Here is a 214,110-nt window from a genome sequence, read left to right as displayed (position 1 = left end):
GTCATCGTCGCCATCAACAAGGACGAGGACGCCCCGATCTTCCAGGTGGCGGACTACGGCCTGGTGGCTGACCTGTTTGATGCCGTCCCGGAGATGGCGATGAAACTCTGATCGGCCAGGACGTGCTTAATGCGATGAGTATTCAAACTGAGATTGATTTGCAGAAGGGCGTTCGCAGGCATAATGTATGGTTCGACTCAGAGCGGTAACACTAACAAGGGCATTACACATAAAGCTTTTACGACATCACTACAGTCAGTAATTTCTTGTCGGTAGCTATCGGCAAGCATCAATATTATACGATGCAAAAAAACAGGCGGATGATCATGGACAACTATTCCAGTGTCAGGATTCTAAAAGTGGCCAGCCTAGCTCCGGTGGCTCTATCAATATTGCTCACCATCGGTGCTTGCTCTAGTAAGTCGGACAGTAATGCTGATGCACAGGCCCCGACGGGGGATCCACTGCTCTCAACGCGGCCCGCTCCAGTCGAGAGCAGTGCGGCAGAGGACGATGCTGGATCCTGGTCAATTCTGGGTCGGACATCTGACGTTACCCACCACAGCCCACTTACACAGATTAATACCGATTCCGTTGAGAAGTTGGGACTGGCCTGGTCGGCTGTGATCCCGAGTATTGACGGACTGGTTGGCAATCCTCTGGTGAAAGACGGTGTTGTCTATCAAAGTGGTGCACTTGGCCGTGTATACGCTAACGACGCCAGAACCGGGGAGTTGTTGTGGCGTTTCGACCCGGAAATCAAGTTCGAGATCGATGATTCGCTGGCGATGTACTGGAGCAGTCGCTTCAATCGCGGTGTAGCCCTGTCCGAAGAGTATGTATTTGTCGGGACTGGTGACTGCCGGCTTTTTGCGATCAATAGAAAGACCGGTGAGAAAGCCTGGGAAGTCGTGTCATGTAACCGTAAAGAACTTTACGGCATTACTGCTGCTCCTCGTGTCGGTGGTGACATGGTGTTTATCGGGAACAACTGTATCGACTCCGGAGCTACCAGGGGCTATGTCGATGCCTACAGCCAGGCAACGGGAGATCGCCTGTGGCGCTTCTACACCGTACCGGGAAAGCCCTCGGATGACTATGAGTTCGAAAACGAGGCCATGCGAATGGCGGCGGGAACCTGGGGAACCAACTGGTGGGAAAAAACAGGCGGTTGTGGCAGTGTCTGGGACGCAATTACCTATGACAGCAAGCTGAACCAGGTGTATATCGGAACCGCCGGCCCAGCCCCCTGGAACCCCGAGTCCCGCCCGGCGGATGCCGGTGACGAACTGTTCACCAATTCTATCGTAGCCCTCGACGCCACCACCGGTGAGTACATCTGGCACTACAAGGTCGTACCGCATGATGGTTGGAATTTTGATGCGACCATGCAAATGACGATCGCCGAATTGCCGATAGACGGTGAAACTCGCCGAGTTGTGATGCAGGCGCCCAAGAATGGCTTCTTCTACGTATTGGACGCAAAAACGGGTGAGTTCATTTCAGCAAACAATTTCACCCCGGTGAACTGGGCGTCACACATCGACCAGGAAACTGGCAGACCGGTAACTATTCCTGATGCACGATATTGGGAACAACCTGACGGCAAGGCCGTTGCCTCTCCGGGTACTTTGGGCGCGCATAACTGGATTGCGATGGCCTACAACCCGACAGAGCAATTGGTGTACATCCCCGTGATCATTACCCCGACTTTGACTTGGACTGATCCTGAGGCACAGGTGGGGGGCACCATGTTCGATATGTACTACGGCCTGAAAGGTGACCCCAAGTGGAAAGCTGGAGGCGAACTGGTGGCTTGGGACCCCATAAAGCAGGAGGAGCGCTGGCGTGTCGATCGTATCATGCCGTGGAACGGCGGGGTTCTGTCAACTGAGGGTAACCTGGTCTTTCAAGGCACAGCCCAGGGTACTTTTGACGCCTTTGATGCCAGAACTGGTGAGCAGAAATGGAGTATCAATGTACCGGGCGGCGTAATGTCGGCTCCATCCACAGTCGAACTCGATGGAGAGCAATATATATTCATCGCTGTTGGCAACAACGGTTCGACTGCAACGGGCAACTACCTCGCAAAAATCACCTCCAAGCCTACATTGCGTGGCGCGTCACGTTTGCTTGCATTCAAGCTAGGCGGTAGTGCTGAGATGCCGGTGGATGAAACGCCTGTTATGCCCAAGCCACCGCTGCCCAGAATGTCGGAAGAACTTGCGAAAATCGGGCGCACGAAGTTCGAACAGAATTTCTGCGTCGACTGCCACGGCCTTGAAGCTGAATCCGGTGGTGGTTCCATCAAAGATCTGAGGATGGCGAATGCAGAGACTCATGAAGCGCTGCCAGGGATCGTAATCGGTGGCCTGCGTTTCCGGCAAGGTATGCCTCCGAATCCACAGCTTAGCCTCGATGACGTGAAAGCCATTCAGGCATTCATTCTGGATGAGGCGTGGATGGCCTACGAAGCGCAAAATGCAGATGCTGAAGAATCAGATCCCAACCCCTGACGTCAGGCTTACTATTCCCATTTTACAGAAGGAAACCGCGCTAAGCGCGGTTTCCTTCAGAGTAAAAGCGCTCTGATCTCTGCTTTCTAAAACCTGTACGCGAGGTTGTGATTTGGCTTCGCGTTTGGCAGCGGATGGAACACAGCTGCAACACGTCATACTCGAGCGAATGCGGACTTGGTAGTCGGATTTGCACGACGCGATAGTAGACGAGGATTCTACGGTGTAGCTGACGATGACTTCTCTTTCACATTCTGGCATTTCCAACCCTACCATCAGGATGCTATCTGTCCTTAGCCTGGTAACCGTTGCTAGCCCGCGTAAGATGGGTTTAACGGAGCTCTCTGATCGTCTTGGGATGCCTAAAGCCACCTGTTCGTTGGTGGTATCACAATTGTGGTCTGCTGGCTATCTGGATAGAGATGCCGGTAGCAGGCAGTATGGCATCGGCCCGCGGGCTGCCTTTATGCCCGCTTTGGGGCTTGTCGAGAATGAGCGGGATACCAAACTGCATGACGGTCTCACCCGGTTAGGTAAACGCATTGGCATGCCTTTGTCACTCATACAACAGTCGACTCGTTCGGCTGTGGTGGTGAGTACCTACGATCCCTGCTCAGAGCTAGCCAAACTCGGCCGTCGACGGCCACTTGTCGCTCCTTTTGGGGCCAGCCTTTTTGCCTTTGCGAGTGACGAGTGACGAGAGACGAGAGAGATGGATTGAGGCTGGATTGCGTGACGTCACGGGCGATCGGCACTCCATTCACCTCTTACTACAGTCCAGATTGGCACGGATCCAGGACCAGGGCTGGGAGGGAGTTCACCAGGTAGAGGATCAGATTCTTGATACGGAATATCGCAACGCCGCCTGGCTCGGTGACATGTTTGAGCAGGATGCGTTGATGCATAGCTACCGTCGACGGTTGCTGGATCAAGACGTGCTAACGATTACAGAGAGGGACAAGTGCGTTGGAAATATGAGCCGGATTGTAATTCCGCTTAAGAGTGCTTCCGGGGTTGTAACCCAGTCACTCGAATGTTGGCTGCAGGGTCGTGATGTGCGTCCTGCTGAACTGGTCGATCTGGTGGAGCTGTACATGTGCGATCTCGCGAACCTTGAGGGTTGCCAGATTGAATCTTAGAGACCATCTATTAAAGTGTCAGTTGGGAATTTTCGCCGACAGCAGGTGTATAGCTAATTCATAACGCATTCGTTAACTAGGAATGTAAGGTATGGGCAACGGTATGGAGGTCGTAGTCATCGGCGCGGGCGCAATGGGTAGCGCCATTACCCAGCGACTAATCGCGTTGGGCTACTCTGTCACAGTATTCAACCGAACCGTTGAACGATGTGACCATCTACGGAAATACGGAGCTGCCATTGCGAACGATATTGAGGGAGCGCTCAGTGCTTCCAATACCGTAGTCTTGGCGCTCTACGACGGCAATGCAATCGAGTCCACGCTTCTGGCAGATAACACCCGCGAGCTTATTGTTGGACATCAGTTTCTGAATATTGCCCAGACAACGCCAGATGAAATTATTGAACTTTCTGGCAACTTTGCGAACGCGGGAGCGCGGTTATCTGAAGTCGAAATGATTGCCTACCCTGAGCATATCCTTGACGGTGTCGGCGACATGGTTCTCGCAGGACCTGCAGAAGACCAGGAACAATGGACCAGGCTACTGGATGATATCGGTAGTCAAGTCCACTGGGTGGGTGAAATCGGTAATGCCTCTCGTGCTGAGATGGCGTTCTGGCTTCCATTTGCCTTCCAGACGATTGCCATAGCGTATACGGTTGCCGCTTTCGATAGCGAAGGCCTTCCTCCGGCTTTGCCAAACAAGGTATTGTCTGCTAACCCTGTGCTTAATATTTCTGGTGCCGACTCTGCTGTGCCCGCAATGCAAAAGCATAGTTACGGCACAGACCAGTGGTCGATTGATAACATGGTAACTTCGCTCAAAGTTGCCATACGCTACGCAAAGGAACGAGGGCTTTCTACTGGCGTCTTCGAATCGATTTTGGAGGTTTATGAATGTGCCGCCCAACAGGGATTGGGCGACAAGGACCATGCAGCGGTTCGAGAGGCGCTTACTCGCTCCAGATAACGATATTTGAACACTCAGGAATATATCTGGCGGCGTTGGGCCTCCATGACACGATCTACAGAGAGCATTTAATACTATCCGTGCGATCGCTGGCCGAGTGTTATGGGCCAGGCTGATCGCCCAACCCTGAACGACATCTTTTTACATGCATGCCACATTACTTTCCAGCATAGTCGACACCCTGGGGAAAGATGCATTTTCCGGGGCATTGATGCGCTGGCTGTACAGTAGTGTACCTTTCGACGGGTTTGTAGTTCTGGGATATCCCAACAGCGGTGAATTGATAGTTTTCCACGACGGGGCTCCTGGCGTAGATAGCGTAAGTTGTAACTCGATCTATCGTGGTGGTATGTGGCTTTTTTCCCCCTTGCACCTACACGCGAAGCAGGGTGGGCAAGGCTTTTTTCACATCAGCGATATCATCGGCTCGAACTTTGAGACCTCCCGATTTTATAACAGTTATTACAATGAGGTAGGTATAAAGGACCACGTTGCCTATATTTGCCAGAACGGGGAGGGTGAGGCAATTGTCGTCTCACTCGAACGCTCACATGACCTCCCGCTCTACAGCAAGGAGGAGATAAAATGGCTAAGCGATTGGCAGCCCATGGTCACCTCTCTACTGCGGAGACACTGGGCTGGTCTCGAGAACCAGAATGGAATAGAAAAGGACCTTTACGAGAATGCAAAGGTTCAGGTCCGTAAGCTTGTTTATGATAAGAAACTGACTCCTCGTGAAGAAGACGCGCTTCTGGCGATTCTGAAAGGGTTACCAAACAAACTTGTTGCTCGGGAACTGGGTATATCAGTAGAGACGGTAAAAGTATATTGTACGAAGATCATGCGCAAGTTCGGCGTGAACTCCAGGGCAGAACTCTTTGCGAGTGTACTCAAGCAAATAGTTTCTTCGAACTAGCCGGTTGAAGATCGGGAGCAACTGGTCGCCAAAAGCTTGCCCACTTGAGACTCCGGCGACAGCTGGCGGGTTTGCCATTATATTAGTGGACGAATACATAGTTGGCTTTCACAGAGGATGTACGTAGCCCCTGATCAGTTCCATACATAACTTAGTGTTTCGACCGTTTTTTGGCCACCAGGTACTCAATTGGCGAGAGGTCGCCAAGGGAGTCATGGGGCCTTTCCTCGTTGTATTTCTTTATCCAGGAAGTCGTTATCTGCGGCATCTGTGACGGTGATGTAAACAGATATAGATCCAGAATCTCGTCCCTGTATGCTCGGTTGAATCGCTCGAAGTAAGAGTTCTGGGTTGGCTTACCGGGTTTGATAAAGTCCAGTTGCAGGCTGAGCCCGTGCTGCTGTTTGGCGTAATCGACGAGCACGCGTTTCTCCACCGGCCTTAGAGCTTCATTTCAACGATATCCTTCAGCGCTTCATGCTGGAGACTGAGATCAACAACATCCGTTTGAGCCACTGATTTTCCTCCTCGAGTTCCTTCACGCGCTTGATATCGGACACCTTCATCCCGCCGTATTTGGCTTTCTAGTTGTAGTAGGTGGCATCCGAGAAACCGTATTCGCGGTAGACCTCAATGACCTGTCTGCCGCTCTCAACCTGTTTCGAGACCCTTACGATCTGGGATTCAGTGAATCGGGATTTTCGCATTGTCGTTCTCCTCGCCTTTCTGATTATGGTCGAGAACTCCAAGATTGCGCGGGGCTGTTCCAGGGGCTACTTACATTAGCTTGGTAGTAAAGGTTCCCCTCCATGAGCAGCACAAGTCGCTTGATCATTTTTTCGCCGTCATTTATAGTTAGTACAGTTGTACTAGCGCGTAGGGCATGTTCCAGCCGTCCTTGGCTGTACTCGGTCTCGGATGGGAACTGGCATTCGCCGAAACCAAGAAACCGCTGCCTGCAAATGCAGTTTGCGGTGCTTGTTTCAGACGGCATGCGTACTCGTCCGCATCTGGGGTTAGAAGCTTCAGTAACTATGCAACCATTCATACACGTCGAGACATGGGATAGTTTCCAAGCGCGAAATACAACTGCGCCGAGAGAAACTGCCTAAAACAGAGGTCATTACAATGGATTTTGATTATTCAAAGAGAGTCACTGAGCTACAACAGCGTTTGACCCTTTTCATGGAACAGTATATTTACCCTGTTGAGACGGAATACTACGAGTACGTCGAGTCCTCAGACAAGCCTTGGGAATCTCATCCGCTGATGGAGAGCTTGAAGGAAAAGGCCAAAGCGGAGGGACTCTGGAATCTATTCCTGCCTCGTAGCTACGGCGAGCTTAGCCCCGGCCTGACAAATTTAGAGTATGCGCCGTTAGCAGAGATCATGGGACGAGTGCTGTGGGCCTCAGAGGTATTCAACTGTAGTGCTCCAGACACGGGCAACATGGAGGTCCTTGCTCGATACGGTAATGAGGAGCAAAAAAAGGAGTGGCTTGAGCCCTTGATGAACGGCGATATTCGCTCTGGATTTGCCATGACTGAGCCCGATGTGGCCTCATCAGATGCGACCAATGTTGAGACAAGCATTCTCCGTGAGGGTGACAATTACGTTATCAATGGCCGTAAGTGGTGGACCAGTGGTGCTATGAATGCCCACTGTAAGATCCTGATTGTGATGGGTAAGACCGATCCTGAGAATAGTGATCGCTACAAGCAACAGTCGATGATTCTGGCCCCGCTTGATACGCCGGGAGTAACGGTCGTCAGACCGCTAAATGTATTCGGGTTTAACGATGCACCCGAGGGGCACGCCGAAATCATTTTGGAGGATGTACGTGTTTCTGCCGGGAATATTCTACTGGGTGAAGGGCGGGGGTTCGAAATTGCCCAGGGCAGGTTGGGACCGGGCCGCATCCATCACTGCATGCGTTGCATTGGCCTGGCTCAACGAGCACTCGAAGAAATGTGTGTGAGGGCATCATCCAGAACTGCCTTCGGCCAGCCTATAAGCAAGCAGCAATCAGTGCGAGAAGCTATCGCGCAGTCTGCTTGCGAAATTGAACAAGCCAGGCTTTTGACTCTTGAGGCTGCGGACAAGATGGATAAAGGAGGCAATAAGGCGGCCAAGGATCTTATTGCAATGATCAAGATCGTCGCGCCCAGCCTTGCCTGCAGAGTGCTCGATAGGGCAATACAGATTCACGGCGGGGGAGGAGTTAGCCAGGACTTCTTCATGGCTCGTGCGTACTCACTTTCACGCGCTCTACGTCTTGCGGATGGTCCCGATGAGGTCCATATGATGCAATTGGGACGAAACCTGGCAAAGTACTACGCCGATCAGGTTTAGTTTTCTTCTCACCCTCTAGTCTTAGTGCATGGGCGCACCATAATAATTGTATGGGCGCCCGGCTTTCTCCAGAGCGACCACATCACCTTCGCACTACTTGTAATTCTGAGACGCCAGACATTCAACATCGTCTAGAAGTTAACGCGGGCACAGCCGCTGTACTTGCCGCACACTCAGTCCGAGGATCTCTGCTGCCTGAGACCGCGTCAGCTCCTTGTCACGGACTCGCTCGATGGTGTCCAGCCGCTGTAGCTCCTTGTCGCTCATGGTATGCACCGTCATATCCCTGGTTCCCAAGCCGCTCTGATATCATCAGAGGATAGACTTGGGGGGACATCTCTAACTGGGAGAATGAGGACATTTCTAACTGGAGCTCACAATCAAACTGCGTGTTATATACTTTACGTAAAAATCGAAGTGTACAGTAATCTTTAACTACACTTGTTTTAGCGGAAGAGTCCTCCTGTAGACACAATGCAACTAGGACCTTGGTTTAACCGTTATTGCTTGCACTGCTACACGAAGTTTTGATCTGCACCTTATCTGTTTAATCCTACCGCGACAGACGTCGCAGCAGATTTAGCAGCCTATCTTGAGCGCGGGTGGGTTGCCAGTCGCGGCGCAGGGTGAGGCCAATATCCCGGGTGGTGCCCTTGAGGGCAAAGGGGCTCACCGCGAGAATCCCGGCCTCCACATCCAGTGCCACCTGCTTGGCCGGCAGCAGCGCCGCGCGGTCACTCTCCAGCAACAGCCCGCGGATGGCGACCAGCGAGCTGCACTCGATCACGTGCTCTGGCGGTGTCAGCTCCTCGCGCCGGAAGAACTCGGTAAACAGTTCGCGGGCCGGTGTCTGTTTGCGTGGCGCGATCCAGTCCAGCTTCTGCAGCTGGTCGGCCGAGAGTCGCCCCTCGTTCAGCAGCCAGTGGCCGCTTCTTACCACCACGCTCAGGGGGTCCGACAGGAGGAGTTCCTGCACGATATCCGGACTCGGGGCAGGGTGGCGCAGGGCGCCGACGATCACGTCGATCTGGCCCTGCAACAGGCCGTGTAGCTGTTCCTCGTAGGGCCCATCGATGATCCGTACCGAAGTATCCGGCATTTCCGCCAGCAAGCGGCTGACGGCCTGCGGCACCAGGCGGGAGCGGGAGTAGGGCAGCGCGCCCACGCTGATACTGCCGGTATTGCGGCCCTGCAGTTCCATGACCTCGGTCAGGCCCTGCTGTATCTCGGCGAAAAACAGGCTGGCGTTGCGTGCAATCTGTCGCGCCTGCCAGGTGGGCTCCACGCCGGAGGGGGCGCGGCGGAACAGGGTGAGCTGGCACAGGGTCTCCAGTTCCCGTACCGCGCGGTGTACCGTCGGCTGGGAAACCGCGAGCCGGGCGGCGGCCCGGGTGTAACTGCCGGTGTCGATCACGGCCAGCAGGCTGCGCAGTTGCTTGTGCGTCAGGGCCCGGGCCAGTTGGCGGGCGCCCTGGCCGGCAGTGTTTTCAATGGCCTTCAGGAAACGCTGGGCGCGCTCGACACGGGCGAGGAAGACCTGCCCGGCGGGGGTGGTCTGCACCCCGGTGGCACGCCGGGAAAACAGCGCGGTGCCCACCTGGGCTTCCAGTTTGGCGATGGCCTGGGTGAGTGCCGATTGCGACAGGTGAACCTGTTCCGCGGCCTGGCTGAGTGAGCCTCGGGCCTGTACTTCCAGTGCTGCGTGCAGGTGCCTGAGATTCAGGGTGGGGTCCATTTGCCTCCCGTTTCGTTTACCCTTTATACCTTTTTCTAATACCTTATAACAGCTTTCCCATTGGCCAAACAGGGGGGAGGGGACGATACTTCCCGGCAAATAACGACACCGCAGGATTCCGTCATGCCAATCTGTGTTACCGATATCGAACGCGTTGCCGAAGACGTTGTGGCGCTTTACCAGGGCGCCGAGGTGGCCACGGTGCACGAATCCCAGGGCCGTAAGGGCCTGCTGGCCTCGTATATGCGCCCCATCTACCGCCCGGCCCGCATCGCGGGCCCCGCTGTGACCTGCCAGGTTGCGCCGGGCGACAACTGGATGCTGCACGTGGCGGTTGAACAGTGCCAGCCCGGTGACGTGCTGGTGGTGGCGCCCACCAGCCCCTGCGAGGACGGCTATTTTGGCGACCTGCTGGCCACCTCCCTCAAGGCACGTGGCGTACGCGGCCTGGTGATCGACGCCGGCGTGCGCGACACCGCGACGCTCACTGAGATGGAATTCCCGGTCTGGTCGAAGGCGATCTTCGCCCAAGGTACGGTCAAGAACACCCTCGGCAACGTGAATGTTCCGGTAGTCTGTGCCGGCATGCTGATCCACCCGGGCGATATGGTCGTTGCCGACGATGACGGCGTAGTGGTGGTCGCTCGCGAAGAGGCCGCGGCAGTCCACGGCAAGTGCCTGGAGCGGCTCGAGCGTGAAGAGGAAAAACGCAAGCTGCTGGCGGAGGGCATGTTGGGCCTGGATATCTACAGCATGCGGGAGCGGCTGGAAGCGGAGGGTTTCCGCTACGTGTCCAGCAAGGACCTGTAAGGCCCGATCATGCAGACCGCCATTCCCTGCAGTGTGATGCGCGGCGGCACGTCCAAGGGCCTGTACTTCCTGGCCAGTGACCTGCCCGCCGATACTCAGGCCCGTGACGCCGTGTTGCTGGCCGCCATGGGCTCCCCGGATACCCGCCAGATCGACGGCATGGGTGGCGCCCACCCGCTCACCAGCAAGGTCGCCGTGCTCAGCCCTTCGCAGCGCGAAGGCATCGACGTGGAATACCTGTTTCTGCAGGTGGTGGTCGACAAGGCGGAAGTGAGTGACGCCCAGAACTGCGGCAACATCCTCGCGGGGGTGGGGCCCTTTGCCATCGAGGCCGGCCTGGTGAGTGCGGGTGACCCCGTTACCGATGTCAGCATTTACATGGTCAACACCGGGGCCACCGCGGTGGCCCGGGTCGAGACGCCCGGCGGCCGGGTCAAATACGACGGTGACGCCCGTATCGACGGGGTGCCGGGCACGGCGGCGCCGGTACCGATCGACTTCCGGGATATTGCCGGCTCCAGTTGTGGCGCCCTGTTGCCGACCGGCAACGCGGTCGACGAATTTGATGGGGTCGAGGTGACCTGTATCGATAATGGGATGCCCGTGGTCGTACTGAACGCGGCGGATTTCGGCCTGCGCGGTGACGAAAGCCCGGCGGAGCTGGAAGCCAACGATGTACTACGACAGCGCATCGAGTCGATTCGACTACAGGCCGGCAGCCACATGAACCTCGGCGATGTCAGCGCCAAGACGGTGCCAAAAATGAGCCTGGTCTCGGCGGCCGCGGCTGGCGGCGACATTAACACCCGCACTTTCATTCCCCACCGGGTCCACGAGGCCATCGGCGTACTCGGCTCGGTCAGTGTCGCCACCGCCTGTGTCCTGCCCGGGTCCGTGGCGCAAAAGGTCATTGCCTCCCGTGCCGGCGACGGCGAACACCGTTTCGAGGTGGAGCACCCCACCGGGTTTTTTACCGTGGAAATGGAGGTTGCCGGTAGCGACGCCATGGACACACTGGAAGTTCGGCGCGCTGCCCTGCTGCGGACCGCCCGCCTGCTGATGCGCGGCGAGGTGATGGTTCCTGCCAGCGTGTGGGAGCGCGTACCGTGAATATCGAGCGTATCGGCCTGCTGGGGCTCGGCGAGGTCGGGGCGATTCTGGCCCGTGACCTGCTCGAGGTGACGCCGGTGGAGATTCAGGTATGGGATCACCTGCTGGATGACGCGACAGCGCCCGCGGCCCGGCACTACGATGCGCTAGCAGAAAACGCCCGTATCAGCAGGGCCGTGACCGCTGCGGGCGCCTTCGCCGGCTGTCAGCTGGTGTTGTCTGCGGTCACGGCCGACCAGGCCCTGGCCGCAGCCACGTCGGTCATGCCCGATTTTCCGGCCGGCTGCTGGTTTGTCGATTTCAACTCGGTGTCGCCGGCCACCAAGATTGCCCTTGCCTTCGAGGTGGAAAACGCCGGCGGCTATTTCGTCGAGGCCGCGGTTTTGTCACCGATCATGCCCCTGCGTATGGGCGCGCCGATACTGCTGGCCGGTCCCCGGGCCGCCGCCTTTGAGCCGGTCGGGCAGGCCCTCGGTTTCGGTGATATGTCGGCGGTTTCCGCCGAGCCCGGTGTGGCGGCGGCCACCAAGATGTGTCGCAGTGTGATGATCAAGGGGATGGAGGCGCTGGTGAGCGAGTCGCTGCTGGCGGCCCGCCATTACGGCGTGGAGGAAACGGTGCTGGCGTCCCTCAACAACCTGTTTCCGCGGCCGGACTGGCCGGCACATGCGCGCTACCTGATATCCCGTACCCTGCAGCACGGCACCCGCCGGGCCGCGGAGATGCGGGAAGTCGCCCGAACCGTCAGCGAGGCGGGCATCGAGCCGTGGATGAGCGAAGCCTGTGTCCTGCGCCAGGACTGGGCCCCGGCCTACCGCGACGCGCTGGGCGAGGAATCCCTCGACGGGATGCTGGATGCCATGCTCGCGCAGATAAAGAATCCAGAGATAACGACTAACAGGTGAACCCATGATTATTGATTGCCACGGCCACTACACCACCGCTCCGGAGCCGCACCAGCTGTTCCGGGAGGCGCAGCTTGAGGCCTTTGAAAAGGGCAGTGCATTGCCGGAAGTACCGCAGATCAGCGACGACCAGATCCGTGAGAGTATCGAGCAGAACCAGTTGCGCTTGTTGCGTGAGCGCGGCGCCGACATGACGATCTTCTCGCCCCGGGCCTCGGCCATGGCGCACCATATAGGTAACGAGGCGGTCTCCAAACAGTGGACCTCCGCCTGTAACGACCTGATCAAGCGGGTGGTCGACCTGTATCCGGAGACATTTATCGGCGTCTGCCAGCTGCCCCAGTCTCCCGGCGTGCCGATCGAGAACTCGGTCGCGGAACTGGAGCGCTGCGTCAACGAGCTGGGTTTTGTCGGCTGCAACCTGAACCCGGATCCTTCCGGTGGGCACTGGACCTCCAAGCCGCTGACGGACAAGAGCTGGTATCCCTTCTTCGAAAAAATGGTGGAACTGGATGTACCGGCGATGATCCACGTGTCCGGCTCCTGCAACCACAACTTCCACGCCACCGGCGCCCACTACATCAACGCCGACACCACCGCGTTCATGCAGTTTATCCAGGGCGACCTGTTCCGTGACTTCCCGGAGCTGCGCTTTATCATTCCCCACGGCGGCGGCGCCGTGCCCTACCACTGGGGACGCTATCGCGGCCTGGCCGACATGCTGAAGCAGCCGCCGCTGGCGGAGCACGTGATGAAGAACGTGTACTTCGACACCTGTGTGTACCATCAGCCGGGTATCGACCTGTTGTTCCGGGTGATCGATATCGACAATATCCTGTTCGGCTCGGAGATGGTGGGCGCCGTGCGCGGCATCGACCCGGAAACCGGCTACTACTTCGACGACACCAAGCGTTATGTGGATGCCCTCAACCTGACCGATGCGGATCGCAACAAGGTCTACGAAGGCAATGCGCGGCGGGTGTACCCGCGCCTGAACGCGGCGCTGGAGGCCCGGGGACTATGAGCGCCTTTACTCCCGACGCCGACTGGCTGCACTGGCACCTGTCACCCAAAAAGCCGGACTTTGTGCCGCCTGAGGGGGCGGTAGACGCACATTGCCACGTGTTCGGCCCGGGCGACCAGTTTCCCTTTGCCCCGGAGCGCAAGTACACGCCCTGTGACGCGTCGAAAGACCAGTTGTGGGCCCTGCGCGACCACCTTGGCTTCTCCCGCAATGTCATTGTGCAGGCCACTTGCCACGGTGCCGATAACCGGGCCCTGGTGGATGCGCTGGAACACTCCGGCGGCCTGGCGAGAGGGGTTGCCACGGTCCGGCCGGATATTAGCGACGAGGAACTGCAGGCCCTGCATGCCGCGGGCGTGCGCGGCGTGCGTTTCAACTTCGTCAAGCGGCTGGTGGATGCGCTGCCCTTCGATTCCCTGCACACGGTGGCCGAGCGCATCAAGCCGTTGGGCTGGCATATCGTGATCTATTTCGAGGCCCAGGAACTGCCTGAGCTCTACGACTTCTTCACTTCGCTGCCTACGACGATAGTGGTCGACCATATGGGGCGGCCGGATGTGAGCAAGCCGGTGGAGGGCGAGGAGTTCCAGCTGTTTATTCGCCTGCTGCGGGAGAACAGTAATTTCTGGTCCAAGGTGAGCTGCCCCGAACGGCTGTCACTCACCGGGCCCGACACCTACGACGACGTGGTGCCCTTTGCCCGCCATGTGGTGGAACAGTTTCCCGAACGGGTACTGTGGGGCACTGACTGGCCCCACCCGAATATGAAGTCTCACATGCCCGACGATGGCGCGCTGGTCGATATGATCCCACGCATTGCGCCGACGCCGGAGCTGCAACAGAAACTGCTGGTGGAGAATCCGATGCGGCTCTACTGGCCCGAAGAATGGGAGGCGCAGCATGGCGCTTGATAAACCCTACAAGGACATTCCCGGCACCACGATCTTCGACGCCGACATGGCGCGCCAGGGCTTCGCCCTGAACCAGTTCAGCCTGTCGTTGATGAAGGCGCCCAACCGCGAACGTTTCAAGGCCGATGAGCGCGCCTACCTCGATGAATGGCCGATGACCGAGGAACAGAAGCAGGCGGTGCTGGACCGGGACTACAACCGGATGATGGCGCTGGGGGGGAACGTGTACTTCCTGGCGAAAATTTTTTCCACCGACGGGCTGAGCTTCCAGCACGCGGCGGCGACCATGACGGGTATGAGCCAGGAGGAGTACCGCGACATGATGCTCGCCGGCGGCCGCTCACCCGAAGGTAATCTGTACAAAGAGGAAAACAACGATGGCTAGAATCAGCGCCAGTGTCTACAGCTCCCACGTGCCAGCGATTGGAGCGGCCATCGACAACGGCATTACGGGGGACGCGTACTGGCAGCCGCTCTTCGCCGGCTACGAGTATTCCAAGCAGTGGATCGCGGAGCAGAAGCCCGATGTCATCCTGCTGGTCTACAACGACCACGCCTCGGCCTTCGACGCCAATTTTGTGCCCACCTTCGCGATTGCCACCGGCGACGAATTCCAGCCCTGCGACGAGGGCTGGGGCCCGCGGCCGGTGCCGCCGGTCAAGGGACATCCACGCCTGGCGTCCCATATCGCCCAGTCGGTGATTCAGGATGATTTCGACCTGACCGTGGTCAACAACCTGGACGTGGACCACGGGCTCACCGTGCCCCTGTCCCTGATGTTCGGGCAGCCGGAAGCCTGGCCCTGCCTGGTGATTCCGATCGCGGTCAACGTGGTACTGTACCCACCCCCTTCCGGGGCTCGCTGTTATGCGCTGGGCAAGGCCCTGCGCCGCGCGGTCGATTCCTTCGACGAGGACCTGAACGTGCAGATCTGGGGTACCGGGGGCATGAGCCACCAGTTACAGGGCCCCCGCGCCGGCCTCATCAACAAGGAGTTTGACAACGACTTCCTCGACCGGCTGGTGACTGAACCCGAGGCACTGTCGAAGAAGCCGCACATAGACTATGTCCGCCTGGCGGGCTCCGAAGGCATCGAGCTGGTCATGTGGCTGATCGCACGTGGCGCAATGGACGACGATGTCGTGCAAAAGCACCGTTTTTATCATGTCCCCGCTTCGAATACAGCAGTGGGGCACCTGATCCTGGAAAACAGCTAGGAGGAGAATGAGATGAAAGTATTACTGTCCGGCCCCGGTGCCTTTGGTATCAAGCACCTCGATGGCATCAAGAATATCGACGGCGTGGAAGTAGTCTCGCTGGTAGGGCGCGACCTGGAAAAGACTCGCGAGGTCGCGAAGGAATACGGCATTGAGCACGTTGCCACGGACCTCGGCGAAGCGCTGGAGCAGACCGAGGCCGAGGCTGTTATCCTCTGCACTCCCACCCAGCAGCACGCCGCAGAATCCATTCAGTGCATGAAAGCCGGCAAACACGTCGAGGTGGAAATTCCCCTGGCCGACTGCTGGGAGGATGCCGACGCGGTACTCAAAACCCAGCAGGAAACCGGTCTGGTGTGCATGGTGGGTCACACCCGCCGTTTCAATCCCTCGCACCAGTGGCTGCACAAGCGCATTGTCGCGGGAGAAATGAACATCCAGCAGATGGACGTACAAACGTATTTTTTCCGACGCAAGAACATCAATGCCAAGGGTGAGCCCCGCAGCTGGACCGATCATTTGCTGTGGCACCACGCGGCCCACACCGTGGACCTGTTTGCCTACCAGGCCGGCTCACCAATCGTGCAGGCCAATGCCGTGCAGGGGCCGATTCACCCGGAGCTGGGCATCGCCATGGATATGTCGATCCAGATGAAGACCGAGAATGGTGCCATATGCACCCTGTCGCTGTCGTTCAACAACGACGGTCCCCTGGGTACCTTCTTCCGCTATATCTGCGACAACGGCACCTACATCGCCCGCTATGACGACCTGGTCAATGGCAAGGAAGAGCCGATCGATGTATCCCAGGTGGATGTATCCATGAACGGCATCGAACTCCAGGACCGGGAGTTCTTCGCCGCGATCAAAGAAGGGCGCGAGCCCAACTCCAGCGTGGCCAGTGTTCTGCCCTGTTACAAGGTACTGCACGATCTCGAGCAACAACTGGCGGGCTAAGCGCACACAAGGAAGAGAGAATTTCCCTATGCAACAGCGAAACATTGGCACGTTCAGCGTTCCCGCCATTGGCCTTGGGTGCATGAACCTGAACCATGCCTACGGGCATGCGCCGGATGAGGCATCGGCCATCGGTCTGCTGCGGGAGGCCTTCGAGTTGGGGGTGCGCCATTTCGATACGGCGGCTCTTTACGGTTTTGGCAGTAACGAAAAGCTGGTCGGAAAAGCGCTGCGCGACCTGCGGCCACACATCCACCTGGCCAGCAAATGCGGGATGACCGGGGTCGATGGCAAAAAAGTCATCGATGGCCGGCCGGAAACCCTCGCGCAAACGGTGGAGCAGTCGCTCGCCAGCCTGCAAACCGATCATATCGATCTGTATTACCTGCATCGCTGGGACAAGCAGGTGCCGGTCGAGGACAGCGTGGGCGCGCTGGCGAAGATGGTGGAGCAGGGAAAAATCGGGGCCATCGGTCTGTCGGAAGTCTCCGCCGATACTCTGCGCAAGGCCCAGGCCGTGCACCCGATCACTGCGGTACAGACGGAATATTCACTGTGGACCCGCAACGCGGAAATCGCCGTGCTGGAAGCCTGCCGTGAACTCGGCGTCACCTTTGTCGCTTTCAGTCCGCTGGCACGCGGCTTCCTCAGTGGCGCAGTACATGACGTATCACAGCTGTCGGAGAAAGACATCCGCCGTAATATGCCGCGGTTTCAGGCTCCCAACTTTCAGGCCAACCTGGCACTGTACCGGGAGTTCGCGGCACTCGCCGAAGGGGCCGGCTGTACGCCGGGTCAACTGGCGCTGTGCTGGCTGCTTGGCCAGGGTGAGCACATTGTTCCCATTCCCGGGACCCGCTCCATCGCGCACCTGCGCGAGAACGTGGCGGCGGGTGATGTGCAGCTGGACCTGGCCGTGCTCGAATCGGCCGGCCAGTTGATCAACCAGGATAGCGTGCACGGGACCCGCTACGGCGCAGCCACCCAGGTGGAGATCGATACGGAAGAGTTTGCCTGAGTGAAACCCCTGGTGGGCCTGGCGGGGGCGCTCACTCCTCCGGTAGCTGGCCGGCGTCTGCCTGCTTGCGGTACTCCCCGGCCGTCATGCCCTGGCGTTGCCTGAAGAAGCGGGAAAAATAGGGGTAGTCCTTGAACCCCAGGGTGTAGGCGATTTCATCCAGGGATTGCCGGGTATACACCAGCCGCCGCCGGATCTCGCTCAACATACGCTCGTCAATGAGTTGCTTGGGTGGACTGCCGAGCATCTTGTGACACAGCCGGGCCAGTGTCGACGTGGAGATATGCAGTTGACTGGCATAGCGGGAAACAGGCCAGTGTTCCCGGTAGTGGATTTCCAGCAGGGCGCGGAACTGCCCCAAGGCCTGCAGTTCCTTGCCTCCCGGTGCCGCCAGAAATTGCTGGTGTCGAAGTTGGCGGTGGAGCGAGAGCACTGCCAGTCGGGATAGCAGGGCAAGTGCCTGGTGGCGACCGGGTCGCTGATAATCAAACTCCTCGCGAATCTTGCCGACGTATTCCAGAAAGGCCGTCAGGCCCGGGTCGTCTGCAACGTACTCAATCAATTGCGGTGTCTGGAACAGTTCGCTGCCTGAACCTTCATACCCCTGGGGCAGTTCCTCGGCCAGTACCGTGTCCTTTAGGGTGAGCACGAAACCCTGGCTGCCTGGCTGAAAGCGAAACCCGTGTATCGCGCCTACCGGCAGAGTCACGATCCAGCTGCCGACCAGATTGTGTGTCGTCCCCTCGAGATTGATCTCCAGTTGGCTGTCGAAAATGCAGAGTAGCTGGAACAGCCGGTTGTGCCGGTGTGGCTGAATTATCCAGTCGAGGCCGCTGCTGCGGGTGGCAATATCCTCGATATGCACGAACCCCGGGTCGCCGTCGACGAAGTTGTCACCGTAAAGTCCGTAGAACGGGATGGTTGCAGGGTTCTGGGCCATAGCGGTTCCTCGCAGGGGCGGGCTGGGCTCACCAATGGATGTGCTCTGCACGAAAAGTACAATAGATTGATTAAATGTTGAATAGTCCCCGGGGGGTGAGAGGGCAACAATGAACGCATAAACCAAACAGGAGAAATGCGTCGTGGAAACGTTGAAAACCCAGGTAGCGATTATCGGTGCCGGACCTTCGGGCCTCCTGCTGGGCCAACTGCTGGCGAAACAGGGCATTGAGACAGTGATTCTGGAGCGGGTGAGTGGCGAGTATGTCCTCAGCCGTATTCGCGCGGGGATCCTGGAGCAGGGCTTTGTCGACCTGGTGCGCGAGGCGGGGGTGTCCGAGCGCATGGACCGGGAAGGGGAGGTACACGACGGCTTCGAGATTGCCGTGAACGGCGAGCGGACCCACATTGACCTGAAGACGCTGACCGGGGGCAAAACCGTGCTGTGCTACGGCCAGACCGAGATCACCCGGGACCTGATGGAAGCCCGCGAGAATGCCGGGCTGCCCACCTGGTACGAAACCTCTGATGTGGTGCTGCACGACGTCAAGACGGACCAGCCCTGGGTGACCTTTACCCACAACGAAGTTGCCTATCGCCTGAACTGCGACTTCATCGCGGGCTGCGACGGATTCCACGGTGTATCGCGCAAGACGATTCCCGAAAGCGAGCGAACTGAACATGAAAGGGTCTACCCCTTTGGCTGGCTGGGGTTGCTCAGCGACACGCCGCCCGTCAGTGAAGAGCTGATTTACTGTAACAGCGAGCGCGGTTTTGCCCTGGCCAGCCGGCGCTCCAGCACCCGTTCGCGCTATTACCTGCAAGTGCCGCTGACCGATGATGTCGAGGACTGGACTGACGACAAATTCTGGGAGGAACTCAAGCGTCGGCTGCCCGCCGACGCCGCGGAGCAACTCGTCACCGGCCCAAGCCTGGAAAAGAGCATTGCACCGCTCCGGTCCTTTGTCTGCGAGCCTATGCAGTACGGCAATCTGTTCCTGGTAGGCGATGCGGCGCACATCGTACCACCCACCGGCGCCAAGGGGCTGAATCTTGCGGCGTCCGATGTGGCGGCCCTGTACCAGATACTGTCTCGCGTCTATCGCAATGGTGATCGTGATTGCATCGCACAGTACTCAGCCATCGCACTGCGCCGGGTGTGGCACGGCGAACGCTTCTCCTGGTGGATGTCCAATATGCTGCATAACTTTGGTGATGCACGGATCAACGATATGGATGCAGCCACCTTCAGCCGGTTCATGGCCTCGGAGCTCGATTACTACCTGAATCACGAAGACGGACTCAAAGTCATCGCCAACCAGTACGTTGGCCTTCCCTACGAATCGCTGAAATAGCCCCTACCGGCCAGGCGGATCCCAAAGGCGCCAACGTCTATCTGACGTTGGCAGCCGAGGGTATCAGTCCTTGCGAAACAGCATCCCCAGGATCGCCCAGACCTTGGCAGGACTCAAGGCCAATTTGATCGCGCGGCGGAGATCGCCCGGGCCCAGGCGGGCGGTGAGTGGCATTGTGCCGAAGGTCTTGCCACGAATGACTACTTCGTCGCCGGCGGTTTCGATGCTGTCGACCGCCATCAGTTCTTCATCCTGCTCGTCGAACAGGCGCATGGCGCCATCTTTCGGTGCGAGAGTGCGGGCACGGGCCTTGCTGACCGTGTCATCCGCCACGTCGAAGGTCGCATTGAAGTCCATACCGAGGTCTTCAAACATGATCATGGCAGCCGCTCGGCCAGCGCCTACCACACCACCCGCCGGAGGCATGGACGGGCCGACGAGATAGAGCCCCTCGATGCCCGGCACCCGGAACTGACCCAGGTCCGCCGTCGGGCGGCTGCCCACGCTCTGGTAGAAGTACGGGGCGACACCGTGAACGTCACCCTTGACCATCGAGTTGGGGGAGTTTCGCTCCAGATCCAGCGGAGTATAGAACTTGTGCGCGATGATATTGTCGCTGTTGAGGTTTGATACAAATCGCGACTGCTGCTCCTGTCGCATCTGGCCATACTCCTCCCGGAACTCATCCCAGCGGGAGCTGCCACCCTCGAACAGCTCGTAGGGCGCAAAGCCGGTGCTGTGCCACATGCCGGCTCCCGCGGGTACCCGGCTGGGGTCTGACTTGGATTCATCGTTGCCGGCAAACATCATCCTGCGGGTAATTTCGCCGCGCTTCAGTGCGTCGAAGTCCGCCTGCAGTTCAGCCATGCTCTCATGCTGGCACAGGGTCAGCATGATCGCCTTTTCGACATCCTTGTCTTCGGTCCGGAATTGAATGGGTTCGCGCAGGTCGTAGTGTGATACGAACAGGCTGAAGGCTGCCAGTGAGGCGTTCTCTGCCCGCTGCAACACCGGTTCCGCTACGCCGTCCACGAACTGGCGCAGCTTGTGCGGGTGCATGGAACCGATCACGGCATCTTTCGCCATGATCTTCTCGCCGTCATTCATCTCGACCCCGACGGCCTTCCCGCCGGAAACCAGAATCCGTTTGATCTCGGCGTTGTAGCGCAGTTCGCCGCCGTTGGCCTCGATACACTTGACCATGGATTCCGACAGTTTGCCGCTGCCGCCCCAGGGTTGGGAAACGCCGTAGGTGTGCATCAGCGCGGTGAACATGATAGTGCCCATACCCGTGCCCAGTTCATCGGGCAACTGCAGGTTCTCCGAGACCGCCCGGGCGATATGCATCTGTACTTTGTCGTGTTCGAACCACTGCCTGATGATGTCGAGGCTGCTGCGCTGCATGAAATCCAGCATCATCCGCCCTTCATCGCTGCTGTCGAGCATGGCGACCAGCTGTCCGAGCGGAGGTTGCGGTTTGTACATGCCCGGCATCACCATGGGTAGAATGGACTGACCGATCTCCACGAACCGGCGGTAGGCGTCGGCGTCTTTCTGCGAATAGCGGGCAATGCCTTCACAGGTCTTGTCGAGATCCTTGTAAGTAATCAGGACTGACTGGTCGTTGAAGATGGTCGCGTGCGGCTGTTCGGAGTACTTGTACTTCATGCCGTGCTTGCTGAACAGCTCCAGCTCATCGCTGGTAATCATCGGGTTGGCCTGGATCATGATGTGCACGCTTGAATGCAGATCGTGATGATAGCCCGGCGTGAGAATCTGCTGGGTTGCCACGCCTCCGCCCGCGTAGCTGTTGCGTTCCAGCAACAGTACTTTCTTGCCGGCCTTGGCCAGATAGGCCGCTGTCGTGAGGCCATTGTGGCCTGCGCCCATGGCGACGATATCGTAGTCGGACATAGTGTATTTATTTCCTGGAGATCTATTCAGCGAATCAGGGATGAACTTCCGGCAGCGGTTGGCCGTTGACTTCGACAGCAGTGGCTTCGGTCAGCACGAACACGATACGGCAGGTTTCCGTCTCGCTGGGGTTGCGCCACAGATGAATGGTGCCGCGCTGGATCACGATATCGCCGGGGCCCAGCAGTGTGGTGGCGCTGTCGTCCAGTTCCAGTTCGAGCTGCCCGCTCAACACTATGCCGTAGTCGAGGCTGTTGCTGCGGTGCATCGGTGAGGACTGGCCGGGCAGCATGTCGACCACCCGGATGACGGAGCCGCCCTGCAGTGTCAGTCCCGCGTCGCGCTCCCGGCCATCCACCGGGTCGTTATTCTCAACGGGCAGGTCGGGCGCGGTCCAGAGCAGCGTGAACCGTGCATCACCGCTGGGGATCAACTGGGTTTCAAAGCTGCTGTCGCTGGCGAATACCGCGCGGCCACTGTCATTGTGACCGGTGACCACGCGACGAACTGGAGGTAGTTGGGTCATTGCTCTGATTCCTGGATAGCTCATATTCGTCTAACAGGCCTGGAATCCTCAAGGAGAGAACGCCAGTTCGATGTTCGGCAAGCCTACTGTTGCGCCTGCGGGGTCACAAATCGTGATTACCGATGGGGACTATAGCTGTGGCCAATGGAGAGCGGCATGACTCAGCCAACTGCCCGAGTCGCGGCCAGCGCACGCTGGACCAGATTCTGCAGGGAGTCGTCGTCGGAGAAACCCGCGGACTCGGCCGCCGGCGTTTGCAGTGGCGGATGTGTGCCGAAATGCGCTTCCAGACCCTCATCCGCCTGATAGCTCACCAGTGATTCCGCAACTTCGCACTGTGCGGCGACCGCGCCGGCGAGTTCCCCCATGGTGCAGCGCAGTGCCGGCAGGGTGACCACGCGCGATGCGGGCATGGTTTTGCTGTCGAGCTTTGCGGCATGCACAAGGTTGTCAACACAGCGTTCTACCGACATCAGCCACAGGGTTCCCTGTGGTGAGATCGGGCTGGTGAAGGGTTCGCCGGCTTGCAGGGCATGAAACAGATTGCTCATAAACGCGGATTTCAGCCCACTCGGCGCCGGTGGTCGGGCGACGATTCCCGGCAGCCTGACGCTGACGGCATCGAGCTGCCCGCGGCGTGACATGTCCGCAAGGGCGAGTTCCACCATGGCCTTGTGGGTTCCGTAGACCATGGCGGGTTGAATTCTGCAGTTATCGTCTACGACGGGGGGCAGGGGGGCTCCGAGTACGGCGATGGTACTGGTGAATACAATGCGTGGATTCGAGCCCGCCGCAGCCGCCTCTTCGAACAGATTCAGGGTACTGTCGAGATTGACCTCTCGGGAAAGTTCCGGGTTACCCTCGGCGGCTCCGCCCGGCAAGGCCGCCAGGTGGAAGAGCACATCGACACCACCACTCAGAATTTTCTCGCGAACAGCGGCATCTTGCAGTTGACCCTGTACGCTCTGGATGCGTTCTCTGTCAGGGCACTCAATTACAGGCAGCTGTGTGTCCATCAGTGTCAGGGAAAGTGATGCGTCGCAAGCCAATCGCTGCGCGAGCGCCCTGCCGACAAATCCGCCGGCGCCAGTCACCACTACTTTCATCCAGACTTCTCCTTATTGTTTGGCGGGCGCGGCCCGACTCCGCCCCAGTGTTCGGGAGGTGACCACAATCCTAGAGCAGGCAGCAGTCTGCATCTACAGGAAGGGGGCGGCTTTACTATCGCAATTACGGATAGCGGCCTTCCAAACAACGAATGACCAACTTCTTGACCAGAATTTTCCCACTGGGCAAAGTGGCGTTACCGATAACATCACCTTTACATGGAGCCCGTTACCATGATTTACGAAATCGCAGAGATTGACGTCACTCCGGGTTCCGAAGCTGAGTTTGAAGCAGCGGTAGCGCAGGCGAGCGAACATTTTCGCGGCGCCCAGGGCTGTCGCAGCCTGAAGCTGGAGCGGGGTATTGAGCATCCCGCCCGCTATCGCCTGGTGGTTGGCTGGGACTCCGTGGAAGATCACATGGAAACCTTTCGCAGTTCGGAAGGTTTCCAGCACTGGCGCCGACTGGCGAGCCCGTTCTTTGCCGGGGCGCCCCGCGTCGAGCACGTCAGTTGCGTGCTGGACGCATTCTGACGCTGGTGCATCCGTCGAGATAACGTAAACAGGACCTCATAAACATGGCTAACTGGTTGAAAAAGGGCGCGAGTGCTGAAGTCAAGGCCGACGCCGATCGCAAGGTGCGGGACATCGTCGAGGCCACCCTCGCAGACATCGAGCAGCGCGGTGACGAGGCAGTCCGCGAACTGTCAATCAAGTTTGATCAATGGGAGCGCGAAGACTACCGCCTGAGCGACGCGGAAATCCAGGCCTGCATCGATAGCCTGTCCAGCCAGGACCTCAAGGACATCGAGTTCGCCCAGACCCAGGTGCGCAATTTTGCGCAGATCCAACGCGAATCGATGCGCGATGTTGAGGTCGAGACCCTGCCTGGTGTGGTCCTCGGTCATCGCAATATCCCGTTGAACTCCGCGGGCTGTTACGTTCCCGGTGGCAAATACCCGCTGCTTGCCTCTGCCCACATGTCCGTCATTACCGCCAAGGTGGCAGGGGTACCACGGGTGATTACCTGCGCGCCCCCCTTCAGGGGCAAGCCGGCCCCGGCCATTGTGGCGGCCCAGGCCCTGGCGGGTGCCGACGCGATCTATGCACTCGGCGGTATCCAGGCCGTGGGCGCCATGGCACTGGGTACCGAATCCATCTCTCCGGTCGACATTCTGGTCGGCCCGGGCAATGCCTTTGTCGCTGAAGCCAAACGCCAACTCTATGGCCGTGTCGGCATCGACCTGTTCGCCGGCCCCACCGAAACGCTGGTGATCGCCGATGACAGCGTGGATGCCGAACTGTGTGCAACCGATATCCTGGGGCAGGTAGAGCACGGTCCCGACAGCCCCGGGATACTGCTGACCAACTCCGAGCAACTCGCTCGAGAGACCATGGCTGAAATCGAGCGCCTGCTGCAGGTGCTGCCCACAGCCGATCATGCCCGCAAGGCCTGGGAGAACTTCGGCGAGGTGATTGTGGCAGAGAGCTACGAAGAGATGGTCGCCATCGCCGATGACATCGCCTCGGAACACGTCCAGGTGATGACCCGGGATCCGGACTACTTCCTCAACAACATGACCAACTACGGTGCGCTGTTCCTCGGACCTCGGACCAACGTTGCCTATGGCGATAAAACCATCGGCACCAACCACACCCTGCCGACGAAAAAGGCCGCGCGCTATACCGGCGGACTGTGGGTCGGGAAATTCCTCAAGACCTGCACCTACCAGAAAGTGCTGACCGACGAGGCTTCTGCGCTGGTGGGCGAATACTGTTCCCGCCTGTGCGGCCTCGAGGGCTTTGCCGGTCACGGTGAGCAGGCCAACATCCGCGTGCGCCGTTACGGCCACCGCGATGTACCCTATGCCGGCACAGCCGAGCCCAGTGAGGCGACCCGCGCCGATGGCTGAGCGGATACCGCGCACGCCCAGTTTCGATTTGCAGGGTCGGCGCGCCCTGGTGACCGGGGCTGGTCGCGGGATCGGCCTGGCGATGGCTGCAGCGCTGGCCCAGGCTGGCGCGGAGGTCACCCTGGTTGCTCGCAGCAGCGACGAGATCACACAGGCGGCAGAGTCGATCAGGGTTGCTGGCGGCCGGGCGCAGGCCGAAGTACTGGATGTCACCCAGGGCGAGGCGGTGCACCATTTTTTTGCGGAGCGTCCGGCATTTCACGTGCTGGTCAACAATGCCGGCACCAACCGCCCGAAACCGATTGGCGAGGTGACCGAAGCCGATTACGACGCCGTGCTGGACCTCAATCTGAAGAGTACGGTCTTTGTCACCCAGCAGGCGGTTGGGCGGATGATCGAGGAGGGCGTCGAGGGGTCGATCATTCATATGGGATCGCAAATGGGCCACGTGGGCGGTCCCGGGCGCACCCTGTACTGTGCCTCAAAGTGGGCCCTGGAAGGCTTCAACAAGGCCTTGGCACTCGACCTTGCGCAATACCGTATCCGCAGTAACACCATTGCACCGACCTTTATTGAAACACCACTGACGCGGCCTTTTTTCGAGGACCGGGCCTTTCTCGATCACGTCCTCAACAAGATCAAGCTGGGACGTGTGGGGCAGGTGGAGGACCTGATGGGAGCCGTTGTGTTCCTGGCCTCCGACGCTTCCGTGCTGATGACCGGGAGCAGCCTGGTGATCGACGGTGGCTGGACCGCCGACTAGGTCATTCAATCCGCAGCACGGCAGCGTCTGCCAAGGAGACAACGATGTTTGAGCCATTTCCCGGAAACTACGTGTGGAATCTGCAGGTGAACCTGGCGCTGGTCTGCGGTGGTAATCACGGTGAGATCGATGAGGCCTGCCGGCCAATCCAGGAGGCGTCCGCCAAGGGCGAGGACGCCGGGACCGCGCTGCTGTTCGACAGTTGGATCGCGGTGGCCAAACAGGTCGAAGCCAATGCGCGGGCGGATGAGGAGGCCGGTTATCTGTTGTCGGCCGGCACCAAATACGGGCGCGCCAGCGGCTACTACCTGTCTGCTGAACGCATGCAGTCCCGCGACTATGCGCCCCGTTGGGAGGCCTACGACAAGGGGCTGGAACTTTACCGCAAGCACGTGGAATTGCGCGGGCTGCATGTCGATTTCGTCGACATTCCCTATGAGGGGGGCAGCTACCCCGCGATTTTTGTTCACGACGGCAGCGGTATCAAGCGACCGGCGCTGGTGTCCTGTAACGGCCTCGACTCGATGAAAGAGCAGGTCAATATGGCGGGCCACGGCGAGTCAAATCTCGAACGCGGGATCTACACCCTGTTTGTCGACCAGCCCGGCACAGGCGAGGCCCTGCGCAAACGCGGACTCACCGCGGTCTACGACACCGAGCGCTGGGCGACACCGGCCTGGGAGTACCTGGCCTCCAGGGCTGACGTGGATGAGAAGCGCATTGGCATGTTTGGCCTGTCGCTGGGCGGCTATTACGCGCCACGCGCCGCGGCCAATGAACCGCGCTTCGCGCTGTGCGCGGTGATGGGCGCCAACCACGTCTGGGGCCAGCGGCAGCAGGAACGGTTGGCCAACGAGGGCGAGAATCCCGTGCCACACTACTGGGACCATGTCATGTGGGTGTGGGGCAAGGACAGCATGGAAGCGTTCATGGACTACATGCCCAATGTCACGCTGGACGGCCAGATCGAGAAGATGAAGATGCCGTTCCTGGTGACCCACGGCGAGGGTGACCGCCAGATTCCAGTGGCCAATGCCCATCGTTCCTACGAGCAAGCGGTGAACTGCAGCAAGCGTCATTTGCGCATTTTCACCAAGGCCGATTTTGAAATTGAACATTGCGGCGCCGACAATGGCACCGGCATGCGCGACTACATTGCCGACTGGTGTGCCGAAACCTTCGCCGCGATGGAGTAAGCCTGATGGCCCCCGAATTCCGTTTTCACCACGGCGGTGTCAATGTCCCCGATCTGGAACAGGCGATCGCCTGGTATCACGACATACTGGGATTCGACCTGGAACGCCGGTTTGAGATACCTCCGGCCCGGGCCCGGGTGGCGATGGTACGCAAGGGGGCGATGCGCTTCGAGATATTCCAGGTGGAGGACGCCAGACCACTGCCCGCGGAACGTCGCACGCCGATCACTGACCTGCAGACCCACGGTAACAAGCATGTCGCCTTCCAGGTGTCTGACCTCGAAACCTTTCTCCTTGAGGTGGAGTCCAGGGGAGCGGACATCGCCTTCGTGGTACGGGAGGGCTTCGGTCGCGGATGCTTCCTTCGTGACTGCGCAGGTAACCTGATTGAGTTTGTCGAGGAAACCCGTGACTGAGGGTTTGAGTGTGAAACCGGCGTCTGTTGCTGGCGCCGTGGAGCCATCAGCCTGTTGGATAGCCCGCATCGGCACAAACGATTTGTTCAGCCGGTGGCCCCTCACTAGACTCAGTGGCCACTGAGTACATCAATCACAGCACAACAAGAGGTGGTAACTGGCAATGAATATCCTCGGACCCGATGGCCTGGTATTTGGTGTCGACAATGTCGCTGCCTGCAACCAGTACCTGACAGACTATGGCTTGATTCCCCGGGACGTGTCGGCGCAGGGCGGGCGCTTCGAGGGCCTGGACGGCACCTATGTGGAAATTCGCCGCGCTGATGACCCCTCCCTCCCACCTGCGCTGCCCACCGGGAGCACCCTGCGCAAGACCATCTACGGCGTGGCTGACGCGGCTACCCTGGAGCAGATTGCCGAGGAACTGGGCAGGGATCGCGAGGTCAAGCGCCTGGACGACGGCTCTATTGAAACCCTGGATGACATGGGCTTCGCCCTGGGCTTTCAGGTGAGTATCCGCCGCCCCCTGGAAGCCGCTGACGAGATCGTCAATTGTCCCGGCGCCAGGCAGAACCGCGGGGTGAATGTCATCGGGGCCGCTGTCGATAAGGACATTGTGCCGGTGACACTGTCACATGTGGTGTACTTTGTCCCTGACCAGCACAAGGCCGAGGCCTTCTATGTGGAGCGACTGGGATTTCGCGTTGCCGATCGCTTTACCAACCTGGGGCCGTTTTTGCGCCCGGCGGGAACCCTGGACCATCACACATTGTTCATGGTGCATACGCCGCCCCACATGCAGGGGGTCGAACATTTCACCTTCCACATGGCCAATCCCAGCGACCTGCTGCAGGCGGGCAAGCGCTTCCAGGACAAGGGCTATGAGTCATTCTGGGGCCCCGGTCGTCACATTTTTGGCTCCAACTGGTTCTGGTACTTCAACAGCCCCATGGGCGTGCACGTTGAATACGACGCCGATATGGATTTGCACGACGATAGCTGGGAACCGCGGGCTTGTGAGTCCTCGGAGGATGCCTCCCAGATATTCAATTTCACCCTGGTAGACAACTGGATGCCGGGGGGAGATCCGCACTGACCAGCCCCGGAGGGAGTTTGGCGAGAGTGCACCTGTGTGCGCTGCGGGACATTCCGGACGGGCACAGCCGTGGGTTCGATCCCCGGGGTGGCGGTCGCGACTACCTGTTTGTCGTGCGCCGGGGTCGACAGATTTACGCCTGGCGCAATGCCTGCCCCCATCCCGGGTACGAAGGTGCATCGATGCCCTGGCGCAAACACGAGTACCTGGACAGTGAGCGAACGCACATTGTCTGTGCCGGTCACGGTGCCCTTTTTGATGTGGAAAGTGGCGAATGCACAATGGGTCCCTGTCGTGGACTGGGACTGAAAGCTTTGAACGTGCGACTGGAAGGTGACGAACAGTTGTACTGGTATCCCGACGCGGGAGTGGAGGAACAATAAAATGGCTTTGCCAGCACAACGCGTATTGATTATTGGTGGCGGCTTTTCCGGAATGTCCACGGCGATCCAGTTTCGCAAACTCGGTGTCGATGTGGAGATTGCCGAGATCGATCCGAACTGGCGCACTGACGGAGCGGGCATTACCGTCAGTGGCCCCTCGCTGCGAGCGCTGGGCGCAATCGGTGTTCTGCCGCAGTTCCGCGAGCAGGGAGCCATGACCCGCGGTGTGGAGCAGTACTCGGCAGACGGCACCCTGCTGCATCGCATCGAGACGCCCCAGGTGCCCGGGACGGATATCCTTGGCGGTGGCGGCATCATGCGGCCGGTACTGGCGAATATCCTCGCCGACGCGACCCGCGCGTCTGGTGCAGTGGTGCGCCTTGGCACCACTTTCAGCAAAATCGAGCAGGACGAGGACGCCGTTACGGTGGAGTTCACCGATGGCACCAGGCAGTCCTACGACCTGCTGGTCGCCGCCGACGGGGTTTACTCTTCGGTGCGCAAAGCCCTGTTTCCCGAAGCACCCACCCCTGCCTACTCGGGGCAGGGCGTGTGGCGGGCCGTCCTGCCCCGCTTTGGCGCGGAGACCTCCATGATGTTTTTTGGCAAGGACAGCAAGGTCGGCTTCACCCCGGTGTCAGATGATGAAATGTACCTCTACTACACCGAGCTGCGCCCGACCCGGGAACGCATTCCCGACGACCAGTTGCTGCCACACCTGCGCGGACTGCTGGACGAATACACGGCGCCGATACTGGTAAAGATCCGGGAATATCTCGACGAGAGTTGCCAGATTCTCTACCGGCCGCTGGAGGGCATGATGATGCCGCGCCCCTGGTACAAGGGGCGGGTGTTACTGATCGGCGACTGTGTACACGCTACTACCCCCCATATGGCCTCTGGCGCCGGAATGGGGCACGAGGATGCGGTAGTGCTGGGTGAGGAGTTCGCGCGCGGCGGTGCCCTGCCTGAGGTGCTCGAACGCTACCAGAACCGCCGCTGGGAACGCTGCCGTATGATCGTCGCCAATTCCAGCCGCCTGGGTGAAATCGAGATGACCGGGGGTTCGCGTGAAGAACACGGCCAGATCATGAGCCTGTCGATCGCGGCACTGCTGGCGCCGATTTAGCCGATTCCAAGCCGATTCGCGTTCCACCGCTTTCCAGATCGTTGCCAAACTGAGTACATTATTCGATCTCACAAGTCAGGTGGCACTGGTCACGGACGGCTTCTGAGCTGTCCTGCCAGCATATTGTCGTTATACTCCTGCTTATAACAATTCGTCGGACCCTGTGGCAGGTGCTGGCGATCGCAGGAGAGCATAATGCGACTGAACCGTCTCGACCTGAACCTACTTGTAGCACTGGATGCCTTGCTCAGCGAGCGCAGCATCACCCGCGCTGCCGAGCGCATTCACCTGAGCCAGCCCGCGACCAGCGGCGCACTGGCTCGATTACGCGAGTTCTTTGAGGACGACCTGCTGGTTCGTGTCGGTGCACAGATGGCGCCGACGCCGCTGGGGGAAAGCCTTGCGGCGCCGGTGCACAACATCCTCCTGCAGATTCAGGCCACGGTCGAACGCAAGCTTGATTTTGACGAGTCAGAATCCCGGCGGAAATTTCGCTTCCTGGTCAGTGATTACACCGCTACCACACTGATGGCTGATGTGATTCGCAGGGTGACAGAACTCGCCCCGGGACTGCGTTTCGAGTTCTTTGCGCCCACCAATAACCCCTGGGAAAAGCTGGAACAGGGGGATGTAGACTTCCTGATTATGCCAGAGCATGTTTTGTCTGGAGATCATCCCTCCCGTACGCTGTTCAATGAGGAATTTGTGTGTATCGGTTGGGAGGAGAACCCCTTGCTGAATGGCGAATTAACGGTAGAAAAGTTCCTGTCCGCTGGTCACGTCACCGTGAGGTTCGGCTCACAGCGCGCCCAGAGCCAGGACCAGATTTACCTGAGCGAACGTCAGGGGCTGGAACTGCGGGAGGAGATCGTGGCCTCGACCTTCAGCGCCATTCCCCAATATCTCAGCGGCACCATGCGGATCGCCACTGTGTATAAGCAGTTGGCGGAGCAGTGGGTCAATTACCTGCCGCTGAAAATGGTGCCGGTACCCCTGAAGATGCCGAGTATTCCCTGGGGCATCCAGTGGCACAAATTTCGCGACCTGGACCCCGGAATACAGTGGTTGAGCGAGCAGATTGTACAGGTTGCCCGCGAGCGTTAAGCAGCGTCCCGTCTGGTACTCTTTGGGGGCTGAACGCATCACTATCCGGGAAACCGATAGCTGTAATTCGTATAAACGAGTTCTTGCCCTGTCCCTGCCTTTATAAACTGGTGCGCGTATGACCACTCGTGCACGAAGGAGGCAGGATAATGTCCGGCAGTCACACTGGACGCGTTGCCGTTATTACCGGTGCTGCCGGTGGCCTCGGGCGCGAATTCTCCCTGGCGCTTGCGGCCAGGGGCTGCGACATCGCGATCGCGGATATTGCTGATGCGACGGCGGTAGCCGCCGACATTGAAGCGCTAGGTCGCCGTACGTTTGTCCAGCGCTGTGATCTTTCTGATGCAGCGCAGATTAAACTGTTTGTCGAAGGTGTACTGGAAAGCTTTGGCCGCTGCGACATCCTGGTCAACAATGCCGCCTATATGCCCGTTACGCCCTTTGCGGAGCTGACTCTCGAACAGTTTCGGCGTTTTGAGGCGATCAATGTCGAAGCCTCCTTCCTGCTCGCCAAATTGCTCACGCCGGGTATGTCCGAGCGGGGATACGGCCGCATCGTGCAAATCGCCTCCAGTACTACAGGAACGCCAATGCCCGGCTTCCTGGCCTACGTTACTACGAAGATGGCCGGAATCGGCCTGACCCGTGCATTGGCAGCGGAATTCGGTGGAGACGGCATCCTGGTAAATGCCCTGTCCCCGGGCCTGACGCGGACTGTGGAGTCGGAAAAAAACCTGCCCACCGAACTCTTCGACTCTGTACGGGACCTGCAACTCATCAAGCGCACCGAGGAGCCCGCCGATCTGGTGGGTGCCCTGCTGTTTCTAACCTCCGAGCATTGCGGCTTCGTCACTGGGCAGACGATCAACTGCGATGGCGGTGTACGGTTCTAGGAGATATCCATGAAACTTGCCACCCTTAATAACGGCACACGGGACGGCCGTCTGCTAATAGTCTCCAGGGATTTATCGAAAGCAGTCTATGCGAGTACCGTAGTCGACACCATGATCGAAGCGCTCGAAAACTGGGAGTCGGTGGAAGAGCCCCTGCGGAACCGCTATGAACATCTCAATGCAGGTAACCTTAAGGATGCCTTCGCATTTGACCCTGCCAGGGTGATGTCTCCATTGCCAAGATGCTACCAGTTTGTTGACGCTTCAGCCTTCCTTAACCATGGCGATATCATGGAGAAGGCCTTTGACCTCGACGTCAAGAAAGACAAGGGCATACCGATTCTGGTCCAGCGACAGAGTGATGACTTTCTTGGTCCCCGTGATGACTACCCGTTCCCTGATGAAGAGGATAACTGCGATTTTGAAGGGGAGTTTGCAGTAATTCTTGATGACGTTCCGATGGGGGTTTCACCCGAGGATGCGGAGAAGCATATTAAACTGATCACGATTATGAACGACGTGAGCATGCGGACTCACCTGTTTCGTGAATTGAGTATGGGGTTTGGTTTTATTAACGCCAAACCGGCCACTGTGTTTGCTCCCGTTGCCGTAACTCTGGACGAACTTGGCGATGCGTGGCGTCATGGTCGAATTCACCTTGATATGCGCGTCAAACGCAATGACGAGTGGTTCGGTAATCCCAACGGCGGAGAAATGGATTTCAGCTTTGGCCAGATAATAAGTCATCTGGGCTATAACCGAAATCTTCGTGCAGGAGCGATTGTCGGTTCCGGCACGGTTTCCAATCAGAATTGCAAAGAGGTCGGTTCCGCATGCCTGGCCGAGCGCAGGGCCCTGGATAAAATCGAGTACGGGGAATTCCGCACGGATTTCATTAAATTTGGCGAGACACTGGAATTCGACGTTCTGGATTCTGGCGGCCAGTCTGTATTCGGTGCCATCAAGCATAGGTTTGTAGATTCGCACAAATGACTCAATAGGAATCCGGCCAGTTTGACTCAGCGGCCTCGACCAGTTCTCGCGAATTGCGTCTCAGCCACGGCCGTACAGGAGTGATGCCAAAAGGCGTTTTAAGTGATCAGTTTTCAAAAGCAAAACCCATAATATTAATACGGGAGAGACACAATGAAGTTCACCTGGAAATCGTCAAGAGAACACCAAATACCGTTCGCAGCGACTGCGATTGCGGCGCTGGTTTCAACCAGTGCGTATGCACAAGTTGATGACGGCCGACTGGTATTGGAGGAAATTATCGTCACAGCGCAGAAGCGCGAACAGACCCTGCAGAATACGCCCCTGTCTGTTTCCGCGATTCTTGGTCAGGATATCATAAAGGACGCCAAAAGCTCGCTAGCCGATGTGCTCAAGGACTTCAATTCGATAGAGGTTCAGGGCTTGGCACAGGGAGCCCAGATTTACATCAGAGGCGTCGGCTCGTCGATCGACCCGATGTTCGCTGACCCGGCCGTTGCCCTTATGGTGGATGGGGTTTATAACGGGCGTACCGAAGCAGTCAGCGCTGGTGCGTTCGATGTCGCAAGGGTAGAGGCGCTGCGAGGACCACAGGGTACGCTGTATGGTCGCAACGCCTCCGGTGGTGTTGTCAATGTCATCACAAACAACCCAACACTCGACGAAATAACCGGGTTTATCTCGGGGACAATCGGGAACTATGACCTGCGTCGGGCCGAAGGCGCAATTAACATACCACTCGGAGAAACCGTCGCCGTTCGTTTTGCCGGCGTTACGGAGGACAGGGATGGGTACATTGATGATGGTGGTAACGATTCGGATTTTTGGGGCCTTCGTGCCAAGTTGCTTTTCGAACCGAATGATAACTTCAATGTAATTGCCAAAGCCGATGTGTTCGATCAGGGGGGCACAGGGCAGAATACGGTGCCTGTGCCCGGTTCCGCCGGAAACCTGGCATTCCCCCCGCCGTTCTTTATTGAAAATTTCGATCCCACGATGATCCCGCCCTTTGGTCCACCCGGATTCCCGGTGTTCAGGTTCCCGGACGGATGGGAGCAGCGAGACAATGGCGATGCCTGGTCCAACAACCGAGAGCATCTACCAGGATTTATTGAGCGGCGATCAGAGTCCTACAGCGCAGAGATTAATGTCGGTCTGGATTTTGCAACGCTTACGGTTCTGCCTTCGTATACGAAGATCGAGAATCGGCTAGTGAGCAACTATCTGTTTGGATCAATCGTACCGTTTGCTGGTCCAACTTACGATATATCGACATATGGCGATCAGCTTGCCGAGGTCGAGTACACGTCCTTGGAGCTGCGATTGAGTTCGGAAAGTGACGGGCCCTGGCAGTACGTGGCGGGTTTGTACTGGTTGGAGTCAGACCAGGGCGACGGGGAATTGCCTGTTGACACGTTTACCTCGAGTGGTGATCTGCTGTCTTTGAACAATACCTTCCAGCCGTCCGAGACCATCGCTGCCTTCGGTCAGCTAACCTATTCGGTGACGGAGCTGTTTCGGTTGACGGCTGGATTGCGCCTGAGTCGTGACGATACCGCTCAGGACTACGAATACCTGCTCACCTCTCCTGGCGGAACTGCAAGCGATTCCTTTGCTTTCGATGATAGCCAGGACAGCAGTCAGTACAAACTGGGATTGGAGTACGACCTCGGGGAAAATACGCTGTTTTACGCTCACGTGGCTACCGGATTTAAACAGGGGGGGATATCTCCCACGTTCCCGCCTACCTCGTTCGATCCAGAGGATTTGATAGCCTATGAAGTCGGTCTGAAAAGCCAGTTCTGGGACTATCGGGCTCAGGTCAATGTGGCGGCTTTCCGCTACGACTATGACAACTATCAGTTTTCAGTATTTGAAACGCAGCCTGCAGGAGACCTGGGGGCAAGTGCGGATTTTGTCGTAATCAAGAACGCCGATGATACCACTCTGAACGGATTGGAACTTGAATCGCGGTTTGCCCTCTGGGAGGGTGGCGATCTGAGCCTGTCTTTGGCTTATCTGGATGCCGAATATGGGTCGGCTATATTGCCTAACAGCCCTTTCGCGAATCAGGGGGATTTCGATCTCGGTGGCCGTCCCATTCAAAACGCACCGGAATTTTCCGGCAGCCTGGGTATTTCACAAACCTTCGAAGTGTTTGGCGGGGACCTGCGTTTCGCATTGAATACGCATTATTCCGATGGATACTATGTTTCGCCTGAGCAGTATCTACCCGGCGCCTACCAGGAGGACTATACCAGAACCGACTTTTCAATTCGCTTCGATTCACCGGACAACTCTTGGTACGCCAGTGCGTTCCTGAAGAATATCGAGGACGACGATCAGACCACTTACGTCTATCCTGTTTACCGCCGGTTTGTCTCCGATCCGCGTACTTACGGATTGGTACTGGGCTATAACTTCTAGGGCACCATCGCTAACAGGCTTCGTCGATCAGTTCTACGGCTGGTGTTTCCAGGTTATAAGTGGACGCCGCCGTATGACTGATCGACGAATAGTACCCGCTAAAGGGGGAACTATGGTTACGGCTGGCATCAAGTCCAGTCGATAACGCCGCCCAGTAATCGTGGGTCCCTTTTCCATACCAGGTCGTAGGCTTCGGGAATTCGGTCTACTGAAAAGCGGTGACTAATCAAGGGGTCCAGGTTGAGGCGTTTTAACTTGAGCAAGTTAAGAAATGTGCGGATGTCTTCTTCACTGGTCCAGACATCGGAGGATTGATAAGTGCGAGATCCCGCCATCATGGAAGGTGGCCAGGTGCCAGTGATTTCAAGGTCGGAGCGATGCAAGGCAAACGGTTTGGAATTGACGTAGCCACCAATAAGCGAAGCACCTTTCATCATCAGCGTTTCCGCAAGGCCGGGGGAGGTTGCTTCCTTGGTGGTCGACATCATCACCAGTCGGCCGCGTTCAGAAATCAGTCCCGCGGCCTCCTCGAGTGGTGAGCGCAGTCCGGTGGCCTCAATAACGACAGGAATGCCGCCCAGATCGAGAGCAGCCTGCGTAAGCGAATCGCTTTCCCTGGCCGTATTGATGATCACATCGGCGCCCAGCGCCCGTGACAGCGACAGGCGCTCATCGTCGATATCAGTAACAATGACTGGCAGGGCGCCAGCAAGTTTGGCCAGCATTGCGGCAATTGTGCCCACCAGACCCTGCCCCATAACCACAACAGGTTCTCCAAGCTGAATGCCTGAACGGCGCACGCCATACAGGGCTGTGTGGGCGAGGTTAAAGAAGGACGCCTGTTCCAGCGAAACGCCAGACGGTACGGCAGTGAGGTTGCGAGGGTCCATGAGTTGCAACTCGGAATGACTGGCCGTGGATACCACATGGTCACCCACCAAGAAATCCGTCACCCGTGAACCGACAGCCTCTACCCGTGCCGTCAGGCTGTAACCCATGACCTGGGGTAGAGGCAGAATACTGCCAGCCATCAAAGCGCGCTCGGTGCCTGGACTCAAGGAACTCTTTAGAGCTCTCAGCAAAACCTGATCCGGACCGGGTTCTGAAACTTCGTTCTCAACCAGTACGACTTTTCCTGGTGTGGAAACCAGTGCGTTTACGGACTTCATCTCAGTCTGTTATCCATTTGTAGCGGTGTGCCTGGAATTGAGTGCGATACTTATATGTAATCCCGGTCTTCCTCATTAGCGTCACGAATATTACGCATGCTGAGAATGGTGAACAGCGAAATTACCAGCAGACCCATGAGGATATAGTAAGCTTCTGTCAGTTTTCCTGCATTATTAAAAGCGCCCATGAAGGTGAGGGCAAATGCCATCGGAATAGCCTGGATCGTCATGATCCACTTGTTAGCTTCCATGTAGTGGTGTCGGCCGTATACGTAGGATGTAATGCAGGGGTGCATGGTAGGCAAGCCTCCGACCATGCATGCAACGCCGAACGCCCAAACAGCCATCAGTGCTGTATTCCCGCCGACGGGCATGATAGCCAGCGGAACTACGGCAAAGAAAAACAATACATTCAACAATAAAGACGCCTTGATAGAACCGAGTCTGTCATCTATCCAGCCCAACACATAACTCATGGGGATACCGGCGCCGGCGCCCAGCGCGAGCCACTTGAGTGCATCACTGACAAACAGATTGGGCACATTCTCCGCCGAACTGAGGCTGATATAACGGACAGCCATATAGGACATCATCGAAACGATGACAAACTGCAGAATGCCGTAGGAAATGATCAATTGCCAGGCCCGTACTTCGCTCAGCAACTGCCTGACACTGATCGGCTTCGCTGACTCGTGTTCCTCGGAGTACGGATGGTGGTCGGATCCGTCAGGATTGAGCCCCAGTTGTTCCGGCGTATCCTTCATGCCAATTGCGGTCAGTAAAGCCAGAACGAGTAGTGCACCGGCGATAACAATATAGACTCCCAGACCTATGGACCCGACCATAGACGTCATGGCGGCAATGCCGAGAATTGAGAAAAATGGACCGCCCGCAGTAATAACACCCATAACCCGGCCACGGTACCTGATAAACCAGTTGGCACAGAGCATAAACGCGCCCAGTTGGAGAGGGACGACCAGGGCGCGAACCAGGAAGATACTGGCGGCGTATATCGGATAGCTGTCACCCGCAAGTGCAATCCCCATACACCCCAGGGCCATGACACAGAGACTGGGCACCAATATGGCTTTGACCCCGTACTTTACCAATGCCGCCCCAACGATGAGGTAGAGTAGTATGGTAACGATCGAAGCCGCGGTGACCGGATTGGTGATTTTGAGATCGTTCCAGCCAAAATTCTCCTGCAAATAGGGAGTAAGGACGTTCAAGTGGTCAACCTGAAGGCCGGCATAGAAAAACATGAAAAATACACCCAAAACCATGAAAAGCATGGCATGGATCGCGAAATTCTTATTCTTGAACATGACTTGACCTCATTGACCTGGAAAAACGTATTTTGGCGGCAAACGGTGATCAATAATCCGTTCGCCCTGAATTAGCCTGATTTATGTACGGGTGGTCTCATGTTCACTGTCAAAAATGGAGGAAATTTGCATTCGGCAAGATTTGTATAATACCGGGATACGGAGTGCGGTTGCCGTCCTGTTCAGATAAGTCCGGTCTTTGCAGCGCGAGCATTTTGGACCGCCGGATTATCTACCCCGGATTTTGGTCGCTTGACTAAATAGGATTTCGCGTCCTCCTGTATTTGTAGCAGGCAAGGGACCAGTACTAGCGTTATTCCCGTTGCAAAGAGGATTCCGTACGCCAGTGCCGCAGCCGCCGGGATGAGAAACTGGGCAGACAGCGTTGTCTCTGACAATAACGGTGCCAGCCCTGCAAAGGTCGTAACCGATGTCAACAGTACCGCGCGGAGTCTATTTGTGCAGGCTTCTACGATTGCGTCCTTTACGGCCAACCCCTCTTCGATCAATTGGTTGAACCGACTGACCAGAAGCAAACTGTCATTCACCACTACGCCACTGAGTGCCAGAACTCCATTTAGCGAAAGGACACTCAGTGTTAGTCCATGAAACCAATGACCCAGCACAGCGCCGACAAGACCAAAAGGTATGGCCGTCATGATTAGCAGAGGCTGAATATAAGACCGAAGCGGAACCGCCAACAGAGCGTAGATAATCAACATGGTGATAGCGAACACCCGCTCCATTGAATCTGTCGTCTCCCTCTGCTGCTCTGCCTCTCCACTGAACCGCACGATCAAATCGGGATACCGGCGCCGTAGATCCGGGATAATTGTCGATTTTAGCTCTGATACCAACTCATCGGGAGTCACTAGCTCTTTGTCTACTACACCACTAATATAGACCGAGCGGAGTCCATCGATCCTGGTAATATCCTGTGGTGCAATCTCCGGGAGCACCGAAACAACGGAATTTATAGGAATCGTTCTGCCATCCGGGGTTGATATCTGGGCCTTTAATACGTCATCCAGCGTCTGACGCTGGTTATCCGGAAAGCTGACCCTGACCCTGACTTCATCTTTACCGCGCTGAAATTTCTGTGTTACGCCCCCTCCGAAGGATTGCAGCAGTTGGCTGGAAAGATCGCTCATATCCAGTCCCATTGCACGACCTAACTCGGTGAGCTTGAAGCGCATGCGCGCCTCACCGCCACTCAGGTTGTCGTCTATTCCGCTGACACCCTGGCGCTGTTCCAGATAGCCCTTGAGATCCATGCCCGCAGCTGTAGCCGAATCTACACTCCAGGATTTGAGCTCGATTCGTAGATTTTCAACCGGCATACGAATCGCCATAATTCTCAATTGGCGAGTACCTTCCGGAAATCCGGAAAGTTGGCGCCATCTGTCAGCAAACTCGTTACTTTGGTAGGGCCCTCCTTTTTGTAACTCTACCTCAATCGAACCCGCCTGATCGCTGGTTGCTGCCACTTGCATACTACTAATGGCTGATTGATCAGTATTTCCACGCAGCTCCTTATCGGCCAACCGGGCTGCTGCCTCGAGCCGCAGCAGGTTTTTTCTTGTTTGGCCAAAACTGACGTCGTTCTGCATAGCCAGGTTAGCCCGTATGACGTCGTCCTGAATCGCTGGAAAAAAGCCAATGCGGACAGCGCCCGTGAAGGGCATACTCAGTACTGCGATCAATACAGAGAGGAATGCGCCAATCACCATATAGCGGTGTTGCACTGACTTTTTGATGATCACCCGGTAAATATTGTGATTAAACCAGGTCAAGCCTCTATCGGCGGCGTTTTGCAAGCGCGCCAGAAATCCGGTCTTCCCTTCATGCTCCTTGCGGTGAGTGTCAAGGTGCGCGAGGTGAGCTGGCAGGATGAGTTTTGATTCGACAACAGACAGCATTAGACAGATAGCGACTACTATGCCGAACTGGGAATATATGCGTCCGAGGATTCCCTCGACCTGCGACAGGCAAACGAACGCAGCTACTGTAGTCATTACACCAATAAGCGTTGGGACCGCCACACGATGAACGCCCTGGATAGTGCTCTGCAGGCTGTCGCCCTCAATACGTCGAGTGGTGTAGACACTTTCTCCAACCACGACGGCATCGTCTACAACGATACCGAGCGCCATGATGAACCCGAAGGTGCTCATTTCGTTGATGGTGATCCCGACAAAACTATCTGTCATGAAAAACAGCGTACCGAGAAATATGAACGGTAGACCTGCTGCGACCCAGAAGGCGACCCTGATGTTAAGAAATAGCGCGAGTATGATAAAGACCAGGGCAATCCCCCCAAGTCCATTCTTGGTAAGTAGAGTAAGACGTTCAATGATGAACTGACTCCGGTCATACCAGGCGACAATTTTCACGCCTTCCGGTACAAGACCACTGGTTTGCCATTTCTCAACGATAGCCATGCCCTGGTCTGCAATTCGGATTATGTCGCCATCCTCGCCAATCAGCAGTTCTATACCGATGCTGTTTTCACCGTTATAGCGAGCGAGGACGAGTGCTTCGTCGTTGAATCCATCCTTCAACTCTGCTATGTCGCCGAGTGTAATAACGGTTCCCTTGGCATTCGTTATCAGTGGGATGTGCGAAAACTCGGAGATTGTGGAAGCCAGCTCTGTTGTCGTCAGGCGCACTACGCCTTGCGCGTTGCGCAAACTGGTACTGGGTGAGGCCGAGGATTCCGCGTTAATTGCTCTGGATATATCGTCAATGGTAAGACCATAGGACTGCAGGCGGCCGCGATCGATCTCAATCTGCATCATGGGTTCGGCTTTTCCGGTAAATGTGATGTTACTCACATCCGGCATTTCCAGCAGGTCGCTCTTGATACGCTCTGCGAGGGTCTGGAGCGTTTCGCGATCCGAGTCGCCAAATACCTGAACCCACAGTACATGCTGCTGACGTCTTTGCTTGGCAACAACTGGTTTGTTGGCTGAGGTGGGGAATGTGTTAATCGCATCGACCTGACTTTTTACATCCTGCAGGAGTTGGTCAAGATCGTAATCACTCAACTTTTCGATGGTGACGGTGCTGCCTCGGCTGCTGGACTGGGAGGTTATGCTTTTGATGCCGGGGACTTCTTCAAGAGCCTCCTCCACTTTGAGTGCAATACCCTCTTCGGCGATTTCGGGTGTCGACCCCGTATCAAAATTTACTGAAACTGTAATCCGGTCTGCTGGTGCCGAAGGGAAGGCTTCTTTTCTGATAACTCCGAGAGAGAGTAGTCCTGCGATGATAGCTGTGAGCATAAGCAGATTGGCAGCGATGGGATTTGAGGCAAACCATGCAATAATGCCAGCTCGGCGGTATATTTCGACCGGACGTGGATCCTGGGATCGGATAGCGCTCATAGTGCCTCCTGGACAGGCTGCACTTTCACCCCCGCGAGATAGGAAGTCAGTGGGCGTGAAACAATCCTGGATCTTGATTCGCCAGCCAACGCTTTAACATAGGCATAACCATCCGCACGGAAGACAATCCGGGGCTTGTAGCGCCGGAGTTGATGCCCGGTATCCACATACCACAATTCCCCTTGTGGGGTAATGGACGTCTCTGGTACGCGCCACAGATTTTCGAATTGCTTCCCCTGAATGGTTACCTCGAGATAGGTGCCGGGATACAGTGGGGTGTCTTGTATCAATGGATTTTCTACAGCAACTACGAGGGAGCGTTGGCGTGATTCGGTATTCACGTGCTGCTCTACACGAACAACACGTCCAGACCACCGTTTATTATCTTCGACGCTGGCCAGGCTCGCAATCACACTGTCCAAGGCGATATTCCCGGAATCCCCAAAGATTGACCACTGGTCAGCGGACAAAGGGACGCTAACTTCCAGGCGCTCAACCCCGTACAATACGCCTAACTGTGAACCGACCTGGAGGTAACTACCGGGTTGCACATCGCGGCTGATGATAAGCGCATCAAATGGAGCCGTTATTTGGGTGTTTTGCAGGTCGCGATTTGCCCGATCCACCCGTCTCTGTGCCTGCTCGAGAGATGCTTCAGCGGATTCAAGCTGCAGCGTTCGCAGTACCAGCGGGTCTGGCTCTCCTTCCAGTCCGGAACTCTGCCATTCTGCTCGCGCCTGACGGGCGAGTCGCTGTTCTTCCGTTAATGACAACTCCGCGGCAACAACAGAAGATCGTGCAACGGCAAGTTCGTACTTGTAATCGGTACTGTCCACCAGGGCGAGCAGATCGCCCTTCCTGACGGTTATCCCGGTTGCAAAATTGTCGGGAAGGCTTAACACCCGCCCGCTGACCTCCGCTTTAAGGCTCAGCTTGTCTCGGGGGAGCGCTTCTCCAAAGCCCTTGACTTTGCCGTAATAGCTAGCGGACTCCACTGGAATTACCCCAACCTCGAGAAGAACCCCGTCCATCTGAGCGCCGATTCCAGGCCGCGAGGGAGGCGACTCTGTTGGTATTTTCGAGCCAGACAACGCAAAGTATGTAAGAACCAGCGCGCCAATTATGAAGGCGAGGTATTGCTGATTGCGGGACATTGATACGCGATTCATTCTGACGCCGCAAGCCCCAGAGCCAATCCCAGATCAACCCGATTTGACAGTCGCTGAAAACGGAGCTGCGCCCTGCGTTCCTGAAGATTGAAAGCGGTCTGCTGAACAAGCAGCAAGTCCAGGATATCCACGAGACCATTGCGGTATTTTTGTTGATAATTGATCAGACTTCGTTCAGCAAACAGGAGGGCCTGTTCAACATGCTGTAACTGCCCCTGTAGCGATTGTTCACTACCCAGTGCATCGTTAACTTCCTGTACTGCCGTTAGCAGTCTTTCCTGGTACGCCCAAAGTGCCTGTTCCGCTGTAAGCTCTGCAGTTTCCAGATCGGAACTTAACTGCCCTCCATTGAAAATTGGTCCTGTTATACCAGCCAGTAAGCTCCAGGCCGAACTGTCAAACAGCACATCCCCGAGATCGCGACCAGTGTCCCCATACGTCCCGGTCAGGCTCAGGCTCGGGAGCAAGTTCTTGAAAGCCACATTGACTCTATAATCTGCTGCAGCGATATCAGCGTATGCCTGCTGCAGGTCGGGTCGTAATGCGAGATCCTGCTCTGGCACTGTGGAGAGAGCCAATAGCACATTGGGGAAATCTTCGGGAAGCGAAATTGACAGGTCTGTGTATCTTTCGCCCGTTAGAATTGCCAGTGCCCGGAGACTTCTCTGCAAGCTTTCCTTGTATTCGACCAGCACGGCTCGTCCATTGGCTGAAGCTGTGCGAGCGTCGTCGAGCGACTGCAGGTCTCCGAGGCCTGACCGGTAACGCATGGTGATGAGATCCTCATTGGCGACCAGTACATTCAGCCTTTGGGTCTGTATGTCAATAAGCCGCGCATTGAGTACTGATTCCAACCATGCTCGTATTACCGCTGCCGCCAGAGCGTTTCTTGCTGCACGATAACTTGCTTCAGAAGACACCACATCCAGTTGCGCAGCTCGACTGGAGTCGGCCAGTTTCTGCCAGATATCGATTTCCCAGGAGACATTCAAGGTGGATAGATAGTTGCTTTCCTGACGGTCCTGTCGTTGTTTATATATTCCCAGCGAAACGCCCGGCACACTCGCAGAATCAGCTCGGACCCGCGCTGCATGTGCCTTCATCATCGAAAGCCGGACCTGTTGAAGACCGGGGTTGCTCACCAGCGAACGAGTTACAAGTTTGATAACATCGGGTATGTCGATGAGGTCTGTGAGCCTTACGACTGATTCAGCGTTCTGCTGGGTATACTGCCATCGCGACTTTTTCTGTAGGGCATGCTCCGCTCGCGGTGCGAGGTCATCCGGGGTCATTGCCGAGCAGCCAGAGAGCATCGTCAACAACAAGGCAGTGCCGGCTGTTCTGGTTCTCCTTGGTAGGCTCGGGTACATTATTTTTATACCGGTTTCCGTAAGTCATGTTTAACGCTTTGCAGCAATGCCCTTTTCTTGTCCTTTTCGCTGACGGTTACTCGATTTCAGTCGCTTGCGACGCTGCAGGTACATCACCCAGCCAGTAACGTAGAACACGGGCATGGAGAACGCCGCAGTCATCATCACGACTACTCCGGGAATTCCAAATATTCTTCCCTCGTGTATATCCTGGTTGCGCTCAACCAGCATTTGTGCGAACGATGATGAATTTTCGTCCGTTTTTTGACGCAGTGTAGAACTCTCGACGTCACCAGTAACCGGGTCGATAGCGATACGGAAAGTCATGCGCTCGCTCTCTCCGGACAGAACGGGATCGTTATCCTGTAGTTGCAGCACCATCTTTTGCCAGCCCGTAAAGTTTCTGGCGGCAGTGAAGAGTGGTATCACCTCATTCACGGGTATTGCGGGAACGTCGCTGGTTGTAGCAGGACCGCCCGGAGGCGGAGGCGGAGGCTTGTCCTCTTGCGGCTGTCCCAGTATGTCCCTGACAGTCTGTCCGTACCACTTCAGTGGTGTACTCTGAAACGTCCCGGTATGGGCCACAATCAAATAGATGAGCAATAATACTGTGCCCATCACCATGTGAAGATTTCGCAGGAAGGCTCGGCCATTGAGACGGAAGTCAATCTTCAGCCAGGCGCTTGGTTTTCTGGCTAACCTCCCACGTGGCCAGCGCAGGTAGAGACCTGACAGGACGACAAAGTACAGGCAGAATGCCGCTACGCTCATTGAGGTCCAGACTGGGGTGGAGAGAATGTGATCGGGCCGGAACCAGTGGCCTTCGTGAATTTTTTGCAACCAGGCCATTGTGGCTTCGATGCTGGCGCCTAATGACGACCGACCCAGGACTTCGCCGGTGTATGGATCAACCAGCCGCATTTCGGGTTGGGGCATGCTGCCCATCGCGTTTTGACCAGAAGCGCGGCGCAACAATTCCGCCTGGTAATACCTGCTGCGGCCCGGGTACAGTGTCAGCTTGAGTAGCCGGAATTCGCTGGTCTGCGCCAGAACCCGTTCATAGATAACTTCGGCGGGTAGTCGTTGGGAAGTCGGTTCTTCGGGTGCTTCGTTGACTCCATTGGCCCAGGCGATCAGTTCGGGCTTAAATGCCATCAGCCCGCCAGTAACCCCGGAAATCGCCAGCAGCGTACCCAGGGTAATGCCCAGTATCCAGTGCAGATTAAATAGAAACTTTCTCACTGACTCCCCTGAGGTAAACACTTTTCCGAAAATTGTAGAAAAGTGTAAGAGGGAAGTGTGCAGTAATTATGGAGGACCGGATCCCGGGTTGATTCGGTTCCTCAGATATCAATCTTGTAACCGACACCGTACACAGATCGAATCAGTTCGTCGTCAGGGCTCAACTTTCGTAGCTTTCCTCGCAAATTGCGGATATGGCTGTCAATAGCCCGGTCGGTTGTATCGCGGTAATCGTCGTATATCGTGTCCAGAAGCTGGGACCGGGAGTAGATTCTCCCGGGAGATTGCAACAGCGTCGCAAGCAAGCGAAATTCCACCGGCGTGAGGTTGAGATTCTTGCCGTCAAAGTTCGCCTTGTAGGTCTCCGCATTCATGACCAGCCCGGGGATTATGGGCTTTTCTTCCGGCCATTGGAGCCTTCTTAGCATGGCTCTTATGCGAGCCATCAGTTCGCCAGGGCTAAAGGGTTTGGTGACGTAGTCATCGGCACCGGCATCCAGGCCCAACACTTTTTGAATCTCCTCAGTCCTTGCCGTCAGCATGATGATCGGTGCAGTACTGAACTCGCGGATTCGCTTGCAGACCTCCAGGCCGTCTATGTCAGGCAGATTGAGGTCGAGAACGATCAATGCCGGAGACAGTTTTTGCGCCGCTTCGACGGCCTTTTCTCCGAACATCTCCCAATGCGCCTTATAGTTGTTGGCCTCGAGATACTTGACTACAACATTGGCTAACTTTTCCTCGTCCTCGACAACCAGTACCAGAACTCCGTTAGTGATCATAGCTCCCAACTACCTGGATGTAATATCTGCGAGTGGTAACGATACAGTGACCTTCAAGCCTTCCAGGCTTGAAGGCTCTGCCGTGATGCGCCCTCGATGGGCTTCAACAATATTCTTGCAAATGGCCAGGCCAAGTCCATTGCCTTTGCCGGCACTATCGACACGCTGCATGGCCATGAAGGAGCGCTCGAACAAACTTGCCAATAAATTTTCAGGCACACCGGGGGCGGAGTCTTCAAATACCACAATAGCGTTCTGGGAGTCTGACTGGCAATGGATCTTCAACTTGCCACCTGTGTAGGTATAACGCATCGAGTTTTCAATCAGGTTGTTAAAAAGCTGATTGATCCTGCCATCGTCTCCCTGAACAACAAGTGGCCCACTACAGGCTGAAAACTCAAGTTCAATTTTTCTCTGATTGCGGCGGTTTTCAAATGCGCGAACGGTACAGTCAAGGATTTCCCCAATGTCGACAGGGTGCATTCGATAGCTGAGAGCACCAGCATCACTCGAAGAGACTTCGTAGACATCTTCTACCAGCAACCCAAGCGTCTTCACCTCTGTCAGTAACGAGCGTAGCGATTCTTCACTTGGGGTCTGAACACCGTCATGTATAGACTCCAGTTCTGCTTGCAGGATGGCAATGGGGGTTCTAAGTTCATGGGAAAGGTCTCCCATAAGGTTTCGCCTGACAGATTCATTTCGCTGCAACACCATGGCCAGGTGATTGACATCGGCCGAGAGCTCGGCGATCTCGTCGTTGGAATCCACCGCTAGTCGCAATTTGTAGTTTCCACTTGCGAGTTCCCCAACTGCAGTTCTAACAGGCCGTAATTTTCTTATGAATTTTCCAGATAGCAAGACGGCGAGGGCGGCGGCGATGACAACGGCGGATAAACCGGTGAGCATCATGATCTGGTCCTGATCTTTCTTGAACCTTAAATCCGCATCGGTGATTGCCTCATTGGAGGGCGCGTAAACCAGCCAGCCGACAGTATCTCCGTCAACTTTTATAGCACGTTCAACGGTATTGAAATCACCTTCAAGGAAGCCAATGATGAAACGCCGGTCCCCGTCCAGCAGCGCGATACGTAACCCGGTACCCGTCGTATCGACATTTTTCAGGCCCTGGACGGGTGTCGCAGTCTGCGGTGGCGGCGCGCTTCGATCCTGGCCGGGGAGCCCCATTAACTCGAACCAATGCTGGGGCGAAGAGAGCAGGTAACTCCAGTCGCCGTTGTTCCGATACTCATCGGCCATGAGGGGGACCAACGCATCAAGTTTCGCTACCCCACGCTCATTCAGATAATCGATAAACCCGCGGTCAAAACCTACGCGTGTCGCGAAACCCATTGCCACGATGTTGACTATGCTTACAAAGAGTATCGCGAGAACCAACTGGCCACCCAGTCCCGGGCGAAAGATTTCTGACAGTCTCCCGGTGGACTGATTTTCCTGATTCTGTCCGAGTTCCACGGTGTCAGGTTCGGGAAGTCCTTTCTTCGTCCGGCTGCCCGGTTTCTCGAGAATATGCATGACATTACCTGACCGATTCTTATATTGCGCAAGATCTGCGTCTGCGTAAGCGGAAAAGCGCTCATCAGTTTATGCTGACGAGATTACACGACCCGGCTCCAATAAAAAACGCCCTGGAACGATTTACGTTCCAGGGCGACAGTGGACCACAATTTCGCGATTATTCCTTAAGCTTTACGATGCCGAGGGTGGCGGAATTGTCGGGTCTGTTGGTGCTATCGCAGTTACAGTAGGAGAATGTCTCAGAGAACGTATAGTAGGGCTCAGGGAGGCGAGGGTAGATGAGGCCCGGCCGCGTCGGAGAGTAGGGCGGGTAGGAATAGGCCGGCTTCTGGAAACCGGGAGGGAGCTCGGCCATGCGCTCGCCAGCCTGGCGCATGGGGCCATCATCTCCAGCCGGGGTCAGGCTGCCGTTGATAATCTCAATGGCCTCGATCATCTCTTTCGGGAAACCCGGGGTGAAATCGTAGGCCATCTGCAGGTGCCAGATTTTCCACTTTCCGTTCTCTTTTATGAAATCTGCCGCGTACTTTTCCCAGAAAAACACACTGTTCACCTCCGCGTCATCGTCAGTGACTTTTGCCATCAAGCCAACCCCGGGAGAGTACCAGACACCCTTGGCGGTTTTACCGTCGCCGGCCACCTCAATAATCGGCGTTGTGTTGGTGTGCATGGCCCACTCGTGCCCCGCACCCAGATTTGCTGCAGTGAACTCAATACTGGGATCAACCGCCTGAATCGCTTTGAGCGCCTTCTCGCGATTCGCCTGATTTTCCTTGCCGTAGGCGTTGCGAACCGTCTCCAGTCCGGCCATCACCCACATGGGGCTGGCAAAGGTGGCTGAGGCTGCATTCGGCCCCTTGGGGTCAACCCATAACGTATCGACTTCCTCCAGATTCATTCCCGCGGCATGATAGTAGGCATGCCTGCTCATGGTGTTCTGGACCTGCAACGCAGCGTAGGCCGCCTCGCCCTGGCTGATGGTTGGACGGCTTTCAGCGTTGGCAGGGACGGATACCTGCAGCGCTATACCTCCTGCGAGTACGGCACCAGTGATAGCCAGCGCGCTAAGACTTTTCTTGAACATCATTTTTATTTCCTCTTTTCTACCATGTAGTTGAATGTCGATTCGCGATCACTAGCGAGGCTACATGCCGGCTATGGGGTAATGTTGCGTGAGAGCGTGCTCGCTAGCTGATCAGGGATGTCTATTGATCCTTTGGCCGAGGCGGTGGCCCTCCTGGTGGTGGGCCACCCGGACCGCCAGCAGCCGACATCTTTTTGTCGAATTCGATAAACTCTTCGACCGTCAGGAATCCGTCGCCGTCGCCATCAATACCTCCTGGCGCGGGGTTAACTTCGTAGTCTTTCTGTGTAACATAGCCTCGTCCGCTTTCGAACATGTTGAAAGAAGACATGGGGAGTCCGGCGCCTTGCCATTCACTTCTCGACATCTTTCCATCAGAGTTTTTGTCGACGGCGGCTGTCACCTTGCTGAAATCGGGATTTCCAGCAGCCCTTTCGCTGTCCGAAGAGTGCGCCGAAAGTGGCACCAGGGTAGCGAGTAGTGACACATGCGCTATTAAACGGGTGGTCTTGTTCATGGCATCCAGTCGTTATATTTGTTAGTGACAATGGTAATGCTAAGTCTGAATTGGGGAGGAAATATGCAGAGATCCAATACTTGTCCTGATGGTTGTTCCCTTTTAACGAAAATCGTAGGTGGCCTCTGACAGCGGTTCTATTACATCCCACTTCCTCAGTATTTTACCCTGTGCATTGAACCGAAATATTTCCACAACGGCATCGCCGATTTTGGTTCCGCCGGGAGTGCCCATGAATGTGGTTATTTGATCACCGATACCGACGCCCTCGACAAAAGCCAGTACCACCACGACATCACCTTCTTCCACCACCCGTTTAACGGTAAAGACAGGGCTTGGCGGTGGCGGGAGGCTGGCTTTTTCTGGCGCTGCGACACCGGATGCCAGGGTGATCTCCTTTAGCCGCGCTCGACGTCGCTTGTCGTCTTCCTCAAGCGCTGCTGGGTCATAAAACTGCTTGCGGGCTTCCGCGAACCTGCCTTCATTGTTTGCCAGGTAGATGTACCTCAGCGCGGTTAGTTTGTTGGGGCTGTCAGCCAGGGAGTAGTCATGGTCCCCAGCGGTTACGGAGCCGGGAACCATCAGTATGACCGCACAGGTAACGAGGTTGGCTGTCAGGCGATGGATTGCCTGTTGCATGAGTCTCACAATAGTCTCTCCTGTAGAATCGATGGCCCGTTTACCTGCCCGTCAGCCATGGCTGATAGTAACCGGCCCGATGAGTCCGTAAGCCTGAACCCGACGACCTCCGCCAGGGGCCGTGGCGCCGGGAGCCATCATGGCATCGGGTCCGGCCAGGGGCGCCCCCAGATAAGTGCCCGTAGGCGGTGCCATGGCATCAGCATCCGCCGGCGGTCGCCAGTCATCGGAAAACTGGGCGTCGGGCATCTCCACGCCGATCGGGAGGCTTATTCCCGCGTCTGGCCCCAGCGACCTCAACCGATTGTTCAGCGTAGTCGCTACCTCCACCTCGATGTCGTTATTACCTGCCTGCAGCCACTCCGCCACTTCAAACCGGCTTTCGAACTGGTTGAGCGGCGGTAGGTCCCGACCATTAATGCGAAGCCGGAAACTCCCACCCACGCGCCCGATGTCCAGCACTGCGCCGTCCGTGGGGCGCCAGGTTTTCGGCAACGACAGCTGTGTGGAGTAGTGGCCAATACCGGAAACGTCACGCAGCAGTGCGATATCGGACCAGGCAGACAACTTTTCGAGCTGTAGCTGGTGGACCGTCTTGCGCGTGGTCGTGGCATCATCGCCGGGCTGCCAGTCTTCAACACGCAGTTGCCACTGCTGCAGGGGTAATTGAGTTTTGAGCGCAGCCAGCGGGTTTCGGACAGGCGAGTCTTTACAGGTGGAATTACGGTGATGTAAGCGGATAATGCGGGCCTCATTGGCCTTGAAGGTCAGCGGCCCCCGAATGCGGCCCGCTGCTGCCTGAAAATTCTCGAGACGGTACTGGTTACCGCTCCAGAGATCGATTTCCGTGGCCGCGCCAGTACCGCGAAAGGACATGGTCAGGGGTATTTCTGCATCGGAATCGTTGAGCAGGTAGTAATCGGTCCAGTTCGCATGGACTCGCACAATGGGCAGCACGCGACACTGTGCCGAAAAGCCCAGTACTGGAGCGACTCCCACCTGGTTCAGCTTGTCAATGGCGGCCTGCTCGGTTGCGACCGTGTGGACAGATTTATAGGTGTGTAAATGCTGCCATGCCTGAGCGAGGCGGTGCTTCCTCGCCTTGATATCATGCAGTCCGGGAACGTCTGTTGGCGCAGCGCCGATCAGGATAAGCTGCAAACCCGCCGCCGCAAAATCCCGCAGCTTTTCCGCGGTCTCTGGCGCCATTTCCTGGGTGGGCACCAGTACCAGGGCCCGGTAGCCCGCCCCATTGGGCGTCAACACACCGCCCTCTACCGCAGCCTTGGGGTGGTTGAGAAGGTCCGGTTGAATGTGGTGTCGCGTGTAGCCAGAGAGTCGCAGTGCCTCCCCAAACGACGAGCCGCTGCGATTGAAGTTGGCGGCGACACTACTTCGGCTGATAGGCTCCAGTACCACCACATCCGCCTGGGAGCGTCCACTCTGTAAGAGATGCTGGAGACGCCCCAGATAGCCAGAAATATCGCTGGCGTGATGCCAAAGGGGGCTACGCGGCCCCCAGTCGTTGCCAATGACACGCCCAAACGCCGAAAATCCGGGCCATTTCGCATCGGGGGAGTCTGCGTAACTGAACCCGTGAAGCACTACCTGATTGACGCCTCCCGCGAAGTCGCGCTGTAACATGAAAAGTAACAGCTTCCAGTCCGCCACGTGTGCCTGGCCGCCGATAAACGTGGCAGCCTCATCAGAAAGAATTCTGTTACCGGCGATGTCCCTGGCCGCGGCCTTGGCGCTGAAACTGTCGATATTGTCTGCGTTATCCCCTTCCGGCACATCGCAGTAGGCTGCGGCCAGGCCGGAGCACTGTGCGCGCATACCCATTCCGAGCGTCCTCGCCCACTCGGATAGCGACCTGATACGGTTGTTCGCATACATTTGCGTCAACGTCTGCTGGAAATCCTCGTCGAAGCGATCCGGGTCAATTCCGTCCAGTTGGTACAAACGCGGCGGCTTCTCCTCTATCCAGGGCGGTAGTTCACCGACGTCGTCCGCTGACACGGCGAGCAGGGGGAGGAACGGAAAGACGTCGTAACCGCGAAGTTGGAGAAATTCCCTGGGGAGATCCGGCGACCAGTGTTTGACCGCCTTCAACTCCAGCGAGTCTTCGAAGAAATTCCCCCCAATCTGGCGCAGTAGAGTGCGAGTTCGCGGAGGAAGCAGGTGGTTCTCCCAGTAATCGATGCAAGCGCGGGTTCCCGCTTTTCCGTACACGTCTACGGCACAGGCGACCGGGTCTGACAACATGGATGTCGCTATGGCGCGGTCGAACAGGTTTTGCGTTTGCGCAGTGCCCCGGACCCAGAATGCGAACAAATGCCAGCGCCCCTGGGCTGGCGCCTGCCAGTCAAGGGCGCCGTCAGTCACCGTGTCGGTGAGATCAATCCTGGACGCGGGGTCGAGAACGGTAGTCCCGGATTCTACACGCAACTCGCGGTACGCCTGTACGCGTAGCAATTGCGCTGTGACCCTGGGCGGTACAGTGTGCATGTGCAGACCTGACGCCGGTTTCGCAAACGCTGGCAGGGTGCCGCTGTAGGATTCACCGCCATCGAGAATCAACAGGCCGTGAACAAGTTCCTTGGCTGCGGCGGGATCGTCGGGGGTAACACCCGGCACGCCGGTCGGCCAATGCGCCCCCAGAGTGATATCGGCTTTCAGCCCCCGCTGGGCCGCAACCTCCAGCGCGCGTTCGACTGCCGCTACCCAGCGTTTTGACCCCCAGCCGTAGGTCTTCGGATCCAGCGGTACCTGAATTCCGTCGCGCACGTCGGCAATTTCGAAGCCACCGAAGCCGGCATCCGCCATGGCGGCCACTTCCCTCTCGATCTGATCCGGCTCGACATAGCCTCCGGGCCACCACCAGCGGAACCTGGGGCGTTCCTCCATAGGGGGTAGGGGAATGGTGCTACAGCCGGTCACGGGCGTCGAGGCGGAGCGAGCAAACCCGCAGGGAAGCATTGAGGTCGCCAGAACGGTACTGGCGCCGGTGACAAACCGGCGTCGGGATATTTTCATTATTCTATAATTCCTGCTTGCGCAACTGCGAATATTCTCAACAGTGAAGCCCAAATATGGAGAAATTGTGGATCATTTTCTTGCCGTGCAGGGGGTGACCCCGCGCTGCGTCTCCACAATCCCTGCAAAATCGCTCCCTAGCATGGCCAGCAAGCACCCATAATCTACAATAAACGGACATCTCCAATGACGGCACAACGCAACTACCTGATCACCACAGTCATGGGAGTTATCCTGTACGTTCTGAATGCCCTGGCCGCCGCCGGGGCAGTGCAGGAACCGGCACCGGCTGACTCGCTGTCGGTGACAGACCTCACCGTCGAGCATCGTCAGCAACCGTTAGGCATCGATACCCCAGAGCCTCGTATAGGCTGGATCGTCGAGGCAAACTACAACGGAGCCAGGCAGACCGCTTACGAAATACGGGTTTCCAGCAACCGTGATAATAGAGGTGATGTCTGGTCGAGCGGTCGGGTCGAATCCGGGGATTCGTTCGATATTGTCTATACCGGCCCGAAATTGCAGTCGCGCACACGCTACCATATTGCTGCCCGGGTTTGGGATGAAGACAGGGCTTCGGAATGGAGTACACTGACCTGGTTTGAAACCGCCTTCATCGACTCGCAGGAGTTTCAGGGAGAATGGATCGGCCGGGTTAGAACCCGCGGGGACTCGGAGTCCCCGGAGGCGCTGTTGCGCTCGGAATTTGACTTGCCGGACAAGCAGATCAGCGTTGCGCGTGCCTACATTGCCGGTCTGGGCTACTACAAGGCATACCTCAATGGGAGCCGGATCGGAGATCACGAGTTGGACCCGGCATTTACCCCTTTCGATCGCCGCGTCATGTATGTGACCTATGACATAACAGATATGTTAAGGCCGGGTAGTAACGCGATCGGTGTCAGCCTGGGACGCGGGTTCTACGCCGATTACAATAACATTGATACTGCGGTCGCGCCCTGGCTCAGCGAACCGAAACTCAAGCTGCATTTGCTGGTGCGATTTGACGACGGCACCGAGAGGGAAATCCTGAGTGATGCTTCATGGAAGGCGTCTGATGGGCCGACGCTAACGAATTCAGTCAAATATGGCGAGGTATACGATGCGCGGCTCCAGCAGCCGGGCTGGAACGACGTCGATTTCGATGACAGGGACTGGGCCCGGGCGCTGCTGGCAATCGCGCCCTCCGGTGCACTCAAGGCTCAGGATATCGAGCCCGTCAGAGTCACCGGTGAGTTGAGCAGTCCCAGCCGTATCCCGGTCACCAGTACGACCACCCTCTATGACTTCAAAACCACAAGGGCTGGCTGGGCGCGTATTCGACTTTCAGGACCTGCCGGCAGCAGTGTGACGATCAAATATGGCGAAAAGCTTACCAGCGAGGGAACGATCAATTCCGGCAATGATGGTCCCTTCGGCGGCACCCCGGTGCAGGTGTACAGCTACACCTTGCGTGGAGACCCAGAGGGCGAAATCTATACGCCAAGCTACAGCTACAACGGCTACCGTTTCGTTCAGGTCGATGCCCCTGAGGAAGTGAGGATCGAGCAAGTCGAGGGCTTGTTGCTGAACAATGACATTCCGGTCACAGGTGTCTTCGAAAGTTCTGATGAACTGTTGAACCGGTACCACCGTGCGATGGTGCAATCCACCGTGAGTAATCTGCATCACATTCCAACGGATACGCCAATGTACGAAAAGCGTGGTTGGGCCGCGGATGCGCTGCTGATCGTGGATAGTGCGTTGATGAACCTGGCTTCCGAGAATTTCTGGGAAAAGTGGATGCTGGATCACCGCGACAACCAGGCCGCCGATGGTGGACTGGCGGTGATCGTCCCGAACCAGAACCCCGGTGGGCCCCAGGAGGACCCCTTTGTGGGCCTCACCAGTGATCCCATTTGGTCTTCGAGTTATGTGCTGGTCAATCATGCGCTTTACCGACAGCGCGGTAATCTACGTACGCTGCGTGAAAACTACGCCGGGATGACTCGCTGGATGGCAAAGTGGATGCGCGAACTCGCTTCCACCGATTACCTGTTTACGGGCAAAACCTGGGGTGACCACGAACCCGCCTACGGGAGTGGCATGGATAACCAACTTGTAGGTACGGCATATATCTATCGTTCTGCATCGGCCCTGGCTGAAATAGCTGACGCGTTGGGTAACCACGACGACGCGGGCATTTACTCAGATTTTGCCCGCAGGGTGGGGCGGGCAATAAATACGAAATACTATGATCCACGGGCCAGGCACTACGACTTCCCTTACCAGCCCCCCCAGATGGGGCCTCCGCCGGGGGTCGAGTTGCCGGAACAAATGCCTGATGATATTCCGATGATGGTTCAATTGCCCGCCGCTGAAGTGGACGCCAGGCAATTTCAGACCGATAACGTACTGCCGCTCGCTCTGGGCCTGGTGCCAGCGGCCGACCGCGCTGAATTGTGCAAGCAGCTGCTGACGGACGTTGGAGAAACGCACGGCGAGCATATCACCACCGGTGCCACGGTATTGAAAGATGTGATGCCCACCCTGAGTGAATGTGGCGGTGGTGAGCTCGCGTACCGCGCTGCCACGACACCGTCCTTCCCCGGGTGGGGTTACTGGTTTTTGACGTTGGACGGTAGTGAGGCTAAAGGTGGTGAAACGATTATCGTTGACACTCACTGGGAGGCGTGGCATGAGCACGCGCGCTCCCATAATCACGCCTTTCGCGGCACGATAGACGATTGGCTATTCCAGTACCTGGCTGGTATTCGAGAAACTTCACCGGGATATCGGACGATCCGCATTGCGCCCCAACCCGTGGCAGACATCAGTTATGCGCGTGCTGCCATAAAAACCCCTCTCGGGAAGGTGAGTTCCGATTGGAAAATCCGGGACGGGCAGCTCGACCTCGAAGTGATCGTACCGGTGGGCGCTGTTGCCGAGATCCACGTTCCCGCGCATTCCGCAGAAGCGGTAAAAGCGTCAGCTGGAGCGCAATGGCTTCGGCAGTCAGGAAGTCGTGCCGTGTACCAGGTGGGTTCCGGAGTGTATCGATTTCATGTGTCGGAGTATGCAGGCACCGTGGCAGTGACGGGAAATACGTAGCCCTCAATGCGTACAAGCACATAATTGGCTTGCCGCAGTGCGGGGTCTTTGGGCGCGAGTGTAGAGGTACGAAAGTCTTTCAGCTCTTCGCTATAAAAAAGATATAACGGAACGGTACCCTTAAACGGCTCTTGGTATATAAAGCCCTCCGTGGCTTTTTTTTCGTACCCGGCGGCGAGTAGCATTTGCACGGACTCGCTGGTGGCAACGGTAGCGTTATCCTGAAGCTCTTCGTTCCAGTAGAGATCGAGTGCAACGGTTTGTGCTTGCGCGGACTTTAGTACTCGCGCTTCTGCGCGAACTTCGACATATCCAAACACTGTCAGCGCGGCATTCTGTCCCATCGTGGTCGCGGTCTCGAAGTGATCGATACGCGTTTTGTGCCAGTAGCTTCTGAGAGTGGCCAGGTCAGCTGACCTGCCGGGTGGCAGGTCGTCTGCTTGAACAGGAGGTACCGAATCTCCGGCATTCACCATAAATGGAAAAACCAGCGCGAGGAAAAGGTAACCAGAAAACTGGGTTGATTTCTTCATCGGTCGCTTCGGTCAATAGACCCGGAGGACGATCTCGCCGTCATAGGTGCCCGGATTGATCGGTACGACCTTGCCATTGACCGTCATTTCCAGGCTGGCACCTTCGGTGGCCTGCAGTTGCGCCCCATCGGCGATAACGAGTGCGTCCAGAAAGCTGGTCTTTGCAACCAGCCAATGTGCGTTCCAGTCCAGATAGATCCTCAGTTCGTGTTCGGAATCCACGGGAGCGTAGTCATTAACGACCTCGCCAACAGTTTGAAAGGTCTCCTTTGTCGGTTCCTTACCTGAAGCAGGGCGCGTCACTGAAGTACTGATAGCCCCGGTCAGCGTTGCATTCATCAGGTAGACGTTCATGTCGCCATGGGCGTGCATCGCATGGGCAATGTTACCGCTCAGGGTTGTATTACGCAGAGTTACATTGACATCGGGGCTGAAGTTCATGGCATCAGCGCCAGGCATGGTGGGGGGAGCCTCCATTCCCGGGGGCGGCGCTCCTCCTGGCGGGGGAGCGCCCGCCATCATTGCCTGCATTATTGGGTCATCGTTCTCCATGGTTTGCACCAGGATGCCATTTTCTGCGTTAAGCAGTGCATCATCGACAATAATATCGGCGCCGCGGCCCTTGACCTGTACCGCTGTATTGACGCTGTTGATCTCGCTCTTTTTCTCTACACGCAGCACGGATCCACCAGCGCCCTGGTGCATCATGATGCCCAACTTTTGTGAATTCAGTACGCTATGGTCGGTGAGGGTGACCCAACCCGGGCCGCCGACAACAACGCCCACGTCTGTTACGTTAAATGTCGTTTGACTGAAGTAGTCGTGGGAGTCTCCATTCGCGTAGGCTCCATAGCCACTACCCTCGGTTTCAATCAGACACTTGTTCACGAACATTCGCGTAGGCCCGTTGCCGTCACTGGACAGGGCTCCCCAACCATGCGACTTGATGCGACAATTGTTGTAGTACACCGTTGCCTCATCGATCAGGTTGGTCGACCGGACATTACCCCACAAGCCGAGTCCGTAAGGTACCTCCATCATTTCCCCGGGCGCGATCGAAAATTGATAGTCGTCGGGCAGAGTGCCACTGAACGTTTCGATATCCGCGTCATTGACAGTCATGGTGCTTTTTCCACCAATAAACAGGGCAGGGCGTATAGCGCCTCGGGTACGGATTTTCGCACCGTTAATCGTGACATGGGCGTTGTCAGTCGACATCACTCCGGCGCCCCAGCCAGCGAAATCGTTGCCCCCATTGCCGACCATGTCGATGGTGAGGTTGTTGATGGTATAGGTCGATTCGCCGGCGACCAGAACACCGTTGAAATTTTCCTCACGCGACACGACCGTCACATCGGTTGCCGTGAGGTCGTCAATTCTGGCGTTTCCCGCGGCGGACAAAACCGATTGATCTTCCACCAGTTTGTTATCGTTGATAACAATCGCCGAGCGGTAGTGATATGGGGCGTATCCGCGGTATTCAACCAGGTACTCTCGCGTGGGGGTAAGCACAATCGCACCCTGGTACGTGCCCGGCTTGATGGGGGTACTGACACCATCTACGGTCAAGGTAATATCGTATCCATCGGGTGCGAGAACTGAAGCGCCATCTGCAAGGGTGAAAAGATCGAGATGGGTAGTCTTATCAACTTTCCATGACTCTCCCAATTTCAGAGTGACGGCTTCGGCTGCGAATGCCGGGCCAGGTATCAGCAATGCCGCTGTTGTGGTTAATGCAGGCAATACAGACGCTGAGATGGCGTTAAATCTCTGGTAGCCAATAGCGGGCTGTCTGGCTGAGCTTTTCAGCCGGAACCGGGAGAGAACGGTTTCGCTGAACATCGAGCGGCGCGAGACGATAGGTTGTCGTTGAATCATTGGCTGTCGCATCTCTTTTTATTGAAATTGGTTGTCTTATTGTTTCGAGCGAATATCGAGAGAATATGCAGACTTACTGACTGTTGCATGCTCCATATTCCCTGCACAATCCTTCTCCAGGCTGTCTGAGTCACAATGTTCCCCGGGAAACGGGTGAGCGCTCTCCACCCAACAAAGAGGCGTACACTGGCGCTCCTGGATCCGCCAGATCGATTGCGATAACAATTATGAGAAGCCGACCTGTCCGTTTGGAAGTGTTGTTCCTCGTGTCACTGATTGTCACGCTATTGACAAATCCGTCTTTTGCGCAGGAAAGGCCCTCCCTCGACCCTTCGATTCCGGGAGTGCTTTCCCCCAAACCTGAAAACAGCGCCATGTTCCGTTGGTGGCTTCCCGCGGCAGAGGTGGAGGAAGCAGTGATAATCCGCCAGCTTGAGGCCGTTGCCAGCGCGCAGTTCAAGGGCGTTGAGCTCTGTATCCACATGGGGGACACTCGCTATCCCAGAACACGTATGCGCGACAGTGGCTGGGGCAGCACTCGCTGGAATGCGCTGTACAAAACGATTCTCAAAAACGCGAATCGCCTGGGTCTACAGGTTGACACCACAATAAGTCCGGCCTGGCCGGCTGCGGTTCCTTCCATAACACCGGAGGATATGGCGGCATCCCAGGAACTGCGCATGGGCTTCTCCGAAGTGTTCAGTGGGACCTATACAGGTGAACTGCCGGCGTCGAGGGCATTCTCCTCTAACATCATGCCGCCACCCCCGGGGGCTCCAGGCTTTGGAGAGGCGGATGCTGGACCCAATAACATGCTGCGCGAGGTAGAGGAGCCAGACCGCAATCCCGAGCGACTTGTTGCTGTTACCGCCGCGAGAGTGATCGGCGCTGAAGAGGTCGAAAAGACGGTGCTTGCGGCTTGGGGGGACATGCACCACGAAGCCAGAACTCTACGTAAAACAGCCACACTGCTTGACTCCGGTGGTATGCTGGTTGTTCGCGACCCTATTGTCGATCCCCGGACTGGTGAATACTCTATTCGCTGGACACCACCGGACGACGGGCAGTGGCAGCTCTTTACCTTCTGGGCGCGGGGCACGGCTCAACAGAACAAGGAAGGGGCGTCCACATTCCGACCCAACTATGTGATCGACCACCTCAGTAAAGCGGGTGCCGAGGCCCTGATGCAGTTCTGGGAAAGGCACTTGCTGGACGCAGAAACCCGGCAACTGTTGCGCGAAAACGGCGGTGCCCTGTTTGAGGATTCCCTGGAACTCGAGTACGGCGGGTTGCCATGGACTCCCGACTTGCTGGCGGAATTCAAACGCCTCCGCGGCTACGATCTGACACCCTACCTTCCTCTGTTCCTGGATAATCGGGTAAATGGGCTTGGCAATGACGAACTTAATCTCAATGAGTTGGGGAGCGCCGAAGGCGAATACTCTTCACTGGGTGATCGTATTCGCAACGATTTCCGTGAGGTTTTGACCGAGTTATACATCTCAAATCATCTCCAGCCGCTGCAACAGTGGGCACACAGTCTGGGGTTGTCGTTTCGGGCACAGGCGTACGGGCTCGGAGTCGATATTGTGCGCGCTGCCATGGCCATACCCGGACCCGACGGCGAATCACTGGGGTTTGGTCCCTCAGTTCAGGGTGATGATCGTTTTCGCATGATCGCTGGTGGCGCTCATCTGCGCGGAGGTGCGATTGTGTCAGATGAAGTCGGCGCCATTGCCAACGAAGGCTACAGGTTGACCTGGCTGGATATGTTGCAGTGGACCAACAAGAATTTTGCTGCGGGAGCCAACCAGATGGTATTTCACGGCATGGCGTACAGCGATTCCAACGCTTCGCGCTGGCCTGGCATATCACCTTTTGGTTTTGGTCTGGCAGGTTACTGGGGGCCACGCAACCCCGACTGGCAACACATTGAACAACTCGCTCACTATTTTAGCCGTGTGCAGGCAGTACTCCAGCGTGGAGTCGCAAAGGTAGACCTGGCGGTCATTCACTTCCAGTACGGAACGAGCGCGCCTGTGGTCGAAGACCAAAGCCTGGCTAGCGCTGGCTTCACCTACGATATTTTGACCCCGGCTGCTCTGAATACCGTTTCAGATCAAGTCGAACAAGGTGTTCTACTTCCGGGTGGCCCCGCGTACAAGGCCGTAGTTGTGCCTTCCCAGAAGTTCCTGTCTGTTGAGTCAGCTACACAGTTGCGGCGACTCAATGAGCATGGGGTGAAGCTTGCCTTTGTGGGGGAAACACCCAATCAGGTACCGTTCTATTCCGACCACGCCAGCCAGGACAGCGAACTTCGGAGTATTATCGACACGCTTCTACGACAGGAGACTGTCGTGCATGTCGAGTCCATCGATCAGTTGCCACCTGCGCTGAATAAACTTGAGGTGAGTCCCGAGTTGGAATTCTTGCCGCCTCAGGGGGGGCTCGTCAGCGTGAGACGTCATATTGACGGCAACGATGCGTATTTTCTCTATAACCCCGGCACGGAACCACTGCGCTCCCACCTGCAGTTGCAACGTCGCGGGATGGTACACCGGGTCGATCCCTGGACAGGAGCGGTGGAGAATCTGAATGCAGAAAGTAACGGACATTTACTCATTTCTCTCGCACCTGGTGAGGCGACATTGCTATTCAACGCATTGGCGACGAGATCGAAGGGTATTTCCGAACCCGTCGTGAATCGCAGCCCGCGATATGAAGAACTCGATAACTGGTCGTTGAAAGTGGAAAACTGGCAGGAGAACAAGGCGACAGAACAATCAAGTGATACTCATAAATCCCTGGTTGATGTCGGGACAACTGCCCTCGTTCCCTGGAAAAGCATAAGAGCACTGGGTGAGGCCGTCTCGGGCATTGGCGGATACCGAACTGAACTGCAATTGAGCGAGTGGGTGACGGGTAACCGGGCAGTCCTTGCACTGGGTTCTATTGGGGATTCGTCCAGTGCGCGTGTTCATATTAACGGCAGGCAGGTTCCCATCAATTTGTTTTCTCTCGAGGCTGAAATTGGAGCCTATCTACACCAGGGCCTCAATGTCATCGAGGTCGAAATCACTTCCCCTCTCGGTAATCGCCTGATAAGCGAAGGTGCTATTACGGCTCCTCCGTGGGATGCAACTGTGAATGTCGAGTACGAAGACTACGGACTACTGGGGCCTGTTTCCCTGTCCCTATTCTGACACTGCCGCCGTATTCACGACATCAATCAGTTTTGTGATTGCGTTGACATCGGCAATTCGCATAAAGCATGCACTAACAGCGTAGAAACCAAACTCAAGACCACCCTGCAAAAACACCAAAGGAACAAGACGATGATAAAACATTGTAAAAATATTGTCGCAGTCGCGATCGCTTCAGCTCTTCTCGCCAGCGGCTGCGCGATGAACGACACTCCATCGAGCGCCGGAGTGTCGATTGCCGAAGATGTACATGCGATACAGAATGTTATGAGCCGTCACGGCTGGTACTATTCATCAGGCCAGCACAAACGTGAATTGGAAGAATTGTTCGCTCTGGATCATCCCGATGTCAGCTGGGGCAATGGCTACGAATACTGGGTCGGAAAGGATCTGCTCTGGGACTACTACGTCACCTATTTTGACCAATTCCGTAAGCGTGATCTGGTCGCTTTCGCCGAACAACACCCCGGTGTGGAAGTAACACATGAAAACCTGGGCGCGGGAACCTCAATGTTCCATACCAACTCCACGCCTGTTATCGAAGTCGCCAAAGACGGTAAAAGTGCCAAAGGCATTTGGTATTCCATCGGACAGGTAACCCAGACTCCCGGTGGCCGACAAAGCGCCAACTACATGTGGGAACGCTACGGCGTGGACTTTATCAAGGTTGACGGCGAGTGGAGGATTTTGCACTTCACCGTCCTCACCGACTGGGCTGCTTCACCTGGAAACAGTTGGGCAGCGGATGACCGCAAGGGCGGAGGCATGGGCGGGCCGGGCATGGGCCCACCACCCGCAGGTGTTGGCGCAGGTAATGCAGATGCCCAAATGGCGGGGCAAGCGGGAGAAAGCGGAGGCGCGCCCAAGCCAAACTGCTTTGGTAACGGTGAGGCTCCCTCACTCTTCCCGGGCCCCGGTGGTATCGAGCCAGTCAAACAGGATCCGCTGTCCGGCTATGAACCTCCGAGCGAAATCCTGTTCATTCCACAGCCCTATGCAACGTGGAATGATGTGAAGGACCAAACCTACGGTTGTCCGAACAGTCAGTTTCTCTGAGTAGAAAACCGATGAGAGCCAATATTCGATATGCTGGATAGCAACAAGGCTGGCATCCTGTCTGTGAAAATCGCTTTTTTGCCGTGGAAGGGGGGGCGGCCAGGCGGCCACCCTGGAATCGGCTTGCAATCTGGTAGATCCCTCAAAAATCGTAGCGGAAGGAAGCACCGTACATGCGAGGCGGTCCCGCCTGTACATCATTAGTGCTGGCGCCCATCTTGTAGACTTCTTCATCCGCATTCTTGGCCCAGAGGTTAATACTCCAGTTGCCTTCATTGGGAGAGAAGCTGGCATTGAGATCAATGACCGAGTATGAATCTATGGCCGTCACTGGTGTCGGTATTGCTGCGCCCTTGTGATCATCGAGATACCGCATTGCTGCGGCCAGGGTTAGAACACCGAAATCGCCCAGGCGGAAGTCGTGATCGATACCTAACTTGACTGTCCAGTTCGGCGTGCGCGGCAGGGGCTCATTCTTCAGATTGATCGGATCGGAAAACGGATTTTCATGCAGTTCAAACTCAGACGTGTATTCGGCGTCGAGATAGGAAACGCCGGCATTGATCCGGGTCGCATCGCCAATCAAGGCAACCGTTTCAAGTTCCACACCGAGGTTACGCGCATCTGCCGCGTTGAAGAACTGCACGTAGAAGTTCGCCGGGTCGAGGAACGGGTCACCCGCGGCATCGGTGGTCTGATAGTCCTGGTAGTCAAAATAGAATGCCGCCGCATTAACCTGCAAGGTGTCTTCCAGCCAGCGGCTCTTGATCCCGACCTCGTAACTCGTCAGCTTCTCTTCGGCGAAGGTTGGGCTGTCGACATTCACACCGGTGTTGAACCCGCCTGGCCGGGTACCCGTGGCTATCGTTGCATAGGCCATTGCATCTTCTGAAAGATCCAGTTCGGTACCCAGTTTCCAGGTAAAGTTGTCGAACGTTTCCGCGGCATCAGCGAACGGTGTTCCAGGCGGATCATTACGCTGTATGAGCGTTGACTCGTCCTCGCTGTAGCGGCCGCCCACGATGACCCGGAAGCTGTCCGAAACAGGTACTGTAGCCTGTCCGAAAACGGCTTCTGAGGTCGCGCCTCTAAAGCAGCCCGCTCCTGAACACGGGCCGATCGCAACGGACTGCTCCTGCTCTCGATCGTAGTAGTACAGACCGACGACCCACTGGATTTCAGATTCCGCCAACGAGGCATAACGCAACTCGGCAGATGTCTGTTCCAGTACGTCGTCCCCGTAGTTCATCAGGGCGCCGGGTGGAGGGAAGGGGATGAATGTCGTGCCACCGCGCTCGCTCTCTGAGTAGGCCGGTGTAAATGTAATCCTGCCCGGTCCCGCATCCAGTTCGACAATGGCGCTGTATCTTTCGGTGGTAAACTCGTATTTCTGGTTGGGATCAACCCGGCTGGATACGTAAGGATCGCCCGCATCGTAGGAAGCGGCCGGTGTGTTGATATCCGGGCTCACGCCGCCGAGGTCGTTATACTCGCCGATGAGCGTCAGCAGGAACTTGTCGTTCGGTATATATCCGTACTTGGCGCGTACCGCAGTGCCGTCGATATCCCCGGATCCGGTCGACATATAGCCGTCACGGTCAATATCGGAGGCTGCAATACGAACGGCAGAATGCTCGGTAAGCGGTATATTAACGGCTCCCTCGTATCGGCTGTGGGAGTAGTTACCGAACTCGGCGAGCGCGTAGCCTTCCATTTCATCCGGAACCGGAGACCGGGTGTAGACGTGGACGACACCCGCTGTCGCATTTCGTCCATACAGCGTACCCTGAGGGCCGCGCAGAACCTCCATGCGCTCCATGTCGTAGAAGCCGAAAATCGCAGCCTGCTGACTGGTGTTGGCGGAGCCGTCGTAATACATGGCAACCGCGTTTTCGCCAACGTCCACCGGCATGTCCCAGCCCAATCCGCGGACGTTGACGGCACTGCCCTCGCCGACATCCTGAATGTTGACCCCGATCATGTCCTTGACCAGGTCGCCCATGTTGACGAGACCCTGTTTGATCGCTTGATCACCTGAGATCGTCGCTACGGCGATGCTGGTGTTCTGAAGATCGGCGGAGCGTTTCTCCGCATAAACGGTGATCTCCTCGAGCACCTTGCTTTCGCCATCCTGGGCTCCGGCCAGACCGCTGATGGCGAATGCCAGGGGCGCAAGTGAAACCGCCGCGAACCGCTTGTTGCTCCTCGCGCCTGCACTGCCCGGAAACGAGATGGAAGTGTGTTTCATGAGATAAATCCTCTTCTTCACTTTAATTTTTATCGCGTTTAGAAAGGACGTGGCCATTGGTGATAGGCAAGATCCACGGTGCGCAAGTTATGCGCGGATTGTGCAGAAATTGTGGAGCGGTGTTTGTCATCTGGTGCGCACTCAACATGTCGCGTCAGCGTGGCCGGCGCCGTCGATCAGTCGATGTCGGTGGTGATTGTCATTTTTTTGCGTGATAAAAAATGATTGAAAAAGACTGAAAGTGATTGTATTGTCCACCGCCATATACCGATAATTCCGCGGGCGCTCCGGAGGCGCCATCGCCCATGTCTGAATCAAAATCTGATTACCGTTTCGTGGACTATTGTTGGGAGGAAGCCGCTGCGGAGGGCATGTCGCCCCTCGATCAACTGGTTTACCGCTCCAACCTGCTGGGGTCTGACCAGCGGATCACCAATACCGGTGGCGGTAATACCTCGGCCAAGTTCCGCGACAGCGATCCTCTGACCGGGGAGGCGGTGGATGTCCTGTGGGTGAAGGGCTCTGGCGGTGACCTGCGCACCTCGGGCCCGGGTAACTTCGCGTCCCTCTACCAGGACAAACTGCTTCAGCTTGAGACCATTTACGAGGAATCGGCGCAGAAAGGCCCGAAAACGCCGGTTGAAGACAACATGGTGGCGCTCTACAACCACACCACCTTCAACCTCAACACGCGGGCGCCCTCGATCGATACGCCACTGCACGCCTACATCCCCCACAGTCATGTCGACCACATGCACCCCAATGCGGTTATTGCCGTGGCGGCCTGTGCCGACGCCGAGCGCCTGACGTACGAAATCTGGGGTGGTGCGCTGGCCTACTGCCCGTGGCAGCGGCCCGGCTTCGACCTCGGTTTGCGCCTGCGCGACCTGTGCCGGGAATACCCTGATGCCAAAGGGGTGCTGCTCGGTGGACACGGGGTGATCAACTGGGCGGAAACTAGTAAAGCCTGCTATGACAGTACTCTGGAGATAATCGAGAAGGCTGCGGCGTTCATCGATGCCCGGGACAAGGGTGAACACACCTTTGGGGGCCAGCGCTATTCCGCTCTTGGCGATGTCGAGCGCGACGCTGTGCTGGCAGAGGTGCTGCCCTTCCTGCGAGGCCTGGTATCTACTGACGGCAAGATGATCGGCACCGTGCAGTACGATGACACGATTTTGCGCTTTATCAATTCTGTGGACGCGCCGCGTCTGGCCGAGTTGGGCACCTCCTGCCCCGACCACTTCCTGCGCACCAAGATCAAGCCCCTGTACGTGGACTGGAATCCACAGGATGGGAGCATCGACGAGTTAAAGCGTAAGTTGGAGGAGGGCATCGCGACCTATCGGGAGGACTATCGCGCCTATTATCAAGCCTGCAGGCACGACAACTCCCCGGCCCTACGCCCGGCCAGCCCCACAGTTTGCCTCATTCCCGGTGTGGGAATGATCGCCTGGGGCAAGAACAAGAGTGAATCGCGGGTAACCGCCGAATTCTACAACTGTGCAGTCGAAGTGATGCGCGGTGCCGAAGCGCTCAGCGAATATGTGGCATTGCCCCAGCAGGAGGCCTTTGATATCGAGTACTGGTTACTCGAGGAAGCCAAGCTGCAGCGGATGCCGAAGGAGCAGGCCCTGGCCCGGGATGTGGTTGTGGTGATCGGTGCCGGCGACGGGATCGGCCGAGCCACGGCCTTGCGTACGGCGCGGGAAGGTGCCCATGTGGTCTGCGCTGACTTGAAACTGGAGCGAGCGAAGGCCACTGCCGGTGACATTATTGCTGAGCGTGGGCAGGGCATTGGTGTCGCCGGCAGCGATCTCTCAGCCTGTGGCCCGGCCCTGGCGCTGGAAGTGGATATTACGCAGCGCGACAGTGTCGAGGCGCTGTTCCGCAAGGCGACCCTTGCCTATGGTGGCATCGACAAGGTGATTGTCACCGCCGGTGTGTTCGTTGCCCCGGGACAGGCCGGATTGTCCGACGAGGCGATGTTCGACCTGAGTTTTGCGGTGAATGTGAAGGGGGCCTATATCGTCGGTACCGAAGCGAACAGAATCTGGCAGGCCCAGAACCTGCGCGGCGCCCTGGTGCTGACGACCAGTGTCAACGCCGCGGTATCCAAGCGCGGCTCGCTGGCCTACGACACCAGCAAGGCGGCTGCCAACCACCTGGTACGTGAGCTCGCCATGGAACTGGCCCCGCTGGTCAATGTCAACGGGCTGGCACCGGCGACCGTGGTCAAGGGCAGCACCATGTTCCCGAGGGATCGTGTGCTCGCGTCGTTGAACAAATACAGTGTGCCCTATGATGAAGGTGATGATGACGAGAGCCTTCGCGATAAGCTCGCGGGCTTCTACGCCCAGCGCACCCTGACCCGGCAGGCCATCACACCGGAAGATCAGGCCGAAGCGGCCTACCTGCTGGTGTCCGGGCAGCTGTCCAAGACGACGGGCCAGATTATCAGCGTGGATGGTGGACTGCACGAGGCCTTCCTGCGCTAGGTTGGCGCCGTGACTGCGCGCGAGCAGTCGATAACGGATTGAGCATACCGCGCGATGGGCGCGGCCTGAATAAAAGACGCTGAAGCGTCTCATTGACAAAAGAGTAAAAGCCCATGAAGACTCCGATCGATAGCGGCCTGATCGCCGAAGCCAACCAGCAAGCCAGTGCCGACCTGCAGGCGGACTATGACTACCTCGGGGCGTTGCTATCACGCCGCGGCGTAGATATTGACGTGGTGACGGAGCGCGCCCGGCAATTTGTCGTAGCCGTGCCCAGTTGGGGCACAGGTACTGGCGGCACGCGGTTCGCACGCTTTCCCGGCCCCGGCGAACCACGCAATATCTTCGAGAAACTGGAAGACTGTGCGGTCATCCAGCAGCTCGTACGGTGTACGCCGCGGGTGTCACCTCACTTTCCCTGGGACCGGGTCGACGATTTCAGTGAGCTGCGCCAGCACGCGGACGCCCTCGGCCTCGGTTTTGACGCAGTCAACTCCAATACCTTCCAGGATCAGCCCGGGCAGCCCCTGTCCTACAAGTACGGTAGCCTCAGCCACACCGACCCGGCTGTACGTGACCAGGCGGTAGCTCACAACCTCGAGTGCATCGAGTGGGGGCAGATACTGGGCGCCCAGGCGCTCACTGTGTGGGTTGGCGATGGCAGTAATTTCCCGGGGCAGTCCCACTTCCAGCGGCAGCTGGAACGCTACCTGGAGAGCACTCGCGCGATTTACGATGCGCTGCCCGATGCCTGGCAGATGTTCCTGGAACACAAGATGTTCGAGCCGGCCTTCTACTCCACCGTTATCCAGGATTGGGGTACCAGTGTTCTCTGTGCTACGGAGCTGGGCGAAAAAGCGCGTTGTCTGGTTGATCTCGGGCACCACGCACCCAATGTGAACATCGAGATGATCGTGTCGCGCCTGATCCAGTTCCACAAACTGGCGGGCTTCCATTTCAACGACAGCAAATACGGCGACGACGATCTGGACAGCGGTTCGATTCATCCCTACCAGCAGTTCCTCGTGTTCAATGAACTGGTAGATGCGGAGCATCGCGGGCAGACGGGCTTCAGCCCGGCCTACATGCTGGACCAGTCACACAACGTGACGGACCCGATCGAGAGTCTTATGAACTCTGCCGAGGAAGTGCAGCGCTCCTATGTGAAGGCGCTCCTGGTTGATCGTGAGGCGCTCTACACTCACCAGGATGGCAACGACGCCATGCTTGCCACCAACACATTGAAGGCGGCCTTCAACCTTGACGTATCGCCCATTCTTGCCAGGGCGCGCGTGCTTGAGGGTGGGGCTGCCCAACCGATCGACGTCTATCGCGCCAGTGGTTATCGCGCGGAGGTCGACAAGCGGCGCCCCAGCAGTGGTCAATCCGGCTCCGGTATCGTCTGAGGTATCCAGTGGAATACCGCGACACTGTCGCCCTGTTTGCCAGCTGCCCTGTAGACCTGTTTCGTCCAGACGTGGGTTTTGCCACGGCGCGCTTGCTGGAGCAGGCCGGTTATCGGGTAGAGGTTCCACCGCAAAGCTGTTGTGGCCAGGTGAACTACAACAATGGTGATGCACGGCATGCGCGGGAACTGGCGTGGCAGATCGTGGAGCAGTTCGAGCGTTACAGCTACACGGTGATCCCCTCGGGTTCCTGTACCGGGATGATCACCTGTCACTACCCCGAGCTGTTCGCTAACGACCCCCGGCAAGCGCGGGTGAGCGCTTTTTGTGAGCGGGTTTACGAACTGACGACCTTCCTTGTCGAGGTGGCGGATTTTCAGCCCCCCGCGGCACTACCTGCCACGCGCCACGGAGTGGTCACCTATCACGATAGCTGTGCTGGACTGCGCGAACTGGGCGTCAAGGCGCAGCCGCGGGAGCTGTTGCGTCGCTGTGCCGGCATCGAGGTAACGGAGATGGCGGATACGGAGGTCTGCTGTGGCTTTGGCGGCACTTTCTGTGTGAAGTTCGGCAATGTTTCGGCCCGCATGGCTGATGACAAACTGGACAATGCCCTTGCAGCGGGTGCTGACACCCTGGCGGGTGGTGACGTGTCCTGCCTCTTACACCTGGCCGGCAGAGCACGGCGTCGTGGTCTCGACCTGGCCGTCCGTCATGTAGCGGAACTGCTGGCAGATGCCGGGGGGGCGGGGATTGGCGAAGCGTCCGCTCCGGAGGGCGACGCGTGAGCGGCCCGCAGACATTTATCGCCCGCGCTGGCGCGGCTCTGGATGACCCGCAGTTGCAAAGCGCGCTGGCCAGGGCGCGCAGTGGTTTTGTCGACAAACGGGCCAGCGCCATCGCCGCGGAACCGGATTTCGATTTGATGCGCGATCAGGCTCGTGAAGTGCGTCAGCGCTCGTTGTCCAACCTCGCGGCATGCCTCGAGGAGTTCGAGCAGCAGGTCACAGCCGCCGGCGGACAGGTGCACTGGGCCGAGAGCACCGAGGACCTGCGCCGGATCGTGATAGATATCTGTCTACGGGCTGGCGCGCAAACCGTCACCAAGGGCAAGTCCATGGTGGGGGAGGAGGCAGCGCTCAACCAGGCGCTGGAACAGGCCGGGCTCACGCCCTGGGAAACCGACCTGGGCGAATACATTATCCAGTTGGCTCACGAGCCGCCCAGCCACATCGTCGCGCCGGCCCTGCACAAGACCCGGAGCCAGATAGCCGACCTGTTTCGCAATGCCCATGCGCTGGGCGAGCGGGATCTCGGCGAGGTGAGCGCGCTGGTCGACGAGGCCCGTGCGGTGATTCGCGAGCGCTTCCTGTCCGCGGATGTCGGCATTACCGGGGCCAATCTGCTGATCGCTGAAACCGGCACCGCTGCGCTGGTGACCAACGAAGGCAACGGTGACCTCACCGCACGGCTGCCGCGTACCCACATCGTCACCACGTCGTTTGACCGGGTTGTTCCCGGCTGGGAGGACGCCAGCAAGATTCTTCGGGTGCTGTCGCGCAGCGCCACCGGGCAACCGATTACCGCTTATACCAGTTTTTTCAGCGGCCCGCGTGCGCAGGGGGAGCAGGATGGACCTGAAAACTTCCATGTCGTCCTGCTGGATAACCACCGCACCGACCTGCTCGCCAGTGAATTCCGCGAAATGCTGCACTGTATTCGCTGCGGCGCATGCATGAACCATTGCCCGGTCTATCAGAATGTGGGTGGACACGCCTACGATTCGGTTTACCCCGGCCCCATGGGGGCGGTGCTCTCGCCACTACTGCGTGGCTACTCCCAGGACGATGAATTACCCAATGCCTCGAGCTTCTGTGGTCGCTGTGAAGAGGTGTGCCCTGTGCGCATTCCGCTGCCCGGACTGATGCGCAAACTGCGAGAGCGCGAAACGTTAGAGAAGAAATCGTCCTGGTTAAGTCGACGCCTGTTGGCAGCCTTCGCCGTGGTTGCCCGCAAGCCCGTATTGTACCGGCACCTGACCAGCGCCGGCACACGCTTGCTGGGTGCTGTGGGGCGCCGCCGCGGTGTATTGCGCACAGTGCCGCTGGCGTCAGGCTGGACCAGGTATCGCGATTTGCCCGCACCACAGGGCGCCAGTTTCCAGCAACGCTGGGCCAGAGAGGAAGGCACGAAAGCAGGAGACAAGCACAATGCCTGACAACTTGAGCTCGACCCGCGACCGGATTATGGCGCGCATTCGTGCTGCCACGGCAGAGGCGCCGAACCGCGAATTCGCGGCGGTGTTGGCGTCCCGGCCGCCAGCCGAGAACCTGCTGGCTCCTGTCGATGATCCGGTGAATGAATTTCTAAAGCGCGCGCGCAGCAACGGTTGCGAACTGATCGACCTGCCGGACCTGCCAGAGCTTCCCGTGTCCGTTGCCTCCCGCTTACCCGGCATTGAAACCCTCGCAGCGGACGAGCGCCTGGGTTATCTGGACTGGTCTGCCTTCCGCCTGACCGACAACACGAGCGAGGCGGCGACGGGTCTGGTATTGGCCGACGCGGGGATCGCCGAGACTGGTACGCTGGTTTTCACCAACCGTACGGTCGCCAGTAGCCTGCTTTTCCTTGTCGATCACCTGGCAGTGTTGTTGCTACTGTCGCGGCTTCAACGTAGGCAGGAAGATACCTGTCGGGCCATCGACCGGGACGCTAGTGCAGTGCACCTGGTATCCGGACCGTCGCGTACTGCCGACGTGGAGCAGACCATTCAGATCGGTGCACACGGGCCTCGTCGCCTGCTGGTGTTTGTTCTCGATGACCGGGCCAGTCCCGTCAGTTTTGTGCAATAGATAATGCATCAACAACCGACAACATCTACATTAACCGGCAATTGATTATGTGATGGGTGCCACGGTGCTGGAAAAACAACGACATCAACTGATACTCGATATTCTCGACGAGCATGAATTCACCAGCGTCCGTACGCTGACTGAAGAACTGAATGCCTCGGAGGCAACGATTCGTCGTGATCTCCTGAAAATGGCCCGGCAGGGCCAACTGGAGAAAATCCGCGGCGGCGCCCGCGCATTGCCGCAGGACCACAGTTCACCCCGGTCCCATATCGCCGGTAGCGCCTTTCTGGCGTCGAGGGAAAAGCAACCTGAAGCCAAGCGGTTGATTGCCCGGCGAGCGGTGGAGCTGTGCGAGGATGGTGAGTCGATCATCATCAATGGCGGCAGCTCCACCTACATGATGGGGGAGTTCCTCGCTCAGCGGGAGCTGAGTATTCTCACCAACTCTTTCGTGTTGGCCCAGGAACTGGCAGAAACCAGCAATAACCAGATTACCCTGCCCGGGGGAGAACTTTACCGTCGCCAGGGCATCATTCTAAGTGCTTACGAGCAGGACACCATCCCGCACTACTCCGCCGCCAGGATGTTCATGGGAACACCCGGTGTGGGCGAGATGGGTGTGACCGAGTCAGACCCTCTGCTGATCACTTCTGAGAAGAAACTTCGCCGACAGGCGGAACAGCTCATCGTTCTGGCGGACAGTTCAAAGCTGGGAGTACGTAGTAAATTCATTTTTTGTTCGCTGGAAGAGGTGGACGTGCTGATTACTGATAACAATGCGGACCGCCGGCTGTTGAAGAAGTTGGAAAAGCGGGGCGTGCAGATAGAGGTAGTACAGCTGTCGTGAGTTTTACATTTATCCTCGACATCGGCAAAACCAACATCAAGGGCCTGGTACTGGATGCGGGTGGGGTGACCTGCTGGTCGCGAAGCCGCGATAACACGGTGCTGGCTGCCGGTTTGTATCCGCATTTTGATGTTGAAAGTATCTGGGAATGGCTGTTGGAGACACTTGCCGAAGCGGCTGTTGACCACACCATAGCGTCGATTAATGTCAGTACCCACGGTGCCTGTGCGGTTCTGCTGGATGAGCACGGCACCCTCGCGTTGCCGGTCATGGACTATGAGTCGACTCTGCCCGAGGCTTGCAGTGCCAGTTACAACGCGGCACGCCCGGCCTTCACCGACAGCCTGTCCCCGTCGCTGCCCGCAGGGCTGAACCTCGGCCGCCAGTTGTGGTGGCAGCGGGAGCATTTTCCGGGCGAATTTGCCCGCGTGACGACCCTGTTGTGCTACCCGCAATACTGGGTTTGGCGCTTATGTGGTCGTGCTGTCAGTGAGTGTACTTCTCTGGGCTGCCATACCGACCTGTGGTTGCCTCGGGAGGGACGATACAGTGCGCTGGTTGACGCTCTCGACCTGCGGGACAGCCTGCCTCCCCTGACAAGGGCGTACGAGCCTGCTGGTGTTATCAGTCCCGAGGTGGCCACGGCAACGGGAGTGGTGCCAACCTGTCGCGTATTTGCCGGTGTTCACGATTCCAATGCCAGCTTCGCCCGCTACCTGGCGGCATCAGCAAGCCTGGGCGAGGCGTTTACGGTTGTCTCCACCGGTACCTGGTTCGTGTCCATGGCGAGGGAAGGGGATTACGAAGCACTCACTGAAGAGCGCGACACCCTGGCTAACGTGGATGTCTTTGGCCAGCCCCTGGCTTGTGCACGTTTTATGGGTGGGCGTGAATTCGAGGCCATCTGTACCCGTGTCGATGCTGGTCATGAGACGGAAGTGAGTATCGAGGCACTCGGCGCCATCATTGAGTCTGCCGTGTACGCGCTGCCCGCGTTTGCCGCTGCCGGTCCATTCAATGGTCGAGTGGGCCAGTTCAGCGCCAGCGTCAGCAACGGGGCGGCTCTCGCCACACTGTATCTGGCCCTGATGGTGGACTATGAACTGGACCTGCTCGGGGCCAGGGGAGCTGTCATCTTCGGCAGCCTGGGGCAGCGCAACCCCTGGCTGTGTGCCCTGGTGGCAGCCCTGCGACCGCAGCAGAGGGTGCTGATATCCGGCGATAGCGCCAGCACGGCGCGCGGCGCCTGGTGCCTTACCCGCTGGGGCGAGCCGCTTCCGCCGGATATGACGCAATTTACGGCCGTCGAACCCATAGGACTGGCGGGGCTGGGCGGTTATCGCGACCAGTGGCGCGCACAAGTCGGAATGGAGCCGACGGCATATCCAGTGACCTGAATCCATAACACTAAAGAGAAACTCTCGATGAATAATAACGAATTCGAGCGAACACCCGTCACTCCCGAGCGTCTACAACCGGCGCGGTATTTCGCTGCCAACTATGCCGGCGAACACGTAGCAGGCACCGAGTTTGTTATCGGCGCCATGTTCGTGGCATGGGGCGTATCCACTGGCGATATTCTCTGGGGATTGCTGTGGGGTAACCTGCTTGCGGTACTCACCTGGGGGCTGATTTGCGCGCCTATCGCGGTCAGCACACGGCTGACGCTTTATGCCTACCTGGAGAAAATTGCGGGGCCCGGAACGATCCGGGTCTATAGTGTGGTAAATGGGCTACTGTTCTGTGTACTGGCCGGCACCATGATTACCGTGTCCGCCTCTGCTGTTCGGATTCCGTTTGGCATTGATCCGCAAACGCAATGGTACCCAACCAGCCTGTCATTTATTGCTGTTGTATTACTGGTGGGGGCGGTGGTGGTCTATATCGCTGCCCGTGGGTTTCGTGGTGTTGCTCAATTTGCCGAGGTCTGCGCTCCCTGGATGATCCTCATTTTCCTCCTTGGAGCCCTGTCGATGCTGCCGGTTCTGGCCGGGGCTACCGACGGGATCGACGGTATGGGGAGTCTGGCAAATCTACGAGTGGTGGCCGATCAGTGGGTGTGGCGTGGTGAGGGTGGAGGTGAAATCACTGCCTGGCATGTCGCTGCATTTGCCTGGATTTGTAACCTGGCGATGCACGGTGGCCTGTCCGACATGACGGTCCTGCGCTACGCGCGCCGTGCCAGTTACGGCTACTTTTCGGTGCTGGGTATGTTTATCGGGCACTACGCCGCCTGGGTTTTTGCCGGCATTATGGGGGCGGGCGCTGCCATGTTGTTGGGGGCTACCATCTCGGCCATCGACGCCGGCGAGGTCGCCTACCAGGCTCTGGGAACAGCGGGTATTCTCGCGGTCATTATTGCCGGCTGGACCACCGCCAACCCCACAATCTATCGGGCGGGCCTGGCTTTCCAGTCGCTCAACCCGCGCTGGGACAGGGTCAGGGTGACCATGGTGGTAGGGGTGGTTACCACCGCGATTGCCTGTTTCCCCTTTGTATTCAGTCGCCTGATGGACTTTGTCGGCATCATGGGACTGGTGCTGTCGCCGATCGGGGCGGTCATCGTGACCGAACACTGGATTTTGCCGCGGCTGGGCATGACCCGCTACTGGAGCCACTACCGGGGGCAGCATACCAACTGGCCTGCCATCGCAGCCTGGGCCGGATCGCTGGCCCTGGCCGCCGGGCTCGGCTTCAGCGGTGCCCTGCATCTGTTTTTCCTGCTGATTCCCACCTGGATTACCGCGACCCTGGTATACCTGGTGCTGGCGGGCCCTGCCGGTGCACGTCAGTCCTTTCCGGTGGCGGTCGAGGCTGAGACACGTGAGGCACAGCGTCAGGCAGATGAACGCTCCTGGCTGGAGGAGTCTGCGCGAAGTGCTACGGGGGAGGGCTCCGTGACAGGCTCATCCGGCTTTGGCGTTTACCGGGCCCTGGCGCTGCTGGGGCTCGCCGCTTGCCTGGCGATGGGGGTGGCTACATTCATGGGCGGTATGGCGCTGGAGACCTTTCGCCAGTGGCTCATTCTACCCACCGTGTTTTACTTCGTGATGGCGTGGCTGTGGATGCGGGCGAGAGAAGGCGGGCGCGAGAACGGCTAGGGCGTCCTGATATTACTGAGTGGTCAGGTATTGCACTGCAAAAGCCAATGGCCCGCTCAACAGTAATGTGAGTGCGCTGCGCTGAAACCACACCATCAGAATCTGCCTTACCGACACCGGAATTTCGGTGGATAAAATACAGGGTATCGAGGCCGAGAAAAACAGGATTGAAGAGATGGAAACCTGCCCGATCACAAAGCGGGTAATAAAATCACTCTCCGCCACAATCAGGGAAGGCAGGAACATTTCGGCCAGGCCCGTCGCCGCTGCCTTGGAAGCCAACATGGGATCGGGCAGCTGCACCAGCCACGCAAACGGATAGAACAGCAGCCCCAGCCATTCGAACAATGGCGTATATTTTGCGAGCAACAGGCCGATTAAACCCACCGACATAATGGATGGCAGAATACTCATTGCCATCAGTAACCCTTCCTTGAGATTTTTTATCATGCTGACAAGGACAGGTTCCGATCTGTCTGCAACCAACAAGCCTTCGTTCACAGCGTGTTTGAAGCGCGATAAATCACTGTCGGGTTCATCAGACGTTGGCTTTTTATCGTCCATACGGCTCAGAGGGCGCAGGCGCACAGTAATGGCGGTTACCACGAACGTCAGCATTAACGTGCTCCAGAAGAACAGATTCCAGATGTCCATCAAGCCCAACGTTTTGGCGACGATGACCATGAAGGTGGCCGAGACCGTAGAAAACCCGGTGGCGATGATCGCGGCTTCTTTCGCTGAGTAGTGCCCCGATTTGTAAACCCGGTTAGTAATCAGCAGCCCAATTGAATAGCTACCGACAAAAGACGCTACCGCATCGATTGCGGATTTTCCGGGTGTTTTGAAGATTGGCCGCATCAGCGGTTCCAGCAATACGCCAATCAGCTCCAGAAGCCCAAAGCCGATAAGAAAAGCCAGAAAAATAGCCCCGACAGGCACAATAAGACCGATTGGCACCACCAACTTGCCAAACAGAAAAGGCAACATGTCCTGTGCAAAAAGCAGGGCCGGCCCGACGCCAGAGAAAGCGGCTAATGCGCTGACCACGCCAAGGACTTTCAGTATGGAAAAGACTTTCTGGGTAAAGTTGGTATTCCAACTGCCGGTGATAAACGGGTAAACACCCCCCGCCACAATCATCAACAGCGCATAGAATTCTACTCCCCTGGGAAACGTCGCACGTATCCAGGACACCATATGATCCAACGGTATGGTTGACATGCCCCCAATGGCGACAGGCACAAAGAAGAAGAACATCCCGATGAGGCTGAAAAGCACCAGTTTGAGTAGCGACGACCATACCGGTTTTGTAAGTACTGCTTGACCTGTTTCCATTCAAACCCTGTTTTATTGGTACCCAAAAAGGTGATTTGGGCATGCAGGCCCTAAGGCCTTCCGTTGTATATACATTCAAGGCAATCTAATGATGTAGTGAAGACTTTGCAAGAAGTGCGCAGCTCGTAACGCCAGCTCAACGCTACCCATCCTGACCGTCAGAGCGCGCAACAGGTGAGCGGGGCGGCTGTTGTTACGGCATCCCTGCGCTGGAGAGTGCGGCGCGTATATACTGTTGCCGCACTTTCATTGACTGCCCGCGAGGAAGCTGTTGCTTTTCGACAAACCGTTCGTCTGTTACCTGGTAGCGCGCATTTGCCTGAGCCTGGCCTCCACCGTGCTGTCGGTGGCCATAGGCTGGCATCTCTACCAGGCGACAGGCGATCCCTTCGACCTGGCGTTGGTGGGCCTGATGCAAATCCTGCCCATCATGATGCTGTTCATCGTCACGGGGTGGGTGGTCGACCACTTTTCCCGCAAGCGCATCCTGATTGCCTGTGCCGGCCTGGAGGCGCTGGTATTCTTCGGTCTGGCTCTCAGCCTGCAGGCCGGTGTCGTCGATCGCTATGTCATTTTCGCGCTGTTGTTTCTTAACGGATGTGCCCGCGCCTTTATCAGTCCGGCCCTGCAGGCGGTACTCCCCAATATTGTCAGCCCGGAGCAGCTGTCGCGGGCAGTAGCCGTCACCTCCACCGCCTGGACCGCCGCAATGACAGCAGGGCCTTTTGTGGCCGGATTACTGCTGGCTGGCCTGGACTTCAGCACCTACTGGGTGTTGGTCCTGCTGGCGTTGGCAGCGTTGGTGTTCATGCTGGCGCTACCGCACCTGGTCATGGCGCGATCCTCGCAGCGGGGAGGGCGGCAGTTGCTCGAAGGCATTCGCTTCGTATTCAACAACCCCATCGTTCTGCCCAGTATCAGTCTCGATCTGCTGATCGTCCTGGCGGGCAGTGTGCTGGCGCTACTGCCGGTATTTGCTGCGGATGTGCTCGGGGTGGGGCCGGAAGCCCTCGGGGTCCTGCGGGCCATGCCGGCGTTGGGTGCGGTACTGGCCGGCACTGCGATGTCACACCTGCCGGCCATGCGCCATGCCGGGCGTTGGCTGTTTATTGCGCTGCTGGTGTTCTCCTGCTCGATCGCGGTATTTGCGCTGTCGGGGCAGTTCTGGTTGAGCCTGGTCGCCCTGTTTGTCTACGGTGCTTCGGACATGGTGAGCGTGAATATCCGCTCGACCCTGATTCAACTGGCAACACCGGATGCTCTTCGAGGGCGGGTCAGCGCGGTAAATTCGCTGTTCATCGCCAGTTCCAATGACCTCGGGGACTTTCGCGCCGGTGCAGTGGCTGCAGCCGCAGGTGTTGTACCTGCGGTACTAGCCGGGGCGGTGATGGCCTTCGCGATCACGGTGGGTGGTTACCTGAGTTGCTCACGCCTGCGGGTGCTGGACCGGCTTGAGGATGCGCGGTATGTCGCTCCTGATATTTGATGGCCCGCTTGCGGCTCTGCCCGAGGCACTTAGGCCATGAGTGTGGACCCCGAATTGCTGCTTAGAAAATGCATGACCCCGTCTTCCTGCAGGGAGCTGTAGATTTTTTCCACGACGGTAACAAAGTCGGGATATTGCGCGGCCAGGTCGCCGAATACCGGCTCGTAGCCCAGAATCGCTGCGCCCGGTGTCCGCTCTCCAGTCATTCGTTTGCGAAGGCTGTCGAGCAGGGGGTCATCCACGGCGATGGGTGTTCCGTTGTCCTGCTGCCCCTGTAGAAATCGCAGCCAACCGGCGAGCGCCAATGCGATGAAGTTAGTGTTCCCCCTTTGGTCAATTATCTGCCGAAGGGGAGGCAGCCAGCGTTGGGGTATTTTCTGGGAGCCGTCCGCCGCGATCTGGAGAGTGCGATGCCGCAGGCTGGCGTTGGCGAAGCGTTCGCAGAGCCGGGCCTTATACCGTTCTACATCAAAGCCGGGGGGAACGGACAGTGTCCCCGTGACGGAGTCCATATAGCTGCGGACAAGCCGGGCAAAGTCCGGATTGCCCATGACCTCGTGGACGTACGTGAAGCCAGCGAGAACACCCAGGTAGGCGATGAGGGAGTGGCTACCGTTCAACAGGCGCAGTTTCATCTCCTCGAAGGGCGCGACGTCATCCACCAGTAGTGCCCCTGCGTTTTCCCAGCGGGGGCGTTCGCACGCGAACGAGTCCTCGATCACCCACTGGCAGAACCGCTCGGTAAACACTGCACCCTCATCCCTAACGCCGAGCCTGGTGGACAGGTATTCCAGGTCCGCTGCCGATACAGCCGGCACGATCCTGTCCACCATGGAGCAGGGGAAAGTGACATGGTCGTCCACCCAAGGTGTCACGTCCGGCCGAACCTCTGCGATAAATGCCTTCAGCACACGTGCCAGCAAGCGACCGTTGTGTGAAAGGTTGTCGCAACTCAGCAGCGTGATTGGAGCGCCGAGGGCTTGCCTGTGGATGAGTGCGGCTGCGAGAAATCCGATCGCTGACCTGGGTTCGCGCGCATAGTGCTCAAGGTCGTGGGCGATATCCGGGTGTGCCCGGTTGAGGGTGCCGGTAGCGGGGTCGTGGCAGTAGCCCTTCTCGGTGATAGTCAGCGTGGCGACCTTGATTGCCGGGTCAGCCAGGGCGGCGATCAGCGCCTGGGGATCCTCCGTAGCCACCAGTACCTTGAGTACGGCACCGACTACCCGGATGTCCTGATGCTCGCCGTCAGTTCCCACCAGGCTGTACAGGCCGTCCTGGGGCTGTAGCAGGTCGCGTACCCGGGGGCTGCGCAGGCTGCTGCCGATGATTCCCCAATCCCCGCCATCGCGATTCATGACCTTGTCGGTGTAGTCTGCCTGGTGGGCCCGGTGAAAGGCACCGATGCCGATGTGAACCATGCCTGCCTTGACCAGCGCACGATCATAACGGGGAGTGGGGACGTAGAGTTGTCCCAACTGCCCATGGCTCAGTCTGTTCATAGTGAATTCGCGATCGAGTCGGCGGTGCGCTGCTTCACGACTGTCGGAGCACCGTCAGCGTGTGTAGTACGCCGTGCAACTCTGCCAGTCCCTTTAGCCGCCCCACATAGGAGTAGCCCGGGTTGGTGCCTTCCTGGCCAAACTCATCGGCCATCAGGTGGCCGTGATCCGGTCGCATGGGAATGTGTGCGTCAGGCCGTCCCGCGCTGGAACGATCGCGCTCCTCGTCCAGCAGGGCGCGGATCAGGCCGACCATGTCATTGTCGCCACCGAGATGTTCCGCTTCGTAGAATGAGCCGTCGGCTTCCCGGGTAACGTTACGCAAGTGGACAAAATGGATGTGTGGTCCGAACTCTCGCACCATGCCCTCCAGGTCGTTGTCGCCGCGAGCGCCGAATGAGCCCGCGCACAGTGTCAGGCCGTTGCTGGTACTGGGGACTTCGGCCAGCAGTTTGCGCGCGTCCTCGGCCGTCGACACGATGCGTGGCAGCCCGAACAGGGAAAAGGGCGGGTCGTCCGGGTGGATACACATGCGCACTCCGACGCTTTCCGCCACGGGAATCACTTCTCTCAGGAAATGGAACAGGTTGTCGCGAAAGCCTTCCACGCCCAGGGCTATGAACGCCTCGATCTCCTGCCTGATGCTATCGCGGTCGTAACTGCCCTCGCCGCCGGGCAGGCCAGCGATGATGTTCCTTTCCAGGGCTTCACGCTGCTCCGGCCCCATCGCCGCGATCCGCTCTCTGGCGCGATCGAGCACCGCTTCAGGGTAGTCCTGGTCAGCGTTGGTGCGTTCGAGAATGAAGACGTCGTAGGCGGCGAAATCGGACAGGTCGAAACGCAGGGCATGTGACTGGTTCTTGAGCTTGTACAGCAGATTCGTTCGCGTCCAGTCGACCACTGGCATGAAGTTGTAGCACACCACGCAGATACCGGCGTCGGCAAGGTTGCGGACGGACTCCTTGTAGTTTTCCAGATGACGCTGCCAGTCCCCGGTCATTTTCTTCAGGTCATTGCTCAGCGGAACGCTCTCCACGACTGACCACTCCAGTCCGGCGGCTTCGATCTCCTGTTTGCGCTTGAGAATCTCTGTCCGGGGCCAGGCCTCCCCGGTAGCGATGTGGTGCAGCGAGGACACAATCCCTGTGGCACCAGCCTGGACAATTTTCTCCAGAGAGACCGGGTCATCAGGCCCAAACCATCTCCAGGTGCTTTTCATGTGACTCTCCTGGCCATTGTCTTGCTGTCTACCTTACCCATGAATTGTAACCGTTTGTCGTGATGCGAGAGAACTTGGCAAACGAGATGCCAACCGAAGACCAGGGGAAGGTAGCCCTGGGGCCAACCATGTTGAATATCCAGTGCCCTCGTCATAGAGTGGCGATACATAATTTTGACTGCAGAGCGCCCGATAACATTGCCCTCTTGCGGAGCCTGGGTGTGTTCGCAAGCAATGATTCGCCAACGTCTCGTTCTGGAAACCCCGGATGACTAAAACCGAAGTGTCCACCGCGTCCAATTACTACATCAGCCAGTTCTACCAACTGGTGAATCGCTGTGGTCTGGATGCCGACAGCATTTTCGCTAACGCCGGCATCGATGCCGGCTGGATCGACAAGCCCTCGAAAAGGGTCGATTCCGATTCCCTGGCCAGTGTAATCCAGCAACTGTGGCGGGAGTTGCAGGACGAATCCATGTCCCTGTCGCCGTCGGTGATTCCGCCGGGCAGCTTCTACCTGATGGGCAAGATCGCCATCCACGAACCGAATCTCGGCAAAGCGCTTGGCATGGCGGCGTGGTTCATGGGCATGGCGACGGATGCCTACCGGGTGGAGCTCGAGGTGGGCAGTGAGAACACCCGGCTCAGTATTGTCATGCAAGACCCCTCATTCGACCCTGACCACCTGCTGAGTGAAATGTTGATAATGGCCTATCACCGGTTCGCGTCCTGGCTGATCGCCGAGAACATTACACTGAGTGAGGTAGCATTCAATTACCCACCTCCGAAGCAGGTGCGCGAGTACAGCTACCTGTTTCCCGGCAATCACACATTCGACGCCTCCTGGCTGGGCTTTACCTTTCCCGGTCGCTTCCTTGACTGCGAGACAAGGCAGGATGCGGCGGCGTTAAAGTTGTTCATGCGACGCTCTCCGCGCGAGTTTTTCGAACAGCCGCGTACCGATTTCAGCCTCTCCTCCGATATCCAGCTATTGCTGGGCAAGCGCTTTAACGAAGGGCTTCCTTCGATTGAGACCACGGCTGACATCATGCATATGACCAAGCGTACACTCATTCGCAAGTTGAAAGAGGAGGGTACGTCTTACCAGCAGATCAAGGATCGGGTGCGACGAAACAAGGCGGTCCGGCTGTTGTCCCACAATACGCTGTCTGTCGGGCAGGTCGCTGAAAAACTGGGTTTCTCGGATTCCGCCGTATTCGCCCGGGCCTTCAAGGGCTGGACTGGCCAGAGCCCCAGTGATTATCGCCGCAATTCCGCTGGCTAGGCCCGGCGCGGGTCTGACGGTAAACCGTGACCTGGTCAAAGGCTGTTATGCGCTCTCCCTGGCGATGATTTTAAAGCCGGTGTTGACGACCTTTTCCCTGATCTCCTCGCCCCGGTCACGGTTCAGCAGAATCTCTGCGATCGTTTCCGCGATGCGCTGATCGTCAATGTCCACGCTGGTAATGGTCGGCCGCATTTCGCTGGCGACCGCACTGTTACCGAAACCGATGACGGCTATGTCCTCGGGAACTCGCAGTCCGAAGTGCATCGCCTCCACAATCAGTCCCTGGGCCATCCAGTCAGGGCCACAAAGCACCACATCCGGGCGCTCCTCCAGTCGCTGTATTTCGGCAAAGATGCGCCGGGCCGCTCCGGGTTGAAACGGCAATTGCATCAGGCTTTCGGTGACGTCGCAGCCGGTTCCGGTCTGCCACTCCTCGAGAAAGCCGTTGCGGCGTTTGATACCCCGGGGGCCGGGGTTGGTCACGAAGTGTGGCCGGGTATAGCCGCGGGAACGCACGAATTGCGCAAGGCTCCGTCCTATCTCCCAGTGGGAAAAGCCCACCGCAATGTCAATGGGGTCCTCGGGCAAGTCCCAGATCTCAATGGCGGTAGTACTGCTCTGGCGGATGAACTTCCTCACTTCGTCACTGACTTCGCCAGTTACGATGATCGCTTTGGCCCGGTACGCCAGTGCGGCCATGATCAGGGCTTCATTATGGGCGGCGTCGAACTCGGTCACGCCAACGGTGACGATACAGCCTGCCGAAGACAGTTTGCTTACCAGCGCCTCAATCGTTTCGATGAATAGCGATGGCGCAAGCTGGGGGATAAGGATAGACACCAGCTGGCTTTTGTTGGAAGCGAGGCTACCCGCAAGCCGGTTGGGGGTATAACCGGTCTCCAGCACCGCCTGCCGGATGCGCTCGGCGGTCTTCGTTGCCACTGAATCGGGGTTACTGAAATAACGGGAGACCGTCGCCGAGGAGACGCTGGCCGCCTTGGCGACATCGCTGAGCGTGGGTAGGGTCGTCGAGGCCATAATTCGTCTGGATCTTGTTGAGAGGGTTTACAGTGTAGCAGCATTTCGAGTAATGTAAGCGCTTTCATTTTGCGGTTGGTTGTATGCAAGATTTCGATCCATTGGCGCCCGAGACCCTCGAGAGCCCCTACGAAGAGTTCCACCGGCTGAGGAAAAGCTGCCCCGTCGCCCACACCGATGCCTGGGGTGGCTACTGGTCCATTACCCGACATGACGACGTCGAGGCGGTGGCCTCGGACAGTGCGCAATACGTGACCTCAGTCCAGAATGTGATTCCCAAGGTCGCATTTACCGGCAGGCGGCCGCCGCTGCACCTCGACCCTCCAGAGCACACTCCCTATCGCAAAGCCATTGCGCCACTGCTGACAGCACGACGCATCGAGGCCTTCCGGCCCCTGGTACGACAGCTCTGCGAGGAGCTGTTGGCACCGATGCTGGCCGCCGGCGGGGGCGACATCTGTGAGATGTACTCGGCGGTGCTGCCGATCAGGGTGTTTGCCCACTGGATGAATCTGGCGCAGGAGGATGCCGACCTGCTGGCGGAGGTGGGCCGCCGCTACAACTTTGCGGTACAGGAGAGCGACGAGGAGGCGACCCGCGAGAGCAGCGCTATTCTCTATGAGCTGGCGCGGCGTATTGTCAGCGACCGCCAGCAACATCTGTTACCGGTGGAGAGTGATGCCACCAGTGCCCTGCTGGCGAGCCAGTTCGAGGGCGAGCCGCTGCCGGCTGAACTGGTTGTGGGTACCATCCGCCAGGTCCTGGTTGTCGGCATCATTGCACCCACTGTCTTTTTTGGTTCGGTGGCGGTACACCTGGCACGGGACCTGGCACTGCAGGAGCAGTTGCGAAGTGACCCGGGGCTGGTGCCTGCGGCCATCGAGGAGTTTCTGCGTCTGTATACCCCGTACCGGGGCTTCGCGAGGACGTCAGTGTCGGATGTGACGCTTCGAGGCCGTACCATTACCGCCGGCGAACCCATCGCCGTCTGCTACGCCGCAGCCAACCGTGATCCCGAGGTGTTTCCAGACCCCGACGAGTTCAGGCTGGACCGCCCGAACATGAAGGCGTCACTGGCCTTCGGCAGAGGCCCCCACAACTGCGTGGGCGCGGCAATGGCGAGACTGCAGATGACCACTGCGCTGGAGGTCCTGCTGCAGTCGACCCGTACCTTCGAGCTGTCCGGTGAGGTGAAAGTCACCCGCATGCCGGAAATCGGCGCCCTCAGGGTGCCCCTGGTTTTCACCTGACTCGCCAGGACCTGAATCTCCCCGGCCCCGCGGGGCTGCATATCCCTTGAGGAGACACATAAGTGCAAAATAATACGCCCCCTCCGATCGACTCTCCCCTGGCTACGCGCCGCGGCGTGCTGCTGGCGGGCGCCAGTCTGGCGCTGGCGATACCGACAGCGAAGGCGCTGCCGGATGCGACCGGCGCTTTGTCTATGGCGGCTGCGGGAGAGCCCCGCGCAACGGGTGAGTCTCGCCGCGTGGCGGAATTCATCGCCCTCTGTACCTTTGAGCAACTGCCGGATGCCGCGGTCCGTATGGCCCGTTACTCGATACTGGATGCACTCGGCGTATCCATGGCCGCCGCCGGGCTCGAGCCTGCCTGTGCACCTTTCATCCGCTTTGCACAGGACGACGGGGCTGCCGGTACTGCGGTGATCCTGGGCACGGGCCTGCGTGCCCACCCACTGACAGTGGCGCTGGTGAATGGCTCACTGGCGCACGCGCTCGACTATGAAGATACCCACGGGGCCTCGTTCACCCATCCCAATGCCGCGGCGGTTGCCGCCGCCTTCAGTCTGGCGAGCGCCCGTGGGGGGGTGACTGGAAAGCGATTCATTACCGCCGTTGCCCTTGGCTGTGACATCACTTGCCGGCTGTCTCTGGCACAGGGCAACGTTGGGGCGCCGCCCGACCAGTACTACCCGCCCGCCATCGTCGGCACGTTCGGCGCGACAGTCGCAGCGAGTTATCTGCTCGGTCTGGATGCCCGGCAGGTCCTCGATGCGCTGTCACTGGCGCTGTGTGCAAACTCCGCCAGTGCCGCCATCGTGTTCAATCCCCACTCCGATATCCGCGCCATTCGCGATGGCCAGTGCGCGCAAGTGGGCCTGCAGTCGGCACTGCTGGCGCAGCAGGGGGTCAGGGGCTTCGATGCGCCCTTTGAGGGCAAGGGGGGCTTCTTTGACATGTACTCCAGGGGCCATTACCTGCCTGGAGTGATGGTCGATGGCCTGGGCAGTCGTTTCGCGGGCGAAGATGTGGGCTACAAAGCCTGGCCTGCCTGCCGTGCCACCCATATCTATATCCAGGCGATTCTGGAAGGGATGCAGCGGGATCCCGTTGCAATTTCCGAGATCGAAAAGGTCACGGTGTTCATCCGCGAACTCGACCTGATCGTTTCCGAGCCCGCCGCTGGCAAGCGCCGCCCACGCGCGGCCATCGACGCCAAGTTCAGTATCTATTTTGTGGTCGCCACGGCACTGCTGACCAGGGAAGTCACGCTGAAGTCGTTCACCGCAGAGGCATTGGTCCGCAAGGACCTGCTGAATCTCGCGGATAAAGTGAAGTATCAGCGCAATGACAGCCAGGCCCGCCCGGGGAGCGAGGGTGGCGGTACGCTGTTGACGATCACCTTACGCGATGGATCGCAGCGGCACTGGGGCATTGATACGCTCTATGGCAGCCCCGCCAATCCCCTCAGCGAGGAGGTACTGAAGCAGAAGTTCGTTGACTGCGGGCTGATGGCCCAGCGCGATATCAGCGCGGACACACTGCAAGCCATTGCCGAACAGGTTCTCAGCCTCGATGCCATCGACGATATGCGCACCCTGAGCCAGTCCCTGTGATGCGTGTCGCCCATGCCGTGCGAGCACTCTTGTGTAGTTCTCTGCTGGTTGCTGGCGGGTCCGCCGTGACCAAGGCGCAAGCCGCTCCAGAGGACAGTTTCTACAACCCCCTGGCGGAACACGCGATTCCCCGGCCGCTGTACACCAGCTATCAACGTCAGGCGTTTTACGTGCCCATGGAAGACGGCACCCGGCTGGCAGCCACCGTGTATACGCCGGCACAGGGGCCGGACAGGGGCCGGTTTCCGGCAATCCTCTGGTATATGCCCGGCCACCGCGAGAGCATCGATCTGGATACCGGAGAGATAGTTTCCGCTTTTTCAACCGCGGAAATCGCCTTCTATACCTCACATGGCTACGCCCTGGTCGCCGCGGAAATGCGAGGCTCCGGTGCGTCTTTCGGCCAGCGGGAACTGGACCGGGGACCACAGGTTGGCCGCGACGGCAAGGCGCTGATCGACTGGATTGCAGGGCAGCCCTGGTCCAGCGGTGCCGTGGGCATGGTGGGGCGCTCCTACCAGGGGTTTTCCCAGTATGCGACGGCGGCGGAACGCCCTACAGCGCTGAAGGCCATTTTTCCTGAAATCGCTGGCTTCGATGACTACACCTCGATGTTTTATCCGGGTGGGATTCTGGTAGAGGCCCTGTCGGCGTCGGCTTCCGCCTCCATTGCCCGGGACGACCAGAATCATTACGCGCCGACTGAAAAACGTCGACGCCTGCCCTCGGTCCCGGTTATTGACGAGGATGGCGACGGCGAACTGGTCGATGAAATTCCGCTCGACCAGGACGGTGATGGCGCCTTTCTCGATGACGGGCCACCGCTGTACGCGGATGGACAGGAGCGCAGTGACCTCTACTATCTCGCCACCCGGGAGCACCTTGCCAACGCCAACCTGACCGTGGAGAAACTGGCAGCAGCGCCTTACCGCGATTCCGCGATTGACGATACGCCCTACAGCTACGTCGATATCGACCCCGCCGATCGCGTCGCCCGTATCGCCAGCAGCGGAATTGCGGTTTACCACCGCGGAGGATGGTTTGATTACCACGCCAGGGATACGGTCATGTGGCATGCCACGCTGGCGGGGCACACCCCCAGCCACCTGTTGATGGCGCCTACCGCCCACGGAGGCCTGCTCAATAAAACGCTGGCGGACTATCGCAGCGGCCCCTACTTTTCCTTTTTCAATGACAGCTGGTCCTCCGAGCAGGGGCTGAACAGGGAGAAGCTGCGATTCTTTGACCACTACCTGCGCGGCATCGACAACGGCTTTGCTGATAATCCCCCCGTCTTGCTCTATGTCATGGGGCAGGGGTGGCGTTACGAGCACGAGTGGCCCCTCGCCCGGCAGGCGTTGACGGCGTTTTACTTCCAGGCTGATGGCTCCCTGGGAGTCAGCCCCGGCCAGGGTGTGTCCCGCTACCGGGTTGATTTCAACGCTGATTCGCGCACGGACGGTGCCAACCGCTGGAACTACCGGCTCGCCTCCTCGCACTCGGTGATGCAGGCTGCCGCGGCCAACGGCCAGCGTCTGAGCTACACTGGTCCGGTGCTGGCCGCTGCGACCGAAGTGACGGGACACCCTGTCGTACACCTGCAGCTGTCCTCCTCCCATCCCGAGGGCGACGTCTACGTCTATCTGGAGGATGTGGCGCCGGATGGCAGGGTGTTGCTGGTGACAGAGGGGCAATTGCGGGCCAACTACGCCGGTCTCAAACCGGTCCAGGCGATGCTGGGCCCTGGCGCCCGGGTTGCGGTCAGGCCGGCGCTGCCATGGCATGGCTATGGTGCGGACGATTACCAACCAGCACCCTTTGCCGACGGGCGAGTAGTAAATATCGTGCTGGACCTGATGCCCACCGCCTGGGTGTTCAAGGCGGGCCACCGCATCAGGCTCTCGGTGACAGCTGCGGATCACCCGAGTTTTGCCCGGCACCCTGCGCTGGGGGGCTTGTCAGCCGATCAGGCCCCGGAGTATCGGGTGCAGCTGGGGGAAGGTTCGAAACTGGTGTTGCCTGTTATCCCGGCGCCAAACTCCAGCCAGCAGTGACCTTCAGTCGATGGCGAGAAAGCCGAAGTCTGAGCGTGCCCGCGTATCGATCGAGAGCAGTTGTTGTGCGGCAGTCGCCGCCTGCTGCGGATTCCCGGCCAGGGAAAATGCCGCGCAAAACTTCGCTACCAGCTCGTCCGTGTCGAGGGGGTGATCGGGGTGGCCCAGAGCGATCAAACGCTCGCCGCGCCACACGTTACCGTCAGCGAGCGTCACTTGCATCGCCCCGGCTGTTGCGTGGTCCCGCCCCCAGTCCGGCCTTGGGCGGGGGGTGACTTTAGCCGACAGCGCCAGGACGTCGGGGTCCTCGAGGCAGCCGGCGACATTGTGCAGGGTTACCTCACCCTTCAGCAGGGCGAGGGCCACGGTAAAGGGAATGCTGAATCTGGCGTCGATGGCGCTGAGCGGTGCCGACTTGCGTTCACGTGGTTCGATCAGCTGGCGCTGAATGGCACCGATATCGACAGAGATTTCCTGAATGTTGCCGATGGCATCGGGGTTCTCCTCGCGTAAGGCCAGGGCCATCTCGATAAAGGTGTGGGTGCCGCGGCAGGTCGGCCAACGCTTGAAACTCAATTGCTCGCCGTAAAAAAACTGGCCCAGGCTTGAGAGTATCGCGTCGCTGTCGAAGTTGCCGCCGGCGTAGAGTGCATAGAAGCCGTCGGTTCCCTCCAGCGGTTGTTCAAAGCCGCGTACACCCCGGGCGGCCAGAGCGACCGCCCGCACCGCGGCCTCGGCAGCAAAGGCCTCCCGTGTCGCCCGTAACGTGGTGCGTGGGTCGGAGCCGATGGCGCCGGGGGCACTGCCGATGCACAGGGTGAGTGACAGGGCGTCGAGGGTTTGCTCTGCAGACAGCCCGGCAATCCTGGCGCAGGCTGCAGTGGCGCCATAGGCGCCTAGCAGGAGGGGAGGGTACCAGCCCCGCTCGCTCACCGGCTCCCTTAGCGCGAGCCCCAGGCGACAGACCAGGTCGCAGCCCAGGGCCAGCGCGGTCACGAAGGTTGCGCCATCGACTCCGCCTCGCTGTTCGGCGACCGCCATGGCCGCGGGAATCATTGCCGCATTCGGGTGCAGCGCTGCGGCGTCAAAGGTATCTTCGAAGTCCAACGCGTGAGCCAGTGCGCCGTTGGCCCCCGCGGCAGCCAGCGCGGAACTGCGGTGAGCACCGCCCAGGACCAGGCAGGGGCCGTCGCTGGCGCTGGCCTCAGCCAGGAAGGGTTGGACGTCCTGGCTTAGCCGGCTGGCGGCGATCATGACACCCACGGCATCCAGTAGGGCGCGCCGGGTGGCGTCCCGTGCGGTGGCTGAGAGCGAGTCGACCGGACAGGTGGTGATGTGTTCTGCTACCTGTGCTGAGAGCGTCATCATTGGAGCATGACTTCCAGCACCGGGTCATCTTCGCAGTGAAAACTCTGGTGCGCGTTCTCGTCAGCCTTGCCGTCGTAGACCGCGCTCTGCGGGAAGGGGCAGATTTTGCGGGTAAAGCGTGTGTCCTCGCCGTCCAGTTTGCTGGCGACCAGATGATCGGGGGCGACACCCTGTTCCACCCAGTGGATCATGGACCACAGTATGTCGCGCTCCCCGTCACCCGGCCAGGTCTGGTGGCGGGAGCCGCCAAACTGGTCCGCCCCGGGGCCTCGCCGGCAGTGGTACATGCCGGGAACGAGAAACAGGCGCACGCTATCCGACAGGGCTTCCACCCCGCCGTAGGTAGCGGATAACTGTCGGTAGTAGTCGATAGCGAGGCCGGCGACGGTCGAGGGGTCGCTCCAACCCTGGTAAATGATGGCTTTGCCCCCTCCCTCGAGATACTCATCGATATAGGTGCTGTCGGCCCGCAGCTCTGGCATGGCGTCGTTGACAAGTGCGAGGTCGCGGGTGCGCTGGAAGCCGTCCTCGTTCCACTGCGGATCATCGTAGACTCCGTCGGCCCACATCGCGCGCAGCAGCGGGGAAGGAGGGCCTTGCCGTGTACGGACGCCGGAGAACAGGCCGCGATCCATGGGCTGGCCCTGCTCGTCCACCATTGGTCGGATGATCTGTTGCAGCATCTGCAGTTTGGCGGTGCTGAGGCAAGCGTCTTCGCCGCCGGAGCAGGCTAGTACGGCCGGGTCAAAATCACAGGCAGCAATATTCTCGACAACGCCATCGGTGACGCCATCGCGGGCGTCGCAGTGTTGGGTGGCGGCCGTTTCATAGAGATCCCAGTCTTCGTTGGTCAGAGCGGCTTCCGGAGATTGCTTCTGCTGCAGGGCAAACCACATCATACGTACCGATTGTAGCGGCATGTAGGGTGCGGGGCCTCCCGACACAATGCCGTCGAAGTCCCCAGGGTAGGTCTGCATTTCCTTCATCCCCTGGCGGCCGCCCCCAGAGCAGCCGAGGAAGTAGCTGTACTGCTGGGCTTCACCGTAGAACTGTCGCACCAGTCGCTTGGCGGCCAGGGTCGCCTGGTGCACGGCGCGGTGAGTATAGTCCTGACGCGCCTTCGGATCGGCCATCCAGCGCGGATCGCCACTGCGTTTGTGGCCACTGTCGGTGGAAAAGCTGGCAAAGCCTTCATTGAGGCGTTGCCCCATGTCGGTGAAATTGAACACACCGGCGTCGCCCCCGACACCGGTACCGAGCAGCCGGCCGTTCCACTGCGAGCGCAAGGGGAGCCAGAGCTCGAGACCGATGTTGCCCTCGATGGTCCCCGATACCCGGCAGAAGCTGACGTTGATGGCAACGGGTTCATAGCTGCTCGCTTCCTGTGGGCGCCAGTTATCCGCCGGGGTAATGGTTTCCCGGGTGTTGAAAGTGAAACTTTTGCCAGGGTCCACGAGCTGGGAACAGCGGACAGAATCCTGTTGTGGAGCCGCGGCGCAAGCACCGCTACCCAGAAGCAAGCCAGTGGCGAGGGTGCAAAGAGATCGGATCATAGTGGGCCCGTTGGGGAGTTGTTATCGTTAGTGCGTGCGGTTTTCGGAGCGGGCTGGCCGTCGGGGTGCCATTCGGCGCAATTGCTTCTTTGCGTCCCAGCGCGGCGCCAGGGTCAGGAGCAGGATCGCGCCGATAAGGATGATTGCACCAGTGATCTCTGCGGAGGTGGGCAGTTTCAGGTCCCAGACGATCGCCAAAATGTAGGCGGCAATGAGGCCCGCCAGCAAACTCGAGGCCCGTTCAAGCGGCACGCAGTAACTGTTTTCTCTCGCGTCGAGCAGGATAATCGCCGCAAACACCGACACAATGGTCAGGGTGACCGAGATACCGGCAATGGGCCAGAAGGCCGGAGATTGCCAGGCATCGACAAAGCCCCAGGCCAGTTCGCCAGAGTGAGTGCCAATATCCGACAGACCCAGCAGGGCCAGCATGACAATGGACAGCGGCAGCGCCAGGACTTTTTCCTCGACGAAATACTTGCGCACCGACGCCGGGTCTCCGGATTTGGAGACCTTGGTCATGATGGTCAGACGGATGAAGTAACCGAGGGTATAGAGCAACACGGTAGCGATGGCGAGCGGAGGCAGGCCGAGGCGGCCGCGTGCACTGACCGTGATCGCCAGGGCGATAAATACCAGTACCAGTGCGGTCCAGCTCCACCAGCGGACCCGACGCCCGAACAGGGTATCTACCAGCGGTGCGATAATCAGGATGTCCCCGCGCATGATCAGCTGGATGAACGGGATGCTCACGTCCTGGAAGGTGTAGGACAGCGGAACCGTGAACAATACCAGGGCGGTGCCAAAGGCCGACATGAAGGTGTAGCGAGTGGGCACCGGAATACGCCGGCCGGCCAGTTCAATGGCGTTGGCATCGCGATGCCAGCCCGTCAGCCAGATGAACAGGTAGGTGAGTACCATGTTCAGGATGAGAGACGAGGGCAGTATCTCAAGCCCGGTCAACGGGCGGCCGAGGGAGGGCTCAATCTGGCTCGCCAGCAGCTTGGTGATCAGGATATTGGGGATATAGGCGAGAAAATACAGGCCGACAATACTCTCGAGCGGCACGTTGCGGTTATAGAGGGTCATACGCTCAGCTCAACCATGTCAGTGCCCTCATGATAGCGCGCGTTAAGACCGGCTTCCCCTGTTACTGCCCGCATATAATCGACGACTTCGCCGCGGCGCGGATCGTCGCTCCCCAGAAAATGGGGGACAGCGTCGTGACCGATGAAAATGGGCAGGAAGCCGCTGCGCTGGATACGGCCCTGGGCGATTTCCAGTCGTGCCGCCATCGACAGCCGGGACGCGGTCGGAAAATTGTACAGGCTGTCAAAATCCGGTTCCCATTCCTCCGCCAGCCCTCGGATTTCGTTGAATCCCTTGCTGGCAGCGTGTTCCGCATCCATGCGCAGGTCCGTGGCAAAGTTACAGAGAGAATAGAACACCGGGGCGTCGTCGATGACCTCGCAGCCCTTCAGAATGTGCGGGTGCCCGCCGATAATGGCGTCGGCGCCAGCGGCAACGGCGGCTGTGGCGACGTCGCGCTGGTAGTCGGCGATGACCGCCCTGACGAAGTGAATCCCCCAGTGCTGGGAGACGATCACCACATCGTTTTCTTCCTTGGCTTTACGGATGTCCTGCTGCATTGCCGCGAGATCTTCCCGGTGGGGAAAGGTGTGAATGCGCGGTGGAGTGCCGGGTTGGTCGTGTTCTATCTGCTCGTAAATGGTGTGTGCGCGCATGGGCACGCAACCGGGCCGCCGTTGTTCTGCCCAGTAAGCCATCGGCAGGATACTGCTGTAGGCCAGTATGGCTACGCGCGTGCCGTCGTCGAGCGTGAACCTGGCCGGCTGTCGGGCTTCACGTATATTCGCACCGGCACCGACAACGGAGATACCGCTTTCTGTCAGGTGGTGCCGGGTCTCAAAGAAGGCATCATTGCCCCAGTCCAGGACATGGTTGCCGGCCATGGAAATGCAGTTGAATCCCGCGTCAGCCAGAGCCTTTGCTCCATCGGGGTGTGCCAATACCGCGTGCCGCGCCTGCGGTGCCCGGACGCCTTCCCGGGCAAAGGAGGTTTCCAGTTGGCCGAATACGATGTCCGCCTGTTGCAGGACCTCTTGTGTTGCGGCGAAGGATTCACTGTAGTTCTCGCGGTCGGGGGCGAGATCTCCTGTGGCAATGAACACACCTGACAAAGGTAGCTCCTTAAAATTATTGGAAATACTGTGCATTTGCAGGCGCTGGGCCAGATTTTGGGCAACCAGCTATCGCGTCAATGTAGCGGGTGAAACAGTATAATGCAAGCGCTTACATTCACCGTTACCGATCAGATTGGGCGAAATATAACAGGAGTCGACCGTGTCGACATATCATGCATAAAGTGTCATAAACAGGCGGCTTCATGGCATTTTCTGCATGATTCAATTGTGGTGGCCAGGGCGCGGAGTATCCCTTGCCTCAGGAGTAAGGCGCCAGAGGAAAGAAATTTGAATGAAAGCGCTTGCATAGCGAGTGTCCACACTGGTAGGGTTCGCTCCAATAACGAAAACACATGGTGGATCCCTTTATGATCAAATTCGCACGTTTCCCTCAAAAACATGCTCTGGTTATTGCCGTTTCAGCTGCTGCAGCCACCTCTGCACAAATGACAAGTGCTCAGGCCACGCTCGAGGAAGTCATTGTCACAGCGGAAAGACGTGCTGTGAGCTTGCAGGATACGCCAATCTCAGCCGTGGCTTTGACCGGACTTACCCTCGATGAGCGCGGCGTGGACACCTTTGAGCAACTGCAGTACCAGGTGCCGTCACTGACCTTTACCGACAACGGCAACACCAAATATCTGAACATTCGTGGTGTCGGTCAGTCGGAATCAGCGCCGAACCAGACAACGGGCGTTGCTGTGCATCTCGACGGTGGTTATGTCGCCAGGGAGTTTGTGTACGGCGATGCGTTCTTTGATGTGGAAAGTGTGGAAGTGTTGCGCGGACCGCAAGGTACCTACGCTGGTCAGAATGCTTCAGGTGGTGCGATCTTCATCAACTCGACGCGCCCCGTACTCGGCGAAACCACTGGCTTCGCCTCTGTAGAGGCCGCCACCTACGACAAAAAACGCATGGGGGGCGGAATTTCTTTCCCGCTCACTGAGACACTGGCAGCCCGGGTAGCCGTTGATTGGGAGCAACGCGACAGCTTTTACAAGAATCACGGGCCGGATCTGGCGACTTCACCGAGCCGGGTCGAAGATCAGCCTGGGAATGTAGATCGTTCCTTTGGTCGCTTCCAATTGCTATATAGCCCGAGTGACCGGTTTGATGCCCGAGTTATCTATGAATTGAGTGATAATAAAACGGACGGCGTGCCGTACAAGTTTCTTCGAGAGCCCGGCACCAATAATCTTCCCGACTCAAATGTCAGAGACCTGAACGTCGACCTCGACGGCCATCGCAACGTCTCCTATGACAGGGGTACGTTGCAGATTAACTGGATGGTGAATGACGCCTTCAGCTTCAAAGGCAATCTTTCGTACCTTGAAAGTGACCAGCACTACCTGAGCGACGACGACCGGGGGTCGCCTCTCACTGATCCTGACGCAGTGCAGGCAGGGAATGATTTCAAGATTCTGGATGAGTACTGGACGGCGGAACTGTCACTGGTCTCAGAAACCGATGGGCCGCTGCAGTGGACTGTTGGCGCGAGCTTTCTGGACTACGATCAGAAGAACTACCTGAATTTCTATCGCTACAACCACCCGGACTATCCGGGAACCGGTCTGGACCCGACCATTCATACCCGCCTGTATCTGGACCTCAATACTATCCGGGAAAATCAGGCCGTATTTGGGGAGGTGGGCTACAGCCTCACGGATAGCCTGACATTCAAGATAGGCCTGCGCTACAACGAAGACGAAGTGGGTTTCGGTGACAGTTCCTATATCTCAGCCGGTCCGTTTCCTGAGGGAAGACCCTCCCATTACAACGCACCCAGTGGTAGGCCGTTTCCTGCGGATGAACTTCTCAGCTTCGAGAAAACCACTGGTCGAGTGCTGATGGAATGGACGCCAGGAGATAACTCACTGTTGTATGGCACGATCAGTACCGGGTACAAGCCAGGCGGTACCACGCCCTTTGCCAATGAATACGAGTCAGAAGAGGTCACCAACTACGAGTTGGGCTGGAAAGGCAGCTTGTTCGAAGACCACATCAATGCGTCTGTAGCCGCATACTATATGGAGTATGACCAGTTCCAGCGCACATACTCTCCGGATCCTGAAAATCCAACAGCATCGGTAACCAGGAACGTCGATGGCTCGACTATCCAGGGTATCGAAGCACAGATCACCGGAGTCTTTGGAGATTTCCTCTGGGATGTGTCCTTTGCCTATAACGACGGGGAATATGGCGAACTGGAAATAGTCCTGCCACCTGGCGCAGCAGACGGGGTCAATCCGGTCGGGTTTGAAACCATCAATCTCGAAGGTGAGCCCATCGACTATTTGCCGGAGACTTCCTTCAACTTCGGACTGTCGTATCAGGGTTTTGAGTTCGGGAGCGGCCGCCTGATACCCACGGTGCGGGTATCCTATCAGGATGAGTACTACACCACGTTCTACCACTATGACTACAATTTGACGCCGTCCAAAACGCTGGTCGATCTGTTCCTGGCGTACGAGGCTGACGCTGGCTGGCGTGTGGAAGGTTACGCCAAAAACGTGACAGACAAGGAATACATCAGCCGGGCTCAGGGTGGCGATGATGGCTGGGGTGAATACCTGCTCGGTAACCCCCGCGAAGTGGGCGTGAAACTGCGCTACTCCTTCTGATATCTCTGTGAGAGCTTTGGCCCGCTCCACGCCAGTGTCGCGGGCCCTTTTTTTATCAGGCCTTTGATAACAGGGAACCCTTTCCATGAAAAGATTCCGGTCCTTGACAGCGGTTTTCGCTGTTACCTTCACAGGTTCGATCGCGTTTGCGGCGGCGGCCCAGGACATAGCAATAATGCCGCCCGGCCCGATAGGTGCCACCACCGGCACAGGGCCCTATCCCGCCAGGGCGATCTACGACAAATCACTGCAAACAGACACTCTCTATTTTCCAGTCAGTCTGCCTCAGGAACCCATGCCCTTGCTGCTGTGGGGCAACGGTGGCTGTCGCGACAATGGCCTGCGCTATAGCCAGTTCCTGCGCGAGGTGGCTTCCCATGGCTTTTTTGTCATCGCTTCCGGACATCCGCGTTTCGAGCGTGAAGTACGCCCTCGTGGTACACCCAAAGATGACAGCGCACCAGACCCGCTGTCAGCGCTGCCCGATACAACGGTCGAGCAGATTCTGGCCGCGATCGATTGGGCAGACCAGCAGAACAGGGATGAATCGAGTCCCTACTTCCGCAAGATCGATACCGGGCGGATCGGCGTTATGGGGACAAGTTGCGGTGGCCTGCAGGCCATAGCGGCGCTGAAAGACAAGCGCTTGAAGACGGGTATCGCGTTCAACAGCGGTGTCCTGACAGAACCCCCTCCTGGTGTGATGGACAGAAACGCCAACCTGTACGTGAAGAAAGAGGAACTGGCCGAACTACAAGGTCCTGTTGCCTATATCAACGGCGGTCCCTCGGACATCGCCTATCGGAACGCGCTGGATGATTTCGACCGGCTCACTCACGTACCGGTGTTCTTTGCTGAAAACGGGGTAGGACACGGCGGGACCTACCTGTTTGACGAGCACGGAGGGGAATATGCCGGGGTGGCGATCGCGTGGATGTCCTGGCAACTGAAGGACGATAAGAAAGCCGGAGAGTGGTTTGTCGGAAGCGACTGTCAGCTCTGTACCAGCGAAGGCTGGTCGGTGAAGAAGAAGGGGATTGACGGGTAGGCGCCCGGGGCGCGGTATTCCGTCAATGTCGCAGGTATTTCAAGCGTGGTCAATCGATAATGAAGAGTGTGTTTGTAAAGTCGATGCAGCTGCTGGCAGCGGGCGGTGTTGCACTGTTGCCGCTGGTTGCCACAAGCGGCACGTCTGATCTCCAGTATCCGCAGAGTGAGTGGTGGGCGCCGGGCGACAAGCGCACCTTTCCTGCCTACAGCGAGCATGCGAATGAGCATGGCCGCATTGGCATCATCAACGCCTCTGGCGCCATTGAAACCGACGGTCACCCCTTCTTTACCCCGATGGGAAGCAATGGTCGCGCCTGTGTTACCTGCCATCAACCCGGCGATGGCATGAGTGTTTCGGTGACGACCATCCAGCGACGGTGGGAAGAAACCGGAGGCAAGGACCCGCTGTTTGCCGCCATTGACGGCTCCAATTGCCCCTCCCTTCCCCAGGGGGACAAGGCGTCCCATTCGCTGTTACTCGAACGGGGGCTGTTCCGGCTGGGCCTGCCGTGGCCGCCAAAGCCCTATGACGGCGAGGAGGTCGAGCCGGAATTCAGCATTGAAGTAGTCAGCGATCCCTCCGGTTGCAATCTCGATCCCGAGTGGGGTCTTCGGAGCGATAGCCCTACCGTCTCCGTATTCCGGCGCCCCCGCCCGGTGATCAACATTTCCCACCTTGTGGAACTGCCGCATGGCGTACCCCCCCATGACAAGTTCTACTATAACGACAAGACCCTGTTGCCCACCGATCCGGAAACCGGGGACTTTGTGTCCCTGCAATTGATGACCGACGGCCGCGGCATCTCGCCGAAGGAGCAGGCGAAAGACGCTGCGCGCACTCACCTCCAGCGACCAGACGCGTTGCCCGAACAGGCGCTGGCAAAGATCGAGGCTTTTGAAAAGCAACTCTATGCGGGCCAGGTCTTCGACAACGTAGGCGGCGTGCTGACGGGAGCCGGTGCACCGCCCGGTATCGGCCCCAATGCCCTGTTGCAGGCGCCCCCGGGGAGGCTGGGTAACAACCCCATCAACCGGGTGTTTGGCGAGTTTTCGATGTGGGAGGGGGAGAGTGGTGAGACCGGGCAGCAGACGGCGTTCCGTAACTCCGTCGCGCGCGGCGCCAGGGTATTTTTTGATCGCCGGTTCTATATCAGCAATGTCGGGAGCTACAACGATAAAGGCCTGGGGAATCCCTTCAAGCGCTCCTGTGGTGGTGGCTGCCATAACACGACCGTCATGGGTATGGATCTGGCGCCCGGGTTTATGGATCTGGGCCTCAACAGCTGGCCCTGGCAGAACCAGCGGGATGATCTGCCACTGTTCCGGATTACCTGCAAGGCCGATGTGCCTCCCCAGTCCTACCTCGGCAGGGAGATTCTGACCCACGACCCCGGGCGGGCGTTGATCACAGGCAAGTGCCGGGATGTCGGTGCAACGATGACCCAGCAGATGCGAGCGCTGGCAGGACGCGCTCCCTACTTCACCAACGGTTCCGCGGCCAACCTGCGCGAGCTGGTGGACTTCTATGACCGTCGCTTCAACATCGGTTATTCCGAGCAGGAAAAGCAGGATCTGGTCAACTTCATGAGGACGCTGTGATGTGGGTCGACCTGAGACAGTATGTGGCTGTGGCGCTGGGCGTGCTGTGGAGTGCTTCCTCCGGCGCGGGTGAATTGCTCTCGTTCACCGCCTGCCCTGTTGCCAGGGATACCGGGGCGAATACGGACCTGTGTTTTTTCACCGAGTATCAGGGGCAGCGCTATGCGTTACAGGGCCCCTCCGACTGGGGCAGGCCTGAGTTGATGCACCAGGTGCTGGTGGAAGGAGAGGTGGTGGAGGGTGAGCCGGTGTGTGGCGCCACAGTACTCTCCGGGCGGGTGAGCGTGCTGCGCGAACGCGATCTGTCATGCAATGAAATCGTTCCCTTCGACGGCAGCGTGGTCGGTCGTGCGAGAAACCTGTTCGAGCGCGGCTCGCAGGCACAGCGCGAGCGCGCCGCCGGGATGATGGCAGCCCTCGAGGAGAATCCCGCGCTCTCCATTGAAGCCGTTATTTACGACACGCCGCAACCCGAGCCGCCACAGCCACCGTTTACCGCGCAGGAGATGGTGATTCATTTCCCCTTCGACAGTGATCGCGCAACCGGCCCGGACATGATGCAGTTCATTGCGATGCTGGAATACGCGGTCGCCGCGGGCGGCACGGTGTCCATTGACGCCCACCAGGGCGAGTCACTGACTGAAAACGCCGGGGTGCTCGCAGAGCGCCAGGGCATGGCGGCCGCCAGGGCAAGCAAGCTGGAGCGGATTGCGCGAAGGCTGGGCGTGCCGGCATCCAGCCTGCACGTCACCTGGCGCGCGGAAAATGTGCCGGGTGACGGCCGGCACGATTGGGAAAGCCGGCGGGTGGATGTTGCGGTAATCCCCCCGGGTGGTGAGGCTCCGTGAAGGGGAGCCGGGCCGGAAGTTGGTCAAGCTGTGCATGGCGCTCACTGCTGGCACTTTCTGCACTTTTAATCGTCACTTTTCGCTCTTCAATCAATGGCCCGCAAAAACTACTGTGTAGCACAGATCAGTGAGCGCGCAGCGGTAGTGCTGTTGAACTGCACACCGTACGCGCAATCCCTACGTTGAAACGATAATAAGAGATGCCTTGATGTCTGACCCCAAGACGATTCTCGACAACTCCCCCATGAATGGATTCCAGATTTTCGTGGTGGTGATGTGCATTGCCCTCAATGCACTCGACGGCTTCGATGTGCTGGCGATCAGTTTTGCCTCACCCGGGATTGCGGCCGAATGGTCCATTAACCGGGCGGAGCTCGGCATTGTGCTGGCCGCCGAATTATTCGGGATGGCGGTGGGTTCGATCCTGCTGGGCGGCCTGGCAGACCGGCATGGGCGGCGTCCCACCATCCTGTTCTGTCTGGTGATCATGACGCTGGGTATGTATGTGGCGTCATTGGTGACCAGCGTCGGGCAACTCCTGATGGTGCGCTTTGTCACCGGCCTGGGCATCGGTGGTATGCTCGCCTCGACCAACGCCATGGTCGCGGAATTCTCCAATCGCAAGCACCGCAACCTGGCGGTGATCTTCATGGCGGCAGGCTACCCGGTCGGCGCAATCATCGGCGGCAGCATATCCACGGTGTTGCTACAGGCCTACGACTGGCGCGCGATTTTTGTTTTTGGCTCGCTGGTAACCGGTGCTTTCCTGGTGATCAGCTGGTTTTCGTTGCCTGAGTCCATTGAGTACCTGGCGGCGCGACGCCCGGCCAATGCGCTGAACAGAATTAACCGTACACTGGCCAGGATGGGCCACGGCGGTATCGATCAGCTGGCGGCGAGTACCGAGACCGCTGGTCGATCCAGCTTTCACAAACTGTTTTCGCCGGACTTCCGTGCCCTCGTGCTGTTGATGGTCATGGCTTACTTCATGCTCATCATGACGTTCTATTACATCCTCAAGTGGATTCCCAAGATCGTTGTCGATATGGGCCATGAAGCCGCCGCTGCGGGTGGGGTGCTGGTCTGGGCCAACATCGGCGGTGCGACCGGCGCCTTCCTGCTGGGCTTCATCGCTTCCAGGGTGCCGCTGCGCCAGCTGCTGATGGTGGTTCTGTTGATCGCCTTCGTCATGGTTTCGGCCTTCGGTGTGCGGCAGACCGATCTCAACGGGCTGGCCCTGATCGCCGCAGCGACCGGTTTTTTCACCAACGCCAGCGTGGTGGGCTTCTACGCACTGATGGCGAATACCTTCCCCTCGGACATTCGCGCCAGTGGCACCGGCATCGTTATAGGCATCGGGCGTGGCGGAGCGGCCCTGGGCCCGGTTATCGCCGGCTTTCTGTTCAATGCCGGATTTGACCTGCTGGTGGTATCGATTGTGATGGGAGCGGGTGCCCTGGTGGCTGCGCTCGCCCTGTTCATGCTGGGGCCGGTCATGAAAAGACACCAGGCCACCGGCAACCTGCAACTTCAATAATCTGTGAGGCAACCATGAACTTTGAACGCAACAATCCTCTGACGGGCGCAATGGCAAGTTCCGCTGTGGCGATGCAGGCCTCTGATATGCCCGCCATCGTTGAGAGGGCCGAGCAGGGCTTTGCCGGGTGGTCGGTGCTGGGACCCAATGCACGCCGGGCCGTGCTGATGAAGGCCGCGGTTGCGCTGGAAGGCAAGCAGGAAGCGCTGGTCGAAGCGATGATGAACGAGATCGGCGCCACCCGGGGCTGGGCCATGTTCAACCTGACGCTGGCGGCGTCCATGCTGCGCGAGGCCGCTGCGATCACAACCCAGATCAACGGTGAGGTGATCCCCTCTGACAAGCCGGGCTGCCTGGCCCTTGCTATCCGTGAGCCTGTTGGCGTGATCCTGGGGATCGCCCCCTGGAATGCCCCCATCATCCTCGGGGTACGCGCTATCGCCACCGCACTGGCCTGCGGGAATGCGGTGATCCTCAAGGCCTCCGAGCTCTGCCCGCGAACCCACGCACTGATTATCGAGGCGCTCGCGGAAGCAGAGTTCCCCGAGGGTACCGTCAATATCGTGACCAATGCCCCTGCGGATGCGCCGGAGGTTGTAGGCGCGCTGATCGATCAGCCCGGGGTCAAACGCATCAATTTCACCGGTTCCACCGCTGTCGGCAAGGTCATTGCCAAGCGTGCTGCCGAGCACCTCAAGCCCTGCTTGCTGGAACTGGGCGGCAAGGCACCGTTGCTGGTGCTGGAGGACGCCGACCTGGACGAGGCGGTGAAGGCCGCTGCTTTCGGTGCCTATATGAACCAGGGCCAGATCTGCATGTCCACCGAACGCCTGATTGTGGTCGATGCGGTGGCCGACGCGTTCGCGGCGAAAATGGCTGAGAAAGTGAGCGCTATGCCGGCCGGGGATCCCCGGGAGGGCGCGACGCCCCTTGGCGCGGTCGTCGATCAGGCCACGGTGACCAAGGTCAACGCGCTGATCGATAACGCTGTCGACATGGGGGCCCGGGTGCTCGCGGGCGGCAAGGGAGATTCCGTGCTCATGCCGGCTACCCTCATCGACGGTATCACCGAAGAGATGGCGCTTTACCGGGATGAGAGCTTCGGGCCTGTCTGCGCCATGATTCGGGCGACGGACGAGGAGGACGCCATCCGCATTGCCAACGACAGCGAGTACGGATTGAGCGCTGCCGTCTTCACCGGTGATGCAGCGCGCGGTTTGCGCGTGGCGCGCCGGATTCGCTCCGGCATCTGCCATGTGAACGGGCCTACGGTTCACGACGAAGCTCAAATGCCCTTTGGGGGGGTAGGGGCGTCCGGCTATGGCCGCTTTGGCGGCAAGGCCGGTATCGACCAGTTTACCGAATTGCGCTGGATTACCGTGGAAACCGAATCGGGACATTTCCCGATCTGAGCGCAAACGATTTTTGAATATTGAACGAGGAATAACGCAATGACAGTGGAACGGACAGAAGAAAACACAGTGGCTTATACCGTAGAAGGCGGTATTGCCTGGGTGAAATTCAATCGCCCGGAAAAGCGCAATTGCATGAGCCCCAAGCTGAATCGCCAGATGATGCGCGTACTCGATGAACTCGAGTATCGCGATGATGTCGGCGTGCTGGTATTGACCGGGGAGGGTAGCGCCTGGAGTGCGGGCATGGACCTGAAGGAGTACTTCCGTGAGACTGAGGCCGAGGGCCTGCGCGGTATCCGTAAATCACAGAGCGAAGCCTACGGCTGGTGGCGCCGTCTGCGCTGGTACCACAAGCCGACGATCGCCATGGTCAACGGCTGGTGCTTCGGTGGCGGTTATGGCCCGCTGCATTCCTGTGACCTGGCTTTTGCCGCGGAGGACGCGCAGTTCGGATTGAGCGAAATCAACTGGGGGATTCTGCCCGGTGGTGGAGCGACCAAGGTAGCGACCAACCTGCTGTCCATGCGCAACGCCATGTACCACGCCTTGATGGGTGAGAACATCGACGGCAAAACCGCCGCCGAGTGGGGCCTGATCAACGAGGCGGTGCCCGCAGCGTCCCTCGAGGCTCGCGTCACCGAAGTGGCCAAGGTGCTACTGGAGAAGAACCCGGTCGCTCTGAAAGCCACCAAGGACGCTGTGCGGCGGGTCATGGAAATGACCTACGACAATGCGGAGGATTACCTGATCCGCGCCCAGGAGGCCGCCAACTTCTTTGACGGCGAAGGACGCAAGGAGGGGATCAAGCAGTTCATCGATGACAAGACCTACAAACCCGGTCTGGGCGCCTATAACCGCTCCGGGGATGCCTGAGAGCCGTGTTAATGACCAGGATACTGGCTTGATACCATGGATTATGTTGAGTTCAACGCAACAGTAAGGCCCGCCAGGCTCGCCATCCGCGACCTGGCGCAGGACCTGGTGCTGAGCTACTCGGAGTTCGACGATCGCGTCGCCCGCTGCGCCACCCTCCTGCTCGATTGCGGCGTTACCGCGGGTGAGCGGGTGGCGTGCCTGTCGCACAACCGGGCGGAAATTATCATTCTCCACTGGGCGTGTGCGCGTACCGGCGCCATCTTCGTTCCTCTGAACTGGCGTCTCTCGCAAGCGGAAATCGTCAGCCTGCTCGAAGACTGCCAGCCGCGACTGCTGGTGGCTGACGGGCTGGCGCAAGCGCTGGAGCTCGAGTATTTCGACATCGCCGAGGTATTGGCGCGAGCCGCGAACCTGTCGCCCTGGCGCGGCACCCCTGTGCCTGCCGATACGCCCTCCCTGATGTTGTATACCTCGGGCACTACCGGCCGCCCGCGGGGAGCACTGCTCACCGAGCGCAATATTGGCGAGACGGCGCTCAACTTTGCCCTGCTGGGACAGGTCAGCGTCGACAGTGTGTTCCTCTGTGAATCGCCGATGTTCCACGTGATTGGCATGGTCACCTCGGTGCGTGCGCCGATCATGCTGGGGGGCACCCTGGTGATCTCCGATGGTTTCGTGCCTGAGCGTACCCTGGAGCGGCTGGGCGACCCGCAGCTGGGTATCAGTCACTACTTCTGCGTACCGCAAATGGCGCTCGCCCTGCGGGCCCAACAGAACTACGACCCGGCGCGCCTCAACAACCTCAAGGCGCTGTTTACGGGCGGTGCGCCGCATCCCGCGGCCCAGATCATGGAGTGGGTCGACGATGGCATCCCCATCGTTGACGGCTACGGCAGCACCGAGTGTGGCACGGTTTTCGGCATGTCACTCGACCTGGATACGATTGCCGCGAAAGCGGGATCCGTTGGCGTTCCCACGCCGCGGGTAGAGGCGCGCATTGTCAGTCCGGAGGGCGTGCCGGTGGCCGCGGGCGAATCCGGTGAACTGCAGATTCGTGGCGACAATATGACCGTGGGCTATTGGGGCCGGGACGAGGACTACCGGGAGGCGGTGACCGGGGACGGCTGGTTCCGCAGCGGGGATATCGCCCGCATCGACGATGACGGCTATTTTTATATCGTCGACCGCAAAAAGGATATGTTCATTTCCGGCGGCGAAAACGTGTACCCCGCTGAAATCGAGGCACTGCTGGTGCGCTACCCCGGCATCCAGGAAGCCGCCGTGATCGGCATTCCTGACGAGAAGTGGGGCGAGGTGGGCTGTGTGTTCTACGTCAGCGATGGTGCAACGGTATCCGCGGAGGAACTGTCTGCCTTTCTGGAGGGCAAGCTCGCCCGGTACAAGATGCCCAAAGTGACCCGGCGGGTGGAGGAGTTGCCACGTAACAGTGCCGGCAAACTGTTGAAGCCCAGTCTCCGGCAGCAATATCAGGATGGCAAGGCATAACACGGCACCCGGTCGTGCCCGGTTCCGGGTGGGAGAAAAACCATGATAGATACTGACAACATTGTGGCGCTGGACGTGCACGTGCATGCGGAAACCTCCTGCACCGATCCTGAAGATCCGGTGATGGGGCAGTATTTCGATGCGGCCTCCAGTTACTTCAAGGTGTCCCGCCAGCGCCCCTCCATGGCAGAGACGGTTGCCTACTACCGGGAGCAAAAGGTGGCCTTCTGCCTGTTTACCGTCGACTGCGAAGCGGGTATCGGTGCCCGCAGAATTCGTAACGAGGAGATTGCCCAACTGGCCCTGGATAATCCCGATGTGGTGATTCCCTTCGCTTCGATTGATCCGCACAAGGGCAAGTTGGGGGCCAGGGAGGCTCGCGACCTGATCGAGAACCACGGCATCCGGGGCTTCAAGTTCCATCCGCCGATGCAGAATTTCGACCCCGGCGACAAGCTGGCCTACCCGCTCTACGAAGTGATTGCCGAGTACGGCCTGCCGGCGGTATTTCACACCGGCCACTCGGGCATGGGGACCGGCATGAAGGGTGGCGGAGGTATCCGCCTGAAGTATGGCCAGCCCATCCTGGTGGACGACGTGGCCGTTGATTTTCCCGAGATGAAATTCATCCTCGCTCATCCCTCCTGGCCCTGGACGGATGAAAGCCTGTCGATGGCCCTGCACAAGGAAAACGTGTACATCGACCTCAGTGGCTGGTCTCCCAAGTATTTCCCGCCGCAGGTGGTTCGCTACGCCAACGGGCAGCTCAGCGACAAGATGCTGTTCGGCTCGGACTTCCCGCTGATTCGCCCGGACGCCTGGATAGCCGCGGCGCGGGAGGTGGGGTTCAAGGAAGCGGTCATGCCGAAACTGCTGAAGGAGAATGCCCTGAAAGTCCTCGGTCTGGCGCGAAAAAACTGAACGCTCAAGGAACTGACCGATGACCGCATTTTTACGCAATCAATGGTATGTCGCCTGTACTGCCGATGAGCTGGGTGACAAGCCGCTGGCGCGACGCATCTGTAACCAGAAACTGGTGTTCTATCGCACCGCGGCAGGGCAGGCCTGCGCGCTGGAAGATTTCTGTCCGCACCGGGGGGCGCCCCTGTCGCTTGGCCAGGTAGAGGGCGATTTGCTGGTCTGCGGCTACCACGGCCTGCGGGTGACGTGTAACGGCGATGTCCACTCCCTCCCCAATCAGCGGGTGGATCGCTTTCCCTGTGTCCGGCGCTACGCGGTGGTCGAGCGCGGCGGTTTTGTCTGGGTCTGGCCCGGCCCTGCGGAGCAGGCGGATGAGGCGCTGCTGCCTCACCTGGCCTGGGCGGACAACCCCGATTGGGGTTACGGTGGCGGGCTCTACCATATCCGCTGTGATTACCGCTTGATGATAGACAACCTGATGGACCTGACCCATGAGACCTACGTCCATGCGGACAGCATCGGGCAACTGGAAATCGAAGAGGCCCCGGTGCACACGTCCGTGCGGGGTAACGAAGTCATCACCGAACGGCATATGGCGGATGTCACCGCGCCGCCGTTCTGGCAGATGGCGCTGCGCGAAAATGGCCTCGACCCCGAGGCGCGGGTGGACCGCTGGCAGATCTGCCGCTTCACCCCGCCCAGCCATGTCATGATCGAGGTGGGGGTCGCCCTGGCTGGAAGAGGGGGCTACGACGCCGACCATGCAGATAAAGTCAGCAGTATCGTGGTGGATTTCATCACCCCGGAGACCGACACCTCCATATGGTATTTCTGGGGTATGGCGCGCACGTTCCGGCCCGCCAGCGCTGAGCTGACGGAGAAGATACGCGAAGGGCAGGGCAAGATCTTTGCCGAAGACCTGGAGATGCTCGAGCAGCAACAGCAGAACCTGCTCGAGTTCCCCGAGCGGCCGCTGATGACCGTCAAGATAGACGCCGGTGGCGCCCAGTCCCGGCGCGTGCTCCAGAACCTGCTGGCACAGGAAGGCCCGGCGCTGGAATGCTGACAACCCGCCGCGACGGCCGGCCAGGGTAAAAAATTGTGCCAGATCGTCCCGGGAATCTCGCATACATTCACTTCTAGTTGTATGATGTATGACAACCTAATATGACCAATACTCCAACGAAAGAGGAGAGTGCTGTGAGTCAGTCAGTACAAACGATCCGGGAGGCCCTGAGCTACGGCCTGTTGTCCTTCCCCATTACCGATTTTGACGGCAGCGGCCAGTTCTGTCCGGACACCTACCGGGAGCGGGTCGAGAGTTTCGTCCAGAACGGCGTGACGGCCATTTTCGTGGCCGGCGGTACTGGCGAGTTCTTCTCGCTCTCCGTGGACGAGTACCGTCAGGTCGTGCAGATCGCGGTGGACACCGTGGCCGGGCGCATTCCGGTGTTCTCGAGCGCCGGGCAGAGTATCCCCCTGGCCCGGGAATACTGTCGTGTGGCGGAGGCCGCCGGCGTGGATGGCATCCTGCTGATGCCTCCCTACCTGACGGAGTGCCCCGGCGACGGCCTCTACGAGTACGCCCGCCAGATCATCTCCAGTACCTCCCTGCAGGTGGTTTACTACAATCGCGGCAACGGGGTGATGGGCACCCAGGCCTTGGTCGCCCTGGCGGAAGAGTGCCCCAATCTGGTCGGTTTGAAGGACGGGGTAGGCAACATCGCCGCACTGAACGACACCATCAAGACCATCGGCGATCGCCTGGTCTATATCGGGGGCGTGCCTACCGCAGAAATCTTTGCCGAGGCCTATCTTGCCATCGGCGTCAGTACCTACTCGTCCGCCGTGTTCAACTTCATGCCGGAAATGGCGCTGTCTTTCTACCGCGCCCTCCGGGAGGGCGACCAGGAGACGGTCGGCGCGATCATTCGCAACTTCTTCATTCCGTTCTGCCGCCTGCGGGACAAAAAATCCGGCTATGCGGTCAGCCTGATCAAGGCGGGCGCGGAGTTGACGGGGCGGCCTGCCGGCAGTGTGCGGGCGCCGCTGGTCGATCCTTCCAGTGAACACAAATCTATGCTGGCCGACCTCATCCGGGCCAACAGCTAGCGTCGCCCGGCAGGCTTAGGCCCACCACAGCAAGACCAACAGGTAACCCAGCCAATGTTCAGCACCATCAAGAAAATGTCCGTGATTCCCGTCGCCGGATACGACCGCTTCCTGATCAACCTCAGTGGGGGGCATGCCCCCTGGTTTATCCGCGTGGTGGTCATGCTGGAAGACAGCGACGGCAACGTGGGTGTCGGAGAAATTCCTGCCAGCACCAATATCCTGAAGGCACTGGAAGCCTGCAAGGAACTGGTGGAAGGCCAGTCTGTCGGTGCCTATAAAGCCGTTATCCAGCGAGTGTCGACAGCGCTTGCCGGTCTGGAAGGTGATGTTCGCGGCAACCAGACCTTTGATTTGCGGGTTGCGGTGCACGTTGTCACCGGTATCGAATCCGCCCTGCTGGACCTGGCGGGCCAGGCCATGCAGCTGCCGGTCGCGGCCCTGCTGGGCCAGCGCGGCCAGCAGCGTGCGTCGGTCGAGGCTCTCGGTTACCTGTTCTTCATTGGCGATGCCGGGAAAACCGATCTGCCTTACCCGACGTGCCCGTCACCGCAGGACGAGTGGGACGCCGTCAGGGACCTCGAGGCGATGACCCCTGAAGCCATCGTGAGACTGGCCCGGGCTGCCTACGATCGCTACGGCTTTCGCGACTTCAAGCTGAAAGGCGGGGTACTGCACGGGCGGCAGGAAGCGGAGTGTATTGTGGCCCTGCACGAGGCCTTCCCCGAAGCCAGGCTGACCCTGGACCCCAACGGCGCCTGGCTGCTGCAGGACGCGGTGGAGTACCTGATGCCGATCAAGCCGATCCTCGCTTACGCCGAGGACCCCTGCGGGCAGGAGGGCAGCTGGTCCGGGCGCGAGATCCTGTCCCGCTTCAGGTCGATCAGCGGTATTCCCACCGCGACCAACATGGTCGCCACCGACTGGCAGCAACTGCGCGATGCGGTGCGGCTGGGTGCGGTGGATATCCCGCTGGCAGACTGCCACTTCTGGACCATGCAGGGCGCCGTGGCGGTGGGAGAACTCTGCGACCAGTGGGGCATGACCTGGGGCTCGCACTCGAACAATCACTTTGACATTTCGCTGGCGATGATGACCCATGTCGCCGCCGCCTGCCCGGGCGACATCACCGCCATCGACACGCACTGGATATGGCAGGACGGTCAGCGCCTGACCCAGGAGCCACTGCAAATCCACGAGGGCAGGATTGCGGTGCCCACGGCGCCGGGACTGGGGGTCACCCTCGACAGGGAGCGCCTGATGCAGGCCAACGCATTGTACCGGTCGCTGGATATCGGCCAGCGGGACGATGCACAAGCCATGCAGTACCTGATCCCCGGCTGGGCGTTCGATAACAAGCGTCCGGCGCTGGTCCGCTAGCCATGTTTTCTGCTTGCGAATGCCAGTGTCAGGGAGAACGTCGGGGAAAGCGCAGGGGAGAGAGCCCGTGACCACAGCGAGTTCGGACAGACACCCTTTTGCCGTCGAATCCGTGGGGCGCAAGGGCAGCCTGTCGTCCCAGGTGGCGGCGCAGTTGGAGGCCATGATCCGCCAGGGCAGGATCGAAGTAGGTCACAAACTCCCCACCGAGGCCGCTCTGTGCGACATGTTTGCGGTAAGCCGTACGGTCGTTCGGGAGGCGATTGCCAACCTGAAATCCCTGGGGCTGGTGGAAACCCGTCGCGGCGTCGGCACCACCGTGATCGCGGGCGAGCCGCGGGAGACCTTTTTCACCGGGGGCATCAGTGCGACCACGGTAAATGACATCCTGGATATCCTGGAACTGCGTTTGAGTGTCGAGGTGACCGCTGCCGGCCTGGCTGCGGTCAGGCGCCAGGAGACAGATCTGGCGCAGATGGCCTCCTGCCTGGAGCGGTTTGAGAGCGCTGTCGCCAGGGGCGGACTGGCTCGCGCGGAGGATCTAGAGTTTCACTGTGCCATCGCGAGCGCCACCGGCAACCCCCTGTTCGTGAAGTTCTACGAACTGATGAACAAGTCGACCATTCCCAGGGCGCAACTGGTCGAGGAGGGCATCGATTGGGAGCCCACCGCGCGCTACCTCACCGAGGTGAACCAGGAACACAGAAGCATCTATCAGGCGGTCCTGAACCAGGACGCTGAATCCGCAGAGCGGGCGATGTACGACCACCTGTACCGCGCCTTCCACATGTATGAGCAGTACAAGACGGGCTGATCTGGCCAATGCGACGGCGCAGGAAGCCGTCGCTGACACCCGTCCTGCATCGATAACGAGGAAAGTCATGAACATTACGGGCAGCATGTTGATCGGCGGCAAGGCCGTTCGCTCCGAACAGGAAACCTTCACCGGATTCGACCGTGTCAGCGGCGAGCCGCTGGCTCCCGACTACACGCCGGCCGGGCCACAGCATATTGACGAGGCGGTAGCGCTGGCAGGGGAGGCGTTCCCTGTGTTCAGGCGCCTGTCTCCCGTTGCCCGGGCGGACTTTCTCAATTGCTGCGCCGATGAAATCCTCGCCCTGGGAGACGCCCTGGTCGAGCGCGCTGTCGCGGAATCCGGGCTGCCGCTCGGGCGGATCTCGGGGGAGCGCGATCGCACGGTCAACCAGTTGCGCCTGTTCGCCGCTGTGCTGCGTGAAGGCAGTTACCTCGATGTGAGGATCGACGAGGCCCTGCCCGACCGACCTGGCATGCCGCGCCCGGATTTACGCTCACAGCAGATCGGCCTGGGGCCGGTGGCGGTATTCGGCGCCAGTAACTTCCCCCTGGCGTTTTCGGTGGCAGGAGGTGATACGGCTTCCGCCCTGGCCGCAGGGTGCCCCGTCGTGGTAAAGGCACACCCGGCGCATCCGGGCACGTCCGAGATGGTGGCACTGGCCCTCTGCGCCGCTGTTCGCAAGTGTGAGCTTCCCGTTGGCGTGTTCTCCCTGCTGTTTGATAGCGGTATCGCGGTGGGGCAGTCCCTGGTGTCCCATCCGGGCATCAGGGCCGTGGGCTTTACCGGGTCATTTGCCGCCGGCATGGCGTTGAAGAAGATCGCCGACCAGCGCGAGCAACCGATTCCCGTGTACGCCGAGATGGGCAGTGTGAACCCAGTTTTTCTCTTTCCGGAAGCGCTGCAGGCAAGAGGCGAGGAACTGGCCCGCGGGTTTGCGGCGTCGGTGACCCTGGGAGCGGGACAATTCTGCACCAATCCGGGACTGGCTTTCGCTGTTCGTTCCCCGGCGCTCGAGAGCTTCGTTGCGACGCTGGCGGAGGCCATTGCCGAGGTGCCCGCGCAGACCATGCTGACGTCGGCCATCCAGGGAACCTACGCAAGCGCAGCCGCAGAACTGGAGGCCAGTGACGGCGTAGAGTGTGTTGCCGCAGGATTGACCGACGCCACAGGAAGCGCGGCGGAAGCTCGCCTGCTGACAACGACGGCGGCGCGCTTCCTGGCCGACAGGGTGCTATCCCACGAGATATTCGGGCCCTGTTCCCTGCTGGTCGTGTGCGAGTCAGAGCAGGACTTTTTGCGCCTCGCACAGGAGATGGAAGGGCAGTTGACGGTGACACTGCAACTGGATGACGGTGACCTCCCCCTCGCCGCCCGTCTGCTGCCTGTACTGGAAGACAAGGCGGGAAGAATACTTTGTAACGGTTTTCCCACCGGTGTCGAGGTTTGCCACGCCATGGTGCATGGTGGCCCTTTCCCCGCCAGTTCCGACGGCGCTTCGACCTCTGTTGGTTCCATGGCGATTCGCCGTTTCCTGCGTCCCGTTTGCTACCAGAATTTTCCACCGGAGCTTCTGCCGGAGGCACTTCAGGGGGAAAACCCCTACGAGGTCGAACGCCTCATCAATGGGGAGCAAACGCCTGGCTAAGTCCCCCAGCTAGCTGAACCGCAGCCTTACCAACACGCAGCGCAGACCTGTGGTGCCAGCCCCACCGCAGGGCGGCGCTGCGTGCGTGTGTGCGTAAATTCTCACTTGGCACAAATTGCCTGTTTTGTTGTCACCATTAGCTCTTCATCGACCCGGCGTCTCCGCATACTGTGACGGCAATGGCGCAGTGAGAAATCGATGCTCAGGGCGCAACAGGACGACCGCTATAAAACGGGTGGTCGCAAAACAATAATGGCTCTCGTTACAGACGAGACACGTTCAAAATTGGAAACGGCCACTTTTCAATAACTATAACGTTTGAAACTCACAGAGGTTGATATGAACACATTCAAGAATCCGCTAGCCACTGCTGTCGCTGCAACAACCGCTTGCTTCATCTGTACCGGGGCCATCGCTCAAAGCCAGCAGTCCGGGCGGGTACTGGAGGAAGTCATTGTCACGTCACAGAAGCGTGATGCCACAATGCAGGACACAGCGATCTCCGGCGCTGTGGTTGGCGGAGATGAACTCAAGAACAAGGGCGTTGTTCGCCTGGATGACCTGACCCGTGTTTCCCCTGCACTGAGCATCACGGACAATGGCTTATCACAGAACATCAACATTCGCGGCATCGGCCTGTCGATCACCTCGCCGGCGGTCAATAACGGCGTAGCCACCTATTATGATGGACTTTTCCAGCCCCCTATTGTTACTCGCAACAGCTTCTTCGACATTGAGTCGGTAGAGGTATTGCGGGGCCCCCAGGGCACCTTCGTAGGCTCGAATTCAACAGGGGGGGCGGTGTTCATCAACTCCAAAAATCCCAGTTTTGACAGCATGCACGGATACGTCGAGGCAAAAGCGGGGAACTACTCGGAATGGGGCCTGGAAGGGGCGCTGAACCTGCCCATGACGGATACGCTGGCTGTTCGCGGTGCGGTACTGACGAACAATCGCGATGCCTTCTTTGAGGATCTCGGACCGTTTGACAACGAACCGACCAGCAATGATGAACTGGCGTTCCGGGCCAGCATCCTGTATCAGCCCACCGACAATCTCGAGATCCTGTCGAAGACGGAGAAAGTTGACAAGGAACTCGGCGGCTACGCCTACAAGCCCATCCAGGGCACCGTGGAGCGCGACTACACACCGGACGATACCTGGGATCTGGATTACAACACCGGAACGGCGCGCGACGAGGAAACGTTGCACACCTCCCTGAAGGTGGAATATACCTTTGGTGGCGGGACCATGTTGCGCTCCCTTACCGGCTACCAGAACAAGGAGGTGTTGAACCTGATCGATCGCGATGGCACTGGAGAAGCAGCGGCACTCGCAGGTATTCGCCAAGAAGACCAGGTACAGCCAATTCGCGAGCGGATCTACAGCCAGGAGATCAACCTGATTTCCCCCCAGGAGAACGACCTCAGCTGGATCCTGGGCGGCTACTATCAGCAGAACAAGATTGACGTCGGGATCACTACCAATCGCAACGGCGCGTTGCGCACAGACCTCGACCTGTACTCCGAAAAACTGACCACCGGTATCTTTGGGCAGGTCGTCTATCGCTTCAACGACGAGTGGTCAGTTGACGTCGGTGCGAGAACCTCATCCTACGAGGCTGAAGACGACGGCTCCATCTTCCTGGCATTTGTGCCGGTCGAACTGGATATCACCGCCGACCATGATGACGGCAGTGAGCCGACGGGCAAGTTCAATGTCAGCTGGACGCCGAATCAGGACACCCTGATCTACGCCTTCGTCGCCAAAGGCTACAAATCCGGTGGTCTGGATGATGGCCAGACCTTCAAGCCGGAAACCGTCATCGACTACGAGGTCGGTTACAAGGGTGCTTTCCTCGATAACAAGGTGCAGGCGCAGTTCAGTGCGTTTTACTACGACTACAGTGACTTTCAATTCGAAGTGACTGACCCTTTCACCGGGCAGGAAGTGGTGACCAATACTGCGGGCGCCACGGTGATGGGGGTTGAAGCCCAGGTACAGGCGATCCTGGGGAACTGGTACTTCGATATGGGCTTTGCCTATGTTGATTCTGAATCCGACGGGATTGAGTTCTTCGATATCCGTGCCTTCGATATCGACGGTGCCAGCGATCCGTCTGACTACATCATCTCAACGGACGGCGGCCCGCTGCTCTACGCTCCGGAACTGACCTTTAACATTTCCGCAGAATACCGCCTTGACCTGTCAAACGGTCTCAGTGTAACGCCGCGGGTGAACTACGCCTACACTGATGAGCAGTGGGCCTATCTCGCCTACAACGAGCGCTTTGACCTGCTGGAGGATCGCAGCCTGCTCTCTGCCCAGGTCTCCATCGAGAAGGGCCGGTATGCCGCCGAGTTTTACGCTACCAATCTGACGGATGAGGAATATGTGTCCGGCCAGACCCGCAATATGGAATTCTACGGCGCACCACGTCAGTACGGTGTGCGGGTGTCGATGGATTTCTAAAGGACGATGGCGGCCTGGAAAACAGGTTGTGGGGCCGGGAAACCGGCCCCGGCTTCCCTACAGTATGTTCAAGGAGCTCCATTGAAAGCGATTATCTTCTATGCAGTCTCTCTGCTGCTTCCGCTGGCGGGTAGCGCATTCGCTGCCCCTCTTTCCGCCAATGCGTCCCTCTGTAGCGACAAGTTCAGCGTGGATCAGTTTGCAGAGCGCTATGGGGTGGAGACCCTGACCGCAGTCTATCAAGCTGATGAAACGTACTCGGGGCGAGGCGGAGCGCCTGCAGCTCTGGCACTTGTACCGCACTGCAAAATCGACGGCGCCCTGGATGCATTTACGGCCCCCACCGGAGAGCAATTCCGGATTCGGTTCCGCTTGCGGCTTCCGGACGCCTGGAACGGGCGATTCCTGTTTATGGGAGGCGGGGGCAGTAATGGCCGCGTAGGAGCCTCGGTCGGTGACGTGGGCTGGTCGGGAGATGTCGCGCTGAATCGTGGATTCGCCGTGGTCAGCCAGGATTCCGGGCACAGTAATGAGCAAAATAATTCATCCGCGCTGGGCGGTATCTACTCTTTTGGTACGCACCCTGAAACCCGCCGCAACTATGCCTACGGGTCGCTGATCAAAACCTACGACCTGGCGCAAGCGTTGATGGCGGGGTACTACCAGCGCCCCGTGGACTACAACTATTTTTTCGGTTGCTCCAAGGGCGGGCAGGAGGGGTTGGCCTTTGCCGAGCTCTACCCCGATTCCTTTGACGGTATCGTCGCCGCTGCCCCGGGTATGTCGCTGCCAAAGGCGGCGCTAAACCAGGCATGGGATACCCAGGTGCTTGCCGGACTCGCGGTCAGCCAGGGCAGGGACCTGTCACCCGCAGCCATTGCCCGGAGCCTCCCTGACAGCGCGCTGGCTGTGGTTACCGAGGCGGTACTGGTAGCCTGCGACGCAGATGACGGGGCGGAGGACGGACTGCTGAGTGCGTACGGGAAATGTTCGACAGCACGCGTATTAAGCGCGCTCGAGTCCAGGCGCTGCGAATCCGCTGGGGGATCCCATTGTATTTCCAGTGAGCAGATCACGGCCCTGGTCGCCATTGTGGAAGGTTCGTCCCGGTACACGAGTTTCCCCTGGGATGCAGGGTTTGCCGATGCGGGTTGGCGTCGCTGGAAGTTGGGTAGCGAGGACTCGCCTGCGCGCAATATCTCACTGGGTGCGGCTTCGCTCGCCGCGGTTTTCTCGGTACCGCCGACCATCCTGCCGGAGGGTGCAGATGCGAAACTGAACTGGCAGGTGGATTTTGATTTCTCCCGTGATGCCAGGGCGATTTTTGCGGCTGACAAAACGTTCGTGCGTTCTGCCTGGGCCGAGATGAATGTCAGATTCGCTGATCTCTCGGCTTTTTCAGCGGCGGGTAAGTTGATCGTTCCCCACGGCGTGTCCGATCCGGTGTTCTCGGTGAACGACACGGTAGCGTGGTGGAATGAACTCGACTACCGCTACGACGGCAAGGCCAATACCTTTGTTCGAGTGTTCCCGGTGCCGGGGATGGGGCACTGCCGGGGTGGCCCCGGACCTCATCGCCTGAATGCCTTCGACCAGTTGTCCGCCTGGGTTGAGCGGGATCAGCCACCTGAGTATCTGCTGGGTGAAACTGATGCGGGCAGTCGCTGGGCCGGCAAAAAGATACCGGTATGTTCCTACCCTTCCTACGCCAGGCCTGCATCCGCTGGTGACGGGGAGTACGCTTGCAGCGGCAGCTATGACAGGGAGAAGTGATATGTCGAAAGGTACTAGTTTCAAAGCGCGATTGTGCAGGGTCAGGGCCCTGGGGTACCTGCTTGTGGCGAGCAGCAGCTTCGCTTTCGCCATCGATTTCGACGAAGCGGTGCAACAGTTCGATAGCAGGCCATCCCCTGCGCCTGCAATTTCTGCCCAACCCGTTGTCGAGCTTTTCGTGACCCTGTCCGACAACATCGTTGTCGGCCCAGCGGACGATGGCGACCGGACGATTGTTCCCATTACGGGCGGACATTTCCGTGGTGAGGGTATGCGCGGCGTGGTCAACGCGGGCGGTGCGGACTGGCAGACACTACGCCCCGACGGCACCAAGGAGATCGTCGCCATCTACTCCATCGTGACAGACGACGGGCAGACGATTGTGGTTGATAACCGGGGTATCTCCCGCTCGGGAAGCGACGGCCGCTATGTGAGCACAACCCCTACCTTCCATGCGCCCCGGGGCAAATACGACTGGCTCAACCACCACCGGTTTGTCGGGACGATCACCAGCGTGAAGGAGGAGGGCCTCAGGGCCGTTATTATTCGCGCTTACAAGGTCCTGTAATCATCCGGTGTACACAATGATGTTCTGCCGGCGCTGGTTGCTATATAGTAGGAGTGCCAGCGGTGGCACTAAATTTCGAATAATGACTGGATAACAGCGAGAACCTACCCCCGATGAAGGCAACGACGGAACCCACCCGGGTCAGGTACCTGATCCTTTTCCTCCTGTTTGTGGTGACCACGGTCAACTATGCCGACCGCGCCACGATCTCGATCGCCGGCGACGCCATCCAGAGCGATCTGGGCATCGACTCGGTCACCCTGGGGTACATTTTCTCGGCTTTCGGCTGGGCCTACGTGCTGGGGCAGATTCCCGGCGGCTGGCTACTCGACCGCTTTGGCTCCAAGAAGGTCTACGCCTGCAGTATTTTTATCTGGTCGCTGTTCACTTTGATGCAGGGGCTGGTGGGCGCGCTGCCCGCCGCCAGTGCCGTACTGGCCCTGTTACTGTTGCGTTTTCTGGTGGGGTTCGCGGAGGCGCCTTCGTTCCCCGGTAACAGCCGTATCGTCGCGGCCTGGTTTCCCACCCGGGAGCGGGGTACCGCGGCGGCTATTTTCAACTCCGCCCAGTACTTTGCCACGGCCCTGTTCGCCCCGCTCATGGGCTGGATTGTCTACAGCTTCGGCTGGGAGCACGTATTCATCAGCATGGGGATTCTGGGAATCGCCCTGTCGCTGGTCTGGCTGAAGGTCATCTACAACCCTCGTGAACACCCGCGCATCAACTCCGGCGAGATCGAGTACATACAGAAAAATGGCGCGCTGGTGGATATGGATCAGGACCGGCGTGAGGATAAAGGCGGATCGCAGTGGCACTACGTCGCCCAGTTGTTGCGCTCGCGGATGCTGATCGGGGTGTACCTGGGGCAATACTGCATTACTTCCATTACCTACTTTTTCCTCACCTGGTTCCCGGTCTACCTGGTGCAGGAGCGTGGCATGACCATTCTCAAGGCGGGGTTTATCGCCTCGCTGCCCGCGATATGTGGCTTCCTGGGCGGCCTCCTGGGCGGGATCATTTCGGACTGGCTGTTGCGTCGGGGGCACTCCCTGACCTTCGCCCGCAAGCTGCCCATCGTGACGGGCCTGCTGCTGTCATCCAGCATGATCGCCTGCAACTACGCCGAAACGGAGTGGGTGGTGATTGGCATCATGTCCCTGTCTTTCTTCGGTAAGGGGTTGGGCGCCCTGGGCTGGGCTGTAGTCGCCGACACCTCGCCGAAGCAGATCGCCGGCCTGTCGGGCGGGCTCTTCAATACCTTTGGCAATATCGCTTCCATCACCACGCCCATCGTCATTGGTTATCTTATCAGTGCCACCGGCTCCTTCGAGTGGGCGTTGGTCTATGTTGGCGTCAACGCCCTGGTCGCGGTGGTCAGTTACCTGGTCATCGTGGGCACCATCCAGCGAGTGGAACTCGTAGAACGGCCCGCGCCGCCGGTTGCAGCCGGTGCCACTGCCGCCAGTAAAGGCAGCTAGCCTGCTGCGAGTCATTGAGGAGGTAACCCGCCATGGACCTGATCCAGCATTCCGATTCACCGCGTTACATCCGCTTGCATGAGAGGGACACCGTGGGTGTCGTGATCAATGCCCAGGGCGTGGCAGCGGGCAGTCGCTTTGCCGATGACCTCGAAGCGATCGAGGCGATTCCCCAGAGCCACAAGGTCGCGCTCCGCGATATCGCGGCGGGTGAAGCGGTCATTCGCTACGGCCAGGTCATCGGCTACGCCCTGCGGGATATCTCCCGGGGCGCCTGGGTGACCGAGCAGCAGTTGCGGATGCCGGACGCGCCGGCCCTGGACAAGGTGCCTGGAGCTGCCACGGCGGGTGCTGGTCTTGAGCCCCTGGAGGGATACACCTTTCAGGGGTATCGCAATGACGACGGCAGCGTGGGTACCCGTAACCTGCTGGGGGTGAGTACCACGGTACAGTGTGTGGCGGGTGTGCTGGAGCACTGTGTCAAACTGGCCCGGGAAACGCTGTTGCCCAAATACCCGAACGTGGACGATATCGTGCCGCTGATTCACAGTTATGGCTGTGGCGTGGCGATCAACGCGCCCGATGCGGTGGTGCCCATTCGTACACTCTACAACCTCAGCCGCAACCCCAATCTGGGCGGCCAGGCGCTGGTGATCGGCCTGGGCTGTGAAAAGCTGCAGCCCGGCCAGTTGTTCCCGGACAACGATGCGATGACCGCCAACCAGTCCGAGGCGGAGTGGCTGTACCGCCTGCAGTCCTCGGAGAACGGCTTCTCCGGCATGGTGGAGCACATCATGGGCCTGCTGGAACGGCGCCTCGAAAAGCTCAACCAGCGACGCAGAGAGACCTGCCCGGCTTCCGACCTGGTGGTGGGCATGCAGTGCGGCGGCAGTGACGCCTTCTCCGGGATCACCGCCAATCCGGCCCTCGGGGTGGCGGCGGACCTGCTGGTGCGGGCCGGGGCCACGGTGATGTTCTCGGAAAATACCGAGGTGCGCGACGGCATCCACCTGTTGACGCCCAGGGCGGCCAGCGCCGAAATCGCCGATGCCCTGGTGCATGAAATGGCGTGGTACGACCAGTATCTCGCCCGCGGCATGGCCGACCGCAGTGCCAATACCACGCCCGGCAACAAGAAGGGCGGGCTGAACAACATCGTCGAGAAAGCCATGGGGTCCATCGCCAAGTCCGGTTCCAGCCCGATAGCCGGCGTGGTGCCCCCGGGGGAGCGCGTGCGGGTGAAGGGCCTGAACTACTGCGCCACGCCCGCCAGCGACTTCATCTGCGGCACCCTGCAACTGGCGGCAGGTATGAACCTGCACATTTTCACCACGGGCAGGGGCACGCCCTACGGCCTGGCGATGGCGCCGGTGATCAAGGTGGCGACCCGCAGTGAACTAGCGGAGCGCTGGGCGGACCTGATCGACGTGGACGCCGGGCGGATTCTGTCCGGGGGGGTAACGCTGGAGGAACTGGGCTGGGAGATTTTCCGGCTCTATCTCTCGGTGGCCAGTGGTGAAAAGACCTGGGCCGAAAAGCACCGGATCCACAACGACCTGGTGCTGTTCAATCCGGCGCCGGTGACCTGATCGTTGCCTAAGTCGTCATACAGACGGCTCTATCATCCGCAACCTCGCCTGGGCCGCCATCCGCACGTGCGCGTTATTCTCCCCGTAGTTGCCATACCTGGTTCGCTGCAGCACTTCAAAAAAGAGCCCGTTGAAGGCCCGGGTATAGAAGTGGATCAGGAATCCAGTTTCGCATTGGTCATACAGCAGGTTGTGCGTTCTCAGCGCGTCCAGAAGGTCCGGTTCCAGGTCGTAACGGGCCTCCAGGTCATCGTAATAGTTCTGCGGAATCGGTAGCTGGATCGATGGATCCAGGCGCTTGACGAAGGCGACGATGTCATCGCAGGCCAGCGCGATGTGCTGGACCCCGGAACCCTTGTGCTGTTCGCGGAAACGCTCAGTGGACGCGCCCCAGCTTCTGGACATATTGAATGGCAGTCTTATGCGGTGGTCCTTGCTGGTCGCGGTCCTGCTGACCACAATGCCATAGGGATCAATGAGGTCCTGAGGCTGGGCAATATCCAGGCCGAACAGCGCGCGGTAGAACAGCGAGATCGACAGGAACTCTGACTCGGAGATGCCGGAGGTAATATGATCGATACGCATGTTTGTACCGGGTGCGCTTGGGGGAAGAGCAGGGCTCTCTATGGGCTGGAAGTCCACATCATAGAATCGTTGCCCGGTATCGTCCCGTTGCACGAAGTAGGCGAGTTCATCCCCCAGGCCCCGGATGCCCGGAATATCCAGTTCGCCACTCTCAACGTTGCCTTCAAAGCTTCGGTAGCCAAGCCAGGACGCGCGTTCTGCCATGCCGTCGGCGTCATCGCTGCGATAGGCCACGGCGCACACGGAGAGGCCATGCACCAGGTAGTGGTTCTGTGCGAAGCTGTCGGGCTCCTCATTGATGACGATGCAGGCATCGCCCTGGCGGTAAAGGTCGACGTCCTTGGAGCGGTGATGATGCGTTTTCCTGAACCCGAGGCTGGTGATCAGGTTGACCAGGGTGGCGTTGTCGTCGCCATGTGCTGCAAATTCAACGAATTCGAAGTCCCTGACGCTGGCCTTGGGCGGCAGGTGCGAAACGGCCTCGGCCTCAGTGTCGACCAGGTCGGGAACGGATCTGGCGACTTCTTCCTCGAGCCAGAGCAGGGACCGCATGCCATCCACAGCCGTGCGCTTGCAGGGCGATGAGCGAAACTCGTCGTTGAAAATTTCGTGCGATATGTACCCGTTGTAACCGGTTTCAAGTACGGACTCCATGAACTCGACAACCGGGAAGTCGCCCTGGCCCGGGAAGCAGCGAAAATGACGGCTCCACTGGAGTACATCCATCTTCAGCCAGGGGGCGTCCGCAATCTGGATCAGCGCAATGCGATCACCCGGGATTTCCCGCAGGGTGCTCAGGTCCCTGCCGCGCGCAAAGATATGAAAGCTGTCCAGCACCACGCCGAGGTTGTCGGCGTCAACGTGCCGGACCAGTTTCCAGGCTTGCTGATAGTCGCGAATATGGCGGCCCCAGGCCAGCGCTTCATATCCGAGTTTGAAGGTTCTTCGGCCAGCCCGATCCGCGAGTTCACCGAACTGGTCCACTGCAAGTTCGAAGTTGTCGACACACTGGGGCGAGACATTGCTGCAGATCAGCAGCGTATCGGTGCCGAGTTCCTCCATCAGGTCGAATTTACGTTCCGCGCGATCAAAGTTTTTCTGCATTTTGGTCGCAGGCATGCACTCGAAATCGCGGAACGGCTGCAGGGCGATAATCTCAAGGCCGCTGTCTTGTGCCATCTGCCGGACGACGGAAGGTGATTCGTTGAACAGCATCAGGTCGTTTTCGAAAATTTCGATACCGTCGTAACCCGCCTGGCCGGCAGCCTGGATTTTCTGGCGCAGATCTCCCGACAGGCAGACAGTGGCGATGGAACGTTTCATTCAGAACCTCTACTTCGAAATTGATTTCCGCACACGCGTTGCCGGGGCGGGATGGGCTTGTTGCTCAGTCCAGCCAGCTGAGCGCAGTTTCAATGAGGGTCTCATCTGCCTCGATATCCACACCAGTGAAGACACTGAAGGCGTCGAGTCCCTGGAAAATCCACAGGTCGAACCCCGACAGGCATTGCAGTCCCGCTTGCTGGCATTGCATCAGGAATTCAGTTTTTAGTGGGGTATAGACGGCATCGAATGCCCATTGCTGGGAGCCGATGACGCTGAAGGGGAAGGCGTTGCCGGGATAGCTGTGCATGCCGAGGGCTGTGCAGTTGACCAGGCCGTGCGCACTTCGGGCGACGTCAGGGAAGCGGGATTGCTCGAGCACCTCGGCGGAACCGCCGAACTGCCTGAGTTTGCTGGCGAGCGCGTCCGCCTGGGATGGCTGCAGATCGTAGATGCTCAGGTGCTCGCAGCCGAGCTCGAGCAAACCGAAGGCAATGGCACTGCCGACACCTCCGGCGCCGCACATGACAACATGCCCCGGCAGCTGTTCGCCGCGGCGAAACCGGTAGCCCCGGATAAAGCCGCTGTAGTCCGTGTTCGCTCCCAGGATCCCCCGGTCGGTAAACTTCAGTGTATTGTAGGAACCAATGCGATCATGGCCCGCGATAGCCGGTTCCCGCACAAGGTTGTGTACTTTTTGCTTGTAGGGGTGGGTGACGTTAAGGCCGTGATACCCCTGCTCGATTGACTGTCGGACTAGCGCGCAGGGATCTGCCTCGCCGTAGTTCTCGCCGTCGATCAGGCCGTAGTCAATCTCCACGCCGACGAGGCTGCCGAGGTGATGCTGGAGTCGGGGCATGCTGGAACGGGATATGCCAGCTCCCAGCAGGGCCAGCCTCATTTGCGGCCCTGCTGGCTTCGCTGTCAGCGCTTCTCTGGGTTGTGGAATGTTGGTCACGAGCTACCTGATTATCGGTCTTGTTCTCGGCAGCTATTACAGGGGAGGGGTGGCGGCTTGTAAAATATCCGTTGTTCTATCACCTATAACACGGAGTTATCGGCCGGGCCTGCGCCTCGAGGTTTTCTCACCTGCAGGCGCCCGGACTGGTACCATGCAGCGTCGTGCCGGCAACGCTGGCTCGATAAAACGCCGTTAACAAGACGTAAACACTATGTTGCTCAATTTCAGACAGCTCGAAGTATTCCGCGCCATCATGATCGCCAAAACGGTGAGCGGAGCGGCGGAGTTACTCCACGTATCGCAACCCGGTGTCAGCCGGCTTTTGAAATACACGGAACAGAAACTGGGCATTTCGCTGTTCGAGCGCCACAAGGGTCGGCTGGTACCGACGCCGGAAGGGGAGGAGCTGTTCCGGGAGCTGGAGCCCATCTACAAGCGTATCGAGGACCTGGACTTTACCTTGCAGCGTATTACCCGGGCCGACAATCTGCAGTTGCAGATCGCCTGTACGCCCAGCCTGTCGAATTATGTGGTTCCCTGGCTTATGGCCCGGGTAAAACAGCAGATGCCCACCGCCCGGATCCGGTTGGAATCACTGCCGAATGAAGAAATCGCAGAGTACCTGAGCCAGGGGCGAATCGACTTCGCCCTGGGGTTCTACGACCCCGATCACCCCTTGATCCTGGCGGAGCCATCCATCAGCGTGGGTATGGAGTGCGTCGTTCCCGTAGATCACCCCCTGGCCGACAAAACGTCGGTCAGGTTTGCCGACATGGTGGACCACGAGATGGTCTGCTTCTTTCCGGAAACGTTGATCGGCCAGAACATCGAGCGGGAATTTGCCGCACTTGACCGGTCACCCGAAATGTCCGTCATGGTGCGCTATGCCGATGCCGCCTGTGCGATGGTGGAGCAGGGGCTGGGTATCACCGTCGCCTTTGAATACACCGCGATTGCCAATCGTTTCCCGGGATTGCGCGCCATACCGATCAAGGGCAGCCGGCAGCGCCTGCATTTTCTCAGGCACAACGGTATTTCGATGTCGAGCAACGTGCGCAAGTTCTACGAATTGGCCAAGTCGGAGATTCGCTCCCTGGCGTAGTGGTGCCCCGGCTGGCGTCACTCAATGCTATAACATCCACTCCACCAGCAGCCACATTCCATAATCTGATGTTATAGGCATTGGATCAATGAGTATTGGCTTATCTGCGCCGCTTTTCCCTAAGATTGGCCCCGACGTTCAGTCAAACGCGCTCAATACATTCGAATAACGGGGCCGGAGAGCGAAGCATGACCATGGCGGATGCCACCATAACAAGCACCAAGCGAACGCGGGTACGATTGACTGTGCTCTGCCTGATCAGTCTCGCGACGGTGCTCAACTATCTCGACAGAGCCATTATGGGTGTGGCTGCGCCTGCGGTAGCGGAAGAATTCACCATTTCGCCTGCGCTGATGGGACTCCTGTTTTCTGCATTTTCCTGGACCTACGCCTTCGCCCAGGTGCCAGGGGGCATGGTGCTCGACCGTCTTGGCACCCGTATTACTTACACCCTGTCACTCGGATTCTGGTCGTTTTTTACCCTGCTGCACGGTGTTGCCGCCAACGTGGTGATGTTGTTTGGCAGCCGCCTGGCACTGGGGGCTGCGGAAGCACCTTGCTTTCCCACCAACAGTCGGGTCCTGAGCACCTGGTTTCCCCAGACTGAACGCGCCCGGGCCAACAGCATATACGCGGTGGGTCAGTATGCCGGTTTGGCGTTCTTCAGCCCGCTGCTGTTCTGGATTGTCGGTGAATTCGGCTGGCGCACCCTCTTTGTACTGTTTGGTGCCATTGGCATGTTGTTCGCTTTGGGTTGGTACGCCATCTACAGGGATCCGCGCGACTGCGCGTCCGTTAACCAGTCCGAGCTGGACTATATCGCAGCGGGAGGCGGCCTCGAACACCAGGGTCAGCCGACGGCCTTCTCTTGGTCGCTGGTACTGGAACTGCTGTCCAAACGCCAGATTCTGGGCGCTTCAATTGGTCAGTTCTGTGGCAACTCAACGCTCGTATTTTTCCTGACCTGGTTCCCGACCTACCTGATGACCGAGCGCGGTATGGACTGGTTGAAGTCCGGGTCCTTTGCCGTACTGCCCTATATCGCCGCCTCTGTCGGCGTAGTGCTGGGGGGGATTATTTCCGACAAACTGGTGGAGAAAACCGGTTCTGCCAATCTCGGGCGCAAGCTGCCCATTGTCGGTGGCCTGTTACTCGCCTCAACCATCATTGCCGCCAACTTCGTGGATTCCAACCAGCTGGTGATACTGATCATGTCGGTGGCCTTCTTCGGCCAGGGCATGGTGAATCTCGGCTGGACACTCATTTCAGACGTCGCACCCAAATCCGCAATCGGTCTGACCGGCGGTGTTTTCAACTTCTTCGCCAACCTGGCCGGCATTGTCACGCCCATCGTGATCGGCCTGGTCGTGGGCGCCACCGGTTCCTTTTACGGTGCACTCGTTTACATCGGCGCGCTGGGCCTGATCGGCGCCGCAGCCTACATATTTGTTGTCGGTGATGTTCGTCGCGTTGAACTGGGGTGATATCTCGACAGGAGCGCAAGCGGCTTGCTGCCAGGCACCGCGGCAACGCGAAAGGTTAAACAACTAAATAACTGCATTAAAAAATTACGTCCAGGAGATAAATATAATGCATATCCACAACGAGTCTGCTGCTTTCCCGCCAGCCAGAAACACTTTGCTGACCCTTGCGGTGAGCGCCGCGGTACTTCAGTTCAGCCCGTTTGCGGCGGCTGAACCCGACACAGGGTTACTGGAAGAAGTGGTCGTTACCGCGGAGCGCCGCACGGGAGATGTCCAGGATATTCCCATCGCCATGACGGCCATGACCGCTGACCAGTTGCGCAAGAAGTCCATTCTGCGAATGGAGGATCTGCAATACGCAGCGCCCAGCCTCTCCATCAACGACGCCGCTATTACCCAGTCCGTCAACATTCGCGGTATCGGGCTCGCCAGCGGCGACCCCAACGCCACTAACGGTGTCGGGCTGTACATCGACGGGCTGTTCCAGCCGCCGATTGTGAACACCCTGAGCTTCTATGACCTCTCCGACGTGCAGGTGCTGAGGGGTCCGCAGGGCACGTTCTCCGGCGCCAACTCCACCGGTGGCGCGGTGATGCTCAATTCGCGCCGGCCGGAAATCGGCGCCGACCTCAACGGTTATATCCAGGTGGGGGCAGGAAATTACTCTTCCACAGAAGCCCAGGGTGCAGTAGGCGGCTCGCTGGGAGACACCCTCGCGGTGCGCGCCGCATTCAACTGGCGCGACCGTGACAGCTTTTACGATGACATCGGACCGGCGAACTCGGATGCGGGCAGCCTCGACGAATTCCGTGGCAGGCTCGGGGTGCTGTGGCGGCCCATCGACTCACTGGATCTGTACCTGAAGTACGAGTCGTCCGACAAGGACACCGGTGGTTACCCTACGCGCCCTATGGATACCTCGTCCTTTGCCTTTGCCAGAACCGCGGACGTCCGGGATCTCAGCTTCAATGCCGACCCCAAACATGAAGAGAGTGACGACACCCTGCTGCTGGATGTCACCTACACCTTCGACAATGACATCGCTGTCAATTTCCTGGCGGGCAGGCAGGAGAAGGAGATCGATGTTGTTTACGATTACGACTCTACCGCGGCGCTGCCGCTGAGACAGACCCAGGTCATCGCAGAGGACCAGGACAGTTTTGAAGTCACGGTGGTTTCACCCACGGACAGCGATCTGCAGTGGGTGACGGGATACTACTACCAGAACAACGAGATCGATGTGAATTTGCAAACACCGGGCCCGCTGATCCTCATCGGCATCGAGAAGGAAACCACGGGACTGTTCGGGCAGGTGGGTTACAACTTCACCGATGATCTGCAGGTCGAGTTCGGGCTGCGTAAAGTCTGGTTTGAGGCCGGTGGCCTGCCGGGCAGTGGCGGTTACTTCGGGCCGATTTCCGCAGGCCCCGCCTTTCCGATCAACGGCGACTACGAGGACGATGACCTGGTGGGCAAGCTGTCGGTCAACTGGACCCGCGGCGACCACCTGATCTACGGCTCGGTTGCCCGCGGCTGGAAACCCGGGGGCTACAACAACCCCAACCCCAGCGATAATTTCGCGCCCGAGGAAGTCCTTTCCTATGAACTGGGCTGGAAAGCGACGCTGCTGGATGGCGCCGTAAGAACCGCATTCGCGGTTTTCTACAGCGACTACGAAAACTTCCAGTTCGACACGATTGATATCACCTCGGGCGGTTCCGGGATCAAGAATGTGGCAGATGCCGATCTGATGGGCGCCGAGTTCTCCATCGATGCCCAACTGGGGGGCTTCCTGTTTGACGCGGCGATCGCCTATGTAGACACCGAGCTTGGCGCTTCCACTTTTGTCGATGAGCGGCAATCCGGCAACCCGAATTTGCCCCAGTGCAGCAATGGTGCCCAGCCGCCCCAGTGCTTTGATTACACGCCCTTCATTGTCGATTCCGCCGGTGGCTCGATGCTCAACGCGCCCGAGCTGACCTATACACTCGGTGTTGAGTACACCTTCGATGTCTTCAATGGCGCCACCCTGACCCCGCGTCTTAACTACGGTTATGTCGACGAGCAGTGGGTCAACCTGGCCTATCAGGATGTTGATCTGCTCGATTCCAGGGGGCTGTTGTCAGCGCTGCTCACTCTGCAGACAGACAAGTGGCGGGTGCAGGCCTATGGCCGCAACCTGACGGACAAGGAGTATGTCTCTGGCCAGTATCTGTCGATAGCGAGTGGCGGTGTCGAGTTCTATGGCGCGCCTCGGGAATACGGGGTAAATTTCAGCTACGATTTCTAGGCGCGGAAGCGTTGCGCACCTGACCAGGCTGTTACCGCTTGCGGGCGGTAACGGCTTTCCGGTTGGCCTGACTGGCCCCGAGTTGTTTTTGCTGCTCCCGGTACTTTCACGTTATGAAACTGTTTCAATTCCTATTGCTATGTTCTGTGGTAATTGCACTGGCCGGATGCAACCTGTCCACGGAAGTGTCCGCAAAGACGCCGGCAGCGGCGCAAGCCGCTGGTGCCGGCCGTTGCCAATCCATGGTGGATTATGCAGAGGAGGGCAGCGATCTCGAGATCGTGACCGCCGTACATGTGACCGCTGTCAGCGATCTGCCCGGGGAGTTGGCTGGCCAGGTATCTGCGGAAGTCTTCAGGCCTTACTGCAGGATTCGGGGTTACTTTGAAAAGCGCACAGGAGCCGGGCAAAAGCCCTATGCAATCGGATTCGGCATCTCCCTGCCCGATGACTGGAACGGGCGCTTCCTGTTCCAGGGCGGCGGCGGCCTGAACGGGCTTGTTCGCGAGCCTCTGGGGGCATTGGCGTCGGGAGATGTTCCCGCCCTGTTTCGAGGATTCGCGGTGGTGAGCACCGACAGTGGACATCAGAGCGATACCGTATTCGATGTGACGTTTTTCCAGGATCAGCAGGCGCTGTTGAATTTCTACTCCCAGGCGGTTTACAAAACCACGCTGCTGGGGAATCGGATGGTTTCGCACTACTATGAGGCCGAACCCAAACACCAGTATTTTTCGGGCTGCTCTACCGGGGGACGCGAGGGCATGACCATGTCGCAACGCTATCCCGACCTGTTCGACGGCATTATCGTCGGCGCGCCCGCCAGGCGAACCAATTATTCCGAGATAGCCGACCTGTGGTCCGCCAAAACGCTACAGGCCCTTTCGTCTGCCAACGGCGGAGTGCCATTTTCCGAGGCGCAGCAGGCATTGATTGTGGATTCACTCCTGCAGCAGTGCGACAGTCTCGATGGCCTTGAAGACGGGTTTGTCATGGATGTTGCGGGCTGTGATTTCGATCCTGCGGTGCTGCAGTGTACCGGGGAAGGTACTAGCCAGGGTTGCCTGTCACAGCAGCAGGTGAAAGCGCTGGGTGAGGCTTTTGCCGGTCCCCGCCTGGCGAGTGGCGAGAATATCTATCCCGGCTTCTACTACGACACCGGCATCTCCGCCAAAGCGGAGCATGGGATCCCGGGGCTGTTACAGGGTGTCGCAGGTCCCCTGGGCAAGGCCCGGATTGACCAGCCCTTCGACCTGCAAAGAGAAATCGACATCGCAGAAAATTTCCCACTCGCGCCGGGTAATGCAACCCTGAAAAACCTGACGACTTTCGCAGGCAGTGGTCACAAACTCTTCTTTTTCCATGGTGTAAGTGATCCCTGGTTTTCCGCGAAGGATACTCAGGGCTACTACCTGGATATGGCCGAAGACAATGGCGGACTCGAAGCAGTGAAGCGGTGGTCAAAACTGTATTTTGTACCGGGTATGGGGCACTGTCACGGCGGTGAGCGCGCCCTGGATCGTTTCGATATGTTGTCCCCCCTTGTCGACTGGGTCGAGTCCGGCTCCGAGCCAGAGCGCATTCCGGCCTGGAGCACGGTCACGACGGATACCCGTCGGCGACTGTGCCCTTACCCGGACGTCAGCAGGTATCGTGGAGAAGGAGATCCCAATCGGGAGGATTCCTTCCAGTGCGTCCCACCCTGATCACTGCCTTGAGTACACCTGAAGTTTGCGCTGAACCATTGAGGTTCTGGCCATCTCTCTACCGCCTGTGCATAATGCTGACATAAATAATGTCAATACATTGGTTCGCGGAGCTGCTGGAAGAGAATGTCTGACACCGTAAACGCCGGGGCCGTCGATGGCCGGCGGTTGCGCAGTGAGCGCAGTCGCAAAGCGATCATCGATGCTGCGTTGGCGCTGATGGAGGAGGGGGTTCTGGTCCCCACAGCCCAGCAGATATCCGAGCGCGCTGGAGTCGGAATTCGCTCCTTCTTCCGGCGTTTCGAGGACATGGAAGCCCTGTTTGCCGGTGTCGATTCACAAATACGGGATTCTTACGAAGCGCTCTTTCTCGGCGGTGACCGCAATGGCACGCTGGAGGAGCGGATCGAGCACGCGGTCGAGCGCCATGCCGACGCGTACGAGTGTGTGAAAACCGTTGTACTCAGCACCCAGGCCCAACTCTGGCGCTCCGAAGTGTTGCGCAGGAACTACGCCAGGAATCAGCGAAGTCTGCGCAAGGATCTCGACAACTGGCTGCCGGAGTTGAAATCCCTCCCCAGGGACCAGCGCGAAGCGGTGGATGCCGTGGCGTCATTCGAGATGTGGCACCGCCTGCGCGAGCACCAGAACCTGAGCAAGAAGGCGAGTATCTGCCTGGTGACGGGGCTGCTCAAATCCCTGTTGGGCGCCCGGGGATGATGCTGGTGGCGTCCCGTCGTCTTGCCACGGCGCCGTGACTCGCTCACGGCGGTTTACATATTGGCATAAACAGTGACAATATATGCCCTCGCTACAGCCAGCACCCCTGCACCACACCCGCAAATAAAGCGGGGCCCCTGTGCCCCGGTATAAGGAGTACATGACATGACCACCGGAAAACAGCTATTCAGCACCCTTGCGGACGGCAAGCTCACCGTAGAAATCGTAGAACAGAGCTTCCCCGATCCCACCGGCAACCAGGTGCTGGTGAAAATGGAGGCGGCGCCCATTAACCCCTCCGATCTCGCCCTCCTGACCAGCGGGGCAGACCTTGAAAATGCCGAGTATTCCGCCGGCAAGTTTGTCGCGCCCATGCCCGAGCCTTTCTTCAGCGCCCAGAAGGGGCGCCACGGGATGAACTTGCCCGTCGGCAATGAAGGCGCGGGTACCGTGATCGCCGCTGGCGAAAGCGAAGCCGCGCAGGCGCTGATCGGCCAGCGGGTGGCCTGCGTGCCCGGGAACGCCTACTCGCAGTACTGTATTGCCGACGCGGGCATGTGCCTGCCCCTGGGTGATATCTCCTCGGAGGCCGGCGCCTCCGCCTTCGTCAACCCCATGACGGTGCTGGGTTTCGTCGAAACCGCCAAGCGTGAGGGCCACAAGGCCATCATTCATACCGCGGCGGCTTCCAACCTCGGCCAGATGCTTTTGCAAGCCTGCAAGGAGGACGGGATCGAACTGGTGAATATTGTGCGCAAGGCGGAGCATGTTGAGCTGCTTTCAGGCCTTGGCGCGGCCCACATCGTTAATTCCTCCGATGCAGACTTTATGGCACAACTGCGTGACGCCATCGATGCGACCGGCGCCTACCTCGGGTTCGATCCCATTGGCGGCGGCCAGATGGTGGACACCTGCCTGAAGGCGATGGAGCAGGTAGCCGTCCGGAAAATGTCTGAGTTTTCGCGCTACGGCTCCGACCAGCCGAAGAAGATGTACATCTACGGCCGGCTCGACCTCGGGCCGACGATTCTCACCCCGGCCTACGGTTTTGGCTGGACGGTATCCGGCTGGCTGCTCACCCCCTTCCTGCAAACCGCGGGCATGGAAACCGTTGTTGCCATGCGCAAGCGCGTGCTGGAAGGACTGACGTCCACCTTCGCCAGCAGCTACAAGAGCAGGGTGTCGCTGGAGGAGATGCTGACGCGTGACGCAGTGCTCGATTACAGCGCCATGAAGACCGGCGAGAAGTACCTGGTCACGCCCCACGCCTAGCGCACTCCCGGCCGCAGCGAGACACGGTCATCGTGTCTCGCTGCAGATTACACTTAAGTCCAGTTTCGACTTGACCCCACCCCGGGCCACGCCCTGGAACTGAGCCTGGTGGATGGCTCAGGGAGAGGTCGCTTGCGACCGGGGGCAATGGATGAAAAAGCTGGCGATTGCGGTGTCGTGTCTTCTGGGCCTGTTGGTGTTTGCTGCCGGTAGCTCCCCATCCCCTTGTCTGGGATGGGGCCCTGCGTGTGCTGGCGCCCGTTGGACGGTGGCTGGGGTACAGGGCCTGCTAGACTAGGACTCCATTCCCGTCACACCCCGTCCGGGGATCAGTCGGACAACCCGCCAGGAGCATAACCGTGCAAAACTCACCCTACGATATCGTCGTATTCGGAGCCACCAGCTTCGTCGGTCAGATTCTGACCCGTTACCTCGTTGACTATTGCGCGACGTCCGAGGAGTGCATTCGCTGGGCGATCGCCGGGCGCTCGGAAGCGAAGTTGCTGGCCCTCAGGTCGTCGTTGGGGGGAGAGGGGGGCAGCCTGCCGCTGATCGTTGCCGATGCCGCCGACGAGGACCAGTTGAAGGCGCTGTGCTCTGCCACCCGTGTCGTGGTCTCCACCGTCGGCCCTTATGCCCTCTACGGCGAGCCGCTGGTCAGGGAGTGTGCGGCGACCGGCACCGATTACTGTGACCTGACCGGTGAGGTGCAGTGGATACGCCGCATGATCGACACCTATGCTGAGATGGCCGAGGCCTCCGGGGCGCGCATCGTACATTGCTGCGGATTCGACTCGGTACCCTCGGACATGGGGGTGTTTTTCCTGCAGCAACTCGCGGTCAGCCACTTCGGCGAACCGGCCAGTCGGGTAAAGATGCGAGTGAAGTTCCTGAAGGGCGGGGCGTCGGGTGGCACGGTGGCCAGTTTGCTCAATATGATGAAGGAAGCTGCGGCCAACCCTGCCCTGCGGCAGGAGTTGCAGAACCCTTACTCGATTTGCCCCGACGGTGCCCCGTCTCGCGCCCGGCAGCACGCCGTGACGTCGGCCGAGTACGATGCGGATTTTGACGCCTGGATTGGCCCCTTTGTCATGGCGATGATCAATGAGCGCGTTGTGCACCGGTCCAATGCATTGGCAGAGAACGCCTATGGCGAGGACTTCACGTACAACGAGGCGATGTTGATGGGCGCCGGAATCCAGGGCCGTCTGAGGGCAGTCTCGCTCGCTGGCGGTCTGGGTGCTGTGATGGCGGGGGCCGCGATAGGCCCGGTGCGGCAGCTGATGGAGCGTTTCGTGTTTCCGAGCCCGGGAGAGGGACCTGACGAGGAGGCGCAGCGCTCGGGTCGTTTCGATCTTCGGTTTTCAGGAGAAACCGCATCCGGTGACCGTGTGCGGGTCAAGGTCACGGGCGACCGGGATCCCGGTTACGGCTCCACGGCAAAGATGCTGGGCCAGGCGGCCCTCAGTCTCGCCTTTGACCTCGTCCAGGGCGACGCCGACAACACCGGGAAGGCGGGACGCGGCGGTGGGTTCTGGACCCCGGCGACGCTGTTCGATGAGCGTTATCTCACGCGGCTTTGCCGTCATGCGGGCCTGACCTTCGAGGAACTGCCACAATGACGAATGCTACCGCGCCGCGCGAAGCGCTGTTTTTCATGGTGATGGCCTGGATCATGGCCATCGCCGTTGCTGCGGGCTTCGGGCTGAACCTCGCGATGGGGCGCTCAAGCCTGTCGGTGCCGCTCATCTACCATATCCACGCGGCGGTGTTCTTTGGCTGGACGCTACTCTACGTCGTACAAAACTCGCTCATTTACGGGCAGCAGATCCAGCTGCACCGGCGCCTGGGGAAGCTCACCGCGCTGCTGATTCCCGTGATGTTGGTACTGGCCATATGGCTGACCCTGGTGACTCTCAGGGTGCTGGGCGGCCCGCCTTTTTTCGGCCAGGCGGAATTTCTGTTCGTGAACATCTTTCATATTCTGGCGTTCGCCATCCTGGCGGGCTGGGGTGTCATGCGCCGTGGCCAGACCGACTGGCATCGCCGCTTGCTGTTTGGCGCCATGGCCTGCGTGGCCGCTCCGGGGCTGGCGCGGCTGCTGCCGCTGCCCCTCACCGTACCCTATACCTTCATCATCATATTCATCGCGGCCATGGTATTCCCGCTGATCGGGATGTTGGCCGACAAGCTATGGCACGGCAAAGTACATCCCGCCTGGTGGTGGACCCTGGTGTTGCCCGCCCTGGCGTTGGTGCTGGGTGAGGTCATCGCCAGCACCGACTGGGCGCTGGCCTTTGCCGCCGCCCATGTCGAGGGCACACCGGGGGGGTTGCGCCCCCCAGGCCCGTTCATGCCCTGAGCCAGACAGTGCCCTCAGGTTGTTCCCGCCGGCTGATGCAGGCGGGATTTTTTTGCTTCGGCGCTTGATTGATATCACTTGATATAGTTAAGATTTATATCAAGCGATATAGTTTGCCGCGAGCTTCTGTTTGGTAGACAAGAGCACCGATAACAAGAGCTCGGTAAAAAAGAACTCAGGAGAGAGGACATGCCCTCACAAGCATCACTGACGAGCCCACCCCAGGTGCGCGGACAGGAAGCGCAAGCGAGGATATTGCAGGCGGCGCTGCGTATCTTCGGCCGCGACGGCTTTGCGCTCGCGACCACCCGCCGTATCGCGGAAGCTGCGGGCGTTTCACTGCCCGCCATCAAGTATTACTTCGAAAACAAGGAAGGCCTGTACATGGCCTGCGCCCATGAAATCGTGGCGCGCTACGAAGAGGGCCTGGGTAACTATATCGATGAAGTCGCTGCGGCGCTGGAGGGGGGGCTCTCGCCCGCCCAGGCGCGCAGCTACCTGAAAGAAGTGATGCGCCGGGTGAGCGCCATTTCCAATGACGATGCCGATGCCGATCTGCGTACCGGTTTTGTATTGCGGGAGATGACCGAACAGGGCCCCGCGTTTGAGGTGCTCTACAAGGATCTGTGGCAACCCGGTGTAGAAATTACCGCGCAATTGATCGCTTGTATCGAGGGCAAGGCGTCCCCGGATGAGGCGGCTCATCTCGAGGCCCTGATGCTTCACGCCAGCCTGTCGGCATTCAGTAGCACACGTCCGGTTTCCCTGCGCTACCTGCGGGACGGCGGCTGTAAAGCCAGCCCGCGAGAGGGCGGCCTCACCTCTGCGCTCACGGTCATAGAGGCCCAGATCGATCGCATGGGCCCGGCCTGACAAAAACCCCGGCCCGCAACTGTTCCCGTGTAAAGAGATAACAAACAGCTGGAGGAGTACAAGGTGAGTGACAACAGGACAACAGCGGACTGTATTGTGGTTGGCGCTGGTTTCGGCGGTATGTACCTGGTTCACCGCCTGCGGGAAGCAGGGTATTCGGTACAGGGTTTTGATGCAGCGGGGGACGTCGGGGGCACCTGGTACTGGAACCGATATCCGGGGGCACGCTGCGACATACCGAGCCTGCTGTACTCTTACAGCTGGTCGGACAAGCTGCGCCACAATTTTCGCTGGAGCGAGAAATATGCCACCCAGCCGGAAATCCTGGAGTATGCGCAGTTGGTGGCCGACACCTACGATCTGCGCCCCTTCTTTCGCTTCAGTACCCGGGTGGAATCGGCCCGATATGACGAGGCGAACTGCGAATGGGTGGTGGAAACCGACGCGGCCGGTACCTGGCGCGGCAAGTACCTGTTCCTCGCCACCGGCTGCCTCTCTGTGCCCAACGAGCCCGACTTTCCCGGTCAGGACAGCTTCCAGGGCGACAGCTACCAGACCAGCACCTGGCCCCATGAGGGGGTCGATTTCAGCGGCAAACGGGTGGCGGTGATCGGCACGGGGTCCTCGGCGATCCAGTCCATTCCCCTGATTGCCGAGCAGGCCGAGAGTGTGCACGTATTCCAGCGCACACCGAATTTCAGTTTACCCGCGCTCAACGGTCCGATTCCCGAGGAAGAACGGCAGGCCTTCGAGGCCATGTACGAAGACTACCGCGCTGCGCTGGCGGCGGGCGAGCCGGGAATCGAGATGCTGCCCGAGGACTGGGAGCCCAGCGACGAGGAACTGGCAGAGCACGTCAAAATCCTCTGGAACGGGGGCGGCCTGGTCTCCACCGTACAGATTCCGCGTCTGACCAAGGACGAGCGAATCAATGCCGCGGCAGCAGAATTCGTGCGCGAGCGAATCCAGGACATTGTTGACGACCCCGACACCGCCCGGCGCCTCACACCCCACGGCTACCCGATTGCTACCAAGCGGGCCTGCGTCGACACCAACTACTATCAGACCTACAACCTGCCCCACGTGCATCTGGTCAGCCTGCAGGAGGAGCCCCTGGTGGAGATTACCCCCCAGGGCGTGAAGACCGAGGCTCGCGAGTACCCGGTAGATGCCATTGTCTACGCCCTGGGTTTCGATGCCATGACCGGCGCCCTGACTCGCATCAACCCGGTTGGCCGCAACGGGCTAAGCCTGCAGGACGCCTGGGCTGAAGGGCCGACCTCTTTCCTGGGCACCACCGTGGCGGGCTTCCCCAACCTGTTTACTATCACCGGCCCATTCAGCCCTTCGGTGATCCAGAACGTGATCCTCTCTATCGAACAGCATGTCGACTGGATCATGGAGGTGCTGGCCCGCGCCCGCGAGGCGGGCAGTGCCACCATCGAAATCACCCGGGAGGCGCAGCAGCAGTGGATGGACCACGCCGCGGACGAGGCGAACCAGACCCTGTTTCCACAGGCCGGGTCCTGGTACATGGGCGCCAACATTGCGGGCAAGCCGCGGGTACTCATGCCCTACGTGGGGCGTGAGTACAAGCAAAAGCTGGATGCCAATATCAGCGAGGGCTTCCCCGGGCTGGTGTTCAGCTGAACTGCAGCCCTCACCTCAGTGCGGGTGTTTGTGTTTCTGCCTTTTGTGGTGCTTGTGTTCGCGCTTGTGCTCCAGGTGCTTCTGCCACTCGAACAGGCCCATGCCCGCCACCATCGCTACCACGAACACCAGGGCGCGAGCCTCGCCTGCGCCCAGTGCTACCAGTGCAGGGCCCGGGCAAAAGCCCACCAGCCCCCAGCCGATACCAAAACCGAGGCTGCCGAGGATCAGCGGGCTGTCGATGCGGTTGGATTCGGGGAGACGCATTGGTGAACCCAGCAGGCTGACGCTGCGGGTTTTGGCAATGCTGAATACGGCGAAGCCGATACCGATGGCGCCGGCCATCACCAGGGCCAGGCTGGGGTCCCAGTTGCCTGCGAGGTCGAGAAAGGACTGCACTTTGGCCGGGTTAGCCATGCCAGACAGTAACAAGCCGAGGCCGAACAGCAGTCCGGAGGAGAAGGCGGTGAGCGGGTAGCGAATCATGTCAGCCTCCTATGACGTGGCGCAGCAGGAACACAGTGATAAAGCCACTGGCCATGAAACAACCGGTGGCCAGCAGGGAGCGCGGCGACAGGCGGGAAATGCCGCAGACACCGTGGCCGCTGGTACAGCCGGAGCCGAGACGGGTGGAATAACCCACCAGCAGCCCGGCGGCAATGATGAGTGGATAGCCGGCCTCGATGCGAATCGGGGGCAGGCGGTCAAACATCTGCCACAGCAGGGGAGCGACGATCATGCCGCCGAGGAAGGCGAGTCGCCAGATGTTGTCGCCCTCTGCCGGCCGCAGCAATCCGCCGAGAATCCCGCTGATGCCTGCCACCCGGCCGGTCCACAGGATCAGCAGGCCGGCGGCGAGGCCGATGAGTACGCCACCCGACAGGGCGGTCCATGGAGTGAAGCTGTACCAGTCGATGGTCATGAAGGGGAGTCCTTGTGTGCTGCAATGAGCCGCAATATAGGCGCTTTGCGGCCAGTTGAGTAGAGGGGGAGGTTCAAGGCCGATGGTGGACTGGCAAATTGCCAGCGGTGGCTTGCATTGTCGGGGCTCGCATCGAAGAATGACCGCCCCACCAGTAGACGGAATTTCGCGATGCCCCTGAATACCCCTCGACGCCAGTTTGTTAAAGGCCTCGGTGCGACTGCCGCACTGGCAACGGTCCCCCGGGGTGTGCACGCGGTTACCGGGGGTGCCCTGCCAGCACGCGCGCGGCCACTGCCACTGGCCGCAGTGAGGCTGTTGCCCGGCCCCATGCTCGATGCGGTACTGACCAACACAGAGTACCTTCACCGCCTCGAGCCCGACCGCCTCCTGCACAATTTCTACACCGGCGCAGGCCTGCCGCCAAAAGGCGAGGTCTACGGCGGCTGGGAGGGCGACACCATCGCCGGACACACTCTCGGCCATTACCTGTCGGCCCTGTCCCTCACCCACGCCCAGACCGGAGACAGTGAAAGCTGCCGACGGGTGCAGTACATCGTGGATGAACTGCAACGTATCCAGGCGCAGCGCGGTGACGGCTATGTCGCCGGCCTGACCCGCAAACGCCCTGACGGGACGATTGCAGATGGCCAGGAAATTTTCCCCGAGATCATGCGCGGCGAAATCATCTCCGGAGGCTTTGACCTGAACGGCGCCTGGGCGCCGCTGTACACCATTCACAAACTGTTTGCCGGCTTGTTGGATGCCCAGCATTACTGTGGTGTAAGCAACGCCCTGCCGGTGGCGCTGGGTTTTGCGAGCTACCTGGAAAAAGTGTTCCTGGCCCTGTCTGATGAACAACTGCAGCAGGTGCTGGCCTGTGAGTACGGCGGCCTCAATGAGAGTTTCGCCGAGTTTTATGCGCGCACCGGCGATGCCCGCTGGCTGGCGGTGGCCCGGCGCCTGTACGACCAGCGCGTGCTGGACCCGCTGATGGCGGGGCGCGATGAACTGGCGAATTTCCATGCCAACACCCAGGTGCCGAAGCTTGTGGGCCTGGCGCGCATTGCCGAGCTCGACGGCGACCGCGAGCGTGCCGGGGCCGCACGCTTTTTCTGGCAGCGGGTGACGGGGCATCACAGTTATGTCATCGGCGGCAATGCCGACCGGGAGTACTTTTTCGAGCCGGACCGTATCGCCGACCACATCACCGAGCAGACGTGTGAGCACTGCAACAGTTACAACATGCTGCGCCTGACCCGCCGGCTCTATGGCCAGCGCCCGGACGCCGCCCTGTTCGATTACTACGAGCGTACCCACCTCAACCACATCATGGCCGCCCAGCACCCCGAGACCGGGATGTTTACCTACATGACGCCGCTGATGGCGGGCAGTGCCAGGGAGTACTCCACCCCCTTCGATTCGTTCTGGTGCTGTGTGGGCAGCGGCATGGAGAGCCACGCCAAGCACGGCGAGTCCATTTTCTGGGAGGGCGAAGGGGGCGGCGACCCGGTCCTGTTCGTCAACCAGTACATTCCCGCGCAAGCCGGGTGGGCGGCCACCGGGGCCCGCCTGCGTCTGCAAACGACTTATCCCCACGGCGCCGACAGCACACTGGAGGTGCTCACCCCCGGCAGCGATGGCGCCTTTACCCTGGCGTTGCGCATTCCCGGCTGGGCAGAAGGCTTCACCGTGAAGCTGAATGGAGAACCGGTAGCGCCGTTGTTGGAGGCCGGCTATGCCCTGGTGACCCGGCGCTGGAATGCCGGGGACCGGCTGGCACTGCATCTGACGCTGTCCCTACGGGAAGAGGTCACCCCCGGTGATGCGAGCACGGTCGCCCTGTTGCACGGGCCGCTGGTGATGGCCGCCGATCTCGGGCCGGCCAGTGACGTGTATGAGGGGATGGTCCCGGCACTGGTGGGCGAGGCGCCTCTCGAGAAGGCGGTGCAGGGCGACAGCGGCACTGCGGCCTATCGGATCAGCGCAGAGGTGGCGAGGCCCGGTGCGCTTTCCCTGGTGCCGTTCTACAGCCAGTACGAGCGTCGCAGTGCGGTGTATTTTCGGCGCTTCAGCGAATCACAATGGACCGAAGAGGAGGCGGCGCTGGTGGCAGCCCAGCGCGCTGAACGCGAGCTGGCGGCGCGCTCCGTTGCCGTTATCCACCTCGGTGAGATGCAGCCCGAGCGGGACTGTAACCTCACCTCGGAGATTTCCTACCCGGTGGTGTACCGGGGTCGCCACGGCCGCGACGCCCGCATGCAGGGCTTTTTCGAGTTTGACCTGCCGGTAGTACCTGGCGAACTGATCCTGCAGGCCACCTACTGGGGCGGTGAGCGCCGGCGCAAATTCCGCATTCTCCTGGACGGTGAGGAGCTGGCGCGGCAGGAACTCGAGGCGCCGCAGCCCGGTGAATTCATGACCGTGTCCTACCCGGTGCCGGAGCCTTTCACCCGCAACCGCCAGCAGGTGCGGGTGCGCTTCGAACCCATCGGCCGGCACACCGCCGGGCCGGTGTTCGGCATCCGCCTGTTGCGGCCCTCCGTTGCCGGTGCTTCCAGCTAGGTCCGGATCTGGCGAAAGGTCAGGTTGAGGCGCGGCCCACAGGGCCGGCTCAGCTTGGCGATACCGTGCTTCCAGTAGCGCTGGGTGTCTCCCGCCATCAGTAACAGGCTGCCATCGGCCAGCGGCACACGCAGGGGTTTGAGGGCCCGGTCGTAGCGGTGCCGGAAGGTCAGCACCCGCTCTGCGCCCAGGCTGAGGGAGGCGATCACCGGGCGCTGCCCCAGTTCCGGTTCGTCGTCGGCGTGCATGCCCATGCTGTCCTGTTCGTTGCGGTAGTGGTTGAGCAGCACGGAGTTGAAGCGGCTGCCACTGGCGCGCTCCACGGCTTCACGCAGCTGCTGCAACAGGGGCGTCCAGGGCAGGGGATGCAGCAGCAGCCCCGAGTAGCGGTATTCGGTGCCCGGGTCGCCATACCAGGCGCTCTCGCGCGGTTCCGGCAGGGTTTTGCCGAATAGCCGGATTTCCCGCGTCGCCCACGGAGTCTCCTCAAGCAGGCGCGCCATCACCTGAGCAGCAGGCAGGGGCAGAACCGGGCGGCGCAGCAGGCGCACGTCGGCGTCGGGTAGCGGCAGGGGTTCTTCATCTCGTTGCTCGAACAGGTCCATGGGCCAAGGATAGGGCAGGGGCATCACCTGGTCACGAACTGCGGTAAATTGCCGAAAACAGTTCCTTAGCCGCGGGGCGCGTGGACTCTATACTGCGCCAGACTGCCATCCACTGTAGTGGGGATTGCCCGTGACAGACCTGGCTCCGGAACTCGAACCCTTCGCCCGCTGGGATGCCCGGCTGGTGGCGATGGTGCAGGATATCAAGCTGCTCAGTAGCCTGAGCTGGCCGAGGGAAGTACAAACCGCCTTTCTCGAGGGATGGCGGGCGGGGCAGCCCCGCCTGCCCGAGGTGAGCTACGCCCCCCAGTCCCACGCCGGGACCCTGCGATCGCTGGATGCGCTGATGGCGGAAGTGGACAGGAGCCATCCGCTGGGGAGCTACCTGTACAACACGGCCCGCTCCTACCACGACGCCGCCCGCCTGCTCGAGGCCCGCGGCACGCCCGCGGTCACCGCGCGCTCCCTGTCGCTCTACGGCAAGCCGGGCGACACCCTGGCGGGCGGTACGGTACACAACATCGATGCCGCCCGGCATTTCATCGATGTGACCGCGGCCTACGAGCAGGAGTACAGCCTGCACGAGGCGGATTACTGCCTGTCGGCGGAGGTGCTGCAGCAGGAGCTCAGCGAGCGCATCGGCAAGGTGATCGACCGCCACCACATCGACGTGGTGATCGATGAACATCTGGCCTCCAAGGCCGCCGCCGGCGCCACCCGTATTCGCCTGCGGGCGGGGACGCCCTTTTCGGAATACGACCTCAACCAGTTGCTGGAGCACGAGGCCTTCGTGCACAGCCTGACCGCCCTCAACGGTCGCGAGCAACCCCACTTCACCAGCCTCAGCCTCGGGGCGCCGCGTACCACCGGTACCCAGGAAGGCCTGGCCACCTTTGCCGAGCTGGTGACCGGTGCGGTGGATATCCGCCGACTGCAGCGCATCGCCCTGCGTATCATCGCCATCGACATGGCCCTGCGTGGCGCGGATTTTATCGAGGTCTTCCGCTACTTCCTGGCCGCCGGGCAGAGCGAGGTGGAGAGCTTCAACTCGGCCATGCGGGTCTTCCGGGGTGCACCGGTCACCGGGGGCAGCGCCTTCACCAAGGATACCGTTTACCTGCACGGGTTGATGGAAGTGCACACCTTCTTCCGCTGGGCGCTGCAACACAATCGACTGCGCCTGTGCCGCTTCCTGTTTGCAGGACGGATGACGGTGAGCGATGTGATCGAGCTGGCTCCGCTGTTCGAGGACGGCAGCATCGCTCCGGCGTTCTACCTGCCGCCGTGGATGTTGCGCACCAATGGCCTGGCCGCCTACCTGGCGTTCTCGGTGTTCGCCAACCGCATTCGTATCGCCGGACTGGGGGCAGATTACCGCTTCGCCGACTGATGTTCGTCCTCGCGACAAAGTGAGTGTTCTGCGCGACGGGCGCCATTGTGGCTCCGGGTGTTATGGTTAACTATATCACCTGTAGGGCGCACTGCAGGACAGGCGCCACCGAGACAACAACTGGAGGAAGAAAACGGTGATTTCCCTGGCCCAATACATGGTTGTGGTACTGCTCATGCTGTCGGCGGCAGGCTGCGTGGTGATTAAAACTGACGGCGCCGGCGACGACTGGCAGGAAGAGCAGCGCTCCAATCGGGAGACGATCAGTGGTTTGCAGATTGGCATGAGCCAGGAAGAGGTCCGTCAACGGCTGGGAACGCCGGCTGACTCCGAGGCCCTCAGTCGCGACGGCGAAGAGATCCGGGTGCTGTTCTACCGCACCCACTGGCGCAAGTCCGACGGCGAAACCACCCGCGATGAAACCACGCCCCTGGTGTTCCGTGGCGGTGAGCTGGTGGGTTGGGGCGAGTCGGTCTACATGTCGGCTCGCTAGGATTTCACCAGGCCGCAGTGGGCGGCCAACCCCTCCTTCAGCGCAACCAGTTCGTCGTCCTGCCAGGGCCTTCCCGCGGGCAGATTGCCCCACACCGGTTGCGGCCAGCAGGCATCCCCCTCGCGCCGGCCGACAATGTGCAGGTGCATCTGGGGGACCACATTACCCAGGCCGGCAAAGTTGACCTTGGGATAGTGCAGTTCCTCCTTGAGAAACACCGACAGCGCCCGGCAGTCCGCCAGCACAATGGGCAACTGCGCAGCGGGCAGGTCCAGTACGTCCTCCAGCTCCGTTTCCGGCACGAGGATGAACCAGTGCAACAGGGCGTTGCGCGACAACAACAGGGTGCCGCCGTCGAGGTGGCCGAGCAGATGGCTGTCGGCCAGTAACCGGGGGTGCAGGCTGTGGGCTGGGTTATTCACGGGGCTGTCCTTGGCTTGGGGAATTCCGGCAGTTTAGCGGGCCCGGCGCACGCCGTCAGCCGGCCACTCATTTGACGCTTCCACCTCGAGGCATGTACGGTCAGGGCAGGGCGTGTTGCTCGCCCTGATGCCGTGAAATGCACAGGAGGTACTCATGAGTCAGGATATCGTCGCCCTCACAGCCACCGAACTGGTCGCCCGTTATACCGATGGCAGCCTGTCGCCGGTAGAGGTGACCAGGGCCATGCTGGCCCAGATCGACAAGCTCGACGGCGAGGTAAACGCCTACTGCCTGGTGGATGAGGAGACCACACTGCGCTACGCGCTGGAAGCGGAGCTGCGCTACAACAACAAGTCACCCAAGGGGTTACTGGACGGTGTGCCGGTCGCGGTGAAGGATGTATTCCTGACCCCGATGTGGCCGACCCTCAAAGGCTCCCGCACGATCGAACCCAACAGTACTCTCGGCAAGAGTGCCCCCTGCATCGCGGCGCTGGACCGGCACGGCTATGTACCGCTGGGCAAGACCACCACGCCGGAATTCGGCTGGAAGGGGGTCACCGACAGCCCCCTGTGCGGGCACACCAATAACCCCTGGGACCCGAGCCGCACGGCAGGTGGTTCCAGTGGCGGTACCGGCGCCGCGGTCGCGCTGGGCATGGGTGCCATTGGCCTGGGTACTGATGCCGGTGGCTCGATCCGCATTCCCGCCGGCTTCTGCGGCATCGTGGGTCTGAAGCCCTCCTTTGGCGAGGTGCCGCACTGGCCCGCCAGCCCCTTCGGCACCCTGGCCCACGCCGGCCCGATGACCTGGACAGTGGAAGACTGCGCCCTGCTCATGAACGTGATGAGCGAGGCCGATCACCGCGACACCAACGCCATTCCCCGGCGGGGGATTGACTACACGGCCGACCTCAAGCGCGGTGTGGAAGGGATGAAAATCGCTTTCAGTCCCAACCTCGGCCATGTCGAGGTGACGCCGGAGGTAGAAGCCAGTGTTCGCGAGGCGGCCAAAGTGTTCTCCCGGCTCGGTGCCACGGTGGTCGAAGTGGACCCCAGCTTCAGTGACCCACTGGGTGCATTCGGCCACCTGTTCTACGGCGGTGCTGCCAATGCGATGCGTGACCTGGGTGCGCGCAAGCGGGAGCAGATGGACCCGGAACTGGTGAAGGTGGCCGAGAAGGCCGCGCGGCTGTCGATGCTGGATTACATGGGCGCGATGAACGAGCGTGCGGCCCTGTGCGAGCGTATGGCCACGTTCCACCAGAAATACGACCTCTTGCTCACCCCCACGCTGCCCATCACCGCCTTTGCCACCAACCGCGAGGTGCCTGAAGACTGGCCCAGTACCCGCTGGCCCACCTGGACGCCGTTTACCTACCCCTTCAACCTCACCGGCCAGCCCGCGCTTTCCGTACCCTGCGGATTCTGCGCCGATGGGCTGCCAATCGGGTTGCAACTGGTGGGGGCGAAGTTCGACGACGCCCGGGTGCTGCAGGCCGGTTATGCCTACCAGCGGGAGGCCCCGCTGACCGACAAACGGCCCCCCCTGTTTCACCAGGCGTAAGGAGACTTCAGATGGGCGATCACGATATCGACTTTTACGAATCCGAAGACCCGATCTGGAACCCGGCGCTGTTGACCATTCCCATGCCGGGCATTCGCAAGATGGTGAACCTGGCGTCAACCATGAGTGACGTGGTGCACCTGTCCATCGGCCAGCCCGATCTGCCGGCGCCCCAGCACGTGGTGGATGCCACCGTCGAGGCGCTGCAGGCCGGGCAGACCGGTTACACCATGGACGCCGGCCTGCCGGAACTGCTCGAGGCGCTGGCAGAATATTACGGGCAGCGTTACAGCCGGCATCTCACCCCGGACAATATCCTCATTACCACGGGCGCGACCGAGGCAATCTACCTGGCATTGACCTCCACCTCCTCGGCGGGGCGCGAGTTCATCATCCCGGATCCGGCCTTCATGCTCTACGCCCCCCTGGTGCGGATGAACGGCGGCACGGTAAAAACCATTCCCACCCGTGCCGAAAACAACCACCAGCTCGACCCCCAGGATGTAATCGATGCGATCGACATGAATACCTGCGCCATCGTGCTCAACTCACCGAGCAACCCGACCGGTACCGTGTACCCGCGCGAGACCATCGAAGCCATCGTGGAGGAGGCCGCCTACCGGGGGGTGTATGTCATCAGTGACGAGGTCTACGATCACCTGATCTACGACGGCAAGACCTATCCCAGCGTGCTGTCCTGCTGCTCGGACCTGGATCACGTGATGGTGGTGAGCAGCTTTTCCAAGACCTTCAGCATGGCGGGCATGCGGGTCGGCTGGCTGATCGCCAGCCAGGGGGCAATCAAGAAGCTGCGCCGTTACCACATGTTCACCACGACCGTGGCCAACACCCCGTGCCAGTGGGCCGGTGTCGCGGCCCTGCGCGGAGAACGGACGTTTGTTGACGATATGCTCGCGCTCTATACCCGGCGGCGCGACCGGGTAGTGGAGCTGGTCGAGCAGACGCCTTATCTGGAAGGCTACAAGCCGGAGGGGGCGTTCTACCTGTTCCCGTCGCTGCCGGAAGGTATCAACGGCAACAACGTGGCCCTGCGTATGCTCAAGGAAACGGGCGTGTGTACGATTCCGGGGCAGACCTTCGGCGAGTCCTGCAGCAATGCCCTGCGTATCAGTTACTCCACCTCCATCGAGCAGATCGAAGAGGGTTTTCGCCGCCTGATACCCTGGATGGAAAAGCAGGACTTTGCCTGACGCGGGCGGTCCCTTACTGAAAAATGCCGGCTGGCTGGTATTGTGATGCCGCTTTACTCGCTCGCGGCGCCTGTGTAGGCTAAACGGCGTCCGTGCTCAATGTGGGTTCCTGGGCTTCGGCCGTAACGGGCTGGCAGAAGCCACTCCGAGAACACAACAGAAATGAGAGGGGAAAGCGAATGAAAGTGCAAACTCTGACCGCCGCGATTGCCGCTGCAGTGTTGACTCTGGGCCTGGCAGCCTGTTCCAAGGAAGATGCCGAGAAAGCCAAGAGCTCCATGTCGGAAGCGGCGGAAACCATGAAAGAGAAAACCGATGACGCCATGGATGCCGCGGGCGACATGATGGATGACGCCGCCGACGCCACCGAGGACGCAATGGATGCCGCCGGGGATGCCATGGCCGATGCCGGCGATTCCATGTCCGACGCCATGGACGATGCCATGGACGCCACCGAAGACGCCATGGATGAGGCCGGTGATGCCATGGACGATATGGCTGACGAAGCGGAAGACGCCGCAGAAGAAGCCGGGGAGAAGATGAACGAGGCGATGGGTAACTGATCCTCGCCCCATCTCGATACAAGGCCGGCATTGCCGGCCTTTGTTGTTTCTGGTCTGGTCGTTTTGTCCAGATCAGGCGGCAGTCAGGCGCGCTTTCGCGGCGGCGTATTCACGCTTCAGGCGCGCGACCAGTTCCGCCGCGGGCAGCACATCCTTGACCGCCCCGATGCCCTGGCCACAGCCCCAGATGTCCTTCCACGCCTTGGCGGCGGAATCGCCGCCGGAACCGAAGCTCATGGCGGAGGGATCGCTCTCGGGCAGGTTGTCCGGGTCCAGCCCGGCGGCCTCGATGGAGGGGCGCAGGTAGTTGCCGTGCACACCGGTGAACAGGTTGGTGTAGACGATATCGGAAGCGCCGTTGTTGACGATGGCCTGCTTGTAGGCTTCCTCGGCGTTGGCTTCCTCGGTGGCGATAAAGGCGGACCCGATGTAGCCGAGATCTGCGCCCATGGCCTGGGCCGCCAGAATGGCGTCACCCGTGGCGATGGAACCGGACAGCAGCAGGGGGCCGTCGAACCACTCGCGAATTTCCTGGATCAGGGCGAAGGGCGAGATCGGGCCGGCGTGGCCGCCGGCGCCGGCCGCCACCGCAATCAGGCCGTCGGCGCCTTTCTCGATGGCCTTTTTGGCAAAGCGGTTGTTGATGATGTCGTGCAGGACGATGCCGCCGTAGGAGTGCACCGCCTCATTGACGAATTCCTTGGCACCGAGCGAGGTGATGACGATGGGGACCTTGTACTTCACGCACATCTCCAGGTCGTGCTGCAGGCGGTCGTTGGAGCCGTGCACGATCTGGTTGACCGCGAAGGGGGCGGCGGGCTGGTCCGGGTTGGCCTGGTTCCAGGCGTCCAGTTCCTCAGTGATCCGTTGCAGCCAGACTTCCAGTTCCGCGGCGGGACGGGCGTTCAGGGCAGGGAATGAGCCCACGATGCCGGCCTTGCACTGGGCGATGACCAGGTCGGGGTTGGAGACGATGAACATGGGGGATGCAACAGCAGGCAATTGCAGGCGGTTGGCCAGTGACTCGGGCAGTGCCATGGGGCGGTTCCTCGTTGGTAGGCGATGGTGATCCATTGTGGCTATGCAATTTATTGCATAATTCGGCCATATGCAACTTTTTGTATATCAGGGGGCCTCGCGTTATGCTGGCGCCGGAATCACCGCACACAAGGAAGACCATGGCCCTGTCCCACGCCATCATGACCGCCCTGCTGGAAGACGAGATGTCTGGCTACGAACTGGCCAAGGCCTTCGATGTGACCCTGGGCCTGTTCTGGCACGCCAGTCACCAGCAGATATACAAGGAGTTGCACAAGCTCACCGACAAGGGCTGGCTGGAGAAGGAGCCCGTTGTCCAGCAGGGCAAGCCGGACAAGATCGTTCACCGCCTTACCGGGGCGGGTCGGGAGGCACTGGCGGAGTGGGTGTGGGGAGAGAGCCGGATGCAGGAGGCCAAGGACGACCTCTGGGTGAAGCTGTACAACCTGAGCGCCGACAATATCAGCCGGCTGTCCGCTGAAATTGTGCAGCGCCGGGAAGAGATGATGGGGCGCTTGTATCTCTATGAGAAAATTCGCCGCCGCCACTACGACGATCCCGAGAGCCTGCCAATCCGTCGCAAGGGGATCTACCTGGCACTGATTGCCGGTATCCGCCAGGGAGAGAACTTCCTGCAGTGGTGTGACGAGGCGCTGGAGTTTCTGGCGCGCGCCGAAAACACGGCGACGGCATAGCCGGCGCCGCGGCCCTTGGGCATAATGCTTCCCTCGCTCCGGGCTTGTATGGGCTGATATGTACCACCAGTACTTCGGGTTGAAGGAAACGCCCTTTTCCATCGCGGTCAATCCGCGCTACCTGTTCATGAGCCCGCGCCACCGGGACGCACTCGCCCACCTGTTGTACGGGGTGGGCGCCGGCGGTGGCTTCATCCTGTTGACCGGCGAAGTGGGTACCGGCAAGACCACCCTGAACCGCTGCCTGCTGGAACAGCTGCCCGACGATACCGATATCGCCATCATTCTCAACCCCGCCCTCAACGCGCTGGAACTGCTGGCCAGCGTCTGTGACGAGTTGGGTATCGATTACGCCGGTGAGGGTAGCAGCCTCAAGTCGCTGACCGACAAGCTGCACGCTTTCCTGCTGGAAAATCACGCCCGCGGCCGCAAGACCGTGCTGCTGATCGACGAGGCCCAGCACCTGGATTTCGACGTGCTGGAGCAGATCCGCCTGCTCACCAACCTGGAGACCAACAGCGAGAAACTGCTGCAGATCGTGCTGATCGGCCAGCCCGAACTGGCGTCTCTGCTGCAGCGGCCGGAGCTGCGCCAGCTCAACCAGCGCATTACCGCGCGCTACAACCTGCAGCCCCTCAACCCGGACGAGACCCACGCCTACATCCGTCACCGCCTGCAGGTCGCGGGCCTGACCGCCGACCGGGAACTGTTTCCGCGAGGAGCCGTGCGCGCCATCCACCAGCGCACCCGCGGCATCCCCCGCCTGATCAATGTGCTTTGCGACCGCGCCCTGCTCGGTGCCTACGGCCAGAACAAGGGCCGGGTGGACCGCGCCATGGTCGCCACGGCCGCCCGGGAAGTGATGGGCGAAGAGGGTGGGCTCGGTCCGGGCTTTCCCTGGCGCCGCGCTATTGCGGTGTTCGTTGTCCTGGCCGTCGCCAGCGGATTGGCCCTGTGGCAGTGGGCTCCATTGCCGGGGGAGTCGCCCCCTGCGGTGGAGAAACCTGTGACCCTGGCAACGCCTGCCAGTCCCGCGGCAGCACCTGTACAGAGTGCAGTAGCACCGGTGCAGGCGCCGGCAGTTACCCGAAAGGCTCCCGAGCCTGCAGCCGATGCTGGCCGACCCGCCTGGCTGCTGTCACCGGAGGCCGCCGGACAATTGCTGTGGAGCCTGCAGTCGGACGCCCTGGCCCCGCTCCAGGTGTGCGGCGCGGAACCGGTGTCCGGGCTCGCCTGCTACCGGGAACAGGTGCGCACCTGGGACAGCCTGCTGGGCTACGACCGCCCGCTGGTGCTGGAACTGGTAACGCCGGAGCGTTTTCGCGCCGCCGCCCTGTTGTTGGGGGTGGACGGCCAGCAGGCCCGGCTGGCAACACCGGGTGGCGCGATCGAGGAGGTTCCCCTGCGGCAACTGGCCAGCCAGTGGCAGGGTGATTTCTACCTGCTCTGGCAGCCACCGGAGGGCTACCAGCGCCCGCTGGCGCTGGGGGACACCAGCCCCGCGGTGGCTTCCGTGGCGCAGATGCTGGCGCGGCTGGATGGGCAACCCAACCCGCTTGCCCGGCAGCAGTTCAACCGCGCCCTGCAGAGCCGGGTGAAGCTGTTCCAGCAGCAGAACCAGTTGCAGGATGACGGGGTCGTCGGAGTGCGCACCCTGCTGAAACTGAATGAACAACTGGGCATCGACCCCAGCCGCACCCTGGCCCTGGCCCGGCTGGAAGGCGAGGCGCTGGAGGACGATTCGTGAGCATAGCGGGCCGCTGTAATAGCAGTACCAGCAACGGGAGTTACCTGTGTCGTTGATCCTCGATGCCATCAATCGCTCCCAGCGTGAGCGAGCCAATCCCGGGGAGGTTCCGGGGGTGGCGACAGTCCACTACGCCGAGGCGACGGTCGCGCCCTCCGCCTGGCGGCAGGGCCTGATCGGCCTGGCGCTGATACTGGTGCTCGTTGGCGTGGCCTGGTTCCTGTTGCGACCCGCCCCAGACGTCCCTCCACAGGCGGTTCAGCCACAGGCGGTTCAGCCCCCGCAACCACAACCAGAGCCGCAAGCTCCGGTGCCGCCGGCGCCAGCGCAAACCGTATCAACGCCGCCCACGGTGGATACGCCGGCTCCGGCTACGGCCCCGGAGCCCTCGGCGGAGGTGAGCGCCCTGTACGCCGGTGCCGGTGATGGCGAAGACGAAGCTCGTGACGAGGTCGTCGAGGCCACTGCGCAAGCCGCCGCCACCGCTCCGATTGGATCGACGGTCGTCACACCCCGGCCGGCGGTGAAGAATGCGCCGCCTGCGGCGGTGTCGGAAGAGCCCCTCGACGTCGAGGAGCTGGTCGCCCGGGCGCGGGCCGAGATGCGCAATGCGTCCCTGCAGGAGCACCCTGCGCCCTTCCTCAGCGAGCTGTCCCAGCAGCGCAAGGATGCCATTCCCACGCTGCTCTACAGCCAGCACGATTACCGCGGTGACGGCGGCCGCTCCACCGTGATGATCAACGGCAAGAGCGTCGCAGCCGGCCAGCCCGTGGGCAAAGGGGTGAAGGTGGACGAGATTCTGCCGGATTCGGTGGTGCTGAGCTTTGGCGGTGAGCAGTTCCGCCTCAAGGCCCTGAACAGCTGGGTAAACCTCTAGCGCGCCATTGCCACCGTTAATACTGGGAATTTTGGATGATTTAGGTTCTGGCAGCCGAAACCCCGCCGATTCCAGTTACAATCTCTCCTGAATTACCCGGACGGTGAATGAGAGTCATCACCTGGACTACCCGACAGCTGAAGTGAAGCCTACGAGCACCATGACTATCCAGATCAATGCACTACCTGAAGCGGAGCGCGGCCGCTGCCCTGAGACCTACTCCTTTGGCACCGGCTTCGCGGACCATATGTTCACCCAGGTCTACGATGAAGGCCGGGGCTGGCACGATGCGCAGATTTGCCCCTTTGGTAATTTCTCCCTCCACCCCGCGGCTGCCGTGCTGCATTACAGCCAGGAAATTTTCGAGGGGCTGAAGGCCTACCGGCGCAAGGACGGCGGTATCAACCTGTTCCGACCGGAGGCCAATGCGGCTCGCTTCAATCGCTCCGCACAGCGTATGGTGATGCCCGAAGTGGACGCCGGGTTTCATGTCGAGGCCCTGAAACAGCTGGTGGCGCTGGACCAGGCCTGGGTGCCCGGTGATGCCGGCGCGTCGCTGTACATCCGGCCCGCCATGATCGCCACCACCCCCAAGCTGGGGCTGGGTGCGGCCGCCAGCTATCTGCACTTCGTCATTACCGGTCCCGCCGGCCCCTACTATCCCCAGGGTTTCAACCCGGTTTCGGTGTACGTGTCCGACGAGATGCGCCGCGCTGTCAAAGGCGGGGTAGGGGAGGCCAAAACCGGCGGTAACTACGCCGCCAGCCTCTATGTCAGCGAGGAGGTGGCACGCAAGGGCTACACCCAGGTGCTGTGGCTGGACGCGATCGAGGGCCGCTATGTGGAAGAAGTCGGAGCGATGAATATCTGCTTCGTGTACGACGGCAGCCTGATCAGGACGCCGGCGCTCAGCGGGTCCATTCTGCCCGGCATCACCCGCGACTCCCTGCTCAAGCTGGCGCCGACTCTCGGTTACGAGGTGGAAGAGGCTCGTCTGGATATCAATGAGGTCATGGCCGACATCGCCAGCGGCAGGATTACCGAGGTATTCGGCTGCGGCACCGCCGCGGTGGTGTCACCGGTTGGCCTGATGGCGATGAAGGGACGGGACTATGAAATCAACGGCGGCCAGACCGGCCCCGTGGCCCGTCGCCTGTTCGACGAGCTGATGGCCATCCAGTACGGCGATGCCGAAGACCCCTTCGGCTGGGTGACGGCTGTCGACTGAGGCGTTACAGCCCCAGATACTCCCGCATGATCCCGAACAGTTCCGGCTGACGCTGGAAGGGCTTCACCCGCCCCGCGGCGGCGGTATTGGCGTACAGCGGTACATTGGCGCCCGTATGTTCCTCGTAGCCGAAATCATTGGTGGCGTAATTGACCCCCATCAGGCTGCCTTCCGGCGTGATGATGCGCGCCATCTTGCCGGTGGTGTACACCGGTATCGTGTACTGCTCGAACATGCTGCGCTGGGGCACGAGCTGGGCGGCCTGGCTGTGGTCGGCGGTCACCAGGATCAGGGTGTCCGGGTGGCTCTCGGCAAAGGCCATGGCGCTGGCCACTGCCTCTTCCAACTGTTCCAGTTCACCGATGGAGCCGCAGGGCTTGCGCTCGTGGGACTGCTTGTCGATGGAGGCGGACTCCACCATCAGGAAGAAGCCGCGGTCGTTGTCGTGTGACAACTGTTGCAGCGCGACGTCGGTCATCTCCTTGAGACTGGGCAGGCCCGCTGCATCGGGGTTGGGTTCGCAGCGCATGGGTTCCGGCAGGGTGACGCTGCCGAGATAGGGGTGTACCCGGTTCAACAGGCTGGGCTCGGGCGCTTCTGCGCTGCGGCCGCCTTCGCCCTGCAGTCGGACGGGCATTGTGCTGGCGGAGAACAACCCCAGCAGGCGTTCACCGGGCTGGGCCGCCAGCAGGTTTTCGCGACTGCGAACAACGCTGAAGCCCTCCACCTGTGCCAGTCGCGCCACACTCTGCTCCCCGCCTTCCACGGGCGGCTCAAAATGCTTGGCCCCGCCGCCCAGCAGTACATCCAGCCCCGACGTCGCCAGCTGTTCGGAAATCGACCCCGGGCCGCCGCTGGCTTTCAGGTCCTGCTCACAGCCCCCGAGCTCAACACCGCTGACCGTGATATCCACCATGGAGCCGGGGTTCTCGCACAGGCGATAGCTGATGTGGGCGGCAAAGGAGGCCGGGGTGGCATCGGTGACGCTGGCGGTGGTGACGATGCCGGTGCGCAGGCCGGCGCCCTGCGCCAGCTCCACGATGGTGACCAGGTCGCGGTCGTCCCCCGCGCTGGTGGCAATGCGGCCGCGGCTGGTGACTTGCCCGGTCGCGAGGCTGGTGGCGGTGTTGGCGGAATCCGCCACGTAGACCGGCTTGCCGGCGGTGCTGTCCTCGACGGTCAGGATCTGCACTGCACCGCGCACCGGCATGCTATCCAGCAACAGTTCCCCACGGGCGCCCTTCAGGTAGTCGCGGGCAATGGTGACCTGTTGGTCATCCATGCCATCGCCAACGAACAGAATCACGTTGGCGGCCTGCGTTGCCGCAGCGGAAAGCTGTGCGACAGCGAGGGAGAGGGCGGCGGCAAGGATGGCGGGGCGTGGCATGGTCAGTCTCCGGCGATGCAAAAAAGGCGTTAGTGAACCACGTGGTGGCGTCTTCCGCCACCGCGGTGATACCCGATTACCGCGCGCTGGGCTAATTCCCTGGACTGACAGCCCCGGGGCCCTGTGGCAGCATGGCGTCAACTATAAGAGGACTCGCCATGGGCGCCATGCAGTGGACGCACCACCACGCCACCATCAACGGTATCCGGATGCACTTTGTGGAACAGGGGGAGGGCCTGCCGGTGGTGCTCTGCCACGGTTTCCCCCATCTCTGGTTCAGCTGGCATCGCCAGATCACGGCGCTGGCCGAGGCCGGCTACCGGGTGATTGCCCCGGACATGCGCGGCATGGGGCAGTCCGAAGCGCCGGCGGCAGTGGAGGCCTACGATATCGACAGTATCACCGGCGACCTGCTGGGCCTGCTGGATCATCTCCAGCTGGAACGAGCGGTTTTCGCCGGGCTCGACTTTGGCGCCTTCGCCATCTACGACCTCGCCCTGCGCGAGCCGGACCGGGTGATCGCGGTCATCGGCCTGGAAAACCCCGCTGCGCCGCACAATCCCGATGAGCCGCCCCTCAGCGAATACCGCCGGCAGGCCCGGGACCACTTCCTGCACATAGAGTATTTTCGCGAGCCGCCCCGGGCCGATCAGGAGCTGGCGGCGCAGCCCCGGGAATTCCTGCACAAGGTCTTCCACACCCTCAGTGGCGCCTGCAATTTTTTCGAGATGTTCAGGCACCCGCCGGGTACTTCCTATATCGATGCCATGGAAGAGCCGCCGCCGTTGCCCTGGCCCTGGCTCAGCGAACTGGAACTGGAGTTTTTTGTTTCGGAGTACAGCCGTACCGGATTCACCGGGGGGCTCAACTGGTATCGCTCTTTCGACATCAAGTGGCGGCAGCGCAAGCCCTTCGAGGGTGTCTGTTCGAAGGTACCGGCTTATTTCATCGGTTCGGAGCACGACGTGGACCTGGAGGGCTTTCACGGTGATGACCCGATCGGCCAGATGCGGGCCATCTTCCCCGATCTCCAGCGGGTGGAGATGATCCCGGGCGCCGGGCACATGGTGCAGCTGGAGGCCTCGGCTGAGGTCAATGCACTGCTGCTGGCCTACCTGGAGGACATCGGCCGGCGCGAGGCGCAGCGGCTTACAGGATCCTGAGTTTCATCCCGAGTTTCTCCAGCACCAGCTGTTCCTGCTCGATCTCCCATGCGGTCAGGGGATGTTGCGCCAGCCAGCCCTCCGGGAAAGTCAGTTTGAGGGAGCGCTTGCCGGTCTCGATGGAGAATTCCGGCAGTTGCTCCAGCTGTTCCACGTGCTTGAACAGGAAGGCCAGGCGCATCAGGGTGATGAGCCGCAGCAGTCGCGGTTCCTCACTCTCGCCGGAATCGGCCCACAGGCTCGGGTCAAGCTTGCCCCGGTGGGTGCGTGCCAGCAGGGCCAGCTGTTCCTGTTCCTCCTGGGAAAACCCCGGCAGGTCGGCGTTCTGCAGCAGGTAGGCAGAGTGGCGGTTGTAGTGCTTGTGGGAAATGGCCATTCCCACTTCCAGGGTACAGCTGGCCCGGTGTAACAGTTCCCGGTCGCCCTTGCCCAGCTCCCACTTCTTGCGGGTGGCGTCGAACAGCATGTGGGCGCGCTTCTCGACGATGGCGGCGCCGGCGGCGTCCACCGCGTAGCGCTGCATCAGGGCGTTGATGGTGCGTTCGCGCACGTCCTCATGGGACAGCCGCCCCATGAGGTCGTAGATCACCCCTTCCCGCAGGGCGCCCTTGGAAGTGCGCATGTGCTGGATGCCGAGTACGTCGAACAGCGCGCGGGTGATGGCGACGCCCGCCACGATCACGTTGCGCCGCTGGGGGGACAGGCCGCGCAGTTTGAGGGTGTCGAAGCGTTTGAACTTGAGCAGCTTCTGTTCCAGTTGTTCGAGCCCGGCCCGGTCGATACCGCCGCTGCTCCAGCCGTAGGTGCTGAGGATGCCCTCGATGGCCTGCAGGGTACCGGAAGAACCCACGCAGTCCACCCAGAGGCCGCTGTGGTAGCGGTGGCGGATGTGGGAGAGTTCCAGGCGGGCGTGGTTGCAGGCGGCGCGATAGCGCTCGGGGGTGATGGCGTCGTCCGGGAAGAATTCCCGGGAGTAGGAGACGCAGCCCATTTGCAGGCTCTCCAGTTCCCGCGGTTCAAAGCGCTCGCCGACGATCAGTTCGGTGCTGCCACCGCCGATGTCGATGACCAGCCGCGACTGGGCGTCGTCCGCCAGGGTGTGGGCCACGCCGAGATAGACCAGGCGCGCTTCCTCGCGGCCGTAGACCACGTCTACCGGGGTGCCGAGCAGTGCCCTTGCCGGGCGGGTGAAGTCCCGGCGGTTGTGGGCCACCCGCAGGGTATGGGTGGCAACGATCCGCAGGCGTTCGGGTTCGACGCTGCCCAGTAACTGGCCGAAGCGGGCCAGGCATTCGAGGCCGCGGGTGATGGCCTCCTCACTGAGGCGGTGGTTTTCCAGGCCCGCCCCCAGTTGCACTTTTTCCGCCAGGGCTTCCACCGGGCGAATCTCCCCGTGTTCTACCCGGGCGACGATGAGGTGAAAGGAGTTACTGCCGAGATCGATGGCCGCCAGCAGGCTGCCGTCGGGTACAGGGGTTTCTGCGCTGGGGCCGGAATCGCTTGTAGTCACCAGGGGGCATGAGCTCCGTCAGGCTGCTGTTGCCTGCCATGGTATAGGAAGGCGATGCCGCAGGACTAGCGCGAAGGCGCCTTGAAGTCGATCAGAGCCCCGGATCAGCGCCCGCGGTACCAGATGGGCGAGGTCCAGGCCCGCTCCTGCTGCGTGACTGGCAGGGCGGGGTCGCTGCAACTGGGCGGCCGTTCTGTCACCGGGAGGGCGATACAGTCGTAGCGGCTCCAGCGGCAACTCGGGTTTTGCAGTACCCGGGCGTAGTACACCGCACTCTGGGCGGGGGCGAAGCCGGGGTCGCGCCAGGTGGCGCAGAGCTGGCTCGAGCCGGGGCCGAAGACCTCGCAGGTGTCGGGATCGACACCGGCGCCGTTGTCGGCTTCTCCCGCTACGTCGAAGACGGCCTGGTGACTGCGGCCCTCGGCATCCACCCAGGTCTTGATGATCTGCAGCCGCTGTAACAGGCCCCCCTCCGGGCGCGGGTCCGCCGCCGCGCTGAGCGCGAACAGCGGACTGGCCGCTGTGCCGTGAGCCGGGGGCAGGTCGCCCCCCATGGGGACCCCTCGGGCATAGGCGGTGGCGAGGAAGTCGGGGTTGTCGCACAGGTCTTCCGGTAACTCCCAGCCGGCGAAGAAACGCGGCCGGATGCGCGGGCCACTGGTACCGAAGGTCTCCCGGCGGCGCATGGCGTCGAACAGGGCGGCGCGGCTGTTCTGTTCGGCGTAGATGCCGGCCACCCCGCCCGGGTTGTAACGCACCGGTGAACCGGTGGCGATATCGCCCGGCACTTCCACTGCGGACAGCAGGCGGTGCTGGACATCGCGATCATGGCCGTGGGAACCCTGCCAGTTGGCCTCCTGGCCGGCATTGGGCGTGGCGGTGTGGGTATCGGTATCGGCGATGATGCCGAGTTTGAAGGGATTGACTCCCAGCACCGCTGCATCGGCCTGGCCCTCCGCCAGCACGTGGCGCAGGTAGTTGAAACGGGATACGCAGCCCTTGAGCATCATGCCGCCGCTGCCCGGGGTGTTGCCGCAGTCCTGCACCGGGGCAGTCGCCGGGCGCAGTTTCTCGAAGTCGCAGGCTTCATCCGGTGCTCCCAGCACGCTGGCCAGGCCGTTGCGGCACTCGGAGTCACCCTTGGTCTGCATGATCTCTGCAAGCGGCTCCAGGCTCGCCCGCAGTTCGGCTTCGGCCCGGGCCTCGGCAGCCGAGAGATTGCTGTAGCGATAGGGTAGCCACATTCGCCCCGAGCTCCAGTTGCTGTTGTGGGGAATGGCCAGTACGTCGCAGTCGGGATGGCCCTCGCGGCAGGTTGTGGCCAGCCACTGCCACAGCATCGGCGGGGTGCGGGCCTCTTTGGCACCGGCGATGGACTGGGGCACGGTAGCGCTGCGGAAGATGACATTGCGGTGCAGGTTGGAAGCCTCTTCGGCCAGGCTGTACTCGTAGGCGTGAAAGGTCGTGAAGTTGCAGTCGTCACTGTGGTCCTGCCATTGCTCGGTGGCGCGCTGGTTGTCGCGCCAACCCAGGTCGGCCGCGCGCAGGCAGTCTTGCGCATCTTCTCCGCAGACCCGGGCAGAGCGATCCTGGCCAAAAATGGCGGTCGAGGCGAGCCGCACCATCGGTTGCGCGGTCTCCTCCAGGGGCAGTCGCAGGTCGCCGCGATACAGCCGGCAGACCAGCCGCCCGTAGGCATCGCTGCTGCGGTCGTAACACAGGCGGTTTTCGCCGAGTCCCTCGGCGTGGTCGGTCACGGCCATGAAGTCCAGCGGTGAGCTGATGCGCGCTACCGGAGGCTGAATTTCCGCTCCGTCACCCTGCAGGCGCAGGGGGAGAGGCTCGCCGCGGGCAAAGCGGTAGGCTTCGTCGGCGCCGGCGATCACCCCGAAGGCGGTGGCATCGTAGGAGGCGGCGGTGTGTACATGCAGGGCGCCGAACCAGGCCCTGCGCTGTGGGTAATGATCCCGGCAGGGCTGCACCGGTTGCGCCGGCAGGGCGGCTACCGGGGCGTTGAACAGGGCCTGGTAATTGGCGTCGTTGCGTTCCAGGCGGGCGAATTCCCAGCGCAGCCAAAGGTAAAGCCCGGTTGCAGTTAGTATTAACAGCAGTATCAACCAGAGCAGGACCTTGAGCGTGCTTTTTATCATCGGCATTGTCAGGCGGTGACGACGACCCTGGGGGTGCGTGGTGGCATGCGCGTCAGGAGTTCGTAACCGATGGTGCCGGCGGGCTCCGCCACTTCCGCCACGGGTAATCCGTCACCCCACAGAATCACCGGGTCACCGATCTGGACCGGGTCGAGGTCGGTGACATCCACGGTGATCATATCCATGGAGACCCGGCCGGCCAGTGGGGCACGTTGGCCATTGACCAGTACCGGGGTGCCGTTGCTGGCGGTGCGGGGGTAGCCATCGCCGTAGCCAATCGTGACCGTGGCGATGCGGGAGGGGCGTTCGGCGCGCCAGCTGCCGCCGTAGCCCACGCATTCACCCGCGGCAACATCGCGTACGGAAATGACAGCGGAGCACAGGGTCATCACCGGCCGCAGGCGGGCCGCATTGGCCTGTTCTGCAGTGCCAAAAGGCGAGTTGCCCCACAGCATGTAGCCGGGGCGCACCCAGTCGTAGTGAGACGCGGGCCAGGCCAGCACGCCAGGCGAGTTGGCGGCGCTGCGCAATGCCCTGAAGTCGCCGGTCAACTGTTCGAACAGGGCGAGCTGACGGGTGGTCGTGTCGCGCTCGATCTCGTCGGCGCTGGCAAAGTGGGTGGAGAGTACCGGCGTGCCCACGCTGTTGGGACAGTCCACCAGGCGCTGGAAGAAGGCGGCCACCTGGCCTGCCTCTGCGCCCAGCCGGTGCATGCCGGTGTCGACCTTGAGCCAGCATTGCAGTGGGGCAGACAGGCGGGCATTTTCCAGCCATTCCAGCTGGACCGCGTTGTCCACTGTTACCCAGATCTGTTGCTCCGCAGCAATTTTCAACTCGTCCGGCTCGAATACGCCCTCCAGCAACAGGATGGGCGAGGCGATGCCCGACTCACGGAGCTCCAGGGCTTCTTCCAGGCAGGCCACGGCCATGGCGTCGGTGCGACCTTCGAGCTCCCTGGCCATGGTGACGGCGCCGTGGCCGTAGGCGTTGGCCTTCACTACGGCCATCCTGTTGGCATTGGGCGCGAGTTCACGGACCAGGTCTGCGTTGTGGCGCAGCGCGGCCAGGTCGAGCCTGGCCTGGTTGGGGCGGGACATGAGAGCTAACCGGTCTAGTAGTCGTAGCGGTGCTTGCTGAACAGGGTTTCGGCGGCCAGCCAGATGTCGCCGGGCTTGCCGTCACCCACGGTGACGCCGTCCACCTCGACCACCGGCGCCAGTTCCTTGCTGGAGGAGGACAGCCACACCTCGTCAGCGTTTTTCAGTTCCTCCAGTGTCACAACCCGCTCCTCGACCGGGATCGAGCCGTCCTTGCGCAGCACGTCGAGCAGGATCAGGCGGGTGATGCCCGGCAGTTTCTGGTGGTCCAGGTCCGGTGTGGCAACCACGCCGTCCTTGACGATGTAGACGTTACAGGCGGCGGCTTCGGTCAGCTCGCCCCTGGCGTTATAGAGAATGGTCTCGCTGTTGCCATTGGCGTAGCCCTGCTGGTAGTGCATGACATTGCCCAGCAGTGCCGTGGACTTGATGTTGCAGCGTTTCCAGCGCAGGTCCTCGGTCGTGGACACCTTGTAGCAGGTCGCTTGCGCCTTGTCGGCCACCGGGGCAGGGGGGATCTCGAAGGCAAAGGCATAGCGCGTTGGTTCCACGCCGCTGGGGTAGGCGTGGTTGCGGATGCTGTCGGCGCCGCGGCTGACGTGGAAGTAAATGCCGAGGTTGCCACCACCATTGCGTTCAACGAGGTTGAGCGCAATGTCGCGCCACTCGTCCTGATCCAGTTGCAGGCGAATTTCCAGCGCATCCAGTCCGTCCTGCATGCGATCCATATGGGGGCCGAAGCCAACCAGCTTGCCGTCGTAGGAGGGAATGACCTCGTAAATGCCGTCGCCAAACAGGAAGCCGCGGTCCATCGGGGAGATGCGGGCCTCGTTCATCGGCAGGTATTCGCCGTTCAGGTATACGATGCTCATGGGGTGTTCCTGTGGTTGGTTGTCAAGTCAGTTGGCGCTGTCGCCGAAGCCGGTCAGTGCCCGCAGTTCGCGGATGACGTCCACCCCCTGGGAGGCGTCCAGTCCGTCCTCGGTGGGGGTGTTCTCCCGGGTCACGCCGTCTACGCTACCCCGTACCGAAAGATAGTCGAGAATGGCGTTGGGGGAGATCTTGCCCAGCAGATCCTGGCGGTGCCACAGGCCGAGAAACGCGATCAGGCCGTAGGCGCCCCAGTTGGAGACATCGGCCACCAGCAATTCGTCGCAACGGGTCACGGAGACCCGGATGTCGAGGGCGCTAATGGCCTCGGCAATGTTGCCCATACCGATTTCGTTGCCGCCGTCGCCAATCGCGATGGTGGGGCAGTCGGCCAGTTCCAGGAAGGGGTCGAAAATACCGCAGCGGGCGCTGATGTCCTCGCCGCGCATGTTGTAGTAGCGGCCGTCGTCGGTCAGGCCCGGACGCTCGATGGAGACGATCGCTCCGGGGTTCAGTGCGGCCAGTTCGGCGGCGGCCTGTTCGCGGGCGCCGTCGAGGCTGTCGGCGTTCAACTCCAGAATCCGGAAGTCTGCTGCCAGGGCGCCTGCCAGCGGCGCTGCACAGGCCAGAATCGGCTGGTAGCCCAGTGCCGCCAGTGCTTCGTACAGGGCGATGGCGCCCACCGGACCGTCGGTTTCGAAGGTGTCAGCCACCGGGAACCCGGTGCCGATGAGCACGCAGCCGCTGGCTTTGTGCAGCATGTGCGCGGCGCGCAGGTAGTAGCCTGGTGCCAGCGCGGCCTGGGCCACGCGCATCTGGCGCAGGTTGCGGGCCACCAGCACGTTCTCGATGGCGACTGAGAGTTCGGCTTCGCTCATGGGCGGTACTCCGTCAGGGGCAGGTGCTGCAGGCGGTGTCTGGCCAGGTGCAGCGCATTGTGGGCGGCCTCGGTCGTTATCGCTTCGAAGCGCACCGTAGCACCGGGTGTCAGTTGGGCCAGACGGGCGACATCCAGGGACAACGCCGCGCCAATCTTGGGGTAACCGCCAATGGTCTGGCGGTCGTTGAGCAGGACAATGGGTTGTCCGTCTGCCGGAATCTGGATGGCGCCAAAGCAGATGCCCTCCGACAGGATACCTTCGATGTCGCAGGCAATGGCCGGGCCTTCCAGCCGGTACCCCATGCGGTCGCAGCGGTCGGATACCGTGTATTCGCTGGCGAAGAACCGTCGCTGCTCCAGTGGCGGGAAGTGATCCACCTGGTAGCCAGGGATGACCCGCAGGGTCACGCTGTCGCCGTAGTGCGGACGATCGGCCTCGTCGAGGTAGCGCAGGGGGGCATCCCGGTTGGCGCTGCAGGGAAGGCTGTCACCGGGCTGGAGTTTGTCGCCCGCCAGCCCGCCGATTTTCTCCCGCACCACGGTGCTGGCACTGCCGAAGCGCGGTGCAATGGCGAAACCGCCGGCCACGCCGAGGTAGGCGCGGCAACCGGCGGTGGCGAACTCCAGGGCGATTTCGTCGCCGGCCCTGACCGGGTGCACCCGCCACAGTTCGCGGGGCTCCCCGTTGATACGCAGGGGCATTTCGGCGCCGCATACGCACAGGCGGGTTTCGACTGTCGCCTTGAGTACGAGCCCGCCAAAGCTTACTTCCACCAGGGTGGCTCCGGCTTCGTTGCCCAGCAGCCGGTTGCACAGGGCGAAGGCTTCCGGGTCCAGTGGGCCGCCGGTGGTCAGGCCGATACGCTGCTGGCCGAAGCGGCCGCTGTCCTGCAGCAGGCTCATGAGGCCGGGTTGGATGACCTCCAGGCTCACAGCTCACCTCCCAGGGCCAGGAACTGCTCGCGGTCGATAGGTTCGAAGCGCACCCGGTCGCCCACGTTTACCGGCATGGTCGGGTCTGCATCGGGGTCGAACATGCGGGTGGGGCAGCGGCCGATCAGGTTCCAGCCGCCCGGGGAAACCGCCGGGTAGACCGCCGTCTGGCGGTCGGCAATGGCCACTGCACCACGGGGAACCCGCTGCCGCGGGGTGGCCAGGCGTGGTGCGGCAATGCGCTCGTCCACTTCGCCCAGGTAGGCAAAGCCCGGGGCAAAGCCGATGGCGTAGACGCGGTATTCCGTTGCGCTGTGAATGGCAATCACGTCATCCACTGAAAGGCCGGCGCGCGCGGCGAGGGTTTCCAGGTCGGCGCCTGCCTCTGGGTGGTAATACACGGGCAGGCGGACTTCCCGGCTGGCACCGGTTGCACCGGTATCCAGGCTGCCGGTTGCCTCGCGCACCCGGCGGGCGACACTGAAATGATCGGTAGAGAGCGGGTTGTAGATGATCAGCAGTGAGGCGTAGGACGGCACCAGGTCTACCAGGTCGCTCCCCAGTGCCAGTTCAACCGCCTGGGCAGCAGACTGCACCCGGGCCGATACGGCCGGTGAGGTCGTGTCGCCAAGGTACAGCATGAGGGCGGCTTCTCCCGCCTGGGTCAGTCGCACTGGATCAGGCCTCGTCGACAATCGCCCGGATGGCCTCGATGGCGCGCACGCCCTCGATATTGTCGCCGTGTACGCAGATCGTATCGGCTTCCAGCGCCAGGCGATGGCCGCTGATGGAGGTAACGCTCCTGTCGTGCAGCAACTGGCGGACCTGGGTGAGGGTGCTTTCGCGATCGTGTACGGCACCCGGCTTGCGCCGCGACAGCAGGCTGCCGTCATCGTCGTAGCAGCGATCGGCGAAGGCTTCGAACAGCAGGCCGCTGACACCGGCCTGTTCGGCTTCGTCCCGGTGCTGGTCGGCGCCAGGGGTCGCCAGCAGCATCAGCTTCAGCGGGCGGTGGTAGGTGGCCACCGCTTGCATGACGCCTTCACGCACTTCAGCGTTGGCCATCATGTCGTTATAGAGTGCGCCGTGGGGTTTGATATATTCCAGCTGGACTCCCGTGCTCGCGGCCATGCCATCCAGTGCCGCCACCTGGTAGAGAATGTCCGCCACCAGTTCCTCGCGGCTGAGGTGCATGCTGCGCCGACCAAAACCGATCAGGTCCGGATAGGACGGGTGCGCGCCCACGGTGACACCGTGCCGGGCCGCCAGGGTCAGGGTGCGCTGCAGCGTAAGCGGGTCGCCGCCGTGGAAGCCACAGGCGACATTGGCCAGGTGGATGTGGGGCATGACCTCGGCATCCATTCCCATGGTGTAGCTGCCGTAGCTTTCTCCGAGATCGCAGTTCAGGCGCATCGTTTCTGGTTCCGTCTGTCAGTTCTCAAGGTTTGTCCAATGCCTACATCACAGCGAGGCGGCTGTTGCGCAGGTCGGTCACCAGCATGCAGCCCGGGCTGTGGGTAATCGCGAACGGCGGCCGGGCCTTCTCCAGAGCCACCTGGGGTGTCACTCCGCAGGCCCAGAACACGGGCAGTTCGCCTTCTTCCAGCGTCACTGCATCACCGTAGTCCGGCCGTGAAAGGTCGGCAATACCGATTTCCGCCGGATCTCCCAGGTGGACCGGTGCACCGTGTACCGCGGGAAAACGGGTGCAGATCTGCACTGCCCGGATGGCGTCCGCGGCGCGAAAGGGCCGCATGCTGACAACCATGTTGCCGGCAAAGGCGCCCGCTGCCTGGCAGGGAATATTGGTGCGGTACATTGGCACGTTCACCCCCTGGGTGACATTGCGCACTTCCAGGCCGTCCGCCAGCAGCGCCTCCTCGAAGGAAAAGGAACAACCCAGGGCAAAGGTGACCAGATCATCACGCCAGAGTTCGCGGATGTCATGCACTTCATCCACGAGTTCCCCCTCGCGGAAAACGCGGTAGCTTGGCACGTCGGTCCGTATGTCGATATCCCCCAAAGGTGGTAGCGCGACATCGCCGGGGCTGGTGGACATACCGACCAGCGGGCAGGGGCGCGGATTCAACTGGCAGAAACGCAGGAAGTCCGCCGCCCACTCGGCCGGTAAAATGGCCAGGTTGCACTGTACAAACCCCTGCGCAAAGCCGGATGTGTTGCCGCGGTGGTCACCGCTGCGAATGCGTTGGCGCAGCTCGGCGGGAGAGAGAGCCTGGGAAGGAAGCATGGGGTACCTCATGAAACTGCCGCTGCGTGGTGGCGGCACAGGAAACTGACACGTCTGCACCCATTCTAGTAGATGCGACTCGGGGCCCGCTAGGTCCAGCGCCGGACTATCAGTAATACCAGCGAGGCGGTAGCCGCCATTGCCAGCCCCTTCCCGCAGGTTCTATAGTGTGGCGCCGGAATAACGATAACGCGCCGAAAGCGCCGTAACGAGGTATCTACGACATGCCGCATCCCAGTGTGACCGCCCAGACCTACCCCCACAAACCCGCTTTCATCATGGGTGATTCCGGGGAGATGGTGACCTACGCCCAACTCGACCAGCGCAGTAACCAGGGGGCCCAGCTGTTTCGTTCTCTCGGTGTGGCCAAGGGCGCGCACATCGCGATGATGATGGAGAACAACCGCCATTTTCTGGAGATCTGCTGGGCGGCCCAGCGGGCCGGTATCATTTTTACCCCCATCAGTACCCACCTGCAGAAGGAGGAGACGGCCTATATCCTTCAGAACTGCGACGCCGAGGTGTTTATCGGCTCCTACAAGCTGAAGGACATGGCCAGCGGCCTGCGCGAGCAGCTAGGCGGTCTCAAGGGCTGGTACATGGTGGGCGGTATCTGCGACGGTTTCGATTCCTGGGAGGAGGCGGTGGATGCCCAGCCCGCCGAGCCCATTGTCGACCAGGGCAACGGCGTGGCCATGCTGTACTCCTCCGGGACGACCGGCAAGCCCAAGGGGGTCTTTGTGCCCCCCCACAGTGAAGACGTGCTGGCGGAGTTTCCCCTGGCGGCGACCCTGGGCGCCGCTTTCGGCTTCGGCGAGGAGACGGTCTATCTGTCGCCGGCGCCGCTCTATCACGCGGCTCCCCTGCATTATAATTTCATGACCATCCACCAGGGCGGCACGTCCATCGTGATGGAAAAATTCGAGCCCGAACACGCCCTGCAGTTGATCGAGGAACACCGGGCGACCCACAGCCAGTGGGTGCCCATCATGTTCATTCGCATGCTCAAGCTGCCGGAGGAGGTGCGCAAGCGGTACGACGTGAGCAGCATGCAGTTCGCGATCCACGCCGCGGCGCCGTGCCCGGTGGAAGTGAAGGAGCAGATGATCAACTGGTGGGGCGAGGTTATCGTGGAGTACTACGCCGCCAGCGAGGGCATTGGCGTGACCATTATCGACTCCGCCAGCTGGTTGACTCACAAGGGTTCGGTGGGGCCCGCCCTGCTGGGAGAACTGCATATTCTCGATGACGACGGCAACGAACTGCCGCCGGGTGAAATCGGTACGGTGTACTTCTCCGGCGACCAGGCCACCTTCGAGTACCACGGCGAGCCGGGCAAGACCGCCGAGGCCTACAACGACCGCGGCTGGGCCACCACCGGGGACGTGGGCTACGTGGACCGGGACGGCTTCCTCTACCTGACCGATCGCAAGAATTTCATGATTATTTCAGGTGGGGTGAATATCTATCCGCAGGAGGTCGAAAACCTGCTGATCACCCACGACAAGGTGGCCGACGTGGCGGTATTCGGCATTCCCAACACCGAGTTTGGCGAGGAGGTCAAGGCCGTGGTAGAGCCCCAGAACTGGGCGGATGCCACCGACGAGGTCGCCTTCGAGCTGCTGGAGTGGCTGCGTGAGCGGCTCAGCCACATCAAGGTGCCCCGGAGCCTTGATTTCCACGAAAAGCTGCCCCGGATGGACAATGGGAAGCTGTACAAAAAGCACCTTGTGGAGCAGTATCGTAAGGAAGCTGACAAGGCCGGGGAGGGTTCCCCGGAGGACTGATCGGCCAGTTTCCTGCCACCCCGGGCCAGTTCTGGCTGGCCCTGTGCTCAGCCGCTGTAATGTTTTATCCTTGAAAGTCCACTAAATCCCGAGGTAAGCCAGTGAGACACGCGCGCAAGCTCCGCCAGCTGGAAAAGCAGATGGATCGGAGCACCAGCTATGAGGAGTGGCGCGATGCGGCCATTGCCCACGACGAGATCTCCGGCGAAAAGCGCTGGCGGGAAGTCGACCAGACCCGCCAGTACGACTATGCCCAGATTCGTATGCGCCTGGACCGGCTGCGGGCCCTGCGCTCCCGGCACGACCACCATGGCCTGCTGTTTGCACTGAATGAGGGTATTCACGGCAATATGGGCGGAATGGGGCGGAGTTCCCTCTATCACCGCGCCAAGTTCGGCACCAAGCAGTTGATCGAGCAGTACATCGACGAAATCGACGACTCCCTGCGCTTCCTGGCCGAGCTCAAGTCCGACGAGATCGACACCCAGACCAAGCTGGACTTTTTCTATCGCTCCAATATCTGTTTCGGCCGCTCTGCCCTCATGCTCAGTGGCGGCGGCGTCCTCGGCTTCTACCATATGGGCGTGGTGCGGGCCCTGCTGGAACAGGGATTGCTGCCCCGGGTGATTTCCGGCTCCAGTGCCGGTTCGCTGGTCGCCGGTGTCGTTGGTACCCACACCGATGAAGAGCTACAACATGTCTTCGACCCCAGTTCCATGCACTTCGAGGCCGAGAAAGAGGCCAACGCCTTCTCTCGCATGTTCTTTGGCGCCAACGCGCAGATCGATGTACGTGGTCTGGAGGCCATTATCGACGGGTTGGTACCGGACCTGACCTTCCAGGAGGCCTACGAAAAAACCGGTCGCCAGATCAGTATTACGGTAGCGCCGGCGGAACAGCACCAGCGTTCGCGCCTGCTCAATGCCATTACCTCACCCAACGTTTACGTGCGCTCGGCGGTCATGGCCTCCTGCGCCGTACCCGGCGTCTTTCCGCCGGTCATGCTCATGGCCAAGAACGTCCACGGCGAGGCCCAGCCCTACCTGCCCACCCGCAAGTGGGTGGACGGCTCGATCGCCGACGACCTGCCGGCCAAGCGCCTGTCGCGGCTGTTCAGCACCAATCACTACATTGTGAGCATGGTGAACCCGATTGCCACGCCGTTCCTCAACCGCAGTGGCAAGCGCGGCAAACTGGTGGCTTCCGTGGGTAGCCTCGGTATCGGCATGGGCCGGGAACTGCTCAATTTCTATCGCGGCATGGTCCAGAAAAACGGCGACACCTGGCCGCGCTTCAACCTGTTGATGAACGGCATTCACAGCCTGATCGACCAGGAGTACAGCGGCGATATCAACATCATTCCCAGCTTCCGCTGGTACAACCCGACCAAGATTCTGTCACATATCTCGGAGAAGGAACTGCTGGCCCTGGTGGAAGGGGGAGAGCACAGCGCCTATCCCCACATCGAGACCATTCGCGTCTGCACCAAGATCAGCCGCACCATGGAGGAGATCCTGCACCGCTTCGAATACGGTGACCTGCGGCCGAAGGCAGAGGACTATCACCGGCCGCGCTCTTCCCGCCGCCGTCCACCGGCGACCCGTTCCGACCGGGAGGCCCTGCGCGAGCGTATGGCGCAGATACCCGAGCCCCAGCCAAAGAGTGGCGCCAAGGCCAAAAGCCGTACCAAGACCAAGAGTGCGCCCAAGGCCCGGGCCGGACGGGCCCGCGCCAGCACCGGCGGCAAGAAGGCCGCCTCCAGCGACGGCGCAAGCAAGGACGGCCGCGCCGCCGCCTGAGGCTGGGTGTAGCGGATAATCCGCGCTTATTCGATCAGGCTGACGCCCATTTCGGCCAGCGGGAACACCAGCGCGCCGCGGGCATCGGCTTCGGCACTGGAGGCGGTGCCAATCTCGGCGCGCTTGCGGATACCCTGCACGATCGCCGCCAGGCGGAACAGGGAGAAGGCCAGGTAAAAGTTCCAGTTGTCGATGCCGCTGCGGCCGGTGCGCTCGCAGTAGCGGGCGATGTACTCCTCGTCGGAGGGAATGCCCAGCGCGGCCCGGTCGACGCCTGCCAGTCCTTTCATGCTGCTGTCCCGCGGCAGCATCCAGGCCATGCACTGGTTGGCGAGATCCGCCAGCGGGTGGCCCAGAGTCGATAGTTCCCAGTCCAGCAGTGCAATCACCTCGGGTTTTGCGGGGTGGAACATCATGTTGTCGAGGCGGTAGTCACCGTGCACCAGGCTGACGGTGCCATCGTCTGCCGGCATATTGGCCGGTAGCCATTCGATCAGCTTTTCCATGTGCGGGATGGATTCCATCTCCGACGCCCGGTACTGCTTGGTCCAGCGGCCCACCTGGCGCTCGAAATAGTTGCCCGGCTTGCCGTAGTCCGACAGCCCCACGGCGTCGATATCCACGCTGTGCAGGGCGGCCATGGTCTTGTTCATGGCGTCGTAGTAGGCCGCACGCTCGCTGTTGTCGGCGGCTTCAGGCAGTAGCGGATCCCACAGAATGCGGCCTTCCATGTACTCCATGACGTAGAACATCGAGCCGATCACGCTGTCATCCTCGCACAGGGTGTAGGTGCGGGGCACGGGAACGTCGGTGTCCTGGAGGGCGCTGATCACCCGGAATTCGCGGTCCACCGCGTGGGCAGAGGGGAGCAGTTCGCCCGGTGGCTTGCGGCGCAGGACGAAGGCTCTGTCGCCACAGCTCAGTTTGAAGGTGGGGTTGGACTGGCCGCCGGCAAATTTTTCCGCAGTCAGTTCGCCGTCGAGACCGGGGATGTGCTGCTTCAGATAGGCCGCCAGGCGGCGGGTGTCGAGCTGTTGTGTATTCATTATGATTCCTGGGGACTGGCGTAGGGCAAAAAGGGCTTCAGTCTGTTGTCCGCCGGATGGAGCGGCAATGACGTTATCCTACAAAAAAGTTGACCGCTGGTGACAGTATTCCAGAGTGATTGAGCGCACCGTCCTCAGCCGTTATGCTCGCCCTTCCCGATAACTGCCGATAACTGGGAGAGACTGTGTATCAACACCTGAAAGAGGCCTGGGATCAACTGACCGCCGAGGGCCAGCCCTTCGAAGTCACCACAGCGGAAGTCGGCGGCGTCGCCATCCGCACCTATTGCCACGCTCCACCTTCACTGCGGGAAATCTGGCTGGCGAGCGCCGCCCACGGCGCAGCCGATTATCTGGTTTACCAGGACGAGCGCCTCAGTTATGCCGGAGCCCATGAAATCGTCGCCTCGGTCGCTACCTGGCTGCAGCAGCAGGGGGTGAGGCCCGGCGATCGGGTCGCCATTGCCATGCGCAACTACCCCGAGTGGATGCTGGCCTACTGGGCGGTGACTGCCATGGGTGCTGTGGCCGTGGGTATGAATGCCTGGTGGGTGGAAAGCGAAATGCAGTTCGCGCTGGAGGACTCTGCGCCGAAAGTCCTGATCTGTGACCGCGAGCGGCTGCAGCGCTTCGCGGCTATTCGTGAAAACTTCCCGGAGTTGGTGGTTGCCGCCGTGCGCATGGAAGACGCGGTGCCCGACTGGGTCTGCGAGTGGATGGATGTGGTCAATACGCCCGGCAGCCTTCCCGAGGCCCTGATCGACCCGGAGGACGACGCCTGTATTTTCTACACCTCCGGCACTACCGGTCGGCCCAAGGGGGCGCGCCTGACCCATCGCGGCTGCGTGAACAATGTGCTCAACGTGGCCTTCTCGACCGCGGTGCAGACTCAGGCCCTGGTGCTGGCCGGGGAGGCAGAGCCGGCCGATCCCGAAGCGCCGCCAGAGACCCTGGTGTCGCTGCTGGCCACTCCCCTGTTCCATGTGACCGGTAACAACTGCGTGGCTCACGCCACCACGGTGGCCGGCGGCTGCATGGTGCACATGTACAAGTGGGACCCTGAGGAGGCCCTGGCCCTGATCGAGCGCGAGCGGGTCACGGTATTCAATGCGGTGCCGATGATGGCCCGGGAAATCCTGATGCACCCGGACTTCGAGCGGCGCGATACCTCCTCCCTCAAGACCCTGGGCGGCGGCGGCGCGGCCCTGCAGCCGGACCTGGTGGAAAAGATCGACCAGCTGACCGCCAACGCGCGTCCCAATACCGGCTACGGCATGACCGAGACCTGCGGGATTATTGCGGCGGTGTCCTCGGTTTTCTTCAGCAACAAACCCGCCAGTGTGGGGCCGGCCATGCCGACCTTCGAGGCGCAGTGTGTCGGCCCGACGGGGGAGGCGCTGCCCCCCGGCGAGATCGGGGAGCTGTGGGTGCGCGGGGCGCCGGTCATCAAGGGCTACCTGAACCGTCCCGAGGCCACCGCGGAATCAATCACCGAGGGCTGGCTGCACACCGGCGACATCGCCTACCTGGACGAGGACGGTTTTATCTTCCTGGTGGACCGGGCCAAGGACATGGTGCTGCGCGGTGGCGAGAACGTCTACTGCGCCGAGGTGGAAAACGCCTTGTTTTCCCATGACAGCGTGGCCGAGTGTGTGGTGTTTGCGGTGGCGGATGACCGCCTTGGGGAAGAAGTCGGTGCCGCCGTGTACCTGAACGAGGACGCCAGCGCCAGCGCTGACCAGCTGCGGGCACATTGCGCCGGCCTGCTGGCCCCGTTCAAGGTACCGCGCTATCTCTGGTTCCTGGATGACCCCCTGCCGCGCAATGCCAACGGCAAGTTCCTCAAGCGGGAACTGCGCGAACACCTCGACGTGGGTGACGCGCAGTAGTACCGGTTTCGGTTCAGGTTTCTGCTCAGGTTTCTACGAAGGCCCGCTCGATGACGTAGTGGGCCTGCTTGCCGTGGCGGGACTCACGGAAGCCGCGTCCGTCGAGCAGGGCGCAGATATCCTTGAGCATGCTCGGGCTGCCGCAGATCATGAAGCGGTCGTGCTCGGGGTTGATCGGCTCCAGGCCGATGTCCGTGGGCAGCTTGTCGCTGCCGAGGAGATCGGTCAGGCGGCCGGTATTGCGAAATTCCTCCCGGGTCACTGTCGGGTAGTACACCAGCTTGCTGCGCACGTCCTCACCCAGGTACTCGTGGTTGGGGAGGTGCTCGGTGATCGCCTCCTGGTAGGCCAGTTCCTCCACATAGCGGCAGCCGTGGGTCAGGATGACCCGGTCGAAGGCCTCGTAGATTTCCGGGTCCTTGATAATGGACAGGAAGGGCGCCAGTCCGGTGCCGGTGGCGATCAGGTAGAGGTTGCGGCCCGGCAGCAGGTTGTCCAGCACCAGGGTGCCAGTGGCCTTGCTGTTGATGAGCAGCTCGTCGCCCACCTGGATGTTCTGCAGCTTGGAGGTCAGGGGGCCGTCCGGGACCTTGATGCTGAAGAACTCCAGCTGGTCCTCGTAATTGGCGCTGGCCATGGAATAGGCCCGCAGCAGGGGCTTGCCCTCGTGTTCCAGGCCAATCATGGTGAAATAACCGTTTTTGAAGCGGAAGCCCTGGTCGCGGGTGGTTTTGAAGCTGAACAGCCGGTCGGTCCAGTGGTGGACTTCAGTGACCTGTTCCCGGAGCAGTGTGGCCATCTTGCGGTTTCCTCTGTGTGAAAAGGCGAGTCGTTGATGGCGGCAGTCTAGGGGCTTTTCATATATTGGTAAAACGGGAATAATGGATAAACAATATCGGAAATACGGATAAAAGATGCGCTTCAGCCTGCGCCAGCTCGAGGTTTTCCTCGCCACTGCCCGCCATGAGAACGTGAGCCGGGCCGCCGCAGACCTGGCCATGTCCCAGTCCGCGGCCAGCGGCGCCCTCAAGGATCTCGAGAGCCAGTTCGGGGTGCAGCTGTTCGACCGGCGGGGCAAGCGGCTGCAGCTGTCGGAGCTGGGGGCTCAGCTGCGGCCCAGGGCGGAAAACCTGCTGGCCCAGGCCCGGGAGCTCGAGCAGGCCCTGTCCGGGCGCGAGGTGGCCGGGCGCCTGCAGGTTGGCGCCACCCTCACCATCGGCAACTATCTCGCGGTTCAGATGATCGCCGACTTCCGCCGCCGGTTCCCCGCTGCCGATGTCAGCCTCACCGTGGCCAATACCGAGCGCGTGGCGGAGATGGTGGCGGCCTTCGAACTGGATATGGGCCTGGTGGAGGGGGAGTTCCACCATCCGGACCTGGAGACCCGGCACTGGCGCGAGGACGAATTGCAGGTGTTCGCCGCACCCGGTCATCCGCTGGCCGGGCGGCCCGCGCTGAGCGACGATGATCTCCTGGGTCTCGACTGGATCGTGAGGGAACGGGGTTCCGGCACCCGCCAGACTTTTGACCGCGCCATGCACGGCATTCTGCCGGACCTGTCCATCAGCATGGAGCTGAGCCACACCGAGGCCATCAAGCGGGCCGTGGAGTCCGGGTTGGGGGTGGGCTGCCTGTCGCGGATCAGCCTGGTGGAAGCTTTTGCCCGGGGCTCCCTGGTGCCGCTGGCCGTGCCCGGGCGCGATTTCCACCGCCATCTCAACCTCATACTGCACCGCGACAAATTTCACAGTGCGGCCCTCAGCGAGTGGTTGAGCCTGTGCCAGCAGAGCTGGTCAGATATACTGCCCGGCCAGTACGGGAAGGGTGAACAGTCAGGGTGAGTCAGTCACAGATCGAGCCGATCGGGGCGGAGCAGCGCCGCGAGGTGGAGCAGGCCACGGCCGCCTGCGTGGCGCGCGTGGGGCAGGCCCTGGGTCGGGAGTTCGCGGTGCCCGCAGTGTGCTTTGACCTGCGCGGGCGCAGCGCTGGCATGTTTCGCAGCGACGGGCGGCGCAGCTGGATTCGCTACAACCCCTGGATATTCGCCAAGTACTATCGGGAAAACCTCGAAGATACCGTGCCCCACGAAGTGGCCCACTACATCGTGCACACCCTGTACCAGCGTCGCCGGGTCGCCCCCCACGGGCGCGAGTGGCGGGCGGTGATGGACCTGCTGGGGGTGGCGCCCACGGTGACCTTTGACCGCGACCTCTCGGATATTCCCCAACGCCGCCAGCGCACCCACCCCTACCGCTGTGCCTGTCGCGATCACGAGCTGTCGACCACCCGGCACAACCGTGTCCAGCGCGGCACCGGGCGTTACCTGTGCCGCTACTGCGGGGTGAAGCTCCAGCCCGCCTGATCAGGTGTCTACGGACATTTCCACGCCGCTGAAGCTGTTGTAATCCGCGGCCGGGTCGGTTTGCTCGATCACCGCCCGGTCTGCCGCAACGCCGGCCTCGTTGACCAGGAAGCGCTTGCTGCTGGCGGCGCGCTCCTCTGCCAGCGCCTTCAGGGCGTCGTCCGGTACCGCTATCTGCGCCTGCACCCGGCGCGCCTGGACCAGGGGCGACGGCGCTTCGGTGTTGTCGGCGGCCGCTTCCGGGGCGGCCGGCAGTTCAGCGTAGCGGCGGGCGACCGCCGCTTCCCAGGCCTCGTTGCGATCATCGATATCCTGTTCTGTCAGCCCCTCGGCGAGCAACGCCTCGCGCAGGAGCTGTTGCTGCAGTTTCTGCCGGTCGCTCGCCGGGTTCAGGCGCCCGCCAATGACCAGCTTGAGTTTGGGGCGCTGGGCCATGGCCTCGGCCAGCTCGGTCATTTTTGCGCGGCCGTACTCATCCAGCTCGCTGCTGCCGGCGGCAAAATTGAAGCGCTGCAGGTCGTCTTCGCTGCCCACCAGGTTGGCCAGCAGGGTAAAGGGCGCCGTGATGGCCTTGGTGAGCAGGTTGACGAAGGCCCCCATGATCACCGAGCCCAGCGAGAACTCGGGATTGTCGACGTCGCCACTCACCGGTACCGCCAGGTCGATGACCCCGCTGGCGTCGGTCAGCAGGGCGATGCCGAGCTGCAGGGGGATATCCAGCGCCTTGTCGCTGTCGATCTTCTTCCCCAGCTTGAGCTGCTGGATGACCACCTTGTTATCGCCCTCCAGGTGATCGTTGGCCAGGCTGTACTTGAGGTCCAGGTTGAGCGTGCCGCGGTCGATGGCATAGCCGGCGTAGGTGCCGGAATAGGGCGTCAGGCGAGCCAGGTCGACGCCCTGGAAGGTCAGGTCGAGATCCACTGCCGGCGGCTGGTGAAAGGGGCTGGCGCTGCCCGCGAGTACCACCGGGGCGTAGCCGTCCACCGACCCCGTGATGTCGACGCTCAGGCTGCTGTCCGGGTCGCTGTTGAGCCCGGTAATCGCGCCATTGACGTCGCCGATAATTGTGCGGAAGTGGATCGGCAGGGACTCGTCCATGAAGTCCACTTCGCTGTCGCTGATGGCGATGTCCGGGGCGGCAAAGCGCCAGGGTTCCGCCGCTGGCTCTTGCTCTTCGACCCCCGCGGCTTGCGCTGCCTGGGCCTTGTTCTCGGCGTCCTCCTGCAGCAGGCGCTGGATATTCAGGGTGCCGTCTTCATGGATGTGCACCCGGCCGGCGTAGCCGTCGAGGTGCAGGCGAGCCAGGTCTACGCTGCGTTGGGGAAGATCTACATTCAGGCCTTTCCAGGCCAGTGATTTCCAGCGGGTAATCGCATCTTCGGCACCGTAGAGGTGGACGGCGAGGTTGTCCACCGCGCCCTCCAGGCGTATCTGTTGCGGAGCAAAGCCTGTCAGGCTGAGGTTGCCCCGGCTGCGGGCCTGCCCGGAGTCGATCTGGGCGTTGAGAATGTCGGGAATGTTGGGTGCAAACCAGGCCAGGGGAATCTTGCCGGTGGCGAAATCGAATGCGCCGTCTCCCGACTCCAGTTGCAGTTGGCCGTCCAGGCGGCCTGTCATGGTGTCATTGACCAGGAAGTCCAGCTCAATCTGGCTGGGGCCCTCCACCGGCCAGCGAATGTCTGTCACCCGCAGGTCGAACGGCGAAACTGTCAGTTGTTGCGGTTCGGTAAAGGGGCTGCGCCAGGCGATCTCGGCCTCGTTGATCGCACTGCTGGCAATGTTCACTCGCCAGGGCGAAGCGGGCTCCGCTGCCGCTGCCGCTGGCTCTGGATCGCCGGAGGCGAAGCGGGTGCGAAACATGTCTGCGAGGGAAACCTGTTCTCCCTCCAGCCAGCCACTCAGGTTGAGGCCGTCGGCGGCGATACTGTCGATGCTGACCTGCTGCTCGTCGCCCGCCACGTGGATCCCGGTGATGCTCAGGGCGGCCAGGTCGATCCCGGTATCGGGAAGGGCCGCGGGATCGACCGGGGCGAGCGCCAGGCGGCTGATATCGACGCCGCCATCGTCGACAGTAAAGTGCAGGCCTTCACTCCAGTTCAGCTCGTACTTGGCCACCGCCCCCAGGCGGCCGCTCACTACTTCAAAGTCCACCTGGTCTTTTACAAATCGCCAGAAGGGGCGCAGGCCGATCACGCTGAGCTCCACGCGCCCGGCGCTGTGCCCACGGGGGATGGACAATTCCCCCTCCCACTCCAGGCTGCCGCCACTCTCGTCGAAGACCCGGAGATGGTAGGGATGCCCCGCCTCCAGCACCGTGGACAGGTCCGACATGCGCACCCGCAGTTCGTCCCAGTGCGTGCGGTAGGGAGTGGTGCGGGCCTCGTCGCTGACCATGATACGGTGGGCCGACAGCCGTATCTGGTTGACAGTGACACCGGGCAATTCACCGGCGGGTCGTTCCGCTGGAGCCTCGCCAGGTGCCAGGAAATCGTCGATGTTCAGGCCCTCGTCCGCCAGTCGGCGCAGGTGCAATGACACGCCCTCGACCGCCAGGGTGTCGAATACCCAGCCCGGTCGCCACAGGCTGGTCAGCGACAGATTGATTTCAGCGTTGTCGAGGCTGGCAAATTCGATGCCGGTGGGGGAGTCGGTGACAGGGGTAGTGGGGGCCTCCGAAAGTCGCAACTGCCCTGACGACAGCGACAGACTGAAGGGGTTGAATACCACCAGTTCCAGGTCGAGGTCGCGCTGGTATTGCTGGTGCACAAACCAGGGGGGCAGGAAGTTCAGTAGGGGCAGGATGACGAGCGCGCTGAGAAGAAGGTAGCCCAGGTAAATCAGGGCCAGCGCGCGCAGCAGTTTTTTCACTCCGGAATCTCTCGGGCCGATGGCTTCACTGACACTATAGACAACCAGATACGCAAATGTCTCCGAATCCGATCAAATGCCCTTGCGATAACTGTAGGGTGTGACGCCGGTCCAGCCCTTGAAGGCGCGAATAAATGCGCTGGATTCGGAGAATCCGGAGCGGTGGGCTATCTCTTCGATGGACAGCCCCCGTTTGCCGAGAAAGTGCAGGGCGGTATCGCGGCGCAGCTGGTTCTTGATGTCCTTGAAGGTGGTGCCCTCTGCCGACAGCCGGCGGCGCAGGGTTTGGGGGTGCATCTCCAGCCGGGTGGCCACTTCCGGCAATTCCGGCATGTCCAGCATATTGCGCGCGATGATCTCGCGAACCCGTGTGGTCCAGCTGTTTTTTGCATAGTTCTGGGTCATCAGGATCAGCACCGGGTGGCGCAGGAAATGCCGCAGATTCTGTTCGCTCTGGGTGATGCGTTTCTCCAGCAGCGCACGGGACAGCACCATGGCGCATTCGTCGGCCTCGAAGCTCACCGGGTTGCCCAGGAACATGTGGCGATAGTCGGTGGTATCGGTCGTCATGGGGTAGCTCAAGTACACCTGCTGCAGCGGCAAGTGTTCCTGCACCAGCCAGCTGGCGAAACGGTGCACGTTGAACAGGGTCAGTTCGACCATGTAGGGGGGCGGTACCGCGTTGGGCGTATGGGCAACGCGTACCTTGGCGGTGTCTTCCTCGACGATGAATTCGGGATACAGGTCGAAATCGATCAGCTGGTAGAAGCGGCAGTGCCGCGACAGGGCCTGCCCCAGCGTTTCGCTGCCAATGACCGCATGGCACATCATGGACCAGCAGCCCACCGGGTGGCGGCGCCCCGCGTAGCCCAGGGACTCGTCGTCCATGGCGACCATGGTACTGACCTGTAAGTCCGCAAAGCGCTCGATGGAGATGCGGGCGTTGGGCTCCTTGAGCAGGCGGGGCGAGATGCGATTGCGGCGCAGCAGCTCCGCCGGGTCGAGGCCCCGGCTGACCGCGTTCTCGAGGACGGCCCGCACAAAATACACGGAGATCGAGCGCTCGCGCATGGCCTTACCCTGCATCGGTGGCGGTTCCCGTACCGAACCGCTGGGCCTTGCGGTCGACCGCGGCGACACGGTTCTGCCCGCCGCGCCGGGCAACCTGCAGGGCGCGGCCTGACGAGACGCTCAACTCTTCCACCGTGGTGGCCCCTTCCTGGGTCGCGATGCCTGCGCTTATCGATACAGCCACCCGTTGCCGGTCGGCCCGGAAGAAGGTGTCTGCTACTGCCTCGCGTATCCGCTCCGCCAGAATGCGGGCCGCGTCCCCCGCGGTGTTGGGCAGGATCAGCAGAAAGGTCTCGTTACCGACCCGGGCGATCACGTCGCTACTGCGACTGAGGTCCTGCAGTAAGTCCGCCAGCTGGCGCACCACCTGGTCGCCGAAGTCACTGCCGAAACTTTGCCTGAGCTGGGGAAAATCATCGATGTCTACCAGCACGGCGGAGGTCCTGGAGTTGTGGCGGGCCGCCGCAGCCAGGCTCAGGTGCAGGGCTTCCTCCAGCCCGCGTCGGTTGAACAGCTGGGTGGCCGGGTCGCGGATGGCAAGCTGGGACAGGTGTTGCTGGTACTCCAGCAATACGGAACCCAGAAACCCGATCACCACCACCACATAGGCGGCGGTGTAGCACATCAGGACGCGGCCCGGGACGACACCGGGCTCCCCCGCGGGGAACAGGGTCATGGCGGCCAGCGCCGAGCACAGTCCCAGGCCCGCGGCGGCGATGAGCCAGTCCCCGGCATTGGCGGTCAGCCAGCCGCGCCAGGCGGCCACCGCGCCCGCGGCACCCCACAGCAGGGCGGTGCCAATCAGTTGCACCTTGAACATCTCGGCGGGGGGGAAGTAAAAGGCACTGAAACAGGCCGCCAGACACAGCGCTCCCAGCACCCAGCGCCCGCGCTGGGTGCCCGCGCGCTGGCCGCAGGCGAGGAACAGGAGATAGCTGGTAATGAGGGTGACAACGGCGGCCACATCCAGGCCCAGGCCTCCCGCGGCCTGCCCCTGTTGCAGCGCAAACAGGATCCACCCCATCAGCGCCGACATGAAGTAAACGGTAAACAGGCCGAGCCCCTGGATAGGGGTATTGGAAGCGCTGAGGCAGTACAACACCAGCACCTGGGCGCTGGTCAGGGTGAAGATCAGGGTGTACAACGGAAACGCCTGGTTTTCCGTCAAGATAAAATCCATTCTGGTTGCCCCCACAGCCCCGTATTTTTGTTGTCAGTTTGTGTCAATTTATCTGTCGGCACAGGTCATTGTTGGCCAGTGGGGCGCTCACCATACTAGCCAGCCAGTATTATCACTCCCCGGAGGCCCACCGTGTTAGCTCGAGATTTCACCGAAGAACAACAGATGTTTCGGGATGCGTACCGCAAATTCCTGGCTGCAGAGATTGTGCCACATATGGAGCGCTGGCGTGAGGCAGGTATTGTTGATCGTGAGGCGTTTCTCAAAGCGGGCCAGCAGGGCTTCCTCATGGTATGGCCGGAGGAACAGTACGGCGGCATGGGCGACCCGGACTTCCGTTTCGAACAGATCATTATCGAGGAGACGGCCTACGCCCGGGCCGGCGACTGGTACAACTCCCTGCACAGCCGCCTGGTGGGTCCCTACCTGACCCGCTTCGGCAGTGAGGAGCAGTGCCGTCGGTTCCTGCCCGGCTGCGTCAGCGGCGAGACCATTCTGGCCGTGGCCATGACCGAGCCCGACGCCGGCAGCGACCTGGCCGGCATGCGCAGCACCGCGGTGGAAGCGGATGACCACTGGGTGCTGAACGGCTCCAAGACCTACATCTCCAACGGCATCAATGCCGACCTGGTCGTGGTGGCCGTCAAGACCGACCCGGAGAACAACCCCCACCACATGACCCTGTTCCTCGTCGAGCGCGGCATGGAGGGCTTCGAGCGCGGCCGCAACCTGAAAAAAATGGGCCTCAAGGCCCAGGACACGGCGGAGCTGTTCTTCAATAACGTCAAGGTACCCAAGGCCAATGTGCTGGGTGAACCGGGCAAGGGCTTTATCTACCTGATGCAGGGCCTGGCGGAAGAACGCCTGATCGGCGCCTGCGGCTACCTGGCGGCGGCGCAGCTGTCCTGGGACCTGACCGCGGAGTACGTGAAGGAGCGCAAGGCCTTCGGCAAGCCTGTGGCGGCGTTCCAGAATACACAATTCAAACTGGCCGAATTGCGCACTGAACTGGACATCGCCCAGTGCTATGTTGACCAGTGTGTGCGGGCCTTCAACAACGGCGCCCTGACCGCGGTGGATGCCGCCAAGGCGAAACTGGTGACCAGTGAACTGCAGGTCAAGGCGGCGGATGAAGGCGTGCAGATGCACGGAGGTGCGGGCTTCATGGATGAGTACCCGATCAGCCGCCAGTGCACCGACGCCAAGATTTCACCGATTTATGCCGGTACGTCCGAGGTGATGAAGATCATCATCAGTCGCGATTGCCTGGGCGAAAGCTACTCGCCGTTTAACACCCGTAATTTCTGATTCACTCAAACCGACAGACAGGAGTACACAAATGGATCTCGCAGGAAAAGTTGCCATCGTCACCGGCGGTGCCTCAGGCCTTGGTCGCGCAACCGTGGAAGCCTATGTGGCCAAGGGCGCGAAGGTCGCTATCTTCGACATGAACGAAGCCAACGCCAACGAGGTGATCGGCAATCTCGGCGCCGATAACGTCGGCTTCTGGAACGTGAATGTCGCCGACGAGTCTTCAGTCAAGGAAGCGGTGGACGGTGTGGTGGCCAAGTTTGGCGCGGTTCACATCTGTAACAACTTCGCCGGCATCGGCAGCGCCTGCAAAACCCTGAGCAAGAAGGGTGTGCACCCGATGGACGATTACATGAAGGTAATCAACGTCAACCTGGTGGGTACCTTCAACGTGTCCCGCTTTGCCGCCGAAAAGATGGCGGATAACGACCCAATCAACAGCGACGGCGGTCGCGGCGTCATCATCAACACCGCTTCCATCGCCGGTATGGAAGGGCAGGTGGGTCAGCTGGCGTATTCTGCATCCAAGGGTGGCGTAATTGGCATGACCCTGCCGATGGCTCGCGACCTGGCCAGCTACGGCGTGCGCGTCAACACCATCGTACCCGGCCTGATCCATACCCCGTTGTTTGAAACCATTCCCGAGCAGGCCTACAAGTCACTGGAGAACAGCGTGTGCTATCCCCGGCGACTGGGCCAGCCGTCCGAGATTGCCCACCTGTCGGTGTTCATTGCCGAGAACGACTACCTCAACGGTGAGTGCATCCGACTGGACGGCGCCATCCGCATGCAGCCTCGTTAAGGGAGAGCACCATGGGACCACTGAACGGTTTTACAGTTATCGAACTGGCGGGCATCGGGCCCGCGCCCATGGGGGGCATGATCCTGGCCGACATGGGTGCGGAAGTGATTCGCATTGAGCGTGCCAGTGGTCCCGATCCACTGGGCATGAAGGACGTCAGTTTCCGCGGTAAGAAGTCGGTGGTCCTCAACCTCAAGGACCCGGCAGGGGTGGAAGTACTGTTGCGCATGGTGGAGAACGCCGATGTGCTGATCGACCCCTACCGTCCCGGCGTCTGCGAGAAACTGGGCATCGGCCCGGAGCAATGCCACGCGCGTAATCCGCGGCTGGTGTTTGCCCGCATGACCGGCTGGGGCCAGGACGGCCCGTTGGCCAAGGCGGCCGGACACGACATCAATTACATTTCCCTGACCGGTGCCCTGTACGCCACGGGGCGCGCCGGGGAAAAGCCGGTACCACCCCTGAACGTGGTGGGTGATATGGGTGGAGGCGGCATGCTGTTGGTGAATGGCGTGCTGGCAGCACTGCTGGAAACCGGTAACTCCGGCAAGGGCCAGGTCATCGATGTGGCCATGGTCGATGGTGCGGCCCAGTTGATGTGGATGTTCCACGGCTTCGAGGCCCTGGGCATGTGGGATGGGCAGCGTCGCGGTGTGAATATGCTCGACGGCGGTGCGCCTTATTACGACAGCTACGAATGCGCGGACGGGCAGTACATATCCATCGGTTCCATCGAACCGCAGTTCTATGCCTTGTTGATGCAACTCGCAGAACTGCCCGAGGATACGTTCGCGGCACAAAACGATCAGTCGCGCTGGCCGGAGCAGAAACAACGGCTGACTGAGATCTTCAAGCAGAAGACCCAGGCCGAATGGTGTGAGATCATGGAGGGCACCGATGTCTGTTTCGCGCCGGTATTGTCGTTCCTCGATGCACCCAGTCATCCGGCTAACGTGGAGCGCCAGACCTACATAGAGGTCGACGGTATTACCCAACCGGCTCCCGCACCGCGCTTCAGCCGCACTCCTTCCGAAGTCCGCCACGGGGCGCATGACCTGGGCCAGGATACGGAATCCGTGCTGAGCGAGATGGGCTTCGGCGAACAGGAAATTGCACAACTGCGCGAATCCGGGGCGACTGCCTGAGATTCGCGCTACAGACTATAAGGAAATCACTATGCCCGCCTATGAAACAGTGACGGTAGAGCGTCATGGCCAGGTAGCCCTGGTATCGTTCAATCGTCCCGACAGCCTGAACGCGTTCAGTGCCGAGTTGCGCCGCGACGTTGGCCTGGCAGTTGCTGAAGTCAATGCCGACGACAGCATCCGCGTTGCCGTGCTGACCGGTAACGGTCGCGCATTTTGTGCCGGCGCGGACCTGATGGAAGCCCAGGGCGACAACTTTGATGTCCGCACCCAGCTCAATGCAGAGTACAAGCCTACCCTGATGGGCATTGCCGAGGCGCCCAAGCCCTGGATCAGCGCGGTGAACGGTGCGGCCGCCGGTATCGGCAGCGCTTTTGCCATGGTGTGCGATCTCACTGTGATGGCCGAAGACGCCTTCCTGTACCAGGCATTTGCCGCCATCGGGCTGGTGCCGGACGGTGGTGCCACCTGGCACCTGGCCCGTGGTATCGGCAAGAAGCGCGCGTATGAGCTGATTGTCACTGGCGAGAAGCTGCGTGCGGCCCGGTGCCTCGAACTGGGGTTGTGTAACCGCGTGGTGGCGGCCGAAGAACTCGTTCCCGCGGCATTGGCCTGGGCGGAAGAGCTTGCCGCCAAGGCGCCGCTTGCCCTGCGCTATGCCAAGCAGGCCCTGAACCAGGCAATGGAAGACGATGTGGCCAGCATTATCTCTGCCGAAGCCGACCTGCAGCATCTCTGTATCAACAGTGAGGACTCCAAGGAAGGGGTGACTGCGTTCATCGAGAAGCGCGCCCCGGTCTGGCAGGGCAAGTAAACTGCGGAACTGCTGCGGAAAACCTGTTACGTGACGGACCAGCCCATTCGACCGGAACTCGTGGCGCTGCAGGAACGCATCGCCAGAACCCTCGACGACGAGCGGGCCGAGGCCCGCGAGCGGCGCCACCAGCGTGGCAACCGCACGGCCCGGGAAAATCTCGCCGACCTGGTGGATGAGGGGAGCTTCCTGGAATACGGGCAACTCGCCGTGGCTGCCCAGCGCAGCCGCCGCGACTACCTCGAGCTGCAAAGCGCCACCGCAGGTGACGGTATCATCACCGGCACCGCCACTATCAACGCGCAATTCACTGAGCCCGCTCGCTCCCGGGCGGCGGTGATCGTGAACGATTACGCGGTACTTGCCGGCACCCAGGGATTCTTTCATCACCAGAAACTCGACCGTATCTGCGAAGTCGCCGAGGCCCAGAACCTTCCGGTCGTAATGTATACGGAGGGCGGTGGCGGACGCCCGGGTGATACCGATGTCACCATCCAGATTGCCGGCCTCAACCTCAAGTCCTTCCGCGCCTGGGCGCACCTTTCAGGCAAGGTGCCGCGTATCGCGGTCAACAACGGCTATTGCTTTGCCGGCAATGCAGCCCTGTTCGGCTGCGCCGATTTCACCATTGCTACGCGCCAGTCGTGGATTGGCATGGCCGGACCAGCCATGATCGAGGGCGGGGGCATGGGCGTTTTCGACCCCCGGGAAATCGGCCCCGCCGAGGAGCAGCATCGCAACGGCGTGATCGACATTCTGGCGGAGGATGAAGCCGACGCTACCCGGTTGGCCCGGCAACTGCTTTCCTACTTCCAGGGGCCAGTGGCCGAGTGGGAGTGCGCCGACCAGGCCGTGTTGCGCGACATCATTCCCGAGGATCGCCGCTGGGCCTACCCGGTGCGGCGGGTGATCGAGACCCTGGCAGACACCGGTAGTTTCCTGGAACTGCGGCGGGTCTACGGTCGCAGCATCATTACCGGCTTTATCCGCCTGGCCGGCAAGCCCGTGGCCCTGATTGCCAACGACTGCCAACAGTTGGGTGGTGCCGTAGATGCCGAGGCATCGGACAAGGCAGCCCGTTTCCTGCAGATCTGTAATGCGTTCAAGCTGCCGGTGTTGTCGCTCACCGATACCCCCGGCTTCATGGTGGGGCCCGCCAGCGAGAAGGCCGCCGCGGTGCGGCGCATGTCATCCCTGTTCGTCACTGGTGCCGCGCTCACCGTGCCGCTGGTGGCCATTTTCCTGCGCAAGGGTTACGGCCTGGGCGCCATGGCCATGACCGCAGGCAGTTTTGCCGCGCCGGTGTACGCAGCTTCCTGGCCGACGGGGGAATTCGGCGGGATGGGCCTGGAGGGTGCCGTGCGCCTCGGTTATCGCAAGGAACTTGAGGCGGTGGAGGACCCGGCAGAGCGGGATACCCTGTTTAACCGCCTGGTAACGGAATTGTACGAACTGGGCAAGGCGACAGAAGCGGCCTCCTACCTGGAGATCGATGCCGTGATCGATCCTGCGGATACCCGGGAGGTGGTGTTGGCCGCCCTGCGCAGCGCCGGGCACTGATCCCCAACCGCGCCAGCGGTATACTGGCGACACAACAATAAGAGATAGGAGTCAAACATGACCCGAACCCTTCCCGCGCTGGTCGCTGTAGCGAGCCTGTCATTGCCCGTGGCGGCGCAATCCGAACCCCGCTTGCTCTGGGGCGATACACACCTGCACACCACCTATTCATCCGACGCGTTTTCCAATAACAACCTGGTGGCCGACCCGGATATCGCCTACCGCTACGCTCGCGGTGAACCGGTCACGCACCCCTATCACAAAGCCCGGGTGCAGATGGCAACGCCGCTCGACTTTCTCGTGGTTTCCGACCACGCCGAATTCCTGGGTGTGACACGTCACATTTACTACGACGGGATTGATACCAGCGAGCTCGGATGGATGGATGCCGCCAAGGCCCGGTTTGCCGCCTGGGTCCTGCAGCGCTATATCGGCCGCGGGGAGGGGCGCCAACTGTTTGTGGATGTGCTGCCGGAACCTGGTGATGCCCAGGACGCGGCCAGGGCAGGGCAACTGGGCGACAATGTGAGTACCCTGCCGCCCATGCCCGAAGTGGAAGCGGGCGCCTGGCGGGTCATCACGGAAACGGCCGATCGCTACAACGAACCGGGCACGTTTACCGCACTGATCGGCTGGGAGTGGAGTTCCATTCCCGGTGGCTCCAATCTGCACCGGGTGGTGGTATCCGATGCCAATGCCGAACAGGCCGCTACCTTTCAGCCCATTGGCCTGGATGACAGCCCCTACCCGGAAGACCTCTGGGCCTGGCTGGAAGAAACCGCTAACGCCAGTGGGGTGGACTTCCTGGCAATCCCCCACAACTCCAATATCTCCAAGGGCTTCATGTTCGACACCCGCACCCTGCGCGGCGAACCCTTTAGCGAGGAATACGTGGCTACCCGCCGCCGCTGGGAGCCCATTGCCGAGATTACCCAGATCAAGGGCGACTCGGAGACCCATCCCGACCTGTCGCCGGAAGATCCCTTCGCCGACTTCGAGCCGTATCCCCACTATATCCAGCGCTGGCATACGCCCTACAAGGCCGCGGTGGGCGACTACCTGCGCCCCGCGCTGCTGCGGGGGATGCAGATGGAAGCCGAACTGGGTGCCAACCCATACCAGTTGGGTTTTATAGGGTCCACCGATGCCCATACCGCGCTGTCTTCGGCAGAAGAGGACAACTTCCACGGCAAGATGGCCACCGACTCCATTCCCGTCAACAAGCAGCTCGGCTGGAGTGACGAGGAAGAGGGCACCAATGGCTGGGCCATGTCGGCTTCGGGGCGGGCGGCGATCTGGGCGGAAGACAACACACGCGGGGCGATTCTGACGGCCATGAAGCGCCGCGAAGTGTACGCCACCAGTGGCCCGCGCATTGGCCTGCGGTTTTTTGCCGGCTGGACCCTGACGCCGGAACTGCTGGCTGCCCCGGACATCTACCAGCAGGCCACCCGGGCCGGTGTGCCGATGGGCGGTGAGCTGCCGGCAGTCGTCGCAGATAACGCTGTTCCGCAGTTCCTGGTGCAGGCCCTGCAGGATCCCGACGGCGCCCCTCTGGACCGAATCCAGATTATCAAGGGTTGGATAGATGGCGCCGGCGAATCCCGGGAGCGGATCTACGATGTGGCCTGGTCGACAGAGCGAGAGCCCGGCGCCGATGGCAGCCTGCCGCCGGTTGCTGACAGGGTGAACCGGCGCACCGGCAAACTACCGCCGGATGCCCCCGGGGCACCGCAATTACTGGCGCACTGGGAGGACCCCGATTTCGATCCCGGCCAGTCGGCCTTTTACTACGTGCGGGTACTGCAGGTACCCACTGCCAGGCATTCCTACCTGGATGCCTTGGCGATGGGTATGGACAGTGCCGCTGACTACCCGGATACCATCCAGGAGCGCGCTTACAGTTCTCCCATCTGGTACCGGCCGGCGTACTGAATTCAATGAACAGGGGGTAGTATGCAAGAGCTTTTCGATGTCCAGGGCCGTGTCGTCGTTGTCACGGGCGGATCCCGCGGTATTGGCGCAATGATTGCCCAGGGCTTTCTCGAAAGCGGTGCCAGGGTCTATATCACCGCCCGCAAGGCGGAAGAGTTGCAAGAGACCCGTGAGCGTCTCAGCGCATTCGGCGAGTGTGTGGCGATCGTCTCTGATCTGTCGACGCTGGCGGGGGTGGAGGCCTTCGCCGCAGACCTGGCCGAACGTGAGAGTGGTCTCGATATTCTGGTAAACAATGCCGGCGCCACCTGGGGCGCCCCGGTAGAGAGCTTCCCCGAGGCCGGTTGGGACAAAACCATGAACCTCAACGTCAAGGCGCCGTTCTTCCTCACCCAGCGCCTGTTGCCGCTGCTACGGGCCGCCGCGGGCACTGGCCGCCGCTCCCGGGTGATCAACATCGGCTCGGTCAATGGTCTGGCGATTGACCGGGAAATGCAGAACTTTGCCTACAGCGCCAGCAAGGCCGCGATTCACCACCTCACCCGACACCTCGCCCTGGAGCTGGCGGAATCCGGTATCAACGTCAACGCCATTGCCCCCGGCCTGTTTCCCAGCCAGATGACCGCCTACATGCTGGAGAGTGGGGAGGACCTGGGCGCCCATTTCCCGATCCACCGGGTCGGCAATATGGAAGATGCCGCAGGCACGGCGATCTTCCTGTCTTCCCGTGCTTCCGAGTGGATGACGGGCCAGGTACTGGCCCTGGACGGTGGCGCATTGCTTCAGGCCTGAGTCGAAGCAGCCCCCGCGGCGTCGGGCCGATCGAACCAGTGGAAGTGCTCGCGTTCCAGATAGCGGTGCTCGCGGCGATAGCGGCGCGCATTGAAGGGATACAGGGAGGAAATCTCGCCGTCCGGCCGCTTGTACCAGGACTGGCAATCCCCCGCCCACACGGTCTCCTGCAGCGCGCTGCGTAACATCCGGTTGTATTCCTCCCAGGCCGCTTCGGTGACTTCGATGGCCCGGTTTTCCCCGGCACTGGCAATGGCCTGGAGAATCAGCTCCAACTGGGCTTCGATCATATACACCACCGAAGTGGTGCCGACGCCGGTGTTGGGGCCGGTCGTGAAGTAGAAGTTGGGGAAGCCCGGCACAAAGCCGCCCTGGTATGCCCGGGGTATCTCTGCCCACAGGGACTGCAGGCTTACGCCGTTGCGGCCGGTGACCGGTGTCGCCCGCATATAGCCCTCGAGGTCGAACCCTGTCGCGTAGACCAGAATATCTGCAGGGTGCTCGGCGCCGTCCGCCGTGACCACGCCCTGCCTGGTGATACGCTGGATGGCGTCGGTGATCACGTGGACGTCGGGGCGATTGAGAGCCTCGTAGTAGTTGTCGGCGATCAGGATGCGTTTACAGCCCAGGCTGTAATCCGGGGTGAGTTTTTCGACCAGTGCCGGATCGACCACGCTTGCCTGGATGTGGCCTTTGATCATGGCCTGCAAGCGGTCCCGCCAGCGGGAGCGATGGCGGGTTTTTACTACCGGGAACAGCAGATATTCCCCGCGCAGGAACAGGTACTGGCGGTACAGGCGGCCGAGCCAGGGCCAGCGGGCAAAGCGCCGTTTCTCGGTTTCGGTGAAGGCGCGGTCCTGTCGCGGTGCGACATAGTTGGGTGTGCGCTGGTAGATGTCCAGGCTCGCGGCCACCTCGGCCAACTCGGGGACCAACTGGATGGCGCTGGCGGCACTGCCGATCACCGCCACCCGTTTATCGCGAAAATCGACCCCCTCGTCCCACTCGGCGGAATGCATGGCGGGGCCGGCGAAATCATCGAGACCGGGTATATCCGGAAACACCGGTTGGTGGAGGCCGCCGCTGGCGAAGATCACGTGGCGCGCGTAAATCGATCTGTTGTCACCGAGCTGTGCCTGCCACAGTCCCGTGTCCTCCCTCCAGGCGAGTGACCGAACCGGGGTGTTCAGACGGATGCGATCGCGCAATCCGTATTTGTTGGCGCAGTGCTCGATATAGGCCTGTATCTCCGGCTGTGGAGAGAACTTGCGTGACCAGTTCGGGTTGGGCTCGAAGGAATAGCAGTACAGGTGGGAAGCAATATCGCAGGCCGCGCCCGGGTAACGGTTGTGCCACCAGGTGCCCCCAATGCCGGCTGCCTTGTCGCAGATCAGGAAATTCTCTTCACCGCTCTGGCGCAGTCGTATGCCGGCGCCGATACCGGCGAAGCCGGCCCCTACAATCAACACTGCCAGGGGCCGCTCCGCGCTTGCGCCTGCCTGTGCTAATGGCCCCTGGTCCTGCTCTACCTGCAAATGCCGTGCTCCCGATGCCTGCCGCTACTCGTGCTATTCGCAGCTTAACAGAGACCTCAGTCTTGCACTGCCTTTTGCCAAGGGGCTACCCTGTGCGCTTTCGTTCCCGAGGACATGATTGTGCAGAAATGGCTCGCTCTTGTAACGCTGGTGACTTTGAGTGGATTTGTTGGCGCCACGCCGCAGGATGAAGTGGATGCAGTCTTGGACCGCTTTCACAACGCCGCAGCAGAGTCAGATTTTGTCAGCTATCGCGAGCAGATGACCGACGACATTGTGTTCCTCGGTACCGATGCCACCGAGCGCTGGCAGGGGGACACCTTTTTCGACTTTGCCCGCCCGTATTTCGAGCAGGGCCGTGGCTGGACCTACATTCCCCGGGAGCGCCGCATCGATATCGCCCCCTCGGGCGACGTAGCCTGGTTCGACGAATTGCTCGATAACCAGAAGCTCGGGCTGTGCCGCAGTTCCGGACTGCTGCTGCGCACCACGGACGGCTGGAAAATTGCCCAGTACAACCTGAGTATGCCGGTCCCCAACGCCATGGCGGAACGGGTGGCGCGGGAAATCCAGGGCGAGCCGCCAGCAGCTGCCCCCGTCACGCCGGCACCTGTCGAAGCGGCGACTGCGGACGAAGAGATGGAGCCGGAGCCGGTAGAGGATGAGCCGCAGAAACGTTGCCGCAAGCGGCACAAGACGAATACCCGGGCGGATTGTTAACTTTACTGCGTGCGCCTTAGCAATCCGTCGACCGCCATGCCGTAGTCCATGTGCTCTCCAGTCCAATAGGGACAACTCGTGGTCGCGTCGACATCGGGAGCCAGCCGTTGCAGCGCCAGCGGTGACGTCTCCGCGGAGACGCCCGGAAACTGTGGGAAGAAGCTGGTTTCGATGGTGGCGCCTGCTGCCGAGATGAAGCGCAGGGCGGGTGAGTCGTGTCCTTCATCCCTCACCGCCTCAATGCTGAAGCTGCCCTGGTGCAGCAGGCGGTGGTGGTAGCGACACAGGGTCACCAGGCTGGCGTCACAGGATAGGCGGCGGGCGGTGTCCGGGCTGAGCCACTGTTGATGCTCGAATTCACGGCAGTGGGGGTTAGGTGCATGCGTCGAGCCGTTCCTTTGCAGAGTATCGATATCCACGTGCAGCATGATTTGGCAGCGTTCGGCGCCTTTCAGGGCCTGAAGGGAAGTGCCTCCTGCGCTGGTGGCGAGAAAGTGCTCGGTAATCTTCACCAACGCATCAGCGCGGGTGTGTTCCAGTAACTCCTGAAAGTGGTTGCCTGATTCCCGTTTCTCATGCTCGACGGTTGCGGAAAAAGTCTCCGCGGAGACGTCTCCATGTGCGTCGGTGCTGCAGCTTTCCTGCAGTTCCCTTTGACGTTCCTCCTGAATGGGCGCGACCACTGCCTCAAGAGCCTTGATAACCTGCTCGCCGGCTTCCGGTGGGAGTTTCGCGTGAATGACCCACATGCCATCATCGTTCTGGTAGTACACCAGCTTGCGGGCGTTTTCCTGTTCCTTGTCATGTTGCCGGTCAGTACGTTGTCGCTGTACACGATCGAACTTGCCCACCAGCTTTTCCATATGGCTGGCGGTGCCATGGCGGGCGATCATCAGAAGGTAGTCCTCATTCTCCGCCGTTGCGACGCGGGTCATGGCTCGAACCTTGGAGTAACTGATTTCGCCTTTTTCAAAGGCGGCATCGATCAACGGCAGTTCCTCCAGTCGGTGTGCCACACGCACCTTTTCCCTGGCGGCCCCCAGTGCTATCCCACACTGCCAGTTGAGCCAGTGAGCGCAGGTTCGCACCGTGCCGCCGCCGCTCCAGCCCTTGCAAGTATCGAACTCGGCGATGAGCTTCAGAAGTCGGTGGGTAGCAGCGTTGATCTGGCCGGCGAGGAGGGTGATCTGTTGGGCCAGATCGTCTGCATTGCTATTGATGACAAAATCTGCAATCCGGGCGGGCGCGTTCATGGTTACGTCTTACCAATACTGTATGAATATACAGTATTTATTGTGGTTCATGGTGCGGAGTGTTTCAAATTGTTACGGGTGGATTCTTATATCGATTGCGCATATTGCTGGGCGTTATCGAACTTTTCGGAATAGTTTGGTGTGTACGGTCGCTATCACCTCACAGACGTCTCAACCTGGAATCTATGTAATTCTGAAACTCCTGATTGTAGGTGTTTCGATATTGACGCCACCATTGCTTGAAACCCAGAAATTGAAGTATCCAGTCCGCACGCATGAGAGCATCGTTATCATTTTGTCTATGCGCTTGATAGGCGCTCATCGTGAAGAGCATGATCATGGGGTCAAAGCGTCTGAGATCTTCTATCGCGATATTTTCACGATCAGTTTCAAGGCCTTCCCAGAATATTGTCGCCGCAGTTGAGTCAGATGCGAGAAGTCGAGCAATTTCGTTAGCCGCATTCGCATGCGATTCAGCCAGGCTTGAATCGATCAGCCTATTGGACTGACGTACTTGGACGCCAAGGTATGCCAACGTTGCGATCACGGCCACTGCACCAAAGACCTCTGCTATAGCCCCAATGGCTTCCCAGTCCATCTTCTCCCCCCCCAGATTGCCACATCTATGGAAAGGATAGACGCTATTGCGCATGAGGTGATGGCTTTGATTGAAGCAAGGACAGCCCGAAAATCGCTCCTAAGCGAAGGCGGCCGCTTCAGTTACTAGTTGTACCCCAGCGCCAACAGGGGCCGCTTCGAGGTGATAGCGGAAGTCACGTGAGGAAAAGGGCTGACCCCTTAATCCCTTTTACGCAGTCTCAATAAGCGAATCGCATAAAGCAGATACCCGGAGCAAGTGCGATGCGCCAGGCCAGGTCCACTTCACTATTGAAGCCAGGGTCATGGCGGCTCAAAGCGGTAACCAGGCTGTCCAACCACAGGTCGTAAAATTCCAGCGACACGTCGTGGCCACGACGACTGTGAATTTCCGCCAGGCGCACCAGGGGTGGGGTCGGTGCTCTGGTTTTGTTGAAATCTATCATCAGCAGCAACGAGTCATGCAGCATGGTTCGCTGGGCACTCATGTCGGTTTGCTCGAATTTCTGTGCCACAGCGGGAGACGCCTGGAGAAAGATGTCGTAAAAAGTACGGATGAATTCCGGGTTGTAGGCACCATCGCCGAGGATGCGCGCAAAGCTTTCGGCGAAGACTTCATCGTAGTTGGGCATATCGGGGCACCATGGCAGAGGTTTTTCAAATAAAGTGAACAAGCAAGTGCTATGCCAAGGTGGCCACACAAAGTCTGTTCAGGGGATGTGTACTGAAAGCAGTTGCCTGGCTGAGCCGGCTGCCGAATTTGCTGGTGGTGGAGCTGCTGTTAGCCGGGGAGCGGAACGGTAATCTGGCGCGGAGTTCGGCACACTGAACTTGTAGCGAGCGTCCCGGTCTTAATACAGGAGACTCTGCCGGACCACGGTCCAGGCCGACAACAAGTGGGGGCGGCTAGGGCGGGTGACATGACCACCCGCGCCCCCTAAACCCTTTCTCCGTCAGGTCGTCAGGATCAACCGCAGCGCCTGCAATTGCAGGCTGGCGTGGCGGATGTGAATGGCGCACTCCTCAATGCGGTAGTCCAGGTGGTCCAGTTCTTCCTGGCGTATCGAGGGGTTCACTTTCTGCAGCGCCGCCAGGCGCTCGCGCTCGGCGCCCAGTTGCGCCCGCATCTCGGCCTCGGCTTCGCTGAGCAGGTCGGACAGACGCGTTTCCGCCTGGCGGGTTGCCAGCAACATCTTGGCGTCCACTTCCTTCTGCACCTGTTTGATGATGGCCAATGCGACGGGCTTCTTCACCCGTTCCACCAGTTCATTGAGGCGGGTATGGGGCACCAGGTGGGCCAGGTCCTTGCCGCGGGCGTCCACCAGCAGGCGGGTGGGGGAGAGCGGCAGGAAACGCTCCACCTGCAGCTCTTTCGGGGCCACGCAATTCACCGTGAACAGGCACTCCAGCATCATGGTGCCGGGGGCGATGCCTTTCAGCTTGATGGTGCCGATGGCGGCGTTGCCGAGTTCGGTGGAGTGCACCATGTCCATGGCTTCCACCAGCATGGGATGCTCCCAGGTGAGGAAGGCCAGGTCTTCCCGGGCCAGGCCCTTGTCGCGGTCGAAGGTCACGGTGGTGCCCTCGTCACGCAGGTAGGGGAAGTGGCCGGTGAGCATATGCTCGGACGGGCGCAGGATCAGGGTGTGTTCCGAGTGGAATTCGGTGTCGACACCGAAGGCCTCGCACAGCGCTTCCAGGTATTCCTGCAGTTCATCGGAATTTTCACGCTCGCTGATTGCGTCGATCAGCGCGTTGGCAGCGTCCGGCTTGCAGGAGTTGCGCTCGAGGAGGCGATCCTGCCCCTCGCGCAGCTCCAGGCGGGTCTGGACGGTAAACTCTGCCGTCTCGCTGAGCAGTGCCTCAAAGCCCTCGCCGCGCTGTTCCAGGTGTCCCAGCAGGGCCTCCCTGAAGCGCTGGAAGATCATGTAGCCGGCAGAGCAGCTCTCGCTGAAGGCATCCAGCCCGCGCTCATACCAGTCCAGCAGGGTCTCCTGGGCGGTGCCCTCGAGGTACGGCACGTGGATTTCCACGTCGTGTTGCTGGCCGATGCGGTCCAGGCGGCCGATGCGCTGCTCCAGCAGGTCCGGGTTCAGGGGCAGGTCGAACAGAATCAGGTGGTGGGCAAACTGGAAATTGCGACCCTCGCTGCCAATTTCCGAACACACCAGGGTCTGGGCGCCATTGACCTCGTCGGCGAAGTAGGCTGCAGCCCGGTCGCGCTCGATAATCGACAGCCCTTCGTAGAAGGCCGCAGAACGAATCCCGGCGCGCAGGTGCAGGTGATGCTCCAGCGCCACGGCGGTATCGGCATTGGCGCAGATCACCAGTGCCTTGGCAGGGCGCAACTGCTTGAGAGTTTGCTCCAGCCAGTTGACCCGGGGGTCAAAGGCCAGCCAGCTGTCATCGTGATAGGGCAGTTCGGGATGAAGGCCACTGTCGACATCCACGGAGGAAAAGCGGTACTCCTCCGGGCAGGGCAGCGGGTGTCGGTGTAGCAGGCGCTGGGGGAAACCGCTCACCGCCGCGCGGGTGTTGCGGAACAGCACGCGGCCGGTGCCGTGGCGATCCAGGATCTGCTCGATCAGTTGCGCCGGTTCGGCGTTGCGGTCGAGGCCTTCCGGCAGGTCGCCGGGGATCTCTCCCGCCTCGATCTGCTGGGCCATGTCGCTCCAGCGGTGATACTGGCTCTCCTCGGCGGCAAACTGCTCCAGGTCGTGGAACCGGGACGGGTCCAGCAGGCGCAGACGGGCGAAATGGCTGGCCTGGCCCACCTGTTCCGGCGTGGCCGTCAACAGCAGCAGGCCGGCGCTGTTACCCGCCAGGGACTCGACCAGCTGGTATTCCTCGCTGGGAGCCTCTGCAGACCATTCCAGGTGATGGGCCTCGTCGACCACCACCAGGTCCCAGGGCGCGGCGAGCACCTGCTCGCGGCGTTCCGGCTGCCCGGCGAACAGACTGGTGCTGCACAGCAACAGTTGCTCGGCCTCGAAGGGGTTGCCGGCGTCGATTTCCGCCAGCCGTTCATCGTCGAACAGGGCAAAATGCAGGTTGAACCGCCGCAGCATTTCCACCAGCCACTGGTGCAGCAGGGTTTCCGGTACCAGCACCAGTACCCGTGAGGCGCGCCCACTGAGCAGTTGCTGGTGCATGATCATGCCCGCTTCGATGGTCTTGCCCAGGCCCACCTCGTCGGCCAGCAGTACCCGCGGCGCAAAGCGCTGGCCCACCTCGTTGGCGATATAGACCTGGTGGGGCAGCAGGCTAGTGCGCGACCCCATGAGGCCTCGCACCGGGGAGCGCTGCTGGCGGTCCAGGTAGTCGAAGGTCGCCACCCGCAGGGCAAAATCGCTGTTCTTGTCGAAATGACCGTTGAGCAGGCGCTGCTGGGGGGTGGTGAGCTGGACGTAGGCGTCCAGTTCCAGCTCCGACACAGTCAGTTCGGCATCGTGGTGGTCGGTGCCGGTGTAGAGCAGCAAGCCCTGGTGTTCATCGACCCGGGTCACCACCAGCTCCACGCCGGAAACCGTGGCGATATGATCGCCCTCCTGGAACCTCAGGCGGGTGAGGGGGGCGCCATCGATGGCGTAGGTGCGCTCCTCGCCCACGGCGGGAAAATTGACGGTGACGCGGCGCTGCTCGATCTCGACGATCACACCCAGACCCAGTTGGGCATCGGCGTGACTGACCCAGCGCTGTCCGATTATGTACTCCATAGACTGCCTGTGTTGCGCGGCCCACAGCCGGGGCCGGGAAGAAAAGGCGCGTAGTTTAGCACCGAATGGCGTGCGGTGTTGTGACCAGTTGCCCGGTCGGCCTACTCACCGCCAAAGAATAGCTGCAGGCTGTTGTTGCGGGCCTGCAGCAGCAGGTGTTCGACCTCGACGCCCTTCACCTCGGCGACTTTCTCCGCCACGAAGGGCAGGTAATAGGGGGCGTTGGGCTTGCCCCGGTAGGGCACCGGGGTGAGGTAGGGTGCGTCGGTCTCCAGCAACAATTGCTCCAGCGGGGTGACCGCCACCACCTCGCGCACGTTGTCGGCCCGGTTGAACGTGGTAATGCCATTGAAACCGAGCATATAGCCGTCCGCCAGGCAGAACTCCGCCAGCGGCAGGCCCGAGGTAAAGCTGTGGATGACACCGCGCCTGGCCAGGCTGGAGCTGAAATTCTCGAGGATGGCCCGGGTGTCCTCGTCCGCCTCGCGGGTATGGATGACCACTGGCAGGTCCAGTTCCACTGCCAGCTGTAGCTGGGCCTCGAACACCTGGCACTGCACGCTGCGGTCGGCGTGGTCGTAAAAATAGTCCAGGCCTATTTCCCCTACCGCCAGGATGCGCGGGTCGGCCGCGCGCTCGCGGATGACCTCGGCCACCGCGTTGTCGTAGCTCTCCGCCTCGTGGGGGTGGATGCCCTGGGTACCCCAGACATTGGGCGCACTGTGGGCGAGCTGGAACACCCGGTCGAGGTTACAGGGGGATACGGCAATGGTGATGATGCGCTCGACGCCGACCTCCTCCGCCCGCTCCAGGGTATGCTCGAGCTGCTCCTGGTCCAGGTAGTCCAGGTGGCAGTGGGTCTCGATAAGGGGGGTCTTGAAGTGGGGAATGTCGCGGCGCTTGCTCTTGCTCATAATTCCTGTCGCAGGGTAAGTGGGCCGTGGCTGGCCGCTAAGGATAGGACACGCAGCGCCCGGGTGGAAGGGGGTTAACTGTGTTCCCGACTGGCCTCCGCTTCCAGCGCTTTCAGCGTTTCCAGGATCTGGTGCCACATCCACTGGTGCAGCGGTGAGTTGGTGCCGCGTTCATGCATGGCCAGGACGTAGTCGATGCTGTGGTCGTCACTTTCCGGGGGCTGCAGGCCGACGATTCCCCGCGCACTGGCGGGGTTTTGCAGTATATAGGCCGGGCCCGGCAGGAAGTAATCGGTGTTGCGCAGTACTTCCAGCGCGGTCATCAGGTGCGAGGTTTCCAGTGAACCCTGTTGGGGGTGGCGCATGCGGTTGAAAGTTTCCGAACTGCGCACGAGTTCGGACTGACCCTGGTCGGAAATGTACAGGCGGATCAGGGGATAGCTGCCCAGCCGCTCCCAGGTGATTTCACCGTGGGTCAGTGGATGGCCCTCCCGCACCAGGATCGCCGAGGGCGAGCTGCCCACCTGGTGGGTGCGGAACTCGGGCGGGTAGTGGGAATGGGCGATATGAATGGCGAAATCCAGGTTGCCGTTGGCGAGCTGTTCCAGTTGGTTCTCGACCCGGGTAATGGTGCGGATCGACAGGCGCGGGGCCTGCTCATGCAGACGCTGGATCAGCGGTGGCAGTAGCGCCACGCCAACATACTCCGACAGTGCCAGCACCACCTCTTCGGTGCAGGCCCAGGGATCGAATTCCCGACCGGTAACCAGGCGGGAGATATCCGTCAGCAGGAGCGGTAACTCCTGTTCCAGTTCGAGGGCCCGGGGGGTGGGTTGGATACCGCGATTGCCGCGGGTAAACAGGGCGTCCCCGAAGACCGTGCGCAGTCGGGACAGGGTCTTGCTCATGGCGGGCTGGGTTATATGCAGGCGAGCCGCTGCCCGCGATACCGAACGCTCCTCCAGCAGGGCCTGCAAGGCGACGAGCAGGTTGAGGTCAATCTTCTGGAGGGAGCGGGTATCCATTTCTTAATATGAATATGATTCATGTGATACATAAAACTAATACATTGGGAATATATCAGCAAGGGGGCTATAGTTTATCCAACTCAAGATGTTGCGCTCGGTTATCCCTGGCCGACGCAGAGCGCCAATCCCCCGGCGCAGATGGTAACCCCATCCAGGTCTAAGCAAGAGTTATTTTGAACCCGCCGCAAGGCGGGTTTTTTTTACACCAGAAACTGCCCGTACCATTTCCGGAACCTGGCGAAGGGGCCGTCGTTGTCGCACAGCATGGGCTTTTCGAAGTATTTCTTGCGCGCCCAGATAATGCGGTCTTCTTCCATCTGTTTGCGGATGTCGGCCACGATGGCATCGGCGACACCGCCTACGGGTTCTTTGCCATCGACCTTTTTCTGGATAAAGGCGTAGAAGGCTTTGCAGTTTTCCTCGTCTACCGGCGTCAGGTTGGCCATCAGCACGGTGTCACAGATCCCGCTGAAGCGGACCACCGCCTGACCGGGGCCAACGTTGGCGTTGTCGATCACCCCGGTGATTTCTCCCCGGGGGGTCTGCATCTTGCTCACCAGCCGGCTGCGGCGGCGGATACCGTCAAATTCAGTGACATCCGGGGTGGGGATGTTCTGGGTGCCGTGCACGTAGAGGAAGTGTGCGGCATCTACGGAGTTTTCGCCCACCTCCTGGGTGTGGGTGGCAATGTCCCACTCGTGAATCTTCAGTGAACCCCACTCGCTGTTGTCCGCTGCCGCCTCGGGCACCCGGTCGGGCTCAAAGGCCGGTTCGATGTCCTGTGGGTGGTACCAGACGAAGATGCACTGGTTCATCTCGCGCACGTGCCAGGGTTTGATCACCGTTTCGCAGCGCGCCACTCTGGGCGGTGGGTTATTGGCGTAGGGCACGTCGGTGCATTTCCCTTCACCGTTATAGGCCCAGCCGTGGAAGGGGCAGATGATGGAATCGCCGCGCACTTCCGAGCCGCCGCCGGCCTGACCGCGAATGCCGTAGCCCAGGTGGGCGCCCATGTGCGGGCAGTAGGCGTCCAGTACTTTGACCTCGCCGCTTTCGGTACGGAACATCACCAGGTCGGTATCGAAGTAGCGCAGGGGCTTTGATTCGGCCACTGCCAGCTCGTGGGAGTAGGCCACCTGGAACCAGCCGAAGGGCATTGGTAGCGGGATGCGTTTGCTCATTGTTGTCACCTGTGTCGTCACAAAAGTTGTCGAAGAAGTTGTCACAAAAGTTGTCGTGTGTTGTCGATGACTTCACTGTAGGTCAGCTCCTGCCGGCTTTGAACGACTTGCAAAAACTGTCTGCTTCGTTACTCGCGTAAATACCTATACCCCAGGAGCAAATCAGGCCCGGTAGCGGTAAATCGGGCGCTTGGCAAGGCCCCGATTCGTTGACCCTGTCTCGCCCCGGCGCCTAAGCTTTGCCCAGTGAAATTAACAGTGGGAAACAGCCATGAGACTCAAGGACAAGGTAGCCATCATCACCGGAGCCAGCCAGGGCATCGGTGAAGCGACAGCCCGCCGCTTCGCAGAAGAGGGCGCGCGGGTGGTGCTGGCGGCCCGTCGCCAGGAGCAGCTCGACAGTATCGTGAGGGAGATCGACGCCGCGGGTGGCACAGCCACCGCTCACGCCACCGATATCAGCGACGAGGATGCGGTAAAGGGCCTGGTGGAGGCGGCGGTTGCCGCCTTCGGCAAGGTGGACATTATCGTCAACAACGCGGTGTTGATGGTGCCCGGTATGCTGGCCAGCCACGACACCCGGGCCTGGCGCCAGAATTTCACCGTGTCCCTGGACGGCGCCATGTTCCTGATGCGCGAAGCGTATCGTCAGTTGGCGGAGCACGGCGGCGCGGTAGTCAACGTGGCTTCGGTCTGCGGTCTTGCCGGTTCCGTAGGGACAGCCGGTTACTCGGCGGCCAAGGCCGCGATGCTGGGGCTGTCCCGCAATGCGGCCATCGAATGGGGCGGCAAGGTGCGCGTCAACACGGTGATTCCCGGCGCCTTCCTGACCCCGCCCACCGAATCCCTGATGCCCGATGAGCAATCGCAGCAGGCCACGGCGAAGTCGATTCCCGTCAAACGGATTGGCGATCCCCGGGAGTGCGCCAATGCCATCCTGTTCCTGGCCAGTGATGAGGCTTCCTATATCACCGGTGCGGAACTGGTGGTGGATGGCGGGCGTACCGCTGAACTCAACACTGGCACCGCCAGTTGGGACTGAGCTATGAGTGATCTGGATCTGGCCGGGCGCATCGACCGCCTGGAGTCCCTGGACGAAATCCGCCAGTTAGCCGCCAAGTATTCCCTGTCGCTGGACATGCGGGACCTGGATGCCCACGTGAACCTGTTTGCACCGGATATCCGGGTCAGCCGCGAATTGAGCGGGCGCGCCCAGCTCAAGCGCTGGCTCGACGATACCCTGCGTCTGCAGTTCACCGGTACATCGCACCATATCGGCAATCACATCATCGAGTTCGATGACGCCGACCATGCCCACGGTGTGGTGTACTCCAAGAACGAGCACGAAACGCCCTGTGCCAACGGTGACAGCGAGTGGGTCATCATGCAGATGCTCTACTGGGACAACTACGAGCGTATCGACGGCCGCTGGTATTTCCGCCGGCGCCTGCCCTGTTACTGGTATGCCACCGACCTCAACAAACCCCCGACCGGCGATGACAAGATGCGCTGGCCAGATCGTGAAGCCTACGAAGGCGCCTATCATGCGCTGTGGCCGAGCTGGGCCGAGTTCTGGGCCAATCCCCCCGGCGACGAGGAGCCCCAGGTGGCGGCGCCGGCACCACTGGAAGAGTTCCTGGCCACCATGCGCCGCGGCGCACCTGAACCGAAGATACGAGTGAGATAGGTATGGATCTGTTCACCCCCCTGCAACTGGGTGATCTCGAGTTGCGCAACCGCATTTTCATGGCGCCGATGACGCGCAGTCGCGCCGACACCCACGCGGTGCCCACGGCCGACATGGTGGAATACTATCGCCAGCGCGCCGGCGCCGGACTCATTGTCACCGAAGGTATCGCCCCGAGTGCCGATGGGCTCGGGTATTGCCGTACGCCCGGCATCTATAATTCGGCCCAGCTGGCAGCCTGGCGCGAAGTGACCGACGCCGTCCATGCCGAAGGCGGGCATATCTGTGCCCAGTTGATGCACGTCGGCCGGGTCGCCAACGTACTCAACAAACCGGCGGGCAGCAGTACTGTCGCGCCGTCGGCGATTCGCGCCGAGGCGGAGATGTTCACCGACCAGCAGGGCATGCAACCTATGGACGATCCCCGGGCCCTGACGCTCGAGGAAATACCAGCGGTTGTTGAGGAATATCGGCAGGCCGCGCTCAACGCCTTCGAGGCCGGGTTCGACGCGGTGGAGTTGCACTGTACCAGTGGCTACCTCCCGGCCCAGTTCCTGAGCACGGGAACGAATACCCGGGAAGACGCCTACGGCGGCCCGGTGGAGAATCGCGCCCGTTTTGTGCTCGAAGTGCTCGATGCCCTGTGCAGCGTGCGCGGTGCCGGCAGGGTGGGCATGCGCATCTGCCCCGGCAACCCCTTCAATGACCTGTACGACGAGGACCCTGAAGCAACCTTCGACTACCTGCTGGCTGAGGCGGCCAGGCGGGATCTCGCCTACCTGCACGTGATTCGTATGCCGAAGGGGCCCGTCGACAACCTTGCACTGGGGCAGCGCTATTTCAGTGACCGACTGGTGGTGAATGAGAGCTACTCTTTCGAAGAGGGCCAGGCGGCGGTGGCCACCGGGGTCGCTGCCGCGGTGTCCTACGGTCGCCCCTTTATCGGCAATCCCGACCTGGTCGAACGCTGGCGGGGAGGTTATGCCCTGGCGGACTTCGACCTGTCCCGGTTATATACCCCTGGCGCCGAGGGTTATACCTCCTATCCCGCTGCCAGCTGAGGGAGCCGAGTCACTGCCGGTCTGATGTACTCGCGTCGCCGTGGACCTTCATTGCCTCACCGAAGGCGCGGGACAGGGCGGCAGTCGACACGCCAATCATCAGGGCACCGTGCACCGCTTCCAGTGGTCCGAGCAGCCGGTGTTGCTCGGACATCACGATGTCGCCATAGCCCAGGGTGGCGAAGTTTACCGCGGAGTGGTAGATCGACAGGCCCAGGCTATCGAACTCTCCGAGGCTGTAGAACAACAGGGCCCACACACTGATCTGCACCACATTGCCAATGATGAGAATGAGCATCAGGCCGGTGACGACCCGCATGGCCGCGAGAAACGCCGAGGGCATATGGTTGCGGCGACGGCTGTAATAGCGCAGCGCCCAGACCACCAGCAGGCCCTGCAAAATGAGGCAGACCGCCATGGTGGTCATGCCCAGTAACACGTTGATCAACATGGTCTCGACTCCTTGAAGCGTCGGCTCATCCGGCGCTGGCGCCACCACTCCAGCAGCGACAGGGCGAATACCGCGTACACGGCCACCAGCAGGAACAGGGCCATGCGCACGATGAAGGCCTGGTAGACGTCCTTGCCGTTGGCGCTGTCCTGGACCGCGGAACCCAGCAGGATAAGCATGGTAGTGAGTGTGTTGACCCAGAAGCCGGGGCCGAGGCGACTGGCATGGGCGCCATAGGCGCGTGCCGCGATCAGCAGGGCAAACAGCAGTGTCCAGACCGCGAAAAACCACAGTTGCACTGCCAGGCTGAGACACATCCACAGCGCAATGGCACAAACCCCGCCAAAGGCCGTGGAGCCAATCATTTCCCGGGCCGCCCCGCGCAGTTTGACGTCAGAGGCCTCCCTCCCCAGCAGGATACTCTTCACCGTGACGGGCAGGTAGGCAGCGGGGTTGCTGAGGGTCAGCAAAAAGGCGGGCAGGATGACCAGGGTTGCACGCAGCGAGCGCCAGTGGCCATCTTCCGTGGCCGCGGCCGCAGGGACAGGAGCGTTTTGGGGCTGTGGATCTTCGGGAAACAGCAGGTAGGCCAGCCACAGGCTCGCGATGGCCAGTGCAGTGCCCACCACCAGGGCGATGATGAGGGCCGAGGCCAGGGCCTGGCTCACAGTGCTGGCGGCGGGAATGGCCGTCAGCCCCAGGGCGAGCAGGGTGGCTGGCGCGTCCTTGCCGCCGACGATGGCGAGCTGGCTGCTGACGTACAGGCCCAGGCCGATCAGGAGCAATGCCGAGACCGGCGCGTATTGCAGCAGTGGGCCAAGCAGTACCCCCACACTGAACATCAGGGTGAGGATGAGCAGGAGAACGAAACTCTGTTTGGCGCCGGGTGGCGGCTGCGCCGTTGCGCCCAGCACCACCGCCATCAGGGGGGCGATGAAGGGCAGGGGTATGGCCAGGCCGTAGGCGGTTGTCAGCGCCAGGGTCGCTGTCAGGGCCAGCCTGAAGCTGCGGCGTGCGGCCAGTGGCAGGCGGTGAAGCGCAGGCATCAGTAGGCGTAGGAGACAATGCTCAGCAGGCGAATGTACAGTCGCCCGAGCAGGCCGAGAATCGGGTGCCCCTCACTGTAGGCGATGACCGACGCCTGGCCTCCCACCCTGAGCTGTTGCAGCACCTCCGCGGAGACCGGCTTTTCGAATTCCACCTGTACCGGAAAGCGCTGGGCCTGGCGCAACCAGTCGCGGCTGTTCTGGATGCTGGGGAGAGCGCCGGGAGGCGGCGAGTTACCGGCGCTGACACCAATGCCCACGTTGGCCACCTTGCCCTTGAGCACGGCGCCGGGCAGGGCGTCGAGCAGGATTTCCACGGCGGTACCGGGTTTGAGATGGCCGAGGTTGTTTTCGGTGTACTCCGCGTTGATCCAGATCTCCTCCATCGCCACCAGTGTCAATACCGGGCTGCCGGTACCGGCAAACTGGCCCACCTCGGCCCGGAGGTCGGTGATGATGCCCGCTGACTGTGCCACCACATTGGTGTTGTCCAGGTCCAGTTGGGCTTTTTCGACTCCGGTACGCGCGGTCTGTAACAGGGTGTTGTTGGCCTCATCGGCGCCGCCCTTCTGTTCGATGGCAGCCTGTATCTGGGCCCGGGCGGCGGCGACGTTGGCACGGGCCTGCTCCAGGTTAGCTTCTGAAACTTCCAGGCGGCGTTCGGAGATGGTGCCCGGGTCGTCACTGCGCAGGCGCTTCAGCCGGGTAAAGTCCTGCTCGGCCTTGCGCTGGCCGGCCAGGGCGGCCACCAGGTTGGCCTCGGCCTTGGTGACCCCGGCATCGCCGGCGGCGACTTGCTGGCGGGCATTGTCGAGGTCGGAGTTGGCTTTTTGCAGAGCGATTTCGTACTGGGAGCGATCGATGGTGAACAGGGGCTGCCCGGCCTTTACCCGCTCGTTATTGCGGACCTCGACCGCCGTGACCAGCCCCGCCACCTTCGGTGCGACGCCCACCACGTAGCCCTGTACCCGGGCCTGTGAGGTATAGGGAGTAAAGCGATCCGCCATCAGGTACCAGGCCAGGGTCACCACGATCAGCGCGAGAATAACCAGAGCGCCGCGATTGACGGAGCTAGTGGCATCGGGTGGGGTCGTTGTGCTGTCACTGCCGGGAGCGCCGCTGTCTTCCCGGGCCGCAGTGCCTTCGCTCGTTTCGCTCATGGTGTTGTTCCTGGTGGGGGAGGCTCGGCCAGCGGGGCGTCCAACAGGTCACCCCAGTTGCTGCGCTCCTGCATACGTTCGCGGGTCTCTGTGGGCACCAGCGACTCGACGGGCGTGTTCTCCCAGCCGCCGCCAAGGGCCTTGTAGAAACTGATGAAGGCGGCGACATGCTGGCCGCGATTCACCGTGGCCCGGTCGGTCTGGGCAAAGGTGGCCGCCTGGGCGTTGAGTACGCGCTGGAAATCCGAGTAGCCCTCTCTGTAGCGACGGGTGGCGATTTCCAGCGAGCGTTCCGCGGCGCTCACCGACTCATCGAGGATCGCCTGGCTGGTGCCGGTGGTGGCGATCAGGCTCGCGGCCTCATCGATTTCCCGGGCTGCGCCCAGTACGGTGTTGCGGTAGTTTTCCAGCGCCTGCTCCAGGCGGGCGTCCTGGACCCGCACATTGTTACGCAGGCGGCCGTAGTTGAAGATATTCCAGCTCAGGCCCGGCCCCCCGGCTATGAGGGTTTTGTCGCCCAGCAGCTCGGTGCTGTTGCCGGACCAGCCCAGTGTGCCGACCAACGTCAGGGAGGGATAGAGGTCAGCTTCGGCGATGCCGATCTGGGCGGACTGTGCCGCCGCCTGCCAGGCGGCCGTGCGCACATCCGGGCGCAGCACCAGTAATTGCGCGGGGAGGTCGGCCAGTTCCGGTGCCGCCAGATCCGGCAGCGAACTACTGATGCCCTGCAGTTCCGGCAGGGGAGCGGGCGGGCGTCCGAGGAGAGCGCACAGGGCATTGCGCTGCTGCACCAGGGCCTGCTCCAGGGCGGGTATGGTGGCCCGGGTAGCGAGGTACTGGGCCCGCGCCTGCTGCAGGTCCAGCTCGGAATCCTGACCGCTCTTGTACAGCCGCTCGGTGATCTCGAAGCTGCGTTTCTGCAGGGCTTCGTTGTGGTGGGCGATCTCAATACGCTGCAGGGTGGTTTTATAGGCGTAGTAGAGGTTCGCGACCTGGGATGCCAGCAATACCTGCACGTCGCGCTGTGCCGCAACCGAGGAAAAATACGCGGCATCGGCCGATTCCACACCGCGCCGGAAGCGTCCCCAGAAGTCCAGTTCCCAGCCGATATCAAAGGATGCCGCAGAGGAGCGCACCTCACTGTCGCGCTCGAAAGCACCGCCGTGGTACTCCTGCCGGGCCCAGGCCGCGGAGGCGTTGATCTGTTGTACCTGGGGGTGCTGCAGGCCGGTGGCAATACCCTGCAGAGCGCGGCTTTCGAGTATGCGCAGGCCGGCGATACGCAGAGCCGGGTTTTCGCGGCGCGCGGTGTCTATCAGCGCATTGAGGGTCGGGTCGTCGAAGCGCTGCCACCAGCGGTCGATGCCCGCTGCGCCGGATTCGACGGTGACCTGGCTGTAGAGTGCCGGTTGCCACTGGGCGAGCCAGTCGGGATCCGGCTCGCGAAAGTCGGGCCCCAGTGGCGTACAGGCAACTGTCAGCAGCGTCAGTAGCGCCGCGGCCAGCCTCCCGCCGGTGTGTTTCACTGGGTGCTGGCTTCTTCTTCGGGCTGCGCCGCGGTTGTGTCTTCGGGGGGCAGCCCGTCATTCACCCAGGCCATGAACAACTGGTAGGCCACCGAGAGAATGACCGCACCCACAAACAGGCCGAGAATGCCACTGCTCAGCATGCCGCCGATGGCGCCAATCAGCACGATGGGCATCGGCACGGCGAGGCCACGACCCAGCAACAGGGGCTTGAGGACATTGTCCGCCAGGCCCGCCGCCAACAGATACACGCTGGTGACGATATTGACGAGACTGGAGGCCTCACCGGCCACCCAGATCCAGGCGATGGCCGGCAGGACGATGATCGCAGCGGGTACCTGTGCGATACCAAGAACAAGCGTGATTACCGCGAGGATACCGGCGGCGGGAATGCCTGCTACGAGGAAGCCGATGCCGAGCAGTACCGCTTGTATGAAGGCAACACCCACCACCCCAACCGCCACGGAACGCACGGTGGCCACGGCCAATTGGTGTATTTCAGTGCCCGTTTTGGGGCCGCAGATACGGGTGAAAATTCGATTGGTGCTCTGGGCCCCGGGTTTGGCATAGGCCATCATGATGCCAGCCAGGATCAGGGCGCCGACAAACAACAGCACCGTGCTCAAGGCGCCTCCAAACGCCGAGGCCAAACTGCGAGTGAGTTCGGCGAGCCGTTCATGGTTCTTGGCGACAAACTCTTCCATATTGTCCGCCGCAGACGACCAGGCGGCGTAGACCTTTTCACCCACCACCGGCCAGTTTTCCACCTGGGGGCGTGGTTCAGGTATCTCCAGGGTTCCGGCTTGCATGCTCTGTTGCAGGCTCAATACATGATCGACGACCGATATACCCAGAAACGCGGTGGGTACACCGAGTGACAGGACCAGGGTCAATATCATCAGGGTGGCTGCGCGGCCGTTGGATACTCCGATACCCGCGGCGATTTTCTCGTTAAGGGGGTAGAGGGCAATTGCCAGCACGATGGCCCACACCATCAACCCGAGGAAGGGCGAAAAAACCCGGTAGGAAAACCATACCAGCAGAAACAGCAGTCCAAGCCGCACCGCGGTATCGATAAGGTGGGTGGGGGTACGACTGGAATCCGGAGATGAGTCCATGGTTGGAGCCTCGCGATTTGTTATTGCCGGCCCCCGCAGATTCCCGCAACCGGTGGCTACGGGACGGGAGTTTGCCGGCTATTATGCCTTCCCGGGGCCCGGACTGGCGAGTCCGGGCGTGTGAACTTTATTCGGGCAGGGCGAAAGCGAGATAGGTATCGCCGGTCGGGGTGCCGAGTTTACCCCCGGTACAGGCGATAACGAGAAACTGGCGGCCATTCACTGTGTAGGTGGCCGGAGTGGCGTAACCGGCCGCCGGCAGGGTGTATTGCCAGAGCAACTCACCGCTCTCCTTGTCGAAGATACGCAATTTCGCGTCGGAACTGGCGGCGATGATCAGCAGGCCCCCGGCAGTGACGACCGGGCCGCCGTAGTTGCGGGTACCGGTGGCTGGAATACCTTCTTTGGTCAGGTCCTCATATTCACCGAGGGGAATCTGCCAGCGGCGTTTGCCGGTAGTGAGATCGATGGCGGTCAGGGTGCCCCAGGGTGGTTTGACCGCGGGGTAGTAGCGCTCATCGACAAAGTCGCGGTAGCCGGCGAAGACATAGCGGGTTTCCTTTTCTGCGCTGTCATCCTCCGGTACGACTTCACCCCTGCTGTGGGCGAAGATATATTCGACCATGGCGTCCCGGTCATGTCGATTGAGATGGCCGAAGGGCATCATGCGCCCCTTGCCCTCGGTGATGATGCGCTGTGCGTCGCGCGGTTGCAGGCGTTCGGCTACGTCGGTCAGTGCCGGAGCGTAGGGATAAAAGCCCTCCAGGTTAATGCCGTGACACCCGCTGCAGTGCTGGCGGAACAAAAACTGCCCCATGCCGAGCTGGCTGCCGCGCTGGACTTCCACAGCCTCCATCTGCACCAGGTTCGGGACTTCCATGGCATTGATGTAGTAGGTATTGGTGTGCGGGTCGAAGGCGCCGCCGCCCCAGTTGGCACCGCCGTAGAATCCCGGAAACAGTACGCTCGGCTCGAGACCGGGCGGGCGCAGGTAGGCAAACGATTCCGCTTCGTCCCACAGTTTTTTTGCATGGGCGTGGGCGGCGGGATTGATGTCGCTCAAGTCTTCCGGGCTCATGGTCTGGCGGGTGAAGGGTTCCGGCAGGGTGACCATGGGCTGGCTGGGGAAGGCCTGCTCACCCGGTACCGCCGAGGGAGGAACCGCCACCTCTTCAATCGGGAACACGGGTTCGCCGCTGTCCCGGTCGAGCAGGTACAGCACGCCCTGCTTGCTGGCCTGGGCCAGCCACTGTTCGCGCCGGCCATCGCGGGTCACGTCTACCAGGGTCGGGGCCGAGCTCAGGTCGCGGTCCCACAGGTCGTGGTGGACCGCCTGGTAGTGCCACAGGCGTTTCCCGGTGTGCGCATCCAGGGCAATGATGCTGTTGCCAAACAGGTTGGCGCCGGCCCTTTCGGAGCCATCGAAGTCCGGTGCGGGGGAGCCGGTAGGCACATAGACCACCCCGCGTTCCTGGTCCAGGCTCATGCCGGCCCAGGCATTGGCGCCGCCCATGGTCTTCCACGCGTCTTTCGGCCAGGTGTCGTAACCGACCTCACCCGGGTGTGGAATGGTGTGAAAGGTCCAGGTGAGTTTGCCGCTCACCACGTCGTAGGCGCGAACGTCACCAGGGGCGGCTCCGGCCGTCTCGGTGACCGCCGAACCCATGATGATCAGGTTGCCGAACAGGGCCCCGGGGGAGGGGGCATTGATACTCACCAGTTCAGGATCGCGACCCAGCCCCTCGCGCAGATCGACCTTGCCGGCGTCACCGAAATCCTCCAGCAGTTTGCCGCTGGCTGCATCCAGCGCAAACAGGAAGTGACCGGTAGTGAATAGCAGGCGCGGCGCACGCTCTCCCTCTCCGGGCCAGTAGGTGACCCCGCGCATGTTGGACATGCCGGCGTGCGTAAGCGGCGGATTGTAGGTCCAGATCACCTCGCCGCTGGCCGCGTCCAGGGCGAATACGTTGTACAGGGGATTACGTCCATACAGGACGCCGTCAACGACGATGGGGTTGAATTGCAATTCCGAACTTGCCGGCAGTGCCTTGCCACCGGCACTGTCATAGCGCCAGGCCGGTACCAGCTGCGTCACGTTGTCGCGGTTTATCTGTGACAGGGCGGAGAAGTGGGTATTGCCCGGGTCGCCGCCATAGTGGCTCCAATGCCGGTAGCGGGCGTCATCGGCAGCGGCCGCAAGTGCTCCCAGCGACAGCGTACCGACGAGAGTACCGCAGAGAATCGCGCTAGCGGACCGCACCGCCACCATCCACGGAGAGAATTTGCCCGGTGATGAACGAGGCCCGGTCGGAACTCAGGAAGGTGACTGCCTCGGCGATTTCCTCGGGTTCGCCCAGGCGGTTCATGACCGCGGCCTTCTTCAGACCCTCGGCCATTTTGGGTTGCTCGGCGAAATACTTCTCCACCCCGGGGGTGCGAATGACACCCGGCGAAACCGCATTGATGCGAATGCCCTGGGCACCGTATTCGGCGGCGGCACTCTTGGTGAGGATATTGACACCTCCCTTGGCCGCCGCGTAAGCGGTGTTGAAGGCCTGGCCTTTGAGGGAGGAGTTGGAGGAGATATTGACGATGGCGCCGCCGCCGTTTACCAGCATTGCGGGAATCTCGTACTTCATGCAGAGCCAGGTGTTGGTAAAGCACATTTCAACCGTGCGGTCGAATTCCTCGCGCTCGAATTCGTGAATGGGCCCGTGCCCCCGGCTCAGGGCAGCGCTGTTGCAGGCGATGTCCAGGCGACCATAGGCCTCGACGGCGGTGCTCACCGTGTCGCGAACGGAATCCTCGTTGCTGACGTCGCCGTGAACAAATAACGCTGTGCCACCGGCGTCATTGATCAACCGGGCGGTTTCGTCGCCGGCTTCGGCGTTGAAGTCAGCGATGACCACTTTCGCCCCTTCCCGTGCGTAGGATTGCGCGATCGCGCGCCCGATGCCCTGACCGGCGCCGGTGACGATACCGACCTTGCCTTCGAGTAAGCCCATGGGATTCCTCCTGTTGGAATACGTATTGGCGGAGGGGCTATGCTACGCTGTCGCCTGCCGTGACCAAGCGCCGCAAGCACCAGATTAATAGACATAAACTGCCAGCGCACAGATCTATGAAAGACATTACCGTAAACGCCTACCAATTCAGCCGGCTGGTCGAATATCTTGAACGCCTGGGGCTGGACGCCGACGCACCGCTGGAGCGTGCCGGGTTGCTGGCGAGCCGGCTGGCGCGCTTGCCGCCGGACCATCCCCTGTCGGCCCAGCAGTATTCCCGCCTGTACAAAGGCGCCGTGGAGCAGATGCAGACCCTGGGCCAGTCGCTGCCCTGGGGGGCGGGTGTCGGCACCGAAAGTTTTGAGCTCAAATGCCATTGCCTGATCGGCGCCCGTACCCTTGGCGAAGCGCTGGGCCTGGCGCAGCGCTTCGATGAATTACTTTACCCCCTGTTGCGCTACCGCATTCGCCTGCTCGACGACGGTGCGAGGGCAAGTCTGTTTTACGACTGCGATGTCGACGACGAGGCGGAGGCCCTGATTCCGGAGCAGTGGACCCGGGAGGGCTTTTACCTGCCGGTCAGCCGCGCGTCCGGCCTGCTGGTGTGGCATGCCCTGTGCGGCTGGCTGACCGGCCAGCCGCTTGAGCTCGAGTCGGTTTCGGTGGCCGCGCCGTCCCGTGGCGACGCCTATACCCGGCGGCTGGAGGACGTGTTCCGCTGCCCGGTGCATTTCGATGCAACAGAGACAGCCTTGCAGTTTGATCGCGACTTTGTCGGGCGTCGTGTAGTGCAGACGGTGGCCTCGCTGAAAGAGTTTCTGGCCAACGCCGTGTACCAGCTGATTGCGATAGACCAGCAACAGGCCAGTACCAGTGCCGCCATCAAGTCGCTGATCACCATCGACCTGCCGGGGGCACTGCCCTCACTGGAATCGGTAGCGGCACAATTGTTGATGTCCGAGTCGAGCGTGCGCCGGCGGCTGCAGCGCGAGGGCACCAGTTACCAGGCCCTGAAAGACGAGGTTCGCTGCCAGGTGGCGATCGACAAACTGATCAACGAGGATGCGAAAGTCGCCGAGGTTGCAGAATACCTCGGCTTCACCGAACCCAGTTCATTTGTGCGTTCCTTCAAAACGTGGACCGGCCAGACCCCGCGCGGTTACCGCGACAACGTGCGCAGCCTGGGCGAAGTCTGGGATGGTAGCGCTGGCTGAACCACGGCCCTGAATCCCCCCTGATACGCCCCTGCCGGTTGTGAGTCCGGCGCTGGACTGACGTAGTCTTGTGGCCCTTCATACACAGGAGGGCTGTAGCAATGTTGCTGGAAAACAAGGTCGCACTGGTCACCGGTGCCGGGCAGGGTGTGGGTCAGGGAATCGCGCTGGCACTGGCGGCGGAGGGTGCCAAAGTGGCCGTTACCGGCCGCACCCTGGAAAAGCTGGAAAATACCTGCGCCGAAATTCAGGCCCGGGGTGGTGAGGCGCTGCCGCTGGTGTGCGACGTCAAATCTCCCGAGTCGTTGGCGTCGACGGTCGACGCCGTGGTCACGCATTTCGGCGGTCTCAATATTCTCGTCAACAATGCCCAGGAAGTGCCTCTCGGTACGCTCCACCAGGTGGATGAGGAGGCCTTCGCTCGCGGTTGGGAATCCGGACCGATGGCCACGTTCCGTCTCATGAAGCTGTGTTATCCCCACCTCAAGGGCGACGGCGTGATCGTCAACCTGGCCAGTTCCGCCGGCAAGCGCTGGGACATGACCGGCTACGGCGCCTACGCCGCCACCAAGGAGGCCATTCGCTCTCTTACCCGGGCGGCCGCCAGTGAGTGGGCGGTGGATGGCATCCGCACCAACGTTATCCTGCCCCATGCGATGTCGCCGGGCCTGGCGTGGTGGACCGAAAACAATCCAGAGGAAGCCGAGGCGTTTATCGCCACGATTCCCCAGCGTCGGATCGGCGACTGCGAAGCCGACATCGGCCGCTATGTGGCCATGCTGTGCAGCGATTATTCCAGCTACGTCAATGGCCAGAGTATCGGCCTGGACGGCGGTCAGGCCTATCTCGGTTAGTGCCGGGCAGCGTCAGTAGGGGCGGTCCCCGTCCACCACGATGCGCTCCATGCGCCGGTGCTGGGGAAAATAGTCGTTCACCGGTTTGTGCTGGGTGCTGCGGTTGTCCCAGATGGCAATGCTGTGGGGGCGCCACTGGAAGCGGCAGGTGAACTCGTCGGTGCGGGCGTGGGCATACAGGAAGTCGAGCACGGCGCGGCTTTCCGCCGGCTTGAGCTCCAGGATGCGAGTGGTGAACAGGCTGTTGACGAACAGCACCTTGCGGCCGGTTTCCGGGTGGGTCCGGATGACCGGGTGCACCACCGGCGGGTTGGCTTCCACGGCATCGGCCAGCCGTTCACGGCCCCCTTCCTCGGCCAGGCTTTCCTTGAAACCATAGCTGAAGTCGTGCTCGGCGGTGAGGCCGTCGAGCATGGACTTCATCGGCTCTGACAGCGCTTCGTAGGCAGCGGTCATGCTCGACCACAGGGTGTCGCCACCGCGCTCTGGCACGATCACCGATTTCAGGAAGGTGGCCATGGGCGGGTGCTGGCGGAAGGTCATGTCGGTATGCCAGGCCTCGATCTTGGTCGGTTTGTCGGCGGTGCTTTCGAGAATGGTGATTTCCGGAAAACCTTCGACGGTGGCATAGGCCGGGTGGGTCTGGAGGGGCCCGAAGGCGCTGGCCAGGGCGTGCTGGTGCGCTGGCGAGATGTCCTGGTCGCGAAAGAAAATCACCTCGTGGCGATTGAGCAGTTCGCGCAGTGTGTTGATCGCTGCAGTATCGAGTTCCCGGGACAGGTCGATACCGTAGATTTCGGCGCCGAGGGCACCGGCCATGGGTCTGGCTTCTAGCATGGTTATTGGGCTTCTGGGCTGAAACGAGCGCCGATTTTAGCACCGCTGGCGGCCAGCGCCAGCGCTTACAGCTCCTCGCTGGCGGGAAGTTCCACCGTTACCTGCAACCCCGGGTGGCAGTTGCTGGCCTGGATATTACCCCCGTGCTGCTCGACTGCACGCTTGGCGATGGACAGGCCCAGGCCGTGGCCACCGGTGTCGCGGCTGCGAGCCGTGTCCACCCGGTAAAAGGCATCGAAAATACGCTGCAATTCCTCGTCGGGAATGCCCGGGCCGGTGTCCCGCACGCTGATCACGTAGCGGCTTTCTCGCCCGCTGAGATGGACTTCCACCCGGGAGCCGGGAGGGCTGTGGTGCACCGCATTGCGCAGGATGTTCTCGAAGGTCTTGCGCAACAGGTCGCCGCGGGTGGCCACCAGCGCCTGCTCCAGCTCACATTGCAGGTGCACGTGACGGTCGCCTGCACGGGCCTCGAAGTCGGCATCGGCACAGAGCTGGCGCAACAGGGCCAGCAGGTCGATATGCTCATCCAGCGGCCGTCCATTGCCCTGGGCGCTCAGCAACTGGCCGACCAGTTCGTCCAGCCGTTCCACCTCTCGCTCCAGGCGCTGGAACTGGGTGGCGGAGGGTTTCTCGGGCTGCTGGGCGAGGGCCAGGGCGATTTTCATCCGCGCCAGGGGAGAGCGCAGCTCGTGGGAGACGTCACTCAACAAGCGCTTTTGCGCTTCTATCCTGCGCTGCAACTGTTCCGCCATACTGTTGAAGCTGCGCGCCACCTCGTCGGCCTCGTCGCCGCCGCGCCCACGGACGTCGATCCGGGTATCGAGATTGCCGGCCGCGAGGGCCCGCGCTGCCTCGCGCAGGCGTTCCAGCCGGCCGGTCATGAGACGGGACAGAAAGTAACTGAGCAGCCCGCTGATCAGCACGGCCAGGGTGATGCGCAACCAGAGCTTGTCCCCGAGCGCGCGCAGCAGCGAGCCGCGGCGGTCATCGCGGGCCATCAGGACGGCCCTCAGCAGACCCTGTTGCTCGCGGTAGATGAGATGAGCGGCCACCGGCGGGGCGTGCTCCCGGCGCAGCAGCACCCGACGCTGCCCCCGCCCGAGCTGATCCGCCGCCAGGCGTGCCGCGTCAGGGACATCCCGGCCGAGCAGATCCTCACCCTCAGAGTCCAGCAGGAAGATATCGGTATGATGGCGCGGGTCACCGTTGCGCAGCAGTTCCACCAGTTCCTCGTCGCCGAGATTCTGCATCTGGTAGATCAGCCGCAGCATGAACCGTGGCGGCGGCCCCGGGCGCTCCACATCGATCACTTCCTCGGGCAGCGATTCGAAATAGCGGGCCGCCAGCATCCAACTGGCGAGGATCATGGTACTGATCAGCCAGAATCCGACAAAGAGCTTGATATACAGGTTATTGGATAATCTCATCCGGGCTATCCAGCACTCTCCGGGGCGTACTGGTAACCGGCGCCGCGTACGCTCAGGATGAGATTGTCACCGCCCAGCTCCGCCAGTTTGCGGCGGATTTTGCTGACGTGGACATCAATACTGCGGTCGTAGGCCGACAGCGGGCGCCCCAGCGCTTCCTGGCACAGGGTGTCTTTGTCCACTACCTGCCCGGCGCGAGCCAGCAGGCTGTAGAGCACATTGAATTCGGCACTGGTCAGGGCCAGCGTTGTACCGTCGTATATGGCCTGGCGCTGGCTGCTGTTGAGATTGAGCCGTCCCACCTGCAATTCACTCGCAGGGCTGTCCTCCATGCGGGTGCGCCGCAGGATCGCCCGCAGTCGGGCGGCCAGTTCCCGCGGGTTTGCGGGTTTGGGCAGGTAGTCGTCGGCCCCGAGCTCCAGGCCGACAATACGGTCGGTGTCTTCTCCCCGGGCCGTGAGCATCAGCACCGGCGTGCGCGAGAAGGCGCGCAGGCCGCGCAGTACGTCGAGGCCCTGCATGCCCGGCAGCATGATGTCGAGCACGATGGCGTCATAGCTGTGGTCGCGGCAGTGGGCGAGGGCGCGTTCACCGTCGTGCTGGGCATGTACTGTAAACCCTTCAAGGCTGAGGAATTCTGCCAGCAGGTCACACAGTTCGGTGTCGTCGTCGATCAGGAGGATATTGGCGTCCATGGCTCTGTATTACCGGGATTTTGGCTGATTGTCTGCGTTCGCGGCGGCGCTGTCACGCCACTTAACCTCCAGAGGCCCTTCTTAACACTTCTTTACCGGCTCGCTGCGGAGCTTAACCGGCGTCTTGCCTACACTGGTTCCAACTCCTGCACAGAGCAGGATTCAGCCACAAGGAGAGACCCATGAAACACCTGCTGAAACATACCCTGTCAGCCACCGGGCTGAGTATTGCCCTGATCGGTGCGGGTACCGCCCTCGCTGGCCCTGGACCCGGTGGCCCCCACGATGGCGGCCGCATGCTGGCCAAGATGGCCGAGGAACTGGAGCTGACGGAAGAGCAACAGGGCAAGATCAAGGCCATTTACGCCAGCAGCCGGGAGCAGGGCGCGGCGGATCGCGAGCGACTGCACGAATTGAAACAACAGATGCGCGCCAGTGAAGGCGACTTTGATGAGGGCAGCGCGCAAAAAGCCGCCGACGAGATTGGCGAGATCACCAGCCGCATGACGTACCAGCGCGCCAGCGCCCAGCACCAGGTGCGCGAGGTGCTCAGCGATGAGCAGCGCGCGGAGCTGGACGAAATGATGGAGCAACGCAAGGAGCGCGGCGAACGCCGCTGGGGCAAGCACCGCCCTGACCAGGAGCCCACCGAATAGGGGGGACTCCATACCACTTCCCCTGTACTTGGGGTGGCCGCCGCCACCCCTTTTTTATTTATACTGTGCACTTTTGTCATGCTTTGCACAGTGAACCCGCACGCGCTCCCTCAGTGGATCTGTGAATTTCACGCTTCGTGTGAGGAATTTCGGACTCACACTCCTGCGAAGACCTCACATTCCAGACTGAACGTGTCGTAGTCGCAAGTCAGACGAGTCTTACGATGGAGTGCCTGTGGGGGCCGGAGCCCTTCCGGGACCGTCAGCGGCATGGATGCCGCTGTCGAGCCCCCATGGATGATGAGATGGTCTCCTCCCCCACCTTTATCGGCGTCGCGATGCGCCAAAATAGATATGTCGAT

The 214,110-nt window shown here is 60.5% G+C and carries 173 protein-coding genes and 2 pseudogenes; 104 read left to right on the top strand and 71 right to left on the bottom strand.

What is annotated here, in order from left to right:
• From FV139_RS18905 to FV139_RS18880, 6 genes and pseudogenes are all read left to right on the top strand, one after another.
• Positions 1–111 (top strand): annotated as a pseudogene (locus tag FV139_RS18905) (electron transfer flavoprotein subunit alpha/FixB family protein); the annotation flags it as partial.
• Positions 112–326: 215 nt separating this feature from the next.
• Entirely contained in the window at positions 327–2,516 is a 2,190-nt protein-coding gene (locus FV139_RS18900; protein ID WP_148070045.1) for a PQQ-dependent dehydrogenase, methanol/ethanol family, read from the top strand.
• 235 nt (positions 2,517–2,751) lie between these two features.
• Positions 2,752–3,213 carry a helix-turn-helix domain-containing protein gene (locus tag FV139_RS21460; protein ID WP_148070044.1) on the top strand — a complete coding sequence of 154 codons (462 nt, stop codon included), beginning with the start codon at positions 2,752–2,754 and terminating at the stop codon, positions 3,211–3,213.
• A 31-nt stretch (positions 3,214–3,244) separates the two neighbouring features.
• Complete coding sequence (locus FV139_RS18890) at positions 3,245–3,655, top strand: hypothetical protein (RefSeq protein WP_148070043.1); 411 nt, start codon at positions 3,245–3,247, stop codon at positions 3,653–3,655.
• Positions 3,656–3,746: 91 nt separating this feature from the next.
• Positions 3,747–4,625: an NAD(P)-dependent oxidoreductase gene (locus FV139_RS18885; RefSeq protein ID WP_148070042.1), complete on the top strand. Its 879-nt coding sequence runs from the start codon at positions 3,747–3,749 to the stop codon at positions 4,623–4,625.
• Positions 4,626–4,770: 145 nt separating this feature from the next.
• Positions 4,771–5,541, top strand: coding sequence for a LuxR C-terminal-related transcriptional regulator (locus FV139_RS18880; RefSeq protein ID WP_148070041.1), 771 nt, complete (start codon positions 4,771–4,773; stop codon positions 5,539–5,541).
• A gap of 151 nt (positions 5,542–5,692) precedes the next feature.
• On the opposite strand, the pseudogene FV139_RS18875 reads toward FV139_RS18880, so the two are convergent.
• Positions 5,693–6,248 (bottom strand): annotated as a pseudogene (locus FV139_RS18875) (integrase core domain-containing protein).
• A 421-nt stretch (positions 6,249–6,669) separates the two neighbouring features.
• Here FV139_RS18875 and FV139_RS18870 point away from each other — a divergent pair.
• On the top strand, positions 6,670–7,893 hold the full coding sequence (locus tag FV139_RS18870) for an acyl-CoA dehydrogenase family protein (RefSeq protein ID WP_148070040.1): 1,224 nt from the start codon (positions 6,670–6,672) through the stop codon (positions 7,891–7,893).
• Between the two features lie 138 nt (positions 7,894–8,031).
• Here the strand turns inward: FV139_RS18870 and FV139_RS18865 are convergent, their stop codons facing one another.
• Complete coding sequence (locus FV139_RS18865; RefSeq protein WP_148070039.1) at positions 8,032–8,175, bottom strand: helix-turn-helix domain-containing protein; 144 nt, start codon at positions 8,173–8,175, stop codon at positions 8,032–8,034.
• Positions 8,176–8,446: 271 nt separating this feature from the next.
• Entirely contained in the window at positions 8,447–9,628 is a 1,182-nt protein-coding gene (locus FV139_RS18860) for a LysR family transcriptional regulator (protein WP_148070038.1), read from the bottom strand.
• Positions 9,629–9,751: 123 nt separating this feature from the next.
• Here FV139_RS18860 and FV139_RS18855 point away from each other — a divergent pair, with 123 nt between their 5' ends.
• From FV139_RS18855 to FV139_RS18815, 9 genes are read left to right on the top strand one after another with little or no spacing between them, the layout of a single operon-like run.
• The gene (locus tag FV139_RS18855) at positions 9,752–10,438 is read left to right on the top strand and encodes a 4-carboxy-4-hydroxy-2-oxoadipate aldolase/oxaloacetate decarboxylase (protein ID WP_148070037.1); all 687 of its coding nucleotides are present in this window, start codon (positions 9,752–9,754) and stop codon (positions 10,436–10,438) included.
• A 9-nt stretch (positions 10,439–10,447) separates the two neighbouring features.
• A complete protein-coding gene (locus tag FV139_RS18850; protein ID WP_148070036.1) occupies positions 10,448–11,548 on the top strand; it encodes a 4-oxalomesaconate tautomerase in 1,101 nt (366 codons plus the stop codon).
• Entirely contained in the window at positions 11,545–12,453 is a 909-nt protein-coding gene (locus FV139_RS18845) for an NAD(P)-dependent oxidoreductase (RefSeq protein WP_148070035.1), read from the top strand. The genes FV139_RS18850 and FV139_RS18845 overlap by 4 nt, the downstream gene beginning before the upstream one ends.
• 4 nt (positions 12,454–12,457) lie before the next feature.
• Positions 12,458–13,477 carry an amidohydrolase family protein gene (locus tag FV139_RS18840; protein WP_148070034.1) on the top strand — a complete coding sequence of 340 codons (1,020 nt, stop codon included), beginning with the start codon at positions 12,458–12,460 and terminating at the stop codon, positions 13,475–13,477.
• Positions 13,474–14,388, top strand: a complete 915-nt coding sequence (locus FV139_RS18835) for an amidohydrolase family protein (protein WP_148070033.1) — start codon at positions 13,474–13,476, stop codon at positions 14,386–14,388. The genes FV139_RS18840 and FV139_RS18835 overlap by 4 nt, the downstream gene beginning before the upstream one ends.
• Positions 14,378–14,773 carry a protocatechuate 4,5-dioxygenase subunit alpha gene (gene ligA / locus FV139_RS18830; protein ID WP_148070032.1) on the top strand — a complete coding sequence of 132 codons (396 nt, stop codon included), beginning with the start codon at positions 14,378–14,380 and terminating at the stop codon, positions 14,771–14,773. Before FV139_RS18835 ends, ligA begins: the two co-directional genes overlap by 11 nt.
• Positions 14,766–15,605: a class III extradiol dioxygenase subunit beta gene (locus tag FV139_RS18825; protein ID WP_148070031.1), complete on the top strand. Its 840-nt coding sequence runs from the start codon at positions 14,766–14,768 to the stop codon at positions 15,603–15,605. The genes ligA and FV139_RS18825 overlap by 8 nt, the downstream gene beginning before the upstream one ends.
• A gap of 12 nt (positions 15,606–15,617) precedes the next feature.
• Complete coding sequence (locus FV139_RS18820) at positions 15,618–16,562, top strand: Gfo/Idh/MocA family oxidoreductase (RefSeq protein WP_148070030.1); 945 nt, start codon at positions 15,618–15,620, stop codon at positions 16,560–16,562.
• 28 nt (positions 16,563–16,590) lie between these two features.
• Entirely contained in the window at positions 16,591–17,580 is a 990-nt protein-coding gene (locus FV139_RS18815; RefSeq protein ID WP_148070029.1) for an aldo/keto reductase, read from the top strand.
• 31 nt (positions 17,581–17,611) lie between these two features.
• Here the strand turns inward: FV139_RS18815 and FV139_RS18810 are convergent, their stop codons facing one another.
• Positions 17,612–18,520 carry a helix-turn-helix domain-containing protein gene (locus FV139_RS18810; RefSeq protein WP_187276643.1) on the bottom strand — a complete coding sequence of 303 codons (909 nt, stop codon included), beginning with the start codon at positions 18,518–18,520 and terminating at the stop codon, positions 17,612–17,614.
• 142 nt (positions 18,521–18,662) lie between these two features.
• Between FV139_RS18810 and pobA the strand changes: the two genes are divergently transcribed.
• Positions 18,663–19,874 carry a 4-hydroxybenzoate 3-monooxygenase gene (gene pobA, locus FV139_RS18805; RefSeq protein WP_148070027.1) on the top strand — a complete coding sequence of 404 codons (1,212 nt, stop codon included), beginning with the start codon at positions 18,663–18,665 and terminating at the stop codon, positions 19,872–19,874.
• Positions 19,875–19,937: 63 nt separating this feature from the next.
• Here the strand turns inward: pobA and FV139_RS18800 are convergent, their stop codons facing one another.
• The 3 genes from FV139_RS18800 to FV139_RS18790 form a co-directional block, all read right to left on the bottom strand.
• Positions 19,938–21,788, bottom strand: a complete 1,851-nt coding sequence (locus tag FV139_RS18800) for a phytoene desaturase family protein (protein ID WP_148070026.1) — start codon at positions 21,786–21,788, stop codon at positions 19,938–19,940.
• Between the two features lie 34 nt (positions 21,789–21,822).
• Positions 21,823–22,314: a cupin domain-containing protein gene (locus FV139_RS18795; protein ID WP_148070025.1), complete on the bottom strand. Its 492-nt coding sequence runs from the start codon at positions 22,312–22,314 to the stop codon at positions 21,823–21,825.
• 161 nt (positions 22,315–22,475) lie between these two features.
• Positions 22,476–23,420 (bottom strand): NAD-dependent epimerase/dehydratase family protein, encoded by a 945-nt coding sequence (locus FV139_RS18790; protein WP_148070024.1) that lies wholly within the window; start codon positions 23,418–23,420, stop codon positions 22,476–22,478.
• A gap of 234 nt (positions 23,421–23,654) precedes the next feature.
• On the opposite strand from FV139_RS18790, the gene FV139_RS18785 reads away from it, so the two are divergent.
• The 12 genes from FV139_RS18785 to FV139_RS18730 all read left to right on the top strand — a co-directional run bounded on the left by FV139_RS18785 (position 23,655) and on the right by FV139_RS18730 (position 35,733).
• The gene (locus tag FV139_RS18785) at positions 23,655–23,954 is read left to right on the top strand and encodes an antibiotic biosynthesis monooxygenase family protein (protein ID WP_148070023.1); all 300 of its coding nucleotides are present in this window, start codon (positions 23,655–23,657) and stop codon (positions 23,952–23,954) included.
• Between the two features lie 44 nt (positions 23,955–23,998).
• On the top strand, positions 23,999–25,333 hold the full coding sequence (gene hisD, locus FV139_RS18780; protein WP_148070022.1) for a histidinol dehydrogenase: 1,335 nt from the start codon (positions 23,999–24,001) through the stop codon (positions 25,331–25,333).
• The gene (locus tag FV139_RS18775; RefSeq protein ID WP_148070021.1) at positions 25,326–26,096 is read left to right on the top strand and encodes an SDR family NAD(P)-dependent oxidoreductase; all 771 of its coding nucleotides are present in this window, start codon (positions 25,326–25,328) and stop codon (positions 26,094–26,096) included. The genes hisD and FV139_RS18775 overlap by 8 nt, the downstream gene beginning before the upstream one ends.
• Positions 26,097–26,140: 44 nt before the next feature.
• On the top strand, positions 26,141–27,292 hold the full coding sequence (locus tag FV139_RS18770) for an alpha/beta hydrolase family protein (RefSeq protein WP_148070020.1): 1,152 nt from the start codon (positions 26,141–26,143) through the stop codon (positions 27,290–27,292).
• A gap of 5 nt (positions 27,293–27,297) precedes the next feature.
• Entirely contained in the window at positions 27,298–27,708 is a 411-nt protein-coding gene (locus tag FV139_RS18765) for a VOC family protein (RefSeq protein ID WP_148070019.1), read from the top strand.
• Between the two features lie 163 nt (positions 27,709–27,871).
• The gene (locus FV139_RS18760; RefSeq protein ID WP_148070018.1) at positions 27,872–28,804 is read left to right on the top strand and encodes a VOC family protein; all 933 of its coding nucleotides are present in this window, start codon (positions 27,872–27,874) and stop codon (positions 28,802–28,804) included.
• Positions 28,805–28,830: 26 nt separating this feature from the next.
• A complete protein-coding gene (locus FV139_RS18755) occupies positions 28,831–29,187 on the top strand; it encodes a Rieske (2Fe-2S) protein (RefSeq protein WP_235898726.1) in 357 nt (118 codons plus the stop codon).
• A 1-nt stretch (position 29,188) separates the two neighbouring features.
• The gene (locus tag FV139_RS18750) at positions 29,189–30,316 is read left to right on the top strand and encodes an FAD-dependent oxidoreductase (protein WP_148070016.1); all 1,128 of its coding nucleotides are present in this window, start codon (positions 29,189–29,191) and stop codon (positions 30,314–30,316) included.
• Between the two features lie 195 nt (positions 30,317–30,511).
• Positions 30,512–31,420: a LysR family transcriptional regulator gene (locus tag FV139_RS18745; RefSeq protein ID WP_148070015.1), complete on the top strand. Its 909-nt coding sequence runs from the start codon at positions 30,512–30,514 to the stop codon at positions 31,418–31,420.
• A gap of 149 nt (positions 31,421–31,569) precedes the next feature.
• The gene (locus FV139_RS18740; protein ID WP_148070014.1) at positions 31,570–32,313 is read left to right on the top strand and encodes an SDR family NAD(P)-dependent oxidoreductase; all 744 of its coding nucleotides are present in this window, start codon (positions 31,570–31,572) and stop codon (positions 32,311–32,313) included.
• 9 nt (positions 32,314–32,322) lie between these two features.
• Entirely contained in the window at positions 32,323–33,306 is a 984-nt protein-coding gene (locus tag FV139_RS18735; protein ID WP_148070013.1) for a fumarylacetoacetate hydrolase family protein, read from the top strand.
• A gap of 153 nt (positions 33,307–33,459) precedes the next feature.
• Complete coding sequence (locus FV139_RS18730; protein ID WP_148070012.1) at positions 33,460–35,733, top strand: TonB-dependent receptor; 2,274 nt, start codon at positions 33,460–33,462, stop codon at positions 35,731–35,733.
• Positions 35,734–35,861: 128 nt separating this feature from the next.
• Here the strand turns inward: FV139_RS18730 and FV139_RS18725 are convergent, their stop codons facing one another.
• The 12 genes from FV139_RS18725 to FV139_RS18670 form a co-directional block, all read right to left on the bottom strand.
• Complete coding sequence (locus tag FV139_RS18725; RefSeq protein WP_148070011.1) at positions 35,862–36,902, bottom strand: zinc-dependent alcohol dehydrogenase; 1,041 nt, start codon at positions 36,900–36,902, stop codon at positions 35,862–35,864.
• Positions 36,903–36,952: 50 nt separating this feature from the next.
• A complete protein-coding gene (locus FV139_RS18720; RefSeq protein ID WP_148070010.1) occupies positions 36,953–38,227 on the bottom strand; it encodes an MFS transporter in 1,275 nt (424 codons plus the stop codon).
• Between the two features lie 182 nt (positions 38,228–38,409).
• The gene (locus FV139_RS18715; protein WP_148070009.1) at positions 38,410–41,613 is read right to left on the bottom strand and encodes an efflux RND transporter permease subunit; all 3,204 of its coding nucleotides are present in this window, start codon (positions 41,611–41,613) and stop codon (positions 38,410–38,412) included.
• Positions 41,610–42,767, bottom strand: coding sequence for an efflux RND transporter periplasmic adaptor subunit (locus tag FV139_RS18710; protein ID WP_187276642.1), 1,158 nt, complete (start codon positions 42,765–42,767; stop codon positions 41,610–41,612). Before FV139_RS18710 ends, FV139_RS18715 begins: the two co-directional genes overlap by 4 nt.
• 11 nt (positions 42,768–42,778) lie before the next feature.
• Positions 42,779–44,074 carry a TolC family protein gene (locus tag FV139_RS18705; protein WP_187276641.1) on the bottom strand — a complete coding sequence of 432 codons (1,296 nt, stop codon included), beginning with the start codon at positions 44,072–44,074 and terminating at the stop codon, positions 42,779–42,781.
• A 108-nt stretch (positions 44,075–44,182) separates the two neighbouring features.
• Positions 44,183–45,394, bottom strand: a complete 1,212-nt coding sequence (locus tag FV139_RS18700) for a PepSY-associated TM helix domain-containing protein (RefSeq protein ID WP_187276640.1) — start codon at positions 45,392–45,394, stop codon at positions 44,183–44,185.
• A 101-nt stretch (positions 45,395–45,495) separates the two neighbouring features.
• Complete coding sequence (locus tag FV139_RS18695; RefSeq protein ID WP_148070004.1) at positions 45,496–46,176, bottom strand: response regulator; 681 nt, start codon at positions 46,174–46,176, stop codon at positions 45,496–45,498.
• A gap of 9 nt (positions 46,177–46,185) precedes the next feature.
• The gene (locus FV139_RS18690) at positions 46,186–47,712 is read right to left on the bottom strand and encodes an ATP-binding protein (protein ID WP_148070003.1); all 1,527 of its coding nucleotides are present in this window, start codon (positions 47,710–47,712) and stop codon (positions 46,186–46,188) included.
• 160 nt (positions 47,713–47,872) lie between these two features.
• Positions 47,873–48,802, bottom strand: a complete 930-nt coding sequence (locus tag FV139_RS18685; RefSeq protein ID WP_213004173.1) for a nuclear transport factor 2 family protein — start codon at positions 48,800–48,802, stop codon at positions 47,873–47,875.
• A gap of 118 nt (positions 48,803–48,920) precedes the next feature.
• Positions 48,921–49,316 carry a hypothetical protein gene (locus FV139_RS18680; protein ID WP_148070001.1) on the bottom strand — a complete coding sequence of 132 codons (396 nt, stop codon included), beginning with the start codon at positions 49,314–49,316 and terminating at the stop codon, positions 48,921–48,923.
• A 102-nt stretch (positions 49,317–49,418) separates the two neighbouring features.
• On the bottom strand, positions 49,419–49,964 hold the full coding sequence (locus tag FV139_RS18675) for a hypothetical protein (protein WP_148070000.1): 546 nt from the start codon (positions 49,962–49,964) through the stop codon (positions 49,419–49,421).
• A gap of 42 nt (positions 49,965–50,006) precedes the next feature.
• Positions 50,007–52,991, bottom strand: coding sequence for a glycosyl hydrolase (locus FV139_RS18670; protein WP_148069999.1), 2,985 nt, complete (start codon positions 52,989–52,991; stop codon positions 50,007–50,009).
• A 186-nt stretch (positions 52,992–53,177) separates the two neighbouring features.
• Here FV139_RS18670 and FV139_RS18665 point away from each other — a divergent pair, with 186 nt between their 5' ends.
• Positions 53,178–56,081, top strand: coding sequence for a family 78 glycoside hydrolase catalytic domain (locus FV139_RS18665; RefSeq protein WP_148069998.1), 2,904 nt, complete (start codon positions 53,178–53,180; stop codon positions 56,079–56,081).
• On the opposite strand, the gene FV139_RS18660 is transcribed toward FV139_RS18665, so the two are convergent.
• Both FV139_RS18660 and FV139_RS18655 read right to left on the bottom strand, forming a co-directional pair.
• The gene (locus tag FV139_RS18660; protein WP_148069997.1) at positions 56,033–56,614 is read right to left on the bottom strand and encodes a hypothetical protein; all 582 of its coding nucleotides are present in this window, start codon (positions 56,612–56,614) and stop codon (positions 56,033–56,035) included. The genes FV139_RS18665 and FV139_RS18660 overlap by 49 nt on opposite strands.
• Positions 56,615–56,626: 12 nt before the next feature.
• Entirely contained in the window at positions 56,627–58,492 is a 1,866-nt protein-coding gene (locus FV139_RS18655; protein ID WP_148069995.1) for a hypothetical protein, read from the bottom strand.
• 266 nt (positions 58,493–58,758) lie between these two features.
• Between FV139_RS18655 and FV139_RS18650 the strand changes: the two genes are divergently transcribed.
• On the top strand, positions 58,759–61,695 hold the full coding sequence (locus FV139_RS18650) for a glycosyl hydrolase (RefSeq protein WP_187276639.1): 2,937 nt from the start codon (positions 58,759–58,761) through the stop codon (positions 61,693–61,695).
• 132 nt (positions 61,696–61,827) lie between these two features.
• Positions 61,828–62,751: a nuclear transport factor 2 family protein gene (locus FV139_RS18645; protein ID WP_148069993.1), complete on the top strand. Its 924-nt coding sequence runs from the start codon at positions 61,828–61,830 to the stop codon at positions 62,749–62,751.
• A 142-nt stretch (positions 62,752–62,893) separates the two neighbouring features.
• Here the strand turns inward: FV139_RS18645 and FV139_RS18640 are convergent, their stop codons facing one another.
• Positions 62,894–64,999 (bottom strand): TonB-dependent receptor, encoded by a 2,106-nt coding sequence (locus FV139_RS18640; protein WP_187276638.1) that lies wholly within the window; start codon positions 64,997–64,999, stop codon positions 62,894–62,896.
• Between the two features lie 305 nt (positions 65,000–65,304).
• Here FV139_RS18640 and FV139_RS18635 point away from each other — a divergent pair, with 305 nt between their 5' ends.
• The 8 genes from FV139_RS18635 to FV139_RS18600 all read left to right on the top strand — a co-directional run bounded on the left by FV139_RS18635 (position 65,305) and on the right by FV139_RS18600 (position 75,706).
• Positions 65,305–67,497: a bifunctional rhamnulose-1-phosphate aldolase/short-chain dehydrogenase gene (locus FV139_RS18635; RefSeq protein ID WP_148069991.1), complete on the top strand. Its 2,193-nt coding sequence runs from the start codon at positions 65,305–65,307 to the stop codon at positions 67,495–67,497.
• 113 nt (positions 67,498–67,610) lie between these two features.
• Positions 67,611–68,903, top strand: coding sequence for an L-rhamnose catabolism isomerase (rhaI, locus tag FV139_RS18630; RefSeq protein WP_148069990.1), 1,293 nt, complete (start codon positions 67,611–67,613; stop codon positions 68,901–68,903).
• Positions 68,904–68,911: 8 nt separating this feature from the next.
• Positions 68,912–69,691 (top strand): (Fe-S)-binding protein, encoded by a 780-nt coding sequence (locus tag FV139_RS18625; RefSeq protein ID WP_213004172.1) that lies wholly within the window; start codon positions 68,912–68,914, stop codon positions 69,689–69,691.
• Positions 69,688–71,121 (top strand): LutB/LldF family L-lactate oxidation iron-sulfur protein, encoded by a 1,434-nt coding sequence (locus FV139_RS18620; protein WP_148069988.1) that lies wholly within the window; start codon positions 69,688–69,690, stop codon positions 71,119–71,121. The genes FV139_RS18625 and FV139_RS18620 overlap by 4 nt, the downstream gene beginning before the upstream one ends.
• Positions 71,114–71,755: an LUD domain-containing protein gene (locus FV139_RS18615; RefSeq protein ID WP_148069987.1), complete on the top strand. Its 642-nt coding sequence runs from the start codon at positions 71,114–71,116 to the stop codon at positions 71,753–71,755. Before FV139_RS18620 ends, FV139_RS18615 begins: the two co-directional genes overlap by 8 nt.
• Positions 71,756–71,807: 52 nt before the next feature.
• The gene (locus FV139_RS18610) at positions 71,808–72,605 is read left to right on the top strand and encodes a DeoR/GlpR family DNA-binding transcription regulator (RefSeq protein ID WP_235898724.1); all 798 of its coding nucleotides are present in this window, start codon (positions 71,808–71,810) and stop codon (positions 72,603–72,605) included.
• Positions 72,602–74,002: an FGGY-family carbohydrate kinase gene (locus FV139_RS18605; protein WP_148069986.1), complete on the top strand. Its 1,401-nt coding sequence runs from the start codon at positions 72,602–72,604 to the stop codon at positions 74,000–74,002. Before FV139_RS18610 ends, FV139_RS18605 begins: the two co-directional genes overlap by 4 nt.
• 27 nt (positions 74,003–74,029) lie before the next feature.
• Positions 74,030–75,706, top strand: a complete 1,677-nt coding sequence (locus tag FV139_RS18600; RefSeq protein WP_148069985.1) for a nucleoside transporter — start codon at positions 74,030–74,032, stop codon at positions 75,704–75,706.
• Between the two features lie 12 nt (positions 75,707–75,718).
• Here FV139_RS18600 and FV139_RS18595 read toward each other — a convergent pair whose 3' ends face one another.
• The gene (locus FV139_RS18595; protein ID WP_148069984.1) at positions 75,719–77,041 is read right to left on the bottom strand and encodes a YjiH family protein; all 1,323 of its coding nucleotides are present in this window, start codon (positions 77,039–77,041) and stop codon (positions 75,719–75,721) included.
• 271 nt (positions 77,042–77,312) lie between these two features.
• Between FV139_RS18595 and FV139_RS18590 the strand changes: the two genes are divergently transcribed.
• Positions 77,313–78,527: an MFS transporter gene (locus FV139_RS18590; protein ID WP_187276637.1), complete on the top strand. Its 1,215-nt coding sequence runs from the start codon at positions 77,313–77,315 to the stop codon at positions 78,525–78,527.
• Positions 78,528–78,556: 29 nt separating this feature from the next.
• On the opposite strand, the gene FV139_RS18585 is transcribed toward FV139_RS18590, so the two are convergent.
• Entirely contained in the window at positions 78,557–80,026 is a 1,470-nt protein-coding gene (locus FV139_RS18585; RefSeq protein WP_148069982.1) for a mannitol dehydrogenase family protein, read from the bottom strand.
• Positions 80,027–80,060: 34 nt separating this feature from the next.
• Positions 80,061–81,245, bottom strand: a complete 1,185-nt coding sequence (gene uxuA / locus FV139_RS18580) for a mannonate dehydratase (RefSeq protein ID WP_148069981.1) — start codon at positions 81,243–81,245, stop codon at positions 80,061–80,063.
• 268 nt (positions 81,246–81,513) lie between these two features.
• Here uxuA and FV139_RS18575 point away from each other — a divergent pair, with 268 nt between their 5' ends.
• A complete protein-coding gene (locus FV139_RS18575; protein WP_148069980.1) occupies positions 81,514–82,530 on the top strand; it encodes an AraC family transcriptional regulator in 1,017 nt (338 codons plus the stop codon).
• 45 nt (positions 82,531–82,575) lie between these two features.
• Here the strand turns inward: FV139_RS18575 and FV139_RS18570 are convergent, their stop codons facing one another.
• The gene (locus FV139_RS18570) at positions 82,576–83,571 is read right to left on the bottom strand and encodes a LacI family DNA-binding transcriptional regulator (protein ID WP_148069979.1); all 996 of its coding nucleotides are present in this window, start codon (positions 83,569–83,571) and stop codon (positions 82,576–82,578) included.
• A gap of 83 nt (positions 83,572–83,654) precedes the next feature.
• Here FV139_RS18570 and FV139_RS18565 point away from each other — a divergent pair, with 83 nt between their 5' ends.
• From FV139_RS18565 to FV139_RS18555, 3 genes are all read left to right on the top strand, one after another.
• Positions 83,655–84,821, top strand: a complete 1,167-nt coding sequence (locus FV139_RS18565) for a cytochrome P450 (RefSeq protein ID WP_148069978.1) — start codon at positions 83,655–83,657, stop codon at positions 84,819–84,821.
• A 62-nt stretch (positions 84,822–84,883) separates the two neighbouring features.
• Positions 84,884–86,428: an MmgE/PrpD family protein gene (locus tag FV139_RS18560; RefSeq protein ID WP_148069977.1), complete on the top strand. Its 1,545-nt coding sequence runs from the start codon at positions 84,884–84,886 to the stop codon at positions 86,426–86,428.
• A gap of 65 nt (positions 86,429–86,493) precedes the next feature.
• Complete coding sequence (locus FV139_RS18555) at positions 86,494–88,482, top strand: CocE/NonD family hydrolase (RefSeq protein WP_187276636.1); 1,989 nt, start codon at positions 86,494–86,496, stop codon at positions 88,480–88,482.
• 3 nt (positions 88,483–88,485) lie between these two features.
• Here FV139_RS18555 and FV139_RS18550 read toward each other — a convergent pair whose 3' ends face one another.
• The 4 genes from FV139_RS18550 to FV139_RS18535 form a co-directional block, all read right to left on the bottom strand.
• A complete protein-coding gene (locus FV139_RS18550; protein WP_213004171.1) occupies positions 88,486–89,850 on the bottom strand; it encodes an MmgE/PrpD family protein in 1,365 nt (454 codons plus the stop codon).
• A complete protein-coding gene (locus FV139_RS18545) occupies positions 89,847–91,304 on the bottom strand; it encodes a tannase/feruloyl esterase family alpha/beta hydrolase (protein WP_213004170.1) in 1,458 nt (485 codons plus the stop codon). Before FV139_RS18545 ends, FV139_RS18550 begins: the two co-directional genes overlap by 4 nt.
• A 126-nt stretch (positions 91,305–91,430) precedes the next feature.
• On the bottom strand, positions 91,431–92,492 hold the full coding sequence (locus FV139_RS18540; protein ID WP_148069974.1) for a hypothetical protein: 1,062 nt from the start codon (positions 92,490–92,492) through the stop codon (positions 91,431–91,433).
• Complete coding sequence (locus FV139_RS18535) at positions 92,489–93,595, bottom strand: CapA family protein (RefSeq protein WP_235898725.1); 1,107 nt, start codon at positions 93,593–93,595, stop codon at positions 92,489–92,491. The genes FV139_RS18540 and FV139_RS18535 overlap by 4 nt, the downstream gene beginning before the upstream one ends.
• A gap of 380 nt (positions 93,596–93,975) precedes the next feature.
• Between FV139_RS18535 and FV139_RS18530 the strand changes: the two genes are divergently transcribed.
• The 19 genes from FV139_RS18530 (at position 93,976) to garD (ending at position 119,814) form a co-directional block, all read left to right on the top strand.
• Positions 93,976–96,228, top strand: a complete 2,253-nt coding sequence (locus FV139_RS18530) for a TonB-dependent receptor (RefSeq protein WP_187276635.1) — start codon at positions 93,976–93,978, stop codon at positions 96,226–96,228.
• Between the two features lie 85 nt (positions 96,229–96,313).
• On the top strand, positions 96,314–97,276 hold the full coding sequence (locus FV139_RS18525) for an alpha/beta hydrolase (protein ID WP_187276634.1): 963 nt from the start codon (positions 96,314–96,316) through the stop codon (positions 97,274–97,276).
• 59 nt (positions 97,277–97,335) lie between these two features.
• Positions 97,336–98,877 carry a hypothetical protein gene (locus tag FV139_RS18520; RefSeq protein WP_213004168.1) on the top strand — a complete coding sequence of 514 codons (1,542 nt, stop codon included), beginning with the start codon at positions 97,336–97,338 and terminating at the stop codon, positions 98,875–98,877.
• Entirely contained in the window at positions 98,877–99,725 is an 849-nt protein-coding gene (locus FV139_RS18515; RefSeq protein WP_148069970.1) for a hypothetical protein, read from the top strand. The genes FV139_RS18520 and FV139_RS18515 overlap by 1 nt, the downstream gene beginning before the upstream one ends.
• Positions 99,726–99,933: 208 nt before the next feature.
• Positions 99,934–101,262: an MFS transporter gene (locus FV139_RS18510; protein ID WP_187276633.1), complete on the top strand. Its 1,329-nt coding sequence runs from the start codon at positions 99,934–99,936 to the stop codon at positions 101,260–101,262.
• A gap of 14 nt (positions 101,263–101,276) precedes the next feature.
• Positions 101,277–102,674: an aldehyde dehydrogenase gene (locus tag FV139_RS18505; RefSeq protein WP_148069969.1), complete on the top strand. Its 1,398-nt coding sequence runs from the start codon at positions 101,277–101,279 to the stop codon at positions 102,672–102,674.
• A 39-nt stretch (positions 102,675–102,713) separates the two neighbouring features.
• Positions 102,714–103,550 (top strand): p-hydroxycinnamoyl CoA hydratase/lyase, encoded by an 837-nt coding sequence (locus FV139_RS18500; RefSeq protein ID WP_148069968.1) that lies wholly within the window; start codon positions 102,714–102,716, stop codon positions 103,548–103,550.
• 36 nt (positions 103,551–103,586) lie between these two features.
• Entirely contained in the window at positions 103,587–105,059 is a 1,473-nt protein-coding gene (locus FV139_RS18495; RefSeq protein WP_148069967.1) for an AMP-binding protein, read from the top strand.
• 42 nt (positions 105,060–105,101) lie between these two features.
• Positions 105,102–105,980 carry an amidohydrolase family protein gene (locus tag FV139_RS18490; protein ID WP_235898722.1) on the top strand — a complete coding sequence of 293 codons (879 nt, stop codon included), beginning with the start codon at positions 105,102–105,104 and terminating at the stop codon, positions 105,978–105,980.
• Positions 105,981–105,999: 19 nt separating this feature from the next.
• Entirely contained in the window at positions 106,000–107,046 is a 1,047-nt protein-coding gene (locus FV139_RS18485; RefSeq protein ID WP_148069966.1) for an aromatic ring-hydroxylating dioxygenase subunit alpha, read from the top strand.
• A gap of 134 nt (positions 107,047–107,180) precedes the next feature.
• Positions 107,181–108,092: a 5-dehydro-4-deoxyglucarate dehydratase gene (gene kdgD / locus FV139_RS18480; protein ID WP_148069965.1), complete on the top strand. Its 912-nt coding sequence runs from the start codon at positions 107,181–107,183 to the stop codon at positions 108,090–108,092.
• A 54-nt stretch (positions 108,093–108,146) separates the two neighbouring features.
• Positions 108,147–109,472: an enolase C-terminal domain-like protein gene (locus FV139_RS18475; RefSeq protein ID WP_148069964.1), complete on the top strand. Its 1,326-nt coding sequence runs from the start codon at positions 108,147–108,149 to the stop codon at positions 109,470–109,472.
• 67 nt (positions 109,473–109,539) lie between these two features.
• Positions 109,540–110,286: a FadR/GntR family transcriptional regulator gene (locus FV139_RS18470; protein ID WP_213004167.1), complete on the top strand. Its 747-nt coding sequence runs from the start codon at positions 109,540–109,542 to the stop codon at positions 110,284–110,286.
• Between the two features lie 67 nt (positions 110,287–110,353).
• Positions 110,354–111,934, top strand: coding sequence for an aldehyde dehydrogenase (NADP(+)) (locus FV139_RS18465; RefSeq protein WP_148069962.1), 1,581 nt, complete (start codon positions 110,354–110,356; stop codon positions 111,932–111,934).
• 339 nt (positions 111,935–112,273) lie between these two features.
• Complete coding sequence (locus FV139_RS18460) at positions 112,274–114,406, top strand: TonB-dependent receptor (protein ID WP_148069961.1); 2,133 nt, start codon at positions 112,274–112,276, stop codon at positions 114,404–114,406.
• A gap of 81 nt (positions 114,407–114,487) precedes the next feature.
• On the top strand, positions 114,488–116,179 hold the full coding sequence (locus FV139_RS18455; RefSeq protein ID WP_187276632.1) for a tannase/feruloyl esterase family alpha/beta hydrolase: 1,692 nt from the start codon (positions 114,488–114,490) through the stop codon (positions 116,177–116,179).
• A 1-nt stretch (position 116,180) separates the two neighbouring features.
• Positions 116,181–116,747 carry a DUF3237 family protein gene (locus FV139_RS18450; protein ID WP_187276631.1) on the top strand — a complete coding sequence of 189 codons (567 nt, stop codon included), beginning with the start codon at positions 116,181–116,183 and terminating at the stop codon, positions 116,745–116,747.
• Positions 116,748–116,860: 113 nt separating this feature from the next.
• Positions 116,861–118,225, top strand: a complete 1,365-nt coding sequence (locus FV139_RS18445) for an MFS transporter (RefSeq protein ID WP_148069958.1) — start codon at positions 116,861–116,863, stop codon at positions 118,223–118,225.
• A 32-nt stretch (positions 118,226–118,257) separates the two neighbouring features.
• Positions 118,258–119,814 carry a galactarate dehydratase gene (garD, locus tag FV139_RS18440; protein ID WP_148069957.1) on the top strand — a complete coding sequence of 519 codons (1,557 nt, stop codon included), beginning with the start codon at positions 118,258–118,260 and terminating at the stop codon, positions 119,812–119,814.
• A gap of 15 nt (positions 119,815–119,829) precedes the next feature.
• Here garD and FV139_RS18435 read toward each other — a convergent pair whose 3' ends face one another.
• Together FV139_RS18435 and FV139_RS18430 are read right to left on the bottom strand one after the other, a co-directional pair.
• Entirely contained in the window at positions 119,830–121,722 is a 1,893-nt protein-coding gene (locus FV139_RS18435; RefSeq protein ID WP_148069956.1) for a bifunctional sugar phosphate isomerase/epimerase/4-hydroxyphenylpyruvate dioxygenase family protein, read from the bottom strand.
• A 64-nt stretch (positions 121,723–121,786) separates the two neighbouring features.
• Positions 121,787–122,623 carry a shikimate dehydrogenase family protein gene (locus FV139_RS18430; protein WP_148069955.1) on the bottom strand — a complete coding sequence of 279 codons (837 nt, stop codon included), beginning with the start codon at positions 122,621–122,623 and terminating at the stop codon, positions 121,787–121,789.
• Between the two features lie 271 nt (positions 122,624–122,894).
• Between FV139_RS18430 and FV139_RS18425 the strand changes: the two genes are divergently transcribed.
• The 10 genes from FV139_RS18425 to FV139_RS18380 all read left to right on the top strand — a co-directional run bounded on the left by FV139_RS18425 (position 122,895) and on the right by FV139_RS18380 (position 136,142).
• Complete coding sequence (locus FV139_RS18425; RefSeq protein WP_148069954.1) at positions 122,895–123,785, top strand: LysR family transcriptional regulator; 891 nt, start codon at positions 122,895–122,897, stop codon at positions 123,783–123,785.
• Between the two features lie 188 nt (positions 123,786–123,973).
• Positions 123,974–125,269 carry an MFS transporter gene (locus FV139_RS18420; RefSeq protein WP_148069953.1) on the top strand — a complete coding sequence of 432 codons (1,296 nt, stop codon included), beginning with the start codon at positions 123,974–123,976 and terminating at the stop codon, positions 125,267–125,269.
• Positions 125,270–125,375: 106 nt separating this feature from the next.
• Entirely contained in the window at positions 125,376–127,559 is a 2,184-nt protein-coding gene (locus FV139_RS18415; protein ID WP_148069952.1) for a TonB-dependent receptor, read from the top strand.
• 242 nt (positions 127,560–127,801) lie between these two features.
• The gene (locus FV139_RS18410; protein WP_187276630.1) at positions 127,802–129,265 is read left to right on the top strand and encodes a tannase/feruloyl esterase family alpha/beta hydrolase; all 1,464 of its coding nucleotides are present in this window, start codon (positions 127,802–127,804) and stop codon (positions 129,263–129,265) included.
• A 126-nt stretch (positions 129,266–129,391) separates the two neighbouring features.
• Entirely contained in the window at positions 129,392–129,985 is a 594-nt protein-coding gene (locus FV139_RS18405) for a TetR/AcrR family transcriptional regulator (protein ID WP_148069950.1), read from the top strand.
• Positions 129,986–130,150: 165 nt separating this feature from the next.
• Positions 130,151–131,257 (top strand): zinc-binding dehydrogenase, encoded by a 1,107-nt coding sequence (locus FV139_RS18400; RefSeq protein ID WP_148069949.1) that lies wholly within the window; start codon positions 130,151–130,153, stop codon positions 131,255–131,257.
• 359 nt (positions 131,258–131,616) lie between these two features.
• Positions 131,617–132,879 (top strand): saccharopine dehydrogenase family protein, encoded by a 1,263-nt coding sequence (locus FV139_RS18395; RefSeq protein ID WP_148069948.1) that lies wholly within the window; start codon positions 131,617–131,619, stop codon positions 132,877–132,879.
• Positions 132,876–133,619 (top strand): hypothetical protein, encoded by a 744-nt coding sequence (locus FV139_RS18390; protein WP_148069947.1) that lies wholly within the window; start codon positions 132,876–132,878, stop codon positions 133,617–133,619. The genes FV139_RS18395 and FV139_RS18390 overlap by 4 nt, the downstream gene beginning before the upstream one ends.
• A gap of 189 nt (positions 133,620–133,808) precedes the next feature.
• The gene (locus FV139_RS18385; RefSeq protein WP_148069946.1) at positions 133,809–134,492 is read left to right on the top strand and encodes a TetR/AcrR family transcriptional regulator; all 684 of its coding nucleotides are present in this window, start codon (positions 133,809–133,811) and stop codon (positions 134,490–134,492) included.
• 63 nt (positions 134,493–134,555) lie between these two features.
• On the top strand, positions 134,556–136,142 hold the full coding sequence (locus FV139_RS18380) for a flavin-containing monooxygenase (RefSeq protein ID WP_213004166.1): 1,587 nt from the start codon (positions 134,556–134,558) through the stop codon (positions 136,140–136,142).
• A gap of 15 nt (positions 136,143–136,157) precedes the next feature.
• Here FV139_RS18380 and FV139_RS18375 read toward each other — a convergent pair whose 3' ends face one another.
• Both FV139_RS18375 and FV139_RS18370 read right to left on the bottom strand, forming a co-directional pair.
• Positions 136,158–136,628: a YeeE/YedE family protein gene (locus FV139_RS18375; protein WP_148069945.1), complete on the bottom strand. Its 471-nt coding sequence runs from the start codon at positions 136,626–136,628 to the stop codon at positions 136,158–136,160.
• 1 nt (position 136,629) lies between these two features.
• A complete protein-coding gene (locus FV139_RS18370; RefSeq protein WP_148069944.1) occupies positions 136,630–137,064 on the bottom strand; it encodes a YeeE/YedE family protein in 435 nt (144 codons plus the stop codon).
• A 171-nt stretch (positions 137,065–137,235) separates the two neighbouring features.
• On the opposite strand from FV139_RS18370, the gene FV139_RS18365 reads away from it, so the two are divergent.
• Positions 137,236–139,629 (top strand): glycoside hydrolase family 127 protein, encoded by a 2,394-nt coding sequence (locus FV139_RS18365; protein ID WP_148069943.1) that lies wholly within the window; start codon positions 137,236–137,238, stop codon positions 139,627–139,629.
• Here FV139_RS18365 and FV139_RS18360 read toward each other — a convergent pair.
• The gene (locus tag FV139_RS18360) at positions 139,626–140,258 is read right to left on the bottom strand and encodes an alpha-ketoglutarate-dependent dioxygenase AlkB family protein (RefSeq protein ID WP_235898721.1); all 633 of its coding nucleotides are present in this window, start codon (positions 140,256–140,258) and stop codon (positions 139,626–139,628) included. The two genes, FV139_RS18365 and FV139_RS18360, sit on opposite strands and share 4 nt — an antisense overlap.
• 106 nt (positions 140,259–140,364) lie before the next feature.
• Between FV139_RS18360 and FV139_RS18355 the strand changes: the two genes are divergently transcribed.
• Positions 140,365–141,624: a flavohemoglobin expression-modulating QEGLA motif protein gene (locus FV139_RS18355; RefSeq protein WP_213004165.1), complete on the top strand. Its 1,260-nt coding sequence runs from the start codon at positions 140,365–140,367 to the stop codon at positions 141,622–141,624.
• 136 nt (positions 141,625–141,760) lie between these two features.
• Positions 141,761–142,117 (top strand): DUF3192 domain-containing protein, encoded by a 357-nt coding sequence (locus tag FV139_RS18350; RefSeq protein ID WP_148069942.1) that lies wholly within the window; start codon positions 141,761–141,763, stop codon positions 142,115–142,117.
• Here the strand turns inward: FV139_RS18350 and FV139_RS18345 are convergent.
• Positions 142,114–142,539, bottom strand: coding sequence for an HIT domain-containing protein (locus FV139_RS18345; RefSeq protein WP_148069941.1), 426 nt, complete (start codon positions 142,537–142,539; stop codon positions 142,114–142,116). The genes FV139_RS18350 and FV139_RS18345 overlap by 4 nt on opposite strands.
• Before the next feature lie 154 nt (positions 142,540–142,693).
• Between FV139_RS18345 and FV139_RS18340 the strand changes: the two genes are divergently transcribed.
• The 3 genes from FV139_RS18340 to FV139_RS18330 all read left to right on the top strand — a co-directional run bounded on the left by FV139_RS18340 (position 142,694) and on the right by FV139_RS18330 (position 145,880).
• Positions 142,694–144,106: an amidase gene (locus FV139_RS18340; protein WP_148069940.1), complete on the top strand. Its 1,413-nt coding sequence runs from the start codon at positions 142,694–142,696 to the stop codon at positions 144,104–144,106.
• 11 nt (positions 144,107–144,117) lie between these two features.
• Positions 144,118–145,317, top strand: coding sequence for a pyridoxal phosphate-dependent aminotransferase (locus FV139_RS18335; protein ID WP_148069939.1), 1,200 nt, complete (start codon positions 144,118–144,120; stop codon positions 145,315–145,317).
• 179 nt (positions 145,318–145,496) lie between these two features.
• Positions 145,497–145,880, top strand: coding sequence for a hypothetical protein (locus FV139_RS18330; protein ID WP_148069938.1), 384 nt, complete (start codon positions 145,497–145,499; stop codon positions 145,878–145,880).
• A gap of 72 nt (positions 145,881–145,952) precedes the next feature.
• Here the strand turns inward: FV139_RS18330 and FV139_RS18325 are convergent, their stop codons facing one another.
• Positions 145,953–146,918, bottom strand: a complete 966-nt coding sequence (locus FV139_RS18325) for an NAD(P)H-dependent flavin oxidoreductase (RefSeq protein ID WP_148069937.1) — start codon at positions 146,916–146,918, stop codon at positions 145,953–145,955.
• A 140-nt stretch (positions 146,919–147,058) separates the two neighbouring features.
• Here FV139_RS18325 and FV139_RS18320 point away from each other — a divergent pair, with 140 nt between their 5' ends.
• From FV139_RS18320 to FV139_RS18305, 4 genes are all read left to right on the top strand, one after another.
• Positions 147,059–147,613 (top strand): PadR family transcriptional regulator, encoded by a 555-nt coding sequence (locus tag FV139_RS18320; protein WP_148069936.1) that lies wholly within the window; start codon positions 147,059–147,061, stop codon positions 147,611–147,613.
• A gap of 58 nt (positions 147,614–147,671) precedes the next feature.
• Positions 147,672–149,360: an ExeA family protein gene (locus tag FV139_RS18315; RefSeq protein ID WP_148069935.1), complete on the top strand. Its 1,689-nt coding sequence runs from the start codon at positions 147,672–147,674 to the stop codon at positions 149,358–149,360.
• A gap of 46 nt (positions 149,361–149,406) precedes the next feature.
• Positions 149,407–150,237, top strand: coding sequence for a general secretion pathway protein GspB (locus tag FV139_RS18310; protein WP_148069934.1), 831 nt, complete (start codon positions 149,407–149,409; stop codon positions 150,235–150,237).
• 160 nt (positions 150,238–150,397) lie between these two features.
• Positions 150,398–151,465: a branched-chain amino acid aminotransferase gene (locus FV139_RS18305; RefSeq protein ID WP_148069933.1), complete on the top strand. Its 1,068-nt coding sequence runs from the start codon at positions 150,398–150,400 to the stop codon at positions 151,463–151,465.
• Between the two features lie 4 nt (positions 151,466–151,469).
• Here the strand turns inward: FV139_RS18305 and FV139_RS18300 are convergent, their stop codons facing one another.
• The gene (locus FV139_RS18300) at positions 151,470–152,852 is read right to left on the bottom strand and encodes an alkaline phosphatase (protein ID WP_148069932.1); all 1,383 of its coding nucleotides are present in this window, start codon (positions 152,850–152,852) and stop codon (positions 151,470–151,472) included.
• A 158-nt stretch (positions 152,853–153,010) separates the two neighbouring features.
• Between FV139_RS18300 and FV139_RS18295 the strand changes: the two genes are divergently transcribed.
• On the top strand, positions 153,011–154,015 hold the full coding sequence (locus FV139_RS18295; RefSeq protein ID WP_235898720.1) for an alpha/beta fold hydrolase: 1,005 nt from the start codon (positions 153,011–153,013) through the stop codon (positions 154,013–154,015).
• On the opposite strand, the gene FV139_RS18290 is transcribed toward FV139_RS18295, so the two are convergent.
• The 9 genes from FV139_RS18290 to FV139_RS18250 all read right to left on the bottom strand — a co-directional run bounded on the left by FV139_RS18290 (position 154,002) and on the right by FV139_RS18250 (position 163,703).
• On the bottom strand, positions 154,002–155,525 hold the full coding sequence (locus FV139_RS18290; protein ID WP_148069931.1) for a Ppx/GppA phosphatase family protein: 1,524 nt from the start codon (positions 155,523–155,525) through the stop codon (positions 154,002–154,004). The two genes, FV139_RS18295 and FV139_RS18290, sit on opposite strands and share 14 nt — an antisense overlap.
• A 104-nt stretch (positions 155,526–155,629) precedes the next feature.
• The gene (locus tag FV139_RS18285) at positions 155,630–157,675 is read right to left on the bottom strand and encodes a DUF3604 domain-containing protein (protein WP_187276629.1); all 2,046 of its coding nucleotides are present in this window, start codon (positions 157,673–157,675) and stop codon (positions 155,630–155,632) included.
• A gap of 8 nt (positions 157,676–157,683) precedes the next feature.
• Positions 157,684–158,772 (bottom strand): alanine racemase, encoded by a 1,089-nt coding sequence (alr, locus tag FV139_RS18280; protein ID WP_148069929.1) that lies wholly within the window; start codon positions 158,770–158,772, stop codon positions 157,684–157,686.
• 14 nt (positions 158,773–158,786) lie between these two features.
• Positions 158,787–159,644, bottom strand: a complete 858-nt coding sequence (locus FV139_RS18275) for a D-amino acid aminotransferase (RefSeq protein WP_148069928.1) — start codon at positions 159,642–159,644, stop codon at positions 158,787–158,789.
• A gap of 27 nt (positions 159,645–159,671) precedes the next feature.
• The gene (locus FV139_RS18270; protein ID WP_148069927.1) at positions 159,672–160,520 is read right to left on the bottom strand and encodes a glutamate cyclase domain-containing protein; all 849 of its coding nucleotides are present in this window, start codon (positions 160,518–160,520) and stop codon (positions 159,672–159,674) included.
• Positions 160,517–161,455: a 5-oxoprolinase subunit C family protein gene (locus tag FV139_RS18265; RefSeq protein WP_148069926.1), complete on the bottom strand. Its 939-nt coding sequence runs from the start codon at positions 161,453–161,455 to the stop codon at positions 160,517–160,519. The genes FV139_RS18270 and FV139_RS18265 overlap by 4 nt, the downstream gene beginning before the upstream one ends.
• Positions 161,452–162,129 (bottom strand): 5-oxoprolinase subunit PxpB, encoded by a 678-nt coding sequence (pxpB, locus tag FV139_RS18260; RefSeq protein ID WP_148069925.1) that lies wholly within the window; start codon positions 162,127–162,129, stop codon positions 161,452–161,454. The genes FV139_RS18265 and pxpB overlap by 4 nt, the downstream gene beginning before the upstream one ends.
• Positions 162,130–162,133: 4 nt before the next feature.
• The gene (locus FV139_RS18255; RefSeq protein WP_148069924.1) at positions 162,134–162,868 is read right to left on the bottom strand and encodes a 5-oxoprolinase subunit PxpA; all 735 of its coding nucleotides are present in this window, start codon (positions 162,866–162,868) and stop codon (positions 162,134–162,136) included.
• Between the two features lie 43 nt (positions 162,869–162,911).
• A complete protein-coding gene (locus tag FV139_RS18250) occupies positions 162,912–163,703 on the bottom strand; it encodes a putative hydro-lyase (protein ID WP_148069923.1) in 792 nt (263 codons plus the stop codon).
• A gap of 224 nt (positions 163,704–163,927) precedes the next feature.
• Between FV139_RS18250 and FV139_RS18245 the strand changes: the two genes are divergently transcribed.
• Together FV139_RS18245 and FV139_RS18240 are read left to right on the top strand one after the other, a co-directional pair.
• Positions 163,928–165,490 carry an acyl-CoA synthetase gene (locus FV139_RS18245; protein WP_148069922.1) on the top strand — a complete coding sequence of 521 codons (1,563 nt, stop codon included), beginning with the start codon at positions 163,928–163,930 and terminating at the stop codon, positions 165,488–165,490.
• Positions 165,491–165,591: 101 nt separating this feature from the next.
• Positions 165,592–167,289, top strand: a complete 1,698-nt coding sequence (locus FV139_RS18240; RefSeq protein WP_148069921.1) for a DUF3336 domain-containing protein — start codon at positions 165,592–165,594, stop codon at positions 167,287–167,289.
• Between the two features lie 26 nt (positions 167,290–167,315).
• Here the strand turns inward: FV139_RS18240 and FV139_RS18235 are convergent, their stop codons facing one another.
• The gene (locus FV139_RS18235; protein WP_148069920.1) at positions 167,316–168,335 is read right to left on the bottom strand and encodes a phosphotransferase family protein; all 1,020 of its coding nucleotides are present in this window, start codon (positions 168,333–168,335) and stop codon (positions 167,316–167,318) included.
• A 185-nt stretch (positions 168,336–168,520) separates the two neighbouring features.
• On the opposite strand from FV139_RS18235, the gene FV139_RS18230 reads away from it, so the two are divergent.
• Complete coding sequence (locus tag FV139_RS18230) at positions 168,521–170,224, top strand: class I adenylate-forming enzyme family protein (RefSeq protein ID WP_148069919.1); 1,704 nt, start codon at positions 168,521–168,523, stop codon at positions 170,222–170,224.
• A gap of 25 nt (positions 170,225–170,249) precedes the next feature.
• Here the strand turns inward: FV139_RS18230 and FV139_RS18225 are convergent, their stop codons facing one another.
• Positions 170,250–171,023 (bottom strand): ferredoxin--NADP reductase, encoded by a 774-nt coding sequence (locus FV139_RS18225; RefSeq protein WP_148069918.1) that lies wholly within the window; start codon positions 171,021–171,023, stop codon positions 170,250–170,252.
• Positions 171,024–171,138: 115 nt separating this feature from the next.
• Between FV139_RS18225 and FV139_RS18220 the strand changes: the two genes are divergently transcribed.
• A complete protein-coding gene (locus FV139_RS18220) occupies positions 171,139–172,065 on the top strand; it encodes a LysR family transcriptional regulator (RefSeq protein WP_148069917.1) in 927 nt (308 codons plus the stop codon).
• Positions 172,062–172,586 (top strand): SprT family zinc-dependent metalloprotease, encoded by a 525-nt coding sequence (locus FV139_RS18215; RefSeq protein WP_235898718.1) that lies wholly within the window; start codon positions 172,062–172,064, stop codon positions 172,584–172,586. The genes FV139_RS18220 and FV139_RS18215 overlap by 4 nt, the downstream gene beginning before the upstream one ends.
• Here FV139_RS18215 and FV139_RS18210 read toward each other — a convergent pair whose 3' ends face one another.
• The 3 genes from FV139_RS18210 to FV139_RS18200 form a co-directional block, all read right to left on the bottom strand.
• The gene (locus FV139_RS18210; protein ID WP_148069916.1) at positions 172,587–175,454 is read right to left on the bottom strand and encodes a DUF748 domain-containing protein; all 2,868 of its coding nucleotides are present in this window, start codon (positions 175,452–175,454) and stop codon (positions 172,587–172,589) included.
• Between the two features lie 72 nt (positions 175,455–175,526).
• Positions 175,527–176,540, bottom strand: a complete 1,014-nt coding sequence (locus FV139_RS18205) for an AraC family transcriptional regulator (RefSeq protein WP_148069915.1) — start codon at positions 176,538–176,540, stop codon at positions 175,527–175,529.
• Positions 176,530–177,705 (bottom strand): GGDEF domain-containing protein, encoded by a 1,176-nt coding sequence (locus tag FV139_RS18200; RefSeq protein ID WP_148069914.1) that lies wholly within the window; start codon positions 177,703–177,705, stop codon positions 176,530–176,532. Before FV139_RS18200 ends, FV139_RS18205 begins: the two co-directional genes overlap by 11 nt.
• A gap of 132 nt (positions 177,706–177,837) precedes the next feature.
• On the opposite strand from FV139_RS18200, the gene FV139_RS18195 reads away from it, so the two are divergent.
• The 7 genes from FV139_RS18195 to FV139_RS18165 are packed head-to-tail and all read left to right on the top strand — an operon-like array spanning position 177,838 to position 186,064.
• Positions 177,838–179,013, top strand: coding sequence for an acyl-CoA dehydrogenase family protein (locus FV139_RS18195; protein WP_148069913.1), 1,176 nt, complete (start codon positions 177,838–177,840; stop codon positions 179,011–179,013).
• A gap of 31 nt (positions 179,014–179,044) precedes the next feature.
• Entirely contained in the window at positions 179,045–179,818 is a 774-nt protein-coding gene (locus tag FV139_RS18190) for an SDR family NAD(P)-dependent oxidoreductase (protein ID WP_148069912.1), read from the top strand.
• Positions 179,819–179,829: 11 nt separating this feature from the next.
• Positions 179,830–180,963, top strand: a complete 1,134-nt coding sequence (locus FV139_RS18185) for a CaiB/BaiF CoA transferase family protein (protein WP_148069911.1) — start codon at positions 179,830–179,832, stop codon at positions 180,961–180,963.
• A 31-nt stretch (positions 180,964–180,994) separates the two neighbouring features.
• Positions 180,995–181,777: an enoyl-CoA hydratase/isomerase family protein gene (locus tag FV139_RS18180; protein ID WP_148069910.1), complete on the top strand. Its 783-nt coding sequence runs from the start codon at positions 180,995–180,997 to the stop codon at positions 181,775–181,777.
• Between the two features lie 30 nt (positions 181,778–181,807).
• Complete coding sequence (locus FV139_RS18175) at positions 181,808–183,337, top strand: acyl-CoA carboxylase subunit beta (RefSeq protein WP_213004164.1); 1,530 nt, start codon at positions 181,808–181,810, stop codon at positions 183,335–183,337.
• Between the two features lie 57 nt (positions 183,338–183,394).
• Positions 183,395–185,272, top strand: a complete 1,878-nt coding sequence (locus FV139_RS18170; protein ID WP_148069908.1) for a DUF3604 domain-containing protein — start codon at positions 183,395–183,397, stop codon at positions 185,270–185,272.
• 21 nt (positions 185,273–185,293) lie between these two features.
• Complete coding sequence (locus FV139_RS18165; protein WP_148069907.1) at positions 185,294–186,064, top strand: SDR family NAD(P)-dependent oxidoreductase; 771 nt, start codon at positions 185,294–185,296, stop codon at positions 186,062–186,064.
• On the opposite strand, the gene FV139_RS18160 is transcribed toward FV139_RS18165, so the two are convergent.
• Entirely contained in the window at positions 186,055–187,533 is a 1,479-nt protein-coding gene (locus tag FV139_RS18160; RefSeq protein ID WP_187276627.1) for a flavin-containing monooxygenase, read from the bottom strand. The genes FV139_RS18165 and FV139_RS18160 overlap by 10 nt on opposite strands.
• A 258-nt stretch (positions 187,534–187,791) precedes the next feature.
• Between FV139_RS18160 and FV139_RS18155 the strand changes: the two genes are divergently transcribed.
• A complete protein-coding gene (locus FV139_RS18155) occupies positions 187,792–188,319 on the top strand; it encodes a nuclear transport factor 2 family protein (RefSeq protein ID WP_187276626.1) in 528 nt (175 codons plus the stop codon).
• 2 nt (positions 188,320–188,321) lie between these two features.
• Here FV139_RS18155 and FV139_RS18150 read toward each other — a convergent pair whose 3' ends face one another.
• From FV139_RS18150 to FV139_RS18120, 7 genes are all read right to left on the bottom strand, one after another.
• The gene (locus tag FV139_RS18150; protein ID WP_148069904.1) at positions 188,322–189,572 is read right to left on the bottom strand and encodes a DUF222 domain-containing protein; all 1,251 of its coding nucleotides are present in this window, start codon (positions 189,570–189,572) and stop codon (positions 188,322–188,324) included.
• A gap of 160 nt (positions 189,573–189,732) precedes the next feature.
• Positions 189,733–190,170, bottom strand: coding sequence for a hypothetical protein (locus tag FV139_RS18145; RefSeq protein WP_148069903.1), 438 nt, complete (start codon positions 190,168–190,170; stop codon positions 189,733–189,735).
• 220 nt (positions 190,171–190,390) lie between these two features.
• Complete coding sequence (locus tag FV139_RS18140) at positions 190,391–190,801, bottom strand: globin (RefSeq protein ID WP_148069902.1); 411 nt, start codon at positions 190,799–190,801, stop codon at positions 190,391–190,393.
• Between the two features lie 321 nt (positions 190,802–191,122).
• Entirely contained in the window at positions 191,123–193,885 is a 2,763-nt protein-coding gene (rapA, locus tag FV139_RS18135) for an RNA polymerase-associated protein RapA (protein WP_148069901.1), read from the bottom strand.
• 101 nt (positions 193,886–193,986) lie between these two features.
• Positions 193,987–194,799 (bottom strand): TatD family hydrolase, encoded by an 813-nt coding sequence (locus FV139_RS18130; protein WP_148069900.1) that lies wholly within the window; start codon positions 194,797–194,799, stop codon positions 193,987–193,989.
• Positions 194,800–194,873: 74 nt separating this feature from the next.
• The gene (locus tag FV139_RS18125) at positions 194,874–195,824 is read right to left on the bottom strand and encodes a LysR family transcriptional regulator (RefSeq protein WP_148069899.1); all 951 of its coding nucleotides are present in this window, start codon (positions 195,822–195,824) and stop codon (positions 194,874–194,876) included.
• 203 nt (positions 195,825–196,027) lie between these two features.
• Positions 196,028–197,008 (bottom strand): aromatic ring-hydroxylating oxygenase subunit alpha, encoded by a 981-nt coding sequence (locus FV139_RS18120; protein WP_148069898.1) that lies wholly within the window; start codon positions 197,006–197,008, stop codon positions 196,028–196,030.
• 271 nt (positions 197,009–197,279) lie between these two features.
• Here FV139_RS18120 and FV139_RS18115 point away from each other — a divergent pair, with 271 nt between their 5' ends.
• Genes FV139_RS18115 through FV139_RS18105 form a run of 3 tightly spaced genes read left to right on the top strand, consistent with a single transcriptional unit; the run spans position 197,280 to position 199,756 of the window.
• Positions 197,280–198,050 (top strand): SDR family NAD(P)-dependent oxidoreductase, encoded by a 771-nt coding sequence (locus FV139_RS18115; protein ID WP_148069897.1) that lies wholly within the window; start codon positions 197,280–197,282, stop codon positions 198,048–198,050.
• 3 nt (positions 198,051–198,053) lie between these two features.
• Complete coding sequence (locus FV139_RS18110; protein ID WP_148069896.1) at positions 198,054–198,695, top strand: nuclear transport factor 2 family protein; 642 nt, start codon at positions 198,054–198,056, stop codon at positions 198,693–198,695.
• Positions 198,696–198,697: 2 nt separating this feature from the next.
• On the top strand, positions 198,698–199,756 hold the full coding sequence (locus FV139_RS18105) for an alkene reductase (RefSeq protein WP_148069895.1): 1,059 nt from the start codon (positions 198,698–198,700) through the stop codon (positions 199,754–199,756).
• A 10-nt stretch (positions 199,757–199,766) separates the two neighbouring features.
• Here the strand turns inward: FV139_RS18105 and FV139_RS18100 are convergent, their stop codons facing one another.
• The 7 genes from FV139_RS18100 to FV139_RS18070 form a co-directional block, all read right to left on the bottom strand.
• Positions 199,767–200,207 (bottom strand): ion channel, encoded by a 441-nt coding sequence (locus FV139_RS18100; RefSeq protein ID WP_148069894.1) that lies wholly within the window; start codon positions 200,205–200,207, stop codon positions 199,767–199,769.
• On the bottom strand, positions 200,201–201,253 hold the full coding sequence (locus FV139_RS18095) for a DUF2955 domain-containing protein (RefSeq protein WP_148069893.1): 1,053 nt from the start codon (positions 201,251–201,253) through the stop codon (positions 200,201–200,203). The genes FV139_RS18100 and FV139_RS18095 overlap by 7 nt, the downstream gene beginning before the upstream one ends.
• The gene (locus tag FV139_RS18090; protein ID WP_148069892.1) at positions 201,253–202,413 is read right to left on the bottom strand and encodes an HlyD family secretion protein; all 1,161 of its coding nucleotides are present in this window, start codon (positions 202,411–202,413) and stop codon (positions 201,253–201,255) included. The genes FV139_RS18095 and FV139_RS18090 overlap by 1 nt, the downstream gene beginning before the upstream one ends.
• Entirely contained in the window at positions 202,410–203,939 is a 1,530-nt protein-coding gene (locus tag FV139_RS18085; RefSeq protein ID WP_235898717.1) for an efflux transporter outer membrane subunit, read from the bottom strand. Before FV139_RS18085 ends, FV139_RS18090 begins: the two co-directional genes overlap by 4 nt.
• Positions 203,936–205,057 (bottom strand): AI-2E family transporter, encoded by a 1,122-nt coding sequence (locus FV139_RS18080; protein ID WP_148069891.1) that lies wholly within the window; start codon positions 205,055–205,057, stop codon positions 203,936–203,938. The genes FV139_RS18085 and FV139_RS18080 overlap by 4 nt, the downstream gene beginning before the upstream one ends.
• Positions 205,058–205,184: 127 nt before the next feature.
• A complete protein-coding gene (locus tag FV139_RS18075; protein WP_213004163.1) occupies positions 205,185–207,317 on the bottom strand; it encodes a pyrroloquinoline quinone-dependent dehydrogenase in 2,133 nt (710 codons plus the stop codon).
• Positions 207,304–208,062 carry an SDR family NAD(P)-dependent oxidoreductase gene (locus FV139_RS18070; RefSeq protein WP_148069889.1) on the bottom strand — a complete coding sequence of 253 codons (759 nt, stop codon included), beginning with the start codon at positions 208,060–208,062 and terminating at the stop codon, positions 207,304–207,306. Before FV139_RS18070 ends, FV139_RS18075 begins: the two co-directional genes overlap by 14 nt.
• Before the next feature lie 116 nt (positions 208,063–208,178).
• Here FV139_RS18070 and FV139_RS18065 point away from each other — a divergent pair, with 116 nt between their 5' ends.
• Both FV139_RS18065 and FV139_RS18060 read left to right on the top strand, forming a co-directional pair.
• Positions 208,179–209,276, top strand: a complete 1,098-nt coding sequence (locus tag FV139_RS18065) for an AraC family transcriptional regulator (RefSeq protein WP_148069888.1) — start codon at positions 208,179–208,181, stop codon at positions 209,274–209,276.
• Positions 209,277–209,377: 101 nt separating this feature from the next.
• Positions 209,378–210,130, top strand: a complete 753-nt coding sequence (locus tag FV139_RS18060) for an SDR family NAD(P)-dependent oxidoreductase (protein WP_148069887.1) — start codon at positions 209,378–209,380, stop codon at positions 210,128–210,130.
• Between the two features lie 12 nt (positions 210,131–210,142).
• On the opposite strand, the gene tauD is transcribed toward FV139_RS18060, so the two are convergent.
• The 3 genes from tauD to FV139_RS18045 form a co-directional block, all read right to left on the bottom strand.
• Positions 210,143–210,967: a taurine dioxygenase gene (tauD, locus tag FV139_RS18055; RefSeq protein WP_148069886.1), complete on the bottom strand. Its 825-nt coding sequence runs from the start codon at positions 210,965–210,967 to the stop codon at positions 210,143–210,145.
• Between the two features lie 65 nt (positions 210,968–211,032).
• The gene (locus FV139_RS18050; protein ID WP_148069885.1) at positions 211,033–212,397 is read right to left on the bottom strand and encodes a sensor histidine kinase; all 1,365 of its coding nucleotides are present in this window, start codon (positions 212,395–212,397) and stop codon (positions 211,033–211,035) included.
• A 5-nt stretch (positions 212,398–212,402) separates the two neighbouring features.
• Positions 212,403–213,092, bottom strand: coding sequence for a response regulator (locus FV139_RS18045; RefSeq protein WP_148069884.1), 690 nt, complete (start codon positions 213,090–213,092; stop codon positions 212,403–212,405).
• Positions 213,093–213,274: 182 nt separating this feature from the next.
• Here FV139_RS18045 and FV139_RS18040 point away from each other — a divergent pair, with 182 nt between their 5' ends.
• Entirely contained in the window at positions 213,275–213,748 is a 474-nt protein-coding gene (locus FV139_RS18040; RefSeq protein WP_148069883.1) for a Spy/CpxP family protein refolding chaperone, read from the top strand.
• Positions 213,749–213,903: 155 nt separating this feature from the next.
• On the opposite strand, the gene FV139_RS21160 is transcribed toward FV139_RS18040, so the two are convergent.
• Positions 213,904–214,110 (bottom strand): hypothetical protein (locus tag FV139_RS21160; RefSeq protein ID WP_213004162.1); only part of this gene is annotated, 207 nt, incomplete at its 5' end.

Origin of the sequence: Parahaliea maris (assembly GCF_008064665.1) — a bacterium.
Classification (GTDB): Bacteria; Pseudomonadota; Gammaproteobacteria; order Pseudomonadales; family Halieaceae; genus Parahaliea; species Parahaliea maris.
The sequence above is the reverse complement of the archived record's forward strand: the minus strand, read 5'-3'. Positions and strand labels throughout refer to the sequence as shown.

What these genes read in the sequence shown, in the direction of transcription:
- FV139_RS18645 (WP_148069993.1), top strand. Translation starts at nt 61,828, where the DNA reads ATGATAAAACATTGTAAAAATATTGTCGCAGTCGCGATCGCTTCAGCT.
- FV139_RS18360 (WP_235898721.1), bottom strand. Translation starts at nt 140,258, where the DNA reads ATGCCCCTGCCCTATCCTTGGCCCATGGACCTGTTCGAGCAACGAGAT.
- FV139_RS18770 (WP_148070020.1), top strand. Translation starts at nt 26,141, where the DNA reads ATGTTTGAGCCATTTCCCGGAAACTACGTGTGGAATCTGCAGGTGAAC.
- FV139_RS18125 (WP_148069899.1), bottom strand. Translation starts at nt 195,824, where the DNA reads ATGGATACCCGCTCCCTCCAGAAGATTGACCTCAACCTGCTCGTCGCC.
- FV139_RS18465 (WP_148069962.1), top strand. Translation starts at nt 110,354, where the DNA reads ATGAACATTACGGGCAGCATGTTGATCGGCGGCAAGGCCGTTCGCTCC.
- FV139_RS18585 (WP_148069982.1), bottom strand. Translation starts at nt 80,026, where the DNA reads ATGAACAGACTGAGCCATGGGCAGTTGGGACAACTCTACGTCCCCACT.
- FV139_RS18860 (WP_148070038.1), bottom strand. Translation starts at nt 9,628, where the DNA reads ATGGACCCCACCCTGAATCTCAGGCACCTGCACGCAGCACTGGAAGTA.
- FV139_RS18150 (WP_148069904.1), bottom strand. Translation starts at nt 189,572, where the DNA reads ATGAACGCGCCCGCCCGGATTGCAGATTTTGTCATCAATAGCAATGCA.
- rhaI (WP_148069990.1), top strand. Translation starts at nt 67,611, where the DNA reads ATGAAGACTCCGATCGATAGCGGCCTGATCGCCGAAGCCAACCAGCAA.
- FV139_RS18475 (WP_148069964.1), top strand. Translation starts at nt 108,147, where the DNA reads ATGTTCAGCACCATCAAGAAAATGTCCGTGATTCCCGTCGCCGGATAC.
- FV139_RS18575 (WP_148069980.1), top strand. Translation starts at nt 81,514, where the DNA reads ATGACTAAAACCGAAGTGTCCACCGCGTCCAATTACTACATCAGCCAG.
- FV139_RS18495 (WP_148069967.1), top strand. Translation starts at nt 103,587, where the DNA reads ATGGATTATGTTGAGTTCAACGCAACAGTAAGGCCCGCCAGGCTCGCC.
- alr (WP_148069929.1), bottom strand. Translation starts at nt 158,772, where the DNA reads ATGTCCCGCCCCAACCAGGCCAGGCTCGACCTGGCCGCGCTGCGCCAC.
- FV139_RS18200 (WP_148069914.1), bottom strand. Translation starts at nt 177,705, where the DNA reads ATGGATTTTATCTTGACGGAAAACCAGGCGTTTCCGTTGTACACCCTG.
- FV139_RS18750 (WP_148070016.1), top strand. Translation starts at nt 29,189, where the DNA reads ATGGCTTTGCCAGCACAACGCGTATTGATTATTGGTGGCGGCTTTTCC.
- FV139_RS18820 (WP_148070030.1), top strand. Translation starts at nt 15,618, where the DNA reads ATGAAAGTATTACTGTCCGGCCCCGGTGCCTTTGGTATCAAGCACCTC.
- uxuA (WP_148069981.1), bottom strand. Translation starts at nt 81,245, where the DNA reads ATGAAAAGCACCTGGAGATGGTTTGGGCCTGATGACCCGGTCTCTCTG.
- FV139_RS18365 (WP_148069943.1), top strand. Translation starts at nt 137,236, where the DNA reads ATGCCCCTGAATACCCCTCGACGCCAGTTTGTTAAAGGCCTCGGTGCG.
- FV139_RS18790 (WP_148070024.1), bottom strand. Translation starts at nt 23,420, where the DNA reads ATGAAAGTAGTGGTGACTGGCGCCGGCGGATTTGTCGGCAGGGCGCTC.
- FV139_RS18655 (WP_148069995.1), bottom strand. Translation starts at nt 58,492, where the DNA reads ATGATTCAACGACAACCTATCGTCTCGCGCCGCTCGATGTTCAGCGAA.
- FV139_RS18530 (WP_187276635.1), top strand. Translation starts at nt 93,976, where the DNA reads ATGATCAAATTCGCACGTTTCCCTCAAAAACATGCTCTGGTTATTGCC.
- FV139_RS18460 (WP_148069961.1), top strand. Translation starts at nt 112,274, where the DNA reads ATGAACACATTCAAGAATCCGCTAGCCACTGCTGTCGCTGCAACAACC.
- FV139_RS18205 (WP_148069915.1), bottom strand. Translation starts at nt 176,540, where the DNA reads ATGCAGGGTAAGGCCATGCGCGAGCGCTCGATCTCCGTGTATTTTGTG.
- FV139_RS18450 (WP_187276631.1), top strand. Translation starts at nt 116,181, where the DNA reads ATGTCGAAAGGTACTAGTTTCAAAGCGCGATTGTGCAGGGTCAGGGCC.
- FV139_RS18900 (WP_148070045.1), top strand. Translation starts at nt 327, where the DNA reads ATGGACAACTATTCCAGTGTCAGGATTCTAAAAGTGGCCAGCCTAGCT.
- FV139_RS18730 (WP_148070012.1), top strand. Translation starts at nt 33,460, where the DNA reads ATGAAGTTCACCTGGAAATCGTCAAGAGAACACCAAATACCGTTCGCA.
- FV139_RS18080 (WP_148069891.1), bottom strand. Translation starts at nt 205,057, where the DNA reads ATGGACTCATCTCCGGATTCCAGTCGTACCCCCACCCACCTTATCGAT.
- FV139_RS18180 (WP_148069910.1), top strand. Translation starts at nt 180,995, where the DNA reads ATGCCCGCCTATGAAACAGTGACGGTAGAGCGTCATGGCCAGGTAGCC.
- FV139_RS18785 (WP_148070023.1), top strand. Translation starts at nt 23,655, where the DNA reads ATGATTTACGAAATCGCAGAGATTGACGTCACTCCGGGTTCCGAAGCT.
- FV139_RS18405 (WP_148069950.1), top strand. Translation starts at nt 129,392, where the DNA reads ATGTCTGACACCGTAAACGCCGGGGCCGTCGATGGCCGGCGGTTGCGC.
- FV139_RS18670 (WP_148069999.1), bottom strand. Translation starts at nt 52,991, where the DNA reads ATGAAAATATCCCGACGCCGGTTTGTCACCGGCGCCAGTACCGTTCTG.
- FV139_RS18855 (WP_148070037.1), top strand. Translation starts at nt 9,752, where the DNA reads ATGCCAATCTGTGTTACCGATATCGAACGCGTTGCCGAAGACGTTGTG.
- FV139_RS18145 (WP_148069903.1), bottom strand. Translation starts at nt 190,170, where the DNA reads ATGGACTGGGAAGCCATTGGGGCTATAGCAGAGGTCTTTGGTGCAGTG.
- FV139_RS18595 (WP_148069984.1), bottom strand. Translation starts at nt 77,041, where the DNA reads ATGGAAACAGGTCAAGCAGTACTTACAAAACCGGTATGGTCGTCGCTA.
- FV139_RS18445 (WP_148069958.1), top strand. Translation starts at nt 116,861, where the DNA reads ATGAAGGCAACGACGGAACCCACCCGGGTCAGGTACCTGATCCTTTTC.
- FV139_RS18610 (WP_235898724.1), top strand. Translation starts at nt 71,808, where the DNA reads ATGGGTGCCACGGTGCTGGAAAAACAACGACATCAACTGATACTCGAT.
- FV139_RS18500 (WP_148069968.1), top strand. Translation starts at nt 102,714, where the DNA reads ATGACAGTGGAACGGACAGAAGAAAACACAGTGGCTTATACCGTAGAA.
- FV139_RS18765 (WP_148070019.1), top strand. Translation starts at nt 27,298, where the DNA reads ATGGCCCCCGAATTCCGTTTTCACCACGGCGGTGTCAATGTCCCCGAT.
- FV139_RS18375 (WP_148069945.1), bottom strand. Translation starts at nt 136,628, where the DNA reads ATGATTCGCTACCCGCTCACCGCCTTCTCCTCCGGACTGCTGTTCGGC.
- FV139_RS18425 (WP_148069954.1), top strand. Translation starts at nt 122,895, where the DNA reads ATGTTGCTCAATTTCAGACAGCTCGAAGTATTCCGCGCCATCATGATC.
- FV139_RS18695 (WP_148070004.1), bottom strand. Translation starts at nt 46,176, where the DNA reads ATGATCACTAACGGAGTTCTGGTACTGGTTGTCGAGGACGAGGAAAAG.
- FV139_RS18735 (WP_148070013.1), top strand. Translation starts at nt 32,323, where the DNA reads ATGAAACTTGCCACCCTTAATAACGGCACACGGGACGGCCGTCTGCTA.
- FV139_RS18565 (WP_148069978.1), top strand. Translation starts at nt 83,655, where the DNA reads ATGCAAGATTTCGATCCATTGGCGCCCGAGACCCTCGAGAGCCCCTAC.
- FV139_RS18540 (WP_148069974.1), bottom strand. Translation starts at nt 92,492, where the DNA reads ATGACCCTCTATAACCGCAACGTGCCGCTCGAGAGTATTGTCGGCCTG.
- FV139_RS18115 (WP_148069897.1), top strand. Translation starts at nt 197,280, where the DNA reads ATGAGACTCAAGGACAAGGTAGCCATCATCACCGGAGCCAGCCAGGGC.
- FV139_RS18885 (WP_148070042.1), top strand. Translation starts at nt 3,747, where the DNA reads ATGGGCAACGGTATGGAGGTCGTAGTCATCGGCGCGGGCGCAATGGGT.
- FV139_RS18660 (WP_148069997.1), bottom strand. Translation starts at nt 56,614, where the DNA reads ATGAAGAAATCAACCCAGTTTTCTGGTTACCTTTTCCTCGCGCTGGTT.
- FV139_RS18760 (WP_148070018.1), top strand. Translation starts at nt 27,872, where the DNA reads ATGAATATCCTCGGACCCGATGGCCTGGTATTTGGTGTCGACAATGTC.
- FV139_RS18570 (WP_148069979.1), bottom strand. Translation starts at nt 83,571, where the DNA reads ATGGCCTCGACGACCCTACCCACGCTCAGCGATGTCGCCAAGGCGGCC.
- FV139_RS18795 (WP_148070025.1), bottom strand. Translation starts at nt 22,314, where the DNA reads ATGACCCAACTACCTCCAGTTCGTCGCGTGGTCACCGGTCACAATGAC.
- FV139_RS18690 (WP_148070003.1), bottom strand. Translation starts at nt 47,712, where the DNA reads ATGCATATTCTCGAGAAACCGGGCAGCCGGACGAAGAAAGGACTTCCC.
- FV139_RS18060 (WP_148069887.1), top strand. Translation starts at nt 209,378, where the DNA reads ATGTTGCTGGAAAACAAGGTCGCACTGGTCACCGGTGCCGGGCAGGGT.
- FV139_RS18370 (WP_148069944.1), bottom strand. Translation starts at nt 137,064, where the DNA reads ATGACCATCGACTGGTACAGCTTCACTCCATGGACCGCCCTGTCGGGT.
- tauD (WP_148069886.1), bottom strand. Translation starts at nt 210,967, where the DNA reads ATGCTAGAAGCCAGACCCATGGCCGGTGCCCTCGGCGCCGAAATCTAC.
- FV139_RS18835 (WP_148070033.1), top strand. Translation starts at nt 13,474, where the DNA reads ATGAGCGCCTTTACTCCCGACGCCGACTGGCTGCACTGGCACCTGTCA.
- FV139_RS18715 (WP_148070009.1), bottom strand. Translation starts at nt 41,613, where the DNA reads ATGAGCGCTATCCGATCCCAGGATCCACGTCCGGTCGAAATATACCGC.
- rapA (WP_148069901.1), bottom strand. Translation starts at nt 193,885, where the DNA reads ATGGAGTACATAATCGGACAGCGCTGGGTCAGTCACGCCGATGCCCAA.
- FV139_RS18435 (WP_148069956.1), bottom strand. Translation starts at nt 121,722, where the DNA reads ATGAAACGTTCCATCGCCACTGTCTGCCTGTCGGGAGATCTGCGCCAG.
- FV139_RS18095 (WP_148069893.1), bottom strand. Translation starts at nt 201,253, where the DNA reads ATGCCTGCGCTTCACCGCCTGCCACTGGCCGCACGCCGCAGCTTCAGG.
- FV139_RS18850 (WP_148070036.1), top strand. Translation starts at nt 10,448, where the DNA reads ATGCAGACCGCCATTCCCTGCAGTGTGATGCGCGGCGGCACGTCCAAG.
- FV139_RS18870 (WP_148070040.1), top strand. Translation starts at nt 6,670, where the DNA reads ATGGATTTTGATTATTCAAAGAGAGTCACTGAGCTACAACAGCGTTTG.
- FV139_RS18800 (WP_148070026.1), bottom strand. Translation starts at nt 21,788, where the DNA reads ATGTCCGACTACGATATCGTCGCCATGGGCGCAGGCCACAATGGCCTC.
- FV139_RS18190 (WP_148069912.1), top strand. Translation starts at nt 179,045, where the DNA reads ATGGATCTCGCAGGAAAAGTTGCCATCGTCACCGGCGGTGCCTCAGGC.
- FV139_RS18485 (WP_148069966.1), top strand. Translation starts at nt 106,000, where the DNA reads ATGACCGCATTTTTACGCAATCAATGGTATGTCGCCTGTACTGCCGAT.
- FV139_RS18725 (WP_148070011.1), bottom strand. Translation starts at nt 36,902, where the DNA reads ATGAAGTCCGTAAACGCACTGGTTTCCACACCAGGAAAAGTCGTACTG.
- FV139_RS18865 (WP_148070039.1), bottom strand. Translation starts at nt 8,175, where the DNA reads ATGACGGTGCATACCATGAGCGACAAGGAGCTACAGCGGCTGGACACC.
- FV139_RS18600 (WP_148069985.1), top strand. Translation starts at nt 74,030, where the DNA reads ATGAATAATAACGAATTCGAGCGAACACCCGTCACTCCCGAGCGTCTA.
- FV139_RS18705 (WP_187276641.1), bottom strand. Translation starts at nt 44,074, where the DNA reads ATGACCCCGGATGACCTCGCACCGCGAGCGGAGCATGCCCTACAGAAA.
- FV139_RS18840 (WP_148070034.1), top strand. Translation starts at nt 12,458, where the DNA reads ATGATTATTGATTGCCACGGCCACTACACCACCGCTCCGGAGCCGCAC.
- FV139_RS18385 (WP_148069946.1), top strand. Translation starts at nt 133,809, where the DNA reads ATGCCCTCACAAGCATCACTGACGAGCCCACCCCAGGTGCGCGGACAG.
- FV139_RS18300 (WP_148069932.1), bottom strand. Translation starts at nt 152,852, where the DNA reads ATGCCACGCCCCGCCATCCTTGCCGCCGCCCTCTCCCTCGCTGTCGCA.
- FV139_RS18170 (WP_148069908.1), top strand. Translation starts at nt 183,395, where the DNA reads ATGACCCGAACCCTTCCCGCGCTGGTCGCTGTAGCGAGCCTGTCATTG.
- FV139_RS18110 (WP_148069896.1), top strand. Translation starts at nt 198,054, where the DNA reads ATGAGTGATCTGGATCTGGCCGGGCGCATCGACCGCCTGGAGTCCCTG.
- FV139_RS18515 (WP_148069970.1), top strand. Translation starts at nt 98,877, where the DNA reads ATGTGGGTCGACCTGAGACAGTATGTGGCTGTGGCGCTGGGCGTGCTG.
- FV139_RS18045 (WP_148069884.1), bottom strand. Translation starts at nt 213,092, where the DNA reads ATGGACGCCAATATCCTCCTGATCGACGACGACACCGAACTGTGTGAC.
- FV139_RS18710 (WP_187276642.1), bottom strand. Translation starts at nt 42,767, where the DNA reads ATGTCCCGCAATCAGCAATACCTCGCCTTCATAATTGGCGCGCTGGTT.
- FV139_RS18815 (WP_148070029.1), top strand. Translation starts at nt 16,591, where the DNA reads ATGCAACAGCGAAACATTGGCACGTTCAGCGTTCCCGCCATTGGCCTT.
- FV139_RS18330 (WP_148069938.1), top strand. Translation starts at nt 145,497, where the DNA reads ATGAAAGTGCAAACTCTGACCGCCGCGATTGCCGCTGCAGTGTTGACT.
- FV139_RS18315 (WP_148069935.1), top strand. Translation starts at nt 147,672, where the DNA reads ATGTACCACCAGTACTTCGGGTTGAAGGAAACGCCCTTTTCCATCGCG.
- FV139_RS18235 (WP_148069920.1), bottom strand. Translation starts at nt 168,335, where the DNA reads ATGAATACACAACAGCTCGACACCCGCCGCCTGGCGGCCTATCTGAAG.
- FV139_RS18305 (WP_148069933.1), top strand. Translation starts at nt 150,398, where the DNA reads ATGACTATCCAGATCAATGCACTACCTGAAGCGGAGCGCGGCCGCTGC.
- FV139_RS18510 (WP_187276633.1), top strand. Translation starts at nt 99,934, where the DNA reads ATGTCTGACCCCAAGACGATTCTCGACAACTCCCCCATGAATGGATTC.
- FV139_RS18635 (WP_148069991.1), top strand. Translation starts at nt 65,305, where the DNA reads ATGTCTGAATCAAAATCTGATTACCGTTTCGTGGACTATTGTTGGGAG.
- FV139_RS18250 (WP_148069923.1), bottom strand. Translation starts at nt 163,703, where the DNA reads ATGCTTCCTTCCCAGGCTCTCTCTCCCGCCGAGCTGCGCCAACGCATT.
- FV139_RS18505 (WP_148069969.1), top strand. Translation starts at nt 101,277, where the DNA reads ATGAACTTTGAACGCAACAATCCTCTGACGGGCGCAATGGCAAGTTCC.
- FV139_RS18430 (WP_148069955.1), bottom strand. Translation starts at nt 122,623, where the DNA reads ATGAGGCTGGCCCTGCTGGGAGCTGGCATATCCCGTTCCAGCATGCCC.
- FV139_RS18420 (WP_148069953.1), top strand. Translation starts at nt 123,974, where the DNA reads ATGACCATGGCGGATGCCACCATAACAAGCACCAAGCGAACGCGGGTA.
- FV139_RS18065 (WP_148069888.1), top strand. Translation starts at nt 208,179, where the DNA reads ATGAAAGACATTACCGTAAACGCCTACCAATTCAGCCGGCTGGTCGAA.
- FV139_RS18550 (WP_213004171.1), bottom strand. Translation starts at nt 89,850, where the DNA reads ATGATGACGCTCTCAGCACAGGTAGCAGAACACATCACCACCTGTCCG.
- FV139_RS18410 (WP_187276630.1), top strand. Translation starts at nt 127,802, where the DNA reads ATGGTGGATTATGCAGAGGAGGGCAGCGATCTCGAGATCGTGACCGCC.
- FV139_RS18105 (WP_148069895.1), top strand. Translation starts at nt 198,698, where the DNA reads ATGGATCTGTTCACCCCCCTGCAACTGGGTGATCTCGAGTTGCGCAAC.
- FV139_RS18335 (WP_148069939.1), top strand. Translation starts at nt 144,118, where the DNA reads ATGGGCGATCACGATATCGACTTTTACGAATCCGAAGACCCGATCTGG.
- FV139_RS21460 (WP_148070044.1), top strand. Translation starts at nt 2,752, where the DNA reads ATGACTTCTCTTTCACATTCTGGCATTTCCAACCCTACCATCAGGATG.
- FV139_RS18295 (WP_235898720.1), top strand. Translation starts at nt 153,011, where the DNA reads ATGGGCGCCATGCAGTGGACGCACCACCACGCCACCATCAACGGTATC.
- FV139_RS18220 (WP_148069917.1), top strand. Translation starts at nt 171,139, where the DNA reads ATGCGCTTCAGCCTGCGCCAGCTCGAGGTTTTCCTCGCCACTGCCCGC.
- FV139_RS18745 (WP_148070015.1), top strand. Translation starts at nt 30,512, where the DNA reads ATGCGACTGAACCGTCTCGACCTGAACCTACTTGTAGCACTGGATGCC.
- FV139_RS18680 (WP_148070001.1), bottom strand. Translation starts at nt 49,316, where the DNA reads ATGAACAAGACCACCCGTTTAATAGCGCATGTGTCACTACTCGCTACC.
- FV139_RS18185 (WP_148069911.1), top strand. Translation starts at nt 179,830, where the DNA reads ATGGGACCACTGAACGGTTTTACAGTTATCGAACTGGCGGGCATCGGG.
- FV139_RS18400 (WP_148069949.1), top strand. Translation starts at nt 130,151, where the DNA reads ATGACCACCGGAAAACAGCTATTCAGCACCCTTGCGGACGGCAAGCTC.
- FV139_RS18490 (WP_235898722.1), top strand. Translation starts at nt 105,102, where the DNA reads ATGATAGATACTGACAACATTGTGGCGCTGGACGTGCACGTGCATGCG.
- FV139_RS18070 (WP_148069889.1), bottom strand. Translation starts at nt 208,062, where the DNA reads ATGGGCTTACTCGAAGGCAAGGTCGGTATCGTCACCGGCGCCGGTCAG.
- FV139_RS18775 (WP_148070021.1), top strand. Translation starts at nt 25,326, where the DNA reads ATGGCTGAGCGGATACCGCGCACGCCCAGTTTCGATTTGCAGGGTCGG.
- FV139_RS18340 (WP_148069940.1), top strand. Translation starts at nt 142,694, where the DNA reads ATGAGTCAGGATATCGTCGCCCTCACAGCCACCGAACTGGTCGCCCGT.
- hisD (WP_148070022.1), top strand. Translation starts at nt 23,999, where the DNA reads ATGGCTAACTGGTTGAAAAAGGGCGCGAGTGCTGAAGTCAAGGCCGAC.
- FV139_RS18225 (WP_148069918.1), bottom strand. Translation starts at nt 171,023, where the DNA reads ATGGCCACACTGCTCCGGGAACAGGTCACTGAAGTCCACCACTGGACC.
- FV139_RS18520 (WP_213004168.1), top strand. Translation starts at nt 97,336, where the DNA reads ATGAAGAGTGTGTTTGTAAAGTCGATGCAGCTGCTGGCAGCGGGCGGT.
- FV139_RS18275 (WP_148069928.1), bottom strand. Translation starts at nt 159,644, where the DNA reads ATGAGCATCGTATACCTGAACGGCGAATACCTGCCGATGAACGAGGCC.
- ligA (WP_148070032.1), top strand. Translation starts at nt 14,378, where the DNA reads ATGGCGCTTGATAAACCCTACAAGGACATTCCCGGCACCACGATCTTC.
- FV139_RS18130 (WP_148069900.1), bottom strand. Translation starts at nt 194,799, where the DNA reads ATGAGCAAGAGCAAGCGCCGCGACATTCCCCACTTCAAGACCCCCCTT.
- FV139_RS18050 (WP_148069885.1), bottom strand. Translation starts at nt 212,397, where the DNA reads ATGAGATTATCCAATAACCTGTATATCAAGCTCTTTGTCGGATTCTGG.
- FV139_RS18040 (WP_148069883.1), top strand. Translation starts at nt 213,275, where the DNA reads ATGAAACACCTGCTGAAACATACCCTGTCAGCCACCGGGCTGAGTATT.
- garD (WP_148069957.1), top strand. Translation starts at nt 118,258, where the DNA reads ATGGACCTGATCCAGCATTCCGATTCACCGCGTTACATCCGCTTGCAT.
- FV139_RS18665 (WP_148069998.1), top strand. Translation starts at nt 53,178, where the DNA reads ATGACGGCACAACGCAACTACCTGATCACCACAGTCATGGGAGTTATC.
- FV139_RS18090 (WP_148069892.1), bottom strand. Translation starts at nt 202,413, where the DNA reads ATGAGCGAAACGAGCGAAGGCACTGCGGCCCGGGAAGACAGCGGCGCT.
- FV139_RS18270 (WP_148069927.1), bottom strand. Translation starts at nt 160,520, where the DNA reads ATGAGCGAAGCCGAACTCTCAGTCGCCATCGAGAACGTGCTGGTGGCC.
- FV139_RS18825 (WP_148070031.1), top strand. Translation starts at nt 14,766, where the DNA reads ATGGCTAGAATCAGCGCCAGTGTCTACAGCTCCCACGTGCCAGCGATT.
- FV139_RS18325 (WP_148069937.1), bottom strand. Translation starts at nt 146,918, where the DNA reads ATGGCACTGCCCGAGTCACTGGCCAACCGCCTGCAATTGCCTGCTGTT.
- FV139_RS18140 (WP_148069902.1), bottom strand. Translation starts at nt 190,801, where the DNA reads ATGCCCAACTACGATGAAGTCTTCGCCGAAAGCTTTGCGCGCATCCTC.
- FV139_RS18720 (WP_148070010.1), bottom strand. Translation starts at nt 38,227, where the DNA reads ATGTTCAAGAATAAGAATTTCGCGATCCATGCCATGCTTTTCATGGTT.
- FV139_RS18640 (WP_187276638.1), bottom strand. Translation starts at nt 64,999, where the DNA reads ATGAAACACACTTCCATCTCGTTTCCGGGCAGTGCAGGCGCGAGGAGC.
- FV139_RS18100 (WP_148069894.1), bottom strand. Translation starts at nt 200,207, where the DNA reads ATGTTGATCAACGTGTTACTGGGCATGACCACCATGGCGGTCTGCCTC.
- FV139_RS18255 (WP_148069924.1), bottom strand. Translation starts at nt 162,868, where the DNA reads ATGCGCCTGAACTGCGATCTCGGAGAAAGCTACGGCAGCTACACCATG.
- FV139_RS18165 (WP_148069907.1), top strand. Translation starts at nt 185,294, where the DNA reads ATGCAAGAGCTTTTCGATGTCCAGGGCCGTGTCGTCGTTGTCACGGGC.
- FV139_RS18390 (WP_148069947.1), top strand. Translation starts at nt 132,876, where the DNA reads ATGACGAATGCTACCGCGCCGCGCGAAGCGCTGTTTTTCATGGTGATG.
- FV139_RS18685 (WP_213004173.1), bottom strand. Translation starts at nt 48,802, where the DNA reads ATGATGTTCAAGAAAAGTCTTAGCGCGCTGGCTATCACTGGTGCCGTA.
- FV139_RS18120 (WP_148069898.1), bottom strand. Translation starts at nt 197,008, where the DNA reads ATGAGCAAACGCATCCCGCTACCAATGCCCTTCGGCTGGTTCCAGGTG.
- FV139_RS18525 (WP_187276634.1), top strand. Translation starts at nt 96,314, where the DNA reads ATGAAAAGATTCCGGTCCTTGACAGCGGTTTTCGCTGTTACCTTCACA.
- FV139_RS18740 (WP_148070014.1), top strand. Translation starts at nt 31,570, where the DNA reads ATGTCCGGCAGTCACACTGGACGCGTTGCCGTTATTACCGGTGCTGCC.
- FV139_RS18810 (WP_187276643.1), bottom strand. Translation starts at nt 18,520, where the DNA reads ATGGCCCAGAACCCTGCAACCATCCCGTTCTACGGACTTTACGGTGAC.
- FV139_RS18245 (WP_148069922.1), top strand. Translation starts at nt 163,928, where the DNA reads ATGCCGCATCCCAGTGTGACCGCCCAGACCTACCCCCACAAACCCGCT.
- FV139_RS18415 (WP_148069952.1), top strand. Translation starts at nt 125,376, where the DNA reads ATGCATATCCACAACGAGTCTGCTGCTTTCCCGCCAGCCAGAAACACT.
- FV139_RS18320 (WP_148069936.1), top strand. Translation starts at nt 147,059, where the DNA reads ATGGCCCTGTCCCACGCCATCATGACCGCCCTGCTGGAAGACGAGATG.
- FV139_RS18285 (WP_187276629.1), bottom strand. Translation starts at nt 157,675, where the DNA reads ATGATAAAAAGCACGCTCAAGGTCCTGCTCTGGTTGATACTGCTGTTA.
- FV139_RS18880 (WP_148070041.1), top strand. Translation starts at nt 4,771, where the DNA reads ATGCATGCCACATTACTTTCCAGCATAGTCGACACCCTGGGGAAAGAT.
- FV139_RS18615 (WP_148069987.1), top strand. Translation starts at nt 71,114, where the DNA reads ATGCCTGACAACTTGAGCTCGACCCGCGACCGGATTATGGCGCGCATT.